200 protein-coding genes, 1 tRNA gene and 28 pseudogenes (2 of these 229 cut by a window edge) are annotated in these 227,387 nt (G+C 65.1%); 120 read left to right on the forward strand and 109 right to left on the reverse strand.

The features are described from left to right. The 3 genes in view from G4G31_RS22135 to G4G31_RS22145 are tightly spaced (at most 10 nt apart) and all read left to right on the forward strand, a layout consistent with a single transcriptional unit that may run on beyond the window. A protein-coding gene (locus tag G4G31_RS22135) for an alpha/beta fold hydrolase (RefSeq protein WP_229425188.1) crosses the window boundary here: on the forward strand, positions 1–279 show its 3' portion. The gene continues 1,149 nt to the left of window position 1, outside the view; only the last 279 of its 1,428 coding nucleotides appear in the window; its start codon lies off the left edge, out of view; its stop codon occupies positions 277–279. Between the two features lie 10 nt (positions 280–289). After that, a complete protein-coding gene (locus G4G31_RS22140; protein ID WP_182989414.1) occupies positions 290–1,024 on the forward strand; it encodes an ATP-binding cassette domain-containing protein in 735 nt (244 codons plus the stop codon). Continuing rightward, a complete protein-coding gene (locus G4G31_RS22145; protein WP_182989415.1) occupies positions 1,021–2,208 on the forward strand; it encodes an ABC transporter permease in 1,188 nt (395 codons plus the stop codon). The genes G4G31_RS22140 and G4G31_RS22145 overlap by 4 nt, the downstream gene beginning before the upstream one ends. A gap of 48 nt (positions 2,209–2,256) precedes the next feature. Here G4G31_RS22145 and G4G31_RS22150 read toward each other — a convergent pair whose 3' ends face one another. After that, positions 2,257–2,457 (reverse strand): hypothetical protein, encoded by a 201-nt coding sequence (locus G4G31_RS22150; RefSeq protein ID WP_182989416.1) that lies wholly within the window; start codon positions 2,455–2,457, stop codon positions 2,257–2,259. Positions 2,458–2,565: 108 nt separating this feature from the next. On the opposite strand from G4G31_RS22150, the pseudogene G4G31_RS22155 reads away from it, so the two are divergent. The 9 genes and pseudogenes from G4G31_RS22155 (at position 2,566) to G4G31_RS22195 (ending at position 10,483) form a co-directional block, all read left to right on the forward strand. After that, positions 2,566–3,803: pseudogene (locus G4G31_RS22155) on the forward strand (putative Na+/H+ antiporter). An 11-nt stretch (positions 3,804–3,814) separates the two neighbouring features. Further along, entirely contained in the window at positions 3,815–4,252 is a 438-nt protein-coding gene (locus tag G4G31_RS22160; RefSeq protein WP_182989417.1) for a DUF86 domain-containing protein, read from the forward strand. A gap of 252 nt (positions 4,253–4,504) precedes the next feature. After that, a complete protein-coding gene (locus G4G31_RS22165) occupies positions 4,505–5,860 on the forward strand; it encodes a TonB-dependent siderophore receptor (protein ID WP_182989418.1) in 1,356 nt (451 codons plus the stop codon). Beyond that, entirely contained in the window at positions 5,767–6,378 is a 612-nt protein-coding gene (locus G4G31_RS22170) for a TonB-dependent siderophore receptor (protein ID WP_182989419.1), read from the forward strand. The genes G4G31_RS22165 and G4G31_RS22170 overlap by 94 nt, the downstream gene beginning before the upstream one ends. Next, positions 6,375–6,530: a hypothetical protein gene (locus tag G4G31_RS22175; RefSeq protein ID WP_182989420.1), complete on the forward strand. Its 156-nt coding sequence runs from the start codon at positions 6,375–6,377 to the stop codon at positions 6,528–6,530. The genes G4G31_RS22170 and G4G31_RS22175 overlap by 4 nt, the downstream gene beginning before the upstream one ends. A 2-nt stretch (positions 6,531–6,532) precedes the next feature. After that, the gene (locus tag G4G31_RS22180) at positions 6,533–7,048 is read left to right on the forward strand and encodes a YfiR family protein (RefSeq protein WP_182989421.1); all 516 of its coding nucleotides are present in this window, start codon (positions 6,533–6,535) and stop codon (positions 7,046–7,048) included. Then, a complete protein-coding gene (locus G4G31_RS22185; protein ID WP_182989422.1) occupies positions 7,045–8,889 on the forward strand; it encodes a bifunctional diguanylate cyclase/phosphodiesterase in 1,845 nt (614 codons plus the stop codon). The genes G4G31_RS22180 and G4G31_RS22185 overlap by 4 nt, the downstream gene beginning before the upstream one ends. Before the next feature lie 18 nt (positions 8,890–8,907). Next, positions 8,908–10,059 (forward strand): diguanylate cyclase, encoded by a 1,152-nt coding sequence (locus tag G4G31_RS22190; RefSeq protein ID WP_182989423.1) that lies wholly within the window; start codon positions 8,908–8,910, stop codon positions 10,057–10,059. A 187-nt stretch (positions 10,060–10,246) separates the two neighbouring features. Next, on the forward strand, positions 10,247–10,483 hold the full coding sequence (locus G4G31_RS22195) for a hypothetical protein (RefSeq protein WP_182989424.1): 237 nt from the start codon (positions 10,247–10,249) through the stop codon (positions 10,481–10,483). Between the two features lie 69 nt (positions 10,484–10,552). Here G4G31_RS22195 and G4G31_RS22200 read toward each other — a convergent pair whose 3' ends face one another. The 7 genes and pseudogenes from G4G31_RS22200 to G4G31_RS22230 form a co-directional block, all read right to left on the reverse strand. Further along, entirely contained in the window at positions 10,553–11,446 is an 894-nt protein-coding gene (locus G4G31_RS22200; RefSeq protein WP_182989425.1) for an RMD1 family protein, read from the reverse strand. Positions 11,447–11,599: 153 nt separating this feature from the next. Continuing rightward, positions 11,600–12,556, reverse strand: coding sequence for a ferritin-like domain-containing protein (locus tag G4G31_RS22205; RefSeq protein ID WP_182989426.1), 957 nt, complete (start codon positions 12,554–12,556; stop codon positions 11,600–11,602). Positions 12,557–12,585: 29 nt separating this feature from the next. Continuing rightward, the gene (locus G4G31_RS22210) at positions 12,586–13,821 is read right to left on the reverse strand and encodes a hypothetical protein (protein ID WP_229425189.1); all 1,236 of its coding nucleotides are present in this window, start codon (positions 13,819–13,821) and stop codon (positions 12,586–12,588) included. 223 nt (positions 13,822–14,044) lie between these two features. Next, on the reverse strand, positions 14,045–15,163 hold the full coding sequence (locus G4G31_RS22215; protein WP_182989427.1) for a response regulator: 1,119 nt from the start codon (positions 15,161–15,163) through the stop codon (positions 14,045–14,047). A 184-nt stretch (positions 15,164–15,347) separates the two neighbouring features. Beyond that, positions 15,348–15,668 (reverse strand): annotated as a pseudogene (locus G4G31_RS29530) (response regulator); the annotation flags it as partial. A 17-nt stretch (positions 15,669–15,685) separates the two neighbouring features. Next, positions 15,686–16,297 (reverse strand): response regulator, encoded by a 612-nt coding sequence (locus G4G31_RS22225; RefSeq protein WP_182989428.1) that lies wholly within the window; start codon positions 16,295–16,297, stop codon positions 15,686–15,688. Between the two features lie 94 nt (positions 16,298–16,391). Continuing rightward, positions 16,392–18,545 (reverse strand): annotated as a pseudogene (locus G4G31_RS22230) (ATP-binding protein); the annotation flags it as partial. A gap of 433 nt (positions 18,546–18,978) precedes the next feature. Here G4G31_RS22230 and G4G31_RS22240 point away from each other — a divergent pair. The 4 genes and pseudogenes from G4G31_RS22240 (at position 18,979) to G4G31_RS22255 (ending at position 25,093) form a co-directional block, all read left to right on the forward strand. Beyond that, positions 18,979–19,550 (forward strand): annotated as a pseudogene (locus G4G31_RS22240) (DUF2760 domain-containing protein). After that, a pseudogene (locus G4G31_RS22245) lies at positions 19,547–21,405 on the forward strand (Hsp70 family protein). Before G4G31_RS22240 ends, G4G31_RS22245 begins: the two co-directional pseudogenes overlap by 4 nt. A gap of 10 nt (positions 21,406–21,415) precedes the next feature. Continuing rightward, positions 21,416–24,256, forward strand: a pseudogene (locus G4G31_RS22250) (Hsp70 family protein). A 273-nt stretch (positions 24,257–24,529) separates the two neighbouring features. Then, a complete protein-coding gene (locus tag G4G31_RS22255; protein ID WP_182989429.1) occupies positions 24,530–25,093 on the forward strand; it encodes a porin family protein in 564 nt (187 codons plus the stop codon). 24 nt (positions 25,094–25,117) lie between these two features. Here G4G31_RS22255 and G4G31_RS22260 read toward each other — a convergent pair whose 3' ends face one another. The 3 genes from G4G31_RS22260 to G4G31_RS22270 are packed head-to-tail and all read right to left on the reverse strand — an operon-like array spanning position 25,118 to position 27,772. Further along, positions 25,118–25,921, reverse strand: a complete 804-nt coding sequence (locus G4G31_RS22260) for a MipA/OmpV family protein (RefSeq protein ID WP_182989430.1) — start codon at positions 25,919–25,921, stop codon at positions 25,118–25,120. Continuing rightward, positions 25,839–26,477 (reverse strand): response regulator transcription factor, encoded by a 639-nt coding sequence (locus G4G31_RS22265; RefSeq protein WP_182989431.1) that lies wholly within the window; start codon positions 26,475–26,477, stop codon positions 25,839–25,841. The genes G4G31_RS22260 and G4G31_RS22265 overlap by 83 nt, the downstream gene beginning before the upstream one ends. Then, the gene (locus tag G4G31_RS22270) at positions 26,474–27,772 is read right to left on the reverse strand and encodes a sensor histidine kinase (RefSeq protein ID WP_182989432.1); all 1,299 of its coding nucleotides are present in this window, start codon (positions 27,770–27,772) and stop codon (positions 26,474–26,476) included. Before G4G31_RS22270 ends, G4G31_RS22265 begins: the two co-directional genes overlap by 4 nt. A 147-nt stretch (positions 27,773–27,919) precedes the next feature. Between G4G31_RS22270 and G4G31_RS22275 the strand changes: the two genes are divergently transcribed. Beyond that, positions 27,920–28,669 (forward strand): hypothetical protein, encoded by a 750-nt coding sequence (locus G4G31_RS22275; RefSeq protein ID WP_182989433.1) that lies wholly within the window; start codon positions 27,920–27,922, stop codon positions 28,667–28,669. On the opposite strand, the gene G4G31_RS22280 is transcribed toward G4G31_RS22275, so the two are convergent. Together G4G31_RS22280 and G4G31_RS27140 are read right to left on the reverse strand one after the other, a co-directional pair. After that, the gene (locus tag G4G31_RS22280; RefSeq protein ID WP_229425191.1) at positions 28,626–30,581 is read right to left on the reverse strand and encodes a gluconolaconase; all 1,956 of its coding nucleotides are present in this window, start codon (positions 30,579–30,581) and stop codon (positions 28,626–28,628) included. The genes G4G31_RS22275 and G4G31_RS22280 overlap by 44 nt on opposite strands. Continuing rightward, positions 30,578–30,898, reverse strand: a complete 321-nt coding sequence (locus G4G31_RS27140; protein WP_229425192.1) for a hypothetical protein — start codon at positions 30,896–30,898, stop codon at positions 30,578–30,580. Before G4G31_RS27140 ends, G4G31_RS22280 begins: the two co-directional genes overlap by 4 nt. A 462-nt stretch (positions 30,899–31,360) precedes the next feature. Between G4G31_RS27140 and G4G31_RS27785 the strand changes: the two genes are divergently transcribed. Next, the gene (locus tag G4G31_RS27785) at positions 31,361–32,092 is read left to right on the forward strand and encodes a PRC-barrel domain-containing protein (RefSeq protein ID WP_182989434.1); all 732 of its coding nucleotides are present in this window, start codon (positions 31,361–31,363) and stop codon (positions 32,090–32,092) included. 45 nt (positions 32,093–32,137) lie between these two features. Here the strand turns inward: G4G31_RS27785 and hrpA are convergent, their stop codons facing one another. Continuing rightward, positions 32,138–36,037 (reverse strand): ATP-dependent RNA helicase HrpA, encoded by a 3,900-nt coding sequence (hrpA, locus tag G4G31_RS22290; RefSeq protein WP_182991880.1) that lies wholly within the window; start codon positions 36,035–36,037, stop codon positions 32,138–32,140. Between the two features lie 126 nt (positions 36,038–36,163). Further along, positions 36,164–36,511, reverse strand: a complete 348-nt coding sequence (locus G4G31_RS22295; protein ID WP_182989435.1) for a hypothetical protein — start codon at positions 36,509–36,511, stop codon at positions 36,164–36,166. 54 nt (positions 36,512–36,565) lie between these two features. Here G4G31_RS22295 and argA point away from each other — a divergent pair, with 54 nt between their 5' ends. Both argA and G4G31_RS22305 read left to right on the forward strand, forming a co-directional pair. Next, on the forward strand, positions 36,566–37,879 hold the full coding sequence (argA, locus tag G4G31_RS22300) for an amino-acid N-acetyltransferase (protein WP_182989436.1): 1,314 nt from the start codon (positions 36,566–36,568) through the stop codon (positions 37,877–37,879). A 32-nt stretch (positions 37,880–37,911) separates the two neighbouring features. Beyond that, a complete protein-coding gene (locus G4G31_RS22305; protein ID WP_182989437.1) occupies positions 37,912–38,184 on the forward strand; it encodes an oxidative damage protection protein in 273 nt (90 codons plus the stop codon). 199 nt (positions 38,185–38,383) lie between these two features. Here the strand turns inward: G4G31_RS22305 and G4G31_RS22310 are convergent, their stop codons facing one another. Next, complete coding sequence (locus tag G4G31_RS22310) at positions 38,384–38,956, reverse strand: DUF488 family protein (protein WP_182989438.1); 573 nt, start codon at positions 38,954–38,956, stop codon at positions 38,384–38,386. Between the two features lie 119 nt (positions 38,957–39,075). Here G4G31_RS22310 and G4G31_RS22315 point away from each other — a divergent pair, with 119 nt between their 5' ends. Then, positions 39,076–39,918, forward strand: coding sequence for a DUF817 domain-containing protein (locus tag G4G31_RS22315; RefSeq protein ID WP_182991881.1), 843 nt, complete (start codon positions 39,076–39,078; stop codon positions 39,916–39,918). 136 nt (positions 39,919–40,054) lie between these two features. On the opposite strand, the gene G4G31_RS22320 is transcribed toward G4G31_RS22315, so the two are convergent. Beyond that, positions 40,055–40,462, reverse strand: a complete 408-nt coding sequence (locus G4G31_RS22320) for a hypothetical protein (protein WP_229425193.1) — start codon at positions 40,460–40,462, stop codon at positions 40,055–40,057. Positions 40,463–40,684: 222 nt separating this feature from the next. On the opposite strand from G4G31_RS22320, the gene arfB reads away from it, so the two are divergent. Beyond that, the gene (gene arfB, locus G4G31_RS22325) at positions 40,685–41,083 is read left to right on the forward strand and encodes an alternative ribosome rescue aminoacyl-tRNA hydrolase ArfB (RefSeq protein WP_182989439.1); all 399 of its coding nucleotides are present in this window, start codon (positions 40,685–40,687) and stop codon (positions 41,081–41,083) included. A gap of 51 nt (positions 41,084–41,134) precedes the next feature. Here arfB and G4G31_RS22330 read toward each other — a convergent pair whose 3' ends face one another. From G4G31_RS22330 to edd, 8 genes and pseudogenes are all read right to left on the reverse strand, one after another. Beyond that, positions 41,135–41,374 (reverse strand): hypothetical protein, encoded by a 240-nt coding sequence (locus tag G4G31_RS22330; protein ID WP_182989440.1) that lies wholly within the window; start codon positions 41,372–41,374, stop codon positions 41,135–41,137. Positions 41,375–41,478: 104 nt separating this feature from the next. Next, a complete protein-coding gene (gene rpiA / locus G4G31_RS22335; protein WP_182989441.1) occupies positions 41,479–42,156 on the reverse strand; it encodes a ribose-5-phosphate isomerase RpiA in 678 nt (225 codons plus the stop codon). A gap of 148 nt (positions 42,157–42,304) precedes the next feature. Next, on the reverse strand, positions 42,305–42,802 hold the full coding sequence (locus G4G31_RS22340) for a hypothetical protein (RefSeq protein ID WP_182989442.1): 498 nt from the start codon (positions 42,800–42,802) through the stop codon (positions 42,305–42,307). Between the two features lie 119 nt (positions 42,803–42,921). Continuing rightward, on the reverse strand, positions 42,922–43,494 hold the full coding sequence (locus G4G31_RS22345; protein ID WP_202033671.1) for a Rhs element Vgr protein: 573 nt from the start codon (positions 43,492–43,494) through the stop codon (positions 42,922–42,924). A gap of 101 nt (positions 43,495–43,595) precedes the next feature. Continuing rightward, positions 43,596–43,994: a hypothetical protein gene (locus G4G31_RS22350; RefSeq protein ID WP_202033673.1), complete on the reverse strand. Its 399-nt coding sequence runs from the start codon at positions 43,992–43,994 to the stop codon at positions 43,596–43,598. Between the two features lie 45 nt (positions 43,995–44,039). Beyond that, positions 44,040–44,600: an SRPBCC family protein gene (locus tag G4G31_RS22355; RefSeq protein ID WP_229425194.1), complete on the reverse strand. Its 561-nt coding sequence runs from the start codon at positions 44,598–44,600 to the stop codon at positions 44,040–44,042. Between the two features lie 160 nt (positions 44,601–44,760). Further along, positions 44,761–45,386, reverse strand: a pseudogene (eda, locus tag G4G31_RS22360) (bifunctional 4-hydroxy-2-oxoglutarate aldolase/2-dehydro-3-deoxy-phosphogluconate aldolase). A 13-nt stretch (positions 45,387–45,399) separates the two neighbouring features. After that, complete coding sequence (gene edd, locus G4G31_RS22365) at positions 45,400–47,319, reverse strand: phosphogluconate dehydratase (RefSeq protein WP_182989444.1); 1,920 nt, start codon at positions 47,317–47,319, stop codon at positions 45,400–45,402. 349 nt (positions 47,320–47,668) lie between these two features. Between edd and pgi the strand changes: the two genes are divergently transcribed. The 7 genes from pgi (at position 47,669) to G4G31_RS22400 (ending at position 57,448) form a co-directional block, all read left to right on the forward strand. Continuing rightward, positions 47,669–49,312 (forward strand): glucose-6-phosphate isomerase, encoded by a 1,644-nt coding sequence (gene pgi, locus G4G31_RS22370; RefSeq protein ID WP_182989445.1) that lies wholly within the window; start codon positions 47,669–47,671, stop codon positions 49,310–49,312. 14 nt (positions 49,313–49,326) lie between these two features. Continuing rightward, entirely contained in the window at positions 49,327–50,223 is an 897-nt protein-coding gene (locus G4G31_RS22375) for an SMP-30/gluconolactonase/LRE family protein (protein ID WP_229425195.1), read from the forward strand. A 473-nt stretch (positions 50,224–50,696) separates the two neighbouring features. Further along, positions 50,697–52,172 (forward strand): glucose-6-phosphate dehydrogenase, encoded by a 1,476-nt coding sequence (zwf, locus tag G4G31_RS22380; RefSeq protein ID WP_182989446.1) that lies wholly within the window; start codon positions 50,697–50,699, stop codon positions 52,170–52,172. Positions 52,173–52,577: 405 nt separating this feature from the next. Next, positions 52,578–53,432, forward strand: coding sequence for an SIS domain-containing protein (locus G4G31_RS22385; protein WP_182989447.1), 855 nt, complete (start codon positions 52,578–52,580; stop codon positions 53,430–53,432). 199 nt (positions 53,433–53,631) lie between these two features. Continuing rightward, positions 53,632–54,825, forward strand: a complete 1,194-nt coding sequence (locus G4G31_RS22390) for a multidrug effflux MFS transporter (protein WP_229425196.1) — start codon at positions 53,632–53,634, stop codon at positions 54,823–54,825. A gap of 89 nt (positions 54,826–54,914) precedes the next feature. Then, the gene (locus G4G31_RS22395; protein ID WP_182989449.1) at positions 54,915–57,122 is read left to right on the forward strand and encodes an ATP-binding protein; all 2,208 of its coding nucleotides are present in this window, start codon (positions 54,915–54,917) and stop codon (positions 57,120–57,122) included. After that, entirely contained in the window at positions 57,119–57,448 is a 330-nt protein-coding gene (locus tag G4G31_RS22400; RefSeq protein ID WP_182989450.1) for a low molecular weight protein tyrosine phosphatase family protein, read from the forward strand. The genes G4G31_RS22395 and G4G31_RS22400 overlap by 4 nt, the downstream gene beginning before the upstream one ends. Positions 57,449–57,473: 25 nt before the next feature. On the opposite strand, the gene G4G31_RS29535 is transcribed toward G4G31_RS22400, so the two are convergent. Next, a complete protein-coding gene (locus G4G31_RS29535) occupies positions 57,474–57,623 on the reverse strand; it encodes a hypothetical protein (RefSeq protein ID WP_374011270.1) in 150 nt (49 codons plus the stop codon). A 5-nt stretch (positions 57,624–57,628) separates the two neighbouring features. Continuing rightward, positions 57,629–58,306, reverse strand: a complete 678-nt coding sequence (locus tag G4G31_RS22405) for a class I SAM-dependent methyltransferase (RefSeq protein ID WP_374011271.1) — start codon at positions 58,304–58,306, stop codon at positions 57,629–57,631. A 74-nt stretch (positions 58,307–58,380) separates the two neighbouring features. Here G4G31_RS22405 and G4G31_RS22410 point away from each other — a divergent pair. Further along, positions 58,381–58,820, forward strand: a pseudogene (locus G4G31_RS22410) (helix-turn-helix domain-containing protein). Here the strand turns inward: G4G31_RS22410 and G4G31_RS27155 are convergent. Further along, a complete protein-coding gene (locus G4G31_RS27155) occupies positions 58,817–59,119 on the reverse strand; it encodes a hypothetical protein (RefSeq protein WP_229425197.1) in 303 nt (100 codons plus the stop codon). The pseudogene G4G31_RS22410 and the gene G4G31_RS27155 overlap by 4 nt on opposite strands. A gap of 406 nt (positions 59,120–59,525) precedes the next feature. On the opposite strand from G4G31_RS27155, the gene G4G31_RS22420 reads away from it, so the two are divergent. Then, positions 59,526–60,023, forward strand: a complete 498-nt coding sequence (locus G4G31_RS22420) for a GAF domain-containing protein (RefSeq protein WP_182989451.1) — start codon at positions 59,526–59,528, stop codon at positions 60,021–60,023. Between the two features lie 216 nt (positions 60,024–60,239). Beyond that, a complete protein-coding gene (gene tal, locus G4G31_RS22425) occupies positions 60,240–61,169 on the forward strand; it encodes a transaldolase (protein ID WP_182989452.1) in 930 nt (309 codons plus the stop codon). A 297-nt stretch (positions 61,170–61,466) separates the two neighbouring features. On the opposite strand, the gene G4G31_RS22430 is transcribed toward tal, so the two are convergent. After that, positions 61,467–61,985: a TetR family transcriptional regulator gene (locus tag G4G31_RS22430; protein ID WP_275944327.1), complete on the reverse strand. Its 519-nt coding sequence runs from the start codon at positions 61,983–61,985 to the stop codon at positions 61,467–61,469. Positions 61,986–62,240: 255 nt separating this feature from the next. On the opposite strand from G4G31_RS22430, the gene G4G31_RS22435 reads away from it, so the two are divergent. From G4G31_RS22435 to G4G31_RS22445, 3 genes are all read left to right on the forward strand, one after another. Beyond that, positions 62,241–63,482 (forward strand): efflux RND transporter periplasmic adaptor subunit, encoded by a 1,242-nt coding sequence (locus tag G4G31_RS22435; RefSeq protein ID WP_182989454.1) that lies wholly within the window; start codon positions 62,241–62,243, stop codon positions 63,480–63,482. 124 nt (positions 63,483–63,606) lie between these two features. Further along, positions 63,607–66,765, forward strand: a complete 3,159-nt coding sequence (locus G4G31_RS22440) for an efflux RND transporter permease subunit (RefSeq protein ID WP_182989455.1) — start codon at positions 63,607–63,609, stop codon at positions 66,763–66,765. Further along, the gene (locus tag G4G31_RS22445) at positions 66,765–68,201 is read left to right on the forward strand and encodes an efflux transporter outer membrane subunit (protein ID WP_182989456.1); all 1,437 of its coding nucleotides are present in this window, start codon (positions 66,765–66,767) and stop codon (positions 68,199–68,201) included. The genes G4G31_RS22440 and G4G31_RS22445 overlap by 1 nt, the downstream gene beginning before the upstream one ends. 206 nt (positions 68,202–68,407) lie before the next feature. Here G4G31_RS22445 and G4G31_RS28720 read toward each other — a convergent pair. From G4G31_RS28720 to G4G31_RS22460, 4 genes and pseudogenes are all read right to left on the reverse strand, one after another. After that, positions 68,408–68,689 (reverse strand): annotated as a pseudogene (locus G4G31_RS28720) (N-acetyltransferase family protein); the annotation flags it as partial. After that, the gene (locus G4G31_RS28725; RefSeq protein WP_308621868.1) at positions 68,689–69,024 is read right to left on the reverse strand and encodes an alpha/beta fold hydrolase; all 336 of its coding nucleotides are present in this window, start codon (positions 69,022–69,024) and stop codon (positions 68,689–68,691) included. The pseudogene G4G31_RS28720 and the gene G4G31_RS28725, both read right to left, overlap by 1 nt. A 48-nt stretch (positions 69,025–69,072) precedes the next feature. After that, a complete protein-coding gene (locus G4G31_RS28730) occupies positions 69,073–69,333 on the reverse strand; it encodes an alpha/beta fold hydrolase (RefSeq protein WP_308621870.1) in 261 nt (86 codons plus the stop codon). 48 nt (positions 69,334–69,381) lie between these two features. Continuing rightward, positions 69,382–70,428 carry a cyanophycinase gene (locus tag G4G31_RS22460; RefSeq protein ID WP_182989457.1) on the reverse strand — a complete coding sequence of 349 codons (1,047 nt, stop codon included), beginning with the start codon at positions 70,426–70,428 and terminating at the stop codon, positions 69,382–69,384. Positions 70,429–70,659: 231 nt separating this feature from the next. Between G4G31_RS22460 and G4G31_RS22465 the strand changes: the two genes are divergently transcribed. Beyond that, complete coding sequence (locus G4G31_RS22465; protein WP_182989458.1) at positions 70,660–71,643, forward strand: M28 family peptidase; 984 nt, start codon at positions 70,660–70,662, stop codon at positions 71,641–71,643. 1,164 nt (positions 71,644–72,807) lie between these two features. Here the strand turns inward: G4G31_RS22465 and hemW are convergent. The 5 genes and pseudogenes from hemW to G4G31_RS22490 all read right to left on the reverse strand — a co-directional run bounded on the left by hemW (position 72,808) and on the right by G4G31_RS22490 (position 77,634). Next, a complete protein-coding gene (gene hemW, locus G4G31_RS22470; protein ID WP_182989459.1) occupies positions 72,808–74,049 on the reverse strand; it encodes a radical SAM family heme chaperone HemW in 1,242 nt (413 codons plus the stop codon). Further along, positions 74,046–74,630 carry an RdgB/HAM1 family non-canonical purine NTP pyrophosphatase gene (gene rdgB / locus G4G31_RS22475; protein ID WP_182989460.1) on the reverse strand — a complete coding sequence of 195 codons (585 nt, stop codon included), beginning with the start codon at positions 74,628–74,630 and terminating at the stop codon, positions 74,046–74,048. Before rdgB ends, hemW begins: the two co-directional genes overlap by 4 nt. A gap of 277 nt (positions 74,631–74,907) precedes the next feature. Next, a pseudogene (rph, locus tag G4G31_RS22480) lies at positions 74,908–75,643 on the reverse strand (ribonuclease PH). A gap of 25 nt (positions 75,644–75,668) precedes the next feature. After that, positions 75,669–76,592, reverse strand: a complete 924-nt coding sequence (locus G4G31_RS22485; protein ID WP_182989461.1) for a PP2C family serine/threonine-protein phosphatase — start codon at positions 76,590–76,592, stop codon at positions 75,669–75,671. 58 nt (positions 76,593–76,650) lie between these two features. Next, on the reverse strand, positions 76,651–77,634 hold the full coding sequence (locus G4G31_RS22490) for a serine/threonine-protein kinase (RefSeq protein WP_182989462.1): 984 nt from the start codon (positions 77,632–77,634) through the stop codon (positions 76,651–76,653). Between the two features lie 200 nt (positions 77,635–77,834). On the opposite strand from G4G31_RS22490, the gene G4G31_RS22495 reads away from it, so the two are divergent. The 4 genes from G4G31_RS22495 to G4G31_RS22510 all read left to right on the forward strand — a co-directional run bounded on the left by G4G31_RS22495 (position 77,835) and on the right by G4G31_RS22510 (position 82,450). Further along, the gene (locus G4G31_RS22495; protein WP_182989463.1) at positions 77,835–78,722 is read left to right on the forward strand and encodes a YicC/YloC family endoribonuclease; all 888 of its coding nucleotides are present in this window, start codon (positions 77,835–77,837) and stop codon (positions 78,720–78,722) included. Between the two features lie 397 nt (positions 78,723–79,119). Continuing rightward, on the forward strand, positions 79,120–79,764 hold the full coding sequence (gmk, locus tag G4G31_RS22500) for a guanylate kinase (protein WP_182989464.1): 645 nt from the start codon (positions 79,120–79,122) through the stop codon (positions 79,762–79,764). 49 nt (positions 79,765–79,813) lie between these two features. Continuing rightward, complete coding sequence (gene rpoZ / locus G4G31_RS22505) at positions 79,814–80,017, forward strand: DNA-directed RNA polymerase subunit omega (RefSeq protein ID WP_056443456.1); 204 nt, start codon at positions 79,814–79,816, stop codon at positions 80,015–80,017. 195 nt (positions 80,018–80,212) lie between these two features. After that, on the forward strand, positions 80,213–82,450 hold the full coding sequence (locus G4G31_RS22510; protein ID WP_182989465.1) for a bifunctional (p)ppGpp synthetase/guanosine-3',5'-bis(diphosphate) 3'-pyrophosphohydrolase: 2,238 nt from the start codon (positions 80,213–80,215) through the stop codon (positions 82,448–82,450). Positions 82,451–82,511: 61 nt separating this feature from the next. Here G4G31_RS22510 and G4G31_RS29540 read toward each other — a convergent pair whose 3' ends face one another. The 3 genes from G4G31_RS29540 to G4G31_RS22520 all read right to left on the reverse strand — a co-directional run bounded on the left by G4G31_RS29540 (position 82,512) and on the right by G4G31_RS22520 (position 83,533). Then, positions 82,512–82,739, reverse strand: a complete 228-nt coding sequence (locus tag G4G31_RS29540) for a dihydrofolate reductase family protein (RefSeq protein WP_202033767.1) — start codon at positions 82,737–82,739, stop codon at positions 82,512–82,514. Continuing rightward, on the reverse strand, positions 82,655–83,041 hold the full coding sequence (locus tag G4G31_RS22515) for a dihydrofolate reductase family protein (RefSeq protein WP_202033675.1): 387 nt from the start codon (positions 83,039–83,041) through the stop codon (positions 82,655–82,657). Before G4G31_RS22515 ends, G4G31_RS29540 begins: the two co-directional genes overlap by 85 nt. Positions 83,042–83,173: 132 nt before the next feature. Beyond that, positions 83,174–83,533 carry an energy transducer TonB gene (locus G4G31_RS22520; protein WP_229425198.1) on the reverse strand — a complete coding sequence of 120 codons (360 nt, stop codon included), beginning with the start codon at positions 83,531–83,533 and terminating at the stop codon, positions 83,174–83,176. Positions 83,534–83,732: 199 nt separating this feature from the next. Between G4G31_RS22520 and G4G31_RS22525 the strand changes: the two genes are divergently transcribed. Further along, positions 83,733–84,083: a hypothetical protein gene (locus tag G4G31_RS22525; RefSeq protein WP_182989466.1), complete on the forward strand. Its 351-nt coding sequence runs from the start codon at positions 83,733–83,735 to the stop codon at positions 84,081–84,083. A 218-nt stretch (positions 84,084–84,301) separates the two neighbouring features. Here G4G31_RS22525 and G4G31_RS22530 read toward each other — a convergent pair whose 3' ends face one another. Next, positions 84,302–84,766 (reverse strand): DUF2846 domain-containing protein, encoded by a 465-nt coding sequence (locus G4G31_RS22530; RefSeq protein ID WP_182989467.1) that lies wholly within the window; start codon positions 84,764–84,766, stop codon positions 84,302–84,304. A 384-nt stretch (positions 84,767–85,150) separates the two neighbouring features. After that, positions 85,151–85,831: a biliverdin-producing heme oxygenase gene (locus G4G31_RS22535; protein ID WP_229425199.1), complete on the reverse strand. Its 681-nt coding sequence runs from the start codon at positions 85,829–85,831 to the stop codon at positions 85,151–85,153. On the opposite strand from G4G31_RS22535, the gene G4G31_RS22540 reads away from it, so the two are divergent. The 3 genes from G4G31_RS22540 to G4G31_RS22550 are packed head-to-tail and all read left to right on the forward strand — an operon-like array spanning position 85,830 to position 88,526. Further along, complete coding sequence (locus G4G31_RS22540) at positions 85,830–87,098, forward strand: DUF1176 domain-containing protein (protein WP_202033677.1); 1,269 nt, start codon at positions 85,830–85,832, stop codon at positions 87,096–87,098. The genes G4G31_RS22535 and G4G31_RS22540 overlap by 2 nt on opposite strands. Before the next feature lie 37 nt (positions 87,099–87,135). Then, the gene (locus tag G4G31_RS22545) at positions 87,136–87,783 is read left to right on the forward strand and encodes a hypothetical protein (protein ID WP_182989468.1); all 648 of its coding nucleotides are present in this window, start codon (positions 87,136–87,138) and stop codon (positions 87,781–87,783) included. Positions 87,784–87,791: 8 nt separating this feature from the next. Continuing rightward, on the forward strand, positions 87,792–88,526 hold the full coding sequence (locus tag G4G31_RS22550) for a hypothetical protein (RefSeq protein WP_182989469.1): 735 nt from the start codon (positions 87,792–87,794) through the stop codon (positions 88,524–88,526). Positions 88,527–89,031: 505 nt separating this feature from the next. Here G4G31_RS22550 and G4G31_RS22555 read toward each other — a convergent pair. Continuing rightward, positions 89,032–90,249 (reverse strand): carbohydrate-binding protein, encoded by a 1,218-nt coding sequence (locus G4G31_RS22555; protein WP_182989470.1) that lies wholly within the window; start codon positions 90,247–90,249, stop codon positions 89,032–89,034. Between the two features lie 336 nt (positions 90,250–90,585). Next, positions 90,586–91,152, reverse strand: coding sequence for a transcription elongation factor GreB (gene greB, locus G4G31_RS22560; protein WP_182989471.1), 567 nt, complete (start codon positions 91,150–91,152; stop codon positions 90,586–90,588). A 127-nt stretch (positions 91,153–91,279) separates the two neighbouring features. On the opposite strand from greB, the gene G4G31_RS22565 reads away from it, so the two are divergent. The 6 genes and pseudogenes from G4G31_RS22565 to G4G31_RS22580 all read left to right on the forward strand — a co-directional run bounded on the left by G4G31_RS22565 (position 91,280) and on the right by G4G31_RS22580 (position 95,818). Then, positions 91,280–91,912, forward strand: a complete 633-nt coding sequence (locus tag G4G31_RS22565) for a hypothetical protein (RefSeq protein ID WP_182989472.1) — start codon at positions 91,280–91,282, stop codon at positions 91,910–91,912. Between the two features lie 29 nt (positions 91,913–91,941). Then, positions 91,942–92,121, forward strand: a complete 180-nt coding sequence (locus G4G31_RS27170; RefSeq protein WP_229425200.1) for a hypothetical protein — start codon at positions 91,942–91,944, stop codon at positions 92,119–92,121. Between the two features lie 521 nt (positions 92,122–92,642). Further along, positions 92,643–92,888: pseudogene (locus G4G31_RS27175) on the forward strand (histidine kinase); the annotation flags it as partial. Positions 92,889–93,060: 172 nt separating this feature from the next. Then, positions 93,061–93,378 (forward strand): ATP-binding protein, encoded by a 318-nt coding sequence (locus G4G31_RS27180; protein WP_229425662.1) that lies wholly within the window; start codon positions 93,061–93,063, stop codon positions 93,376–93,378. Then, on the forward strand, positions 93,375–94,022 hold the full coding sequence (locus G4G31_RS22575; RefSeq protein WP_182989473.1) for a response regulator transcription factor: 648 nt from the start codon (positions 93,375–93,377) through the stop codon (positions 94,020–94,022). Before G4G31_RS27180 ends, G4G31_RS22575 begins: the two co-directional genes overlap by 4 nt. 218 nt (positions 94,023–94,240) lie before the next feature. Further along, positions 94,241–95,818, forward strand: coding sequence for a GGDEF domain-containing protein (locus tag G4G31_RS22580; RefSeq protein WP_182989474.1), 1,578 nt, complete (start codon positions 94,241–94,243; stop codon positions 95,816–95,818). 91 nt (positions 95,819–95,909) lie between these two features. Here the strand turns inward: G4G31_RS22580 and fliD are convergent, their stop codons facing one another. The 3 genes from fliD to G4G31_RS22595 all read right to left on the reverse strand — a co-directional run bounded on the left by fliD (position 95,910) and on the right by G4G31_RS22595 (position 98,571). Then, entirely contained in the window at positions 95,910–97,262 is a 1,353-nt protein-coding gene (gene fliD / locus G4G31_RS22585) for a flagellar filament capping protein FliD (RefSeq protein ID WP_182989475.1), read from the reverse strand. A 38-nt stretch (positions 97,263–97,300) separates the two neighbouring features. Continuing rightward, on the reverse strand, positions 97,301–97,663 hold the full coding sequence (locus G4G31_RS22590; protein ID WP_229425201.1) for a flagellar protein FlaG: 363 nt from the start codon (positions 97,661–97,663) through the stop codon (positions 97,301–97,303). An 86-nt stretch (positions 97,664–97,749) separates the two neighbouring features. Beyond that, entirely contained in the window at positions 97,750–98,571 is an 822-nt protein-coding gene (locus tag G4G31_RS22595; protein WP_182989476.1) for a flagellin, read from the reverse strand. Between the two features lie 373 nt (positions 98,572–98,944). Here G4G31_RS22595 and G4G31_RS22600 point away from each other — a divergent pair, with 373 nt between their 5' ends. The 11 genes and pseudogenes from G4G31_RS22600 (at position 98,945) to G4G31_RS22640 (ending at position 106,775) form a co-directional block, all read left to right on the forward strand. Beyond that, positions 98,945–101,125 carry a tetratricopeptide repeat protein gene (locus G4G31_RS22600; RefSeq protein ID WP_182989477.1) on the forward strand — a complete coding sequence of 727 codons (2,181 nt, stop codon included), beginning with the start codon at positions 98,945–98,947 and terminating at the stop codon, positions 101,123–101,125. A gap of 137 nt (positions 101,126–101,262) precedes the next feature. After that, positions 101,263–101,664, forward strand: a pseudogene (locus tag G4G31_RS29545) (GAF domain-containing protein); the annotation flags it as partial. Between the two features lie 238 nt (positions 101,665–101,902). Next, positions 101,903–102,541, forward strand: a complete 639-nt coding sequence (locus G4G31_RS29550; protein ID WP_374011332.1) for a GGDEF domain-containing protein — start codon at positions 101,903–101,905, stop codon at positions 102,539–102,541. Continuing rightward, positions 102,430–103,320: pseudogene (locus G4G31_RS29555) on the forward strand (EAL domain-containing protein); the annotation flags it as partial. The gene G4G31_RS29550 and the pseudogene G4G31_RS29555, both read left to right, overlap by 112 nt. Then, on the forward strand, positions 103,320–103,514 hold the full coding sequence (locus G4G31_RS22610) for a hypothetical protein (protein ID WP_182989479.1): 195 nt from the start codon (positions 103,320–103,322) through the stop codon (positions 103,512–103,514). The pseudogene G4G31_RS29555 and the gene G4G31_RS22610, both read left to right, overlap by 1 nt. Before the next feature lie 290 nt (positions 103,515–103,804). Further along, a complete protein-coding gene (fliS, locus tag G4G31_RS22615) occupies positions 103,805–104,248 on the forward strand; it encodes a flagellar export chaperone FliS (protein WP_182989480.1) in 444 nt (147 codons plus the stop codon). Beyond that, a complete protein-coding gene (locus G4G31_RS22620; RefSeq protein ID WP_308601039.1) occupies positions 104,245–104,577 on the forward strand; it encodes a flagellar protein FliT in 333 nt (110 codons plus the stop codon). Before fliS ends, G4G31_RS22620 begins: the two co-directional genes overlap by 4 nt. Positions 104,578–104,590: 13 nt before the next feature. Continuing rightward, entirely contained in the window at positions 104,591–105,175 is a 585-nt protein-coding gene (locus G4G31_RS22625; RefSeq protein ID WP_182989481.1) for a hypothetical protein, read from the forward strand. A 187-nt stretch (positions 105,176–105,362) separates the two neighbouring features. After that, positions 105,363–105,584: pseudogene (locus tag G4G31_RS27185) on the forward strand (flagellar hook-length control protein FliK); the annotation flags it as partial. A 98-nt stretch (positions 105,585–105,682) separates the two neighbouring features. Continuing rightward, positions 105,683–106,039, forward strand: a pseudogene (locus G4G31_RS22635) (EscU/YscU/HrcU family type III secretion system export apparatus switch protein); the annotation flags it as partial. Next, positions 106,023–106,775, forward strand: a complete 753-nt coding sequence (locus G4G31_RS22640; protein ID WP_182989484.1) for a flagellar brake protein — start codon at positions 106,023–106,025, stop codon at positions 106,773–106,775. The pseudogene G4G31_RS22635 and the gene G4G31_RS22640, both read left to right, overlap by 17 nt. A 243-nt stretch (positions 106,776–107,018) precedes the next feature. On the opposite strand, the gene fliE is transcribed toward G4G31_RS22640, so the two are convergent. Beyond that, a complete protein-coding gene (gene fliE / locus G4G31_RS22645) occupies positions 107,019–107,405 on the reverse strand; it encodes a flagellar hook-basal body complex protein FliE (RefSeq protein ID WP_182989485.1) in 387 nt (128 codons plus the stop codon). A gap of 206 nt (positions 107,406–107,611) precedes the next feature. On the opposite strand from fliE, the gene fliF reads away from it, so the two are divergent. The 15 genes and pseudogenes from fliF (at position 107,612) to udk (ending at position 120,199) form a co-directional block, all read left to right on the forward strand. Continuing rightward, positions 107,612–109,303 (forward strand): flagellar basal-body MS-ring/collar protein FliF, encoded by a 1,692-nt coding sequence (fliF, locus tag G4G31_RS22650; RefSeq protein WP_182989486.1) that lies wholly within the window; start codon positions 107,612–107,614, stop codon positions 109,301–109,303. Next, positions 109,300–110,304, forward strand: coding sequence for a flagellar motor switch protein FliG (gene fliG, locus G4G31_RS22655; protein ID WP_182991890.1), 1,005 nt, complete (start codon positions 109,300–109,302; stop codon positions 110,302–110,304). The genes fliF and fliG overlap by 4 nt, the downstream gene beginning before the upstream one ends. 32 nt (positions 110,305–110,336) lie before the next feature. Next, positions 110,337–111,071, forward strand: coding sequence for a flagellar assembly protein FliH (locus tag G4G31_RS22660; protein WP_229425202.1), 735 nt, complete (start codon positions 110,337–110,339; stop codon positions 111,069–111,071). Beyond that, a pseudogene (gene fliI, locus G4G31_RS22665) lies at positions 111,071–112,495 on the forward strand (flagellar protein export ATPase FliI). Before G4G31_RS22660 ends, fliI begins: the two are co-directional and overlap by 1 nt. A gap of 37 nt (positions 112,496–112,532) precedes the next feature. Beyond that, positions 112,533–112,976 (forward strand): flagellar export protein FliJ, encoded by a 444-nt coding sequence (gene fliJ / locus G4G31_RS22670; protein WP_182989487.1) that lies wholly within the window; start codon positions 112,533–112,535, stop codon positions 112,974–112,976. A gap of 28 nt (positions 112,977–113,004) precedes the next feature. Then, a complete protein-coding gene (locus tag G4G31_RS22675) occupies positions 113,005–113,250 on the forward strand; it encodes a hypothetical protein (protein ID WP_182989488.1) in 246 nt (81 codons plus the stop codon). A gap of 184 nt (positions 113,251–113,434) precedes the next feature. Further along, positions 113,435–114,325 carry a flagellar hook-length control protein FliK gene (locus G4G31_RS22680; RefSeq protein WP_182989489.1) on the forward strand — a complete coding sequence of 297 codons (891 nt, stop codon included), beginning with the start codon at positions 113,435–113,437 and terminating at the stop codon, positions 114,323–114,325. A 253-nt stretch (positions 114,326–114,578) separates the two neighbouring features. Then, complete coding sequence (fliL, locus tag G4G31_RS22685) at positions 114,579–115,043, forward strand: flagellar basal body-associated protein FliL (protein WP_229425203.1); 465 nt, start codon at positions 114,579–114,581, stop codon at positions 115,041–115,043. Positions 115,044–115,063: 20 nt separating this feature from the next. Further along, positions 115,064–116,062: a flagellar motor switch protein FliM gene (gene fliM, locus G4G31_RS22690; RefSeq protein WP_182989491.1), complete on the forward strand. Its 999-nt coding sequence runs from the start codon at positions 115,064–115,066 to the stop codon at positions 116,060–116,062. Then, positions 116,055–116,483 carry a flagellar motor switch protein FliN gene (fliN, locus tag G4G31_RS22695; RefSeq protein WP_182989492.1) on the forward strand — a complete coding sequence of 143 codons (429 nt, stop codon included), beginning with the start codon at positions 116,055–116,057 and terminating at the stop codon, positions 116,481–116,483. Before fliM ends, fliN begins: the two co-directional genes overlap by 8 nt. Before the next feature lie 429 nt (positions 116,484–116,912). Continuing rightward, the gene (gene fliO / locus G4G31_RS22700; RefSeq protein ID WP_229425204.1) at positions 116,913–117,419 is read left to right on the forward strand and encodes a flagellar biosynthetic protein FliO; all 507 of its coding nucleotides are present in this window, start codon (positions 116,913–116,915) and stop codon (positions 117,417–117,419) included. Positions 117,420–117,498: 79 nt separating this feature from the next. Further along, positions 117,499–118,239, forward strand: coding sequence for a flagellar type III secretion system pore protein FliP (fliP, locus tag G4G31_RS22705; RefSeq protein ID WP_182989493.1), 741 nt, complete (start codon positions 117,499–117,501; stop codon positions 118,237–118,239). 10 nt (positions 118,240–118,249) lie between these two features. Beyond that, the gene (fliQ, locus tag G4G31_RS22710; protein ID WP_182989494.1) at positions 118,250–118,519 is read left to right on the forward strand and encodes a flagellar biosynthesis protein FliQ; all 270 of its coding nucleotides are present in this window, start codon (positions 118,250–118,252) and stop codon (positions 118,517–118,519) included. Positions 118,520–118,529: 10 nt separating this feature from the next. After that, a pseudogene (gene fliR, locus G4G31_RS22715) lies at positions 118,530–119,300 on the forward strand (flagellar biosynthetic protein FliR); the annotation flags it as partial. Between the two features lie 257 nt (positions 119,301–119,557). Then, entirely contained in the window at positions 119,558–120,199 is a 642-nt protein-coding gene (gene udk, locus G4G31_RS22720; protein ID WP_182989496.1) for a uridine kinase, read from the forward strand. A 42-nt stretch (positions 120,200–120,241) separates the two neighbouring features. On the opposite strand, the gene G4G31_RS22725 is transcribed toward udk, so the two are convergent. Continuing rightward, positions 120,242–120,457, reverse strand: coding sequence for a hypothetical protein (locus G4G31_RS22725; RefSeq protein WP_182989497.1), 216 nt, complete (start codon positions 120,455–120,457; stop codon positions 120,242–120,244). Between the two features lie 250 nt (positions 120,458–120,707). On the opposite strand from G4G31_RS22725, the gene G4G31_RS22730 reads away from it, so the two are divergent. Continuing rightward, the gene (locus tag G4G31_RS22730) at positions 120,708–123,092 is read left to right on the forward strand and encodes an EAL domain-containing protein (protein WP_182989498.1); all 2,385 of its coding nucleotides are present in this window, start codon (positions 120,708–120,710) and stop codon (positions 123,090–123,092) included. An 81-nt stretch (positions 123,093–123,173) separates the two neighbouring features. Then, complete coding sequence (locus G4G31_RS22735; RefSeq protein WP_182989499.1) at positions 123,174–123,434, forward strand: DUF504 domain-containing protein; 261 nt, start codon at positions 123,174–123,176, stop codon at positions 123,432–123,434. A gap of 1 nt (position 123,435) precedes the next feature. Here G4G31_RS22735 and G4G31_RS22740 read toward each other — a convergent pair whose 3' ends face one another. Then, entirely contained in the window at positions 123,436–123,876 is a 441-nt protein-coding gene (locus G4G31_RS22740) for a hypothetical protein (RefSeq protein ID WP_182989500.1), read from the reverse strand. A gap of 82 nt (positions 123,877–123,958) precedes the next feature. Here G4G31_RS22740 and G4G31_RS22745 point away from each other — a divergent pair, with 82 nt between their 5' ends. Next, positions 123,959–124,336 (forward strand): MerR family transcriptional regulator, encoded by a 378-nt coding sequence (locus G4G31_RS22745; protein WP_182989501.1) that lies wholly within the window; start codon positions 123,959–123,961, stop codon positions 124,334–124,336. Positions 124,337–124,352: 16 nt separating this feature from the next. Here the strand turns inward: G4G31_RS22745 and G4G31_RS22750 are convergent, their stop codons facing one another. The 12 genes and pseudogenes from G4G31_RS22750 to flgB all read right to left on the reverse strand — a co-directional run bounded on the left by G4G31_RS22750 (position 124,353) and on the right by flgB (position 135,690). After that, the gene (locus G4G31_RS22750) at positions 124,353–124,637 is read right to left on the reverse strand and encodes a hypothetical protein (protein ID WP_182989502.1); all 285 of its coding nucleotides are present in this window, start codon (positions 124,635–124,637) and stop codon (positions 124,353–124,355) included. A 166-nt stretch (positions 124,638–124,803) separates the two neighbouring features. Further along, entirely contained in the window at positions 124,804–126,021 is a 1,218-nt protein-coding gene (gene flgL / locus G4G31_RS22755) for a flagellar hook-associated protein FlgL (protein ID WP_182989503.1), read from the reverse strand. Positions 126,022–126,042: 21 nt separating this feature from the next. Next, positions 126,043–127,992, reverse strand: coding sequence for a flagellar hook-associated protein FlgK (flgK, locus tag G4G31_RS22760; RefSeq protein WP_182989504.1), 1,950 nt, complete (start codon positions 127,990–127,992; stop codon positions 126,043–126,045). Positions 127,993–128,083: 91 nt separating this feature from the next. Beyond that, a pseudogene (gene flgJ, locus G4G31_RS22765) lies at positions 128,084–129,002 on the reverse strand (flagellar assembly peptidoglycan hydrolase FlgJ). A 12-nt stretch (positions 129,003–129,014) separates the two neighbouring features. Continuing rightward, the gene (locus G4G31_RS22770; RefSeq protein ID WP_182989505.1) at positions 129,015–130,124 is read right to left on the reverse strand and encodes a flagellar basal body P-ring protein FlgI; all 1,110 of its coding nucleotides are present in this window, start codon (positions 130,122–130,124) and stop codon (positions 129,015–129,017) included. Positions 130,125–130,139: 15 nt separating this feature from the next. After that, positions 130,140–130,787, reverse strand: coding sequence for a flagellar basal body L-ring protein FlgH (locus tag G4G31_RS22775; protein ID WP_182989506.1), 648 nt, complete (start codon positions 130,785–130,787; stop codon positions 130,140–130,142). Positions 130,788–130,813: 26 nt separating this feature from the next. Continuing rightward, a complete protein-coding gene (gene flgG, locus G4G31_RS22780) occupies positions 130,814–131,596 on the reverse strand; it encodes a flagellar basal-body rod protein FlgG (protein ID WP_182989507.1) in 783 nt (260 codons plus the stop codon). A gap of 73 nt (positions 131,597–131,669) precedes the next feature. After that, positions 131,670–132,410, reverse strand: coding sequence for a flagellar basal-body rod protein FlgF (gene flgF, locus G4G31_RS22785; protein ID WP_182989508.1), 741 nt, complete (start codon positions 132,408–132,410; stop codon positions 131,670–131,672). Positions 132,411–132,569: 159 nt separating this feature from the next. After that, on the reverse strand, positions 132,570–134,093 hold the full coding sequence (locus G4G31_RS22790; protein WP_182989509.1) for a flagellar hook protein FlgE: 1,524 nt from the start codon (positions 134,091–134,093) through the stop codon (positions 132,570–132,572). Positions 134,094–134,128: 35 nt separating this feature from the next. Further along, positions 134,129–134,821 (reverse strand): flagellar hook assembly protein FlgD, encoded by a 693-nt coding sequence (locus tag G4G31_RS22795; protein WP_182989510.1) that lies wholly within the window; start codon positions 134,819–134,821, stop codon positions 134,129–134,131. A gap of 19 nt (positions 134,822–134,840) precedes the next feature. Next, entirely contained in the window at positions 134,841–135,242 is a 402-nt protein-coding gene (flgC, locus tag G4G31_RS22800; RefSeq protein WP_182989511.1) for a flagellar basal body rod protein FlgC, read from the reverse strand. Positions 135,243–135,261: 19 nt separating this feature from the next. Next, positions 135,262–135,690, reverse strand: coding sequence for a flagellar basal body rod protein FlgB (gene flgB, locus G4G31_RS22805; RefSeq protein ID WP_182989512.1), 429 nt, complete (start codon positions 135,688–135,690; stop codon positions 135,262–135,264). A gap of 159 nt (positions 135,691–135,849) precedes the next feature. Between flgB and flgA the strand changes: the two genes are divergently transcribed. The 3 genes and pseudogenes from flgA to G4G31_RS22820 all read left to right on the forward strand — a co-directional run bounded on the left by flgA (position 135,850) and on the right by G4G31_RS22820 (position 137,493). Then, complete coding sequence (gene flgA, locus G4G31_RS22810; protein WP_229425205.1) at positions 135,850–136,590, forward strand: flagellar basal body P-ring formation chaperone FlgA; 741 nt, start codon at positions 135,850–135,852, stop codon at positions 136,588–136,590. A 116-nt stretch (positions 136,591–136,706) separates the two neighbouring features. After that, complete coding sequence (gene flgM, locus G4G31_RS22815) at positions 136,707–137,018, forward strand: flagellar biosynthesis anti-sigma factor FlgM (protein ID WP_182989513.1); 312 nt, start codon at positions 136,707–136,709, stop codon at positions 137,016–137,018. Positions 137,019–137,087: 69 nt separating this feature from the next. Further along, positions 137,088–137,493: pseudogene (locus tag G4G31_RS22820) on the forward strand (flagella synthesis protein FlgN). A gap of 151 nt (positions 137,494–137,644) precedes the next feature. Here the strand turns inward: G4G31_RS22820 and G4G31_RS22825 are convergent. After that, entirely contained in the window at positions 137,645–137,785 is a 141-nt protein-coding gene (locus tag G4G31_RS22825) for a hypothetical protein (protein ID WP_182989514.1), read from the reverse strand. Positions 137,786–138,100: 315 nt separating this feature from the next. On the opposite strand from G4G31_RS22825, the gene G4G31_RS27190 reads away from it, so the two are divergent. Next, a complete protein-coding gene (locus G4G31_RS27190; protein ID WP_229425206.1) occupies positions 138,101–138,646 on the forward strand; it encodes a PEP-CTERM sorting domain-containing protein in 546 nt (181 codons plus the stop codon). A gap of 194 nt (positions 138,647–138,840) precedes the next feature. On the opposite strand, the gene G4G31_RS22835 is transcribed toward G4G31_RS27190, so the two are convergent. Together G4G31_RS22835 and G4G31_RS27195 are read right to left on the reverse strand one after the other, a co-directional pair. Continuing rightward, a complete protein-coding gene (locus G4G31_RS22835; protein ID WP_229425207.1) occupies positions 138,841–140,085 on the reverse strand; it encodes a serine hydrolase in 1,245 nt (414 codons plus the stop codon). Positions 140,086–140,402: 317 nt separating this feature from the next. Continuing rightward, positions 140,403–141,092, reverse strand: coding sequence for a pitrilysin family protein (locus G4G31_RS27195; RefSeq protein WP_229425663.1), 690 nt, complete (start codon positions 141,090–141,092; stop codon positions 140,403–140,405). Between G4G31_RS27195 and G4G31_RS27200 the strand changes: the two are divergent. Continuing rightward, positions 141,055–141,174, forward strand: a pseudogene (locus tag G4G31_RS27200) (inner membrane protein YpjD); the annotation flags it as partial. The gene G4G31_RS27195 and the pseudogene G4G31_RS27200 sit on opposite strands and share 38 nt — an antisense overlap. 173 nt (positions 141,175–141,347) lie before the next feature. Here G4G31_RS27200 and G4G31_RS27205 read toward each other — a convergent pair. Beyond that, positions 141,348–143,255 (reverse strand): annotated as a pseudogene (locus tag G4G31_RS27205) (M16 family metallopeptidase); the annotation flags it as partial. Positions 143,256–143,504: 249 nt separating this feature from the next. On the opposite strand from G4G31_RS27205, the gene G4G31_RS27210 reads away from it, so the two are divergent. The 3 genes from G4G31_RS27210 (at position 143,505) to G4G31_RS22850 (ending at position 145,986) form a co-directional block, all read left to right on the forward strand. Then, positions 143,505–144,047 carry a hypothetical protein gene (locus G4G31_RS27210; protein WP_229425208.1) on the forward strand — a complete coding sequence of 181 codons (543 nt, stop codon included), beginning with the start codon at positions 143,505–143,507 and terminating at the stop codon, positions 144,045–144,047. Further along, positions 143,954–144,550 (forward strand): M35 family metallo-endopeptidase, encoded by a 597-nt coding sequence (locus G4G31_RS27215; RefSeq protein ID WP_229425209.1) that lies wholly within the window; start codon positions 143,954–143,956, stop codon positions 144,548–144,550. Before G4G31_RS27210 ends, G4G31_RS27215 begins: the two co-directional genes overlap by 94 nt. A gap of 329 nt (positions 144,551–144,879) precedes the next feature. Next, on the forward strand, positions 144,880–145,986 hold the full coding sequence (locus tag G4G31_RS22850; RefSeq protein ID WP_182989515.1) for a M35 family metallo-endopeptidase: 1,107 nt from the start codon (positions 144,880–144,882) through the stop codon (positions 145,984–145,986). Between the two features lie 119 nt (positions 145,987–146,105). Here the strand turns inward: G4G31_RS22850 and G4G31_RS22855 are convergent, their stop codons facing one another. The 8 genes and pseudogenes from G4G31_RS22855 to flhB form a co-directional block, all read right to left on the reverse strand. Continuing rightward, entirely contained in the window at positions 146,106–146,597 is a 492-nt protein-coding gene (locus G4G31_RS22855) for a hypothetical protein (RefSeq protein ID WP_182989516.1), read from the reverse strand. Between the two features lie 234 nt (positions 146,598–146,831). Continuing rightward, positions 146,832–147,566: a flagellar motor protein MotD gene (gene motD / locus G4G31_RS22860; protein WP_182989517.1), complete on the reverse strand. Its 735-nt coding sequence runs from the start codon at positions 147,564–147,566 to the stop codon at positions 146,832–146,834. A 1-nt stretch (position 147,567) separates the two neighbouring features. Next, positions 147,568–148,311, reverse strand: coding sequence for a flagellar motor protein (locus G4G31_RS22865; RefSeq protein ID WP_182989518.1), 744 nt, complete (start codon positions 148,309–148,311; stop codon positions 147,568–147,570). Beyond that, a complete protein-coding gene (locus tag G4G31_RS22870; RefSeq protein ID WP_182989519.1) occupies positions 148,293–149,021 on the reverse strand; it encodes an RNA polymerase sigma factor FliA in 729 nt (242 codons plus the stop codon). The genes G4G31_RS22865 and G4G31_RS22870 overlap by 19 nt, the downstream gene beginning before the upstream one ends. 15 nt (positions 149,022–149,036) lie before the next feature. After that, a pseudogene (locus tag G4G31_RS22875) lies at positions 149,037–149,854 on the reverse strand (MinD/ParA family protein). Next, on the reverse strand, positions 149,847–151,268 hold the full coding sequence (gene flhF, locus G4G31_RS22880; protein WP_182989520.1) for a flagellar biosynthesis protein FlhF: 1,422 nt from the start codon (positions 151,266–151,268) through the stop codon (positions 149,847–149,849). Before flhF ends, G4G31_RS22875 begins: the two are co-directional and overlap by 8 nt. Positions 151,269–151,950: 682 nt before the next feature. After that, positions 151,951–154,056, reverse strand: a complete 2,106-nt coding sequence (gene flhA / locus G4G31_RS22885; protein WP_182989521.1) for a flagellar biosynthesis protein FlhA — start codon at positions 154,054–154,056, stop codon at positions 151,951–151,953. 12 nt (positions 154,057–154,068) lie between these two features. Then, positions 154,069–155,244, reverse strand: a complete 1,176-nt coding sequence (flhB, locus tag G4G31_RS22890) for a flagellar biosynthesis protein FlhB (RefSeq protein ID WP_182989522.1) — start codon at positions 155,242–155,244, stop codon at positions 154,069–154,071. A 498-nt stretch (positions 155,245–155,742) separates the two neighbouring features. Here flhB and G4G31_RS22895 point away from each other — a divergent pair, with 498 nt between their 5' ends. Then, positions 155,743–156,927: a hypothetical protein gene (locus G4G31_RS22895; protein WP_182989523.1), complete on the forward strand. Its 1,185-nt coding sequence runs from the start codon at positions 155,743–155,745 to the stop codon at positions 156,925–156,927. Between the two features lie 58 nt (positions 156,928–156,985). On the opposite strand, the gene rfbC is transcribed toward G4G31_RS22895, so the two are convergent. The 4 genes from rfbC to G4G31_RS22915 all read right to left on the reverse strand — a co-directional run bounded on the left by rfbC (position 156,986) and on the right by G4G31_RS22915 (position 160,115). Beyond that, complete coding sequence (gene rfbC / locus G4G31_RS22900) at positions 156,986–157,534, reverse strand: dTDP-4-dehydrorhamnose 3,5-epimerase (RefSeq protein WP_182989524.1); 549 nt, start codon at positions 157,532–157,534, stop codon at positions 156,986–156,988. Positions 157,535–157,704: 170 nt separating this feature from the next. Next, a complete protein-coding gene (locus tag G4G31_RS22905; protein WP_182989525.1) occupies positions 157,705–158,865 on the reverse strand; it encodes a glycosyltransferase in 1,161 nt (386 codons plus the stop codon). 400 nt (positions 158,866–159,265) lie between these two features. After that, the gene (locus G4G31_RS22910; RefSeq protein ID WP_182989526.1) at positions 159,266–159,652 is read right to left on the reverse strand and encodes a hypothetical protein; all 387 of its coding nucleotides are present in this window, start codon (positions 159,650–159,652) and stop codon (positions 159,266–159,268) included. A gap of 202 nt (positions 159,653–159,854) precedes the next feature. Then, positions 159,855–160,115 (reverse strand): hypothetical protein, encoded by a 261-nt coding sequence (locus G4G31_RS22915; RefSeq protein WP_182989527.1) that lies wholly within the window; start codon positions 160,113–160,115, stop codon positions 159,855–159,857. A 63-nt stretch (positions 160,116–160,178) separates the two neighbouring features. Here G4G31_RS22915 and G4G31_RS22920 point away from each other — a divergent pair, with 63 nt between their 5' ends. Continuing rightward, positions 160,179–160,382, forward strand: coding sequence for a hypothetical protein (locus tag G4G31_RS22920; protein ID WP_182989528.1), 204 nt, complete (start codon positions 160,179–160,181; stop codon positions 160,380–160,382). Positions 160,383–160,466: 84 nt separating this feature from the next. Here the strand turns inward: G4G31_RS22920 and G4G31_RS22925 are convergent, their stop codons facing one another. From G4G31_RS22925 to G4G31_RS22940, 4 genes are all read right to left on the reverse strand, one after another. Next, positions 160,467–162,482 carry a carbohydrate binding domain-containing protein gene (locus G4G31_RS22925; RefSeq protein WP_182989529.1) on the reverse strand — a complete coding sequence of 672 codons (2,016 nt, stop codon included), beginning with the start codon at positions 162,480–162,482 and terminating at the stop codon, positions 160,467–160,469. Positions 162,483–162,663: 181 nt separating this feature from the next. After that, the gene (locus G4G31_RS22930) at positions 162,664–163,662 is read right to left on the reverse strand and encodes a fumarylacetoacetate hydrolase family protein (RefSeq protein WP_182989530.1); all 999 of its coding nucleotides are present in this window, start codon (positions 163,660–163,662) and stop codon (positions 162,664–162,666) included. Positions 163,663–163,791: 129 nt separating this feature from the next. Next, the gene (locus G4G31_RS22935; protein WP_182989531.1) at positions 163,792–164,829 is read right to left on the reverse strand and encodes a phospholipase A; all 1,038 of its coding nucleotides are present in this window, start codon (positions 164,827–164,829) and stop codon (positions 163,792–163,794) included. 157 nt (positions 164,830–164,986) lie between these two features. Beyond that, positions 164,987–165,703 carry a pseudouridine synthase gene (locus tag G4G31_RS22940; RefSeq protein WP_182989532.1) on the reverse strand — a complete coding sequence of 239 codons (717 nt, stop codon included), beginning with the start codon at positions 165,701–165,703 and terminating at the stop codon, positions 164,987–164,989. Between the two features lie 277 nt (positions 165,704–165,980). Here G4G31_RS22940 and G4G31_RS22945 point away from each other — a divergent pair, with 277 nt between their 5' ends. Next, positions 165,981–166,307, forward strand: coding sequence for a hypothetical protein (locus G4G31_RS22945; RefSeq protein ID WP_182989533.1), 327 nt, complete (start codon positions 165,981–165,983; stop codon positions 166,305–166,307). 397 nt (positions 166,308–166,704) lie between these two features. Here the strand turns inward: G4G31_RS22945 and G4G31_RS22950 are convergent, their stop codons facing one another. From G4G31_RS22950 to G4G31_RS22965, 4 genes are all read right to left on the reverse strand, one after another. Beyond that, on the reverse strand, positions 166,705–167,697 hold the full coding sequence (locus G4G31_RS22950; protein ID WP_182989534.1) for a S49 family peptidase: 993 nt from the start codon (positions 167,695–167,697) through the stop codon (positions 166,705–166,707). A gap of 51 nt (positions 167,698–167,748) precedes the next feature. Then, positions 167,749–168,114 carry a Rieske 2Fe-2S domain-containing protein gene (locus G4G31_RS22955; protein WP_182989535.1) on the reverse strand — a complete coding sequence of 122 codons (366 nt, stop codon included), beginning with the start codon at positions 168,112–168,114 and terminating at the stop codon, positions 167,749–167,751. Between the two features lie 5 nt (positions 168,115–168,119). Next, the gene (locus tag G4G31_RS22960; protein WP_182989536.1) at positions 168,120–168,779 is read right to left on the reverse strand and encodes an HAD-IIIA family hydrolase; all 660 of its coding nucleotides are present in this window, start codon (positions 168,777–168,779) and stop codon (positions 168,120–168,122) included. A 71-nt stretch (positions 168,780–168,850) separates the two neighbouring features. Continuing rightward, the gene (locus tag G4G31_RS22965) at positions 168,851–169,831 is read right to left on the reverse strand and encodes an RluA family pseudouridine synthase (RefSeq protein WP_182989537.1); all 981 of its coding nucleotides are present in this window, start codon (positions 169,829–169,831) and stop codon (positions 168,851–168,853) included. A 675-nt stretch (positions 169,832–170,506) separates the two neighbouring features. Between G4G31_RS22965 and G4G31_RS22970 the strand changes: the two are divergent. The 4 genes and pseudogenes from G4G31_RS22970 to glp all read left to right on the forward strand — a co-directional run bounded on the left by G4G31_RS22970 (position 170,507) and on the right by glp (position 178,084). After that, positions 170,507–173,671: pseudogene (locus tag G4G31_RS22970) on the forward strand (Rne/Rng family ribonuclease). An 89-nt stretch (positions 173,672–173,760) separates the two neighbouring features. Continuing rightward, a pseudogene (chrA, locus tag G4G31_RS22975) lies at positions 173,761–175,097 on the forward strand (chromate efflux transporter). Further along, positions 175,090–176,199, forward strand: a complete 1,110-nt coding sequence (gene moaA, locus G4G31_RS22980) for a GTP 3',8-cyclase MoaA (RefSeq protein ID WP_182989538.1) — start codon at positions 175,090–175,092, stop codon at positions 176,197–176,199. Before chrA ends, moaA begins: the two are co-directional and overlap by 8 nt. Positions 176,200–176,206: 7 nt before the next feature. Then, the gene (gene glp / locus G4G31_RS22985) at positions 176,207–178,084 is read left to right on the forward strand and encodes a gephyrin-like molybdotransferase Glp (RefSeq protein WP_229425210.1); all 1,878 of its coding nucleotides are present in this window, start codon (positions 176,207–176,209) and stop codon (positions 178,082–178,084) included. A gap of 79 nt (positions 178,085–178,163) precedes the next feature. Here the strand turns inward: glp and G4G31_RS22990 are convergent, their stop codons facing one another. The 5 genes and pseudogenes from G4G31_RS22990 to G4G31_RS23010 all read right to left on the reverse strand — a co-directional run bounded on the left by G4G31_RS22990 (position 178,164) and on the right by G4G31_RS23010 (position 184,301). Continuing rightward, positions 178,164–178,703: a transposase gene (locus tag G4G31_RS22990; protein ID WP_182989539.1), complete on the reverse strand. Its 540-nt coding sequence runs from the start codon at positions 178,701–178,703 to the stop codon at positions 178,164–178,166. A gap of 246 nt (positions 178,704–178,949) precedes the next feature. Continuing rightward, complete coding sequence (locus G4G31_RS22995) at positions 178,950–180,269, reverse strand: DNA recombination protein RmuC (RefSeq protein WP_182989540.1); 1,320 nt, start codon at positions 180,267–180,269, stop codon at positions 178,950–178,952. Between the two features lie 15 nt (positions 180,270–180,284). Next, positions 180,285–180,674: a group II truncated hemoglobin gene (locus G4G31_RS23000; protein ID WP_182989541.1), complete on the reverse strand. Its 390-nt coding sequence runs from the start codon at positions 180,672–180,674 to the stop codon at positions 180,285–180,287. A 65-nt stretch (positions 180,675–180,739) separates the two neighbouring features. Continuing rightward, positions 180,740–183,275, reverse strand: a pseudogene (locus G4G31_RS23005) (ABC transporter permease). An 18-nt stretch (positions 183,276–183,293) separates the two neighbouring features. Beyond that, on the reverse strand, positions 183,294–184,301 hold the full coding sequence (locus G4G31_RS23010) for an adenosine deaminase (protein ID WP_182989542.1): 1,008 nt from the start codon (positions 184,299–184,301) through the stop codon (positions 183,294–183,296). Positions 184,302–184,986: 685 nt separating this feature from the next. Between G4G31_RS23010 and G4G31_RS23015 the strand changes: the two genes are divergently transcribed. From G4G31_RS23015 to G4G31_RS23095, 18 genes and pseudogenes are all read left to right on the forward strand, one after another. Continuing rightward, positions 184,987–186,909 (forward strand): PrkA family serine protein kinase, encoded by a 1,923-nt coding sequence (locus G4G31_RS23015; protein WP_182989543.1) that lies wholly within the window; start codon positions 184,987–184,989, stop codon positions 186,907–186,909. Positions 186,910–187,139: 230 nt separating this feature from the next. After that, positions 187,140–188,411, forward strand: a complete 1,272-nt coding sequence (locus tag G4G31_RS23020; RefSeq protein ID WP_182989544.1) for a YeaH/YhbH family protein — start codon at positions 187,140–187,142, stop codon at positions 188,409–188,411. 115 nt (positions 188,412–188,526) lie between these two features. Next, complete coding sequence (locus tag G4G31_RS23025; protein ID WP_182989545.1) at positions 188,527–190,053, forward strand: SpoVR family protein; 1,527 nt, start codon at positions 188,527–188,529, stop codon at positions 190,051–190,053. 533 nt (positions 190,054–190,586) lie between these two features. Continuing rightward, a complete protein-coding gene (locus tag G4G31_RS23030) occupies positions 190,587–191,249 on the forward strand; it encodes an energy transducer TonB (RefSeq protein ID WP_182989546.1) in 663 nt (220 codons plus the stop codon). A gap of 85 nt (positions 191,250–191,334) precedes the next feature. Then, positions 191,335–192,279 (forward strand): MotA/TolQ/ExbB proton channel family protein, encoded by a 945-nt coding sequence (locus tag G4G31_RS23035; protein ID WP_202033682.1) that lies wholly within the window; start codon positions 191,335–191,337, stop codon positions 192,277–192,279. 3 nt (positions 192,280–192,282) lie between these two features. Continuing rightward, on the forward strand, positions 192,283–192,711 hold the full coding sequence (locus G4G31_RS23040) for a biopolymer transporter ExbD (RefSeq protein ID WP_182989547.1): 429 nt from the start codon (positions 192,283–192,285) through the stop codon (positions 192,709–192,711). Positions 192,712–192,798: 87 nt separating this feature from the next. Next, entirely contained in the window at positions 192,799–193,230 is a 432-nt protein-coding gene (locus tag G4G31_RS23045) for a biopolymer transporter ExbD (protein WP_182989548.1), read from the forward strand. Positions 193,231–193,298: 68 nt separating this feature from the next. Then, positions 193,299–194,528, forward strand: coding sequence for a lipopolysaccharide assembly protein LapB (locus G4G31_RS23050; RefSeq protein WP_182989549.1), 1,230 nt, complete (start codon positions 193,299–193,301; stop codon positions 194,526–194,528). A 601-nt stretch (positions 194,529–195,129) separates the two neighbouring features. After that, positions 195,130–196,164 carry a bifunctional riboflavin kinase/FAD synthetase gene (locus tag G4G31_RS23055; RefSeq protein WP_182989550.1) on the forward strand — a complete coding sequence of 345 codons (1,035 nt, stop codon included), beginning with the start codon at positions 195,130–195,132 and terminating at the stop codon, positions 196,162–196,164. Between the two features lie 31 nt (positions 196,165–196,195). Continuing rightward, positions 196,196–199,105 carry an isoleucine--tRNA ligase gene (gene ileS / locus G4G31_RS23060; protein WP_182989551.1) on the forward strand — a complete coding sequence of 970 codons (2,910 nt, stop codon included), beginning with the start codon at positions 196,196–196,198 and terminating at the stop codon, positions 199,103–199,105. A gap of 87 nt (positions 199,106–199,192) precedes the next feature. Continuing rightward, complete coding sequence (lspA, locus tag G4G31_RS23065) at positions 199,193–199,711, forward strand: signal peptidase II (protein WP_182989552.1); 519 nt, start codon at positions 199,193–199,195, stop codon at positions 199,709–199,711. Between the two features lie 37 nt (positions 199,712–199,748). Next, positions 199,749–200,969: pseudogene (coaBC, locus tag G4G31_RS23070) on the forward strand (bifunctional phosphopantothenoylcysteine decarboxylase/phosphopantothenate--cysteine ligase CoaBC). Positions 200,970–200,988: 19 nt separating this feature from the next. Beyond that, the gene (gene dut, locus G4G31_RS23075; protein ID WP_182989553.1) at positions 200,989–201,438 is read left to right on the forward strand and encodes a dUTP diphosphatase; all 450 of its coding nucleotides are present in this window, start codon (positions 200,989–200,991) and stop codon (positions 201,436–201,438) included. Between the two features lie 157 nt (positions 201,439–201,595). Then, complete coding sequence (locus G4G31_RS23080; RefSeq protein WP_182989554.1) at positions 201,596–202,678, forward strand: M48 family metallopeptidase; 1,083 nt, start codon at positions 201,596–201,598, stop codon at positions 202,676–202,678. 137 nt (positions 202,679–202,815) lie between these two features. Next, positions 202,816–203,825: pseudogene (locus G4G31_RS23085) on the forward strand (XdhC family protein). 91 nt (positions 203,826–203,916) lie between these two features. Continuing rightward, the gene (locus tag G4G31_RS23090; RefSeq protein ID WP_182989555.1) at positions 203,917–204,810 is read left to right on the forward strand and encodes a DMT family transporter; all 894 of its coding nucleotides are present in this window, start codon (positions 203,917–203,919) and stop codon (positions 204,808–204,810) included. A 4-nt stretch (positions 204,811–204,814) separates the two neighbouring features. Continuing rightward, entirely contained in the window at positions 204,815–205,195 is a 381-nt protein-coding gene (locus G4G31_RS28735) for a hypothetical protein (protein WP_308621886.1), read from the forward strand. Further along, positions 205,123–205,701: a hypothetical protein gene (locus G4G31_RS23095; protein WP_308621888.1), complete on the forward strand. Its 579-nt coding sequence runs from the start codon at positions 205,123–205,125 to the stop codon at positions 205,699–205,701. The genes G4G31_RS28735 and G4G31_RS23095 overlap by 73 nt, the downstream gene beginning before the upstream one ends. A gap of 55 nt (positions 205,702–205,756) precedes the next feature. Here the strand turns inward: G4G31_RS23095 and G4G31_RS23100 are convergent, their stop codons facing one another. After that, the gene (locus G4G31_RS23100; RefSeq protein ID WP_182989556.1) at positions 205,757–206,170 is read right to left on the reverse strand and encodes a T6SS immunity protein Tdi1 domain-containing protein; all 414 of its coding nucleotides are present in this window, start codon (positions 206,168–206,170) and stop codon (positions 205,757–205,759) included. A gap of 18 nt (positions 206,171–206,188) precedes the next feature. On the opposite strand from G4G31_RS23100, the gene G4G31_RS23105 reads away from it, so the two are divergent. After that, complete coding sequence (locus G4G31_RS23105) at positions 206,189–206,443, forward strand: hypothetical protein (RefSeq protein WP_182989557.1); 255 nt, start codon at positions 206,189–206,191, stop codon at positions 206,441–206,443. On the opposite strand, the gene G4G31_RS23110 is transcribed toward G4G31_RS23105, so the two are convergent. Further along, positions 206,414–206,490 (reverse strand) — tRNA-Met (locus G4G31_RS23110). The genes G4G31_RS23105 and G4G31_RS23110 overlap by 30 nt on opposite strands. A 174-nt stretch (positions 206,491–206,664) precedes the next feature. Here G4G31_RS23110 and G4G31_RS23115 point away from each other — a divergent pair. The 5 genes from G4G31_RS23115 to G4G31_RS23135 all read left to right on the forward strand — a co-directional run bounded on the left by G4G31_RS23115 (position 206,665) and on the right by G4G31_RS23135 (position 210,951). After that, the gene (locus G4G31_RS23115) at positions 206,665–207,255 is read left to right on the forward strand and encodes an NUDIX hydrolase (protein ID WP_182989558.1); all 591 of its coding nucleotides are present in this window, start codon (positions 206,665–206,667) and stop codon (positions 207,253–207,255) included. A 15-nt stretch (positions 207,256–207,270) separates the two neighbouring features. Continuing rightward, entirely contained in the window at positions 207,271–207,993 is a 723-nt protein-coding gene (gene aat, locus G4G31_RS23120; RefSeq protein WP_182989559.1) for a leucyl/phenylalanyl-tRNA--protein transferase, read from the forward strand. Between the two features lie 70 nt (positions 207,994–208,063). Continuing rightward, positions 208,064–208,792, forward strand: coding sequence for an arginyltransferase (locus tag G4G31_RS23125; protein WP_182989560.1), 729 nt, complete (start codon positions 208,064–208,066; stop codon positions 208,790–208,792). A 60-nt stretch (positions 208,793–208,852) separates the two neighbouring features. Continuing rightward, on the forward strand, positions 208,853–209,893 hold the full coding sequence (locus tag G4G31_RS23130) for a quinone-dependent dihydroorotate dehydrogenase (protein ID WP_182989561.1): 1,041 nt from the start codon (positions 208,853–208,855) through the stop codon (positions 209,891–209,893). A gap of 11 nt (positions 209,894–209,904) precedes the next feature. Beyond that, the gene (locus G4G31_RS23135; protein WP_182989562.1) at positions 209,905–210,951 is read left to right on the forward strand and encodes an aldo/keto reductase; all 1,047 of its coding nucleotides are present in this window, start codon (positions 209,905–209,907) and stop codon (positions 210,949–210,951) included. Between the two features lie 148 nt (positions 210,952–211,099). Here the strand turns inward: G4G31_RS23135 and G4G31_RS23140 are convergent, their stop codons facing one another. The 7 genes and pseudogenes from G4G31_RS23140 to G4G31_RS23170 all read right to left on the reverse strand — a co-directional run bounded on the left by G4G31_RS23140 (position 211,100) and on the right by G4G31_RS23170 (position 217,360). Then, positions 211,100–212,038: a CysB family HTH-type transcriptional regulator gene (locus G4G31_RS23140; protein ID WP_182989563.1), complete on the reverse strand. Its 939-nt coding sequence runs from the start codon at positions 212,036–212,038 to the stop codon at positions 211,100–211,102. Then, a pseudogene (locus tag G4G31_RS23145) lies at positions 212,035–213,106 on the reverse strand (sulfate/molybdate ABC transporter ATP-binding protein). Before G4G31_RS23145 ends, G4G31_RS23140 begins: the two are co-directional and overlap by 4 nt. Then, positions 213,103–214,023 carry a sulfate ABC transporter permease subunit CysW gene (gene cysW, locus G4G31_RS23150; protein WP_182989564.1) on the reverse strand — a complete coding sequence of 307 codons (921 nt, stop codon included), beginning with the start codon at positions 214,021–214,023 and terminating at the stop codon, positions 213,103–213,105. The pseudogene G4G31_RS23145 and the gene cysW overlap by 4 nt, the downstream one beginning before the upstream one ends. Beyond that, entirely contained in the window at positions 214,020–214,862 is an 843-nt protein-coding gene (cysT, locus tag G4G31_RS23155) for a sulfate ABC transporter permease subunit CysT (protein ID WP_182989565.1), read from the reverse strand. The genes cysW and cysT overlap by 4 nt, the downstream gene beginning before the upstream one ends. 123 nt (positions 214,863–214,985) lie before the next feature. Further along, positions 214,986–215,759, reverse strand: coding sequence for a sulfite exporter TauE/SafE family protein (locus tag G4G31_RS23160; protein WP_182989566.1), 774 nt, complete (start codon positions 215,757–215,759; stop codon positions 214,986–214,988). A gap of 467 nt (positions 215,760–216,226) precedes the next feature. Beyond that, positions 216,227–216,865: a peroxiredoxin gene (locus G4G31_RS23165; protein ID WP_182989567.1), complete on the reverse strand. Its 639-nt coding sequence runs from the start codon at positions 216,863–216,865 to the stop codon at positions 216,227–216,229. 108 nt (positions 216,866–216,973) lie between these two features. Then, on the reverse strand, positions 216,974–217,360 hold the full coding sequence (locus G4G31_RS23170) for a diacylglycerol kinase (RefSeq protein ID WP_182989568.1): 387 nt from the start codon (positions 217,358–217,360) through the stop codon (positions 216,974–216,976). 166 nt (positions 217,361–217,526) lie between these two features. Here G4G31_RS23170 and G4G31_RS23175 point away from each other — a divergent pair, with 166 nt between their 5' ends. After that, positions 217,527–218,312 (forward strand): IclR family transcriptional regulator, encoded by a 786-nt coding sequence (locus tag G4G31_RS23175; protein WP_182989569.1) that lies wholly within the window; start codon positions 217,527–217,529, stop codon positions 218,310–218,312. A 61-nt stretch (positions 218,313–218,373) separates the two neighbouring features. Here the strand turns inward: G4G31_RS23175 and G4G31_RS23180 are convergent, their stop codons facing one another. The 3 genes from G4G31_RS23180 to G4G31_RS23190 form a co-directional block, all read right to left on the reverse strand. Then, positions 218,374–219,570, reverse strand: a complete 1,197-nt coding sequence (locus G4G31_RS23180; RefSeq protein ID WP_182989570.1) for a serine hydrolase — start codon at positions 219,568–219,570, stop codon at positions 218,374–218,376. Positions 219,571–219,843: 273 nt separating this feature from the next. Next, entirely contained in the window at positions 219,844–220,548 is a 705-nt protein-coding gene (locus G4G31_RS23185) for a nitroreductase (RefSeq protein WP_182989571.1), read from the reverse strand. After that, positions 220,545–221,456 (reverse strand): DMT family transporter, encoded by a 912-nt coding sequence (locus tag G4G31_RS23190; protein ID WP_182989572.1) that lies wholly within the window; start codon positions 221,454–221,456, stop codon positions 220,545–220,547. Before G4G31_RS23190 ends, G4G31_RS23185 begins: the two co-directional genes overlap by 4 nt. A gap of 333 nt (positions 221,457–221,789) precedes the next feature. On the opposite strand from G4G31_RS23190, the gene phaP reads away from it, so the two are divergent. Further along, the gene (gene phaP, locus G4G31_RS23195; RefSeq protein WP_182989573.1) at positions 221,790–222,374 is read left to right on the forward strand and encodes a TIGR01841 family phasin; all 585 of its coding nucleotides are present in this window, start codon (positions 221,790–221,792) and stop codon (positions 222,372–222,374) included. Between the two features lie 505 nt (positions 222,375–222,879). Here the strand turns inward: phaP and G4G31_RS23200 are convergent. The 5 genes from G4G31_RS23200 to G4G31_RS23220 all read right to left on the reverse strand — a co-directional run. Continuing rightward, complete coding sequence (locus G4G31_RS23200; RefSeq protein ID WP_182989574.1) at positions 222,880–223,971, reverse strand: serine hydrolase; 1,092 nt, start codon at positions 223,969–223,971, stop codon at positions 222,880–222,882. 393 nt (positions 223,972–224,364) lie between these two features. Beyond that, positions 224,365–225,087 carry an ABC transporter ATP-binding protein gene (locus G4G31_RS23205; RefSeq protein WP_182991896.1) on the reverse strand — a complete coding sequence of 241 codons (723 nt, stop codon included), beginning with the start codon at positions 225,085–225,087 and terminating at the stop codon, positions 224,365–224,367. An 11-nt stretch (positions 225,088–225,098) separates the two neighbouring features. Then, positions 225,099–225,869: an ABC transporter ATP-binding protein gene (locus tag G4G31_RS23210; RefSeq protein ID WP_182989575.1), complete on the reverse strand. Its 771-nt coding sequence runs from the start codon at positions 225,867–225,869 to the stop codon at positions 225,099–225,101. Positions 225,870–225,892: 23 nt separating this feature from the next. Beyond that, on the reverse strand, positions 225,893–227,107 hold the full coding sequence (locus G4G31_RS23215) for an ABC transporter ATP-binding protein (RefSeq protein ID WP_182989576.1): 1,215 nt from the start codon (positions 227,105–227,107) through the stop codon (positions 225,893–225,895). A gap of 9 nt (positions 227,108–227,116) precedes the next feature. Continuing rightward, positions 227,117–227,387: the 3' end of a branched-chain amino acid ABC transporter permease gene (locus tag G4G31_RS23220; protein ID WP_182989577.1), read on the reverse strand. 665 nt of this gene lie beyond the right edge of the window; the window shows 271 of its 936 coding nt (coding positions 666–936); the start codon falls outside the window, past its right edge; its stop codon occupies positions 227,117–227,119.

Consider the following 227,387-nt stretch of genomic DNA (forward strand, 5'->3'; position numbering starts at 1 on the left):
ACGCCCCCGAACACGCCCATCCACGCCCCCGTCCTGCTGCTCTCCGGCGCACTCGACCCGGTCACGCCGCCCGACGGCGCCACCAGCGCCGCCAGGACCATGACGCATGCGCAGCACCTGGTTGCGCGCCATGCCGCCCACGGCGTCTCAAACCTGGGCGACACGCCACGGCTGCTGCGCGCCTTCCTCGACGAACCAACCCGGGCGCTGGACAAGCGCGGCCTGGACGACATCCCCCTGCCGCCGTTCCAGCTCGACCACGCCGGCACCCATCCATGAAGGACGCACCATGATCGAAGCACACGACATCCACAAACGTTTCGGCGCGGTGCATGCCCTGTCGGGCGTGAGTTTCCGCGCCGCCGACGGCAAGGCCACTGCGCTGCTGGGCCCGAACGGCGCCGGCAAGACCACGCTGATGCGCACCCTTGTCGGCCTGCTCGGCCGCGACCGCGGCCAGGTAGCGATCGACGGCATCGACCCGGCCGTCGATCCGCTGGGCGCGCGCCGCCACATCGGCCTCCTGACCGACCAGTTCGGCCTCTACGAACGCCTGAGCACCCGCGAGTACCTGCGCTATTTCGGCCAGATCAACGGCATGGACAAGGCAGCCATCGCGCGCCGCACCGACGAGGTGACCGAACTACTGGGCCTGGAAGACATCCCGGACCGCGCTGCCAAGGGCTTCTCGCAGGGCCAGCGCATCAAGGTGGCGCTGGCCAGGACCCTGCTGCACCGGCCGCGCAACCTGCTGCTCGACGAGCCCACGCGCGGCCTGGACGTGATGAGCACGCGGGCCTTGCGGCGCGCACTGGCGGCCCTGCGCGCCGAGGGCTGCTGCATCATCCTCGCCACCCACGTGATGCAGGAAGTGACGCAATTGTGCGACGACGTGATCGTCATCGCCCAAGGGCGGACCGTGGCGCAAGGATCGCCGCAGGAACTGTGCAGGCAAACCGGTATCGCCAGCCTGGAGGATGCCTTTGTCCACCTGGTCGGCACGGAAGAAGGAATCGCAGCATGACCCCGCTCTGGATCGTCGTACTGATGAAGGAATTGCTCGAGGCGCTGCGCGACAGGCGTACGCTGGGCATGTTGCTGATGCTGACCCTGGTCTACCCGGCGGTGATCGGCCTGATCCTGAAGAACATGATCGCGCGTGGATCGCCCGACGCGAAAGCCGGTATCGAGCTGGTCGTCATCGGCGGCGGGCAGGCGCCGAACCTGCTGGCGCAGCTGCGCGAGAAAAAGGTGCTCGTCAGCGAGCGCGGTCCGATGATGGCTGCCGACATCAAGACACTGCTGCGCGAGAAGAAGGCCGCCGGCGTGCTCCGGCTCGGCGCCGAGTTCACCGGCTACTATGCCGAGCTGCGCCCCGCGCCGATCGAGCTGTGGTTCGATTCGTCGATCGAACGGCGCGAGCAGCGCCTCGAGGTCGAAAAAAACATCCTGCGCGACTACGCCAACGGCATCGCGGGCGCGCGCCTGGAAGCCCGCGGCGTCTCGCCGGTCGTCCTGTCCCCCCTGCGGCTGGAACGCTACGATACCGGCAGCGACAGCGGCGCTTCCAGCGGCCGCATCGGCACCATGCTGGGCATGTTCTTCGTGCCGGTATTCCTGTTCGGCCTGTCGCTGGCCATCGACAGCACCGCCGGCGAACGCGAGCGCCGTTCGCTCGAGGTGTTGATGGCCCAGCCGATGCCTGCGCGCGACCTGGTCCTGGGCAAGTGGCTGGCAGTCTCCCTGCTCGCCGCGCTCGGCCTGGTGGTCGAACTGGTCGTCGCCCACGGCATGCTGTCGACCCTGTCGCTGGAAGAGATCGGCATGTCCTGGCACCTGGGCCTGCCGATGCTGGCCGCCGTCGTGCTGACCGCGCTGCCCCTGTGCCTGCTGGTGGGCGCGGTCCAGGTGGCGATGGCGATGAACTCCAAAACCTTCAAGGAAGCGCAGGCCACCGCCAGCGTCGTCACCCTGCTGCCGATCGTGCCGCTGATCGCCGTTCCCATGCTCGGGCTGGGCACGCAACCGTGGATGTACGCGGTGCCGGTGCTGTCGAACCAGGTCATGCTGCAGTCGCTGGCATCGAACCAGGCGCCAGGCCTGCTGCCTTTCCTGCTGACCTGCGTGCCGCCGCTGCTGGCGGCATGTGGGGCAGCTGCGTTTGCGATGCGCAGGATGCGCAGCGAGCAGTATGTGATGGGGATTTGAGACCTTGGCCGGATCTGGTGATCCGGCTCAAACGCCTGGGATAAAAGTTCATCCAGAGCGCTGAACGATAATGTAGAGGTGCTTCTGCGGGTGCTGGTCGAATTCCAGGTGCCTGCACACGCATCCGGCGTCGCCGATCACCGCGAGCAGCCCGGGTATGCCCAGGCTGCCGTAGTAGACCTCGGGACCCATGGTCGAATCGACATGCTCGGCAGGCGCGTCCAGCCCGCCGGTCGAGAAAATGAACACGCCTTCACAAGCCTGCCCGTCCCCTCATCAAAGGTGAAATAATAACGCTTCATCCATTATTTCCCTGACAATGACCAGATCCCCTTCACCTGCCCGGGAGCCGCGCCGATGACGACCATCCAGCTGGTCGGCGCCATCCTGTTCGCCTGCGCGCTCGTGCACACCTTCAGCGCCAAGCTGTTCGAGCGCCTCGCCGACCGCTATCCGCGCCATGAGGGACTGTTCCACCTGCTGGGCGAAGTCGAGGCCGTATTCGGCTTCTGGGCCTTCATCCTGATCGTCGCCATGGCCCTGATCAGCGGCGGCGACGCGGCGGTGGAGTATGCCGAGTCGCGCCACTTCACCGAACCGCTGTTCGTGTTCACGGTGATGGTGATCGCCGCCTCGCGTCCCATCCTCGACGCCGTCGACGTCCTGCTGCGCACGGTCGCGCGCCTGGCGCCAGTGCGCACCGAGGTGGCGCTGGCCTGGCTCGGCCTGGGCCTGGTGCCGCTGGCCGGTTCGCTCATCACCGAGCCAAACCGCGATGACGCTGGCGGCCCTGATGCTCGCGCCCGGTGTTCCGCCCCGGCATACCGGAGTGGCTGAAGTACGGCGCCCCGGGCGTGCTGTTCGTGAACGTGTCGATCGGCGGCACCCTCACCTCGTATGCCGCGCCGCCGGTGCTGATGGTGGCCGGTACCTGGGGCTGGGACAGCGCCTACATGCTGGCTCACTTCGGCTGGCGCGCCGCGCTGGCCGTCTTCATCAACGCCAGCGTCGTCACCTTTTTGCTGCGTCCGCACCTGAAGCCCGCAAGCGGCGAGGCGCGCGAGAGCGTGCCCCTGAAGGTATCGGCGATCCACATGGCCTTCCTGGCCGCGGTGGTGCTGCTGGCGCACCATCCGGTGCTCTTCCTCGGCCTGTTCCTGCTGTTCCTGGGCTTTACCCAGGCCTATGAACGCCACCAGTCGCCGCTGATCCTGAAGGAAGGCCTGCTGGTCGGCTTCTTCCTCGCCGGCCTGGTCGTCCTGGGCGGGATGCAGCAGTGGTGGCTGCAGCCGATCGTGTCGAACCTGGGGCCGACCGCCCTGTTCTTCGGTGCGCTGGCCCTGACGGCAATCACCGACAATGCGGCGCTGACCTATCTCGGCTCCCTGATCGCCGGATTGTCCGAACACGCCAGGTACATGCTGGTGGCGGGCGCCGTGGCCGGCGGCGGCCTGACCGTGATCGCGAACGCCCCGAATCCGGCCGGCGCCGCGCTCTTGCGGCGCGGCTTCAACGACGAGTCGATCGGCACGCTCGGCCTGCTGGCGGGTGCAGCCGGGCCGACGCTGGTGGCGGCACTGTTATTCCTGATCTAAAAGGAGAAGGCATGGACGAGACTATCTTGATCGGCAAAATCGGCACCATCGAACGCTGCTGCCGCCGCGCCCGCGAGGAATACGAGAAGGACCCGACCACCTTTGTCGGCGACATCACGCGCCAGGACGCGGCCACGCTCAACGTGATCCGCACCTGGGAAGCGGCCATCGAGATGGGCGACTACATCCTGGCGCTTGCCAACCTGGGTACCCCGCACGACGAACGCGAGGTGATTACCCTGCTGGCCGAGAACGGCTGGATCGAGCCCACGCTGGCCGAAGACCTGAAGCGCACCGGGGAATTCTGCCGCGCCGAATGGGACCACCAGGCCGCGCCCCTGCCGGCGCTGGTCACCATCATCAAGCGCGGGCTCGACGATTTCGCCGCGTATGGCCAGGCCCTGCTGGCCGGTGTGGCGGCACTGCCGGGCGCCCCCGTAGCAGACTGAGCGAACCACGCGGTTCCGGCCCTGCAAGGAACTGGCGGCGCACGCCGCATTGGCCTTTGCCATCATGGTGTGGACGAACTGAAAACAGCCGGACCGCCGCTGCGCCAGGATAGCCTCCCTACGCCGCCACCCGTGTTGTATTTGTGCCGGTTTGATCCCACAAATCGAACAAAGCGGCAACCCAACTGGTATGATCTGGTTCCATAAAGCAACTTTTCTTGCGTTGGCGTAGCCAGAACGCCTTTCCCTCACATGAATTTTTCTTCCTTGACGCCCGTTCGCGCCCGCGCTGCCATCTTCTCCGCAGTCGCGAGCCTGCTGGCCTGCCCGGCCCACGCCGCGCCGGAGGAAGCGCCACGTCCCGAGAACCTGGCCGGGCTGCCGCTGGAACAGCTGCTGGCCATGCGCACGGTCAGCGCCGCGTCGAAGTTCGAACAGCTGATCAGCGAAGCGCCCTCGGCGGTGGTCGTCCTGACTGCGGCCGACATCAAGGCCTACGGCTGGCGCACCCTGGCCGATGCGCTCGCGACCTTGCCGGGCGTGTACGTCACCAGCGACAAGAACTACAGCTACGTGGGCGCGCGCGGGTTCCTGCGCCCCGGCGACTACAACAGCCGCTTCCTGCTGCTGGTCGACGGTGCGCGCACCAACGACGCCGTGTACGGCCAGGCCTCGATCGGCTACGAAGGCCTGATCGACATGGACATGGTGCAGCGGATCGAATTCGTGCCCGGTCCCGGTTCGGCCGTCTACGGTTCGAATGCCCTGTTTGGCGTGATCAACGTGGTCACCAAGGATGGCAGCGACCTGAAGGGCGCACAAATCGCCGTCGGCACGGGCAGCCTGGGCGAGCGCAAGCTGCGGGCGAGCTGGGGCTGGCATGGCCAGAACGGCGCCGACCTGGTGCTCTCGGCCAGCAGCTATGGCCGCGATGGCGAGAACCTGTACTACCCCGAATACGACACGCCGGACCAGAACAGGGGCGTCGCCGAAGGGCTCGATTACGAGCGTGCCCACAATTTCCTGGTCAAGGCCAGCTATGCCGGCCTCACCCTGTCGGCCAGCCACGTGCGCCGCACCAAGGGCGTGCCGACCGGCTCGTTCGGCGCCGTCTTCAACACGTCCAACTGGACGGTGGACGCCCAGAGCATGATCAGCCTGGCCTATGCCCGCGACATCAGCCCGACCGTGAACCTGTCGGCCCAGGCCACCTGGGGCAAGGCCGACTACCTCGGCATTGGCGACTATCCGGGCGACACGCGCGCGCAGGTCACGAACGTCGATGGCGACCATGCGCGCTGGTACGGCGCCAGCGTGCAGGCCACGGTCACCACGCTGCCGCGCAACAAATTCGTCTTCGGCGCCGAACTCGGGCGCGATGCCCGGCGCGACCAGTTCAACTTCGACGTGGAACCGTTCCGCCAGCTGCTCGACGAACGCCGCAGCGCCAACCGCAGCGGCCTGTTCTTCGCCGACGAGATCCGCGTCTCGAACAACCTGCTGCTGAACCGGGCGTGCGCCACGACCGCCACAGCACCGGCACGCGCAGCACCAGCCCGCGCGCGGCCCTGCTCTACAAGCTCACGCCCGCCGACACCGTCAAGCTGATCTACGGCACCTCGTTCCGCGTGCCCAATGCCTACGAGCTGTACTACGCCTATTCGCTGCCGGTCGAAGCGGGCAGCCAGATCACGAATCCGGACCTCGGCCATGAACGCATCCGCACTGTCGAAACGGTGCTCGAACACGCGCTCGGCAGCGCCGGCCATGCCACCTTCTCGGTCTTCCAGTACGACATGCGCGGCCTGATCACCCAGCAGGCCGACGAGGAGACCGGCGCCCTGGTGTTCCGGAATGTCGCCCAGGCGCGCGCGACCGGCGCCGAAGCCGCCCTCGAACGCCTGATCGGCGGCGGCGCCCGCGTGCGCGCCAGCTATGCCCGGCAGCGCTCGCACGACGGCAATGGCGCCGCCGGTCAGTTCGCCGCGCCACCTGGCCAAGCTCAACGCCGTCGTGCCGCTCGCGGCCAATACCCGGCTCGGCGGCGAAGTGCAGTGCATGTCCTCGCGCCTGACCGAGCATGCCCGCACCGGCGGCTATTGCCTGGCCAACCTGACCCCTGGTGAGCAGCGAGGTGTTCGCCGGCGCCGACCTCTCGCTCGGCATCCGCAACGCGACCGACCAGCGCTACGCCGACCCGGCCGGCCCCGCCTTCGTGCAGGAAGCCGTGGCACGCGAAGGCCGCACCCTGCACGCCCGCCTGTCTTACCAGTTCTGACCATGACGCCGCGCGCCTTCATCCCTGTCGTCTGCACCGCGCTGGCCCTGCTGGCGCAGCTCGCGCTGCTGGCACCCGTGCCGGCATGGGCGCAGGTGCGCGATGTCGACCTGAAGGCGGCGTATATCTACAACTTCGTCCAGTTCACCACCTGGCCGGAACTGGGCCGCGCCGAGGGGAACCCTTCTTTGTCTGCGCCAGTCCCGACAGCGCCCTGTGGGCCAGCCTGCAGGCCTTCAACGGCAAACCCGTCAACAACCGCGCCTGGGTACGGTCGATGCGGGCAGCCGCCTGAAAGCGGGCAGCTGCGACGTGCTGGTGCTGGCGCGCGCCGCCGACCGGCCGGCCCGGCGCAGGGCACGCTGGTCGTGCGCGACGGCGCCGGCCGCGGCATGGCCGCCATCACCCTGGTCGACGGCGACGAGCAGATCCGCTTCGACATCAATACCGACGAAGCCACGCGCAGCGGCCTGCGCTTCAGCTCGAAACTGCTGCGCCTGGCGCGCAACGTGACATGACCCGCCCGCGCACACCCCGCAAGTTCCATCTGTCGAAGATGCTGGGCACGGGCCAGCTCACGACCGCCGTCGCCGCCCTTGGCGTGGCCGGCTTCATCCTGCTGGGCTATCAGTTCATCTCGCTGCGCCAGACCCTGACGGCCGACGTGACGGTGCACGCGGCGATCATGGCCGACAATATCGCCGCCTCGCTGATGTTCCGCGACAGCGAGGCCGCCACCGAAATGCTGCGCTCGTTCCGGCCTGCTCCCTTTCTCCAGGAAGCGGCCGTGTTCGACCGCGGGGGCAAGATCTTCGCCTGGTACCGCCGCGACGGCGCCGCCGCCCCCCGTTCCCAGTTCTGGATCGAACCGGTCGCCGTGACGCGCCCGGTGGTCTACCGCGGCACCGAACTGGGGCAGGTGCGCCTGGTGGCCGATACCAGCGGCATCCGCGACAGCCTGTGGCGCTACGGCACGCTGCTGGGGCTCGCCTTCCTCGGCGCGCTGGTGACGAGCGGCCTGGTGTCGCGCAAGATGCGCTCGCGCATGGCCAGGGCCGAACGCGAACTGGCGTATCTCGCCTATACCGACCCCGTGACCGACCTGCCGAACCGCCGCGCCGGCCACGAGGCGCTCGACACGATGATCGAGCGCGCGCGCATCAAGGGAGAAAAGGTCGGCCTGCTCCTGATCGACCTGGACAACTTCAAGGTCGTCAACGACACCGCCGGCCATGACGCCGGCGACCATCTGCTGCGCCTGGTTGCCGGCCTGCTGCGCGACCAGACCCGCGAGACCGACCTGGTGGCGCGCATCGGCGGCGACGAGTTCGTCGTCATCGCCGGCCCGCTGCACGGATCCGACGAGCTGCATGTGCTTGCCGAGCGCATCATCGCCGCCCTGCAGCAGCCGCTGCAGCTGGACGGCCTCGAGTTCGTCGCCACCGCCAGCATCGGCTCGGCGGTGTTTCCCGACGATGCCGACAGCGCGCCGGAACTGGTCAGCAATGCCGACACCGCGCTGTACGACGCCAAGGATGCAGGCCGCAACCGCCTGGGCCAGTTCCGCCGCGAGATGATCGTCGCGGCCCAGCGCCGCGCCCAGCTCGAGCGCGACCTGCGGCGCGCACTCGAGCACGGCGCACTGGACGTGTTCTACCAGCCGCAGTTCGACTGCCCCTCGCGCACCCTCGTCGGCGTGGAGGCGCTGGTGCGCTGGAAGCATCCGGAGCACGGCTATATCGGCCCGGACGAATTCATCCCGATCGCCGAGCAGAGCGGCCTGATCGGCGAACTGGGCCGCTTCGTGCTCGAGCGCGCCTGCGTCGATATCCACGCCCTCGGCGAATACACGGGCCTGCCCCTGACGGTGGCGGTGAACGTGTCGGCACGCCAGTTCCGCGAGGACGAGTTCCTGCAGGTGGTGCAGGACATCCTGGCGCGCTCCGGCCTGCCGGCCGAACGGCTCGAGCTCGAGCTGACCGAAAGCGTGCTGATGGACGACGTCACCCGCGCGGTCGACTTCATGCATGCCATCCGCCGGCTCGGCGTGCGCATGTCGATCGACGACTTCGGCACCGGCTACTCGTCCCTCTCTTACCTGCAGTCCTTCCCGATCGACCAGCTGAAACTCGACCGCAGCTTCGTGCGCCCGCTGCCGGCCGGCGGCGCGACCCTGGCCAGTGCCGTGATCGCGCTGGCGCACGGCTTCAACCTGGCCGTGGTCGCCGAAGGCGTGGAAACGCCGGAGCAGCTGGCCTGGCTGCAGGCGGCGGGCTGCGATGTGGCGCAGGGCTACCTGCTGGGCCGCCCCATGCCGATCGACGCGCTGCGCGAGCAGGTCGCGGCGGTAGTCGTCTGAGTGCATCGAACGACCTTCATGACAGACCACCAGCCTGCCCGTGCCGACGATGTGCGTGGGCACCAGAAGACCCGTCGGCACAGGATGCTGATCGGATCGCTGTCCTACCTGTTCACCCTGTCGCTGGTGGTCGCGTTCTGGTACCGCGGCGATTATGGGTTCGATATCGTGCGCAACTACGTGCTCGCCGTATCCGCACTCGTCGCCACCTTCTATCTCCTGATCCGCAGCGATATCAACCTGCGCTTCGCCGACCCGAGCATGACCCTGGCGCAGGTCACCACGTCCATCCTGCCGGCGTTCTACGTGATGTATCACTCCCAGGACTCCCGTCCGGTATGCATGATGCTGTGCTTCTCCGCGGCGATGTATGGACTGTTCCAGTTCCGCATGCGCGACTTTCTCGTGCTGAGCTTCGTGGTCAGCGGTGGCTATGCCGCCCTGATTGCCCTCATCTATTTCACCAGGCCGGGTGAAATCCACCTGCAGCTGGAAATCCTGCTGTGGTGCGCACTCACGGCCACCTTCCTGCAGTTCAGCGGCCTGGGCGGCTACATTTCCAGCCTGCGCCACAAGGTCAAGGGGCATTACAAGGAACTGGCGACGCGTAACGCCGAGCTCGAGCAGGCCCTGCTGCGCATCCAGGAACTGGCCATGCACGACGAACTGACCGGCGTCTTCAATCGCCGCTTCCTGATGGAGACGATTCGTGCGGAAAAGCTGCGCGCCGACCGCACCGGCGAGGTATTCACGGTCGCCCTCCTCGACGTCGATCATTTCAAGAGCGTCAACGACCGCTTCGGCCACCTGGCGGGCGACCGCGTCCTGCAGGCGATCGCCCGGACCGCGAGCGGCGCGCTGCGCCAGACCGATTACTTCGGCCGCTACGGCGGCGAGGAGTTCGCGCTGCTGCTCACCAGTACGGATGCCGCAAGCGCCCGCGTCACGGCCGAGCGGGTGCGCGAGGCGATCGCGGCCTTGTCCCTTGCCGACATTGCTCCCGGCTTCCGGGTGACCGTCTCGATCGGCATCGCCGAGGCATGTCCGGACGAGAGCAACGAAATGACCTTCAAGCGTGCCGATGACGCCTTGTACCGGGCCAAGGAAGCGGGGCGCAACCGCTGTGTCCTTGCCGATGAAGCGGCCGAGGATGCAAGCGTGCACGGCTGATCGCGGCAGCGGACTGGCAAACAGGCATCTTGCATGGCTTTCAATGGGACATTTTGTCCGGATGCAGGGGAGCCGCTTTTCAGTAGAATGTCCTGGCAGGTGCGGCAATCCATCCTCCGATGGCGGCCGCCAAGGTCTTCTCCTCTCTCATCCGCATTCGGCACATCGCCTGGAAATACGCACCATCATGGATTGGTTCCCTATCGTTGCCGGTACGTTCAAGGTGCTCGCCCTGGGCACGGGCATGTTCTTCGCCATCAAGTGGCATTACGATCAAGGCAAGAAGGGGAAGGCGCGCGACAAGCGCGACCTGCTGCGCGCGGCCGGCAAGGTGGCAGCGGTGTTCGTGCTGGCGCTGCTGGCAATGGGGCTCCTCACTTTCGGCCTTCTCAGCACGCTCAGCCTGGACCTGGGCTTGCGGTGATGGCCAAGGCCACGCCATCGGCGCGGCCAACCCGGCACGTGGCCTGAACCCCGCCCGGGCCGCGGCGATTCAACCGATCGTCTGCCCGAAGTGGCCGTACAGCCCCAGGCACAGCTCGACGAAGATCAGCAGGAAGATCGCCTGCTCGAGCCGGTGCGAACTGTGGTAACGCATGGTTTCGACCAGGGTTTCCGAGGTATGCGACAGCGTCGTCAGCTTGCGGTCGAGCGCCTGCGCGCGGTCGTGCAGTTCGAAATCCCCTTCCAGCCTGGCGTACAGGCCCGACAGACCCGGGTTATCCCATAGCAGGTCGGGCCGGTCGAGCACACCGGCGCGGCCGTTCAGGCGGTTCTCCGCCAGCAGCATGTTGCCGGCCGCCTTCAGGAGTTCCGCCGGCTTTGCGGAAAAGCGGCCATCCTCGGCCAGGTCGCGCGCCAGCGGTTCGATGCGGTCGAAGTCGCGCGCGGCGCGGCGCTCTGGAACGACAGCATGCTGGCCTTGGCCATCACCTCGGCAATGAGCTGCAGGCGCAGGCGGTCGGCGTTCTTGATCTTGATGCAGCTGCCCGCCGGGCCTTCTTTCCTCGTCCGGGCGCACCTGGACCTGCGCCGTTTCCTCCGCGCCCGCGTCGCCCGGCCCGGAAGCATGCGCGGCAAGCGCCTGCAGCAGGCGTGCCTTCTCCTCTTTCGACGCATTGAACAGGACGATGGCGCCATAGCGGAAGACCGCGGCAATGCCGCCCTGGCCCAGTTTCACCGTGAAGGGCGAGGTGGCGATGACCTCGAAGCCGGACAGCGCCTTGAGGTCGATGCGCTCGGCCACCATGAGGGCAGTGGCGGCAAACTGCGTTCCGGCGATGAGCGGACGCTGGAAGGGCAGCTTCTCCGTTTTGAGGTGCAGGCCGGGACGGGTGCGCGGGCGTGGATTCCAGCGGATCTGTTGTCGTTCGAGGTGGCTATCCATAGTCTGTCATGTGCGCGCCGGGGAACGAGGACATGGTCCGTCGTGCCGCCTTTGCGCCGCAAGGATGCGGCATGCGGGGCGGCGCCGACGCAGCGCCGGCGCTGTCAAAACGTCATCATATCGGAACTTGCGGCGGCGCCGTTTTCGCTACGGCTACGGATGGGAGCCCGGACCCAGGCGGATCCGCGGCGGGCGGCGGATGGAAACGCCGCCCCTTGTCCCGGCTTGCCTTTGCCGGCCGCGGAGGGCCTGCACGGCGCCATGGCTGGCGCCGTGCGGGCAGGACGACGCGCCTTTCAGGAAGTCGATCCGGGCGGCGCTATCGGTGCCGCGCCGGAGACGCCCGACATCGCCGTGCCGCTGTGCAGGGCGCGTGCGCGTCCCAGGTCGCTCAGTCCCACCGCCTCCTCGTACCAGGTCTGGATCATGGCCTGGTGCTTGCGCTCCTGCAGCAGCGCATTGCCGAAACCTTCGACCATGTCGGCCTGCTCGTGCTCCTCCGCCAGCGCGATCAGGGGTTTCCCAGCCGACGCCGTCGCTCAGTTCCGCCGTCAGGATTGCGTGCAGCGACTGCGCCAGGCTCGTACGCGGGTCGTTCAGCACCTGCACCAGGCCCATGGCCTCGACGCCGGCCATGTCCGCGCTGGGCGTCATGGCGGTCGGGTCGCCACCCATCGAGGTGATGGCGTCGCGCAGCAGCAGCGCATGGCGCGCCTCGTCGCCGCGGATGCTGGCGACGTCGTCGAGGTTGATCGAAGCCCGCCCTTCGTTGACCACCGCCAGCTTGGTCAAGAGCGCGTCGTAGAGCCGGGTCGCGGTGCGCTCCATGGCCAGGCGCTCGGCCAGCTTGTCGAGCAGGACTTGCGGCTTGTCGCCCTTGAGCATGTTGACGCCCATGCTGACCATCCCCTTCATCGTACCGGGCATCGGGATCGAACCGACGTTATCCCCTTCCGCGATATACGACTGGCGCAGCTGCGCCATCGCGGTTTCGTCGCCCGGGTGGCCCCGGGCGATGATCCTGTCGTCGTCGAGCATGGCCTTCGTTTGCAGCGGCGACATCTGCACGCCGGTCTTGTTCATGCCTACATGTTCCTTCTCTTGTGCCATATGGCCTCCTGAATGTTGTCGATGCGGACTCAGTGCGCCGTCATGCCGCTGGCCGGGCGCTGGGCCGCGGCCACCGTGCCGGTCGGGATGGTGGCCCCGCTGGCACCGTCGCGCGCCATCAGTTCGGTGCCGGGCGTCCAGATGTAGCCTGCCGAGACCGGGCCGCTCGGCTCCCCTTCGCTGTGCAGCATGGCGCGGTAGTCGATGCTGGCCTGGCTCTCCTGGGCCTTCGGCACGAATTGCGGGCCCATCCGGCGCAAGTCGACCTCGTCGACCAGCACCTGGCGGTAGAAATCGCGCTGGCTCTTCAGCTCGATGGGGCGCTCGAAGGGTGCGGTGATGATCTCGGACGGGTCGCGCCGTTCGTAGGTCCTGAAAGCCTCGCAGGCGGCATGGAAGTGGCCCAGCTCGTAGTCGAGGAAACGCTCCCAGATGGCTTTGATGCGCGGGTTGGTCTCGGACTCGACGCAGCTGTAGTAGTTGTAGCACTCGTTGGCTTCATGCAGCACCCATTGCTCGAGCCAGGTTTCCGAGGGGTCGAGCATCGACTCGTACTGGGTCACGTGCTGCTCCTCGACGGAGGCGATCTCGGCGTACAGCTGGCGCGCGATCGGATCGGAAAACACCGGACCGACGTTCATGTAGTAGTTGTGGGTCTGCTGCTCGGTCGAGGTGATGGTCAGCGCGTGCAGCTTGCTGAGCATGTGCGCATTGGTGCGGTCGTAGTGGTTGACCGGGTCGTCCGTCGGGTAGCGGTGGTGTTCCCAGGTCGGCCGCGCCGGCACGATGTCGGTATAGCTCTGGGTGATGTTGTTCGGGTCCTTGCCCTCGAGCCGGTCGAGCAGCGCCGAATAGCGGTAGAGGTGGTCGAAATCCTCCAGCAGGCCATAGCGGTAGGTCTGGGCCAGGTAAGGATCGGGCTCGCGCTGGGCGACGGCGGCGGTCAGCTCGATGGCCACCTGCTCGTAGGCGATGGTGATTTCGAGCGGCGAATGGTCGGCGGACAGCAGCCAGTTGATCATCGTGGCCTGGTGCTGCTCCGAACGGCGGATCAGCGCCAGCGGCAGGCGCAGGTCCTTGTTGAAGCGCGCCGCCATGTGCGAGAAGCGCAGCGCTTCGACCTCGATGCCGTTCATCATGATGACCCGGACGCGGGTGAAGGCATCGTCGTCGAGCTTGCTGATCGGCGCGCGCACCATGTCGCGCCAGGTATAGCGCTGATTCTCGATCGGCGTACCTTTTGAATCGAATAGGCTGAAAGCCATGTATTCCTCCCGGTTAATTGGATGCCCGGCCAAACCCAGGCCTGTTCACCACATTAACCACACCGGCAGGAAGATCAATCGGAATTCATTTGAAGCCCGATAGGCGAAATCTATTTAGAGCGCCTGACCATTCTCAAATGAATTGGATCTGCTCGACCATGATAACGGCAAGGATCGCCAGCATGGGCGGCATCCACGCGGCCCCGTGCGGGCGCAGCGCCGCCTAGTCGGCGGTGTCCTTCGCCGTCCGCTCAGCGAGCAGCAGGCCTTGCACCAGCCGTGTCATCTCGTCCAGCCGATACGGCTTGCGCAGCAGGGGTACGCGCTGGAAAACGGCGTCGTCGCGGCCGACCTCGCCCGGATAGCCCGAGGCGAACAGCACCTTCGCATCCGGCAGATGCTCGGCGGCGGCCAGCGCCAGGTCCTGGCCGCGCGTGGCCCCCGGCATCACGATGTCGGTGAACAGCAGGTCGATCGGCAGCTTCTGGCGGATCAGGCCGAGGGCGGTTTCGCCATCGGCCGCCTCGAGCACGCACAAGCCGAGTTTGCGCAGCACCTCGACACTGGCGCTGCGCACCGCGTCCTCGTCCTCGACCACCAGCACGGTCCGCACCGGCGCCGCGCCCGTTCCCGCGCCGTTGTCCGCAACCTGCTCCGGCGCTGCCGGAAAATACAGGGTCACGACGCTGCCCTGGCCGGGCGTGCTGGACCAGGTCGATCTGGCCGCCGCTTTGCGTGACGAAGCCGAAGGCCAGGCTGAGGCCAATGCCGGAACGGCGATTGCCGGCCTTGGTCGAAAAAAGAAGGGTTCGAAGGCGCGCCGCTGCACTTCCGGCGTCATGCCGGCGCCGTTGTCGGCCAGGCGGATGCGCAGCCAGCCTGCCGCATCGGTTTCGCCGCCGCTGCCGGGGGCAGCCGCGGGCGCCAGCTCGATCGCCAGCTGCCCTTCCGGTCCCATCGCCTCGGCGGCATTGCGCACCGGGTGCAGCATCGTCTTGCCGAATTCGGCCTGGTCGAGCGCAACCGCCGGACAGGCGCCGTCGACGGCGATGCGCAAGCCGCGTCCACCCGGGGCTTCGCGCAGGCGCTCTTCCATGCCGAAGAGGAGCGCATCGACCCGGAGCAGGGCCGGCTGCAAGCGCTGGCGCCGGGCGAAAGCCAGCATCTGCGAGGCCAGCGTGGCGCCGCGGCGCACGCCATCGGCGGCGGCGTCGAGCCGGCGCAGCGTCGGCTCGTGGGTGCGGTGCGCGATGCGCAGCAACTGCAGGTGTCCGCTGATCAGGTGCAGGACGTCGTTGAAATCGTGCGCGATGCCGCTCGTCAGTTCGCCCAGCGCTTCCATTTTCTGCGCCTCGTGCAGCGAGGCCTGCGCCGCCGCCAGTTCCTCGCTCCCGCTGCAGCAGGGCGGCCTGGCTGTCTTCGAAGGCGCGGCGTGCCTGGTCGCGCTCGACGATCGTGCGGTAGGCCCGGGTGTGTGCGCGAATGCGCGCGGCCAGTTCGATACGGTCCGGCCATTTGACGAGGTAATCCATGGCCCCGGCGGCAAAGCCCTGCGCTTTCGTCCCCGGGTTGTCGTTCGAGGACACCATGATGATGGGCACGTCAGCCAGCTGCGGGTGCGCTTTCAGCTCGCGGATGACTTCCAGCCCGTCGATCATCGGCATGTGCAGGTCGACCAGGATCACCGTCGGCGCGCAGGCTTGCGCATACGCGAGCGCGCGCGCCGGGTCAATCAGGTAGTCGACGGCAATGTCCGGTTCGGACGCGAGCATTCCGCGCACCAGGTCGGCATTGAAAGGCTGGTCGTCGATGAGCAGCAGGCGGGCGTCGCGGGTCTGGTTCGGCATGGCGGGCACCCGTTCGCTCAGCCGCACAGGGCTGGCGGCACCGGCGTCAGCTCGGCGATGCTCACCTGCAGCTGCAGCAGGTCGTAGGGTTTGGGGAGCAGCATGATGGGACTGTCGGCGGGCAGCGCGATAGTGCCGCCCTCGCCCGAGGCCAGGATCACCTTCAGCGTCGGCTGCAGCGCGATCGCACGCGTGGCCAGTTCGATCCCGGACATGCCCGGCAGGTTCAGGTCGGTGAACAGGATGTCGACGGGACGCTCGCGCAGCAGCGCGAGCGCCTGCTCGGCCGAGCCGCTGCCGCTGGCGGCATGGCCGAGCGCGCAGAGCAGCTCGCAGGCCAGCTCGCGCGTGTCCTGGTCGTCCTCGACCACGAGGATGGACCGCCCATCCGGCGTTTCCAGCGCCAGCGTGCCCGGCCCGAAGGACGGCTCCGCGGGCATGCAGGCGGCAGCCGCGGCCGGCAGCGGCGCCGGCGCACCGGGTAGGTGGCCGCCATCGAGCAGGCGTGCGCGCACCGCGCGCGCCAGCTGCGCCCGGCCATAAGGCTTGGGCAGCAGCTCGATATCGACGTCGAACACGCCGTCGGGCAGGTGCCCGGAGGTCAGCAGGATTTCGGTGCCGGGGGGCAAGCACGCGGCAGCGCGCCACCAGCGCCGCGCAGTCGACCGTGCCGGGCATCGACAGGTCGGTGAACAGCAGGTCGACCGCCACGCCGCTCTCGAGTATCGCCAGCGCCGCCTGGCCGTCGCCGGCACACAGCACGTCGTAGCCGAGGCCCTTCAGGATTTCCGTGGTCGATGCCACCACGGCCGCATCGTCGTCGACGACCAGGATGGTTTCGCCGGCGCCGTGCAGGCTGACGTGTTCGATGTCGCGCTCGTGCACCACGGCGCCATGCGCGCGCGGCAGGTAGATCAGGATGGTGGTGCCCTGGCCCGGCCGGCTCTCGATGCGGATTTCGCCGCCGCTCTGCTTGACGAAGCCGTAGACCATGCTCATGCCCAGGCCCGTTCCCTTGCCCGGGGCCTTGGTCGTGTAGAAGGGGTCGAAGATCTTGGCCTGGACTTCGGGCGGCATGCCGCAGCCGGTGTCGGTGATCGACAGGCACACGTGCTCGCCGCCGGCAGCACCGTCCAGGCGCACGTTGGCCAGGCCGATGGCCAGCCGGCCCTCGCCGCCCATCGCGTCGCGCGCATTGATCGCCATGTTCAGGATGGCGTTCTCGAGCTGGTTGCGGTCGACCTCGACGTTCCACAGGCCCCCGGCTTCCTCGCGCGCGATCTCGATGCGGTCGCCCAGCGCCCGCGCCAGCAGCGAAGCCATCTCCGCCAGCAGCTGGCCGAGATGGGTCACCAGGGGCTGCAGGGGCTGGCGGCGCGCGAAGGCGAGCAGCTGCGAGGACAGCTTCGAGCCGCGCTCGACGGCGGCCACCGCGTTCGTCACGCGCGCGCCCAATGTGCTGCTGACGCCATCGAGCTCCATCAATTGCAGGTTGCTCGAGATGATCTGCAGGACGTTGTTGAAATCGTGGGCGACGCCGCTGGCCAGCTGGCCCACCGCTTCCATTTTCTGTGCCTGGCGCAGCGCCTCTTCCACCTTGAAGCGCTCGGTTTCCTCGAGCACGACCTTGCGCTCGAGCGCCCCGTTCAGTTCGCGCAGCGCGATCTCGGCCTGGCGCAGGCTTTCTTCGGTGCGCTTGCGTTCGGTGATGTCGAAGGCCACGCCCAGGTAGCGCTGTTCGCCCGCCACGGTCGACGCGACCGGCTGGCCGCGGCGCGCAATCCAGCGTTGTTCGCCCGTGTCGACGCGGGTGATCTGGAACTCGGCATAGGCGATCGGATTGGCGTCGGTGGCCAGGCGCTTCGGTCCCGACAGGTGCGCATCGGTCGGCACGATATGGCGCATCAGGATGTCGGCACTAATGTCGGCATCGGGCGCAAAGCCCCACAGGCGGCGGTAGGCATCGGACACGATGACCTCGCCGGTGGACGGATACCACTCGAAAGTACCGATCTCGCCCGCCTCCTGGGCTACGCGCAGGCGTTCCTCGGTCAGCGCGTGTTCGGTGATGTCGACGCCCTCGACGAAAATGCCGTAGATATTGCCAGCGGCATCCCTGAGCGGCTGATATACGAAATTCAGGATGCGGCGCACCGCACCTCCGTCGCCGCTGTCGATCTGGACGTCGAGGCCCTTGGCGTGGAAGGGTTCGCCTGTCGCCCGCACCCGGTCGAGCACATCGATCAAGCCCTGCTCGACGATTTCCGGCAGGGCCTGGCGCACGGACTTGCCCAGCACCTGGCGGTGCTGGACCAGCCGCAGGTAGGCATCGTTGGCCAGCTCGAACACGTGATCCGGTCCCGTGACCACCGCCATGAAGCTGGGCGCCTGGCGGAACAGGGCGTTGAGGAAGTCCATGTCGCCGGCGAGCTGGCGGTTGGCGCGCTCGAGCCGCAGGCGCAAGGCGTCGAGGTCGGCGTTGACCCGGGCCAGGTGCTCCTGTTCGCGCGCACGCTGGCGCTCGCTGCAGACACGCGCCGTGGTTTCGATCACCGTCGAGACCACCCCGGCTACCCGTCCATCGTCGCCGACGACCGGCGAGTAATACAGGTCGAACCAGGCTTCCTCCGGCTCGCCGTCGCGCTCGAGCACGAAATGCTGGTCGCGAAAGACACGTTCTTCACCCGCGTAGCAGGCGGAAAAGACGCTGTCGTTGAATTCGCGCGCCTCCGGCCAGGCAGCCAGCACCGGCAGGCCGAACATGGCCGGATGACGGGCACCGGCAACGACGGCGTAGCTGTCGTTATAGATCAGGACATGCTCCGGCCCCCAGGCCAGCACCATCGCGATCGGCGAGCGCAGCACCATGTCCACCATGGTGCGCAGCGCCTGCGGCCAGCCTGCCGGCGCGCCCAGCGAGGTGCCGCTCCAGTCGTGGCCGCGTACCGGGCGGCGGTTGCCCCAGCACAGGCGGGCCAAACGGTGGTGCTCATTTCTGCCTCATGCGATGGTGGGTGGCGAGGGGGCGGAACCGCGGGAAAGCGCGATGATCGTGGGAAATATGACCAACAGTGTACCACCCGCAGCAGTTCGCGACCGTACGCGGCGCTAGCGTGCGCGCCTCTCCGGCCGCGTGGCGGCGCCAGCGAGGCAGGTTTCCCTGCCGCGGCGCGCCACCGGACAGCAGCCACGCGTGGCGCCCGCGAATGGGTGAACTGGTATCATTCGCGTTTGTCCGGACGCCGGCCCGGCGTTTGTCCGACAACGTTGTCGGACAGCGCGCCCGTCCTTCACCTTACAGAACATAAGAATGAGCACACCGACCCAACTGCCCTCTTTCTGGAGCCGGCTCTCCCTGGCTTTCGGCACCTTCTTCAAGACCATCGGCGACGCCGAATTCGCCGCCCGCGTGCGTGACGACGAGGTCGGCCCCGTTGCCGCGCCACCCGTGCAGGCCGCGCCTGCTCCCGCTCCCGCTCCCGCCCCGGCTCCGCTGCGGGTCGCGACCCCGGACGCCGCCCTGCAGCTCCTGACCCTGCTGCAGCGCGAAGCGCGCCTGGTCGACTTCGCCCACGAAAACCTGGCCGCCTACGCCGATGCCGACATCGGCGCGGCGGCCCGCGTCGTCCACGAGGGCTGCGCGCGCGTGCTGAAGGAACACTTCACGATCGCCCCGTGCGTGCCGAAGCCGAGGGCGCGCGCGTCACCCCGGAGGAAGGTTTCGATGCCGCCAGCGTGCGCCTGACCGGCAACGTGGTCGGCAAGGCCCCGTTCAAGGGCACCCTGTCGCACCGCGGCTGGCGCGCCCTTGAGGTCCGCCTGCCGCAGCTGGCCCAGGAGCACGACGCGACCGTTCTCGCTCCCGCCGAGGTGGAACTGTGAGCGCGCGCTACGCCATCGGCATCGACCTGGGCACGACGCACAGCGCGCTGTCCTGGGTCGACCTGGAAGCCTCCGACGGCGAGAAGACCGCGCACGGCGTGCTGCCAGTGCCGCAGCTGACCGCGCCCGGCACCGTCGAGGCGCTGCCATTGCTGCCCCTCCTTCCTCTACCTGCCGCACCCGGACGAACTGGCGCCGGGCGAACTGGCACTGCCCCGGAATACGGAGGGCGAGCTGGCTGTCGCCGGTGAGATGGCGCGCAGCCGCGGCGCGACCACGCCGATCCGCCTGGTGTCGTCGGCCAAGAGCTGGCTGTGCCACCCCGGCGTGGACCGCCGCGCCGCCATCCTGCCCGCGGACGCGCCGGAAGAAGTCACGCGCGTCTCGCCGCTGGACGCCTCCACGCGTTACCTGCAGCACCTGCGCCGCGCATGGGACCAGGCCCACCCGGAAGCACCGTTCGACCAGCAACAGGTCACCGTCACCATCCCCGCCTCCTTCGATCCGGGCGCGCGCGTACTGACCGCGGAAGCGGCGCGCAATGCCGGCTACAGCTCGGCCACCCTGCTGGAAGAGCCGCAGGCGGCTCTCTACAGCTGGATCCAGGGCAGCGGCGGCGCCTGGCGCAAGCAGGTCAAGGCCGGCGACATCGTGCTGGTGGTGGACGTGGGCGGCGGCACCAGCGACTTTTCGCTGATCGCCATCCGGAACGCGAGGGCACGCTGGAGCCGCACCGCGTCGCCGTCGGCGACCACATCCTGCTGGGCGGCGACAACATGGACCTGGCGCTGGCCCACCTGGTGGCGCGCAAACTCGCGGCGAATGGCACCCAACTCGACGCCTGGCAGATGCGCGCCCTGACCTACGGCTGCCGCGGCGCCAAGGAACACCTGCTGGCCGACGCGAACGCCGGCGCCTGGCCGATCGTCGTGCCCAGCCGCGGCTCGAAACTCATCGGCGGTTCGATCCGCACCGAACTCACGCGCGAGGAAGTCACCACTTTCATCACGGACGGCTTCTTCCCCGCGTGGAGGCAAGCGCACGGCCAGCCGTGCGTGCGCGTGCCGGTCTCACGCAACTCGGCCTGCCGTATGCCCGGGACGCCGCCGTCACCCGCCACCTGGCCGCCTTCCTTGCGCGCCAGGCCGGAGCGACTGCCGAACTGCAAGGTTTCGAAGGCCGCGTCAAGCCCGAACACCGCGACGGCGGACCGACCTTCCTGCACCCGAGCGCGGTGCTGTTCAACGGCGGCGTGTTCAAGTCCGCCATCCTGGCCCAGCGCGTGATGGACACCATCAACGACTGGCTGTATATGGAAGGCGCCGAGCCCGCGCGCATGCTCGAAGGGGCGGACCTCGACCTGGCGGTGGCACGCGGTGCGGCCTATTACAGCTATGCCCGCCGTGGCGGCGGCGTCCGCATCCGCGGCGGCACCGCGCGCTCCTATTATGTCGGCGTGGAGTCGTCGATGCCGGCCATTCCCGGCATGGAGCCGCCGATCCAGGCCCTGTGCGTGGCGCCCTTCGGCATGGAAGAAGGATCCGAGCTCGAACTGCCGGGCCAGGAATTCGGCCTGGTAGTGGGCGAGCCCGTGCACTTCCGCTTCTTCGGCTCGACCACGCGGCGCCAGGACCGCATCGGCGAAGTGCTGGACTTCTGGGGGCCGGACGAGCTGCAGGAACTGAACGAGATCCAGGCCACGCTGCCGGCAGATGGCCGCACGCCGGGCGACGTGGTGCAGGTGCGCCTGCATGCGCTGGCCACGGAGGCGGGAACGCTCGAACTGGTGGCGCAGTCGCCGGAAGGCCAGCGCTGGAAGGTCGAATTCGACGTGCGCCACAGCGCGGCTCAGTAAGCGCTGAACGGTGAGCACCTACCTGGTCAGCATCGACCTCGGCACCACCAACACGGTGCTGGCCTATGCCGCGCCTGGCGCGGCCGAGGTGAAACTCTTCGCCATCGACCAGCTGGTCGCTCCGGGCGAAGTGGCTGCCCAGCCCCTGCTGCCCTCGAACCGCTACCATCCTTTCGAGGGTGAACTTGCCGCCGGCGATTTGCAGCTGCCCCGGCAGCAGCCCGACGTGGCGGGCGTGCCGCTGGTCGCCCTTGGCCGCCTGGCGCGCACGCTCGGCGCGGGGACGCCCGGGCGCCTGGTCGCCAGCGCCAAGAGCTGGCTGTCGCATCCGGGCGTGGACCGCATGGCGCCCATCCTGCCCTGGGGTGCCGAGCCTGAAGTACCGAAGGTGTCGCCGGTGGCGGCCAGCGCCAGCTACCTGGCCCACCTGCGCGCCAACTGGAACACGCGCTTTCCCGGCCATCCGCTCGAACGCCAGCAGGTGGTCCTGACGGTGCCGGCATCCTTTGATGAAGGCGCGCGCGCGCTGACCCCGGAAGCGGCGCGGCTGGCCGGCCTGCCGGACGTACGCCTGCTGGAAGAACCGCAGGCGGCACTCTACGACTGGCTGTACCGTCATCGCGCGACGCTGGCCGAGGATCTGGCAGACGCACGCCTGGTGCTGGTGGCCGACGTCGGCGGCGGCACCACCGACTTCAGTCTCGTCAAGGCCGCACTCGAGGACGGCGAACCGAAGCTCACCCGCATCGGCGTGGGCAACCACCTGATCCCTGGGCGGCGACAACATGGACCTGGCGCTGGCCCACCTGGTCGAGGCGCGCATGGCCGAACAGGAAGGCAGCGGGGCGCAGCGCCAGCGCCTGAGCGCCGCCCGCCTGTCCCAGCTCACCGAGCGCTGCCGCGCGGCCAAGGAACAGCTGCTGGCAGCGGACGCGCCGGCACAGGTGACGGTCACGCTGCTCGGAAGCGGTTCGCGCCTGATCGGCGCCAGCCGCAAGGCCGAACTGCGCCGCGACGACATCGAACGCGTGGTGCTGGACGGCTTCTTCCCGCTCAACGACAGCCAGGACGACGCCAAACGCGCGCGCGCCGGCATCGTCGAATTCGGCCTGCCGTATGCGAGCGACCCAGCCGTCACGCGGCATCTGGCCAGCTTCCTGCGCCAGCATGCGGGTGCCGCGCGCGAGGCGCTGGGCCTGCCTGGGGACGACACCGCCCTGCCCGTGCCGGACACCCTGCTGCTCAACGGCGGCGTGTTCCGCGGCCAGGCGCTGGCGCAGCGCCTGCAGGACACGCTGGCAGGGCTGGCGGGCAGCCGCTGCGTGTGCTCCACAACGACAATCCGGATGTGGCCGTGGCCAGAGGCGGCGTCGCCTATTCGCTGGCGCGCCAGGGCGCCGCGCCCGCCATCGAAAGCGGTGCCGCGCGCAGCTACTACCTGCTGCTGGAAGGCGAGCGGGCGTCGAACGGCATGCTGCGCGCCGTGTGCCTGCTCCCGCGCGGCACGCCGGCCGCGTTTGAGGCGCGCCTGGCCGAACGCAGCTTCGCGCTGCGCCTGGGGCGGCCGGTGCGCTTCCACCTGGTGTCGACCGTGGCCGATCACGCCGCGCCACGGCCGGGCGACCTGGTCGACCTGGCGCCTGGCGAGGTCGTGCGCCTGCCGCCGATCGCGACTGTCCTGCGCGCGGCACCAGGCAGCAGCGCACGCACCGACGTCGCCGTACAGCTGGTGACGACCCTGAGCGAAGTGGGCGCGCTGGAAGTGCATTGCGTGGCCGAAGACGGCAGCGGACGCTGGCAGCTTGCGTTCGAACTGCGCGCGGCCGACAGCACGCCTGAAGACGCGCCCAGCGAGGCCGAAACCCTGCCGCCGCAACTGGACGCGGCCATCGACAGGATCGACCGCGTCTTCGGCACCCGCTCGAAAGCGGTCGACCCGAAGGAAGTGCGCCAGCTGAGGGCCAGCCTGGAACATCTGCTGGGCGCGCGCGAGCGCTGGGCCACGCCCCTGCTGCGGCGCCTGTTCGACGCGTTGATGGAACGGGCGAAGGGCCGGCGGCGCTCCGCCGAACACGAGCGCGCCTGGCTGAACCTGGCCGGCTACTGCCTGCGCCCGGGCTTCGGCGACCCGCTCGACGGCTGGCGCATCGAGCAGCTGTGGGCCATGTTCGAGACCGGGGTGCAGTACCACAAGGACACCCAGGTGCGCGCCGAATGGTGGACCCTGTGGCGGCGCGTGGCCGGCGGCCTGGATACGCAGGCGCAGCTGCGCCTGCTGGATGATTTCGCCTTCAATTTGCAGGCCGATGCCTCGGAACGCGGCAAGCGCCCTGTTACCCTGGTCGACGGCAGCGAGGACGACATGCTGCGCCTGGGCGCATCGCTCGAGCGCATTCCTTCTGCGTACAAGGCGGAGATCGGCAACTGGATGATGGAACAGGTCCGTGCGATTCCCGGCTCCGCCGCCAAACTCGATGCGAAGACGGCGGCGGCCTACACCCGCTACCTGTGGGCGCTGGGCCGCGTCGGGGCGCGCCAGTCCTTCCACGCGAGCGCGCACGAAGTGGCCGCGCCCGCGGTCGCCGAGGCGTGGCTGGGCGAGCTGTTGAAGCTGGACTGGAAGAAGGTCGAGCCGGCCGGTTTTGCGGCCAGCCACATTGCCCGCATGACGGGCGACCGCTCGCGCGACATCGGCGAAGCGGTACGCGCCGAGGTGCTGCGCCGATTGCAAACGATCGGCGCGCCTGCCAACTGGATCGCCATGGTGCGCGAGGTCGTGGAGCTCGACCAGGCGAGCGAGACGCGCATGCTGGGCGAGGCGCTGCCGCCGGGGCTGAAGCTGCTGCGCTGACGATGCCCGCCGCTTCGCGGTCGTAGGGTAGGCGGCTATACCCGGCTGCCGGATCATCCGGGCTGCGAGCGCCGCCTGCGCGTTCAAGCGGCGGGTGATCGGTCGCGAGGCTTCTGGAGCCGCCTGAACGCGCAGGCGCCGCCGGGGCCGCGTTCGTGCAGAGAACCGGGCCATGGCCGCCTACCCCAGGTTTCGTATGCATGACCGATGGCACATGTGCCGATCGCTGTGCTTTCCTAGAATCTGGTCTCCACCATCTCAGGAAACAGCACCATGACCAAATCCCTCTTGTCCACCCTGATCGCCGCCAGCCTGTTCGCCTCCACCGCCCAGGCCCAGCAAGCCTATGTCGGCGCGACAGTCGCCGCCGGCGCGACCTGGCGCTACCAGGAAAGACCGGGCAGCCCGAACGCCGACGAAAAAGTCATGTTCGGCAAGCTGTACGGCGGCTACGCCTTCAACGATCACTTTGCACTGGAAGGCGGATGGGGCGCTTACGAGAAAGCGACTTTCGACAAGGCCGAGACCGGGGCGCCCCAGGATGCGGCCCTGCGGGCCAACCTGGTCTACCTCGCGGCGCGCGGCAGCTATCGCCTCAACGACGCCTGGTCGCTCACGGGCAAGCTGGGCGCGGTGCGTCACTTCCAGGAGGAGAGCATCGGCGCCACGTCCACGAAGTACCACGACGGCAGCGCGATGTTCGGCGTCGGCACGGCCTACCAACTGACGCCGCACGCCGCGCTGACGCTGGAGTACAACGACTACGGCAAGATCCGCACGCCCGATTCGAAGCGCACGGTGCGCCACCTCGAAGCCGGCTTGACATTCGGCTTCTAATGCCTGCGTGCACTCCCGGTAGCGTCAGTAACGGTACAGCAGCATCACGAACGACGTCTGGCTGTTGCGCCGGGCGGTCCGGGGGCTGGTCGCGGCGTCGCCCATCAGCCGCTTGAATTCGAGCCCGGTGACGAGCTCGTACTTTGGACCGAGTTCCCAGTGCCAGCGGCCGCCCAGATAGACGTCCTTGACGCCGGCCGACGCATCGGGCCCGGTACCGAAATGGGCCTGCAAGTAGCGCCGGTCCACCAGGCGCAGCCCGGCCGCGAGACCGATCGAATGGTGCGGCACCAAGCCGTTGTACGAGACCAGCTGCGCATCGATCATGGCGGTGCCGCGACTGCCTGTCATGCGACTGCCATGGGCGCCGATCGTCAGGTTGTGCAACAGCTTGTATTGCACGAAGGCGCCGGCCACCGGCATCAGGCGGGTCCCGTGGCCGGGCCGCGGCGTCGGTTCGCGCGCCAGCGACACGAGCGGTCCATAGCGCAGGTCCTGCGTGCCCGACAAGTGCATCCCCAGCCACCCCCCGTCCGGAAAACGCCGTTGCTCCAGCGTGCTTCGAAGTGGGGATGGACGAAGTTTGCGCGCGCGTCGCTGCCTTCGTCTTTCTCGCCACGGCCGTAGGCGGCGCCGATCGCGAACTCGCTGGTCCCCTCCGGCATCATGAACGGCGACTCGGCGGCGTGGGTCGCGGGCGCGGCCAGGAACATACCCAGCGCCAGCGAGACGGCACGCGCCGCCATCAGATGCACCCCAGTTCCAGGCCGCGCAGCACGGCGCGTACGCGGTCGCGCACGCCGAGCTTGGCGAGAATGCTCGACACATGGTTCTTGATCGTGCCCTCGCTCGGCCCCAGCGCCGCCGCGATTTCGCCATTGTTCAGGCCTGCCGCCATCAGCGCCGGGATCTCCGTCTCGCGGCCGGTCAGCGGCGTGTGCGATCCCTGCACGGCCGCGCCGGCAACGCTGCTGCGCTCGAAATTCCCGCGCGTGCGCTCGGTCAGCGCGGGCCGGAACAGGGTTGCGCCGGCGGCCACGCTGCGGATGCCCTCGGCCAGGCGTTCCAGCGAAATGTCCTTCAACAGGAAGCCGCGGGCACCGGCACGCATGCCGTCGAACAGGGCCTCGTCATCGTCGAAGGTGGTCAAGAGGATCGTCGGCGGCAGTGCGGCGCCGCTGCGGCGCAGCAGCTCGATGCCGGACACCTGCGGCATGCGCACGTCGAGCAGCAGCACATCGGGCGCGTTCGCGGCGATCACGGCCGGGGCGGATGCGCCGTCGGCCGCCTCGGCCACCACGCGAATGTCCGGCGTCAGTTCGAGCAGGCCGCGGATACCGCTGCGCACCAGGGTCTGGTCGTCCACCAGCACGACCCGGATCATGCCGGCTCCCCTGCCGGCGCCGCCATCGACGCTAGGGTGGGCGCCATTTGCTCAGGCAGGGCGATCGCCAGCCGGAACCCCTGTCCGCGCGCCGTCTCGACATGCAGCCTGCCACCCAGTTCGGCCACCCGCTCGCGCATGCCCGTCAAGCCGTTGCCTTCGGACGCGATGCTGCCCTTGCCGTCGTCGGCAATGGTGGCCAGCACCTCCCCGCCGCGCAATGCGATATCGATGACAAGCCGGGATGCCTGTGCGTGCCGCACCGTGTTCGTCACCGCCTCCTGCACGCAGCAGAACAGCGCGTGGGCGACGCTTGGGGAGCAAGCCTCCACGCCGGCGTCCACCCGGAGTTCGATGCGCGGTGCCGGGATGCCCGCGCACAGCAGGCGCAGCGCTTCGCCGACATCGATCTGGCGCACTTGCCGCTCCATGCCGACCACGCCGCGCACCTCGGACAGCAGGCTGCGGGCCAGTTCGCGCGACGTACGCAGCGACGCGGAAGCGCCCTCGCCCGCCTGACGCAGGCCCAGGTCCAGGTGCAGGTTCAGCGCCGTGAGGTGATGGCCGACGGAGTCGTGCAGGTCGCGCGCGATACGCATTCTTTCGGACGCGCGCACGGTCTCGGCCAGCAGCGATTGGGTAGCCTGCAGTTGCGCATGCGAGGCCGCCAGCTGCAGGCGTGCAGCGCGATCCTTGCGTACCAGCCAGGTAAACCCAAAGGCCAGCAGCAGCATGCAACGCTCGAAGGTTTTCACCGCCAGCACGGTGCGGGCAGTGCCGTCGCTGAACTCGGCTCCGTTATGCAGCAGCAGGAGCACATCGGCCGCGAAGCCGGCGCTGAACTGTGCGGCCAGCCAGGCCAGGCCAACGCGCAGGGGCAGTAGCGCGGCCAGCTGGACCGTCGCCAGCAGGCCGAAGACGAGCGAATCGAGCAGCACGCCGATCGCCATCTGGGCCACAATCAGGAAAAGCGTGGCGGCACCCGCCTTGCGGAAGCTGGCCCGGTATAGCAGGACGACAAAGAGCCCGATCAGAAGCGCTTCGGCGCCGAGGAATAGCTGCAGCGCCATCTCGGCCCGGTCGGAACCGGCGCGCAGTAGCGAAGGCGCGGGCGTGAACATGGCTGCAGCCTGCGTTGCCGCAATGCCGAGAGGATTGAGCAGGTTGTCGTCCCCCGTCCCGCGCAGCCAGCGCGACACCAGCTCCGAGGTGGCGCAAATTGCGCTCGCGACGAGCGCTGCGGCGGCGTAGCGGGTAACGGCGGGCGGACGGCTGTCAGGGGAGTATGGGTGCATGCTTGCTGCTATGATAAGTCTGGCGGGCAATTCTACGCGAGGCTGCCCGATGCAGGAAGCATCGCGCCGCCCGGGCATGACTTTTGGCACATGGGGTGCCAGGCCAGACGCCGTAGAATGCGCCGCCGCGACATACCACAGGATGCGATGAGAACGACGATGTATGCCAGCACGCCGCTGGTACTGATGCTGGCGCTGACGCCCATGCCGTCCCCGGCGGCGCCGGAACCGGAACCGGTAAGGGTATTCGTGAACGCCGCGCGCGACTCCGAATGGCACAGCTACCGCCACGCCTACAAGGCCGCCCGCTTTTTCGAGGCCTACACCCGCACCCGGCCGCTGATCCAGGCCCACATGCAGATCCGCCCGCTGCGGCCCGACCTGCCCCTGACTGGCCTGCGCATCGAGCTCGCCGGCGAAACGACGAAGATCGATATCCCCGTCGACGACATGGGCCGCGCCGTGCTGCCGATGCTGAAAGCCGCCTACGACGAGGACGCGGTGCTGCGCCTGAACCGCCAGAAGGGCCACTACACCTTCAGCGGACGCTATTCGATCCGCGAGCGCGACGACGGCGTCTACCGTGGAGCCGACCTGCGCGCCGCCTGCGAGCAGCTGCTGAGCGCCCAGCGCGAATCGGGCTACCGCTTCCGCCTGCTCGGCAAGAAATGCGCCGGTGTGAAGTTCGTCTACAAGCTGGCCGACGCCACGCCGCAGGTGCTGCACCGCGACGCCGCCGGCGCCGAACGCCTGCTGCCGGTGGTGGAAGCGCAACCGTTCGAGAACAACACGATGGGCCTGTACAAGGTGGCCGTCTACCGCTTCGCCGACTGGCCCGCCGACGGTAGCGTCGTCACGCAAACCAGGGCGCTGGCGATCGGCACGCTGTACGACTGAGCGTCGCCAGGGTGGGAGCTGCGCGCGCAAGCTGTCTTGATGCGGCGCGAACGCGTCCCTTGCGCAAGCTGCGACGGTTCAGGGGCCGCGCCCTACTCCACCGTGATCGCCAGGTCCCGCCCTTCCAGCGCCACCTGCCCGGCAAAATCCGCCGCAAAGATGCGCAAGATGTAGTCCCCGGCGCCAGCCCACCGACACGCCACGAACCGCGCACGGCCTGGCCGTCCTGCAGCCGGTTGTTGACCGCATAGGCGAAGCGCGTGGCCTTGCTGCCGTAGACGGTGATGCCGCTGCTGTCGGCGTAGACCAGCTTCACGGCTTCGCGCTCGCGCGGCAGGCGGTCGTAGACCTGGGTGATCAGGGGCTGTTCGTAGCCGGCCACCGGGCTGCCGTCGGCGTGCAGCACCTGGTAGCCCAGCTTGTAGAGGCCGAGGCGCCGCCGCGCCAGGTTGCCGTCCATCTGGTCGTAGCCGTCGGCCACGATCGTCACCTCTCCTATCGTGCGGGCCACGCGCAGGCGCTCGCCCTTTCGGCCGCAGGCGGCGCCCGGCGTCGTCGTAGAGCGCGATACCCGGATGCGCGGCGCGACCGTATCGCGCAGGCCGATGAAAGGCAGGGTCAAGGGATTGACCATGGCGCCGCCGGGGTAGTAATCCATGTGCACGTGGGCCATCGGATTGATGGTGCCGAGGGCGTCGCCGACGGCGAAGCGGGTGCCGCGCCGTACCCGCACCCGTTCGGGCTTGCCACGCGCACCGAGCAGCAACTGGAAGCGCGGATCGAGCGCCTTGCCGGCACTGTCGCGGCCCACGCGCATGTGGATATAGGAGAATGGACCGAGGCTCATGCCCTCGCCGAGATTGCCGAAGGCCCAGTTCGGATAAGGGTCGCTCACCTTCGAGGGCAGGATCGCCAGCACGCGTGAACCGACGTCGGCGCGGATATCGAGACCGCCGTGGAAGTGGTCGCGGCTTTCGCCGTCGTAGCTGCCGCGCACCTCGCCCATCACGCCGACGACTTCGTGTGCGCCTCCGTCTGCGGGCCGACCGACCCAGGGCATCGGTTCGCGCCGCACCAGCGCGGCGGCCGGCAAGGCCTGCGCTGGCGGCATCGCGGTGCCCGCCTTCGGCGCGGCCAGCGTGAACACGCGCAGCGCCTGGCCGTCGCTGACCGCCAGCGAGCCGTCGCGGCGCACGGCGATCCCGCGCGGCGCGTACAGGCGCACCGTGCCGTCGCTGGCATAGCTCGATTCCGGCGGGCGGTCGACATCCGGCAGGGCGCGATACTGCCCGCCCGGCGCGACCTGGACGATGCGTCCCCCTGCCCCGCTCGCGACATACAGGTAACCGTCGAAGGTCAGCGCCAGCGCGACGGGACGGCGCAGCATCGGGCGCGGCTCATCCTCCAGCGCCGCGGCGAAGGTCGTCACCGCGCCGAGCTTGTCGATGCGGCGCACGGCATCGTTGCCGGTATCGGCCACGTACAGGATGCCCTCCTTGTCGACGGCGATCGCGCTCGGCGTATCGAAGAGCGCGGCGCCGCCCGTGCCATCGGCCTTGCCTGGCGTACTGCCGCCGGCCAGCGTGGTGACGGTACCGTCGGGCGCGATGCGGCGGATGCGGTCGTTATAGGTATCGGCCACGTAGACGACGCCATCGCGATCCACCGCCACGCCGACCGGGCCGTTGAAGCGCGCGGCGCGGCCGATGCCGTCCGCGAAGCCGGCTTCGCCGCCGCCCGCGAGCGTGGTGACGCTGCCGTCAGGCGCGATCTTGCGGATGGCGTGGTTGCCGGTGTCGGCGACGTAGAGGTTGCCGCGGCGGTCCAGCGCCAGGGCGGAAGGGGTATCGAAAGCGGCGGCGGCGCCGATGCCGTCGGCAAAGCCGGCCTGCGCGCCGGCGAAGGTGCTCACCGTGCCGTCGGGCGCAATGCGGCGGATGCGGTTGCTGTCGCCCCGTCGGCCACGAATACGTTGCCTTGAGGATCGGCGACGGCGCCGAAGGGATCGCTGAAACGGCTGGCAGTGGCGGCGCCGTCGACGACGCCACCGACACCGTCGCAAACCAGTGGGGTGACGCGTGCCGCCCAGTCCGGTTTCGTGGGCAGCTCGGCCTGCACCGGGATGGCCCGGCCAGGCGTGGCATTCTTGCTGGCCGTGAAATAGAAGGCCGCGCCTGCGGCGAGCACGGCGGCGCTCGATACCGCCGCGATGAGGATTTTTCGGTTCACTGCTGCTGCCTGCAAGTTGCTCAGGCCGCAAGTCTAACCGATCGGCCGAGCCCGCGCGGGACGGCAGGGCGTGCCGGCAGCGGGCAGCGGCGGCAGTTCAGCAACCCGGCGGTTCAGCTGCGCAAAGGCGCCAGCGGATCAGCGCTTGCGCAGCAGGCGCGCGAACAGCGACGAGATGGAGCGGGTCGGGATCAATTTCACGAGTGGGCCGGGATGATTGCAGCGGGAGGTAATGGTCATGGTTGTGTGCTCCGAAACAATGTTTGTCAGGATAGCCATACTGATGAGTTCGCTCTGTGCGCCAGTTCGCATAGCGTGACAGGCGCGCATGACGGGCACGTGACAAGCGCGCGCGGCGCACCGGGTTTGATCCATATCATGGATATCACGCTGCTGCGTCCTACTCTTTTGAGTGGGATCAGCCGTTTCGGGGAGTTCCAACACACACCAGGGAGAAACGAGATGAGCTATGCAGATCGTGACAAATACGGGATGTACAAAGGCAGCAGCAGCGCAGGTCCGGGGCCGGCGCTGATGGGCGCCGACACCCTGATCGGCGACCACGTCGTCAATGGCGCCGACGAAAGGCTCGGCGACATCAAGGAAATCATGCTCGACATGAACAGCGGCCAGGTCGCTTATGCCGTGCTCGCTTTCGGCGGCTTCCTCGGCCTGGGCGAAAAGCTCTTTGCCGTGCCATGGCAGGCCCTGCACCTGGACACCGTGCACAAGCGCTTCGTGCTGAACATGGACAAGGAGAGGCTGAAAACCGCACCCGGCTTCAACAAGGACGCCTGGCCCGACATGAGCGACGTCGGCTGGGCCAGCCAGATCCACACCTTCTACGGCACCGATCCCCAGCGCAGCGGGGCGCCGACCATGGGCCCCGGTTCCATGATGGGCGGCATGGGCAGGGCCGGCTCGGGCATGGCGTCCGGCATGGGCGCGGGCATGGGCGGCAGCATGGGAGCCGGGCACGCCGGCTCGAGCTCGGGCAGCAGCTATGGCGCCGGTGGCGGCATGGGTAGCGCCGGGGGCGGCTCGGTTGGCGGGGCCGGCGGCGGCGTGTCGGGCACGGGCGTGAGCGACGACTCGGCACTCGGCACCGGAGGCGGCGGCAGCATCGACCCGCGCCCAGGCAACCTCGGCGACGACAAGGACATCAGCAAGATTCGGGGTAGCAATATCGGCTGACCCCGGGGTGGCGCCACGCAGGCCACTGGCCGGCACGGCGCCACCTTACCTGATCATCGACTCCCACACCTTCTGCAAGCGCTTTGCCGACACCGGCATCGGCGTGCGCAGCTCCTGCGCGAACAGGGACACGCGCAATTCCTCCAGCATCCAGCGGTATTCCGTCATGCGCGGATCATTGCTTTTTCCCGGCTGTCTGGAGATGCGCTGCCACTGGCTGGCGGCGCTCTGCCACTCCGCCATCAGCTGGGCGTCGCGCGAAGGGTTGCCGCGCAGCTTTTCCAGGCGCACGTTCATCGCTTTCAGGTAGCGCGGGAAGTGCGCCAGCTGGCTGTACTCGTTGTCGGCGATAAAACGCTTGTGCACCAGGCCCTGCAGCTGCGCCTGCATGTCGGCAGCGACCGCCGGCGGCAAGCCGTTCAGGCGTTTCGGCATGCCATGGAACTCGGCCAGGATGGAACCGACCAGGCGCGCGATCTCGTTGATCAGGAGGCCAATGCGGCCCTTGCCTTCATCCTTGCGCTTGTTGAAGGACTCCGCGCTTGTGGGCAGCGGGTCCTGCAGGCAGGCGATGTCGATCGCCTTCTGCACGATCTGGTCGCGCAGCTCTTCCTGCGAGCCGACCGTCATGAACTGCATGCCCATCCCCTGCAGGCCGGGGATGTTCTTCTCGGCGAATTTCAACTGGTCCTTCAGCTGCAGCGCGAACAGGCGGCGCAGGCCGACGCGGTGGGTGCGCGCGGCCACGTTCGGGTCGTCGAACACTTCCAGGTCGCAGTGGCTGCCCTTGTCGACCAGGGCCGGGAAGCCGATCAGCGTCAGCTTGCCCTGGGTGATCTCGAGCAGCTCGGGCAGCACGCCGAAGGTCCAGCTGGTGAGTCCCGTATGCTGGCCGGCGGCGGCTGCCGGCGCGTTCGTGGCCGGTGCGTTGCCGCCCTTGGCTTTTGCAGCAGGCGCCCCGCCCTTCGCCGGACCAGGCGCGGCTGCCGGCGTCGGCGCCAGCGGTGACGGCGACTTCGCCACCACGGCCGGTGCCGATGCTGTCAGAGGTGCGGCCATCTTCTGGAAGCTCTGGCGCGCCTGCCCGCCCAGTTCCGCCTGCAGGGTCGCCAGGTTGCGGCCCATGTCGAGCTGGCGTCCGTGCTCGTCGATCACCTTGAAGTTCATGAACAGGTGCGCCGGCAGGGTCTCGATCTTGAAGTCGCCGGTCAGGACGTTCACGCCGGTCTCGGCGCGGATATCCAGGATCAGCACGTCGATCAGGTCGCCACGGCCGAAGGCACGCGCCGCATGGATGCGTTCGACGAAACGGGCCGCGTAGTCCGGCAGCGGCACGCAGTGGCGGCGCAGCTTCTGCGGCAGGGATTTGAGCAGCAGGTGCACTTTCTCCTTCAGCATGCCCGGCACCAGCCAGGCCGCGCGCTCGAGCGGAATCTGGTTCAGTGCGAACAGTGGCACCGACAAGGTCACGCCATCGCGCAGGCTGCCCGGCTCGAAGTGGTACGAGAGTCCCATCTCGATGCCGGTGACGTTCATCGTCTTCGGGAAGAGTTCCGTCGTGACACCAGCCGCTTCGTGGCGCATCAACTCTTCGCGGTTCAGGAACAGCAGCTTCGGGTTGTCGCGCGACGCGTCCTTGTACCACTTCTCGAACCCGGCGCCGTTGACCACGTCCTGCGGAATCTCGGCGTCGTAGAAGGCGGCGATCAGCTCGTCGTCGACCAGCACGTCCTGGCGGCGCGATTTATGCTCGAGGTTCTCGATCTCTTTGACCAGCTTGTGGTTGTGCGCGTAGAACGCCGAGCGGGTTTCGTAGTCGCCCGCTACCAGCGCATCGCGGATGAAGATCTGACGCGCCTCGTACGGATTGTGCAACGCGTGGTTGATGCGGCGGCCGCTGTAGACGACGATGCCGTACAGGGTCGCGCGTTCCAGTGCGCTCACCTGCGCCGGACGCTTCTCCCAGCGCGGTTCGCCCCAGGATTTCTTCAGCAGGTGCGCGCCGATCTTCTCGACCCACTCGGGCTGGATCTGCGCCACGCAGCGCGCGTACAGGCGCGTGGTCTCGACCAGTTCGGCGGCCATGATCCACTTGCCCGGCTTTTTCGTCAGCGAGGAACCCGGCCAGACGTGGAACTTGATGCCGCGCGCGCCAAGATAGCCCGCGCCCGGCTCGTCCTCGCCCTTGAAGCCGATATTACCGAGCAGGCCGGTGAGCAGCGCCATGTGCAGCTGGTCGTAGGTGGCGGCGGCCGCGTTCAGGCGCCAGCCCTGCTCGCGCACGATGGTGAGCAGCTGCGAATGCACGTCGCGCCACTCGCGCAGGCGCACCTGCGACAGGAAATTGGCGCGGCAGTTTTCCTGCAGCAGGCGGTTCGATTTCTTGTGCTCGATCGCGTCTTCGAACCAGGCCCAGATCTTCAGGTAGCTGAGGAACTCGGACTTCTCGTCGGCGAATTTCTTATGCTTCTCGTCGGCCTGCTGCTGGTATTCCATCGGCCGGTCGCGCGGGTCCTGCACCGACAGCGCCGAGGCAATCACCAGCATTTCGCTCAAGCAGTCGTTGTCGACCGCCGCCAGGATCATGCGGCCCACGCGCGGGTCCAGCGGCAGCTTGGCCAGTTTGCGGCCCAGGGGCGTGAGTTCGTTCGTCTCGTCGACCGCGCCCACTTCCTGCAGCAATTGATAGCCGTCGGCGATCGCCCGGCCTTGCGGCGGTTCGATGAAGGGGAAGGTCTCGACGTCCGTCAGGTGCAAGGACTTCATGCGCAGGATGACGGCGGCCAGCGAGGAGCGCAGGATCTCGGGGTCGGTGAATTTCGGCCGCTGGTTGAAATCGTCTTCCTCGTACAGGCGGATGCAGACGCCGTCGGCCACGCGGCCGCAGCGGCCGGCGCGCTGGTTCGCGGCCGACTGCGCGACCGGCTCCACCTGCAGCTGCTCGACCTTGTTGCGGAAGCTGTAGCGCTTCATGCGCGCGAGACCCGTATCGACCACGTAGCGGATGCCGGGCACGGTCAGCGAGGTCTCGGCCACGTTCGTCGCCAGCACGATGCGGCGCGCGTTCGTGGTGCGGAAGACGCGATCCTGCTCTTCCACCGACAGGCGCGCGAACAGCGGCAGGATTTCCACATGGGGCGGATGGTGCTTGCGCAAGGCCTCGGCGCAGTCGCGGATCTCGCGCTCGCCCGGCAGGAACACGAGCACGTCGCCCGAACCGATGCGGCACAGTTCATCCACGCCGTCGACCACGGCATCGATCAGGTCGCGCTTCTCGCGGGCCTGCTGGGCCTTGGGAGCAGGCTTGTTGTCGACGCCGCCGCTTCCACCACCTGCGGCGACCGGATCCCGGTCCACCGGGCGATAACGCACCTCTACCTTGTACAGGCGGCCCGACACCTCGATCACCGGTACCTTCTTCTCGCCCTGCTGGAAGTGGCGCGCGAAGCGCTCGGCGTCGATCGTCGCCGAAGTGATGATCACCTTCAGGTCCGGGCGGCGCGGCAGCAGCTGCTTCAGGTAGCCGAGCAGGAAGTCGATGTTCAGGCTGCGTTCGTGCGCCTCGTCGATGATGATGGTGTCGTAGGCACGCAGCAGCGGATCGGTCTGGGTTTCGGCCAGCAGGATACCGTCGGTCATCAGCTTGACCGAGGCGCCCGGCTGCAGCGTGTCGTTGAAGCGCACCTTGAAGCCGACGTGTTCGCCCAGCGGCGAGCCGAGTTCCTGGGCGATGCGTTTCGCGGTCGAGGACGCGGCGATACGGCGCGGCTGGGTGTGGCCGATCATGGCGTGCTCGCCGCGGCCCAGTTCCAGGCAAATCTTCGGTAGCTGGGTGGTCTTGCCCGAGCCGGTCTCGCCGGAGACGATGACGACCTGGTTCTCCATCAGGGCCTTGGCGATTTCGGCGCGGCGTCCCGAGACGGGCAGGTCTTCGGGATAGGTGATCGGAGGAGCGGCGTACGTACGCGCGGTGCGCGCGGTGCTTTCTCGGCAGCCGGCGCGCGTTCGCGTGGCATGCGTTCGCCCTGAGCACGCGCGCCTTGCGGACGGTTCTCGTCTTGCGGCCGTGCTTCACCGCGCGGGCGCGGTTCGTCTGCGGCCGTGCTTCGCCCGCGCACGCGGTCCGGTTTGCGGACGCGGCGCACGCTGGGTGCGCTCGCCCTGCGGCCGTGGTGCACGCCCCTCGCCTTCCGCGCGCACGGGCCGCGGCTGTCCGCCGCGCGCTTCGCCGGCAGTGCGCCCTGGCGTGCGCTCTTCGCCCGGATGCCTGCGCTCGGGCTTCGTCTGCAGGACTTCGCCCGTCTGCGTCAGCGGTGCGCGCAACTCGGCATTCGCCCGTTCGCGCGCCGGGTTCGATTCAGGCTGGGGAACTGCTGCGCGCGCCGTGTCCGGCGAAGGCTTGTTACTCTGTTCAGACATTGTTTTTACGAGGTATTTGGTGCGCAAGTCGCGCAGCGAATTATAATGCGGCAAATGGAAAACCCTACCCAATTCGTCCAGTGGCTGCGTTCTGTCGCGCCGTATATTCATGCCTTTGGCGGCAAGACGTTTGTTGTTGCATTTCCCGGCGAACTGGTCGCTGCCGGCGCCCTGCCGGTGCTGGCGCAAGACCTGTCCCTGCTGGTCGCACTCGGCATTCGCGTCGTGCTGGTACACGGTTCGCGTCCGCAGGTGGCCGAACAGCTGGCGCTGCGCAGCGTCGAGGGCCGCTTCCACAACGGCGTACGCATCACCGACACCGCCGCAATGGAATGCGCGAAGGAAGCTGCGGGCGAACTGCGTCTCGATATCGAGGCCGCTTTCAGCCAGGGCCTGCCGAACACGCCGATGTCGAACGCCCAGATCAGCATCGTCTCCGGCAACTTCGTCGTCGCCCGTCCGCTGGGCGTGATCGACGGCGTCGACTTCGAACTGACCGGCATGACCCGCAAGATCGCCGCCGACAAGATCGCCCCGATCCTGCAGACCGAGGACAACCTGGTGCTGCTCTCGCCGCTGGGCTTCTCGCCGACCGGCGAAGTGTTCAACCTGACGATGGAAGATGTTGCGGCCTCGGCGGCGATCGCCCTGCATGCCGACAAGCTGATCTTCATCACCGAAACGCCGATGATGTCGGATGCCGCCGGCACCGAGATCCGCGAACTGTCCTCGCACCAGGCCGAGGCCGTGCTGCAGGCGAACTTCCTGCCGCCGGACGCGGCCTTCTACCTGCGCCATGCGATCAAGGCCTGCAACAGCGGCGTCGACCGCGCCCACATCGTTCCTTTCGAGATGGATGGCTCGGCCCTGCTCGAGCTGTTCACCCACGATGGCGTGGGCACCATGATCAGCCACGAAAACCTGGAAAGCCTGCGCCAGGCCACAATTGAGGACGTCGGCGGAATTATCAAGCTGATCGAACCACTGGAAGCGGACGGCACGCTGGTGTATCGCGGCCGCGAACTGATCGAGCGCGAAATCGACCAGTTCTCCGTCATCGAGCACGACGGCGTGATTTTCGGCTGCGCGGCGCTGTATCCGTTCCCCGAAGCGAAGATGGGCGAGATGGCCTGCCTGACGGTCAACCCGGACGTGCAGGCCCAGGGCGATGGCGAGCGCATCCTGAAGCACATCGAGAACCGCGCGCGCGCTTCGGGCCTGACCAAACTGTTCGTGCTGACGACCCGCACCGCGCACTGGTTCAAGAAGCGCGGCTTCCAGCCGGCCAGCGTGGACGACCTGCCGAAGGACCGCCAGCACATGTATAACTGGCAGCGCAAGTCACAGATTTTCATCAAGACTTTATAATCGCTGTTTTCTCACCGAATCTGGAGCGCATCATGGCCCGTATGGTCAACTGCATCAAGTTACAAAAGGAAGCCGAAGGCCTGGACTTCCCGCCCGTCCCCGGCGAAATGGGCAAGAAGCTGTATCTGTCGGTGTCGAAGGAAGCCTGGCAGGCCTGGCTGAAACACCAGACCATGCTGATCAACGAGAATCGCCTGAACCTGGCCGACGACCGCGCGCGCAAGTACCTGGCGACGCAGATGGAAAAGCATTTCTTCGGCGAAGGCGCGGATCAGGCTGTGGGTTACGTGCCGCCGACGGCGTAAGTACTACGTCCTCATCGGGACCTCGAGGCGGGCTTCAGGCCCGCCTTTGTTTTTGTGGTTCGTAGGGTGGGCTCTCGAGCCCACGCTGTCGTACTGTCGCGTACCGCACAGTCAGTAAATGTCCGCTGTTCATGCACTGCAACCTGATGGATGCGTTTCGACATGGATGGGCTCGACGGCGTGGGCTCGAGAGCCCACCCTACTCACAGCAGCCTTCAGCTTTCGTCGCTTCCGGAGCCTCTCCTGATTCCTCCGGTGGATACAGGATCCGCGTCCCCTCCACGCTTGCAAACGGCGTCAACTTCGCCGGCCGCCGCTTGCCCGGGTTGATGATGTGCTCGACCGGAATGCCGCGCACCAGCAGCGCATCCGCCACCAGCGAGCGGTGGCAGCGCCAGGGAACCGACTCGGCGCACATCAGCGCGCAGCGCGTGGTGGCGGCCAGCGCGATCACCATCTCGACGTTTTCCACGAATTCCGCCGTCTGCATGTAGTCGGCGTAGCCGCGAAACGAGGTATTGCGCCAGCCGCTGTTGGGCGAATCCTTGCGCGCACGGCGCAGGCCGCCAAGGCCCGGCACCTGGCGGTATTCGATGCCGGCCGCCGCCAGCGAGACGGGCAGCTGGTCCTGGCCGAACTGCGGGTTGTGGCGCGACTTGGGCACCGTGCGGATGTCGAGCAGGCAGGCGACGCCGTTCTCCTTGAGCAAGGCAATGAATTCTTCGATCGGCCGGTTCGAGTGGCCGATCGTGCAGACGAGGTCCGTGTTCACTGGGGCACTCCAGAATGACTGAATGTGTATTGTCGCGCCGACAGGACTATACCGGCGCCGCCCAGCCCATCGTAGAATGACGAGTCCGCCCCTTCCCGCTTCGGCGCACCGACATGAACATGATTGCCGCGATCGACAACCTGCTGCTCGACAACCGTCCGCGCCAGCTGGCCGGGCTGCGCCGCGGCCTGCTCGAGTTCTGGTATTTCGGCATCAAGAACGCGCGTTCCTGCCTGTTCGTCTTCCTGTTCATGGCAGCCGTCCTCCTGATGCCGCGCGCCGGCATCCTCGGCATCCCCCGCTACGACGTGCTCCTGCTCGTGGCTGTGGCAATCCAGTTCTGGATGGTGTTCTCGAAGCTGGAAACCTGGGACGAACTGAAGGCCGTGTGCCTGTTCCACGTGGTCGGCTTCGCGCTGGAGGCCTTCAAGGTCTCGGGCAACATCCAGTCGTGGAGTTATCCGGATTTTGCCTACACGAAATTGCTGGGCGTGCCGCTGTTTTCCGGCTTCATGTATGCGTCGGTCGGCAGCTATATCGTCCAGGCCTGGCGCCTGTTCGACCTGCGCATCCGCCATCATCCGCCCTACTGGATGGCAGCGACCATCGCCATGCTCATCTACGCGAATTTCTTCACCCATCACTATATCGGCGATTACCGCTGGTACCTGGCCGCCTGCGCACTGGGCCTGTATTCGCGCACCGTCGTGATCTACCGCCCGCTCGACCGCGACCGGCAAATGCCGCTGATGCTGGGCTTCGTGCTGATCGGGTTCTTCATCTGGCTGGCCGAAAACATCGGCACCTTCTGGGGCGTGTGGCGGTATCCGAACCAGCTGGGCGCGTGGTCGCTGGTACACCTGAGCAAATGGAGTTCGTGGTCGCTGCTGGTGATCATGACCTTCACGATCGTCGCGAGCCTGAAGCACATCAAGAGCAAGATTCACATCGCCGAGCAATAGCCGGAGCGGCTAGCTGACCTGGAGGAGAGAAAGGCGAAAGGCTCCGCACAGCCGCGTGTCTGCCCCACAGAAAGGCGGCTGCCGGAGACACGGCACCGACAGAATCGGTGCCGCAACGGAGGGACCTCCGAAAACTTTACTTGGAAGCGTCCTGCATCTTTTCGCCAGCCTTCTCGAGGCCCTTGCCGGCCTTTTCGGTGACGTTGGCGGCGCCTTCCTTGACGTCCTGGCCGGCTTCGCGGGTTTCCTGCTTCACTTCGGCGCCGGCTTGCTTCAGGTTCTCGCCCGTGCGCTCGGCGGCGTTCTCGATTTTATCGCCGGCATGGTCAGCGGCCTGGCCAACGTTCTCGGCAGCGCGCTCGGTGGTTGCACCGACGACGGCAGCGCCTTCCTTCACGTCGCTGGCGACAGCGGCGCCAGCCTGGTCGACGGCCTTGCCGGCTTCCTGGGCAGGACCGGTCGATGGATCGTTATCGGCTTTTTTGCAGCCGGTAGCCAGGACCGCGACAGCCAGCATCAGTGCGGAGAGGGTGGTCTTGTTCATGGTGGAACTCCTTATCAATTTGTTATGAATAAGATTACCGCTTTCGAAAAAAAGATGCCACACGTTACATTTGTTACGAGTGCGACGATAGGAATCCGCTTCCAGCTTCCAGGTGCGCGCGATCCGGTTACACTCGCGGCCAGCACGCAATCGACACGCATGTCGCACACATCAGGGAACGATTTTGAGGACTGAACAATCACAGCAAACCGGGAACCCGACGTGACGGTCCCTATTAACCCGGCTGAAGTCGAATTCATTGCCATTCGCGCGCAGGGACCGGGCGGGCAGAACGTCAACAAGGTGTCCTGCGCCGTGCACGCGCGCTTCGACGTGCATGCCTCGTCGCTGCCGCCGCATATCAAGGAGCGCTTGCTGGAGTTACGCGATGCCCGCGTCACCCGCGAGGGCGTCGTGGTGCTCAAGGCGCAGAGTTCGCGCAGCCTGGAACAGAACAAGGAAGACGCGCTGGGCCGCTTGCAGGCGCTGGTCGACCAGGCGGCCGTGGTGCCGGTCGTACGCCGTCCGACGAAACCGACGCGCGGCTCGCAGCGGCGCCGGCTGGACGAAAAAACGCGCAGCGGCCAGATCAAGGCGCTGCGCGGCAGGGTGACCGACTAGGAACTGGCGCGGCAGATATGCCGGCGCCGTCTCTTCAAGCCGCCGGCAGCATTACATCTTCTTGCACTGGCGCAGTTCGCAGCGAGCCATGAACACCCTGCCGTCGGCGCACTGCAAGCGGTAGATCTCGACGGGGCCCGGCACCGTCACCAGGCCGGCGCCCTGCCCCGTGCAGGCATTCTGGCGCGCCATCTGTTCCACGGTCGTCGAGGACACGCCGATGCGGTAAGGGATGCGCTCGATCGGCGTGCCGTTGGCATCGACGAGCCCGGGCGCCGGCTTGGCCGCCACAGCGGGCGGCGCGGGCGGCGCCTTCGGCTTTTTTTGAACATCGAACAGCCGCCCGGGGCAGCAATCATCACCAGTACCAGCACACGTTTCATGGTCGCTCCGAATCAGAAGGTCAGGGTCTTGACGCCGTCGGCGGTACCGAGCAGGCAGACGTTGGCGCCCTGCTGGGCGAAAAGGCCGACGGCGATCACGCCGACGATGCCGTTGATCTGCGTTTCCACACCCACCGGGTCGGCAATCTCCATGCCGGCCACGTCGATGATCTCGCCGCCGTTGTCGGTAATGAAGGGATCATTGCCGCCCGCCTTCGTGCGCAGGCGCGGCTGGCCGCCGAGTTGCGCGAGCTTGCGCATGACGGCCGCGCGTGCCATCGGGATGACTTCGACCGGCAGCGGGAACTTGCCCAGCGTGTTCACCAGCTTCGAGCCGTCGGCAATGCAGACAAACCGCTTCGACACCGAGGCGACGATCTTCTCGCGCGTGAGCGCCGCGCCGCCGCCCTTGATCATCGCGCCCGCTGCGGTGATCTCGTCGGCGCCATCGATATAGACGGCGATCGACTCGACATCGTTCAGGTCGAACACGGGAATGCCGTGGCCGCGCAGGCGCGCCGCGGTGGCTTCGGACGAAGCGACGGTGCCCTTGATGCGGTCCTTGATCTTCGCCAGTTCGTCGATGAAGAAGTTCGCCGTCGAGCCGGTGCCGACGCCGATGATTTCGCCGTCGACCACGTAATCGATGGCCGCGCGCGCCACGGCTTGCTTGAGTTCGTCCTGAGTCATGATGTCCGCAATGGGAAATGTGGAAATGCAGACATTTTAACGGATCGGCCCTGCCCTTCCCCGTCTTTTGCGGACCTTCGACAAGGAGGCATCCGGCACCCTTTCGATTGCAGCGCGGCGCCGATCCGGGCGGGACGGAAAAGACGGCTCAGGCGCCCGGCGCAGGGCAAGTGGGAACGGCGCGTTCGGACTGCCCGCTCGCGCCGATGCGGTGCACGCGAGCGACGCCCCGCCCTTCGCGCACCAGGCAGAAACGGGCGAGGTAATGCGTGGGGCGATTGCCTGTCTGGCGCGTGTCGATCTGTACCTGGTAGACGACGCCTTCTGCCAGGGGAGCCGCCGCCGTCTGCGGCAAGGCCGGCACCCGCCCTCCGTAGGGGATGCACATGCTTGCATTGAGCGGGAAAGTCCGCTCGCGCGGCATCGCCATCTTCCACATCACCGTTCCGCCGGGCGCACTGACCTTCACCGACTGGAACTCCGGGCCGCCGCCGCGGCGCTCCTCGTCCATCGCAATCGTGAAGCATGCGTTGCCATTCGCTCCCGCGCGTACCTCCGCCTCGCCGACACGGCCTGCGGCCTGCACCGGGAGCACAAGCTGGAAGACGGGGCATATGACGAGGAGTCGTGTCAGTAGACGCTTCATGACCGTGTCGGAAAACAGGAAGGAGCGCCTAGCCTAAGGCCTGGTTGCACAGCAGTATTGAGCCGACTCAATGCAATCAGGGTAGACAGGCGCTGCTGTCCTGTGGCGTGGCAGACGCCCTACCCCAGACGGGCAATGCGCCCGGCCAGGCCGCGGTGGAGATGGTCGCGGCTGCCCGGATCGGCCAGGAAGCCAGCCAGCACCCGTTCGTACAGCGCCAGCGCGCCGCCGTAACGGCGCTGGCGCATCGCATCGGGTCGCTTCAAGAATTTCAGCACGAAGTAATCGGCCAGCAGGTCGCCCTGCGCTTCCATGTTGTAGTCCGCCAGGCTCGCATCCTCGTGCAGGTCGTAGTGGTACGGCAGCTTGATGCGGATGGCGCCGCGCAGGCGCACCGGGTAGCCCAGCTGGTGCTGCCAGACATGCACCATTTCGTGCATGAACCAGTGCTGGCCGGTGATGTTCGCTTGAGAGTAGTCGTCGAGGAAGCAGGACTGATGGAAGTACATGCTGCCGTTCGGAGTCATGCAGCAGTTCTTCGGCTGGAAAGGCATGTAGCGCCGGCCGTGGATGCGCACGCGGCCGTAATCGACGGCATCGCGGAACAGCAGCGAGGCCATGGCGATTTCGCCTGCGCTGAGGGGGCGCCAGCGATGCACATGCGGACTGCGGGCACGGAGGACATTCTTCATTGCTTGCTTGTACACGATTGAGAGGCTAGCCAATCTTAATTGATGCAGGTCGGGAATACAGGTCGAAGTAGCCTCTCAGGCGCACGTCGCCACCGGGAACGTTATGGCACGTACACCATATGAACGGTCACGGCATATCCATTGTCTGCTTCCGATACCTGAACCTGCAATACGAGGTCGCTACGGCCCTCCTCTTCCGTCCAGAGATCGACAAGCGCATCCCAGTGACCGTTCATCCAGATGCAAACGGAGGTGTCCCATGATGCTTCTGGAAGCGGAAGCAGCGTCGCGCCGTAGTCCTCAATGTACTCGCGGATCTGGATAGCGGTGTCCTCGGATATCGGAGCCACGCCGCTCACCCGATCCGCAAGAGCGTAGTCTTGAAGAGCGAACGCATCGACGACGTTCTTCAGGACCGGCCGCCACGCCGACGGGATGAGCCCTTCGCTTGCGGAGTCTTTGCTTACCGGAACTTCCGTCTGCTCGGTATGTAGTCGCATTTCCAATGCCTCTATCTGCCTCTGCTGAAGTTGCGCCCGGAGCTGTTACTCCTGCCGCTCCGCCCGCTGCAACACGGCCCCCATCATCCTGCCGATATCCTTCCTGACCACGCCCGTGCCCACGATCCCCGGCACATCGAACTTCGGCGCGATGGTCGCGTTGTAAACGACGCGAGTGCCGCCCGCGCCGGGCACCGGTTTGAGCTCCCAGCTGGCGCGGAAGACCTTCATGTCGCCGTCAATCAGGCTGATATCGATGCGGTCGGGCGACGATTCCTGTACCTGCACGCGCAGGCGGATGGTCTGGCTGAAAAAGAGAAAACGGGCAGTGCCCAGCTGTTCGACGACGACCTTGTCGCCGCTACGCGAGACGACACGCGCGCTTTTCAGGTTGGGCAGGAATTCGGCCAGATGGTCGTAGTCGGTGAGGACGCGCCAGACCGCGGCCCGGCTGGCCACCACCGTGCCGCTCGAGGCGATCTGGTAGACCTTGGCGCCCTCGCTGCCGTCGACGTGCTCCACCTTCAGGTCGAACGCGGGCGCGCCAGGCTGCGCTGCCGCGGAGGGAGAGCTCGAGGCGAGCAAGGCGCACCCGAGCAACAGCATGTTTAACAGGCGAAATAGCATGCGCCGAGGGTACCATGCTGATGGGCTCGCGTCATGCCATCGCAGCGCAGTGTTCATTGGCGGCGCCTGCGGGCAGGCGCCGCTTCAGTACCCGGGCAATACCTTGCGCAGCAAAGCATGCCCGGTGAAACGGATGACCTCAGGCCTGCTTGCGCAGCGCCGCCGCGGCCCGCGCCAGCTCGGTGATGCGGCCCCAGTCGCCCGCCAGCATCGCATCTTTCGGCGTCAGCCAGGAACCACCCACGCAGGCCACGTTTTTACAGGCGAGGAAGCTCGGCGCGGTATCGATCGAGATGCCGCCAGTCGGGCAGAAGGTCACGTCCGGCAGCGGACCGCCGATCGCGTTGAGCATGCCGACGCCGCCCGCCGGCACCGCCGGGAACAGCTTCAGCTGTTTAAAGCCCGCTTCGCGCGCCGCCATCACTTCCGACGGCGTCATCACGCCCGGCAGCAGCGGCAGGCCGCTCTTTTCGCCGCCTCGATCAGCGCCGGGGTCAGGCCGGGCGAGACGCCGAAGACCGCGCCGGCATCGCGTGCGGCGGCGAATTCGTCGCCTTGCGTCAGGGTGCCGACGCCGACAATCGCGCCTTCCACCTGCGCCATGTCGCGGATCGCCTGCAGCCCGTGCGCGGTGCGCAGCGTCACTTCCAGCACGCGGATGCCGCCGGCCACCAGGGCTTTTGCGAGCGGCACGGCGTGGTCGGGATCGTCGATCGCGATCACGGGGATCACGCTCGCCGAGCGCATGATGTCAAGTACGGTCATGGTCGTAGTCATCTTATTTCTGTGCCTTGAAAAGAAAGTCTTCGTCGGAACCGGGCTGGCCTTCTTCGGCATGCATGCCTTCATGCAGCGGCACGGTAGTGGGAATCGGCGATGGCAGCGGGAAGGTCGCGGCGCCCTCCTCCGCCGGGCTGGAGTGGTTGCGGAACATGGCGAACAGCTCGCGGCCCATGCCGATGTGGCTCTTCGAGATGTCGGCGGTGGCCATGCTGCGCCCTGCCCATTCCTGGGCCGGAACCAGGGCGTCGAGCGTGCCCTCGACCGCGTCGACGCGGATCATGTCGCCATCGCGCACCAGGCCGAGCGGGCCGCCGGCCAGGATTTCCGGCGAGACGTGGATCGCCGCCGGCACCTTGCCGGACGCGCCCGACATGCGGCCGTCGGTGACCATCGCCACCTTGAAGCCGGCATCCTGCAGGTTCGACAGCGCGGGCGTCAATGCATGCAGTTCCGGCATGCCGTTGGCACGCGGGCCCTGGAAGCGGATCACGGCCACGAAGTCGCGGTTCAGTTCGCCCGCCTTGTAGCGCAGCATGAAATCTTCCTGCGAATCGAAGGTGATGGCCGGTGCCTCGATCACGTGGTAGTCCGGCTTGACGGCCGAGATCTTCATCACCGCGCGGCCCAGGTTGCCCTGCACCAGCACCATGCCGCCGTTGCTGGCGAAGGGGTTCGAGGCCTTGCGCAGCACCGACTCATCGCCGGATTGGGCCGGCACGTCGCGCCAGACGACATTGCCGGCATCATTCAGGAACGGTTCCTTGCAGTGGGCGCGCAGGCCGTGTCCCAGGATGGTGTTGACGTCTTCGTGCGCCAGGCCCGCATCGAGCAGCTCTCGGATGACGAAGCCCGGACCGCCGGCGGCCTGGAAATAGTTCACATCGGCTTCGCCGTTCGGGTAGATGCGGGTGAGCGAAGGGACGACCTTCGACAGCTCGTCGAAGTCGTTCCAGTCGATCACGATGCCGGCCGCGCGGGCGATCGCCACCAGGTGCAGCGTGTGGTTGGTCGAGCCGCCGGTCGCGTGCAGGGCGACGATGGCATTGACGATGCTTTTCTCGTCGACGATGTGGCCGATCGGCATGTAGTTACCGCCCTGCTGGGAGATCGCCACCGCCTGCTCGCTGGCCGCGCGTGTCAGTGCGTCGCGCAGCGGCGTGCCCGGCGTGATGAAGGCGGCGCCCGGCATGTGCAGGCCCATCATCTCCATCAGCATCTGGTTGCTATTGGCGGTGCCGTAGAAGGTGCAGGTGCCGGCGCCGTGGTAGGAGGCCGACTCGCCTTCGAGCAATTCCTCGCGGGTGGCTTCACCCTTGGCATAGCGCTGGCGGATGGCCGCCTTTTCCTTGTTCGACAGACCCGAGGTCATCGGGCCGCCCGGAACGAAAATGCCCGGTATATGGCCGAAGTGCAGCGCGCCGATCAATAGGCCCGGGACGATCTTGTCGCAGATGCCGAGGTAGAGCGCTGCATCGAACATGTTGTGCGACATCGCCACGGCGGTAGCCATGGCAATGGTGTCGCGCGAGAACAGCGACAGTTCCATGCCCGGCTGGCCTTGCGTCACGCCGTCGCACATGGCCGGCACGCCGCCCGCGAACTGGGCCACGGCGCCGACGTCGCGCACGGCGTCCTTGATCACTTTCGGGAAATATTCGAAGGGCTGGTGGGCCGAGAGCATGTCGTTGTAGGACGAAACGATCGCGACCGACGGTTTTTTTTGCTCGCGCAGTTTCAGCTTGTCGTTCTGGGGGAAAGCAGCGAAACCGTGGGCGAGGTTGGTGCACGACAGCGACCCGCGCTGCACGCCCTGGACCCGCGCCGCCTCGAGGTGCGCAAGATAGGCAGCGCGCGAGGGCCGGCTGCGCTGGATGATCCGCTTCGTTACCTGTTCAACTACGGGATGGAGCGCCATAATCGTTCCTTCGAAATTGTATTCTGAAATTTTACTACAAAATGGGAATGGGGTTGTGGCGAGGTCTCGCTTTTCGACTTGCAGCCGTGCTATACGGCGTGGACACGAGTGTCCACCCTACGGTGTGCCGCCTGCCGAGGTACAAAATAGTGTCGTTGGCGCCCGCGTAACGTAGGGTGGGCACTCGTGCCCACGCGGGCTGACGACGTGATCAATCGAACACTTTTACGATAGAACGTTTGCATTCGGATTACACGCCACGAATTCTCGCTCAGGCATTACGTAGTGAATTTACGGACGATTCCTGTATCATTCGATAATCTGTCTAAAACAACATCGCATGCTCAACATGACCGCCATCCCACTGACCAGTACGACCAGTTTCCAGGCCCTCGAAACCCATGCCGTAGAGGCGGAAGACTGGCAGATGCGCAGCCTGTTCGCGGCTGATCCGCAGCGCTTCGAGCGCATGTCGATCGAGGCCGCCGGCCTGTTCCTAGACTATTCAAAAAACCGCCTTGACGGGCGCACGCTTGAACTGCTGGCAGCGCTGGCGCGCGAGCGCGGCGTGGAGGCCCGGCGCGACGCGATGTTCGCGGGCGAAAAGATCAACAACACCGAAAACCGCGCCGTCCTGCACACCGCCCTGCGCGCCCCGCGCGACCAGCAATTGACCGTGGACGGCCAGGATGTGAGTGGCGACGTGCATGCCGTACTGGCCCGCATCAAGACGTTTACGGACGCGGTGCGCAGCGGCGAATGGCTGGGCCATACCGGCAAACCGATCACCGACATCGTCAACATCGGCATCGGCGGCTCCGACCTTGGTCCGAAAATGGTTTGCCTGGCGCTGCGCCAGTACAGCCACCCGCGCCTGAAGATGCATTTTGTGTCGAACGTCGACGGCCACGACATGGACGCCGCGCTGGAACAGGTGAACCCGGAAACCACGCTCTTCATCATTGCCTCGAAAACCTTCACCACGGCCGAGACCATGATGAACGCCCAAACCGCGCGCGTGTGGTTCCTGCACGATGCGCCGGAAGAGGCCTTGGCGAAACACTTCGTCGCGGTCTCGACCAATGTGGAAGCAATTAAAACCTTCGGCATCGACCCGGCCAACATGTTCCCGTTCTGGGACTGGGTGGGCGGGCGTTATTCGGTGTGGTCAGCGATCGGCCTGCCGGTCGCGCTGGCGGTCGGCTTCGGCTACTTCAGCGATTTCCTGGCCGGCGCCCACGCCATGGACCAGCACTTCCGCACGGCACCTGTCGAGCAGAACATGCCGATGCTGCTGGCCCTGGTCGGCTTCTGGAACCGCCAGTTCCTCGGCGCCAGCTCGGTCACGATCGCCCCCTACCACCAGGACCTGAACCGTTTCCCGGCCTACCTGCAGCAGCTCGACATGGAGAGCAACGGCAAGCGCGTCACGCGCGATGGCGAACCGGTGGACACGCCGACCTGCCCCGCCATCTGGGGCGAGCCCGGCACCAACGGCCAGCATGCTTACTTCCAGCTGCTGCACCAGGGCACCGACGTGACGCCGATCGACTTCATCGCCGCGCTGCGCCCCGCGCACGAACTGCAGAACCACCATACGGCGCTGCTGGCGAACTGCTTCGCCCAGTCGGAAGCCTTCATGAAGGGCAAGACGATCGACGAGGTGCGCGAAGACCTGCAACAGCAAGGCCTGTCCCTTGCCGAGATCGAGCGCCTGGCGCCCCATAAGACCTTCCCCGGGAACCGTCCGAGCAACACCATCCTGATGGAATACCTGACGCCCGCCACGCTGGGTGCCCTGATCGCGCTGTACGAACACAAGACCTTTGTGCAGGGTGTCATCTGGGACCTGAACAGTTTCGACCAGTGGGGCGTGGAACTGGGCAAGGTGCTGGCCAAGCAGGTCGAGGCGGAACTGAAGGGAGAGGCGCGGCTTGACGCGCACGACAGCTCCACCAATGGCCTGATCGCCCGTGCCAAGGCGGCGGTGTAATGATGGGCGCCGACATGAAATCCCTGAAATTCGAGGTCGTCCATCACGAGCCGATGCAGGTCGGCGAATGCCCTCTCTGGCACGATGTGGAATCGGCCCTGTACTGGGTCGACATCAACGGCCTGACGGTCAACCGCGTGCACCCGGCCAGCGGCAAATTCTCGAGCTGGACGATGGCCTCGGAACCATCGGCCATCGCGGCGGACGACGACAACAACCTGGTCGTGGCGACGCGCCTGGGTTTCGTGCGCCTCAATACAACCAGCGGAGCGATGACCGACATCTGCCCGGCGCCGTACGACACGAAGATTGTCCGCTTCAACGACGGCCGCGTCGATCCGCAGGGCCGTTTCTGGGTCGGCACCATGTACGAGCCGCGCGACAAGCCGATGGCGGAAATGTACGTGCTCGAACGCGACGCGTTGCACCTGGCCTGGTCGGGCAACATGACCAATTCGAACGGCCTGGCCTGGAGCCTTGACGGACGCGCCATGTTCCATGCCGACACCACCAGCCACCGCATCGACCGCTACGATTTCGATGCCGCCAGCGGCACGCCGGCGAACGGCCGCACCCTGCTGAGCTTTTCGACCGACAAGACTGCCGCCGACTATGGTGGTCGCCCGGACGGCGCCACGGTCGACAGCGAAGGAAACTATTGGGTGGCGATGTTCGAGGGCGGCCGGCTGCTGAAGCTCTCGCCCGAAGGCGAACTGCTGCGCGAGATCCCGCTGCCGGTGCGCTGCCCGACCGCCGTTGCCTTCGGCGGCGCCGACCTGCGCACGCTGTACATCACCAGCGCCAGCCATGGTCGCTCGGCCGCCGAGGTCGCGCAGTATCCGTTGACGGGCAAGGTGCTGTCGCTGCGGGTGGATGTGCCGGGAGTGGTCAGCGCCGACTACCGGCGCTGACGCGTAGGGTGGTCGGCTCCACCCCGCTTCGTGCATTGACGTGGCGTGTGCGCCGCCCACGCGTTCAACCGGCGCATGCAGGGCCGCTCCCCTCACAAGGTCCGCCTTTCCTTCGTGCGAGGCCGCGACATATCGGGCGAACGTTGAACGCGTAGTTCAACAATCCTTGAGACGACGCGGTCCTGCATAAGGAGGAATCGGCCCTGTGAAGCAGCGCGATCGTCATGCGGCTGTTAAACGCGTGGGCGGCGCATATGTAGTCGTCGATCATATCGTCGGGTGGAGCCGACCACCCTACGCCGTGACTCATCCCACTCCCACCCACCAGAAGAGGCGCGCCCTACCTCCCTCTCTTGTGGCACCATCAACCCGCGCCACGCCGCAATTACGTAGTAGAGTTTCTTGCCAAGAGCATATTCATGTAGTAAATTTACATCAATAGCTCCTTCTCCTCTTTGCGAACCGAATACACCATGGCTCTTCTTGACTTCGACCTCGTCTTCTTTGGCGGCAGCGGCGACCTTTCCATGCGCAAGCTGTTGCCGGCAATGTATGCGCGCGATGTCGCCAACGACCTGCCGCCGACCGCGCGCATCATCTGCGTCGGGCGCGACGCGAGTTCGCAGGAAGCCTTCCTCGACTTCGTCGACACGCACTCGAAGCAGCACATCAAGGACCAGGACAGCATCGATGTGCAGAAGTGGCAGAGCTTCCTGCAACGCATCACCTATGTCGCCCTCGATGCGACGAACGTGAAGACCTATGCCCCACTGGTCGACGCCTTGCGCCAGGACGATGCGATCACGCGCGTGTACTACCTCGCCACCCCGCCCCACCTGTTCGCGCAGATCTGCGACAACCTCGCCGAAACCGGCCTGGCGACGCCAAATTCGCGCGTGGTGCTGGAAAAGCCCCTGGGCCGCGACCTGGAATCGGCCAAGCAGATCAACCTCGACGTCGGCAAGGTGTTCGCCGAATCGCAGATCTACCGGATCGACCATTACCTGGGCAAGGAAACCGTGCAGAACCTGCTGGCGCTGCGCTTCGGGAACGTGCTGTTCGAGCCGCTGTGGCGGCGCGAATGGATTTCCGACGTGCAGATCACCATCGCCGAGAAGATCGGCGTCGGCAACCGCCTCGGCTACTACGACACCTCGGGCGCCCTGCGCGACATGCTGCAGAACCACCTGCTGCAACTGCTGTGTATCGTGGCGATGGAGCCGCCCACCTCGATTTCGCCGGACGCCGTGCGCGACGCCAAGCTGCAGGTACTGCGTTCGCTGAAGCGCTTCACCCCGACCACGCTGGCCCAGAACATCGTGCGCGGCCAGTACCGCGCCGGCTATGTCGACGGCCAGCCGGTGCCGGGCTACCGCGACGAGCCGGACGCGCCGAAACAGTCGAAGACCGAAACTTTCGTGGCCATGAAGGCCGAGATCGACACCTGGCGCTGGGCCGGGGTGCCCTTCTACCTGCGCACCGGCAAACGCATGGCCGACCGCCTGGCCGAGATCGTGGTGCGCTTCAAGCCGATCCCGCATTCGATCTTCAACCAGCCGACGTCGAGCTTCCAGCCGAACAGCTTGGTCATCCGCCTGCAGCCCGACGAGGGCCTGTCGCTGAACCTGATGGCAAAGACGCCAGGCGACTCCATGCGCCTCAAACAGGCCGAACTCGAACTCGATTTCCGCGAGCAGTTCAAGGCGCCGCGCATGGAAGCCTACGAGCGCCTGCTGCTCGATGTGCTGCGCGGCCAGCTGACCCTGTTCATGCGCGGCGACGAGCTGGAGGCGGCCTGGGAATGGGTCGAGCCGATCCTGGACCACTGGGAGCAGGACGACAGCACGCCGGTGCCGTATGCATCCGGCACCTGGGGTCCGGCGGCATCGTCGGCGCTCATTGGGCGCGACGGCTTGCAGTGGCGCGAAGAAGCGTTGCCCGAAGACTAAAAATGGCAACGCAAGGAGTCCGGCCAAGCTTGGCCAGACCGTTCCGCAGGCGCATTGCGATGCAATGCGAAACCCTGCTTCACCGCTCCCGGAAGATTAATAATGAGAGCGCAAGGAGTCCGGCCAAGCATGGCCGAACTGTTCCGCAGGCGCGTCGCGATGCAACGCGAAACCCCTGCTCCACCGCTCCCGGAAGATTAATAATGAGAGCGCAAGGAGTCCGGCCAAGCATGGCCGAACTGTTCCGCAGGCGCGTCGCGATGCAACGCGAAACCCCTGCTCCACCGCTCCTGGAAGATTAATAATGAGAGCGCAAGGAGTCTGGCCAAGCATGGCCAGACCGTTCCGCAGGCGCATTGCGATGCAATGCGAAACCCCTGCTTCACCGTTCCCCGAAGATTAAGCATGCTGCTCGACTCGATCCGCACCCAGCTCGACTCGCTCTCCAAATCGGAGCGCAAGGTGGCGCTGGCCGTGCTGGAGTCCCCCAACACCACGGTCAGCCAGAACATCACGGCGCTCGCGAAAAGCGCGCAGGTATCCGAACCGACCGTGGTGCGTTTCTGCCGCACGCTCGGCTACGACGGCTGGCACGAATTCAAGCTGAAACTGGCGCAAGGCCTGGCGCTGGCCCTGCCGGCCGCCAACGAGCAGCCGGCCCAGGACGACCTGGCGGCGGACCTCGTCAATAAAATCTGCAGCCGCTCGATCAACACCCTGCTCGACCTGCGAAACAACCTGAAACCTGAACTGATCCAGAGTGCGCTCGACATCCTGAAACGCGCCAACAAGATCGAGTTCTACGGCCAGGGCACGTCTGGTTTCGTGGCCGCCGACGCCCAGCACAAGTTCTTCCGCTCGGGCGTGCCCACCGTGTCCTATACCGACCCGGCCATCCACTCGATCGCCGCCGCCCTGCTGCGCGAAGGCGACTGCGTGGTGGCGATCTCGCAGCGCGGCAACAACCCGGCGCTGGTGCGCTCGGCCAAGCTGGCGCGCCGGGGCGGTGCCGACGTGATCGTGCTGGCGCCCTCTGGCACGCCGCTGGCCGACATGGCCAGCGTCCTGATTCCGATCGACCTGGTCTTCAACATCGACCCCTACACGCCGATTTCCGCGCGCCTGGCTTACCTGGTCGTGATCGACGTGCTGGCCGTGGGCCTGGCCTTGCAGCGCGGGCCGGAGTTCAGGAAGAAAATGCAGAACGCGCAGAAGGCGCTCGAAGAGTTCGACATGCAGTTCGATTCGTTTATTGGGTAACATGCGCGGCTGACACGCGCGGCGGACAGGCACGAAGCCCGGCCCGCGGGTATTCGCTGGAACGGCCGACGCAGCACCCGCCAGGACGTATTGACGCGCGCAGCCGGGCGCGCCAGCCTGCGCCGATCGGCTACGCTGGCAGGAACACGCGACCATGCTCCGTGTATCAGGCCACCCAACTGCTGACCAGGACCTCCGCTTGCATTCCCGTACCCTCACCGTCATCCTCGCAGGCCTGTCGATGGTCGGCGCCTTCGCCATCGACACTTTTCTGCCCTCGTTTCCCGCCATCGCGGCGGACTTCGCGGTCGACGCGGCACTCGTGCAGCAGACCCTGAGCGCCTACCTGCTGGCGTTTTCCGTCATGAGCCTGTTCTATGGCACCTTGTCCGATGCTTTCGGGCGGCGTCCGGTCATTCTTGTGTCGCTGCTCATCTTCATCGTCGCCTCCATCGGCGCCGCCTTTGCCACCAGCTTTGGCGCCCTGCTGCTGTGCCGGGTGCTGCAGGGACTGTCGGCCGGCGGCGGCCGGGTGATTGGCCAGGCGGTGGTGCGCGACCGCTTTTCCGGCGCTGAGGCCCAGCGCTTGATGGCCAGCATCACGATGGTGTTTGGCCTCGCACCCGCGATTGCGCCGGTGATCGGCGGCTACCTGCACACCACCTTCGGCTGGCGCTCGGTTTTTGTGTTCCTCACCGCCGTCGGCCTGGTGCTACTGGCCGCGACCTGGCGCTATGTTCCCGAAACGCTGCCGCCCGAGAAGCGCGCGCCTTTCCACATCCGCAGCCTGGCCGCGCACTATGTGAACGCACTGCGCAATCCCCGTTTCGTGGCCGGCGCCTTGGCGATCGCCTTTGCCTTCGGGGGCCAGGCCATCTACATTTCCGCCGCGCCGCACTTCGTGATGGAGATCCTGAAGCTGCCTGAAACGGCGTTCGGCTGGCTGTTCATTCCCATGATCGGCGGCCTGGTGGTCGGCGCCGCGGTCAGCGGCCGCCAGGCCACCCACTCGGCGCCCGCCGCCCTGCTGCGTATCGCATTCGCCTGCATGGGCGTGGCGGCCATCGCCAACCTGACCGGCAATCTGCTCTTCCACGCCCACTTGCCCTGGGCTGTCCTGCCGATCATGGGCTATGCGTTCGGCGTCGGCCTGGCGATGCCGATGATGAGCATCGCAACGCTCGACCTGTATCCGCAGATGCGCGGCCTGGCGGCATCTCTCATCAGCTTCGTGCAGATGCTGGTGTTTTCGCTGATGTCGGGCGTGGTCGCGCCCCTGGTCTTCGAGAGCGCAGCCCGGCTGGCCGGGGTGGTCGTGGCCTGCTTCCTGCTCGCCTTCGGGTGCTGGCGCTTTGCCAGCCGTTCCATGCCCGGGCTAGCACAGGGAGCGTAAGCAGGAGCCATGCCTGCGGCCTTCCCGGGCAGCCGCCCCGGACGGCGCGACAATTCGCCGTATAATGATTTTTTGCCCTGAGGCTAGTGATGCGGCCACCCGGTTTTACTCTCTCCCTGCGCCGCCTGCTCATCCTCCTCAGCGCGATCGGCCTGCTGCCGCTTGCCTTGCTGGGCTTCTGGTCGGTGCATACCACGAGCCAGTACCAGCAGCGCGAGCAGGACCGCGCACTGCTCGACCTGGCGCGTGCGCTGTCGAGCGCCGTCGACGCGGAACTCGACGGTTCGATCGCCACGCTCGCCAGCCTGGCACGGGCACCGGCCATCGGCGCCGGCGACATCCAATCTTTCTACGACATCGCGCGCGACCAGGTCAAGGCGCAGCCGGAATGGCTGGCGATCATCCTGACCGATGCCGCCGGCAAGATCCTGTTTCGCACCACCGACCCGTTCGGCACACCTGCCGGCCATATCACCGATCCGGACAGCCTGCGCCAGCTGCTGGAGGTGCAAAGGCCGCTGGTGGGCCATGTGGCCCGTGGCGGGCGCGGAAAAGTCGCATTTCCGGTACGCGTGCCGCTGCGCGACGAGGCCGGGCACCTGTATGCGCTCACCGCCGTCATCAAGCCCGACCGCATCCTCGGCGTCGTCAGGCGCCAGGCGGCGCCCTCCGGGTCGGTCATTGCCGTCATCGACGCCGACGGTTCGATCGTGGCGCGTTCGAAAGACCACGACAAGCGCGTCGCCGGTCCGGCCGGCCCGGTGCTGACGCAACTGATGGCCGGCGGCCTGCCGGAGGGTGTCGGCCGCAATGTCAACTATGAGGGCGATACGCTCACGAGCGCCTTTACGCGCCTGTCGCGCCATGGCTGGACGGTGGCGGTCGGCGTACCTCGGCCCAGCATCGGCCCCGCATCGCTTGCCGGCATCACCATGTATGGCTGGGGCCTGGCCGCCTCGCTGCTGGCCTGCGTGGGCCTGGCCTGGCTGCTATCGATCCGCATCACCCGCAGTTTCGCCAATTTGCAGCGCGGCGCCGCGGCGCTTGGTGCCGGCGAACAGGTCGAGGTCGCGCCCACCCGTATCCGCGAACTCGATTCGATGGGCCAGGCGCTGGAAAAGGCGGCAAGCCAGCACGCGGCCCATGAACAGGAACGTTCGCGCCTGCTCGCCTCGCTGGAAGAAGCGCTGGCCGCCAGCCGCGACGCCAGCCGCGTCAAGGACGAATTCCTGGCCGTCCTCGGCCACGAGCTGCGCAACCCGCTCAGCCCCATCGTCGCCTCGCTCGACCTGCTGGACCTGCGTGCCGATGCCGGCAACGCGCGCGAACGCACGATCATGCGGCGCCCGGTGAACCACCTCAAGCGCCTGGTCGACGACCTGCTCGACGTCTCGCGCATCACCTCCGGCAAGATGCAGCTGGACCTGCGTCCGCTGAACCTGGCCGAGCTGGTGCGGCATACGACGGGCGAGCGCCCCGGCGTGCCGGTGGCGCTGTCGGCCCCTGCCGAAGTCTGGGTGAATGGCGACGAGAGCCGGCTGGTGCAGGTATTGAACAACCTGCTGTCGAACGCCGAGCGCTTCGGCGCCGGCAAGCCGATACGGGTGCTGCTGGAGGTCGACGGCGACCAGGCGCGCCCGGAAGTGAGCGACGGCGGCATCGGCATGCCGCACGAACTGCTCGCCAGCGTCTTCGAGCCCTTCTACCAGGCGCCGCAACAGGTGGCGCGCAGCACCGGCGGCCTGGGTCTCGGCCTGGCCATCGTGCGCCGCATCGCCCTGCTGCATGGCGGGCAGGTAAGCGCCCACAGCGAGGGGCCCGGCAAGGGCAGCCGCTTCGTGGTCTGCCTGCCGCTGGCGCCTGCCCAGCTACCTGCTCCGGCGGCACCGGCAGGTCAGCCTGGTGTCCGCACCTCCGTACTGGTGGTGGACGACAATATCGACGCCGCCGCGACGACCGCGCTGATCCTGCAAGGGCTCGGCCACGAGGTCCACGTGGCGCATTCGGGCGCCGAGGCGCTCGCCGTCTTCGAACGCAGCAGGCCGGCAGTGGCAATCCTCGACATCGGCCTGCCCGACATGGACGGCCATGCCCTCGCGGCCGCGATGCGCGCCCACGCCGACGTGCCGGCACCGCGCCTGGTCGCCCTCACCGGCTATGGCCAGCAGGCCGACATCGACCGCGCGCGGCAAGCCGGTTTCGACCTGCACCTGACCAAGCCGACCACGCTGGACGACCTGGCGGGGGCGGTGTCGGATGCGGGTGTCGAGACCGGGCAATCGGACTACACGCGATGACCAACGCACTGTTTATCTGTACGCAGAACCGCCTGCGCAGCCCGACCGCCGAGCATGTATTCGCCTCCTGGCGCGGCGTGGAGACCGACTCGGCGGGACTCGGTGCCGACGCCGACATTGCGCTCTCGCCCGAGCAGCTGGCCTGGGCCGACATCGTCTTCGTGATGGAAAAGACGCACAAGGCGCGGCTCTCCACCAGATTCAGGCAGCACCTGAACGGCAAACGCGTCATCTGCCTGGACATCCCCGACGAGTACGAGTACATGCAGCCGGAGCTGGTACGGCTGCTCGAATCGAAGGCCGGGCGCTTCCTGCGCCGGGGCTGACCGCCCGCCGCGCCCGCGGCATTACTCACGCGCTGGCACGCACCCGCCAGCAGGCGGCATCGAAGCGCACCTCGTCGCCGCGCAGGTAAGGGTCGAAAGCCCGCTCCAGTTGGGGCAGGATCCTCTTGCGTGCCTCTTCGTCCATCCCTTCCAGCAGGCGCCCCACCGGCCCCATGCGGCTCAGGTAGCGCGCCAGTTCGTGGGCGGGAAAACCGCAGGCGACGTCGAGCGCGTCGATGGCGATTCCCTGCCAGCCGCTGTGTTCAGGATGCGGGCGACGCGTTCGCGCCGGGCAAAGGCGAACTGTCCCGGCCCGCTTGGATCGCGCGCGGGCAGCGACAGCAGATCCTGCGCGGCGCGTTCGGCCGCCGTCATGAAGGGATTCTCGTCGGGACTGCGCCAGACGATGGCATCGAGGCGTCCGCCCGGCCGCGCGGCGCGGCGCAGGTTCGTGAAGGCCGCGACCGGGTCGTCGAAGAACATGAGGCCGAAGCGCGATACGATCAGGTCCATGCTGCCCGGCTCGAAGGGATAGCTGCCGGCGTCGGCACAGGCGAAATCGACCCGTAGTTCTTCGTTTGCGGCCCGCGCCCACGCCAGGTCGATGAGCGGCTGCGCGATGTCGACACCCATGCACGACGCGCCCGCACCGGCGCGCCGTGCCAGCGCCAGCGTCGTCGCCCCGGCACCGCAGCCAACGTCGAGTATCCGGCGGTCGCTGCCCTGCACGGCCGCGGCCAGGAGCGGCTCGAACGGCCTGTACATCCCGTCGAGCAGCACCTGCAAATCCGCCCAGGCCTGCCCCGCGCTGCCGTTCCACAGCTGCGCCTGTCCACCGTTGGATTCGTGTGCTTCCATGCCGTTCTCCCGTTGTTTGCCGTCGCTGGCCGATGCTGCTATCGTGCCACTTCGAGTCGACTTGAGGTCAAGGGATGAAACTCGATATTGGCGAGGTGGCGCGCCGGGCGGGCCTGCCCGCTTCGACCTTGCGCTTTTATGAGGAACGGGGACTGATCGCCTCGAGCGGCAGGCAGGGCTTGCGGCGCCTGTTCGACGCCGGCGTACTGGAACGCCTGGCGCTGATCGCCCGGGCCGCGCCGCCGGCTTTTCGCTGGGCGAGATTGGCGCCATGTTCGACGCCAATGGCCGGCTGGCGGTCGACCGCGCCCTGCTGCTGTCAAAAGCCGATGAACTCGACAGGACCATCGCCCGCCTGTGTGCGATGCGCGACGGCCTGCGCCATGCGGCGCGCTGCACGGCGCCCAGCCACCTGGAGTGTCCGCGCTTCCTGCGCATCCCGGAAGCTGCCGGGGTCGGGGCGCTCGGCCGCGACCGTCACCGCAGCCGCCAGGCGAAAGCCCCGCTTCGCTAGCGTGCTCGGGTCGCCAGTGCCACGATGGTGGCGCCCGCGGCCACGATCAGCGCGTCCTCGATCAGGCCACTGCGGGTCTGGCCGATGCGCGCCATGGCCTGCTTGCGGGCTGCGAGGGTCAGGTAGGCCAGCGGTACGGCGGCCGCCACCGCCAGGGCGGCGCCGCTGCGTTCGCGTCCCGCGGGCGCCAGCGCCGAGCCGGCGATCCCGGCGCTCATCACGCGCGCCAGCAGGCCCAGGAAGACGGTACGGTCGGGCGCGGTTTTCATCTTGTCGCCCGCCAGTTCGCCGACGCCCATCGCCAGCGCGCCGTAGGTGAACAGGGGCCGGTCGAGCAGGACGAGGTGCCCCGGCGTGCGGCGCCCCTGCCAGGCGTGCCGCCGCGATGGTGGCCATCGGTGTCATCGAGCGCGCGCTGGCGACGGCGCCGATCAGGATGGAAGAAAGCAGGCTGCGAATCGTCATCGGGAATTCACCATGAAAAGAAGTGTTCGGAAGCGGGACAGCAGGCCACGAACCGGCAGGTTCCGGTTGGGGCGCCAGCGGGCCATGGTCTGTCTTGTCAGAATGCCATTCGATTGTAGAGAAGCGGGCTGAACATGGCGCCACGCAGGCGAGCGCCCGGGCGCGCGTCCCGCCACAGCCACACGGCGGGCGTGCTGGCTGTAGAATAGGCTCTTTCGCCATACACCTTTCCCGCTTCTCATGCACATCAACCCAGAACGCAGCACCCGTCCCGACTATGACCTGCTGGTGCGCCAGGTCGCCAGTGTCCTGGAGGGCGAACGCGACCTGACCGCGAATGCGGCGCAGTTTTCCGCGCTCGTCTACGACACCCTCGCCGACCTCAACTGGGCCGGCTTCTACCTGACCGTGCCATCCAAAAAAGGCGAAGGCCAGGATCTGCTGGTCGGCCCTTTCCAGGGCAAACCTGCCTGTGCGCGCATCCCGTTTGGACGCGGCGTCTGCGGCACCACCGCGGTCGAGCGCAAGACGATCGTGGTGCCGGACGTGCATGCCTTCCCGGGCCATATCGCCTGCGATTCGGCCTCGAATTCGGAGATCGTGCTGCCGGTCATTAAGGACGGCAAACTGGTGGGCGTGTTCGATATCGATAGCCCGAGGCTGGAGCGGTTTTCGGACGAGGACCGCATCGGGCTGGAGGCGATGGTGGCGGCGTTTATTGCGGCGACGGATTGCTGATTGCCGCTCCGGGATGCGCTGGCAGGCAGACGATATGCGTTTGCGACGTTAACGATATGCATCTACGGGGCTAACAATCTGCAGTTGAACCATTGACAATATGCATCGTTCCAGCGTGGGTCATGAAGGCCAGCGGCTCGATGACGGCTTGACTTCGCAACGCCCACCCTACGCAATGCAAATATTATTTGATCGTTTCACCATTCAGGCAAATATATGAATCAACTCGAACAATTGAAGCAATACACCACCGTCGTTGCCGACACCGGCGACTTCCAGTCGATCAAGGCCTATGCGCCGCAGGATGCGACCACCAACCCGTCGCTGATCCTGAAGGCCGTGCAGAAGCCCGAATACCTGCCGCTGCTGCAGAAGGCAGTGGCCGATTCGCAAGGCGGCTCGCTTGAGTCGATCGTCGACCGCCTCCTGATCGCCTTCGGCGTCGAGATCCTGAAGTATGTGCCGGGCCGCGTCTCGACCGAGATCGATGCCGCCCTGTCCTTCGACACCGAAGCGACGGTGGCCAAGGGCCGCGAACTGATCGCCCTGTACGAAGCGGCCGGCGTGTCGCGCGAGCGCGTCCTGATCAAGATCGCCTCGACCTGGGAAGGCATCCGCGCCGCCGAAATCCTGGAAAAGGACGGCATCCACTGCAACCTGACCCTGCTGTTCTCGCTGTGCCAGGCCGTCGCCTGCGCCGAAGCGGGCGTGCAGCTGATTTCGCCCTTCGTCGGCCGCATCTACGACTGGTACAAGAAGTCGACCGGTACCGATTATCAAGGTGCCGACGATCCGGGCGTGCAGTCGGTCAAGCGCATCTACCAGTACTACCGCAAGTTCGGCTACAAGACCGAAGTGATGGGCGCGAGCTTCCGCAATACCTCGCAGATCCAGGAACTGGCCGGTTGCGACCTGCTGACGATTTCGCCGGACCTGCTGCAAAAACTGGCCGACAGCGACGCGCCGCTCGAGCGCAAGCTGACTGCCGATGCGAATGCCGAAATCGAGAAGATCGAAGTCGACGAGAAGAACTTCCGCTTCATGCTCAACGAGGATGCGATGGGCACCGAGAAGCTGGCCGAGGGTATCCGCGCGTTTGTGGCCGATTCGGCGAAGCTGAAGAAGATGATCGAAGAGATGCGCTGATCGCGCGTTTTCGTCCGCAGTGCAATGCAAACGCCGGCGTGATGCCGGCGTTTGTTTTTCATGTGTGTAATTCCGGTATAGCGTCTGCAGATGATCGTGGTGGTGTGCAGGGGTACGACCGCGTGGGCACGAGTGCCCACCCTACCCTCCTTGCGAATGGCATCGATTGCGCGGCCCAGGAAGAGGCGTAGGGTAGGCGGATCTCCCGCCTACGCGTTCAACAGGCGTATGCAATCCGGACGCGTTCATGCGGCTGCTCCTTGAACGCGCAGGCGGGGAACCCGGCTACCCTACGGTTCAGCGCACGCGGATGCCTTCGAGCATGGTCCCGATCATCCGTTCGCCGAGGTCGACCAGGCTGAACGAGGTCGGTTCGAACATCCAGTTACGGATGAGGCCATCCATCAGCGCCCACAGGCCTGTCGCCATCAGCTGGGGATCGGCGTCGGGCTTGATCTGGCCGGCGCTCCGGGCCAGCTGCAGGCGCTCGACGACCTGGTCCATCATGTCGCATTTGCTCTGGCGCCGGCGCACGCGCACCGCATCCATTTCGCTGACGAACTCTACTTTCAACGAGGCGATCTCGAGCACGCGGCGGGCTTGCGGGTTGGTCTCCGTCACACGGAAGATTTCCGCGAAAAAGCGGCGCAGGTCGTCCAGCACGGTTCTTGCATCCGACTTCCCCAGGCTGCTCAGCGCACACTCGAAGGGCAAGGTGACCCGCTCCATCATCGCGTTGAACAGCGCGCCTTTGTCGTCAAAATGCCAATAAATCGCACCGCGCGTCACACCGGCAGCCGTTGCGATATGCTGCAAAGTTGTCCGTGAAACCCCTTGTTCTACAAACAATTGTTCTGCCGCATCCAAGATGCTGTCGCGGGTGGCCGCTGCTTCTTCCTTTGTCCTGCGGGCCATGCTTTCTCCGTTTTTGGGTGGTCCTGCACGTTAAACATACACTCGTGATAGTATATAAAAAAGCCCGTAAAAGCCAGTGATACAACCGTGCGCAGGACCGAGAGGATTCTGGGAGCGGTTGCATCTTTTCTAAAAAACTCGAAGGAAGCACACGTAATGCGCTCTGCCCACTCCTCACACCTGTCCCTCACGCGGATTGCCGCCACCACGCTGATGGCCGTCGCCCTGCTGTCGGCATGCGGCAAGAAGGACGCTGCCCAGGCCGGTCCTGGCGCCGGCGGCCAGATGCCCGCGCCGGAAGTCGGCGTCATCACCACCAAATTCGAATCGGTCGCGCTGCAGACCGAACTGCCGGCACGTGCCGAGCCGGTGCGCGTCGCCCAGGTGCGCGCCCGCGTCAATGGCGTGGTCCTGAAGCGCCTGTTCACCGAAGGCAGCGAGGTCAAGGAAGGCCAGTCGCTGTTCCAGATCGACCCGGCACCTTACCAGGCCCAGCTGGCCGCTGCCCAGGCCGATGTCGGCCGTGCCCAGGCGACGCTGACCCAGGCTGCAGCCCAGGCCGAGCGCTACAAGCCGCTGGTCGAAGCCAATGCCATCAGCAAGCAGGAATATACCAACGCCGTCGCTGCCCAGAAACAGGCCGAAGCGGCCGTGGCCGCAGCGCGCGCCCAGGTGCGCATCGCCCAGATCAATTCGGGCTATGCCAGCGTCAGGGCGCCGATCTCCGGCCGCATCGGCCGCGCCCTGGTCACCGAAGGCGCCCTGGTCTCGGCAGCCGAAGGCACCGAACTGGCCGTGATCCAGCAGACCAACAATATGTACCTGAACATCACCCAGTCGGCCTCCGAAGTGCAGCGTCTGCGCAAGCAGGCCGGCGCCAACGGTGGCGTGGCCAAGGACGTGCCGGTCACCGTGATGCTCGACGACGGCACCGAACTGCCGACCCGCGGCAAGCTGCTGTTCTCGGACGTCACCGTCGACCCAGGCACCGCCCAGGTCACGCTGCGCGCCACCGTGGCGAATCCGGACAACGCCTTGCTGCCGGGCCAGTACGTGCGCGTGCGTATCGCCCAGTCCCAGCTGCCGAACGGCATCGTCGTGCCGCAGCAGGCCGTCACCCGCGGTGGTGCCCAGGGCGATACCCTGATGGTCGTCGGTCCGGACAACAAGCCGGCCCCGCGCACCGTCAAGATCGCATCGGGCCAGGGCTCGAACTGGATCGTCACCGAAGGCCTGAAGGAAGGCGAACGCGTGATGGTCGACGGCTTCCAGAAGCTGCAGATGCTGCCGCCGGGTACCCCGGTCAAGGCAGTGCCATGGCAAGCCAGCCACGAAACCACCGCGCAGGCACCAGCTGCCGCGCCGGCCCCTGGTTGCAGGTGCGGCCAACGCCGGTGAATCGGCCGCCGCCACGGCGCGCCAGTTGCCGGCTTCGGCGCCGTCGGGCTCCACTGCCGGCGCCGCACCGGCAGCCGCGTCGACCCGCCGCTAAGCATCGCGGTAACAGAACAGGACTATTGCAATGGCACGTTTTTTTATTGACCGCCCTATTTTCGCCTGGGTGATCGCGCTGTTCATCATGGTGATCGGCGCGGTCTCGATCACCCAGCTGCCGATCGCCCAGTACCCGAACGTGGCCCCGCCATCGATCGTGGTCAATGCCGCCTATCCGGGCGCATCGGCGCAGACCCTGGAAGACTCGGTCATCTCCGTCATCGAACGCGAGATGAACGGTTCGCCGGGCCTGGTCTACATGGAGTCGAGCAGCACTGCCAACGGCAGCGGCTCGATCACCCTGACCTTCGAGACCGGCACCAACCCGGAACTCGCCCAGGTGGACGTACAGAACCGCCTGTCGCGCGCGGCCCCGCGCCTGCCGGCGGCGGTGAACCAGCAGGGCGTGCGCGTCGACAAGGTGCGCGCGAACTTCCTGCTGTTTACCATCCTGTCGTCGGATGACCCGAAATGGGACCCGATCGCGCTGGGCGACTATGCCTCGCGCACGGTGCTGCCTGAAATCCAGCGTATCAAGGGTGTCGGTACCGCCCAGCTGTTCGGTACCGAGCGCGCCATGCGTGTCTGGATCGACCCGGCCAAGCTGGTGGGCTTCCGCCTGTCGCCCGCCGATGTGAACAACGCCATCCGCAGCCAGAACGCCCAGGTGGCCTCGGGCACCATTGGCGAACTGCCGCTGGCGCAAGGCCAGGAAATCACTGCCACGGTGGTGGTCACCGGCCAGCTCTCGACCGTCGAACAGTTCGGCAACATCGTGCTGCGCGCGAACCCGGACGGCTCGACCGTGCGCCTGAAGGACGTGGCCCGCATCGAGATCGGCGCCCAGGCCTATGGCACCTCGGCGCGCCTGAACGGCAAGCCCTCCACCGGTATCGGCGTGCAGCTGGCGCCAAGCGGCAATGCGCTGGAAACGGCACGCCTGGTGCGCGAACGCATGGACGAACTGTCGAAGTTCTTCCCAAAGGGAATGAAGGCCACGGTGCCGTTCGACAGTTCCAAATTCATCGACATCTCGATCGAGCAGGTGCTGCATACCCTGGTCGAAGCGCTGGTGCTGGTGTTCCTGGTGATGTATCTCTTCCTGCAGAACTTCCGCTACACCATCATCCCGACCATCGTCGTGCCGGTGGCGCTTCTGGGTTCGCTCGGTACCCTGCTGGCGCTGGGCTACTCGATCAACGTGCTGACCATGTTCGGCATGGTGCTGGTCATCGGTATCGTCGTCGACGATGCCATCGTGGTCGTCGAGAACGTCGAGCGCATCATGTCCGAAGAAGGCCTGCCGCCGCTGGAAGCAACCCGCAAGGCCATGGGCCAGATCTCGGGCGCCATCATCGGCGTGACCGTGGTCCTGATGTCGGTGTTCGTGCCGCTGGCCTTCTTTGCCGGCGCGGTCGGTAACATCTACCGCCAGTTCTCGGTCGTCATGGTGTCCTCGATCGCCTTCTCGGCCTTCCTGGCGCTGTCGCTGACCCCGGCGCTGTGCGCGCACTTGCTCAAACCCGTCGAAGCCGGCCACCACCACGAGAAGAAGGGTTTCTTCGGCTGGTTCAACCGCCGCTTCGCGAAGACCGCCAAGGGCTATGAAGGCTGGGTCGGGAAGCTGATCCGCGGTTCCGGCCGCGCGCTGGTGGCCTTCGTGGTCGTCATCGGCCTGGTCACGCTGCTGTTCACGCGCCTGCCGAACTCCTTCCTGCCGAACGAAGACCAGGGCTATGTGATCGCCAACATCCAGCTGCCGCCAGGCGCGACGCTCGAGCGCACCAACGAAGTGATGAAGACTGCCGAAGCCTTCATCATGAAGCAGCCGGAAGTGGCGAACATGGTCAGCGTGCTGGGCTTCTCGTTCTCGGGCGCGGGCCAGAACATGGCGCTGGCCTTCATTCCGCTGAAGGACTGGAGCGAGCGCAAAGGCGCGGACTCGAACGCGGGCGCTGTCGCCAACCGCATCATCGGCGGCCTGTCGGGCGTGCGCGACGCTTTCATCTTCGCCCTGTCCCCGCCACCGATTCCGGAACTGGGCCGCGGTACCGGCTTCTCGTTCCGCCTGCAGGACCGCGGCGGCAACGGCCACAATGCCCTGCTCGCAGCGCGTAACCAGCTGCTGGGCATGGCCTCGCAAAGCAAGATCCTGGCGGGCGTGCGTCCGGAAGGCCTGGAAGATGCGCCCCAGCTGATGCTCGATATCGACCGCGACAAGGCGCAAGCCCTGGGCGTGAGCTTTGACGCCATCAACTCCGCGATCTCGACCTCGCTCGGCTCGAGCTATGTGAACGACTTCCCGAACGCCGGCCGCCTGCAGCGTGTCGTGGTGCAGGCCGACGCGAAGGACCGCATGCAGCCGGACGACCTGCTGCGCCTGAACGCGCTCAACGTGCAAGGCAATCCGGTGCCGCTGTCCTCGTTCGCGACGACCAAGTGGGTGACCGGTCCGATGCAGACCCTGCGCTACAACGGCTATCCGGCAATGAGCATTTCCGGCGACGCCAAGCCAGGCTATTCGACCGGCGACGCGCTGGCCGAGATGGAAGCCCTCGCTGCAAAACTGCCACCAGGCTTTGCCTTCGAATGGACCGGCCAGTCGCGCGAGGAACAGCTCTCCGGCGGCACCATGGGCATCCTGATGGCCTTCTCGCTGCTGGCGATCTTCCTGGCCCTGGCGGCGCTGTATGAAAGCTGGTCGATCCCGGTGGCGGTGCTGCTGGTCGTCCCGTTTGGTATCCTGGGCGCGGTGCTGGCGGCGATGCTGCGCAGCTACCCGAACGACGTGTACTTCAAGATCGGCCTGGTGACCATCATCGGCCTGGCGGCGAAGAACGCGGTCCTGATCATCGAGTTCGCGAAGGACCTGCAGGCGCAGGGACGCTCGCCGATGGAAGCGGCGATCGAGGCGGCGCACCTGCGCTTCCGTCCGATCATCATGACCTCGCTCGCCTTCATCCTCGGCGTGCTGCCGCTGGTGATCGCAGGCGGCGCCGGTTCGGCATCGCAGCGCGCCATCGGTACCGGCGTGATGGGCGGCATGATGACGGCGTCGACGCTGGGCGTGCTGTTCGTCCCGATGTTCTTCGTTGTCGTGCGCAAGATCTTCAAGGGCAGCGAACGCCAGCGCAAGAAGTATGCGCATGAAGAAGACACCAGCAAGGTTATCGAGGAAAAAATCTGATGCAAAAACTCAAACTCATCCTGACCCCACTGGCGCTGGCCATGATGCTGTCCGGCTGCCTGTCGCTGGCGCCGAAGTACGAGCGTCCGCAGGCGCCCGTGGCCCCCGCCTTCCCCCCCGAGCTGCCAAAGAGCGGCGGCACGACGCTGCCGACGGCGACGTCGGAAGCGCCGGCGAACCTCGCCTGGCAGCGCTTCTTTGCCGACGCGCGCCTGCGCCAGCTGATCGACATGGCGCTGGCGAACAACCGCGACCTGCGCGTGTCCATCCTGAACATCGAGCAGGCGCGCGCGCAGTACCGCATCACCCGCGCCGACCGCCTGCCGACCGTCGCGGCGGTCGTCTCCGGCAACCGCCAGACCACGGGCGAAGACGCGCCGATCCAGAGCCTCTACCAGGCTGGCCTGGGCGTGTCGGACTTCGAACTGGACCTGTTCGGCCGTGTGCGCAACCTGTCGGAATCGGCGCTGGCGCAATACCTCGCCACCGAGGAAGCGCGCCGCACCGCCCAGATCAGCCTGATCGCATCGGTGGCCAACAGCTACCTGACCCTGCTGGCCGACGACGAACTGCTGGCGATCACCCAGCAGACCTTGAAGACCCGCGAAGAGTCCGACCGCCTGACGCGCCTGCGCTTCGAGAACGGCGTCGTCTCCAAGCTGGAACTGCAGCAATCGACCTCGCTGGTGGAAAACGCCCGCGGTACGCTGGCCCAGCTGCAGCGCCTGCGCGCGCAGGACGCCAACCTGCTGACTCTGCTGGTGGGCCAGCAGATTCCTGAAAACCTGCCTGCCGGCGCGACGCTGGCCACGACCGAACTGCCCGACCTGCCGGCCGGCCTGCCGTCGGACCTGTTGACGACACGCCCGGACATCCGCGCGGCCGAGCAGCAGCTGATCGCGGCCAACGCCAACATCGGCGCGGCGCGCGCGAACTACTTCCCGCGCATCTCGCTGACCGGCAGCGTCGGCAGCGCCAGCACCGAACTCTCGGGCCTGTTCAAGTCGGGCTCCTTCGGCTGGACCTTCGCCCCGCAGGCCGTCCTGCCAATCTTCGACCTGGACCGCATCAGTGCCGGCGTCGACGCGGCCAAGGCCGGGCGCGACATCGCGGTGGCCCAGTACGAGCGGTCGATCCAGACCGCGTTCCGCGAAGTGGCGGACGCGCTGGCCGGCCAGGCCACCTACAGCGAGCAGCTGCGTGCCCAGCGCGCCGTCGCCGTGGCCGAGCAGGACCGCTTCAACCTGTCCGAGCTGCGCTACAAGAGCGGCGCGGCCAGCTACCTCGACCTGCTCGACGCCCAGCGTTCGCTGTTCCAGGCCCAGCAGGCCGCGGTGCAGGCAAACCTGGCGCGCCTGCAGAACCAGGTCACGCTGTACCGCGTGCTGGGCGGCGGCTGGTCGGAACCGGCGTCGAACGCGCAGGCGGCGCGCTGATCCGCACTGGCTGCGGAACGAAAAACCGGGACATGTGTCCCGGTTTTTTTATGCCCGCTTCCTGAGCGAATACACAACTTCCCCGGTGCCCGGAGGACCGCGCAGCCAGCCCTGCTGCGCGTAGAAGCGGTCTGCCCGGGTACCGGGGTCGTGCTCAGCTCCACGTGCTCGTGGCCGAGCGCGAACAGCCAGTCCACGGCCAGCGCGAGCAGCGTCCTGGCAAGGCCCCTGCCCTCGTGGCCCGGGGCGACGAAGAGCGCCCAGATGGAGGCGTTTTCCCTGTCCGCATAGCAGAAGGCCACGACTTCGCCATTGCCTTCGGCGACCCAGCCGCGGCCCGATTTCTCCAGGAAGTCTTCATACATCTGCGGCGTGACACGCGCAGGGTCGGACAGGACGTTTTCGGTGACGGACAGGCGGATGCGCGACATCGCGGGGATGTCGCTACTGTCGGCTTGCCTGAACGACGGCAGGTAATCCGGCGCCATCAGCTGTGCTCCGACAGCAGGTGCGCGTCGATCAGCGGCGCCACACGGCTGGCCAGGCTGGAGCCAAGGCTGTGGTCCGCAGCGGGGAAGACGTGCAGCTGCGCCCGTGGCAGCAAGCCGGCCAGGCGCTCGCCTACCGCTACGGGACTGATCGGGTCCGCATCGCCCCACAGCAGCAGCGTGGGAATACGCAGCGTGGCCAGGTTGGACGTCAGGTCGTCCCGGCAGCGGATGAACCAGTCGGGCAAATCGGGCTGGGCGGCGCGCATGGCCGGGCGCCAGTCGTGCGCGTCATACGCCGACAGGTCGATCCCGCCCGAGGTCGCGGACAGCACCAGATGCGTGACCAGCGCGGGCTCCCCTGAGCGCCGCACGCAGGGCGATCACGCCCCCATCGATTGGGCGACCAGCGCGGTCGGCCGGTCTATCTGGCCGGCGACCATGTCGGCCAGGTCGTCCAGGTCGCGGACAGCGGGATCGCGCGGCACGTCGCCGAATCCGGGCCAGCCGACATGGACTTTGGTGGCCAGGCACGACAGCAGGTCGGCCACCGGGTGCCAGAATTGCGTTTGCCCGGACGCGCCGGGGAGGAACAGGAGTTGAGTTGGTTTTTGCACGGCAACACTATACAACAGCGGCGTCATGCGTAAAAAAGCCGGGGCCGCGTGCCCCGGCTTTTCCTGGCAGGCCGGTCAATACGCCGAGCCGCCTGGCTGGTTCGACACCAGCACACCCTTCACGGCCGAGATCGAATAATTGACGGTCGCGCCATAGCTGGCCCAGTTGTTCAGGTCGAAGCTGCCCGTGCCGGACAGGCGCTGGACGCCGACGTTCTGGTAGGTGAGCGGCGTCTTCGGCGCGCATACCTGCGGCAGGCCGACCGTCTGCAGGAAGTATACGTCGCCCAGGCCAACCCGCTGCGCCTGGGCCCCTTCCACCAGCAGCGCCGTCTCGACATCGACGCCGATGCCGCGCGCGCTGCTTGTCCAGCCATCGTTGACGATGCGGCCGAGGAAGGCGACCAGGCGTCCCATGCGGTCGCGCGTGTCCAGGTGCGAATCCGTGATCACCCGGTTCAGGACGGGCAGCGCCAGGAAGTCGCGGTCGAGTGTGACATTCTTGTCGTAGGGATTGGCCAATGCCTGGGGCGAGGTCACCGACTGGTTCATGCCGGAATAAATGTACTGCCCGAGCACGGCCAGGCCGGCGCTGGTACCGCCCAGCGGCACATTGCGGTTGGCAAGCTCCTGCAGCGCGGCCTCCAGCGGCGTGTCCTTCCAGTAGCGGATGTAGTCGCTCTGGTCGCCGCCGGCGATGAAGACAGCCTCGGCACCGCGGATGCGCTGCAGCACGAAGGGATCGCTGGCCGCCGCCCGGCTCGGCAGCACGAAGGTCTCGACCGAGCGCACCCCGCCCATGGCGTAGATGTAGGGATTGTAGGCATCGGTCCCGGTGGCGCGGATGACGACGAAGTTGCCGCCCCCGCCTTTCTGGATCATCCATTTGAAGGCCTGGTCGACGTCGGGTCCGCCGCCCATCAGGACCAGCGCAGGCGCGGCCGGGCGCGGCAGCGCGACGTCGGTGGTGTCGCCGACGGCAAAGTGCTGGTACGGCTTGGCCGCATGGGCAGCCTGGGCGCCGCCCAGGGCCAGGGCAAGGAGGCCGAACCGGCAGCCGGTGGATATCGAACGGAACAGGGAGCGGGACAGGAAGCGCGGAGCGGGTGTCGATGCGTTCATGGGAGTCCTTCGGCGGGTGATGTGCGGCGCCAGGCCGGCACGGTTGGGATGTTAAACAGGATATAACAGGTTTCACCCGGCTTCGAGACCATCTCGACAACATTCCGATGCGCGCCGCCCTGCCCGGCCGTACCGGCTGGGCCCGATACGTGCATCCTCGTCGCCTGAACTTGGCTAGACTGGTGCTGTCTATCGGTTGAGGGCGTCCATCCACGGCGCCAAGAGACTGCCATGCGGAATTTCTTTCAATCACATTGGAAGGCGATCGTTGCGCTCGTCCTGCTCATCGTGGTCGCCGTCATGACGATCCGTCCGAACCCGGCCAGCGCCGCGCTCGACCTGGCCGGACGCATGCGCGAGCACGTGCGCGCCATCGCCTCCGAAGAACACAACACGGCCACGCCGAAGGCGCTCGAGCGCGCGGCCGTCTACATCGAAACGACGCTGCGGCAAGCGGGCTATGTGCCGACACGGCAGGAGTACGAGGTGGCGGGCCAGCGGGTGCGCAACATCGAAGTCGCGGTGGCCAATGTCGCGCAGGGCAAGCGGCCCGAGCGCATCTTCATCGTCGGCGCGCACTACGATTCGGCGCCGGGCGCGCCGGGCGCGAACGACAACGGCAGCGGCACCGCCGCCGTATTGGAACTGGCCCGGCTCTTGAAAACCGTGCAGCCGCGCGCCGGCACCGAGGTGCGCTTCGTGTTTTTCGTGAACGAGGAGCCGCCCTGGTTCATGGGCGCCGACATGGGCAGCATGCGCCACGCGGCGGAAATGAAACGCCGGGGCCAGAACGTCGAAGCCGCGCTGGTGCTCGAAACCATGGGTTACTACACCGACGCGCCACATACCCAGCAATTGCCGCCGGGGCTGGAGGGACGCTACCCGAGCACGGGCAACTTCATCGCCTTTGTCGGCACCCTCGAATCGTCGAAGCTCGTGCGCGATGCGCTGGCCGCGTTTCGCGGCGCATCCGATTTCCCGGCCGAGGGCCTGGCCGCGCCGGCGCACACGACCGGCGTGACGCTGTCGGATCACTCCTCCTACAGCCGGCACGGCTATCCGGCGCTGATGATCACGGATACGGCCTTCATGCGCTATCCCTACTACCACACGGCGCAGGATACGCCGGACAAGCTCGATTACGACAGCATGGCGCGCGTGGTGACGGGGCTGGCGAAGACGATCGTGTCGCTGGCGGGGGCGGCGCAGGGGTAGCGGTCCAGGTTCGGCCCTGCCTGGGTGGAGACGCGGACAGTGCGGACTCGCGGCCATTGCGCTGCCGTTCAGGCGGTGATACCACGTGGGCGGAGCCCACCCTATGGGCTGCAGGCTGTACGGACTCGCGGGCATTGCGCTGCCGTTCAGGCGGTGATACCGCGTGGGCGGAGCCCACCCTACGGGCTGCAGGCTATACGGACTCGCGGGCATCGCGCCGCCGTTCAGGTGGTGATACCGCGTGGGCGGAGCCCACCCTACGGGCTGCAGGCTGTACGGACTCGCGGACATTGCGCCGCCGTTCAGGCGGTGATACCGCGTGGGCGGAGCCCACCCTACGGGCTCTGGCTCATCCCTGGCGCTGGAGCTCCTTACTTTGATTTACTCAGGAGCATCGCTCGCAGGGCGTCGAGGAAGCGCTGGTCGGGGCGGATCAGCTTGAAACCGTAGGGTGGGCTCCGCCCACGCGGGATCACCGCTTGAACGCCAGAACGAGGGCCGCGAGCCGGACTAGCATGTGCGCCCGCGTGGGCGGAGCCCACCCTACGGGCTGCAGGCTGCACGGACTCGCGGGCATCGCACTGCCGTTCAGGCGGTGATACCGCGTGGGCGGAGCCCACCCTACGGGCTGCAGGCTATACGGACTCGCGGGCATCGCGCCGCCGTTCAGGTGGTGATACCGCGTGGGCGGAGCCCACCCTACGGGCTGCAGGCTGGCGGACTCGCGGCCATTGCGCTGCCGTTCAGGCGGTGATACCGCGTGGGCGGAGCCCACCCTACGGGCTGCAGGTTGTACGGACTCGCGGGCATCGCGCCGCCGTTCAGGTGGTGATACCGCGTGGGCGGAGCCCACCCTGCGGGCTGCAGGCTGCACGGACTCGCGGGCATTGCGCTGCCGTTCAGGCGGTGATACCGCGTGGGCGGAGCCCACCCTACGGGCTCTGGCTCATCCCTGGCGCTGGAGCTCATTACTTTGATTTACTCAGGAGCATCGCTTGCAGGGCGTCGAGGAAGCGCTGGTTGGGGCGGATCAGCTTGGAACCGTAGGGTGGGCTCCGCCCACGCGGGATCACCGCTTGAACGCCAGAACGAGGGCCGCGAGCCGGACCAGCATGTGCGGCCGCGCGGGCGAGCCCACCCTACGAATGCAGGCGCCGGTGGGCCCTACTTCGCCTCGCCCAGGAACATCTCCTGCAGGTCGTTGAGGAAGCGCTGGCCGAGTTCCGTCGGGCGGATCAGCTTGAAGTCGCGCGTCAGCAGACCCTTGGCCTCGGCGGCGTCGAGCGCGCGGCTGATCGCCGTGATGCTCATGCCGGTGCGCTCGCCGAACAGGTTCGGGTCGAAACCATCGGTCAGGCGCAGGGCGTTGAGCATGAACTCGAAGCCCATGTCGGCGCGGCCGATCTCATGCTCTTCCTGCACGGGATTGCCGCGCTGGGCCGCCTCCATGAAGGACGCCGGCTGCTTGAAGCGCGCCTGGCGCAGGATGCGGTGCGGGAACGAGATCTTCGAATGCGCGCCGGCGCCGATGCCGAGGTAGTCGCCGAAGTTCCAGTAGTTCAGGTTGTGGCGGGCGCGGTGGCCGGGACGGGCGTAGGCCGACACTTCGTAGTGCTCGAAGCCGGCGCCGGCCATCGTCTCGGCGATCATGTCCTGCATGTCGGCGCTGAGGTCGTCGTCCGGCAGGCTGGGCGGATACTTGGCGAAGACCGTGTTCGGCTCCATCGTCAGGTGGTACAGCGACAGGTGCGGCGGCGCGAACGAGAGCGCCGTCTGCAGGTCCTGGCGCGCCCCTTCCAGGGTCTGCCCCGGCAGCGCGTACATCAGGTCGAGGTTGAAATTGTCGAAGGTCGATGCCGCGATCTCCACCGCACGCATGGCCTCGCGCTCGTCGTGAATGCGGCCGAGCGCCTTGAGGTGTTCGCCGTTGAAGCTCTGGATGCCGATCGACAGGCGATTCACGCCGCTGTCGCGGTACTGGCGGAAGCGTTCGGCCTCGAAGGTGCCGGGATTGGCCTCCATCGTGATTTCCGCATTCAGCTCGAGGGGCAGCAGCGTGCGCACGTCCGTCAATAAACGGTCGAGGCCCGCGGCCGACATCAGACTGGGCGTACCGCCGCCGATGAAGACGGTGTGGATCTTGCGGCCCCAGATCAGCGGCAGCGATTGCTCCAGGTCGAGCCGTACAGCGTCGAGGTAAGCCTGCTCCGGCAGCTCGCCCTTGGCCTCGTGCGAATTGAAATCGCAGTAGGGGCATTTGCGCACGCACCATGGAAAATGGATGTACAGCGACAGCGGCGGCAAGGCCGTCAGGTTCAGCGCGCCCGGCTGCAGGTATTGCAGTGCGGCCTGCGCCGGCGAACGGGCTTCACCGACCTGGGCGCCGGCGACTTTGATCGGGATCATTTGAGTTTCTCTACCAGTGCGCGCAGGGCCTGGCCGCGGTGCGACTGCGCATTCTTCTCGCTTGGTGCCAGTTCGGCCGTGGTCTTGCCCAGCGCCGGAATCAGGAAGTATGGGTCGTAGCCAAAGCCGTTCTCGCCGCGCGGCGTGTCGATGATGACGCCGTCCCAGCGGCCGTCGGCGATGACCGGCTGCGGATCGTCGGCGTGGCGCACGTAGACGAGCACGCAATAGTAATAGGCCGATTTGTCGGCGTGTTTGGCCAGCTCGGCCACCAGTTTCTCGCTGTTGCGCGCATCCGACTTCGGCTCGCCGGCAAAGCGCGCCGAGTAGACGCCCGGCGCGCCGCCGAGGGCATTCACGCACACGCCCGAGTCGTCGGCCAGCGCCGGCAGGCCGGTCAGGCGGCTCGCGTGGCGGGCCTTTTCCAGGGCGTTTTCAACAAATGTGGCGTGCGGCTCTTCCGCTTCCGGCACGTCGAATTCGCCTTGCGGATGCAGGGTGAAGCCGATGGGGCCGAGGATTTGCTGGAATTCCTTCAGTTTGCCGGCGTTGTTGGAGGCGAGGATGAGGCGTTGGGTCATGGTGGGAGCGAAGCGGAGGAACGGAAGCGGGTATTTTACCTGCATGCGCGGGCAGCCGCCGGCTGGGGAGAAACGTAGGGTGGGCACTCGTAGTGAAACCGTCATTGAGGCCACTGGCCTCAATGACCCCACGCGGTATCACAGGTGATTCGTCGCAAGCAGCGTCAAGCCCTGATGCACTGGCAGACCAAGGCTGTTGTCGGCAATGTGGTGGTACGCGTCGGTACGACAGCGTGGGCACGAGTGCCCACCCTACGTTACGCAACGGTCCCGGGCATCAGGAAACGATGCCCAGCGCGCCCTTCTGCAAGCGCACCAGCTCCGCAATCCCGCCTTCGGCCAAGTCGAGCAAACGGTTCATCCCCGCGCGGTCGAAGGCCACGCCCTCGGCCGTCCCCTGCACTTCGATGAAGTGGCCCGCTTCCGTCATCACCACGTTCATGTCGGTGTCGCAACCCGAATCCTCGATGTAGTCGAGGTCGAGCACCGGCGTGCCCTGGTAGACGCCGACCGAGATCGCGGCGACGAAGTGGCGGACCGGTACCGCCGGCAGCACGCCGCGGGCGACCAGTGCGCCAAAGGCATCGTAGGCGGCGACCATGGCGCCGGTGATCGAGGCGGTACGGGTGCCGCCGTCGGCCTGGATGACGTCGCAGTCCAGGTGCAGGGTACGCTCGCCGAAGGCCTCCAGGTCGAAGGCGGCGCGCGCAGCGAGCGGCCGATCAGGCGCTGGATTTCCGGGTGCGGCCGGACTGCTTGCCGCGCGCCGCTTCGCGGTCCATGCGCGTGTGCGTCGACCGCGGCAGCATGCCGTATTCGGCCGTCAGCCAGCCCTGCCCTTTGCCCTTCAGGAAGCCGGGTACCTTCTCTTCGATGCTGGCGGTGCAGATCACCTTGGTGTCGCCGCATTCGATCAATACCGAGCCTTCGGCGTGTTTCGTATACTGGCGCGTGATGCGGATCGGGCGCAGCTGGTCGAGCGCGCGGCCACTCGGGCGGGTAATAATGGTCACGGAAGCACCTTTTTCTGTTGAGTCGTTATTTGAGCACCTGGGAAGACTTCTCGATCGCCTCGTTGATCTCGGCGATCGCCTTTTCGATTTCGTCTTCGTCGAAGGGGTCGGCGTCGCCACTGCCGGGCGGCGCGCTGCCGATGATGCTGCTGACCTGGTTTTCCGGCAGCTGGCCGGTCGAGATCACATCGGGGCCGGCGTCCTCGTCCTGCGCGCCCTGCCAGCTGATCGCCAGCGCCGTCGTGTTGTCGGCACGCGGCCCGCCGACCGAGGTCGCCAGGGCGATCAGTTCGGGGATGGCCTGCACCACCGGCTTGGCCGCCAGCGCACGCACCATCTCGGCGTCCGGCACCATGGCCCAGAGGCCGTCGGAGCACAGCATCAGGATGTCTCCCGCCGACAGGATGACCTGGGACGAAACATCGATGCGCGGCGCCTTGCTCGCGCCCAGGCAGTTATACAGCTTGTTGCGGTCCGGATGGGTGGCGCGTTCCTCGGGGGTGGCCAGGCCTCTCGAGATCAGGTGTTCGACGTGCGAATGGTCGCGCGTCTGCGCCAGCACCTTGTCGCCGCGCACCCAGTACAGGCGCGAGTCGCCGCAATGGGCCCAGATGGCGCAGTTGTGCTGGACCAGGCAGGCCACCACGGTGGTGCGCGGCGTCTCGGGCAGCTTGTGGCGCGTGGTGTAGTCGAGGATGTCGCGGTGCGCCTGCAACAGCGCGTCTTCCAGGAAGCGCTCCGGCTTCCTGACGTAAGGCCTGGCCTGCATCTGGAACATCATCGACAGCGTCTGCATGGCGATCGTCGAGGCGATCTCGCCATGCTGGTGGCCGCCCATGCCGTCGGCCAGCACCAGCAGCAGCGAATCGCGCGTGAAGCAGTAGCCCATGCGGTCCTGGTTGACCCGGCGCCCGCCGATATGGCTTTGCTGGTAGACGGAAAACTGCATGGTGGCTCCTGGTGATGATCGATGGTGCGGATGTGGGAAGGCGAAAGCGTCGTCCGGTTCAGCTGCCGTCGCGGGCGCGGGTGCGCCCCCCCAGCCGGCTGAGCAGGCCGCGCAGGCCGGTGGGGGCGACCGCAGGCGGCGCCGGCTTGTTCGGCACGGCCGGCAGCGCCTGCAGCGACTTCTGCACCGCGAACACGCTTTGCGGACGCGCCATCGGATCGAGCGCCAGGCAGGCGCGCACGATCGCCACCAATGCGGGCGAATAGGCGGTGGCCAGCGCGTCGAACAGGATCGGCAGCTTGTCGTCGCCCTTGCGCGTGTCGGCCGACTGCGGCGGCGCGCCGGTCATGCAGGAGAACATCGAGGCGCCCAGGCTGTAGATGTCGGACCACGGACCGAAGGGCGTGCTCTTCGAATACAGCTCGGGCGGTGCGAAGCCTGGCGTGTACATGGGCGCGAGCATCGGCGCATCGTTCTTGATCGCCTGGCGCGCGGCGCCAAAGTCGAGCAGGATCGGCGAGCCATCGCTGCGCAGGTAGATATTCGCCGGTTTCAGGTCCAGGTGCAGCAGCTTGTTCGCATGGACTTCGCGCAGGCCGCGGCAGACGCCGTCGAACACCAGGCGCACGAAGTTTTCGTTCAGGCGCTTTCCCTTGCCGGCAGCACGCCCGATGTGCTCCTGCAGCGAGTGGCCCGATTCATAGGCCATCACCATGTAGACCGTGTCGTGGGCGCGGAAGAAGTTCAGGATGCGTACGACGTTCGGATGAACGATGCGTGCCAGTGCCCGCCCTTCCTCGAAAAAGCATTTGAGGCCGATGCGAAACAGCGGCTGGTTCGGCTTCGAGATATTCGGGACGAGTTCGCCCGCCTGGCGCAGCGCCAGGGCGCTCGGCAGGTACTCCTTGATGGCGACGGCGCTGCCTTCGGAATCATATGCAAGATAGACAATACTGAACCCGCCGGAAGCGATTTTCTTTACAATGCGATATCCGGCAATCTCCAGGCCTTCCGGCAGTGGTGCGTTATTTTGTGCGGTCATACTGAAGAGTTCCTTGCATAACACGGCGATTGTGTGGATAAATGTCGGCTTTGTAAAGAATAATGAGCGTCCAGGAAAACCTTCAGGGCCAGGCGTATCGTTGACGACAGTACTTTGGTACCGCAAGACGAAGCCACGCCCCGCAGCGAGTATCGGTTGGCGCTCAAAAAAAACCGGGGACACAATTGAGCATTTCTAGCATGACAGGCTATGCGGTTGCCACCAGCGAAGGCGCTGCGGGCACCCTTACCATCGAGATCAAGAGCGTCAATTCGCGCTTTCTCGATCTTCAGTTTCGCATCAACGATGAATTGCGCGCGCTGGAACCGGACCTGCGCGCCGCCATCATGGCCGCCATCACCCGCGGCAAGGTCGAAGCCCGCCTGTCGTTCGGCCGCAAGGCTGCCGGCGGCACCCGTGTACTGAACCACGAACTGCTGGCCGACCTGGCGCGCCTGCAGGGTGAAGTGACGCGCCATTTCGTCTCGGCCCCTTTGATGACGGTTGCGGAACTGCTGCGCTGGCCCGGCGTCATCGAGGAATCGCATGTCGGCCAGGAGTCGCTGCAGGCGGACGTGGCGGCGCTGACGGCGCAGACCGTCGCCGCCTTTGTCGAGAGCCGCCGGCGCGAAGGCGCGGCACTGGAAGCCATGCTGCTGTCGCGCATCGATGCGATGGAAGTGATCGTCAAGCGTATTTCCCCGCTCATTCCGCAAGTGATCGCACAGTTCCAGCAAAAGGCAATCGAGCGCATGCAGGACGCGCTCGGTCTTGCCGGCCACGGCAATCCGTCGGTCCTGAGCCGCCAGGAAGTATTCGAGCGCATTCGCCAGGAAGTAACGCTCTACGGCATCCGCATCGACGTGTCCGAAGAGCTGTCGCGCCTGTCGGCGCACCTGAACGAAACCCGCCACATCCTGAAAAAGGGTGGCCAGGTCGGCAAGCGCCTCGACTTCATGATGCAGGAACTGAACCGCGAAGCCAATACGCTCGGCGCCAAGGCCTCGGTGAAGGAATTGGCGGACGCGTCGATGGAATTGAAGCTGCTCATCGAGCAGATGCGCGAGCAGGTGCAGAACCTGGAGTAAAACCAATTTGAAGCGATACGGCGCTAGTTGGCCGTACGAGACGCAAACGTTGTACCGCGTGGGCACAAGTGCCCACCCTACAAAAATGGTAGGGTGGGCATTTTGCATTGCTTGGCATTTAGCTAAGTACTCGACCGGAAATAAATGGGAATTTTGGCAAACAGAACCGGACGTGCCGGTTCGGATGCGGTGCAAGACGGCGAGAGCGCCGCAGTGCGAGCACTGCCCCGCAAGCGGACGCGAGCCGACGCAGCAACGCGCCGGTTCTGGAAGCCAAAAACACATTTATTTTTGGGTGAGTACTTAGCAATGCTGCCCACGCGGATTTGTACATTTGAACTAGCGCGCGGCCATTCACCGCCGCGCCTGCGAATCACACGAAATAAGGAACCACACCATGCTTACCACCGCCTTTTCCGGCAGCCTGTTCGTCGTCGCCGCCCCATCCGGCGCCGGCAAATCGACCCTGGTCAACGCGCTGCTCAAGCAGGAGCCGGGCATCAAGCTGTCGATCTCGACGACCACCCGCCCTCCCCGTCCGGGCGAGCAGGACGGCCGCGAATACCACTTCACCACGCCCGAAGACTTCGTGGCCCGCGCCGAGCGCGGCGAGTTCCTCGAGTGGGCTGAAGTGCACGGCAATTACTACGGCACCAGCCGCCTGAGCGTCGAAGAAAAAATGAAGGCCGGCACCGACATCCTGCTGGAGATCGACTGGCAGGGCGCGCGCCAGGTGAAAAAACAGTTCCCGGACGCGGCCGGCATCTTCATCCTGCCGCCGTCGATCGCGGCCCTGGAAGAACGCCTGCACAAGCGCGGCACCGACGAGCCCCACATCATCACGCGCCGCCTGCTGGCTGCCGGAGGCGAGATCGCTCACGCTCCGGAGTTCGAGTATGCTATCATCAACGAAGAGTTCAACGTCGCCCTGGCCGAGCTGGTGGCGATTGTCAAAGCGACACGTTGCCGCTTCGCCCAACAGGCAGCCCGCAACGCCTCGCTGTTTGCCCAGCTGGGTATCCACGCGAATCAACCTACGTGATGGGAGCCTCGAGCTCCCTTTACTGCATCGTCTATTTAGGAGTAGTTACATGGCCCGTATCACGATCGAAGATTGCCTCAAGAACATCCCGAACCGTTTCCAGCTGACCCTGGCCGCGACCTACCGCGCACGCCAGCTGCTGCAGGGCCATACCCCGAAGGTCGAAGCCAAGGACAAGCCGACCGTCGTCGCCCTGCGTGAGATCGCCGCCGGTAAAGTTGGCCTGGAAATGCTGAAAAAAGTGCCGATGTAAGCGCGCTTGAGCGCCTAACAAAAGTTTCAGGGCAAGGCGCAGCGCCGCATCGGCGGACCGCGAAGACAGTACGCCTGTACGGCGAGACGCTGCAACGCAGCCATGGAGGTTTTGTTAGGCGCTCTTAGTTGCCTGACTGTGCCAGCCCTGTCTTCTGTTATTCTGTCACCACACTGCGGCTGATCGACATAACGTATGAACCTGTTCCCCCCGGACTCGACACACTCAGGCAATACCCCCGCCCGGACCCGGCGTCCGGGCAAGCCGCAAGACCCCGTCGAGGCGCCCGCTCCCGGCGTTGCCTCCGTCACACAGCTCATCAACAAGCTGTCCGACTACCTCACTCCCGTCGAACTCAAAAAAGTCAAGGAAGCCTACCGCTTCTCCGACGAGATGCATCTTGGCCAGGTCCGTAAATCGGGCGAGCCATATATCTCGCATCCGATCGCCGTCGCCGAAATCTGCGCCGACTGGAAGCTCGATGCCCAGGCCATCATGGCCGCCCTGCTGCACGACGTCATCGAAGACCAGGACGTCAAGAAGGAAGAACTGCTCGAGCGCTTCGGCCCGCAGGTGGCGAACCTGGTCGACGGCCTCTCCAAACTCGAGAAGATCGAGTTCCAGAGCCTGGTCGAGGCGCAGGCCGAGAACTTCCGCAAGATGCTCCTCGCCATGGCGTCCGACGTGCGCGTCATTCTCATCAAGCTCGCGGACCGCCTGCACAACATGCGCACGCTCGGCGTGATGATTCCGGCGAAAAAGCGCCGCATCGCCGGCGAGACGATGGAAGTGTATGTGCCGATCGCGCACCGCCTTGGCCTGAACAACATCTACCGCGAGCTGCAGGACCTGGCCTTCTCGCACCTGTACCCGCTGCGCTACCGCACGCTGTCGAAAGCGGTCAAGGCCGCGCGCGGCAACCGCCGCGAGGTGGTGAAGAAGATCCTGGAATCGGTCAAGCACACGCTGTCGATGGCCGGCATCCATGCGGAGGTCTACGGCCGCGAAAAGACCCTGTACGGCATCTACAAGAAGATGCGCAACAAGCACCTGTCGTTCTCGCAGGTGCTCGACGTGTATGGCTTCCGCGTCGTCGTCGATACCGTCCCGAACTGTTATGTCACGCTCGGTTCCCTGCACGGGCTGTACAAGCCGATGCCGGGCAAGTTCAAGGACTACATCGCGATCCGCAAGATCAACGGGTATCAGTCACTACACACCACCCTGATCGGCCCCTACGGCACCCCTGTCGAATTCCAGATCCGTACCCAGGACATGCACCGCACCGCGGAATCCGGCGTGGCGGCGCACTGGCTCTACAAGACCGGCGACCAGAACATGTCGGACCTGCAGCAGCGTACCCACGCCTGGCTGCAGTCGCTGCTCGACATCCAGCAGCAGACCGGCGACTCGGCCGAATTCCTCGAACACGTCAAGGTCGACCTGTTCCCGGATTCGGTCTACGTGTTCACGCCGAAGTCGAAGATCATCGCCCTGCCGCGCGGCGCCACGGCGCTCGACTTCGCCTACTCGATCCACACCGGCATCGGCGACCACACGGTGGCGGTAAAAATCAACAACGACACCCAGCCGCTGCGCACCGAGCTGCACAACGGCGACATCGTCGAAATCGTCACCGACCCGGATTCGCGCCCGAGCCCGACCTGGCTCAGCTACGTGCGCACCGGCAAGGCGCGCTCGGCAATCCGCCACTACCTGCGCACGATCAACGTCAACGAATCGGTCGAACTCGGCCAGGAACTGCTGGCCGGCGCCCTGGCGGCACGCAACATCGATCCGAACCTGTCGCAACTGACGATCGAGAAGCTGCTGGCGGAATCCTCGGCCAAGTCGATGGACGAGCTGTATGCCGACATCGGCATCGGCAAGCGCATGCCGGCCCTCGTCGCGCGCCACATTTTCGGCCTGATCGAAGGCGAATCCGACCTGCCGCCATCGACCCAGCCGATGGCCGCCGATATCGACCCCGTCACGATCTACGGCAGCGAAGGCGTGTCGGTGCAGCTGGCACCCTGCTGTTTGCCGATTCCCGGGGACGCGATCACGGGCCAATTGCGGCGCGACCAGGGCCTGGTGGTGCACACCGGTGACTGCCTGCCGGCCAAGCGCCTGCGCGCCAAGGAACCGGACCGCTGGATCGCGGTGCAATGGGGCGAGGAACTGAACCGCCGCTTCGACTGCCGCATCCGCCTGTTGATCAACAACGAAAAAGGCATTCTCGCGCGCGTGGCGGCCGAAATCGGCGAGTCCGACGGCAACATCACCTATGTCGGGATGGACGAGGACGACGAGAACATGATGACGCAGCTGCGCTTCACCATCCAGGTGAAGGACCGCGTGCACCTGGCGCATCTGATCCGCAACCTGCGGCGGGTGGCGGGCGTCAACCGGGTCGAGCGCGAACGGGCCTAAGGCCCACTACTTTATCGACAGCCCACGCGACGTGGGCTGTTTTGTTTTGGGAGCGCCGGCTTCAGGCGGGCACGTAGCGCAGGCGGAGTACGTTCTCGTCGATCCGGTCGTGGGCCACAAGGCGCAGCGGCGGCCGCGGTCCGGCAAAATACGGCTTCCCGCCACCGAGCACGACGGGATGCAGGTAGATGCGGTACTCGTCGATCAGGCCGAGTTCGGCGACGCTGTGTGCCAGGACCGTCCCTGCGACCTCGATTTCGCCCTCGTGCTCGGCGCGCAGGGCGCGCAGCGCGCCCCGAGGTCATCCGGCACCAGCTCGGCATTCGGCCCTACCGAGGTCAAGGTGCGCGACACAACCCACTTGCGCTGGCGGCGCCATGCCTGCGCAAAGGCCCGCCTGTCCTCGTCCCACTCGGGATGGTCCTCGTCCCAGTAGCGCATGATCTCGTACATGTGACGACCATAGACGCTGCCCGCCTGGGCCCGGGCCTCTTCGATGAAATGGCGGAACAGTACAGGACCGGGAGCAAAGCCCGTATGGTCGACGTAGCCGTCCAGGGACACGTTCATCCCGAATACGAGTTTGGCCATGTCACATTCCTTTCGCTCTACGAAGTTCGAATTTCCCGGTCAGGCAAAGGCCGGTTCAACGACGCCTGCGCCGCGGCCCACCCTGTGCGGAGAACGCCGTGGGTCGGTTATCGCGGTATTGCCGGGACTGTCCTATTCCAGGCTCCAGGTATAGTTAAAGCTCACCCACGCCGGCTCCGTCGCTCCTTCGGGGATCTTGTAAGCGCATTTTGCCAGTTCGACCAGGGCGGTTCTGTCGAGCGTGGAAAATCCCGACGATTTCACGATCTTCCCGTCGAGGATAGCCCCATCCTTGTCCACCAGGTAGGCCAGCGTCACCACACCTTCCTCGTTGTTACGCGCCGCCGACATCGGATACTCCGGTTTCTTGCAGGGACCACCAGGGCCGGGTCGGGCCACGGAAGGCAATTTTTTCGTAGACACGAACTGCGCCTGCGCGCACAGCGGCATGACGAGCGAGCACAGACATGCGACAAGAGGGATGAGTTTCATGGCGGGATGGAGAAGCGGGAGAAGTGGTCAATGATCGCTATCGTCACGGACGGCAGCGGGGAAAATATTCCAGTGTATCGAACGGCCGCGCCTTGACATCGGGAAGCGGAACATTGTTGCGATTGTACCGATGTGTAAATATTCAAGCCAACAACTTATTGCCGAAATAGAATAACTTTCCTCACTCAAAGGACGATCCATGAAGCGCACCCCGATTGCAAGGGGGCTTGGATTGGTCCTGGCCGCTGCCCTGACAATGTCGCTGGTACTGCCCACCCATGCCGGTCCGGTACGCAACTGGTTCAAGGTGCGGCGTGCGCAGCGGCAGGCGGCGCAGGGCGAGGACGACGGCGGCTTCGCAGGCCTCGGGCGTGGCACCGTCGCCGCGGTGCCGGCGGACGTGCGCGTGACACGCGACCTGGCCTATGGCGGCGACCCGGCCGAACGCTTCGATGTCTACGCGCCGCGAGCCGGTTCAAGCGGCGCGTCCGTCATTTTCATGGTCCACAGCGGCGGCTGGAAGCACGGCGACAAGGGCGTGGCGGCGTAGTGGACAACAAGGTCGCGCGCTGAGTGCCCAAGGGCGTGGTCTTCGTGTCGGTGAATTATCCGATTCTGCCGGAGGCGAACGCGCTGCAGCAAACGAACCCAAGCGCTTGAAAATAGACGACAGCAAGTGCGTGTCGGCAAAATAAGAAAGGCTGGACCAAATTAGCCCAGCCCTCGCAGTACATATCCCGGCAAGCGGCGTCTTGCCAGGTACGGCTGTTATTTGCCGGCGCTGCAGCTACCCACCTGGGCCATTTCCAGCTGAGCAACCTCACGCTTGCCCTGCTCTTCCGGGACTTGCTCTAAGCGGGCGCCACCCACGAATACACCCATCTTGATGTATTGGCGGACGAAGTAATTTTTCCCGGCTTCAAACATCAGCTCCAGCGTATTCGGCGAGAATTCCGATTCGGTGTCAATCTTGTGGGTTTTGCCGCCTTCGACTTCGGTATAGAAGAACACGTCTGGCGCACTTTCGCCGACGCACTTACCATCAATCCAAATGTCTTTCTTGAGCGCCTTGCCGACGAAACTATTGCGATAAACGTAGACTCCGGCTTTGTTGGCTGCAGGTGGATTGAATTGTTTTGCTTTAGCAGACTCTTCTTTAGGTGCCATGTTAACGGAGGCGCAGCCGGTGAGCAAAGCGGCGGACAGGACAATCAGAAAGGAAGCAGTTTTCATTGTTTTAATAGAATATGATCCGGAAAGGGCGTCTCTTGTTCAGAGCGCCACAAATGGGAAAAATCGGGATCGCCAGGCCATTTGTTTATGACCGGATTCGATTATTTCCACAGATCCATTATGAATTAGAATCTTGTTTTCTCGCAAGAAATTAGCTGTAGATTTGCGAACAAACCGCGCGTTACGTTTCATACACGTCGGATCGGGCCTCATGCACGCTTAGGGGTCGACATGCCTTCTGCGCGACCTCGGGTGCCAGGATCGTTAGCAGGACCAGCTAAATGTAAGACAAATCCGCAGGGGATTGACGTAAGGATTCCCCATGTGCTGTCAGTACACATGATGGTATATCTGATAATTGCATTATTACAAGAAGGAAATGTTCTAACGGGAAAGATATGTGGGCGCCGCGCCACGTGGCCCGTTCACCCGGCGGGGGACCGAGGCGCCAGAGCGGCTCGGCGGCTCAGTGGCCGTCGAATGCCAGCGCCGGGATGCGGTCGAAGGCATCGCAGGCGCCGCGGCAGGCGTCGGCGACCTCGTGCGGCGTCTGCACGCCCCTCGCAAGCCGGCCATGAAGGCGCGCCAGCGCGGACCGGGCCCGCTCTCGCCCGCGCCGTGCAGGTAGCGCAGCGGATGCGGGGCCAGCTGGGCCGCCAGCCGCTTGTAGAGCACAGCGCCGCCGAGCTGCGAGCCTTCGACGACGTAGGCCGCGCCCCAGCGGTAGGCGGGGCTGGCCTCCTCCGGCCAGGCCAGGCTTGGGGCGAACGCGGCGGCGGGACAGGAGGCGAGCGCCGGATCGGCAAGGTCGGCCTCGATCAGGGCCAGGTGCGGTGCCGGTGAGATGCTTTCGCCCCGGGGACCGTCGTCACGACCTGGCCAGGCGGCAGCCAGCGGCAGCAGCCAGGCGCGCAGCAGCTGCAGGTGATGGGCGTAGTCGGCAAGCGTGGCGTCTAGCGCGGAAAGCGGCAAGCCGCTGTCGAGGCGCTCGTGGCGCGAGGACGTGGCCCGCCGCAGCGCGGCCAGGACGTCGGACTCGCGTGCGGTGTCATTGGAACGGTTCATGATGGGCCAGGGCGGCGCGAAGGCACGCGGCAAAACGCCATCTTACCAGTCCGGGCCGATTTCGCCCCGGCTGTGCCGCTGTGTGACAATCGATGGACTTTGGGGCACCGCTTTGCGGCACAATGGCGCCTGGTTTCGTGCGTTTTGCCCTTCCCTTGCCGTTTCGGCGCCTCCGCCACCCTTGGAACAGATGCATCTGAAAACATCGACCCTGTCTTTTGCCCTGCTCGTGCTCGCCGGCCTTTCCTGCGCACACGCCGCGCGGCCCGCCAGCATGCAGTTCACCCACCTGGCCTGGGACCTCGCCTGCGACAACACGCGCACATGCCGCGCGGCCGGGTATTACGACGAGGTCGGCAGCGACGAGGACAATGCATCGGGTCGCGCGCCCTTGCCGGTCTCGGTGCTGCTGACACGGGAAGCCGGTCCGCACACGCCGATCCAGGGAGAGGTCCAGCTCGACGAAGAGACGATGGTGAACTGGGCGCGCGAGCTGTCCCTGACATTGAGGATCGATGGCAAGCCATCCGGCACCGTCGTCCTCGATCATCGAACAGGCACCTTTCCGCTGCCGCAGCAGCAGACCATCCTCCTGGTCCTTGCCTTGACCAGGAACAGCCAGATCGCCTGGTCGGACGGACGGCGCAGCTGGAAGCTGTCCGATGCGGGCGCTGCCGCCGTCCTGCTGAAGATGGATGAGTTCCAGGGCCGGCTAGGCACACCAGGCTCCGTCATGCGCAAGGGAACGCGGGACGAGAACACAGTCCTGCCGCCTTTGCCGGTGCCTGTCATCCAGGCCGCCGCGGTGCCGCCTGGCGGGCCGATTTCGCTGCCGGCATCGGAGCGCGCGTCGCTGCGTAGCGCGCTGGCGGCATCGACGAAGGAGTGTTCGACGCTCGAGCAGGGACAGCCCCCGGGCGAGATGACCGTGCACCGGCTGTCGGCCACGAAACTGCTGGTTTCCACAGTGTGCTGGGTCACGGCGTATAACGAAGGCGAAGGGTACTGGGTCGTCAACGCCAAAGCACCGTACGCGCCCCGGATGGTGACGCCGCACGCCAGCGGCTATGCAGACGGTGCGATCAGCGCATCCCACAAACTGGATAGCCTTGGCGACTGCGCGGAGATTGAGAAATGGGTGTGGAACGGCCGCCGCTTCGTCCATGCCAGTCAAGGCACGACGGGCCAGTGCATGCCGCTGGTGGTCGGTGGCGCCTGGTCGCTGCCGGTGCTGGTGACGACCGTACGCCCGGCGGCCCGGCCTTGAACCGGTACGAAGAAACACTATCAGAAGAAAGAACAACATGATGCGCAAGCCCGCCTCGGTCGCCGCGATCTTTGCCCTGTCCCTGTCCTGTTTCCACGGCTGGGATCCCGCCCATGCCGCCGCAGCCAACCCGCTGGAGCGGATCGACCCCAAGCTCATCGCCGAGCACTTCAAGCACGAGCGCGTCGAAGGTGTCGGGAGCGAGATCGACGACAGCAGGACCCTCCCCGGATGCCCCTGGGTCAGGTCCTTCGTCGTCATGGACGAGGGCGCTTCCGGCGACATCGTCGTGGCGCTGTGCAGCAGCGGCACGCTGGGCCCGGCCAGCGTCGAGGCCACCGTCGGCAAGCAGGTGGCCGAGGCCAGGCGGGCGGTGGCCGCCATGCCTGCCCCGCTGGTGGCGGCCGTTCAGTCCGGAACCGAAGGGGTGGAGGTGCCCCTGGCCGGCGGCAGGCGCGGCAAGGCCTTGACGATTCCGGCAATCGGCCACGGCCTCGTGATGGCGCCGTTCGCCTATGCCGTGACGGCGAAGAAAGACATGACGCTAGTCGTGCAGCCCATGCTCAATCCGAACCGGTTCGACAACCTGAACGCCCCGCTGGCCGCGCTGCTGCAGGCGATCGACGCGCGCCTGCAGGACCGGGCCCGGCCGGAAGCCAACACCGAGCACGCTACGATGAAATGAAGACAACAATGAAGATGCGCTATAGCGTGTTTGCCGGACATGTCGACGTCAAGGCCCCGCTGATCTACATGTGGGAGATACACGACTTGCTGGGCCAGCTGATCGGCCGCTATATCGGCAAGGCCAACGGCGGCGATCGACGCCCTACCCAGCATTACCCGCGCAATGTGGACAAACTGCGCCAGGGGCTGCCCTACAGGAAGGGAAAGAATTACCGCCGCGTCCACTACGCGCTTGCCGACGCGGTAAAGGCAGAGCATGCGATTTCCCTTATTTACCTCTGCAATGTTCTTGATACCGTCGACATCTTCAAGGTGGAATCGCATTACATCGAGCAATACGGCTGCAATGCGGACGACGGTATTGGCCTGAACGGCAGGTGGAAAGGCGCGCCGCGCGAGGTCGTTGCCGCCGTCCCCGCTGTACCGGTCGAGGCGCCTGCAAGCGCAGACCCAGCGTCGCCCGATCTCGACGACTTCCTGGAATATTTTGACGACAAGCCACGCGAGACCTTTGAAGTCAGGGTCAATACCCGGAGCTGCTCGGTCTGGAGCGCCGGCCGCAGGATTCTGCGCGCAAAACAGGCCAGACCAGGCGCCAGGGTACTGATCAAGCTCGTGCAGAGCTCGACGCCGGAAAAGCCATTCCAGTTCGTTTGGGATGGAGACGAGGAGCACATCGACGCAGCCCTCGACCAGGAGCGCAAGCTGTTGCTCGCCCGTGGCGAGGCCGTCTCATTCTAAGTACTCACCCAAAAATAAATGTGTTTTTGGCTTCCAGAACCGGCGCGTTGCTGCGTCGGCTCGCGTCCGCTTGCGGGGCAGTGCTCGCACTGCGGCGCGCTCGCCGCCTTGCACCGCATCCAGTTCTGTTTGCCAAAATTCCCATTTATTTTCGGTCGAGTACTTAGAGCCTATCCCGGTAGTCCGGAGTCGCTGCTGGCGCGCCTGACAAACGCGTGCTGCGTTGCTCGTCGTTGCATGGCCAGCCATGCGGCCTCCTCGCGCCTTGCCCGCGCTTGCCATGCATCGCCACCAGCTTTCCCCGGACTACCGGGATAGGCTCTTAGCCAGCGTTGCGCGCGTGCCTGGCGAACCGTGTGACATTGTCGGACAGCTTGCCGCCTCTTGTTGATGCCGCTGCTCCGGAGCTTGCCCGTGCAGCGGGATTGCGTGTCTGCCCGAACACAGCAGCGCCCCTCTCGGGGCGCTTTGAAGCGTGCAGGTTCGAGGAAATGCGCGATCCGCCTTACCTGCGGTAGACCCGCACGTAATCGACCTGCATCCTGTTCGGGAAGACGGTCGATGCATCCGGGCTGCCAGGCCAGTTGCCGCCGACGGCCAGGTTAAACAGGAGGAAGTATGGCGCGTGGAACTCCGAGGTGCCGTTGATGCCGCCAGCGATATTCACTTCGTGGAACTTGTTGCCATCCACATACCAGCGGATGGTCGACGCATCCCATTCCACCGCATACACGTGGTACTGCGAGAAGTCCAGGCCGCCTGATGGGCCGCCATAATTGGCGTAGGCATTGTTCTGATCCGACCAGTGGATCGTGCCGTGAACAAACGCTTCGGAATTGACGTGCTCCATGATGTCGATTTCACCGCTGGCGGGCCAGCCGATGCTGCTGATGGAATTACCCAGCATCCAGAAGGCCGGCCAGGTCCCTTTCCCGGTCGGGATTTTCATGCGCGCTTCCATCCGGCCGTATTGCCAGCTGGCCTTGTTCTGGGTGGTGATGCGGCCCGAGGTGTACCCCTTGCCCCCATAGGCTTCCTTGCGCGCTTCGATCACGAGTTCGCCACCGGTGACGCGGATGTTTTCCGGACGGGCGGTGTAGTACTGCAATTCGTTGTTGCCGCCGCCATTGCCATTGACCTCGATGTTCCACTTCGAGGTGTCCAGCGCGGTGCCGTTGAACTCGTCCGACCAGACCAGCGTCCAGTTGCTTGGCGGCGGCGTGCCGCAGCTTGCGCCAGTGATCCGGATCCAGTTCAGGTTAAAGCCCGCGCTGCTGATGAAAGTGCCGAGGTTATAGGTACCGGCATTGACGTTGATGGTGCGCTGCACGGTCGTCCAGTTCTGCCAGCCGCCGGTCGCAGGCACCAGGGTGGACCCCAGCGGGATCGAACCGCCATTCAGGTCGGCGGAAATCTGGCCTCCTGCCGCGGGAGCGGCAACCCGGTAGGCGATGGTGTAGGCGCCGGAGGTCGGGAAAGTGACATTGTTGTGCGCCAGCCATTCGCCGTTGGCTGTCCAGCCCACATCGAATCCGCCGCCGGCATCGCTCGTCGCTTCGATATCGACGTTGTCGGCGCGGTAGACGTTGCCGGTGTTGCCGGCGGTGGTGTCGAACGCGGTCGTGTAATTTTCGGCCTGCAAGGTGCAGTCCGCAGCGCCGGCCGACAGCAGCGGCGCGAGCAGGAGTGAGGCCAGACAGACGTGGATCGTCCTTATCTTCATGTGTAAAGTCTCCGAATTTATAGTTAGGATTTACTTACAGGCGGCACTCGATCCCGGCCGATGTCATTTCCCATCGCGATTAAATGGAAACGATTCCACCACGTTCAGTATCATGCACATTTTGTGTATTGTCAAAAGCCGCACAAGCGGGACGCGGTCTGGACACGGCCAGCTGCCGTGTCCAGACCGGCACATGCTCGTGTGGATGGGAAGTGGAACGGACGCGGTCACTTGCGAGACGACCTCTGTGCGCATGGCACCGATGTCGTGGTGCCGACAGGGGACGGCGGCAATGCGGGAGGTTTCGTCAGGCGCGCCAGGCGCCGCCAGACCGTCCTAGTCGGCGACCGGCTCCGGATATTCCACGGACACGATCTCGAGTTCCTCGTTTCCCTGCGGGGTCTGCAGCGTGATGACATCGCCTTCGCGCGCCTTGGTCAACGCCCGCGCCACCGGCGAGACCCAGCTGATCTTGCCCTTGAGCGGGTCGAACTCGTCGACGCCGACGATGGTGACGGTGTGCTCGTCGCCTGCCTTGTTGACATAGGTGACGGTGGCGCCGAAGAAGACCTGGTCGTTACCGTAATGGACGCTCGGGTCGACGACGAAGGCCGAATCCAGGCGCTTGGTGAGGAAGCGGATGCGGCGGTCGATCTCGCGCAGGCGGCGCTTGCCGTAGATATAGTCGCCGTTTTCCGAGCGGTCGCCGTTCGAGGCGGCCCAGTGCACCACGCGCACGACTTCCGGGCGGTCGACGTCGATCAGCTGCAGCAATTCGTCCTTGATGGCCTTGTAGCCGGCCGGGGTGATGTAGTTCTTGGCACCGGCGGGGATCGCCTGCGCCAGCGCGACGGCTTCGTCATCGTCGTCGTTATCGGATTCTTTTACAAAGGCCTTGTTCATTCGTCCACCTTGTTCATCCGTCCATTGTAGCCCCAGTTGGCGCACCCCGGGAAACGGTAGCGGAGCGTCGCCGCCGGACTCAGCCTCTCCTAAGAATGGCCGCCGTGGATGCCGTATCATGCGCAGAATGACAAGTCCCAGACTGACAAGCCCGCCCTCGCCGCGCAGCCGGCTGCTGGCGCCCCTGCTCTACCTGGTGGCGCTGCTGCTGCTGGCCGAGCAATGGCTGTGGGAAGCGGGCAGCCGCTTCGGCGGGGCGCTTTCCGCCTGGCCGCCGCTGCGCGCGCTCGAGAACGCGGTGCGCGCCCTGCCGCCCTACTGGGCCCTGCTGATATTCGTGCTGCCCGGGCTGCTGCTGTTTCCGGTGAAGCTGCTGGCGCTGCTGGCCATCGCGCACGGGCACCCGGCCTGGGGCGTGATGGTGTTCGTCGCCGCCAAGCTGGGCGGCGCGGTGGTCGTCGCGCGCATCTACGTGCTGACGCTGCCGTCCTTGCTGGCGCTGGCCTGGTTCGCGCGGTGGCACAATCGCTTCATCATGTTCAAGGACCAGCTCATCGCCCGCCTGCGTGCCAGCGGCGCGTACCGCCAGGTACGCCGCTCGGTATCGAACCTGCGCCATGCGCTGCGCCAGTTGCGCCGCAAGCTGCGCCCGTCCGTCCCCTTCGGCAGCCGCCATGCCACGCGCAGCGCGCGCGCCCTGCGCCGTTTCGTCGCGCTCTGGCGGCGCCGGCGCAAACCGGCCGGGAGCGAACGACCATGAGCACGACCGAGCCACTGATACCGGGCCCGATGCGAATCGCCCCTGCCGAAATCTACCTGATCGATGCCGCCACGCTGTCCCCGGTCGACGTCAACGCCAGCGCGCGCCAGAACCTCGGCTACGACGGCGCTGCCTTGCGCGGCCTGCCAGCGACCGATCTCATCCGGAGGTCGGCGACGGCGGCCTGGCGACGCTGGCTGCAGGATTGAAAGACGATATCGGCGAGGGGCGCTGCCTGCCGGTGCGCCTGCGCCGCGCCGACGGCAGCAGCTATCCGGCCCGGCTGACCTTCCTGCGCACCCAGCGCGAGGGCCGCTCGCTGCTGCTGGCGATCGGCGACGACCTGTCGCAGGACGAAGCCGTGTCGGCGGTCCTGGCCGCCTACCAGAAGCGCTTCGATGCGATCGTCAACCACACGCCCGGCCTGGTCTACCAGTTCGTGCTGGGCGCCGATGGCACCCATGCCTTCCCCTACCTGAGCGAGGGCTGCGCGCCGCTGCTGGGCGTGCAGCCCGCGCAACTGCAGGCCGACCCGGACCTGTTCCTGCGCCTGCTGCTGCCGGAGGACCGCAAGGGCTACCTGGAAGCGATGGCGGTCTCGAAGATCAGCTTGTCTAGCTGGAACTGGGAAGGCCGGATCTGGATCGACGCCCGGAAAGACGTCAAGTGGATCAACCTGCGCGCCACGCCCCACGCCGCGCCCGGGGGCGCCGTCCAGTGGGACGGCATCATGACCAACATCACCGACAGCAAGACCGAGCAGCAGGACGTGCTGCGCTCGCGCGCGCGCCTGGCCGAGCTGACCGACCACATCGAACAGGTCAAGGAACAGGAGCGCACGCGCATCGCACGCGAAATCCATGACGACCTTGGCGGCAACCTCACCGCCATCAAGATGGCGCTGTCGATGCTGAGCAGCCGCCTGCCGCCCGAGCAGCCGCAATTGCTGGAAAAGGCCGCCTACCTCGACGACCTGGTCGACCGCACGATCGAGGCCGTGCACCGCATCTCGCTCGACCTGCGCCCGTCCACGCTCGACCTGGGCATCGTCGCCGCGCTCGAATGGCAGGCACGCGAGTTCGAGAAGGGCAGCGGCATCGCCTGCATCTTCCGCAGTGCCGAGCGCGAGATCGACCTCGACCCGGACCATGCCGCCGCCCTCTTCCGCATCTTCCGGGGAAGCGCTGACGAATGTCGCCAAGCACGCGGGCGCCACCCGCGTCACCGTCACCCTGAGACGCCAGCGCCAGCACCTGACGCTTTCGATCTGCGACAACGGCCGCGGCATTCTCCCGGCCGACCGCCTGAAACCGGCCTCCTTCGGCCTGCGCGGCATGAGCGAGCGCGCCCGTGCGCTGGGCGGCACGTTGGCCTTGTCGGCGGCGCCCGGAGGTGGCACGATGGTGACCATCAAGATCAGGCTGGCCCCGGCGCCGGCCAAGCGAAGCGAGCCCACCGTAGAATGACCGACAAAGCCACCATCCGCGTATTCATTGCCGACGACCACGCGATCGTACGCGAAGGCCTGAAACAGATCCTCGCCGAACAGCGCGACATCGTCGTCGCCGGCGAAGCCGAGAATGGCGTCGATGCCATCAAGCTGTTCCGCAAGTCGCGCTGCCATGTGATGTTGCTCGACATCTCGATGCCGGACCGGAACGGCATCGACGTGCTCAAGCAGATCAAGCAGGAACGCCCGGAACTGGCCGTGCTGATGCTGTCCATGCACCGCGAGGACCAGTACGCGATCCGCGCATTGAAGGCGGGGGCCGCCGGTTATCTCACCAAGCAGAGCGCGCCGCGCGAACTCGTCACCGCGATCCGGCAGGTGGCCGGCGGCCAGAAATACGTCAGCGCCACCCTGGCCCAGGCGCTGGCCGAGCAGGTCGGCAGCGACCACGAGGCACCGGTGCACGACAGCCTGTCGGACCGCGAATTCCAGACGCTGACGATGATCGCCTCGGGCAAGACCGTCAGCGAGATCGCACGCGAACTCTCGCTCTCGGTGAAAACCGTCAGCGAGTACCGCACGCGCCTGCTGGCGAAGATGGGCCTGAAGACCAGCGCGGAACTGACGCATTATGCAATCCGCAATCAACTGGTCGAATGAACGAGCCTGACAAGCCCTTCATGCCTGCGTTGCAGCGTCCTGCCGTACACTCGTACTGTCTGCGACGCTGCGCCCTGGCCTGAAGGCCTTGTCAGGCTCTCTACACCGCAGAGCAGCCATGGCCGTAAGTACGCCGCTTTCCTCCCTCTGTTCGTGCGATTCGGCCAGGAAAATCTGCTTATCATTGCGATAAACAGAAAACAACTTTACGCTGCATCATGTCCAATCCTAGCAATCCGTCCACTTCCAACCCGGTCGATATCGCCCGGGAAGCCTTCCGCCGCCTGGCGACGCGCCGCATCGCGCCCACGCCGGACGCCTATCGCGACATCTATAACGAGATCGCGGGGATTCCGAAACCTGCGCCGGTGCCCGCTGTCCCGGCAGCGGTCGGTCCTGCCGCCGAGGAAGTACTGGGCGAATTCGCCACGCAGTTGACCGAAACCCCGGGCGAGCTGGCCGACTACGGCCGCCGCCTGAACCGCGCGGTGAAAGCGCGCGACTGGGATGCCTACGCCAAGGCGCTGTCGCAGCTGGTGGAAAAGCACCTGCGGCGCGGCATTCCGCCCGGCGTCACCTATGGCATGGAAAGCAACGACACGCGCCTGTTGCGCGAGCTGCTCAGCCGTACCCTCGCGTTCGCCCTGGCCTCGCTGCTGGGCACCAACCCGAAACTGGCCGGCGAAGCGGAGTCGCTGGGCCAGGCGGTCAAGGTCGCGCACAGCGAAGCGGCGCTGCAGGAAATCGCCAGCCGCCTGAAGGAACTGTGCTTCCAGGTGGAACTGCACAGCGGCGACAGCGCCGAGCAGCAGGAGTTGCTGCTGCGCCTGTTCAAGCTGCTGCTGGAGAACGTCAGCGAACTGCTCGATGACGACAGCTGGATGCGCGGCCAGATCGACGCCGTGCAGGAACTGATTTCCGGCCCGATCGACAGCCGCACGCTGGAAGACGCGACGCGCAGCCTGAAGGACGTGATCTACAAGCAGGGCCAGCTCAAGCACAACCTGTCGGACATGAAGGCCACCGTCAAGAACATGATGATGACCTTCATCGACCGGCTCGGTTCGGTGGCGGCCTCGACCGGCGAATTCCACGACAAGCTGGGCGGCTTCTCCGACCGCATCCGCCATGCCGGCGACATCAATGAATTGAACACGGTGCTCGACGAGGTGCTGCGCGACACCAAGCAGGCCCAAGCCGAGGCGCTGGCCTCGCGCGACCGCATGCTGGCCGCCCACCGCGAAGTGCAGGAAGCCGAAAGCCGCATCAAGGAGCTGGAGGCGAAGCTGCAGCAGATGAGCGAACTGGTGCGCGAGGACCAGCTGACCGGCACCCTGAACCGGCGCGGCCTGGACGACGTGTTCGAGCGCGAAAGCGCGCGCGCCGACCGCCGCGGCACGCCCCTGTGCGCCGCCCTGCTCGACCTCGACAACTTCAAGCGCCTGAACGATACCTATGGCCACCTGGCCGGCGACAACGCGCTGCGTCACCTGGCCAAGGTGGCCAAGGCGACCTTGCGCTCGATCGACGTGGTGGCCCGTTTCGGCGGCGAGGAATTCCTGATCATGCTGCCCGAGACCGCGGTCGAGGCGGCCGTGCAGACGATGGTGCGGCTGCAGCGCGAGCTGACCCGGCATTTCTTCATGCACGACAACGAGAAGCTCCTGATCACCTTCTCGGCCGGCGTCGCGCTGCGCCTGCCGAACGAGGACCTGTCCAGCCTGATGGCGCGCGTCGACCGTGCCATGTACAAGGCCAAGCAGACCGGCAAGAACCGGGTCGAGGTAGCGAGCTGATACGGCCCAGGTAGCCGGCCAAACGAAAATGCCCGCAAGCGCGGGCATTTTTTTGTCCTGCCGTTTCTGCGCAGCCGCAGCCGCGCACCGGTCAATAACCGGAATTGGCCGCCAGCGCCGCCAGCTGCTGGGTCAGGTAGCTGTTCATGTTCTGCATGTTCGTCATCATCGTGTCGAGCGAGGTGAACTGGGCGCGGTAGCGCTTTTCGGTCTGTGCCAGTTGCAGTTCCATCCGGTCGGCGCTCTTGTTGATGCTCTCGATGCTGGCGTTCAGGCCGTCGGTGCGGTTCTTGAACAGGCCTTTCGAGCCCAGCATGTCCTCGGTGACCTTGCTCAGGCGCGTGGCCACGCCGTCGGTGCCCGAGAACAGGGTCGAGACGCCGGTGAAATTGGTCTCCAGGGCAGCTTTCAGCTTGTCCGGCTTTTCCATTTTCAGGGTGCCGTCGCGCTGGAAGGCGATGCCGATGTCGGACAGGGTCGCCAGGCCGCCGGCGCCGCTCGCGCCCTTGCCGAGCTCGGCACGGATATTGGTGAGGATGGAACGCGCGCCGGCGTCGCCATTGAGCACGGCCCCGGTCTTGGTGGTGGCGTTGTAGGCCGTCTGCTTGTTCACCGCCGTGGCCAGGGTGTTGTAGGCATCGACGAAAGCGTTGATGTCCTTGGTGACATTGGTGGTGTCTTTTGCCAGGCTGATCTTTACCGGGCTGCCGACATTGGTCTGCGCCAGGTTCAGGGTCACGCCCTTGATCGCGTCGGTGACGGTGTTCGAAGCCTTCGAGACGGAGACGCTGTCGATCGTCATTTCCGCGTTCTGCGCCTTCTGCGACAGCGTCATGCTGCCGGCGGTGGTATCGAAGGCGGCCAGGCTGCCGCTGGCCTTGATGGTGACGCCGTTGTCCTTGCCGGTGTTGTTGCCGGTAATGACGAGGCGGTCGCTGGTGCCGTCGTTGAGGATGGTCGCGGTGACGCCGGCATTGGCCTTGTTGATGGCGGAAGACAGGCTGGCCAGGTTACCGTCGGCCAGGTCCAGCTTGGTGGTCTTGCCGCCAATGCTGATTTCCATCGCGCTGCCGGCGGCGGTGAAGGTGGTGTTGGCGGCCACGCCGCTCGACACCAGCTTGTCGCTTTGCGCCAGCTTGCTTACTTCGATGGCATAGCTGCCGGCGCTGGCGCCGCTGCCCTTGGCCACGCTCACGCCCACGGTCTCGCTCTTGCTCGAGGTGGCGGTCAGGGCCGCCAGGGCGTCGCCCGAGACGTTCTTGACGGCGGTCTGGAAGGCCGACACGGCACTTTTCAGCGTACCGAAAGCGGACAGCTTGGAACTGAAGCTGGCCTGTTTCGACTGCATGTTCGCCAGCGGCTGGCGCTCGACACCCATCAGGGACGAGACGAGACTGTCCACCGGCAGTCCGGACAACATACCTGCACCACTAATCGTCGCCATGTGTTTCTCCCATCGGATTGGTCAGGGCGCGCCGCGCCTTACGCCTTGTCGCGCAACATTACGCCTTGCATTTGCTCGATCGAGCGCCACAGCTTCAAGGCCTCGATCGTCGGGATCTGGCGCAGCACCTTGTCGGTCTGGGTGTCGACCACCTTGACCACGGTGCGGCCCGTGTCTTCGTCGATCGAGAAGCGCACGCCTTGCGACGCGGCCTGGGCTACCTTGTTGAGGTCGGCAACAGCATTGCCCAGCTCGATATGTTCGGCTTTCTTGCCGGCCTGGACCGGCATGCCGGGTGCGACCGCCGCCGGCGCGCCCGCTTTCGCCGCGCCATCGACAAGCGGCCGTGCGCTGTTGCCAGCGACGGCCGAAGGGTTTCCAGCATTTACAGGTTGCAGCATCGGAACACCTCGTTATGAATGACTATGCGGGGCCGTGCCCCGCATAGTCATCGTTCGAACCGGAACCGGTCGATTATACCGATCGATTAGCCGCGCAGCAGGGACATCACGCTGTTCGGTGCCGAGTTGGCCTGGGCCAGCATCGCGGTACCGGCCTGCTGCAGGATCTGCGCACGGCTCAGCTTGCTGGTTTCCGAAGCGTAGTCGGTGTCGGTGATGCGGCTCTTTGCTGCCGACTGGTTCTCGACCGAGGTAGCCAGGTTGCTGATGGCGTAGCCCATGCGGTTCTGCGCGGTACCCAGCGAAGCGCGCTCGGTGTTCAGGGCCTTCAGGGCGCCGTCGATGGCGCTGATGGCGGCCGATGCGCTGGTCACGTCGCTGACGGCGACAGCCGTCGATTGCAGGCCGGCGTAGGCGGTGTTGGCGCCGAAGCTGACGGTGATCTTCTGGCCCGAGTCGGCGCCGACCTGGATGTCCTTCGACACGGCGGTCGCGGTCAGCAGGGCATTACCGTTGAACTTGGTGTCCGAAGCGATACGGCCGATTTCGGTGTTCAGTGCCTTGATTTCGGTGTCGATGTTCGACCATTCTTCGGTGCCGTTCGTGGCGTTCGCGCCCTGGACAGCCAGTTCACGCATACGCTGCAGTGCGTCCGAGATGTTCGACAGTGCGCCGTCGGCGGTCTGCATCATCGAGATGCCGTCGTTGGCGTTACGGGAAGCTTGCGACATGCCGCGGATCTGGGAATCCATCTTCGTGGCGATCGACATGCCGGCAGCGTCGTCCTTGGCGCTGTTGACGCGCAGGCCCGACGACAGGCGTTGCATCGAGGTGGACAGTTCGTTGGACGACTTGTTGATGTTGCGTTGTGCGTTCAGCGAGGACAGGTTGGTATTGATCGTCGACATGGTCATTCTCCAGTGGGCAGTTCGGTGTTAGTGCTGCTATCAGGGTTTGGTTGATTTCTTGCGTCGCGTTTTTCGTTTCCCGCTCGCTTGTATTCTTTAACGGAACCCCTTGCAAAACCTTGAGGAATTTCTTCAAAAAATTTTTTGTGAGCAATTTTGCATCGGAACCGCGACTGCTGACTTCTCTGATGCAACAGGCCTGTTCACGGCAGCGCCAGAGAAATATTTAGCGGCAATTTCCCCTTTTGTTCTTCCCTTGCCCCTTGGCACTGTCGAACTACACTGTGGCCTACCCTGCGGATACTGCCGCATCGAACCCGTACGCACGCCGAGCTCCTGTCGGAGGGGCGTACCCAGCGAAAGCCCGTCTTATATGAAGAAGAAGCAAACTCCGGCAGACCGCCTGTTCGCCGCCGGCCTCGCCGCGCACCAGAAGGGGCAGCTTGACGCCGCCTTTGCCCAGTACGAAGCCGCGCTGGCGCGCGATGGGCGCCATTTCGACACGCTGCACCACATCGGCATCCTCGGTTACCAGAGCGGCAACCACGAACTGGCCCTGCAATTCATGGGCGAGGCGATCAGCGTGAATCCGAACGTCTCTTCCGTGTATAGCAACCTCGGCAATATCTTCAAGGCGATCGGCGAGCACGCCTCCGCCCTGCAGAGCTATACCCAGGCGCTGGCGCTATCGCCGGGCAATGTCGATGCACTATATAACCGCGGTAATGTATTGCAGCAGTTGAAGCGCTACGAGGAGGCGCTGGCGAGTTACCGCCGTGCGCTCGAACTGGCACCGCGCGATGTCGCTGTCTGGAACAACTGCGCCTCGGTACTGCTGGAACTGAAGCGGCACGAGGAAGCCCTGGCCGCCTGCGAGCGCGCGCTGGCGCTCGACCCAAGCCATGCCGAAGCCCTCAACAACCGCGGCAACATCCTGCTGGACGAAGGCCGCCATGAGGAGGCGCTGGACGCCTATGCACTGGCACGCACGCGGCACCCGGACTATCCCGACGCCGGCATCAATTACGCCAAGGCCTTGCGCACGCTGGGCCGCTTCGACGAGGCACTGGACACCTACGACACCCTGCTGGAACGCTTCCCGCAGGCGGCCGAAGGCTGGCACGGCCGCGCCAACGTGCTGCGCCACCTGCGCCGCCGCGGGGAAGCACTGGAGAACTACCAGCGCGCGGTGGAGCTCGATGCCGGCTCGGCCGTGTTCCGCGTCAGCCTCGGCTACCTGCTGATCGAACTGGGCAAGATGGACAGCGCCCTGAAAAGCCTCGACATCGCCATCGCACTCGACAGCACGCTCACGTCGGCCTACAACGGCCGCGGCATCGCGCTGCAGCGCCTGCGCCGCCTCGAGGAAGCCATGGCCTCCTTCGACGCATCCCTCGCCATCGACCCGGAATACACCGATGGCCTGCTCAACCGCGCGAACATCCTGCAGGACATGGGCCGCAGCGAAGAGGCCCTGGCCGCCTACGACCTCGTGCTGGCACTGAAGGGCGACAGCGCCGCCGCCTGGAACAACCGCGGCAACGCCTACGAGGCACTGCGCCGCTACGAGGATGCCCTCGGCTGCTTCGACAAGGCCATCGCCATCCATCCCGGCTACGCGCCGCCGCACTGGAACCGCGCGCTGTTGAACCTGCAATACGGGAACCTGCTCGACGGCTGGCGCGGCTACGAGTGGCGCTGGAATAACGAAGTGCTGAGCTGCTATGCCGAAAAGCGCGACTTCACCGCGCCTGACTGGAGCGGCCAGGAATCGCTGGCCGGCAAGACCATCCTGCTGTGGGCCGAACAGGGCCTGGGCGACACGCTGCAGTTCTGCCGCTACGCCGCCATGGTCAAGGCGCGCGGCGCGCATGTCGTGCTGGAAGTGCAGAAGCCGCTGCGCGGCCTGCTGGCGGGCCTCCCCGGCGTCGACCAGGTCATCGCCAAGGGCGACGCGCTGCCCGCTTTCGACTATCACAGCTCGCTGATGTCGCTGCCGCTCGCCTTTGGCACCGAGCTCGCTTCGATCCCGGCGATGCGCCGCTACCTGCAGGCCGAGCCTGCGCGCCTGGCCGAGTGGGAAGCACGCCCGGGCCCGCGCACGCGGCCGCGCGTCGGCCTGGTCTGGAGCGGCAACGCCCAGCACGCCAACGACCACAACCGCAGTATCCCGTTTGCACTGCTGGCGCGTCTGCTGGAGCTCGACTGCCAGTTCGTCTCGCTGCAGAAGGAATACCGCGACGCCGACCGCGACGCCCTCGACGCCTCGCCGGTAGTGCGCATGGACGCGCACCTGAACGACTTTTCCGACACCGCCGCCCTGTGCGAACTGATGGACGTGGTCATCGCGGTCGACACCAGCGTGGCCCACCTGGCCGGCGCCGGCGGCAAGCCCTTGTGGGTGATGCTGCCGCAGGTGGCCGACTGGCGCTGGCTGACCGTGCGCACGGACTCGCCGTGGTACCCGGACGCGCGCCTGTTCCGCCAGGACAAGCCGGGCGATTGGGCCGGCGTGATCGACGCCGTGAAGGACGCGCTGGCAACCCAGGCCTAGTCCCGGCACCGCCCGGGCGCACGGGCACGCGATTTTACAATTGTGCGCCATTTGCAAAATCCGCCCGCTTCTGGCGTAATGCAAAGTAATTCACGATCACAGCCGTATCGGCGATGCGGCTGGCCCTTGCGCCCATGATGACACCTCAGATCCCGGTAGACGAAGCGTCGCGGCTGGCCGCGCTGCATGCGACCAGCCTGTTCGGTACCGGGCCGGAGGAAGCCTTCGACCGCATCACCCGCCTGACCGCCAAGCTGCTCGATGTGCCGACCGCGCTGATTTCGCTGGTCGGCAGCGACACCCAGTGGTTCAAGTCGCGCTGCGGCTTTGCCGCCCAGTACACCTCGCGCGACGTCTCGTTCTGCGGCCACGCCATCCTCACCGACCAGCCTTTGGTGGTGCCGGACGCCAGCCGCGACCCGCGTTTTGCCGACAACCCGATCGTGCTCGGCGAGCCCCACGTGCGCTTTTATGCGGGCGTGCAGCTGTATTCGGTGGAGCGGGCCAAGCTGGGCACCCTGTGCATCCTCGACACGAAGCCGCGCGAGATCGGCGAGGCCGAGCTGGAGGAAATGCACGAGCTGGCGCGCATGGTCGAGGAACTGATCTACCACCGCCAGTTGGCGCGGGCCGCGCAGCAGCTGCACGAACAGTTGCAATCCCGCGGCTCGGGCACCCAGCTGGCAGCGGCGGCTGGCCAGGTCGAATTCCTGCTGACCCACGATACCCTCACGGGCCTGGCCAACCGCCAGGCACTGCTGCACGCTGCGCGACCGCATGCCCGAGTGGCGCGGCACCAGCGGCACGGCCGCCCTCGCCTGCCTGAACATCGACCGCTTCAAGCGCATCAACGAGGCGCTCGGCCACCTGGCCGGCGACGCCGCGCTGGTGGCGGTGACGCGCGCGCTGGAAGCCGAACTCGCCCCCGGCGACATGCTGGCGCGCACCGGCAACGACGAATTCGCGCTCCTGATCGGGACGCCCGGCACGCCGGCAGAACTCGAAACGCGCCTGAACCGCTTGATGCACGAGGTCAACCACAGCGTGAGCTGGTCCGGCAAGGAAGTCGCCATCACCTGCAGCATCGGCTTTGCCCGCTTCCCCAGGATGGCGACGATGCCGACAGCCTGCTCGGCAATGCGGCCACCGCGATGCGCCATGCAAAAGCCTGGGCGGCGCGCGCATCGAGCATTTCTCGCCTGGCCAGCGCCACGGAACTGGGCCGGCGCATGGCGCTCGAGAGCCAGCTGCGGCGCGCGCTCGAGCGTGGCGAACTGTTCCTGCAATACCAGCCGAAGATCGACCTGCAGCGCGGCTGGCTGGCCGGCTTCGAGGCGCTGCTGCGCTGGCGCCATCCGGAATACGGCGTGGTGTCGCCAGAGGAATTCGTGCCGATCGCCGAGGAAACCGGCCTGATCGTGCCGATCGGCGAATGGATCGTCGGCACCGCCATTGCCCAGATGGTCGCCTGGCGCAATGCCGGCCTGCCCGAGGTGCCGGTGGCCGTCAACCTGTCGGCGCGCCAGTTCCTGCAGGGCGACGTGGTGGCCCCGGTGGAGGCGCTGCTGGGCACGGCCGGCCTGCGCGCGGGCCTGCTGGAGCTGGAACTGACCGAAAGCGTGTCCATGGCCGAACCCGAGCGCAGCCTGGCCATCATGCACCGCCTGCGCGCCCTCGGGGTCACGCTCAGCATCGACGACTTCGGCACCGGCTACTCGAGCTTCGGCTACCTCAAGCGCCTGCCGATCGACAAGCTCAAGATCGACAAATCGTTTGTCCACGACATGGTGCACAGCAGCGATGCGCGCGCCATCGTCGCCGCCATCGTCGCCATGGACCACAGCCTGAACCTGCGCGTGGTGGCCGAAGGGGTCGAAGTGGCGGCGCAGGCCGCAGCCCTGCGCGCCACCGGCTGCGACCCAGGCCCGGGGCTACCTGTATGCGCGCCCCTTGGGCGGGGCCGATGCCGGCCGCTATCTCGTCGACGCGCCGGCGCGTGGCGTCCTTTCCAAGCGTGCGGCGGGGGCATAAATGCGTTTTTCGGGTCTGTCCTACTAGGACAGTCCTACGACGGAAACAATTCCTCACAAATCAGCGGAACGCACGCATGGGCGCTCTGGATATCATTATGCCAACGCAGCTTGTTGCGGCCCAGGGGGCTGGAGCGCTGCGTGTGGATATCCGAGGCGTTATGATGCAACGAAGAACCGACGAGCAAACGGCCCTGACGGCTGAATATGCTCTGTACCTGGTCGATATACGCGGGGTGGATTTCGCCCTGAAGTATCTCGACACCTGCAATGTCCCCCGCTCGATCCTGGCGCGCGCGCTTGCCTCGCCCGCACTGCGGCGTCATCACGAACGCCGCCAGCAGCCGAGAAACGACTGACTGCGCAGCCGCCTCGTCCTGCGCGGCTGCGCGCCGCACCCCTCCGGCATCCTCCACACGGTCTACCCTTGCCGCCGCATTTCCTTGTCCGGATGACAAAACCGGAAAAAGCCGGGTATTCCCCACTCTCAAGTCCGGTTAGAAGCTGCCGTTAAGCCAGTAAACTACCCACGCTGAAGAATGGCACCGCGGCAGCAACGCCGCCCCGACCAGCTGCAGCACACAATTTATTGGGGGAGCGATGGCGCCAGGCGCCTGCTTCCCGGCCATGAAGTATTTGGAGGTTCACGATGTTTGGATCGATGCAGCGCGGCGTCAACGCCTATGCCAAAGTAGGACTGGAAACCTCGGTGATTTCCGCCTCGCCCCATAAACTGATCGTCATGCTGTACGACGGCGCCCTGGTCGCCGTCAAGAGCGCCGCCAACCACATGGCGGCCGGCCATATCGCCGAACGCGGCGCCGCCATCTCGAAGGCCCTGGACATCATCAACAACGGCCTGCGCGCCAGCCTCGACAAGAAGGCCGGCGGCGACATCGCCCGCAACCTCGACGCGCTCTACGTCTACATGACCGAACGCCTGCTGATGGCCAACCTGCAGAACAAGGCTGCGCTGCTCGACGAAGTGCAGACCCTGCTGACCGACCTGCGCGACGCCTGGACCCAGATCGGTGAAAAGCCGGCCGCGCCCGCGGATGCCATGTCGCAGTATCCCGTGATGGCGAGCGCATGATGATGACCGGCCAGGAAGTACTGTCCGAATACGCCGCCGTGGCCGACCTGACCGGGCAGATGCTTGCCGCCGCCGAAGCCGGCGACTGGGACCACCTGGTGGTCCTCGAGCAGGAGTGCACGCTGCACGTGAACGTGCTCAAGCGCGAGGAAGCGGCCGTCCAGCTGAACCCGTCGAACCTGTGCATCAAGATCGACTGCATCAAGCGCATCCTCGCCGACGACCGCCGCATCCGCGACCTGACCATGCCGTGGATGGCCCACCTGTCCGCCCTGATCAACAACTCCGGTACCCAGCGCCGCCTGAACAACGCCTACGGCAGCGTCTGAGCGACCAAGCTTCATGGTCGAGCGCCTTTCCAGCCCCGCCGTCGGCGCTCCGCTGCCGGCCCAGCCGGTGGCGCCGGCCGAACGCCTGGGCGATCCTCGCCTCGAACAATTCCAGCGCAGCCTCGCGACCATGCTCGGCAGCCGGCTGCCGGTCACGGTGCTGGGGCGCATGAACGACGGCAGTTTCATGACCCGCGTGCTCGACGCGCCGGTGCGCATGATGCTGCCGCCCGGCACCCAGTCCGGCGCCCAACTCACGATGACCGTCCTGGCGGCCTCGCCCCAGCCGACCTTCGGCCTGGGCGAAGCCAGCCTGCAGGGCACGCTGCTGCCTTTGAACGCGAATGCGGCCTCGCTGGCGGCCAGTGTCGCCGCGGCCAGTGTGCCCTTCGCCCGGATGGGCGGCCAGCCGCAGACAGCCGAGCTCAGTCCCGCCGCGCGCCTGCTGGCGCAGGTACTGCAAGGCACCGGCAAGGAGGGTACTCCTGCCCTGCAAAGGTGCGGCGCCGCTGCTGCCGGCAACATCGAACGCGCCAGACCCGGCGCAGCTGGCAAAGCAGCTGCAGCACACCGTCGCCGCCAGCGGCCTGTTCTATGAATCGCACCTGGCCGAATGGGCCGAAGGCAAGCGTCCCCTGTCTGAACTGATAAGCGAACCCCAGGCGCAGCGCGCGCCGGGCACGTCGGCGCTTGACCCGGCCAGCGCCCGCCTGATCAACCAGCAACTCCATACCCATGAACATGGCCAGCTCGCCTGGCAGGGCCAGCTCGGCCCGGGCCAGGCCATGCGCTGGGAGATCCGGCGCGAGGATGGCGAGGCCGAGCCCGGCGAGCGCGGCCAGGAGAACGACGGCCCGGGCTGGCACAGCGGCCTGCGCCTGCGCTTTGCCGCGCTGGGCGAAGTGGAAGCGGCCGTCACGCTGCGTGCGGGCCGGTTGCGCATCGAACTGCAGGCGGCGCCCGCAGCCGGGGCGCTTCTGCGCCAGGCCGCGCCGCGCCTGCAGGACGCGCTGGCAGCCGCCGGCAGCGAGCTGGCGGCGCTGCGTATCGAGGACCGTCGGCAGGAACCGGGACGACGCATGAACGAGTCCCTCCCCAGCGCCAGCAGCGCGCCGTCGCCCTCGCCTACGCCGCCGGATCGAACGCGCCGACCGTGGTTGCCAAGGGCCGCGGCCTGGTGGCCGAGCAGATCATCGAACGGGCCCAGGAAGCCGGCGTCTTCGTCCACGAATCTAAGGAGCTCGTATCGTTGCTGATGGACGTCGATCTCGACGGCCAGATCCCACCGGGCCTGTACCGCGCGATTGCGGAACTGTTAGCCTGGCTATATCATATTGAGTCAGCGCAACAATCTGGCCAACCCCTCCTGGCGCCTCCCGACAGCGCGCTCCACATCGACCACCCTGGCTCACCAGCAGCCTTACCTGCACTATCGGCGGAACAAGATGCAAGCACTACATGACGCGGAACTGGAAAACTGGCACGACTTCGAAGTGGGGTCGCGCCGCGAGATCGTCGTACTGCTGCGCCAGATCGGCGAACACAAGCAGTTGATTCGCATGAAGATCAAGGGCGAGGGCGACGTCTGCGTCACTTCGGTCCTCGACGTCGATGACGACGAGGGCAGGTTTGTTCTCGACCGCTCGATCGATCCGGACCAGAACCGCCGCATCCTGGCCGCAAGCGGCCTGACCTGCGAAACCTATCTCGACAAGATCCGCATCCTGTTTTCCATTGACAAGGTACAGGAAGTCGAATACGAGGGCGGCCCGGCTCTGGTGGCCGACATTCCTGCGACGCTGTTTCGCCTGCAGCGGCGCGAGTTCTACCGCATGGCCACGCCATTGACGACCCCGGTCCCGGCCCTGCTGCCGATGCCGCTCGAACTCGGTGGCGGCAACGCCACCTTTCCGCTGGCCGACATCAGCTGCGGCGGCGTCGCCCTGCTCGACAACCGCATGGTCCTGAATTCGACGATGGGCCAGACCTTCACAGGCTGCCGCATCGAGCTGCCGGAGATCGGCACCGTTACTACTTCGCTGCAGGTGCGCAACGCGCTGGACGTCACCATGCTCAACAACAAGACCAGCCGCCGGATCGGCTGCATGTTCGTCGATATTTCGCGGGCGAACGCGGCGGCTGTGCAGCGCTATATCACCAAGCTCGAGCGCGAACGGAATGCTCGGCTGCGGGGGTAGGTTTTGTAGTTCGTAGGGGCCGTTGAGGCCAGTGGCCTTGACGGCGGTTTCACCGGGCACTCGTGCCCACGCGGTCGTACGGTTGTGCACCACCGGTATCGCTCGGAGCGACTGAGCCAATGACCAGGCGACGTACCGCGTGGGCACGAGTGCCCACCCTACAATGCATCGCCGCCAACAATGAAAACGGGCCGCGTTCCTAATGGAATCGCGGCCCGTTTTCATTACGACAGTGCTGCAGGATCACACCTGCATATTCATGATCTCGTGATACGCCGACACCAGCTTGTTGCGCACCTGCACAGTGGCCTGGAAGGCAATGCTCGACTTCTGCATGGCGATCATCGTGTCCGACAGGCTGACGCTGTCGTCGCCCATGGCGAAGCGCTGGCCAAGCTCTTCGGCCTTGTTCTGCGATTCGCTCACCTTCTCGAGCGAAGTCTTGAGCGCATCGGAAAAGCTGACCTTCGAAGCGCCTTCGTTGACGCCCACGCCAGGCGCGGCGCCAGGCCCGCCGAGGCCGCCTAAAGCGCCTGCGCCCAGCGAAGGCGCGGCCGGCCTGGTTGCCGCCGCTTTCAGCTGCGCCATCATCGATTCGATCCGGCTGCTGTCGATTCCGCCTACGTTCATGGGTTCTCCTGTTATGCCTTGCTGGTCCGTACCGCTGTACGGGACCGGTTTCAGGCTGTCAGATTACCAGTGTCGCGGCAACATTTTGCGTCGAGCAGGAGGGGAAACCACCCCCTGTTCCCCCATTTGAATGTTGCCCTGGAGCTCCATAATTCTGCCTTGACTCGCCCCATTCCGAACTGAATTCACTCCTCCTGGACAACAACATGGCCGCAACCGCCGACGAACTGCTCGACATTCCTGCTGCTCCGCAACCGTTCTTCAAGACCACCATGGGCCGTAACGTGCTCATCGGCGGTGGCGTGGCGGCCGTGCTGGCGATCGTCGCTGCTATCTGGCTGTGGAGCAGCACCCCCGACTACCGCGTCCTCTACGCCAACTACAGCGACAAGGACGGCGGCGCGATTACCGCGGCACTCGACCAGATGGGAGTCAAGTACAAGTTTTCCGAAGGCGGCACCGCGATCCTGGTCCCAAGCGAGCAGGTGCCGGACCTGCGCCTGAAGCTGGCCTCGCAGGGCTTGCCGAAAGGCGGCAATGTCGGCTTCGAGCTGATGGAAAACCAGAAGCTGGGCGTGTCGCAATTCCTGGAACAGGTCAATTACCAGCGTTCGCTCGAAGGCGAACTGGCCCGTTCGATCCAGTCGCTCGGTTCCGTCGCCGGCGCGCGCGTGCACCTGGCGCTGCCGAAACCGTCCGTGTTCGTGCGCGACCAGCAAAAGCCGACCGCTTCCGTGCTGCTGAACCTGCAGTCGGGCCGCGCCCTCGATCCGGGCCAGGTCAGCGCCATCGTCCACCTGGTGGCCTCGAGCATCCCTGAACTCACCATCGGCAACGTCACCGTCGTCGACCAGAACGGCAACCTGCTGTCGGAACAGCCGAAGCAGAATGGCCTCAACAAGCAGCTCGATGCCACCCAGCTCAAATATGTCGAGCAGGTCCAGCAGAACATCATCAAGCAGGTCGAGTCCCTGATCACGCCGATCGTCGGCAAGGGCAACGTGCGCGCCGAAGCCACCGCCGAGATCGACTTCGCGCAAGTGGACACCGCCGCCGAGATGTACAAGCCGAATTCGGCACCGGAGCCGCAGGCCATCCGCAGCCAGCAGAGCTCGGAGCAAACGGGCGCCACCACCGGTGCGCCGAGCGGCGTGCCGGGCGCCTTGTCGAACCAGCCGCCGGGCGTGGCAGTCGCTCCCTTGGATGGCGGCGCGCCGGGTGCCGCACCGCAGACGACGACGGGTCCCAGCCGCAAGGACGCCACCACGAATTATGAAGTCGACAAGACGATCCGCTACGAGCAGCGTCCGATGGGCGGCGTCAAGCGCCTGACGGTGGGCGTGGTGGTGAACTACCGCCGCTCGGTCGATCCGAACACCGGCAAGATCACGGTCAAGCCGCTGGCAGCCGCCGAAGTGGCCCAGATCAACGAACTGGTCAAGCAGGCGATGGGTTACTCGCAGGCACGCGGCGACACCATGAACGTGGCGAACGCACCCTTCGACGGCATCGACCGCCCGGACGAGAACGGTCCGGACTGGTACAAGGATCCATCGAACCTGCCGCTGGCCATGCAAGTAGGCAAGTACCTGCTGATCGCCCTGGCGATCGCCTTCCTGTACTACCGCATCCTGCGGCCGCTGCTGCGCCCTGTCATGCACAAGTTCGACGAGGCGACCGCGATGCCGGAAGAGGAAGAGGAAGACGAGGACGAGGACGCCGTCGTCGAGCTGGACTCGGCCGGCAGGGTGCTGGGGCCGGACGGCATGCCGGTCGAGGAAGAAGAAGCACCGCGGGAGCGCAGTTACCGCGCCAACCTGGCGATGGCAAAAGAGATGGCGAAGAATGATCCGCGCATCGTGGCAAACGTAATCAAGGCATGGGTGGGTTCGGAATGAGCGACAAGGACAAGGACGGCGTGACCAAGGCGGCAATCCTGATGCTGGCCATGGGCGAGGAAGAAGCGGCCGAGGTGATGAAATTCCTCGGCCCGCGCGAAGTGCTGAAACTGGGCGCGGCGATGGCGGCGATGAAATCGGTGCAGCACGAGCAGGTGGTCAGCGTGTTGGAAGCCTTCCGCGACGAAGCCGATGCCCATTCCACCGTCGGCCTCGATTCGGACGAATACATCCGCGAAGTGCTGACGAAAGCGCTGGGCGACGACAAGGCCGCCGTGCTGCTCAACCGCATCCTCGGCGGCAAGGACGCCTCGGGCATCGAAAGCCTGAAGTGGATGGATTCGCAATCGGTGTCGGAGCTGATCCGCAACGAACACCCGCAGATCATCGCCACCATCCTGGTCCACCTCGAACGCGACCAGGCCTGCGAGATCCTGTCGCACTTCACCGACCGCCTGCGCAACGATGTCGTGCTGCGTATCGCCACGCTCGACGGCGTGCAGCCGGCGGCCCTGCGCGAACTGAACGACGTGCTGACCAAGCTGTTGTCGGGTAACGAGCACATCAAGAAGTCCTCGCTGGGCGGCGTGCGCACCGCGGCCGAGATCCTGAACTTCATGGCTGGCGAGCAGGAAAGCTCGGTGATGGAAAACATCAAGAACTACGACAACGACATGGCGCAGAAGATCATGGACGAGATGTTCGTGTTCGACAACATCATCGACATCGACGACCGCGGCATCCAGCTGCTGCTGCGCGAAGTGCAGTCGGAAATGCTGATCATCGCCCTGAAGGGTGCCTCGCAGGACCTGCGCGAAAAGATCTTCAAGAACATGAGCCAGCGCGCCAGCGAGATGATGCGCGAAGACCTGGAGTCGAAAGGCCCGGTCCGTTTGTCGGAAGTGGAAGCGCAGCAGAAGCAGATTCTGCAAATCGTGCGCCGCTTGTCGGACGAAGGACAGATCGTATTGGGTGGCAAGGGCGAGGATTCCTTCGTCTGATCGGCTGAGTTCTGACTGACTTTCGGATAAAGATGAGCAAAGACACGCAGGGCGCGTTCAAGCGCTGGGAAATGACCTCGTTCGGCGACGAGCGGCCGAGCACCCTTTCGGCCCGCATCCAGGCCGAGGAGCGCGAACGCGCGGACCGCGCCGCCGCGGCGGCCGCTGCTGCCAGGGCGGCCGCGCAAGCCTATGCGCCCTCCTCGCCCGCCATCGGCTTGCCCACCGCCGCCGAAATGGAAGCGCTGCGCGAGTCGGCGCGCGCCGAGGGCTATGCCGAGGGCCTGGAGGAAGGCCGCGCGGCGGGCCACGCCGAAGCCTACGAGGCCGGCCGCGTCGCCGCCGCCGAAGAGCTCGGCGCACTGCGCGCAATCGCCGCCACCTTCAGCGCCGCCGTGGCGCAGGCCGACGAGACCATCGCCTCCGATGTGCTCGACCTGGCCCTGCACCTGGCGCGTTCGATGGTGCGCAGCGCCTTTACCGTCCGTCCGGAACTGGTCATCCCGATCGTGCGCGAAGCGATCGACTACCTGCCGGTGCTGCAGCAGCCGGCCATCCCGGCGCTGAACCCTGACGACATCGACATCGTGCGCGCCGCGCTTGCCGATGAACTCGACAAGGGCGGCTGGCGCGTTGTCGCCGACCCGCAGATCGGCCGCGGCGGCTGCAAGGTCGACACGGCCAGCAACCAGATCGATGCCCAGGCCGCGTCGCGCTGGGCGCGCCTGACCCAGGCACTGGGCAAGAACGTGGAGTGGCTGGGCTGATGGCGGCACATCTCGACGGCACGCCCGAGCGCGCATCCGATCGCCACACTGCGCGCTGGAAAGCCTACCTGGCCGACTGCGATGCGCTGGTCGGTTTCGTCGAGCCGATGCAGGTATCGGGCCGCGTCACGCGCGTGGCCGGCCTGGTGATGGAATGCGTCGGCCTGCGCCTGGCCGTCGGCAGCGCCTGCACCATTCCGCTGCCGAACGGCTCCCGGATCGAAGCCGAAGTCGTCGGTTTCGAAGGCGAGCGCCTGTTCCTGATGCCGCAGAGCGATGTCGAAGGCGTGGTGCCCGGCTCGCGCGTGTTCCCGGTCGAAACGCCGGTGCCGCGCCCCGGTACCGTGAACCACCCGCGCCGCCGTCCCAGCGACCGCGCGCGCCACCTGCCGGTGGGCTGGGGCCTGCTCGGCCGCGTGGTCGACGGCGCCGGCCGTCCGCTCGACGGCAAGGGACCGCTGGAGACGACCGACGTCGCGCCCATCAACGCGCGCCCCGTGAATCCGCTCGACCGCGCCCCGATCAAGGACACCCGGACGTCGGCGTGCGCGCCATCAATTCGATGCTGACGGTCGGCCGGGGCCAGCGCCTGGGCCTGTTCGCCGGTACCGGCGTCGGCAAGTCCCGTGCTGCTGGGGATGATTGCGCGCTACACCACGGCGGACGTGATCGTCGTCGGCCTGATCGGCGAGCGCGGCCGTGAGGTGAAAGAATTCATCGAGCAGATCCTCGGACCGGAAGGCATGGCGCGCTCCGCCGTGGTCGCCGCCCCGGCCGACAGCCCGCCGCTGATGCGCCTGCAGGGCGCGGCCTATGCCACGGCGATCGCCGAACATTTCCGCGACCAGGGCAAGAACGTCATGCTGATCATGGATTCGCTGACGCGCTATGCAATGGCACAACGTGAAATTGCATTGGCAATTGGTGAACCTCCCGCCACCAAGGGCTATCCGCCTTCCGTGTTCGCCAAGCTGCCGGTGCTGGTGGAACGCGCCGGCAACGGCCTGGAAGGCGGTGGCTCGATCACGGCCTTTTATACCGTGCTGTCCGAGGGCGACGACCAGCAGGATCCGATCGCCGACGCCGCGCGCGGTATTCTCGACGGCCACATTGTCCTGAACCGCCACCTGGCCGAAGCAGGCCACTATCCGGCCATCGACATCGAACAATCGATCAGCCGCGCGATGCACGGCATCACCACCCACGAGCACCAGCTGCGCGCGCGCAAACTGAAGCAGCTGTATTCGCGCTACCAGCGCTCGCGCGACCTGATCAGCGTCGGGGCGTACGCCGCCGGCAGCGATCCGGTGCTCGACCAGGCCATCGCGCTGAATGGGCAGATCGAGGAATTCCTGTGCCAGGAAATCCATGAAAACACGAACATGGGCCAGAGTTTGGGGCAATTAACCTCTCTGTTCAGCTGATCGGTATGGCATCGGGCTCGCTATACTTTGATTCACTATGGCAAATACGTCCGCCCTTGAAACCCTGATCGAACTGGCCCAGCGCGATTCCGACGACGCCGCCAAGCGCCTCGGCGCGGCTTTGAGGTCGGTCGAGGAAGCCGAACAGAAGCTGCAGATGCTGCTCGGCTACCGGGACGATTACGCGAACAGGCTCGACCAGGCGCAGATGAACGGCATCACGCCCTTCGCCTACGCGAATTTCGTCGCCTTTGTCGGCAAGCTCGACAACGCGATCAATGGCCAGCAGGAAGTGTTAAAGCACGCGAAATACAAGAGTGAGCTGGAAAAGACCACCTGGCAGGAAAGCGAACGCAAGCGCCTGTCCTACCGCACGCTGACCGAGCGCGCGGCGGCCGAGGCCCTCAAGACTGAAAACAAGCGCGACCAGAAAATGATGGACGACCACGCCGCTCGCACCGCCCGCCGCGCCAACCACTGAACCATCGCAGAACGAATCGATTCCCGACATGACGATGCAAACGACCTCTTCCCTGCCCATCCAGCTGACGCCCGGCGTCCAGCCGCAGAGCCCGCGCATGAACGTGACGCCCCCGAGCGACGGCGTGAACTTCAGCGCCACGCTGGCGCGCCAGATCGAACAGCGCCAGCTCGAGGGGCGCCAGGCACTGGCCCAGCCGCAAGCGCAGCCTGTCATGCCATCCCGGCGGCGTCAGCGCGCCCAGGCCGCAGGCACCGGCCAAGGCCGCCAATGAAGCGAAACCGGCGCCGCGCGAAGCGGCCAAACAGCCGGCAAAGGAAACGGCGCACGCGGAGTCCGCCGGCAAGGCCGAGGGCACGCAGGCGGCAAACGCGCAGGACAAGACGGCGGGCGCCGATGAAGGCAGCAGCGAGGACGGCAACGCCGCTGGCGCCCGCGCCGCCGATGCGGTGGTCGACATGCTGGCCCTGATGGCCAGCCTGAACGTTGCGGCACAGGTGCCGGCAGCCGCCGCCCCAGCGCCCCTGGAGACGGCCGCCAAACCGGACGCCCTGCTGGCCGGCCTGCAGAGCGGAGCTGACGACGATGCGGAACCGCTCCTCAAGCTGGCTGGCGACGCACTGGCGGACGAGGCGGACGAAGGGCAGCGCCAGAAGCCCGATGGGGGCATCGACCTGCGCGCACTCGGCCTGGGCAGGACGGCCGACGCGGCAAAGCTGCCGATGGAAGGCGCCGACTTCGCCGCCAAGCTGAAGGACAGCACGTTTCAAACCGCCATGAAGGAGGCGCCGCCGGCACTGGAAGCGTTTTCCAGCCTGAACGCCCAGGCCACGGCCCTGCAGAGCGCGCAGGCGGCCGGCAGCGTCCCGACCGACCGCCTGAGCGCGCGCGTCGGCACCCCGGCCTGGGACAACCAGGTCGGCCAGAAAGTCATCTGGATGGTCGGCGGCGAGGAGCAGAGCGCCACGCTGGAACTGAACCCGCCGGATCTCGGACCGGTGCAGGTGGTGCTGAACGTGTCGAACGACATGGCCAGCGTGACCTTCTCGTCCCAGCAGATGGAAGTACGCCAGGCGCTGGAAAATTCACTGCCGCGCCTGCGCGAAATGATGAGCGAAAGCGGCATCGCGCTCGGTAACGCGACCGTGAACGCCGGCAGCGAAGGCCGCCAGGCCAGGAGGGCCAGGGCTCAGGCCGGCCGGGCAGCCGTAGTGGCGGCCAGGGCGGGGGCGACAGTGCCGTGGCGGAAGTCGCGCCGCGCCAGCGCAGCCGCATCCTGGGCGGCGCCGGAGCGGTCGATACCTTCGCGTGATGATGATTCATTATCGTCTCGCCCTACGCGAGACTGACGCATGATGTTCCGTTTGCGGCCGCCCTGTGCGGCCGTTTTCGTGGCAAGGGACCGGGGCGAGAACGCAAACCCCGAGATAGCCCAGCTTCCCCCCTCTTTTCAAAGCTTGCCGCTGCGCATTTTTTCTCGATAATGGCATCATTCCGCATCCCGGCAACCCATTTTGCAGCAGAGGCATCTTGAAAGCGAATCCGAAAACGAAGGCAGATCCGAAAGCAGAGGCGGCAGCAGCGCCGGCAGGCGGCTCGAAGATGAAGCTCATGATCATGCTGGTCGCGGGCGTGCTGCTGCTCGGCGGCGGCGCCGGCGCCAGCTGGTTCTTCATGCATGGCAGCGGCGACGCCGATGCCCATGAGGAAGCGTCGCCGAAGAAGAAGAAAAAGAAGGACAAGGAGGCCGTCAAGGCCGACTACCTGCCGCTCGAATCCTTCACCGTCAACCTGCAGCCCGAGAATGGCGACCAATATCTGCAAGTCCAGTTTACACTGCAGATCGAGGGTCCCGAACAGGTCGAGTTGATCAAGGAAAACATGGCAAAGGTGCGCAGCCGCGTGCTGCTGCTGTTGTCGAACAAGAAGGCATCGGAAATCAATACGGTCGAAGGCAAGCAGCAGCTGGCGGCCGAGATCAAGGCCGAGGTGCAGAAGCCTTTCGACGAGCACGGCGACGAGCAGGAAGTGGCCGACGTGTTGTTCACCTCTTTCATCATTCAGTAAGCAGCGAATAATCAGACATCATGGCCGATAATTTCCTCTCACAGGAAGAAGTCGATGCCCTCCTCAAGGGGGTCAACGGCGATCAGGACGACATTGCCGCGCCTGAAGATACCTCGGGAGTCCGCACGTACAACCTGGCGACCCAGGAGCGGATCGTGCGCGGCCGTATGCCGACGCTCGAGATCATCAACGAGCGTTTCGCGCGCCTGCTGCGCATCGGCCTGTTCAACTTCCTGCGCCGCAGCGCCGAGGTGTCCGTCGGCTCGGTGCGCGTCTCCAAGTACAGCGAATTCATCCGCAACCTGGTAGTCCCGACCAACCTGAACCTGATCCACATGAAACCGCTGCGCGGCACCGCGCTGATGGTGTTCGATCCGGGTCTCGTGTTCCTGCTGGTGGACAACCTGTTCGGTGGCGACGGCCGCTTCCACACCCGCGTCGAGGGCCGCGACTTCACGCAAACCGAGCAGCGCATCATCATGCGCATCCTCGACGTCGTGTTCGAGGCCTATACCAAGTCGTGGGAACCGGTCTATCCGATCGAATTCGAGTACGTGCGCTCGGAGATGAACACCCAGTTCGCGAACATCGCGACGCCGAACGAAGTCGTGGTATCGTCAACGTTCACGATCGAGCTCGGTCCCGTGTCGGGCCAGATCCACTTCTGCATGCCCTACTCGATGATCGAGCCGATCCGCGATGCGCTGACCTCGAGCATCCAGGGCGAGGCGCTCGAAGTGGACAAGCGCTGGATCCGCCTGATGACGCAGCAGATCCAGGTGGCGGAAGTCGAGCTGGTGGCCGAACTCGGCCACGGCAAGGCGAACTTCGACGAGATCCTCAACATGAAAGTCGGCGACGTGATTTCCATCACGGTCCCGGAATCGATCCAGGCCACGGTCGACGGCGTGCCGGTGATGGAATGCACTTACGGCGTCTCGAATGGCCAGTACGCGCTGAAGGTCGAGAAACTGCTGGCCAACAGCGACAGCTTCAATCAGGAGAAACACAATGTCTGACAATATGGACGACCAGAACCTCGACGACGACTGGGGCGCCGCGATTGCCGAACAGGCGGCGGCGGAAGCGGCGGCGCTGCAGAAGCAGCAGACCGCCAGCGCGGCCAGCGCCGCCGTCTTCCAGGATTTCGGCGCCAGGACGCCGCGTCCGGACACCCCGAACGACATCGACTTCATCCTCGACATCCCGGTCCAGCTGACCGTGGAACTGGGCCGCACCAAGATCGCGATCAAGAACCTGCTGCAGCTCGCGCAGGGCTCGGTCGTCGAACTGGACGGCCTGGCCGGCGAGCCGATGGACGTGCTCGTGAACGGCTGCCTGATCGCCCAGGGCGAGGTCGTGGTCGTGAACGACAAGTTCGGTATCCGGCTCACTGATATCATCACGCCATCGGAACGGATCAGAAAATTGAATAAATGATGCTAAAGCTCGCCCCTGCCTGCCTTTCTGCCATAACAGAAGCCAACACACGCACCGCGCCGGACTCCGACCGGCGTCGACTGGGTGCGGCAAGGTACGGGGCGAACCTGCTGCTGGCGGCAGCCTGCCTGCTGCCGCTGGCGGCCTGCGCTTCCGGGCAGGCCGTCCAGGCGGAACGCATCACCCCGGCGCAAGCCACCCCGGCACCGGCGCAGCAGGCGGCAGCGCAGCCCGCGCCGTCCCGGGACCAGGCGCGGCCGATAGCCGCCAGCAAGCGCCGGCGGGGAGCGCCCCAGCCACGGCCGCCAGCGAGCGCAGCGGCAAGGCGCCGGCTGGCGGCCGCGCCGGCGCAGCGGCTGGCCCATCGGGCAGCGTCGCTGCAAGCCCCCCCCTCCCTCCTCTTCCCGTCCCGCCACGGCCGCCACGCCCGTGGCCGAACGCGCCACCACCGTCGGCGAAGTGCCGACCACGGCCGGCCCGGTGACGGGCCCCGCACCCGATACGGCCAGCATGCCGGCCGCTCCGGCGGCGATCCCGGGCACGCCGGCCAACCCGGCACCCATGCCGCAGGCGGCGCCCGGCCCCTCGGCCGGCACCCTGCTGCAGACCATCCTCGCCCCGGTGCTGGTGCTGGCCCTGCTGGCCGCGCTGGCCTGGGCCATGAAACGCTACGGTCCGCGCGTGGCCGGCAGTTCGGCCAACCTGCGCATGGTCGGGGCCCTGAACATCGGCGGGCGCGAACGCATCATGGTGGTGGAAGTAGGCGACCAGTGGATCGTGGTCGGCGCCTCGCCGGGACGCGTGAACGCACTGGCGACCATGCCCCGGCAGGACGGCGGCGCCCGGGGCGGCGCCACCCTGGCCGGCCATGCAGCGCCGGCGGCCAGTTTTTCCGACTGGCTCAAGCAGACGCTCGACAAGCGCAATGCGAAGTAAGCCGGCACCGGGCAACTGAACAAAGCGCAACGAAACAAGCCTCGGGATCGAGGCAAACGGATGAAGGCAAGACCAGTCAATGCAACGTAAACACCTCATTTTGCTGACCGCGGGCCTGGCCCTGCTGCCGCTGGCCGCGCTGGCCCAGCCTGGCATCCCGGCCTTCACCACCAGCCCGGTCGCGGGCGGCACCCAGTATTCGCTGCCGGTACAGACGCTGCTCCTGATGACGGCGTTTACTTTCCTGCCGGCGGCGCTCTTGATGATGACCAGTTTTACCCGCATCATCATCGTGCTGTCGCTGCTGCGCCAGGCCATCGGCACGCAAACCGCGCCGCCGAACCAGGTGATGGTGGGCCTGGCCCTGTTCCTGACCCTGTTCGTGATGGGGCCGACCTTCGACAAGATCTATACGGACGCCTACCTGCCGCTGCAGGAAAACCGCATCCAGATGACCGAAGCGATGAGCCGCGGCGCCCAGCCGCTGAAGGACTTCATGGTCAAGCAGACGCGCCAGTCCGACCTCGCCATGTTCGTCAAGATTTCGCGCACCCCGGCCCTGCAGGGTCCGGAAGACATCCCGCTGCGCGTCCTGATCCCGGCCTTTGTCACCAGCGAACTGAAAACCGCCTTCCAGATCGGCTTCGCCATCTTCATCCCCTTCCTCATCATCGACATGGTGGTCGCCTCGGTCCTGATGTCGATGGGTATGATGATGATGTCGCCGGCGGTGATTTCGCTGCCGTTCAAGATGATGCTGTTCGTGCTGGTCGACGGCTGGCAATTGCTGCTGGGCTCGCTGTCCCAGAGCTTCAATTAGGAACGCTCCCATGACTCCGGAAACCGTCATGACCATGGGCCGCACGGCGATGGAAATCACGCTGCTGGTGTCCGCGCCGCTGCTGCTCGTCGCCCTCGTCATCGGCCTGGTGGTCAGCATCTTCCAGGCCGCCACCCAGATCAACGAGGCCACCCTCTCGTTCATCCCGAAGCTGATCGGCGTGTTCGTCGCCCTGGTCGTGGCCGGCCCGTGGATGCTGTCGGTCATGCTCGACTACATGCGCCAGGTGTTCACCGGCATCCCCAACATGGTCAGTTGAGCCGGCGTCGATGCTGACGCTGACCTCCCTCGAGATCAACGCCTGGATCGCGGGCCTCATCTGGCCGCTCACGCGTATTCTCGGCCTGATCGCGGCCGCCCCGCTGTTCGGCCATGCCAGCGTGCCGAACCAGGTAAAACTCATCCTGGGCGTGCTGCTGGCGCTGATCATCGCGCCGAACGTCCCGGCCGTGCCGGCGCTCGATCCGATGTCCTACGCGGGCCTCTTGATCCTGGTGCAGGAAATGATGGTGGGCCTGTCCATGGGCTTCGCCATGCGCCTGGTCTTTGCCGCCATCGAATACGCGGGCGAGCTTGCCAGCTCGGCCATGGGCTTTTCCTTTGCCTCCTTTTTCGACCCAAGTACGCAAGGCCGCTCGGCCGCGGTCAGCCAGTTCCTGTCGATGGTCGCGACCATGTCCTTCCTGGCGGTGAACGCCCATCTGGTGCTGCTGGCTGCGCTGTCGGAAAGTTTTGTCAGCCTGCCGATTTCCGGCACGCCGCTGTCGCTGGCGGCACCGCTGGAACTGGCGCGCTGGGGGGCGCGCGTGTTCTCCGCCGGCCTGCAGCTGGCGCTGCCGATCATCGCCGCCCTGCTGATCACCAACGTCGCGCTCGGCATCCTGACGCGCGCCGCGCCCCAGCTGAACCTGTTCGGCATCGGTTTTCCGATCACGCTGGGCGTCGGCATGCTGACCATCAGCGTCGCCCTGCCCTACCTGAACATTCCGATCCAGAATTTGTTCAATGAAGGCATCGAGGCCGGGCGGCGGATTCCACGGGGGCGGCCGACAGGGCGCCCGCCGACAGGGGGCGGCCGACAGGACGCCCGCCGACAGGACACCGGCGCCGCGGGTGCCGGCTGTGCTCGCGCCCCGGGGTGCCGCGCCAGCGGTAGCGCCGGGCCGCTGAGCCGGGCAGCTTCGCTCTTATTTCGGGAGCAACGAAACATCCGCACCACCGCCTTGCGTGCTTCCCGGACACCGCATTTGGACGCACGGCCCTGTCAGTTCGGCCGCCGCTCCGGTATCATGCGGGGATGAATGAGATTTCTTTCCAGCCCTTTGTCATTGGTGTCGCCGGCGGCAGCGGCAGCGGCAAGTCGACAGTGACCCAGCAAGTGCTGGCGTCCTTCGGCACCGAGATGGTCTCGGTCGTGATGCAGGACGATTACTACCGCGACCAGTCCGACCTCACCCCGGAAGTGCGCCGCAAGCAGAACTACGACCACCCGCAAGCCTTCGACTGGCCCCTGCTGGTGCAGCACGTGCGCGCCCTGCGCAATGGCGAAGCGATCGAGATGCCGGAATACGACTTCACGATCGACAACCGCTCGAACAAGACCATTCCCGTCAAGCCGGCCCCGGTCATCGTCATCGAGGGCCTGTTCGCCCTGTACGACGCGGACTTGCGCAAGATGATGTCGCTGAAGATCTTCGTCGACACCGCGCCCGACGTGCGCTTCATCCGCCGCATGCAGCGCGATATTGCCGAACGCGGCCGCACGACGGAGAGCATCGTCAGCCAGTACCTGGAAACGGTGCGCCCGATGCACAAGCAGTTCATCGAGCCAACCAAGCGCCACGCCGACGTGATCCTGCCGCACGGGGCCAACGGACCGGCGGTCGACGTCATCACCACCAAGGTCGCGAGCGTCATCGGCCAACTGAAGCGGCCCTGAGGCTGGTTGTCCAGGACGGCCGGCCAGGCCGGTCGCGCCCGGCTACTGCGGTCCCTGGCGGCGCTCCACCGGCCAGCTGCTGAAGGCAAACACCCACAGGCAGACGAGGTTGACCAGTGGCACCCAGGTCAGGAAGGACCAGGCGCCGGAATACCCTGCCTTGTTCAGGATGCGCCAGATCGGCACCATGAAAATCGCGGCATAAGCCGCGAGAAATACCAGCACGATCATCCAGTGCCAACCGCTGAATTCACCCATCATTCATCCATTGAAGCGGCATCCATGCGTGCCGTTGCGCCGCTCCATTCTAGAGCACGGGATTCCTCCCAAAGCTCACCAATTATTGCAAAATTGCAATAACAAACGGCGGCGTGGCGCGCGCATGCGGCCTGCATGAGCGTAATTCGCTAGTGCGAATATCGCTCGCTCCCCAGGATGCGCTGGTCTATCATGCATCCTTGGACTGGCACGCTTTCATGCCAGCCCGGCATGGCGACAGGAGGATGGATTGAATCTCACGCCCTTACCACTTGCGGTATTCGTCGTCGACGCGGCCGGCGTCCTGACGAGCTGGAACCGCGCATGCGAGCGGCTCGCAGGGTACAAGGTGGGCGACATCCAGGGCCGCAGGCTTGACGAACTGATCGCCTTCGACGACCTGCCTGGCGTGACGCCGTCGATCGCGGCGCGCGCCAATTTCGATTCCAGCGGCTACCTGGTGTGCGCCGACGGGCGGCGCCTGCCGGTACGGATGACGATCGCGCCGCAATCGCTCGACCCCGAGCAGCCGGGCAACTACAGCGTGATCGTGGTGCCGCGCGCCGGCCTGCCCGCGCCCCGCTATGCGCTGATCCAGGACCTGCCGGTCGCCGACATCATCGAGGGCCTGCCCTGCGTCTTCTATGTGATCGACCAGAGCGGGCACTTGCTGCTGTGGAACCGCCAGCTCGAGGAAGCGCTGGAGATGTCGAGCGAAGAGCTGCCCACGACCGATGTCCAGTTCTTCTTCGACGAAAAGGACCGCGCAAGGATCGTCCAGAAGATCATGGACGCCTTCGAACGCGGCAGCTCCTCGCACGAGGCGGAACTGGTCGGCAAGCACGGCAAGCGCACCACCTTCCTGTTCCAGTGCGCCCGCACCAACCTGGGCGACCTGCCCTGCATCTTCGGCACGGGCGTGGACATCAGCGCGCGCAAGCGCACCGAACAGGGCTTGCGGGTACGCGAACGCGCCATGTACGCGAGCGTGAACGCGATCGTGATCACCTGCGGCGAAGACGGCGAGCACAAGATCGAGTACGTCAACCCCGCTTTTGAACAGATGACCGGCTACACGCTGGCGGAAATCAAGGGACGCGATCCGCGCTTCATGCGCATCGAAGGCTGCGACGTGCACGAGCACCAGCGCATTCGCGAGGCCCTGCAGAACAAGCGGAGCGTGCAATCCATCCTGCGCAATGCCCGCAAGAACGGCGAAGTGTTCTGGAACGACCTGCGCATCGATCCGGTCGCCAACGTCGAGGGCGAAGTCACCCACTTCGTTGCCGTCATCAACGACATCACCGAGGCGCGCCACTACGAGCGGCGCCTGCACCACCTCGCCCACCACGATCCGCTCACCGGGCTGGCCAACCGCACGCTCTTGCAGGAGCGCCTGAAAACGGCAATCGAGAGTTCGCGCAACCGCGGCCTGCCGGGCGCCCTCGCCTTTCTCGACCTCGACAATTTCAAGCACATCAACGACAACTTCGGCCACGAGGCGGGCGACATCGTGCTGCGCGAAATCGCCAACCGCCTGCGCGTCAAGGTGCGCGAAGACGACACGGTCGCGCGCGTCGGCGGCGACGAGTTCGTGCTCGTCATCGCCAACCAGCCGAGCCTCGACCATATTGCCGACCTGGTGGAACGCATCCGCCAGAGCGTCGCCCTGCCCATCCTGGCGGCCGGCCAGGAAATCATCGCCGGCACCAGCATCGGGGTGAGCCTGTTCCCGCACGACGGCGACAACGTCGACCGCGTGATGCGCGCCGCCGACGCCGCCATGTACCACGCCAAGACGCTGGGCAAGAACAACTGCCAGTTCTATTCGAACGAACTGAACCAGGCCGTGCACCAGCACCTGATGCTCGAAGCGAGCCTCAGCCGTGCGATCGGCAACGAGGAACTGGTGCTCGGCTACCAGCCCAAGGTGGACCTGCGCACCGGCAAGGTGGTCGGCGCGGAAGCCCTGGTGCGCTGGCATCATCCCGAACAGGGCGTGGTGCCGCCGGACGAATTCATTCCCGTGGCCGAGGAGACCGGCCTGATCGTCCCGCTCGGGCAGTGGGTGATCGACGAAGCCTGCCGCGCCCTGAAAACCCTGGGGGCGCTCGGCATCGACGACTTCGTCATCTCGGTGAACCTGTCGGCGCGCCAGCTGCGCCATCGCCAGTTCGCCAGCGGCCTGGCACGCACCCTGGCGCGCCACGGCGTCGATCCGCGCACCCTCGAACTGGAAGTCACGGAAAGCCAGCTGATGGACCATCCGGACGAAGCTACCGACGCCCTCGCCCAGCTCAAGGCACTCGGCGTGCGCCTGTCGATCGACGACTTCGGCACGGGCTATTCGAGCCTGAGCCACTTGCAGAAATTCCCCGTGGACTTCATCAAGATCGACCGCTCCTTCCTCAGCGGCGACATCCACAATGGCCACTTCGTGATCACGCGCGCCATCATCGCGCTGGGCCATAACCTGAAGATGAAGGTGATCGCCGAAGGCGTGGAAACGCTCGAACAGCTCGTCTTCCTGCGCGACCACGGCTGCGACCAGATGCAGGGCTTTTACTTCAGCCCGGCGCTGTCGCAGAGCGCGCTGCAGGACATGCTGGCACGCGACGCACGGCTGCCCTGCTAGCCGCATTCGCGCGGACGGCAGGCAGGCGCCACCGCGCCCTGCGCCCCGCTACAATCGACAGCCCGCCATCCGCCCGCCACCATGACGCCCATCCAGGACATCCTGCACCGCATCCTCTGGGATAACGACTTCGGCAACGCCCATTTCACCATCGGCTACTACGACCGGGTCTGGAACCGCATCGTGCACATTTCCTTCGAGCGCATCGTCATGGACAAAGGCCAGCATTTCTCGTTCGACCTCATCGGCCGCGACGGTGTTGCGCGCATGATTCCGTATCACCGCGTGCGCGAAGTGCTGCGCAACGAGGTCGTGGTGTGGCGCAGGCGCGCACCCGCCTGATTCAGGCGGCCATCGGCACCAATGCCCGGTCGCGCCGTCCTTCCCCGGGCGATACCGGCCACCACTGGATCACGCCCCAGGCGAACTCCGGCACCAGCAACAGCCAGAGCAGCGGTGCGCCGGTCGCATGCAGGGTCCAGGCCATCCAGGCCGAAAACAGCAGGCGCGCGGCGCCGTCATGGCGGCCGAGGCGCTGCGCCGGTTCACGGATGCGCAGCAGCGACCATACCACTACGATGCTGCCCAGCAGCCCGGCAATGAGCATGTGAAAAGGGCCGAAAGCCGGCAGCGGCGCGGCGCCCATCCCCTCGTTCAGACCTGACATCAAACGATGAATAAAGGGGAAGGTCCAGGGCGTGGCGAATCCTGCCGTGACGACGAGGTCATACAGGGCGCTGGCGCGGACGATGTGCAGGTAGGTGGGCAGTGAAAAGGCGCGCATGGCGGCTCCCGGAAAGTAGGTGAGCTGCCATCGTCGACCATGGAGTACACTCCAGGGTCAAGCGTTTTTGAAGGGGAAGTCGATGCGGATCGGAGAACTGGCGGCGGCGACGGGATTGTCGCGCGATACCCTGCGTTTCTACGAGGAGCGCGGCCTGATCGCGGCGCGGCGGCGCGCCAACGGCTACCGCGACTATCCCGTGGAAGCCGTCGAGTGGCTGTGCTACCTGCGCAGCGCCCAGGCGCTGGGCTTCACGCTGGCGGAAATCGAGGCGGACCTGCCGCTCCTGGCCGATCCGGCGAGCAGTGCCGTTCAGATCCGCGCCGCGCTGGCGCACAAGCTCGAGGACATCGATGCCCGTATCGCCGGCCTGGCGCAGCTGCGTGCGGCGCTGGCGGGCAAGCTGGAAGACGTAGGGGCCGATTGCCCGCTGCGTCCCGCCGGCACCCTGCCAGCCTGACTGGCGAGCTGCCTGCTTACTGCGGCGCCACGCACTTGAACGAGATTTCCGCCGACGAGGTGCGCGCGAATGGAATCGCGTTCTTCGCGCTGGCGTTCAGGAGTTCCATGGTCTTGCCGCTCTTTGCGCAGAACTCGTTGGCTTCGACAAGGATCTGCGCCTTGACCTTCGAGCCGGGCACCGCCAGGCCGCCTGCGCTCTGCTTGGTGATCATGTAGGTGTCCTTGCCGGTCGGGATCGGGCCGCTCGAGGCACAGCCGGCCAGTACGATGCCGAGGCCGGCCCAGATTGCTTTTTTCATTATCGAATTCCTGGTGTCAAATTGAGTGCATGCATGTGCAAATGCGCGCGCATCATACCCGCAATACCCAAAAAAATGCTCTCAAATAATCACTGTTACCGAAAGATAATCCCGGAAATGAAAAAGGCCGCTCGCAAGCGGCCCGGCATGGAGGGAGCGCAGCGGATCAACCGATGTAATTGAACAGCGACAGCCCCGACATCGTCTTGAACGATTTCTGCGCCGCTTCCAGCGTCTGCTGCTGGGTGGCGTACTGCGAAATCGCCTTCACCATGTCGAGGTCCTGCAGTTTCGACAGCGTCGCCGAATACTGGATATTCAGGTCCGAGCCGGAGTCTTCCAGGTAGTCGAGTTCCTTCATGCGCGAGCCGACCGAGGCGCGCACCGTCAGGATGTTGTCGAGCGAGGACTTCAGGCCTTCGCTGGCGGTGGTCAGCTTGTTGCTCAGCGTGGCCAGGCCATTGGTGGTCTCGCCGGAGTCGCGCAGCGCCTTGACCAGGTTGGTCATGGTGGTGAAGATCGATTCCTTTTCGCTCGGCTTGACGGCGAACTTGTCGCCATCGGCCGGCTGGCCGGTGATGGCGAACGAGGTACCGTCGAAGGCGATCTGCTTGCCGGTCTCGTAAGGCTGGTTCGCCAGCACGGCCGTGTTGGTATTGGTGTCGGTGACGCTGTAGGTGGTCACGGCCGGGGTGCCGCTGACCTTGAATTCGAGCGTGTAGTTGTGGCCGGTCAGCTTGGACGGGTCCGACACCGAGCCGCTGGTGGCGACCGCCCCGCCCTGGTTGCCGTCGACCATGCTGGTCTGGTAGCTGCCGTTGCCGGTGCGGTTGTTTTCGAAAATGCTGCTGCCCGAGTCGCTGATCGCAATCGAGCGCGAGGAACCCACCTGCAGCTTGCGCTGGCCCTGGTCGCCCTGGTAACTCGCGCCGCTGTCGGTCTGGATGAAGGGAACGGTGGTGCCGCGGTAGCCCGAGAACAGGTAGCCGCCCGAGCCGTCGGAGGTATTCGCCACGCCCAGCAGGTCGTGCATGCGCGCCTCGATTTCGGTGGCGATCATGCCGCGGTCCGATTTCGACAGCGTGCCGTTACCGGCCTGCACCACCAGCGTCTGCACATCCATGAGCAAGTCGCCGGCGTCGCTGAGCGCGCCTTCCACCAGCGACAGCGAGCTGTTCGCGTTCGAGCGGTTGGCGGCGTACTGGGTGTTCAGCGACTGCGACTGCGTCACTTCCAACGCGCGCGCCGACGCGATCGGATCGTCCGCCGCCGTCAGCATGCGCTTGTTGGTGGCCAGCTGGGTCTGGGTGCGCGCCATGTTCGACTGCAGCGTGTTGAGCTGGGTCGTCGCGTTTTCGTAGATGCTTTTCGTGCTGATGCGCATGGTGTACTTCCTCGTTCGCTATTAGCGTGCGATCGACAGCAGCGTGTCGAAAATGGTGTTGGCAATCTGCATGACCTTGCCGGCCGCCTGGTAAGCCTGCTGGTACTTCAGCAGGTTGGTCGCTTCCTCGTCCAGGTTCACGCCCGACACGTCCGAGGCCGCTCCCTGCACCTGCTTGAGCAGGGCTTCGCCGGCGCTGGCGTTCACCTGCACTTCGCGCGTCTTGTTGCCGACCGCGCTCACGGTCTGGGCAAAGGCCGACTGGTAAGTGGCGCTGGCGCCGTTGAAAATGTTCTTCGTCTGCAGCGCGCCGAGGGCCTGGATGTTGCGGGTGTCGGCGGTGCCGGCGGTGTTGGCGCTGATGCTGAAGCTGTCGCCGTTGGCGGGCGCGCCCGACATCGTCACGTTCACGCCGGCGAAGCTGTAGCTGGCGCCGGCCTTGAACGGTGCCGAACCGGTATAGGTCGAGGTGCTGCCGTTCTGCGTCATGGTGATGGTCGCGCCGGCCGGGAAGCCGGTCAGCTGGCCGCCGCCGGCGGCGTCAAAACTCAGCGTCACCGGCAGCGTCGGCGGCGCGGTGAAAAAGCCGGCGCTGACGCTGCCCGCGCTGATCTGGCCGCTGCCCTTGTTGGCGAGCGGCGCGCTGGTGGCCACCGGCATGCCGGCGGCGATCTCGCTCACGTCGGAAATGGCCAGCTGGAAGTTGGCGGCGCCCCCGGCGGTCGGGCGCACCAGGTAGTTGTCGCCCGAGGCGGCGGCGCCGGCAATGGAAAACGCCACGCCGTCGATGGTCTGGGTGGTGCCGGCCGCGTTGTAGGGGTCGATCTTGGTCCGGTTGTTGTCGGACAGGCGCGTCACGAAGAAACTGGTGCCATCGGACTCGACCTTGTAGTCGCTGTCGGTCAGCTTCGTCACGTCCTTGACGACGGCGCCGACTGTTGCCGCGCCGTTGTTGTCGATGGCGGCCGAGACGAAGGCCGGCGCGGCGACGAAGTAATCCTTGCCCTGCTTGCCGGCGCCATCGATGCCCAGCTTGTGCTGGTCGTTGAAGCTCATGGCCATGCCCAGCGCCAGGCGGCCGATCGAATTCTGCACGCGGTCGAGGGTCTGGGTACGGAATTCCATGATGCCGCCCAGCTCGCCACCGGCCAGTGCGCTTTCCGGCAACTGGGTGACGCGGTCGCCGGTGACATAGCCCACGGTCAGGCGCGTCTGGTCGGTCGGCGTCTTCATCGTCGCCAGCTGGAAGGCCTGCTGGCCGACGACCAGCGGCTGGCCGTTGCCGATCGAGACGTTCATGGCATTGTTGCTGCCGGCGGTGACGGTCGCCTTGACGTGCTTGTTCAGCTCCATCACCAGCTGGTCGCGCTGGTCGAGCAGGTCGTTCGGCTTGCGCCCTTCGATCGAGCCATAGGAACCGATCTTCGAGTTGATCTCGGCGATCTGCTTGGCGTAAGTGTTGATCAGGTTGACGTTGGTCTGGACCTGGCTGTTCACGCCCTCGCCGATTTCCTCCAGGCGCGCGTCGATCTGCTGGAAGCTGCCGGCCAGCGTTTCGCTGGAGGACAGCAGCGCCTGGCGCGACGGGATCGAGGCGCCGTTGCCGGTCACGTCCTGCACGGCCGAGAAGAAGTTCTGGATCGCCGGCGACAGGCCGGAGGTGGTATCGGCCAGCAGGTTGTCGATCTGGCTGACCTGGGCGTAATAGGCGTCGAGCGAGGAGGTCGAGGCCGTGGCGGTGCGCACCTGCGTGTTCAGGAATTCGTCGCTGTAGCGCTTGATCTCGGCGATCTTGGTGCCGGTGCCGACGAAGCCATAGCCGTGCTCCATCGTCGTCGACGTGGCCTGCACCACGCCCTGGCGGCTGTAGCCTTCGACGTTGGCGTTGGTGATGTTATGGCCGGTCGTCGTCAGCGCGGTTTGCGCTGCGTACAAACCGCTTTTGCCGATGCTGAGGAGGTTTCCGGACATGTCTTTTCTCGCGAGTTATCTTCTTCTACGGCAGGCGTTGGCAAAACTTGAATAGTGATGCCGGCCCGCCAATGTTGTTACTCATGCCCTCTTACGCCAGGGAGTGCTTGATGATCTTCGACAGCTTGGTGCCGTAATGTGGATCGGTCGCATAACCGGCGCGCTGCAGGCCGTGGGCAAAGGCCGAGGCGTCACCGGCGTGGTTCAGCACTTTCTCGTAGCGCGGATTATTGGTGATCATGCGCGCGTAGTCCTTGAACGAATCGGCCGGGCTGTCGTAGGCACGGAAGCGCTGCACGCGCTGGTGCGCCTGGCCGTTCACGTATTCGGTGGTGACGGCGGTGGCAACCTTGCCTTTCCAGCCCGGACCGGCCTTGATGCCGAACAGGTTGTTGGCATTGCTGCCGTCGCTATTCCTGATCATGCGCTTGCCCCAGCCCGTTTCCAGCGCGGCCTGGCCAAGCATGAACTTGGCCGGCACGCCGGTGGCCGCTTCCGCTGCCGCCGCGTGCGAGCCCAGCTTTTTCCCGGAAATCGCGCACGTGCGGCGCACGGGTGCGGCCGCTGGCGCTCGTGCCGTTCGTCTGCACGCCGGCGTCCACACCCTGCACGCCGCGCGCCTTGTTCGGCAGCATCGGGATGTCGAGCGCACCGGCGCCAGCGGCGGCACCGCCTTCGCCACCGATGGCCAGCGCCTTGGCATCGGTCTGGGCCGACAGCTGGCGCACCAGCACGTCGGCCAGGCCCATGCCGCGCTTGGCCATGTTCTGGCTCATCTGCTGGTCCAGCATCGACGTGAACATCCTGGTCTGCTGGTTGTCCATCATCCCCTCCTGCGGCGTGGCGTCGCGCATGGTCTTCATCATCTGGTTGATGAACATGGCTTCGAACTGGGTCGCGGCGCCGCGCATGGCGTCGGCCGAGCCGGTCTTGGCCGACTGCTTGAGGCCGCCCAGGCTCTGGGTATCGAGCGCGAACGTGCTGCTCAGGTCCGTCCTGGAGGGGGTCATGGCTGGTCCTTCTTAGATGATTTCGAGTTCGGCGCGCAGCGAACCGGCGGCCTTGAGCGCCTGCAGGATCGCCAGCAGGTCTTGCGGGGTCGCGCCGATGGAATTCATCGCCTTCACGACTTCCGCCAGCGAAGCGCCGCCCTTGACCAGCAGCACCTTGCCCGGATCCTTCTTCACTTCCACGGTCGGGGTCGACGCCACCACGGTCTGGCCACGCGAACCCGGCGCCGGCTGGCTGATCTGCGTATCGGCGCCGATCGTCACCGACAAATTGCCGTGCGAAATCGCGCAGGTATCGAGGGTGACGGACTGGTTCATCACCACCGAACCGGTACGCGCGTTCAGGATCACTTTCGCCGCCGCCGCGGCCGGTTTCACGTCGATGTTTTCCAGCAGGCCGATGAAGCTCACGCGCGCATCCGACGAGGACGGGGTGCGCACGCGGATCACGCGGCCGTCGAGCGCGGTGGCGGTGCCGACGCCGAACTGGTCGTTCAGCGCCGAGACCACGCGGCTGGCGGTGGCGAAATCGGTCTGGTTCAGTTCCAGGCGAATCTGGTTGTTCTCGCCGAGGTTCGAGGCGACGGCCTTTTCCACGGTCGCGCCGCTCGAGATCTTGCCAACCGAAAGATGATTGACTTGCACCTGGGCGCCGCCACCGCCGGCGGAGGCACCGACGCCGCCGACCAGCACATTGCCCTGCGCCATGGCGTACACCTGGCCATCGGCGCCCTGCAGCGGCGTCATGAGGAGCGTACCGCCGCGCAAGCTTTTCGCGTTACCGATCGAGGAAACCGTGATGTCGATGGTCTGGCCTGGCTGGGCAAAGGCCGGCAGCGCCGTCGTGACCATCACGGCGGCGACGTTCTTCAATTGCAGCTGCGAGGTCGGCGGCAGGTTCACGCCCTTCTGCTGCAGCATGGCGACGATCGATTGCACCGTGAACGGGGTCTGGCTGGTCTGGTCGCCAGTGCCGTCGAGGCCAACCACGAGGCCATAGCCCGACAACTGGTTCTGGCGCACGCCAGCGATGCTGGCCATGTCCTTCAGGCGCTCGGCGCGGGCCGGAACGCTTGCGGTGAGAACGGCGCAGAGTGCGAGCAGCGGAAAAGCGAAACGCATGGTCATCCTCGGCTATTAAAACGGCAACATCGACTGGAAGAAACGCGACATCATCGAATCGACTTCGGCACGGTCGATACGGCTATTGGTGCGGTATTCGACGCGGGCGTCGGCGACAACGCTCGAGGACACGACATTGCCGGCCTGGATGTTGTCCGGGCTGACGAGCCCGGAGAAGCGGATGAATTCGACACCCTTGTTCATGGCGATCTGTTTTTCGCCGGCGACGATCAGGTTGCCGTTCGAGAGCACCTCGGTCACGGTCACGCCGATGGTGCCGGTGAAGGCATTGCTGGCGCTCTGGTTGTCGCCATCGTTGAACTTCGTCGCGCCCTCGAGGGCCACGTTCGCGCCCAGTTTCGACTGGATCACGCCCGGCAGGCCGAAACTGGCGCTGCCCGCCTTGTTGCCCGAGCTGGCGCCGGCCTTGTTGGCCGAGGTCTTCTCGACTATGTTGATGGTCAACAGGTCGCCGATATGGCGGGCGCGGCGATCCTCGAACATCGGACGGTAGCTGGCGGCGTTGTAGATGGCGCCATCGGCCGGCGGCGCGACTTCGGCCAGTGCCGGGCGCGCGCTGCGCGTTTCCGGGACGATCGAGCTCGGCGTGGTGCCGCAGGCGGCCAGCATGGCGGGGAGGACGAGGAAAGCGAGTTTTTTCATGGTGTCGAAGGCGTTCTCGGTGACGATTACAGCTGGGACAGTTTCTGCAGCATCTGGTCGGACGTGGTGATCGCCTTGCTGTTGATCTCGTAGGCGCGCTGGGTCTGGATCATGTTCACCATTTCCTCGACCACGTTGACGTTCGAGGTTTCCACATAACCCTGCATGAGGACGCCGGCGCCGTTCGTGCCCGGGGTGTTCGCGTTCGGGTTGCCCGAGGCCGTCGTTTCCAGGTACAGGTTCTCGCCCTTCGATTCCAGCCCGGCCGGATTCACGAAGGTCATCAATTGCAGGTTGCCCACCTGCGTGGTGGCGGTGGAACCGGCGACCTTGATCGAGACGGTACCGTCGCGGCCGACCGTGATCGACTCGGCGTTGGCGGGAATGGTGATCGGCGGCTGCACGGCATAGCCGCTGGAAGTGACCAGGGTGCCGTTGGCATCGGTCTGGAAGGAGCCGTCGCGGGTATAGGCCTGGGTACCGTCAGGCAGCAGCACGGGGAAGAAACCCGAGCCGTTGACCATGACGTCCTTCGAGTTGCCGGTCTGCTGGGGATTACCTTGCGTGAAGATGCGCTCGGTGGAGACGGCGCGCACACCGGTACCGAGCTGCAGGCCCGATGGCAGATTGGTTTGCTGGGAGGATTGGGCGCCTGGCTGGCGCACGGTCTGGTACAACAAGTCCTCGAACACCGCACGCGAACGCTTGAAGCCGTTGGTGCTGACGTTGGCGAGGTTGTTGGTGATGACGTCGAGGTTGGTTTGCTGCGCTTCGAGGCCGGTCTTGGCGATAAACAGCGAACGAATCATGAAATTCTCCTATTGGCGGCGGCAGTCCCGACCGGGACCCACCGCGTATGGAAGAATTATGCTGGAGAAACACTTAGTTCAAAGCAAGGATCTGACTGGCTTTCGCGGCGTTATTCTCGGCGTTCTTCATCAGGCTCATTTGCGTCTCGAAGGATCGGGCCAGGCCGATCATCGACACCATGGCGTCCACGGCGTTGACGTTGCTGCCCTCGAGCGCCCCGCCGGCGACGCGCACGGACGGGTCGGCCTGGGCCGGGGCGCCGTCCTTCAGGCGGAACAGGCCGTCATCGCCACGCACCAGGTCTTTCTCGGCGGGATTGACCAGCTTGATGCGGCCGAGGATGACGGGCGCGGCAGGACGCTCGGCGTTCGATACCGTGGAAATGGTGCCGTCGCCGCCCACCGTCACCGTGACGTCCGGCGGAATCGTGATCGGACCGCCCTCGCCCTGGATCGTCGCGCCGGACGTCGTGGTCAGCACGCCGTTCGGGCTCATCTGCAGGGCGCCGTTGCGGGTATAGGCTTCGCTGCCGTCGGCATTCTGCACCGCGATCCAGCCCGGGCCCTTGATGGCGACGTCGAGGTCGCGGCCGGTCAGTTGCAGCGGACCGGACTCGAAATTCGCGCCGACCGTGTTGTTGACGACAAAGGTACGCGTCGGCATCCCTTCGCTCAGCACCGGCACGGCGCGGAAGGTATCGAGCTGGGCGCGGAAGCCCGTCGTGTTCAGGTTCGCCAGGTTGTTCGAAACCGTGGCTTGCTGTTCGAGGATGTGCTTGGTGCCGGAGGCGGCGGTGTAGATCAAGCGGTCCATGTTGTTCCTTTGTCGTTCGTGCCGTTGTCGAGCGTTTCGATATGCTGCTTTGTACAGCGTGGAGTCAGGACTCCACCCTACGAATAACCACTGATCGTAGGGTGGGCTCCGCCCACGCGGTCTCACCCTACGAAAACCAGCGGCTAGTCAACTTGCCAATTAACGCAGGTTCACCAGCGTCTGCAACACCGAATCCTGCGTCTTGATCGTCTGCGCATTCGCCTGGTACACGCGCTGCGCCGTGATCATGTTCACCAGTTCGGCCGTCAGGTCGACGTTCGAGGTTTCCACCGCCGACGACTGCAGCACGCCGAAGCTGCCCGAATCCGGCACGCCCACCAGCGGCGTGCCCGACTTCGACGACTCGGCCCAGGCATTGTTGCCGAGGGGTTCGAGGCCATTGACGTTGGCGAAGTTCGCCAGCACCACCTGGCCCAGCGGCTTGGATTGGCCGTTGCTGTACTGGCCCAGCACGATGCCCTCTTCGCCGATCGAGAAGCGCTGCAGGTGGCCGGCGGTGTAGCCGTCCTGGGTCAGTTTCTTGTCGCTGGTACCGGTGCCGTACTGGGTGGTGCCGGTAAAGGCGATTTCCATCTTCTGAACCGGATCGGAACCGGTCGACGGGAAGATCGGCAGGTCGATGTTGAACTTGCCGCCGTTCGCCGTGTCAACCGCGTTCAGGGCGCCGTTCTCGTCGAATTTCAGGGTGCCGATCGGCTTCGGCGTGACCTTCACGGCCGCGGTGATCGCCTTGTCGACCTGGTCCGGGGTGTAGCCGGCGATTTTCGCGGCGTCGGTACCCGCCTCGACGATGGCTGCCTGGCCAATGGCGTCGGCGCCGGCCGGACCGGCAGCGGCGGCCACGACGGCCGAGGCCGCATCGGCATACTTGGCCAGCGCGGTCGCGATGGTGGCGGCGACTGGCGGAATCGCCTTGGTGGCCGCATCCCATTCGGCACGCGCGGCAACCACGGCGGCGTCGCCTTGCGACGACTGCGCCACTTTCAGCTGGTTGACTTCGATGCCGTCATTGGCCGCGTACACGTCCCAGGTGCCCGAGCCGTTCTTCACGTAAAAGCTCGACAGCACATGCGGATTGCCCAGCGTGTCATACACATCGATAGGCGACTGCTTGTTATAGGAGTTCGGGTCGCCTGCGTCGAAGGGCGTAACGGCCGGGGCCGCCGCACGGGAGTCGAGGTTCATCTCGATGCCGACCTTGGTGGTCGAGACCGGCTTGATGTCGGCGGTGCTGATCTGGATCGGAATCGGGGCGCCCGCCAGCACGCTGCCGGTCGGACCGACGCCGTAGCCGGTCAGCTTGGCACCTTGCGCATTGGTCATGAAGCCGTCCTTGTCCAGCGAGAACTGGCCGTTACGGGTGTACTGCACCATGCCCGAGGAAACCGTGCGGAAGAAGCCCTGGCCGTTGATCGCCACGTCGAGCGAGTTGTTCGACGATTCCACGTTGCCCTGGGTGAACTGCTGGGCGATCTGGGACACCTTGGTACCGATACCGGCCGTCACGCCGCCGGCGCCGTTGAGCGAGCTGGCATAGACGTCGGCAAACTGCGCCTGCGAACTCTTGAAGCCGACGGTGCTGGCGTTGGCGATGTTGTTACCGATGACGTCCAGCGATTTCGCTGCGCCGTTCAAGCCGCTCAGGCCTTGTTGGAAAGACATGTGATTCTCCTGGGAAGGTTAGTAAGCGGCTTGGCTTACAGGACTTGTTTGATGTCGGCGAGGGAAATGCTCCCTTTGCCGGCGAGGTTCAGCTTGACGCCGTCCTTCGAATTGGTACTTACACTGGCCACCGTATCGACGCTCAGCGCCTTGACGTCGGTCAGCGGCAGGCCGCCGCGCGAGGCGACGACGCGGAAGCTGTACTTGCCATCGGCCAGCATGGCGGCGTCGACGGCATCGCTGCTGCCATCCCAGGCCAGCGGCATCGCGCCCGCGTCAAGCGCGCCGAGGTCGATCGTGGCCACGTCCTTGCCGGTGCGCGGGTCGGTGACGATCACCTGCACGTTGTCGGCGGCGGTGGCGAGGTCGACACCGAACACCGATTTGCCGCCGGTCAGGTTGATGGTATTGCCTTCGACCAGCACGCCATGGCCGATCAGGTTCGTCGCCTGCATCGCTTCGCTCGACTGGTAGCTGGCCTTGAGCGTGTCCAGCGTTTCGTTCAGCTTGTTGACGCCGGTAACGGTCTGCAGCTGGGCCAGCTGGCTCGTCACCTGGGCGTTGTCGAGCGGGTTCAGCGGATCCTGGTTCTTCAGCTGCGTCACGAGCAGGGTCATGAACTTGTCGGTGTCGGCCTGGACGCTGTCTTTCTCGGCCTTCTTGTTGTTCATCGTCGACATCAAGTCGTTGATCGAGGTGCCGGCGCCGGCGGAATTTACGGTGGACATGGGGTGTCTCGCTTAGGGATTACTGACCGAGGGTCAGGGTTTTGAGCAGCATGCTTTTCGCCGCGTTCATCGTTTCGACGTTGTTCTGGTAGGAACGCGATGCCGACAGCATGTTGACCATCTCGTCCACCGCGTTCACGTTCGGCATCGAAACATAGCCCTTCTCGTCGGCCATCGGATGCTTCGGGTCGTAGACCTGTTTCAGGGGCGAGCTGTCTTCGACCACTTCGCGCACCTTGACGCCGGTGGCGCCGGTGTTCAAGGGAACCGCTTCGAACACGACCTGTTTTGCACGGTAGGCTTCGCCCGTGGACGAGGTGGCGCTGTCGGCGTTGGCGAGGTTGCTGGCAACGGTATTCAGGCGCTGGGCCTGGGCACTCATGGCCGAACCGGAGACATTGAATATATTAAAGAGCGACATGATTTACCCGCCTGATTGATTACTGACCGTTCTGGATCGCCGCCATCAGGCCGCGGATCTGATGGTTGATCATGGTGATGCCGGCTTCGTAGCGCAGCGCGTTGTCGGCGAACTGGTTGCGTTCGACGTCCATGTCGACCGTGTTGCCGTCCACGGCGCCCTGGACCACGCCGCGGTAGAGCACCGGCGTGCCGTCGGCAAGCGCCTTGCCGTCGGCGGCCGGGGCCGGCTGCTGGTGGCGGCCATTGGTGGCGGCCAGCTGCGGGTTGGCGGCATTCGCGCCTTTTGCCAGAGCACCCTGCAGCGCGCTGGAGAAATCGATGTCGCGCGCCTTGAAGTTCGGCGTGTCGGCGTTGGCGATATTGGACGCAATGATTTCCTGGCGCTGGGCGCGCAGCGAAAGCGCTGCCTCATTGAATCGTAAGTAGTTGTCGAGTTTGCCGATCATGCCGCCTCCGGGCTGATTTCTTGTTGGGACAGCGTGAATCATACGTTTGGGCAACACAAGCCAATCAAACGATGAGGGACGGGAATCCCCGGCTATTCAAAGTTTCACCGTGGAACCAAGACACCTAAGATGGCAGCCATCCTGATTGCATCCACTGCCATGTCCAAGAAACGCATACTGTCGACGCTTCCGCTGTTTGCCGCCCTGCTGGCCGCCATGCTGGCCGCCTTCCTGTCGCCCGCCCAGGCCGCCACAACAGCCGCCAGTCCTGCCGCCGCGCGCCAGGACGGCGCTGCGCTGCGCAAGGCCGCACAAGCCTATCTGGAAGGACAAAGCGCCGGCCTGCCGGGCAAGGTGACGATCAAGGTCGGCGCGGTCGACCCGCGCCTGTCGCTGGCAAGCTGCCCGTCCCCGGAGGCCTTCCAGCAGCCAGGCGCACGGCCCGGGGCAAGACGACGGTGGGCGTGCGCTGCACCGCCCCCCGTCTGGACCGTGTTCGTCCAGGCGCAAGTGAGCGTATTGGCCGACTACCTGACGGCCGCGGTGCCGCTGGCCCAGGGCCAGCCGATCGACGCCAGCCAGCTGGCGACAATGCAGGGCGATATCGCGGCCATGCCGAACGGCATCATCACTGACATGGCGCAAGCGATCGGGCGTACGCCCATCGTCTCGCTGCCGGCCGGCGCCCCGCTGCGCCTCGATGCGCTGAAGTCGAAACCGGTGGTGCAGCAGAACCAGGCCGTGCGCATTATTTCTCGCGGCGAAAACTTCTCGGTCTCGGGTGAAGGCAAGGCGATTGCGAATGCCGGCGAAGGCCAGGTAGTGCAGGTGCGCACGCCGCGCGGCGCGATCATCAGCGGTACGGCAAGGATGGGCGGGATCGTCGAAGTTGCGCTATAGAAATGCATAGTAAATAAACTTCTCGAAAGAGCGATCCGCGCTAAAGTTTGCGGCCAGGCAGCCGTTACACAGTGCAGATCCCGGAGCTCCTGCTTCGAACCGAGAAGGAACATGCTGTGAAAATCAACGACACCCTCAAGGGCCCACAAGCCCAACAGCTGCAGAACACGACGGCGGCGAACGCCAAGCAGGCTGAAAAGGCAGCGGCCACGGCCGCGCCAACGCAGACGCAAACTGACAGCGTGCGCCTGTCCTCGCAGGCGCAAGGCGCCAGCGGGGCATCGAGCACCGGTCAGGTGTTCGATGCCAAGAAAGTTGAACGTATCAAGATGGCAATTGCCGATGGGCAGTTCCAGGTAAATTCCGAAAGGATCGCGGACGGCCTGCTCGATACCGTGCGCGACCTGCTCCACTCACGCAACCGATAAAGCCCCATGACCAGTCCGAACACGACCCTCACCGCCGAACACGAGCGCATCAGCGCGCTGGTGGAACTGATGAAACAGGAGCAGCAGCTCCTGGTGGCGGCGGACGCGGACGGACTGGCAGGCATGACCCCGCGCAAGGTGGCGCTGGTGCAGGAGCTGGCGCAATTGTCGCGCGAACGCCATCTGGCGCTCGGCCGTGCCGGCTTCGCCGCAGCCGAAGCGGGCATGGAACCCCTGGCTGGCAGCACACGGCGACGACAACGCGCGCGCCGCCTGGTCGCAGCTGCTGGCCGCGACAAGCGAAGCGAAAGAACTGAACCGCGTGAATGGACTGCTGATCAACCGGCAGATGGCGCATACCCAGACCGTTTTGACCGCCCTGCGCACACCCACCGCGGGTGCCGAGTCGACGCTGTACGGCGCCAAGGGCCAGACTTTCGGCAGTGGACCGTCGCGACGGTTTGTCGTCGGCTGACCCTTCTACGCTTCCCCATCACGACGGCCGCTTCTGCGGCCGTTGTCGTTGATGGGTGCCAGGGCGACCGGACCTGTCACCGATTCAGGTAACGCTGCGCGATCAGCGACAGGGCCTGACGCTCGATTGACGCGCTTGCCGCGCAGCCGCGCTACGACTTCATCGTTTTGTGTTGTTGACGGCCGAAGTAAAAGTCATTGATCGTCGTCGTGAAGTAGATATCGGCCGCCACGACAAGCACGACGATGACGCAAACGGCAAGGGCAAGACGAACGATGGATTTTCGGGTCATGTATGGTCCAGTACTGAAGGCGTCAATTCTTGTGGTGGATCCGTTCAGGCATTTCCTGGCGCTGGAAAAAAAACCGCCAGCGACGCCAGGGCGACGGATCGACGACGATACAGGCCGCAACTCGGATGGTGCGGAAGGCAGCACTCGGATCAGGGCGCCGTATAGTGTCGGAAGATCTTACACTTGCATCGCAGCAAATATTATCAGTAAATACAATCCCAATGGAATCAATCGACTGAACACATTATTTCCTATTGGCAAGAATTATGCTTATTAGAAATATTTACGAAGTCTAATAACTATAGGGATTGATCCATGTTTAAAAAATCGATGTTGGCAATGGGATGTGCGCTGGCTGTCATGTCCGGCAGCGCTTCTGCAGCACTGATCTACAACGAGGCAGTGTCGGGCGATGCAGGCCCGTGGTTCCTCAACGGCGGTCTCGCCTTGGGCGACGTCTATAGCGGTGACTATGTCCTCGGCCGCATGGACAACACCGCCTACGACTCGTACTGGGAGGGCTACAATTTCTACCTCGACGGCAGTATTCGCAGCGTCAACATCACCGTTTTGACGGGCCCAGCGTCGAATAACTGGCAGCTGTACTCCGGCGCCGGCTGGGGAGCGACGCTCCAGCAGGGGCCCTTGAATAGCTTCAATAGCTCGCTGAGCTTCAACGTGGCGGGCCTGAGCGGTTTTTACACGCTGGGAAACAACGGCGTTGTCAGCTCCATGCCTTACAACTACCAGATCGCCTTCGACACGGCGACCGACGGCGCGGATATTCCTGAACCAGGCACGCTCGCTCTGCTGGGCCTTGGCCTCGCCGGCTTCTGCGCGCGCCGCCGTCGCAAGGCTTAGAGCGCCTAACAAAACCGCCATAGCCGCGTTGCGGCTCCTAGCCGTACAAATGTACTGTCGTCGTCGCCGCGCCTTGCTCTGACGGTTTTGTTAGACGCTCTTAATCAAGGGCTTGCGCAAAAAACGGGAGCAACGCGCTCCCGTTTTTCTTTCTGCCGTCTCGTTTCAGCTTCCATTGCATTCACATCAGCCAATCACGGCTGCGCCCAGCTTTTCGCCCCATATTCCCAACGCCATGGCATGCCCGTGTCGCCCAGGACGAGCTTGACGATCCCGGGAAACAAGGCCTCGGCCCGAACATCGTTGGACAGGATGACAACACAACTTTGTTGTCGCTCCAGGCAAACCCAGGTATTTCCCGTCGAATCGTTGTGCCCGCCTTTCTGGAAACCATGGCCCAGCGGACCCCTGAAGGTGACGACACCCAGACCCGCGGCCAGATTATCGTGCCGCTGTCCAGGCGCGGCCTCGGGCTGCAAGGTGGGAAATTGCGACAAGGTCCTGATCGGCAGCTGCGGGCGCGTCAGTTCCGCCCGTGCAGCCGGACTGAGTCCGTCGCCGCGCACATAGGCCTCGGCGAACCTGGCGAAATCCGCAATGGTCGTGTCCATCGAGCCGGCCGCGCGTGTCTTACTGCGCTCGTCATGCGCTTCGACACTGCCGTCCTCTTTCCACCCGTCGGCCAGCTTGGCCGCAAAATCCGGACGCCAGGTCATGCTGGTGCGTTGCATGCCAAAACGATCGAATACGCGCCGCTGCATCTCCTTGCCGAGGTCCAGGCCCAGTCCGCGTTCGATGACGAATTGCAGCAGGATGATTCCGTCGCCGGAATAGGCATACCGCGAGCCCGGTTCGAAATGGAACCTGAGCTTTCCGTCCGGCTCGAGAAACCCGAAGTTCGCAAAGCCGGCGCTGTGCGTGAGCAGGATGCGCGGCGTCAGTTTCCGCCAGCGCTCATCGCCGGCAAGATGCTGCCAGGCAGCGTATTTGTCCGCCTCGCCAGTGTATTCAGGAAGCGGTTTTGGCAGGTAAGCTGCGATCGAGGTATCGAGGTCGAGTTTGCCCTCTTCCACCAGCTGCATCACCGTATAGGCGAACACGGCTTTGGTAAGCGAGGCGCCGTACATCACGGTGTCGGGCGTCAGCGGCTCGCCGCGGGCGTTGCGCTTTCCCCAGGTGCGAACCTGCGTCACGGCGCCATTCTTAACGATGGCAATCGCCAGACCTTGGGCGCCCGTGCGCTGCATACCCTGCTCGACGTAGTCATCCAGCCTTGCTCTCGGCTGTCCGGTTGCACAGCCGGCCAGCACCAGGCAAGAAAAAACAAGACACCGTTTGAGATAAGCGCGCATGACGTAGATGTTCCCTATTAGGTGAAAGGTGATCGAAACGGACGCCGCAGCGGCGTTCTCCGCCACTGCAAGGAATTGATTCCACATATCCGGCCTCCAACGCCCCCATGGCGCTGGGGTCAGGTCTGACAAATAGACACGAACTCTGCATTTGCGGTGCTGGGGTCAGGTCTGACAAATAGACACGAACTCTGCATTTGCGGTGCTGGGGTCAGGTCTGACAAATAGACACGAACTCTGCATTTGCGGTTTTCACGACAGCGGTGCTGGGGTCCGGTGCTGGGGTCAGGTCTGACAAATAGACACGAACTCTGCATTTGCGGTTTTCACGACAGCGTACGGCTGAGATCGTGTCCAAATGTCAGACCTGACCCCAGCCTTTCTGTGACGCGGCCCCGCGCTCGCTACTTCCCGATCAGCACCGGCTCATCAAATCCCAGCTCCTTCATCCGCGGTAGCTGCGTCTTGCCGTCACCCACCACCAGCCACACCATCTTCGACGGATCGAGATACTTCTGCGACAAGGCCTGCACTTGCGGCAGCGTCATCGCCTTGACGATCTGCTCGCGCTCCTTCACGTAGTCCGGGCGCCAGCCGTATTTGCTGATGTTGTCCAGCATGGCCAGCTTGGCGCCGGCGGTCTCGAAAGCGCGTGCATTGCTCTTGACGAGGAAGTTCCTGGTCGTTTCCAGGTCCGCGGCCGTGTAGGTGGACGGATAATCCTGCAGGATCTGCTTGACCAGCTGGGTCGATTCGAGCGTGACGTTGCTGCGCACGCCGCTGGCGATCAGGAAGGGGCCGGCGCTCTTGCTGCCGCTGAAACTGGAATTGATGCCGTAGGTGTAGCCCTTGCCTTCGCGCAGTTGCTGGGTCAGGCGCGAGGCGAAGCCGCCGCCGCCGAGGATGTAGTTGGTGACAAGCGCCGGGTAGTAGTCCGGATCGGTCACGGCCAGCGCGCGGTAGCCAACCTGCAGCACCGACTGCTTGGCGTCGGGCACGTCGACAAAATACACCTTGGCGGGCGCCTGGCCGGCGGCCGCCGTCGGGGCCGGCAGCGTGACGATGGAAAAACTGCTGTTCCGGCTGATCGGCATCGGTTTCGTGCTGCTCAGCCTGACGGTACTGTCGGGCGTGGTGTTCTCCGAGCAGCTGTTCGGACGCGCGCTCGAGGGCGACAGGTTCGCCCGGTAGTACGCTTTCAGGTCGTCGATGGTGATCGCATTCACACTCTCGAAGCTGCCGAGGATGTTGTGCGAACGGGGATCGTCCTTTGCATAAATCAACCTGGCGAAGTTGTTGGCGGCCAGCGCATTCGGCTCGGCTTCCTGCTGGCGGATCTGGGTCAGCACGCTTTGCTTGATGCGCGCAAATTCCTTCTCGTCCCAGCGCGGCGCAAGCAGGATTTCCTGGACCAGGGCCAGGGTCGCATCGTAGTTGCGTGCCAGCGTCGTGACGCCGATGCGGATGTCTTCGGTACGCGCCGAGACATTGATCGTGGCGCCCAGTTGCTGGATCGCTTCCTCGAGTTCCTGCGGGGTCTTGCTGGCGGTGCCCTGGGTCATCATTCGGGCCACCAGGTTGGCGACGCCCACCTTGTCCAGCTTGTCGAGCAACAGGCCGCCGTCGAGGGCGATCTCGAACTGCACCAGCGGTACTTCCTTGTTCTCGATGCCGACCACGCGCATGCCGTTGCCCAGCGACGCGTTCCATACCTGCGGCACCTTCAAAGCGGGCGTCGGTCCGTAGGGCGGCTCCTTGCTGCGGTCAAAGGCTGATGGGGTCTTCGCGTAGTCGGCGTTGACGCTCGGGTCGACCGCGTTCTCGGCGCCCTGCACCACTTTCTCTTCCACCACTTCGGCCTTGCTCGAACCACTCAGGGCGAGGGCCAGCTTGCCCTTCGGGACAAAACTGGTCGCGACAAATGGCTTGCCCTTGATATAGGTTTCGTACACGCGCCGCACATCGGCCGGCGTGACGGCCAGGGTCTTCCTGACGCCTTCGGTCGCATAGCCCGGGTTGCCGCTCAGGTAATTGTATTCGGCCAGCAGCGCCGATTTGCCCAGCACGCTCGACACCGAGTTATAGAAACGCGTCTCGATGCCGGCCTTGATCCGGTTCAGGTCTTTCTCGGGAATGCCTTCCTTCTCGAACTTCGCAAAGGCCGCGTCGACCGCACCGGCCACTTCGTCGAGCGGCTTGCCCTCGTAGGCGCGCACGCGCAGCATGAACTGGCCCGCCAGTTCCGAAGTCTGGTTGCCGATCTGGACGGCCGGCGCCAGCTTGCTGTCTTCCACGACCACTTTGTAGAACGGCGCGCGCTTCGTTTGCGACAGGTATTCGGCCAGCACTTCCAGCGCATACGAATCCGGATGCAGGTCCTCGACGGTCGGCCAGGCCATCGTCAGCTCGGGCAGCCTGGCGAAATTGTCTTCATGCGCCAGCTTGACGGTCTGTTTCACCACGCCCGGGCGCTTGGCCATCGCGCGGATCGGTTCGCCGCGCTTGATCTCGGAAAAATACTTTTCGACCCATTTGCGCGCCTGCACCGGATCGAAGTCGCCTGCCAGCACGAGGGTGACATTGTTCGGCACGTACCACAGGCGGAAGAATTCCTTGACGTCGTCGACGGTGGCATTCTGCAGGTCCTCGAGCGAGCCGATGACTTGCCAGTTGTACGGGTGGTCGGCCGGGTACAGCGCCTTGTTGATGACGTAGGAAGTGTGGCCATACGGGGCGTTGTCCACGCCCTGGCGCTTCTCGTTCTTGACGACCTGCTTTTCCTTGGCCAGCACCGGATCGGTCACGGTGTTGATGAACCAGCCGAGCTTGTCGGCCTCGGCCCAGATCATTTTTTCCAGGGCATCCTTGGGCACCGTCTGCAGGTAGTTGGTACGGTCCTGCGAGGTCGAACCATTCGCACCCGAGCCGCCGATGCGGGCGGTCATCTTGTCGAGGCCGCCTTTGCCGAGGTTTTCCGATTCCAGGAACAGCAGGTGTTCGAACAGGTGGGCAAAGCCGGTGCGACCAGCCTTTTCCCGGCTCGATCCCACGTGGGCCGTCAGGTTGACGGCGACGACCGGATCGGAACGGTCGATGTGGAAAATCACCTCCATGCCGTTGGCCAGCGTGAACTTCTGGTACTCCACCTTGAGGGCGGCCCGGGTGGCGGCCTTGTTGGGCGTCGCGGCCTGGATGGGGGCAGCGATGGTCGATGCCAGGCATGCAGCCAGCACTACGGTTGGGGGAAACATCTTCATGCGAACAAGATCCTCAGGATGGAAGGGACGGTAGGGCACCGGAGCGTTCTGGATGGTATTGCAATTTCATGATTGCTACAACGACAAAGGGCGCTCCGGCGCCGTACGCGGCAGTGTTGCCAGCCGCTTGCATACGGCAGGCTCGACAGGGTGCAATGCATATCTTGCCCTACGAACCTTGCTGTAGCACAAATTCCTCTCTACACAAGCAGCGGAAAGTAGTCCTGGTATTCACCCACGGAGGAACCCATGCGCCCTATCCCACCCCTGTTAGCCGCCCTGCTGGCCACGTCCCTGTCCGCCCAGGCCTCGGGCGACATCGCCGTGACCATCACGCCCGAGCGTGCCACCCTTGGCAAGCGCGACGACGTGATGGTGACGGTCACCATGCACAACACCGGCAGCGCGCCCGAGCGCCTGCCCGCCTGGCGCACGCCGTTTGCGCGCATCGACAGTCCGCTGTTCGAGATGACGCGCGATGGCCTGCCGGTGCGCTACCTCGGCCGCCAGGTCAAGCGCGCCGCACCGGCCGAGGCCGATTTCCTGACCCTGATGCCGGCGAGCGCCGCAGCGCGCGCGTCGAGCTGTCGGCCCTGTACGACATGGCGGCGACGGGCGCATATGCGGTGCGCTACCGCGGCGCCGCCAGCAGCGGGAGCGAATCCGCCACCTCGACGGCCACGACCAGGACCGGCGCCATGCGTTCGAATACCGCGGCGATCTGGATCGAAGGCCGCCTGCCGCGCGGCGTCGCTTCCATGGCGGTCGATGCGCCCACGGGCAAGGGTTTGAGTTATGCGCAGTGCTCGAACGCCCAGCAGGAAACCATTGCCCAGGCCATGAGCGCCGGCACCGCGATGACAAACGACGCCCTGGCGTATTTCGGCAAGGCCGAGGTGCCGGGCAAGCGCTATGTCAACTGGTTCGGCGCGCTCGACGGCACGCGCCAGGCGCTGGTCGCCAAACACTTCACGGCCATCAAGGATGCGTTCGACACCAAGCCGGTGAAGGTCGACTGCGGTTGTGACGAGGATTATTTCGCCTACGTCTACCCGGCACGGCCCTACACGATCTATGTCTGCAAGGCCTTCTGGAGCGCGGCGCTGACCGGCACCGATTCGAAAGGCGGCACGCTGCTGCACGAGATGAGCCATTTCGATGCCGTCGCCGGCACCGATGACCATGTCTATGGCCAGTCGGGCGCGGCCGAGATGGCACGGACGGCACCGGAACGCGCCGTCAACAATGCCGACTCGCACGAGTACTTTGGCGAGAACAATCCGCCCTTGAATTAGTGCAAGAAATCTTCCAGCCTGAGCTGCCGGCACTATTGGCAGGTTCAGGCTACGGAAGCCAATAAGAGGATACTGTTCATGCTTTTTGGGTCGTCTAGACAAGGCGCTAGCACAAGTTTTGACATAAATACAGAGCGATTCGACAATAGTTCATTCTTGTTACTTTTCCGCCAATCGACCAAACAAAATATCTAAATTACATTGCTTCGTTTGAAAGAATTGCGCAGTATAGGCGTGAGTTTTCGTTACATTCCGATGAAATGCGACGGGAGCTTACACAATAATGCGGGTGGCGAGCAGCCACGACAATTTTTATACGGAGAAGACACATGAGCTGGAACAGCATCTTGAAGTCGGCAATCGGTATCGCAGCACTCGGCATGGCATGCGGCGCCCAGGCAGGTTCGAACGGCGTGAAAGTGACCGTCACCCCTGAGAAAAACGCGCTTGGCGCCAGCGACGACGTGGTCGTCAACGTCACCCTGACCAACACTTCCTCGACCCCGCAATACGTGCTGAAGGCGCGCACGCCTTTCGAAGGCCTGAGCGCGCCGCTGTTCGACGTCACGCGCGATGGCGCCGCCGTCCCGTACACCGGCGCCCTCGTCAAGCGCGCCAAGCCGACCGCGGCCGACTACTACCTGCTGAAACCAGGCGCGTCGCATACCGTGAAAGTGGAACTGTCTGCCCTGTACGACATGAGCGTCAGCGGCGACTACTCGATCCGCTATCGCACCGCTTCGCCGGATCTGTTCCTGACGAATAACGGCCGCCTCGGCGGTACCGTGCAAGCCGCCGGCTCGAACGCCGGCATCGGCGAGCTGCAGTCGGAAGCGGCTACCCTGTACGTCCAGGGCCGCCTGCCGCGCGGTTCGGAATCGCCCATCATGGAAGCGCTGAAACGCGATGGCGGCACGGTTTCCCCGGCTGGCGTGAGCTACGCTTCGTGCTCGTCGTCGCAGCAGAGCACGATCGCTTCGGCGATCACGGCTGCGAAGAACTACGCCAACGGCTCGGTCAGCTACATGACCCGCACCACGATGGGTCCGCGCTACACCAAGTGGTTCGGCACTGCCACGTCCTCGCGCGTGTCGACCGTGCGCTCGCATTACAACAACATCAAGAGCGCCTTCGATACCAAGAACGTGGTGGTCGATTGCAGCTGCCGCGACAGCTCGTACGCCTACGTGTACCCGACCCAGCCGTACCGCATCTACGTCTGCAACGCGTTCTGGTCGGCACCGATGACGGGCACCGACTCGAAGGGCGGCACCCTGGTGCATGAGATGAGCCACTTCAACGTTGTCGCCGGTACCGACGACCACGCCTATGGCCAGAGCGCGGCCGCCAGCCTGGCGATCAGCAATCCGACCCAGGCTGTCGACAACGCCGACTCGCACGAGTACTTCTCGGAAAACAACCCGGCGCTGAACTAAGCACTGGTTTCGGCATCATCGGGCTTGACCCGGCTGAAACGACAAGGTCCCGGCGAACCGGCAAGTCTGACTTGCGGTTCGGCGGGACCTTTTTTTCGGCCGTGGGACCGAGGCTTCGCTTATTGCCCGGTATGGACGAAGGAGACCGGCTTGGCCGGGAACTCCGTCAGCGCATCCAGGCGCTTCGGATCGACCAGCACGGGGCCGGCATAGCCGATGTTGTAGCTGTGACGCCCGCTCTGGAAGGCGTAGGTGCGGGTGATGTCGATGGTGTTCTTCAGGACCTTGCCCGGTGCCAGAGGCTCGTAGTCGGCGGCCGTGAGTGCCGCGCGCTTGACCATCTTGCCGGTATAGTCGATTGGCCGGTTGCCGAAGTCACGCACGTCGAAGCGGCGGCCCGTCAGTTCCTTTTCCAGCGCAATCTCGCGCGGAATCCAGACCGTGGCCTTGCCCTGGTTGGTGATCGTCAGGTTGACCAGCACCTTGCCGGGCGGGGTAGCGATATCGATACTGTGTTTCACGTCCACGGTCGGTTCTCCAGCCGTACTGGCACAGGCGGTAATAAAGCTGGCTGCCGCAACGGCGGCCAGCAGGAAGGGTCTGCGTTGCATGTTCGACTCCGTATGGTTGTGCTTAGCATTGTGCGGGCACGGGGCGCAAAAGCCAAGGGTGGCGGTGCTGCGGAATCCACGGATGATCGGTGGGTGGACCGCGTGGAGTCAGGACTCCACCCTACGAAAACCACCAACGTAGGGTGGAGGCGGCCGGCAAGGCTCCTGACTCCACGCGGTACAAAGCATGATATACAGAATATTTCACGAATGCGGCTTTCGTGAAATATTCGTTCACCCGCCCTCTTGCGGCGTGGCCGCCAGGATCGTCACCGCCACGCGCCGGTTGCGTGCCCTGCCCGCTTCATCCGTGTTCGGCGCCACCGGTAGGTTGGCGCCATGGCCGACGGCGGTCAGCCGCGACGGATCGATGCCGCCTTCGATGAACAGGCGCACCACGCTGCTGGCGCGCACGCTCGATAACTCCCAGTTCGACGGAAACGCGGAATTGGCGATCGGCCGGTCGTCGGTATGGCCTTCGACCTGGATCGCATGGGTGTCAAGCTGCAGCAGGCCCGCCACCGTGCCGAGGGTGGCACGCGCATCCTTGCCCAGCACCGCCTGCCCTTCGGCGAAGAGCACGCTGGCATTGATGTCGACCTTGACGCCGCGCGCGGTCTGCGTCACGCGCACCTTGCCGTCTTTCACCAGCGGCGCAAGCGAGGCATTCAACTGGCGCGCGAGCGTGTTCAGGCGCTCCTGCTCGCGGCGCATGGCCTCCAGCCGCTTGCGTGCGATCAGCTGCGTCAGGGGCAGCTGTTCGATGGTGCTGCTGGCCTGCGGCGTCGTCGGCTTGCCGCCGAAGGCATCGCCAAGCGCGTCCGACAGCACCCGGTATTTTCCGACGTTGACCACGGAAATCGCGTACATCACGACAAAGAAGGCGAACAGCAGCGTGATGAAGTCGGCGTACGAAATCAGCCAGCGGTCGTGGTTTTCCGCCTCTTCCTCGACGCGTTTGCGCGCCATGTCAGTGCGTCACCAGGAGGCTGGCCATGCGTTCCTCGACCACGCGCGCATGGTTGCCGCTGGCCAGGTCGTGGAAGACTTCCAGCAGGATGTCGTACTGGGCGACGCGGTCCGCCACCAGGGCTTTCAATTTGTTGGCCACCGGCAGGAAGAACAGGTTCGCAAGGCCCACGCCATACACCGTCGAGACGAAAGCGACCGCGATGCCGGAACCCAGGCGCGAGGGGTCGGACAGGTTTTCCATCACGTGGATGAGGCCCAGCACGGCGCCCAGGATGCCGATGGTCGGCGCGTAGCCGGCAGCGGATTCCCAGATGCGCGCGGCGCGGCGTTCGGCCGCCTCGAAGGCGCTGACCTCGGTCTCGAGCAGGCCGCGCAGCTTGTCCGGGTGGACGCCGTCGACGACCAGGCGCAGGCCCTTCTGGATGAAGGGCTCCTTGCCGCCCATGTACTGCTCGAGCGCGAGCAGGCCGTCGCGCCGTGCCGTGTGGCTCCACAGCGCGATCTCGCGCGAGAGCGGCTGGCGCTTGTCCTTCGGCGGGAAGAAGACCCAGCGCAGCATCTGCATGCCGCGGCGGAAAGTACGCGCCTCGGACTGCAGGAGCACCGCCCCGAACGTACCGACGACGACGATGGCGAAGGCTGCCGGTTGAATGAGCGAGGCGAAGCGGCCGCCGTCGAGCGTGTGCCCGACAACAAGGCCGATAATCGCCAGCGCCAGGCCGATCAGGCTGGCGAAGTCCACAGCTTTTCCTTGAGCGAGGCACGCAGGCGCGCCACGGCTTGCGTGTGGAGCTGCGACACGCGCGATTCCGACACGCCAAGGACGGCGCCGATTTCCTTCAGGTTCAGCTCTTCCTCGTAGTACAGGCCCATGAGGATTTTCTCGCGCGGCGGCAAGCCGTCGATGGCGCCGATCACGGCCTGGCGGAAGTCGGTGTCGAGCAGCGCGCGCAGCGGGTCGTCGTCGTCGACCGCATACCGGTCGAGGAAGGAATCGTTGCCATCCTCGTCGTGGAAGTCCTCGTAATAGACCAGCTGGTGGCCGCCGCCTTCGAACAGCATTTCCTGGTAATCGGCCAGGGACACGTCGAGCGATTTGGCGACTTCGGTCTCGGAGGGCGCGCGGCCCAGCTTCTGCTGCAGTGCGGTCATGGCGGATTCCACTTTCTTCATGGTCTGACGGGTACTGCGCGGCATCCAGTCGTTGCTGCGCAACTCGTCGACCATGGCGCCGCGGATGCGCAGCACTGCATAGGTTTCGAATTGGGCGCCGTGGTTGTCTTCGTAGCGGTTGATGGCGTCGAGCAGGCCCATCATGCCGGCCTGGATCAGGTCGTCCACCTCCACCGATGGCGGCAATTTCGCCTTCATCTGGTGCGCGAGGCGCTTGACCAGCGGGGCGTGCTCGGTGAGCAGGTGGTTCTTGTCCGCTTTCCCTTTGACGGTATACATGCTTGTGCTTTTTTCTTAAGAACCGAAGTGCGCGCCGCGGGTCTGACGCACACCGCTGAAACGCCCGGCGAGTTGGCGGAAAGCCACCGAGGCACCGGCCAGCGGAAACGCATCGACCACGGCACGGCCGAGACGCGCGGCGCGGTGCAGGTATTCGTCTGCCGGGACCGAGCCCATGGAACTCAACGTTACTGCAAGGTAACGACTTGCCGCTGACGCCATATTATCGTAAACAACACGGGCCTCCGCCTCCGTTGCCCCGGTGACAAGGATGCCGAAACGGCGGCGTCCCAGCTCCTGCGCCAGGCGCTTGATCAGGCCATAGGCGTTGGTGATCGAGGTGGCGTTGGTGGAGACCTGGATCACGATTTCCGAGTCCGCCAGCGCCGGCAAGGCCAGGCTGCCATCGCGGTTCAGTTCGCCATCGACGATGACGATGCCGCCCTGGCGCTTGACCAGCACATCGAAGGCCTTGGCCAGGCGGCGCGCCTCGACCGCATCCTGCGGCAGGCGGCCGTCGCGGGCCAGCAGCGCCAGCGCGAAGCCTTGCGGCGCATGCTGCACCACCTGGTCGAGCGCGCATTCCCGGCGTGCCACCTGCATCAACCGGCATGGCGTTCCATCTCCGGGCGATAGGCGACGCTGTGGTTGCGCAGGCAGGCGTCGACGATCAGCACGTCGTTGCCGGATTGAAACAGCGAGGCGCCCAGGTTCACCAGCATGGCGCTCTTGTCGTCGCCCGGGGTGGCGGACAGGAAGGTCACGACGCGCGGCTGGGCGCCGGCCAGCATCCGGCGCAGGCCCTCGGCCTGGTCAAAGTCGAAACTAGACAAAACGCACCTCGCGCAGGCTGTCGTCGGCTTTGCCGGCACGGGCCATCATCAGCGGCAGGTCGGCGTCCTCGAACTGGGATGCGGCATCGCGGCGGCCGCGGAAGGCGCGGTCGACCAGCATGGCGCGGTCGGCCAGGTGCAGGTCTTCCGGCACGCGCTGGCCGTTCGAGATGTAGTGCAGGTTCAGCTTCTGGCGGATCATCACGTCGAGCACGTTGCCGATCGAGGCGGCTTCGTCGAGCTTGGTCATGATGCAGCCGTGCAGGCCGCTGCCCTGGTAGGCGCGCACGACTTCGGCCAGGGTTTCGTTGGTGGCCGTCGCGTTCAGGCACAGCAGGCGTTTCACGTCCGCGCCGGCGCCGTTCAGCATGGCCACCTGTTCCGTCACCATCTGGTCGCGCTGCGACATGCCGATGGTGTCGATGAGCACGGTGTGCTTGTTCTTCAGTTCTTTCAGGGCGATGCGCAGGTCGGCTTCGTCCTTCACCGAGTGCACCATCACGCCCAGGATCTTGCCATAGATGCGCAGCTGCTCGTGGCCGCCGATACGGTAGGCATCGGTGGTGATCAGGGCCAGCTTTTCCGCACCGTGGCGCATGACGCAGCGCGCGGCCAGTTTCGCGGTGGTGGTGGTCTTGCCGACGCCGGTCGGGCCGACCAGGGCGAACACGCCGCCCTTTTCCAGCAGGCTGTCTTCGTCGGCCATGGTGGTCAGGTTACGCGCCAGCACAGTCTTGATCCAGCGCATGGCTTCGGCCGCGTCCTTGTTGGCAGGCATCTTGTCGATCAGGTAGCGCGACAGCGAGGCCGAGAAACCGGCGCCCAGCATTTCGCGGAGCACGGCCGCCTTGTGCGGTTCGCGCTGCTGGGTACCGCCCCAGGACAGTTCGGCCAGCTGGGTTTCCATCATGCCGCGCATGGCGCGCAGTTCGCTCATCATGCCGCTCATCTCTTGCGCAGCCGATTCCTGGGCCTGGGCAATCGCGGCCTGCATCATCTGCGTCATCGCGCTCATATCAAAAGCGGGTGCAGCGGCCGGGGCTGGCGCAGGAGCGGCGGCGCGGCGCGGCGCGGCGAAGGCGGCTTCGAATTCCGGCTCCATCGCCGGTGCGCGGCGGGTGGCGTAGACGTGTTCGGGGGCCGGCGCTGCGGGCGCGGCGCTGCGGCGGTTCACAAAAGCCGGCTCGGCGTCGTCGAAGGGATTCAGGTGGTCCAGGCGCGGTGCCGGCTGGGCCATCGGCGAACCGGCGGCTGGCGCGGCCAGCGAGGCGACGTCGTCGTTGTCGAGTGCGAGGATTTCGACGACGCCATCGACCGGACGGTTCGAGAGGATGACGGCATCGGGCCCGAGCGCATCGCGCACCTTGCGCAAGGCTTCACGGGAGGTTGCCGCTGTAAATTTCTTCACATTCATCTTATTCTCCGAACTGCTTGATCTATTCATGCCGGGACGGAAGTCTCCGGTCTATGGCTAGATTATTGACGATGCTGTGAAGCAACCATCAGCGGAAAAGGATGGGGAAAGTGGGTTAATTCGAATTTGATGGTGGAGTGGTATGGCTTGCGGTCGCGTTACCGCGTGGGCTCGGGGCGCCCACCCTACGGATGCGCTACGGGGTGGAGCTTGCGAACCCGGGTATCTCCTGCTGTAACCGCGTGGGAACAGGGTGCCTCGGCCGCCCCGCCCACCCTACGGATGCGCTACGGAATGGAGCTTGCGAACCCAGGTATCTCCTGCTGTAACCGCGTGGGCACAGGGTGCCTCGGCGGCCCCGTCCACCCTACGGATGCGCTACGGGGTGGAGCTTGCGAACTCGGGTATCTCCTGCTGTAACCGCGTGGGCACAGGGTGCCTCGGCGGCCCCGCCCCTACGGATGCGCTACGGGGTGGAGCTTGCGAACTCGGGTACTTCCCGTAGGGTGGGCACCTGTGCCCACGCGGACGGTGCGGTCCGATAACGGCGCGCCGACGGGCTCGGCAAACCTTGCAAACCACCGGCGGTCAACGCTCCTGCGCACACCGGGTTTCTCGACCGTTCGTTGAACGCGTAGGGTCATCCAAGCCTGGGGCTTGGTGACGACCCGCCTACCCTACCTTATTGCACGCCCACCAGGCTGGTCACCCGAATCGTCTTGCTCTCCGGGATCTCCGAATGCGACAAGACCTTCAGCTGCGGCAGCGCGCGGCGCAGGAAACGCGACAGCAGCACGCGCAGCGGAGCCGGGACCAGCAGCACCGGGGTGTGGCCCATGGCTTCCTGCTGCTGCGCGGCGTTGTGCGCCTGCTGGGCGATGGTGTCGGCAAGGCCGGGCTCGATGCCGGTACCGTCGCCGCCGGCGCCAAGCGCCTGCATCAGCAAACGCTCGAGGCGGTTGTCCAGGGTCATCACGCTCAGTTCGTTGGTGCCCGGGAACAGCTGCTGCACGATCGCCCGGCCCAGCGCCACGCGCACCAGCGCCGTCAAATCGGTCGGATCCTGCACGCCGGCGTGTTCCGACAGCGTCTCGATGATGGTGCGCATGTCGCGGATGTGCACGCCTTCCAGCAGCAGGTTCTGCAGCACTTTCTGCAAGGTCGCCAGCGACACGACTTTCGGCACCAGGTCTTCGACCAGCTTCGGCGTTTCCTTTCCGAGGTGATCCAGCAGTGCCTGGACTTCCAGGCGGCCCAGCAGTTCGGACGCATGGGTCGTGATCAGGTGGTTCAGGTGGGTTGCCACCACGGTGCCGGCGTCGACCACGGTATAGCCCAGGTTCTGCGCTTCGTCGCGCAGGCCGGCGTCGATCCACACGGCCGGCAGGCCAAAGGCCGGGTCGGTCGTTGCCTGGCCCGGCAGCGTGCCGCTGGCCATGCCGGGGTTGATTGCCAGGAACTGCCCGTTCAGCGCTTCGCCGGTGCCCACTTCCACGCCCTTGAGGGTGATGCGGTAGCTCGACGGCTTCAATTCCAGGTTGTCGCGGATGTGCACTGGCGGCGCCAGGAAGCCGACTTCCTGGGCGAACTTCTTGCGGATGCCCTTGATACGCTTGAGCAGCTCGCCGCCCTGCCCCTTGTCGACCAGCGGGATCAGGCGGTAGCCCACTTCCAGGCCAAGCGTATCGACCGGCATGATGTCCTGCCAGGTCGCCTCTTCCGTCTCGGCGGACGCGGCTTGCTGGGCGCCGGCCGCGGCGTCGCTGGCGGCCGCTTCGGCTTCGCGCTGCGGCGCATTCCTGGCACGCTTGGCCAGCAGGTAGCCGGAGCCGCCCAGGGTGCCGCCCAGCAGCAGGAAGACGAGGTTCGGCATGCCGGGGATCAGGCCCATGCCGGCGATGATCGCGCCCGTGATGTACAGCACTTCGGGCTTGGCGAACAGTTGGCCGACCATCTGGCCGCCGATGTCCTGGTCGTTGGCCACGCGCGACACCACCATACCGGCAGCGATCGAGATGATCAGCGAAGGGATCTGCGCCACCAGGCCATCACCGATGGCCAGCAGCGTATAGGTCTTGGCGGCTTCGCCGACGGCCATGTCGTGCTGGACCACGCCGACGATCAGGCCGCCGATGACATTGATCAGGGTAACCATGATGCCGGCAACGGCGTCACCCTTGACGTATTTCGAGGCACCGTCCATGGCGCCATAGAATTCGGCTTCCTGGCCGACTTCCGAACGGCGCTTGCGCGCTTCCGGTTCGGTGATCATGCCGGCGTTCAGGTCGGCATCGATCGCCATCTGTTTACCAGGCATCGCGTCCAGGGCGAAACGTGCGCCGACCTCGGCGATACGGCCCGCACCCTTGGTGACGACGGTGAAGTTGATGATGGTCAAAATGACGAACACGACGATACCGACCGTGTAGTTGCCGCCGATCAGGAAGTGGCCGAAGGCTTCGATGACTTTACCGGCCGCGGCGCCGCCAGTGTGGCCTTCGGTCAGGACGATACGGGTCGACGCGACGTTGAGCGACAGGCGCAGCATGGTCGACACCAGCAGGATCGCCGGGAAGGCCATGAAGTCGAGCGGCTTGACCGTGTACAGCGCGGTCAGCAGCACGATCACCGACAGCGCGATGTTGAAGCTGAAAAACAGGTCGAGGACGAAGGCCGGCAGCGGCAGGATCATCATCGCCAGCAGCAGGATGATCAGGATCGGCGCCGCCATGGCATTGCCCCTGGCACCGATCGCTCCCACCCAGCCTGGCAGTCTCAAACTATTCATGCAACAGCTCCGTTATTCGTTATCAGGTCGTGCAGCAGGCTTGACCTGGGATGCAGGGTTCAGCGGGTCCATCTCCGGCGGCACAGGCAGCTTGGTCGGACGATCAGGATACTGTCCGGCGCCCTTGCTGTAGTTACGCAGCTGGAACACATACGCCAGCACTTCCGCCACGGCCGAGTACAACTTCTCGGGGATTTCGTCGTCGATCTCGGTGTGCTTGTAGAGCGCACGGGCCAGTGCCGGGGCTTCGAGCATGGCGACCTTGTTCTCCTTGGCCAGTTCGCGGATCTTGGCCGCCACTTCGTCGACACCCTTGGCCACGACGCGCGGCGCACCGCCCTGTCCGTCCGTGTACTTCAGCGCCACCGCATAGTGGGTCGGGTTGGTCACCACGACGTCAGCAGTAGGCACATTCTGCATCATGCGGTTGCGTGCCATTTGCCGCTGCATCTGGCGAATCTTGCCCTTAATCTGAGGATTGCCGTCCGATTCCTTCGATTCCTGGATCATTTCCTGGCGCGTCATCTTCAGCTTGTTGTTGTAGTGCCAAACCTGGTAAGGCGCGTCGATCAGGGCGATCACGCCCAGCGAACCGACGATGATGAGGAAGGCACGCGCGATCAGGCTGGCCAGGTGGCCGGTGCCGGAACCAACGGGCTCGACGGCCAGGCCCAGCACGGCTTCCTTCTGGCCCATGATCACGACCCAGGCCACCGCGCCGACCAGCAGGGTCTTGGCGACGGCTTTCAGGAGTTCGATCAGGGAATTGGTGGAGACCAGGTTGCCAAGGCCGCTGATGGGGTTCAGCTTCATGAAGTTCGGCATGAAGGCCTTGGTGCTGAAATTGAAGCCGCCGATCATCAGGGGCGCGGCCAGCGCGACGAGCATGATGGCGAACGCCAGCGGCAGGCAGGCCAGTAGCACGCTGCCGATATCGGCGGTGATGCGCTCGATGAGGACGTTAGGGTTGTAGATCTGTTCGCGGTCGAGGGTGAGGCCCGACTGGAGGACGGTCGACAGGCGGCCGACCAGGCTGCCGCCGGTCATCCACAGCCCGGCGCCGGCGGTCATCAGGACGGCGAAGGTGGCAAGCTCGCGCGAACGCGGAATGTCGCCTTCCTCGCGCGCCTTTTGTATTCTCTTGGGGGACGCGTCTTCTGTCTTTTCCGCGTCGCTGTCTCCCGCCATCGTTCGCTCCCCTTGTTCGCCTATGCCCGCGCCAGTGCTTGCAGGATGGAATTATCGCTGCTGTTGCCCTGGAGCTATAGGGGAAACAGGGAGGAAAAGGGGTGTCAATTCAAAACGAAGGGGACATTGCATTGCACTTGTTGCACCGCGACGTCCCGGAGACGGAGGGCTTCACCAACCCTTCAGCAAGGCGCGGCGACGAAGGCCGTACCCTGCAAGGCCAACAGTTGCAATGCAATCAGGTTTGTTTTATTAAGCACGCTAGCACGTAGCCATGGTGAGAAGATCCAACACGGCCACGGGGCGCGGCAGGTGCTTCTTCGCTTGACGCCTCTGTTCTTGTTGTTGGAGTGTTACCAGGACCGGCCAATGACGAGGTCACCAAAGCATGCCCGTTCGCATGCACACCTCAGGTTGGCTATTTTCATAAGGCAAACAGCACTATTTGCACTTTAGCAAGTAAGATGGGTCCCTTCCTGATCATTGACGGAGCTCCCGATGCATCGATTCACTGGCTTGTGCACCGCCTTCCTGCTGGTATCCGCTGTTCCACAAGTGCATGCGCAGGAGCAGCCCAGTCTGGCCGTAGCAGTGGACGTGCGCCACGTGTCGCAAGACCTGTGGCGCGTGGATTACCGTTTCGCGCACCCTGTGACGGCGGTCAGGCTGCATTCCATCGGCGCGTTCCGCAAGCAGGAGTGGAAAGTGCTCACGTCGGGCATGGCCATGACATCCGGACAGGACTTCGATGTCATTGCGTCGAAGGGCAAGCCCTTCAAGGCGGCGAGCGTGGAAATCAGGACTTTCGACGGCTGGTCGCCGAAGGAATATGTCTCGTTCAACCGTTTCAGTGATGGCGGGACCTCGGTCTATCTCGGCCACCTGCAGGGCGACGTCGAACAAGGCAACAAGACGGTCTCCATGCGCACAGACTTCCATTTGTCTGGCCTGGCCCGGGAAAACGTGATCGCACCGCCAGCCAACCGGCTTCAATCGGGTGGTACGCGCGGCTATGCCTACTTTGGACCGGCGCAGGCTGTCCCTGCCGGTGGGGCGAAAGTGCTCATGGATCCCCGAACTCCACTGTGGCTGCGCGAAACCATCCTGGATGTCGGCGCCAAAACGTCCGGGTACTACGAGAAGGCCTATGGGCGCGCGCTGAAGGATGAGTTGCTGATCATGGTGTCGGTTGGCAATCTGGAATCGCCGGGTTTTTCGATGAAAGGGGGCGCCATCATGGGCGCGGGCCAGATTTCTTATCTGCTCGAAGGCAAGCAAGTGCAGCTCGACCATCCGAAATTGCGTGAGGCCGCAATCAAAACCGTCGCGCACGAGATGGCGCACATCTGGCAAATGGCGGTGTCCCGCGGCGGCGTGGGCGACGACCAGGGGCCGTGGATCCACGAGGGTGGCGCGGAGGCCATGGCACTCGACGCCCTGGCGCGGACGGGCCTGTTCAGCGAGGAAGGGGTGAAAGCCTACCGCGCGAAGCAGGCCGCAACCTGCGAACAACTCGGTGGCGCGGTCGATACCTATGACGGCATCTATGCCTGCGGCCTGATGCGCTTCGACAAGCTGGGCGTCGGCATCGTCCCGCTATGGCGCGCCATGATGGAGGCTGCCGAAGCAACGGGCGCCGCCTATTCCCAGCAAATGATCGACACGATCGTGTCGGCGAAATAGGCGCTTCGGCCTGCGCGATGGATAGGGAACATCGGACCGGGTTCCCGCTAATCGGTTCTCAGTCGGCCAGTTCGGCGTCCGCGAACGACCTGCCCTGCCGATCCTTTTCCGAGAGCAGCGGCGTGCCTGCCAGCGGCCAGGCCACCGCCAGTTGCGGATCGTCCCAGGCGATGCAGCGCTCGTCGGCGGGCGACCAGTAATCGGTGGTCTTGTAGAGCAGCTCGGCGCTTTCCGACAGCACGAGAAAACCGTGGGCGAAACCCTCCGGAATCCACATCTGGCGCGCGTTGTCGGCACTGAGCACCTCGGCCACCCATTGTCCGCAAGTGGGCGAGCCGCGGCGCAAGTCGACCGCGACGTCGTACACGCTGCCGGCGACAACCCGTATCAGCTTGCCTTGGGGACGGTGCAATTGGTAGTGCAGTCCCCGCAGCACGCCGGCGCCGGATTTCGAATGGTTTTCCTGGACAAAGGTGACGCTGCGCCCGAGCGCCGCTTCGAAGCGGGCCTGGTGAAAGCTTTCGTACAGGAAGCCGCGCGCGTCGCCATGGATCTGCGGCGTCAGCAACAGGACCTCGGGAATCGCCAGGGGCGCGACCGTGCTCATGGCATGCCGCGCCGCGCCGGGCGGACCAGGAGAACGGACGGACAGGCCGGGCGAAAGCCAGGCGCAGCGCAAACGGAAAAGCTCATGCAGGGTGATGGAAGAAAAGGCAGCCGGACCGGCCCGGCATGCTGCGCCGATTGTAGACGATTGCCGGGCAGTCCGGCTCGGGCTCACGCCTGCAGCGAGGCGGCTTCCGGTTCGACCGCGGCGGCCACGGCGGCAATGGCCGTGGTGCGCGCCTGCGGACGCTGGGCGCGGCGGCGCCGTGCACGGGCCGCGTAGGCCACGTACCAGTAGAACGCCAGATAGATGCCGAGGCTGGCCAGGGCGGCCAGCACCAGGGCTTGCGAGTCCTGGTGGAAACGCACCGCCAGCATGGCCGGCACGGCGGCCAGTAGCCAGCAGAACGGCGACACACAGGCATTCCTCAGCGGTGCGCGCAGCTTGCGGAACAGACGGCCGGCAATGGCGATCTTGACCAGGCTGTGCAGGTGGCAACGGTCCGGCTGCCCCGGATGGCGTCCGCACCACACACGGCGCACGATGGTGAACAGGGTCTCGAAGGTCGGATAAGCACAGGCCAGCAGCGCCGCCCAGGCCGATACCTCGCGGTTGCGGTAGACCAGCATCACCGACAGCCAGGCAAGCAGGAAACCGAGCAGGTAGGCACCGCCGTCACCAAGGAACAGCTTGCCGAAAGGGAAATTCACGAGGAAGAAGCCGGCCGTCACGATGCACACCGTGAAGCACACCCAGGCCAGTTCGGTGTCGCCGCAATCGAGGGCGATCACGCCCAGCGCCGCCAGGCCGATGACGACCGTGCCGCTGGCCAGGCCGTTGAAACCGTCGATGATGTTGACCGCATTGGCCACGCCGCCCACCGCGAAGGCCGTAAACAGGATCGACAGGGGCAGCCAGGTCAGCGCCAGGTCGAGCAGGTCGAGGCCGGTATGGACGATGCTCACGCCGGTAAAGGCCCAGCAGGCCAGGCCGCTGGCCATGGTCGCAAGCAGGCGCGCACCGATCGAAACGCGGCGCGTCATGTCTTCGGCGATACCGAACAGGAAGGCCGGCGCCGCTGCGGCAAGCAGAGGCGCGAGCAGGTCCTGCTGCCTGGTGCCGGCAACCGCATAGGCGCAAATGAGCCCAAGCATGATCGCCAGGCCGCCAATGCGCGGCGTGGGCACGCTATGGAATTTCTGCACTCCAGCGGTCGCATCGAGCGTGAACCTGCCATGCCAGCGCGTTGTCGCGACCAGCAGCAGCGAGCACAGCAGCGATACTGCAAAGCCGAGCTCAAAAACGAAGATGTGGGTTTCCTGGAGATCCATAATGACAGTTCATTAACCGCCGAATTCTAGCGCATTTCTTTCTAGAAAGCGGAAGGCAGCCGCCAACTGTGCGCGACCATTCGATACTGACCCGACATGCATGTTTCATAGCTAAGTGCCTGATTTCATGTTGTATTTACGCTATTCAATCGTCAAATTGATCAACTGCAATAGAAACACGCGGCATTTTTCCTAATATTTACCGACATTTCGTTACAAGTTCCGAGGCATTTGCGCCACGAGCCCGCGGTATTTACTTACACACCGTTACACATTTATTTTGGAGCAACGAATGATTCTCTTTCCAGGCAGTCAAACTCGTTGCATTTCATTATTACTAATGTCGTTTTTACTGATTCCGCCTGGTGCCCACGCAGATAATGGTCACGACATCCAGGCGCTACGCGCCTTGCTGGAAGAACGCCTGGACAAAGCCGCGGCCGATACCGATGCCGGACAGCGTGCCGCGGAAGCGCGCCTGGCCACGCTCGAAGCCCAGCGCGCCGCCCTGTTCGCCCAGCTGCCGCCCGGCCAGGCCAAACCGCAGGCCGGCGCCGTCGAGACACGCCAGTTCGGCGCGGCCGGCCTGGTGCGCGCCTTCGACCTGGCGCGCGAACTCGCCAGCGAGGTGTGCACGAGCCTGCCCGATGGCGCCCGGGTGGTGGTGGTCGACCCGGCGGTGAGCGAAGGCGTGGTGGCCGCCCGTACCGTTAACGATGCGATGCTGCGCCTGGCTGACGAGCTGGCACGCCGCAACAAGGAACTCCAGCTGTATCTCGACGCGCATACCCCTCCCGGGGCCGTGCTCGGTACGCTGTCGACAGCCCTGACCGTGGTGCCGGCGCTGCTGCGCGCCTCGGCCGACAGCGCCGCGCTGTTCAGGGCGACGTCTCCGCCGCCGGCCTGGCCTATGGCGAAGGGTCGCGCGCGCTGTTCGTCAGCGCCCTGGCCGAGGCCTGTCCTGCCCGCATCGCCGGCCTTGGCGGCGGCTACCGGGCGAACTCGATCCGGCCCAGCACGAGCGTCTGCTCGGCAAGCTGCGTTCGCTCACCAGCCATCGCGCCGACTACGCGCAACGCATCGCCCAGCTGCAACGGCTGGCCGACGGCGCCAAGGGCGACGACAAGAAGGAATTCACGGTTCTGGCCAACAGTGCCAGCGCCACCCTGAAGACGGTCGATGCCTTCATCGACTCGCTCCAGGCAGGCGAGACCGGCGCGCGCAGCCCGCTCTACAACGCGGCGCGCCACCTCGGCTACGCCGCGCGCACCGAGGGCGCGCTGGCGCTCGACTTCGACCTGCGCACGGAAGGCATGAGCATCGTGCGCGACAATCTGTTTACCGGGCAGAAGCTGCGCCTGGCCGGTGTCGCCCTGCTCTGGTACCGGGTCCATGCGCCGGACGGCAGCCTGCGGCTGGCGCGCACCCTGCGGCGCGTGTCGGCGCCACTCGAACTCGACCTGCGCGGCACGCCGGCGCCCGGCTGGTTCTGGAACGGCGACGCCGCCGCGCGCTGAGTAGCCCCGGCTGTCCGGGCGGCTGGGCAATAAAAAAGGGCAAGCCATGCAGGCTTGCCCTTCCTGTTCACGCACCGTCCCGAATCAGGGATTCGCCACCAGGCTGAAGTCGTCGAAGCTCAGGCTGTAGTCGTCGCCTGCCGCGCCGAAAGCGCCCAGGATCTGCAACTGCGCGGCCGCATTCGTGACCGGAGAAGTGAAGGTGTACGAATACGTGCCCGCCGCCGGTGTCAATGCCGCTCCTGCATCCAGGTAGCGGGCGTAACTGCCGCCGTTCTCGCCGATCACGACCCCGACTGTCCCGGCCAGGCTGGCGGCGCCCTTGAAGGTCAAGGTATAACTCCTGCCTTTTACCAGGGGTACGCTCGGCTGGTTGAGCTGCACATGCCAGTTGTTCGACGGATCGACGTCAAGGACGACCAGCCTTGCGCTGCCATCCACGATCGCGGCGGCCAGCGAGCCGGTGCCCGGACTGGCCCAGGTCGTCCAGTCCGGGGCCAGGCCCGACGCGAAGTCGCCGTTCCTGAGCAGGTTCACGCCCACCGGCGGTCCGTCCGGCACATCGGCGGCGCCGATGTCTTCGACGACGACATTATCGATCCACACCGTATTGATCCCCGCGGTCGCCAGGTTGAATACCACGCGTGCGGCGTTATTCGTCCCGGTCTGCATGTCGAAGCTGCGGGTAAAACGCTGCACGCCCGTCGTCAGCTCGGCGATGTGGTCGCCGCCGGAATACGATTCGAAACCCCGGTCCTGGCCGGCACCGACGGTATAGCTCATGCTGCGGTTGCTGGAGGCGCGCGCATCAAAGCTCAGCCGGTACTTGCGTCCTTCGGTCAGGGCAATGTTGTTGTGCTGGAGCTGCACGTTCCATGCTTCGCTGCCGGGATCGGTAATGCCGATCCGGATCGCGCCGCCGTCGTTGCTGGCGACAGCGTCGCCATTGAGTTTGAACAGGTTCCAGAAATAGCTGTTGTTGACGCCCGCGATCGTTTCCACGTCCGGGCTTTGCGTGACGGCAGTGTGGCTCGCGGTCCAGTCGAACGAGGGGTTGTAGACCAGGTTGCCATTGACCGGCGGACGCCCCACCGTATTGGCCGGTGTCCACGGGTATTTCATCGCCGGACGCGGACCAGGGTCGCGCTTTTCGTCAGGCAGCATCGACCAGCGGATGTAGTCGACCAGCATCTCGCCCTTGTCGGGCGTGGCCGCATCCGGGTTGCCGTCGAAATTGCCGCCCACCGCCAGGTTGATCAGGACGTAGAACGGCTTGTCGAAGGGTGCGGGCCAGGCGTTCAGGTCGTCATCGCTGTCGGGCGGGTTGACGTTCGAACTCCACCATTTGGTTTGCGTGGAGGTAACGACGCCATCGATCGACCAGGTGATTTCGTTCGAACGCCATTCCAGCGTATAGGTATGCCATTCGCTGACCTTGCCGTTGTTCCCAATGGTGGCCTCGTTGCTGGTGTAGATGTTCCGCGGCCACATCCCGCCGTAGTGCAGGGTCTGGGCGATCTTGGTCGGCTTGCTGCCCATGCCTTCCATGATGTCGATTTCGCCATTGGCGGCCCAGGTCGCGTAGGGATTGCCGACATTGTCTTCAGGCAGCATCCAGACGGCTGGCCAGAAGCCTTTGCCGACGGGCAGTTTGGCGCGGAATTCGATCTTGCCGTAGGTGCGGCTGAATTTTCCGGCGGAGCGGATGCGGCCGGAAGTCCAGCCGAAGGTCTGCCCTTCGTTGCCACCGGCAGCGGTGCCGCGGAACGCTTCCTTGCGCGCGGTGATGACGAGGTTGCCGCCCTCGACACGCACGTTTTCAGGCCGGTCGGTGTAGTACTCGAGCTCGTTGTTGCCCCATCCCGGGTTGCCGACCGTGGCGCCATTGCCCAGCTGATAGCCCCACTTCGCCGGGTCGAGGCTGTTCCCGTTGAATTCGTCGCTCCAGAGCACCGTGGAGGTCGGCGGATTCGGCCCCGGGATCGGTGTTATTTTGCCCGCCGTTGCCAGGGTCGGCTGCGGATCGCTCCCGCTGCCCCCGCAGGCGCCGAGGACGAGGGCAATGCCCGCGCTGGCGAGCAGATTTTTATATCGAAACATGCATGTCTCCTGTTGATCTTCGGACTACGCCGTGAGCTGGCGCCGCGTGTGACGTCTTGTAGCAAGAAGAATAATAAACAGGTTTCGCACGAATTGGAATCGTTTCCATACCCAGCCACGAACAAGCCGGCGGTGGCGATGGCAAGCCCTGCCATGTCGCCGCCGCGTTGACGGGTGCATGCTATGCGCCGGCCTTGCGGACGGTCTGTTCGATGGCCCCGAAGATGGACTTGCCGCGCTCGTCCAGCATCTCGATGCGCACCGTGTCGCCGAAACGCAGGTAAGGCGTGCTCGGCGCGCCGTCGGCGATGGTTTCGCGGCAGCGCTGCTCGGCAATGCAGGAGTAGCCGGCGGCGGCGTCCTTGTTCGACACCGTGCCCGAGCCGACGATGCTGCCGGCGCGCACGTTACGGCTTTTGCACAGGTGGGCGACCAGTTGCGGGAAGTTGAACACCATGTCGACGCCGGCATCGGGCTGGCCCACCAGGTGGCCGTTCCAGCTCGAGCGCAGGGGCAGGTGCAGCTTGCCGCCGCGCCAGGCAGCCCCCAGCTCGTCCGGGGTGACGGCCACTGGCGAAAAACTCGTCGCCGGTTTCGACTGCAGGAAGCCGAAGCCTTTCGCCAGCTCTTCCGGGATCAAGTTGCGCAGGGAAACGTCGTTGGCCAGCATCAGGAGGCGGATGCGGCCGTGCGCCTCGTCGGGGGTCGCGCCCATCGGTACATCGTCCACGATGACCGCCACTTCCGATTCGAAGTCGATGCCCCACTCCTCATGCGCCAGCACGATGTCCTCAAGGGGCCCGAGCAGGTCGTCGCTGCCGCCCTGGTACATCAATGGTTCTTCCCAGAACGAGGCCGGCATCTCGGCGCCGCGCGCGCGGCGCACCAGCTCGACATGGTTGACGTAGGCCGAACCGTCGACCCATTGATAGGCGCGCGGCAGGGGCGCCATGCAGCGGCCTGGATCGAAATCGAAAGCGCGCCGGGTTGCGCTCGAAACGGTGCCGGCGTTGAGCTGGGCGTACAGGGCGTCGAGCTGGGGCGCGATGAACGCCCAGTCGTCGAGCGCCGCCTGCAGGGTCGGCGCAATCGCGTCGGCCATGTGCGCTGTCTTGAGGTCGCGCGAGACGACGGCCAGCTGGCCGTCGCGGCTGCCGTCCTTGATGGTCGCAAGTTTCATGTGCGGTCAGGAAATGATGAGACCGCCATTGTAGGGTGGGCACCCCGTGCCCACGCGGAAATATGGTCAGTGTTAGCGGAATCGACGCTCAATGTTACCGGCTCTCATGGCGCAAAACTGAAAAAACACTTAGAACAAACCCAGCACGCCCAGTCCGATCGACCGCTGGAAATAGTTATAGTCGATCAGACTCTGCCCATACCCCGCAAACCCCTGTGCATACCCCTTCAGGTTCCCCGCCAGCGGAAATGCCCAGCCCGCCTGGATGGCACCGCGGTTGGTCGCGAAGTTGTAGCGCAGCGTCGACGAATAGATATGGCCTTCGCGCCGGTAGGCCAGCGCCAGGTCGCCACGGCCCATGTAGTCGACCATGTCCGGATTGTCGTCGTCGCTCTCGCTCAGGCGCTTCCAGACGCGCGCCGTGGCCGAGAAACCATCGCGCTCGACGCCGAGCTGGGCATACACCCGGTTCCAGCTGCGCGAGAGCGTGCCGGACTGGCCATTCGACTGGTGCACCAGGCCCAGGCCGACGTGGCGCAGCTGCATTCCGCCGAGCTCGACGGCAAGCGGCGCCACGGCGATGATTTCCGGCTGGTAGTTCGTTTCGCGGAACGGGCTGGAGGCCGCGCTATTGGCCGCCTGCCAAAAGGAATTCTGGGTATAGCCGAACCACAGGTCGACGGGCTTGCCGAAGGCCTGCTCGACCATCTTCATCTTGAAGCTCAGCTGGAAAGCCAGTTCGCTTTTCGACAGCGCGGTGTCGTTGGTCAGGTCGCGATAGGGGCGATAGGGCGCGTCGTTCGGACGATAGCTGCGGTTGGCGATCAGGTAGCTGGCGTGGTGCGGGCGGAACTTGAAAACGCCGCGGCGGTAAGGGTCGTCCAGCTCCCAATGGTCGAGCTGGCTGAACCTGGCGCTGCTCTCGGCCGAGGGCTGGGCCGTCACTACAGGAACGGCCTCGACCTTGCCGTCGGCCGGGTTGACGACGACGGCCGCTTCGGTGCGCGGCGCCGGGGTGGCGGCGAGCCGGTCGAAGCAGGCCAGGCGCGCCGTGTTGTCGCCGATGTTGGCGCAATCGGATAGCAGCTTGGGCGCTTCCTGGGCAGAAGCGCCGCTGGCCGCGAAAACGAAGAAAGCGAGGGGGAGCAGGCGATGGGAAGGCGGCATGGTGCACTTGGTGTCGGTTGCAGGAATGCGTCGCCGCGGCCGACCGTGCGCACACGCGTCGTCCGCGATCTGACGCGAGTCAAACCAAGTTTGCGAGAAGATCAGCTTTTTTGTCGCACGCTTAAGCGCAGTAGCCCCCTGATGGGCGAAATACCACTCAGCCCGGCACCAGCAGCGCGAGCTGTTCGGGCTCGAGGAAACACCACTCGCCTTCCTTGAGGCCGAGCGACGAAAGCTGAAGCGCGCCGATCGCCGAGCGGTGCAGCGCGCTGCAATGGTTGCCGGCCGCGGCCAGCATGCGCTTGACCTGGTGGTACTTGCCCTGCTCCAGCACGATCTCGAGCAGGTGCTCGCCGCGCTGGACGCAGGACACCGCGCGCAGCGGCGCCGGCTCGTCGTGCAATTGCACACCCGCCAGCAATTGTTCGACCAGCTTTGGGGTCACCGGATCGGCGGTGGTGGCCTGGTAGACCTTGGGCACGTGGCGCTTGGGCGAGGACTGGGCGTGGATGAAGGGGCCGTCGTCCGACATCAGCAGCAGGCCCGTGGTGTCGTGGTCGAGGCGACCGACCGGCTGGACGTCGCGCCAGCCGAACTGCTCGGGCAGCAGTGTGAGCACGCCCGGGTGGTGACTGGGCTTGCGCGAACACTCGAAGTTCGCCGGCTTGTACAGTGCTATATAGACGTGCTCGCGATACACCCATTCTTCATCGAATACGGTGAGTACCAGGCCCTCGGTGTCGACGCTGCCTTTATAGGTGTCGACAATGGTGCCATTGACGGCGACGTCGCCGTCCTCGATCAGGGCACGGCAGTACTTGCGGGTGCCGAAGCCTTGCGATTGCAGGATGCGGTCCAGGGATAATTTACTCATGGGCGAGACTGTAACAGAAGGCCCAGGGGTGGGCATAGACTGCGGAGCTATTACTCAGAGGATAGTTACCTCTTACTCGTTTGAGATAAATCAATCCCCCCGAGCAATCCATTGATAGACTTCAACTCCATTAGGAATCGGACTACAGCGTGTCCGATTGCTAACCAGGCAATCTCGGATTAATTACTCAACAACCTGGGAGCAGTCGACGACAAGCGCGGTGCAAGACGCATCTACGCAGGTTTCGTTGGACGCTCCAGCACAACAAGAGGATGACATGCAACCAGTGAAGCTCATGCCCCACGACGTCGCTACGCTCCCGCCCGCTGCCGCCTCGGTACGGGCAGCGCGCCTTTCCCTAGCCCGTTCGCATACGGCAATCTTCCCCACCAACCTGGCGCTCGCACGCTGGACCGCCGGCTGCTGCCTGCCGCACCTGGCCGGCAGCGCCCACCCACCGCTGCGCGCGGCCTGGTTTGCCCGCGCCCAGCGCGAATTCCAGGCCTGGCTCGAGAGCGGCGGCTTCGTCCAGCACGACGAACCGGCTTCAAGCGACGATGCGGTCACGCTGTGCGACGCCGCGCCGGACGGCACGACCAACTGAGGCAAACGCCGCCGGCACCCGCTGCCGGCGCCTCGTCCTCCCATTCCCGCCACCCTGCCCGAAGCTGCCGCTTCGCCCGCGCGAACGCAGCGGCATGCGTGTACGCAGCAAGAAGAGCGAAGATAGCGTCAGCTGGGCCCAAAATGAAAACGACGGCTTGCGCCGTCGTTTTCGCTCCCGGGTAGGGCTACAACTGTGAGGAATTGAATTCTCTCGAAAACCGCACGCATGCGGTGGGTAGCATCTCAGGTTAAGGATGGCAAACAGCTTCATTTCATCGCCCCGCCTGGGAGGAACTACGAGTTCCACTATAGACCATTTTCCGCGGGTTTCAAGGAACATATTGCAGAATATAAGGTCAACGCGGGTCCGCACTGGCGTCGACCCGCGTCTCGGCTCAATTGAGCTTCGGCAGCGTCGTGCGCGACATCGCCTTCATGGCACCGGCGCCCACCGAGGCGCCGAATTTCTTCAGCACCCGCTCCGGCAAGCCCTCGTGCGCCGTGTAGTCGACGATGTCCTCGGCCTTGACGATGTCGCGCGCGACCGTGTCGACCGTGCCGAAGCCATCGGCCAGGCCCATGTCCACGGCCTTGGCGCCGGTCCAGTACAGGCCGGAGAAGGTTTCCGGCGTTTCTTTCAGGCGCGTGCCGCGCCCTGCCCGCACTACCGAGATGAATTGCTGGTGAATCTCGTTGAGCATTTCCTGGGCGTGGGCGCGGTGTTTTTCCGACTGCGGGCTGAAGGGGTCGAGAAAGCCCTTGTTGGCGCCGGCCGTGAGCAGGCGGCGCTCGACGCCCAGCTTTTCCATGGTGCCGGTAAAGCCGAAGCTGTCCATCAGCACCCCGACCGAGCCGACGATGCTGGCCTTGTTCACATAGATCTTGTCGGCCGCGGCGGCAATGTAATAGCCGCCCGAGGCGCAGATCTCGTCGACCACGACATACAGCGGTTTATCCGGATAGCCGCGGCGCAGGCGCCGGATCTCGTCGACGATGATGCCGGCCTGCACCGGGCTGCCGCCGGGACTGTCGATGCGCAGCACCACCGCGGCCGAGCCGGCATCGGCGAAGGCCTTGTTCAGCGAGGGGATGACGTTGTCGGCCGCCCCGCTGCCCTCGGCTTCGATTTCGCCGTTGATTTCGATGAGCGCCGTGTGGCGGCCCAGGTTTTCGTCGTCGCCGCCGAAGCTCAGGTCGAAATACATCCACAGGCCGACCACCAGGGCGGTGAGGAAGGCCAGCCGGAAGAAGATGCTCCAGCGCCGCGCGGCCCGACGCTCCTTGATGGTGGCGAAGACGAGCTTTTCGAGCGTCTCGCGCTCCCAGTTGCCGGCCGTCGGATTGGCGACAAACCGGCTGTCGCCGTCGTTGTGAAGATGATCGCTCATAGTGTTCGCTGAAGTTGGATCGGTCCGAAGTGCATCAATGTGTTTCCCCGTTCAGGCAAGCGGCAAGCCAACCCGTTCGTCGGGCTCCCAGTACACCTTGCCGTCGGCCTCGTGCACGGCAATCGGGCGCAGCTTGCCGCCGCGACACGGACCGCCCGTGCAGACACCGGTTTCCGGGCGGTAGACGGCGCCATGGGTCGCGCACATCAGCAATTCGCCGCTCGATTCGAAAAAGCGCCCCTGCTCCCAGTCGAGTTCCATCGGCACGTGGGCGCAGCGGTTCAGGTAGGCATAGGCCTTGCCGCCGAAACGCACCACGAAGCCGGTCGCCGCTTCGCCGAACAGGCTCACCGGAAAGCGCACACCCAGGCCGCCGTCGACCAGTGCTTCGGACGCGCATATGTAAACGCCGGCCATCGATTCTACGCGTACTCGGCCAGCCAGGCGTGCAGCTCGACCGCGGTCCGGGCCGAGTACATCGGCCGGCAAGCCTGCAACTGGTCGACCGGATGGGCGCCATACTCGACGGCGATACCGGTGGCGCCGGCATTGTTCGCCATCATGAGATCGTGGGTGGTGTCGCCGATCATGGCGGTGCGCCGCATGTCCTGGCCCAGTTCGCGCGTCAGTTCCTGCAGCATTGCCGGGTGCGGCTTGGAAAAGGTCTCGTCGGCGCAGCGGGTGGCGTCGAAAGTCGACAGCAGGCCGGTCGCGTTCAGCGCCCGGTTCAGGCCGACGCGGCTCTTGCCGGTGGCGACCGCCAGGAAATAGCCCTGTTGCGAAAGTTCGCTCAACATTTCGCGTACCCCCTTGAACAGGACCAGATCGTGGTCTTTCGTCAGGAAATGGTAACGATAGCGTTCGACCAGGCGCGGGTACAGCGCCGGCGCCATGTCGGGAATTGCCGCCTGCATCGCTTCGGGCAGGGCCAGGCCGATGACGTGCGACGCCGCCTCGTCGCTTGGCACCGGCAGGCCGACATCGCGCGCGGCGGCCTGGATGCAGCGCACGATGGCGGCCGTGCTGTCCATCAGCGTGCCGTCCCAGTCGAAAACGATCAGATCAAATAGCTTTCTTGGCATTTCTTCCGGCAACGTGCCGGCTCCTGTCATGGTTGTCGTCGGGTGCGCCACCGCAGTCAACGTTCTTCGATTCAGTTGAGCGCCTGCCCCAAGCTTAACAAGAAACGGTCGCACTCTGCAGGCAAGGGTGCCTGCAGCGTCATTGGCTTGCCGGTATCGGGGTGCGTGAACGTGATTTTATGGGCGTGCAGGAACATGCGGCGCAGGGCTCCGCGCTTGTCGGTCGCCTTCTGCAGCTGCTTGTTGAGGGCGAAATCGCCGTATTTCTCGTCGCCCAGAATGGGAAAGCCCGACGATGACAGATGAACGCGGATCTGGTGGGTACGCCCCGTCTTCAGTTCGGCTTCCAGCAGGGCGAAATCCTCCCACTTGCGCAGCAGGCTGAAGACCGTATGCGATTCCATGCCGCCGGCCTGCACGACCACCCGGCGCTCGCCGTCCGGCGTCGTGTATTTATGCAGCGGCAGTTTCACGTGCTGGCGCTTGTTGACCCAGTTGCCGGCCACTGCGGTCAGGTAGCGCTTGTCGGTATGGCCGTCGCGCATTTGTTCGTGCAGGTTGGTCAGCGCCGAGCGCTTCTTCGCCAGCAGCAGCAAGCCCGAGGTCTCGCGGTCGAGCCGGTGCACCAGTTCCAGAAACTTCGCATCCGGGCGCGATGCCCGCAATTGTTCGATCACGCCATACGACACGCCCGAGCCGCCATGCACGGCCACGCCGGCCGGCTTGTCGATGACGAGCAGGTGACTGTCTTCGTGGACGATGGCAAATTCCGCGCCCGGTACCGGCGCCGTATGCGTTTTTTCGGCGATGCGGATCGGTGGAATACGCACCAGGTCGCCTGCTTCCAGGCGGTACAGCTGGTCGATCCGGCCCTTGTTGACCCGGACTTCGCCGGATCGCAGGATCCGGTAAATGTGGCTTTTCGGAACGCCTTTACACACCCGCAGCAGGTAATTGTCGATGCGCTGGCCGGCTTCTTCCTCGGTGATCGTAACGAACTGTGCTGCCAACGCCGCTGATGAAGGGGGAACAACATCGTTTTGCATCTTCATTTGGACTGTCTTCCCAGAAATTCTCTCTAAGTCCTTCATTTTGAATATATAATCGACATGCGGCGGTCAAACCTCTGCAGGTGTAAGAATTAAAACGATATTTTACACAGGGGCGCGCTCCATCGGCCCCGCTGGCATGCAAATTCGATGGAAAAAACGTGTACGCACATTCCTGCGTGGATCAGGGTTGCACCGCAGTTGTAATCGGTTCACGCGCAGGAGTGCCGGATTGGATTGTTTGGAACTGTAAGGATAAGTACCAGCAAGCTTGCCCCAATAGAATTCTGTTAGGTGGTGGGCTTGCCGGTTGATGGTGTCGATAACGCTTGTCGTTTCGCCCGACCCGTTGCAGGCGTCATCCTGCAGGCTTCACAGACAAGGCTGACTCCATCGCCTGTCGTCGAAGTCCAGGAGATGTTCGTCATAAACGGTCTGGCTGGTTTTGCGCGCATTGCCTCACCCTGTCGTGCCGCTCGGGATGAGCGGCCCGGGGTTGGCGTGCCCTCGGCATGACGATCGATTCCATGCGCCCTGTTGCGGCGGCGGGCTTCGTTGCTCGCTCTGCCGCACGCCCGGGCATACCCCCCTCCAGCTCTCCCCTCCCGCGTATGTCCCTGTAGTTCGCCGCCCTGGCAAGGCGGCTTTGGAACGACCCACGGGTCGCGGAGCAATAAAATGAAACGTATGTTGTTTAACGCTACGCAGCAAGAAGAACTGCGCGTAGCGATTGTCGACGGCCAGAAACTGATCGACATCGATATCGAAACGGCCGGGCGCGAACAGCGCAAGTCGAATATCTACAAGGGTGTCATCACCCGCATCGAACCCTCCCTCGAAGCTTGCTTCGTCAGCTACGGCGAAGACCGCCACGGCTTCCTCCCCTTCAAAGAAGTTGCCCGCACGTATTTCCGTGAAGGCGTCGACGTCCGCAATGCTTCCATCAAGGAAGCCCTGCGCGAAGGCCAGGAAATCATGGTCCAGGTCGAAAAGGAAGAGCGCGGCAACAAGGGCGCGGCCCTGACCTCGTTCATTTCGCTGGCCGGCCGCTACCTGGTCCTGATGCCGAACAACCCGCGCGGCGGCGGCGTGTCGCGCCGTGTCGAAGGCGAAGAGCGCCAGGAACTGCGGGAGACGATGGACAAGCTGGATTTGCCGCAAGGCATGTCGGTGATTGCCCGTACCGCCGGCATCGGCCGCAATGTCGAAGAACTCCAGTGGGACCTGAATTACCTGATGCAACTCTGGCGCGCGATCGAAGGCGCCGGCAAGTCGGCATCGGGCGCCTTCCTGATCTACCAGGAATCGTCGCTGGTCATCCGCGCCATCCGCGATTACTTCCAGCCTGACATCGGCGAAGTCCTGATCGACACCGACGAAATCTACGACCAGGCCCAGCAGTTCATGAGCCACGTGATGCCCGACATGGCGCACCGCGTGAAGCGCTACAGCGACGACGTGCCGCTGTTCTCGCGCTTCCAGATCGAACACCAGATCGAAACCGCCTACGCGCGCACCGTGCCGCTGCCATCGGGCGGCGCCATCGTCATCGACCACACCGAAGCCCTGGTCTCCATCGACGTCAACTCGGCACGCGCCACGCGCGGCTCGGACATCGAGACCACCGCCTTCAACACCAACTGCGAAGCGGCCGACGAAGTGGCGCGCCAGCTGCGCCTGCGCGACCTGGGCGGCCTGATCGTCATCGACTTCATCGACATGGAAGTCGCAAAGAACCAGCGCGAAGTCGAACAGCGCCTGAAGGACGCCCTGCACCACGACCGTGCGCGCGTCCAGATGGGCAAGATTTCCCGCTTCGGCCTGATGGAACTGTCGCGCCAGCGCCTGCGTCCGTCGCTGTCGGAAGGCTCGCACGTGACCTGCCCGCGCTGCTCGGGCACCGGCCACATCCGCGATACCGAATCGTCCGCCCTGCAAGTCCTGCGCATCATCCAGGAAGAGGCGATGAAGGAAAACTCGGCGACCATCCACGTCCAGGTGCCGGTCGACGTCGCCGCCTTCCTGCTCAACGAAAAGCGCGGCGAAGTCCTCAAGATCGAGAACCGCCACCGCATCACCGTGATCCTGGTGCCGAACAAGCACCTCGACACCCCGCACTACAAGCTCGAGCGCATCAAGCACGACGATCCGCGCCTCGAAGAAGCGCCGTCCAGCTACACGCTGGCCGAATCGGCCGAAACCGACATGGCCTACAGCAAGCGCCAGAAGGAAGAAGCCAAGCCGCGCCAGGAAGCCATGGTCAAGACCATCACCCCGGCCCAGCCGGCGCCCGTGGTCGACCGCAGCGAGGCCGCGAAACCGGTCAAGGCCGCCGAAGCGCCAAGCGCACCAGCCGCACCGGTTGCCGCCCCTGCCCCGGCCGGCTTCTTCGCCCGCCTGCGCGCGCCTTCTTCGGCGGCGCTCCTGCCCCGGCAGAGGCGCCGGTCGTTGCCGAACCGGCCAAGCCGGCCGCGGCGACGCCAGGCCAGGCCGAACGCGGCGAGCGCAACGGCCGTGGCCAGCGCAGCCGGAATGGTCGCAATGAGGGACGCAACGAGGGCCGTAACGAAGGCCGCAAGGGCCGCGACCGCGACGAGACCGCGAAAGCCGGCGTCGAAGACAGCGTCAAAGCTGCCGAGACCGAAGGCAAGCCGGCACGCCAGCCGCGTCCGCCACGCGAGCCGCGTGCTCCGCGTGAAGCGCGCGAGCCTGCCGACACCGCACAGGCCGCACCGCGCGCCGAACGCGGCGAACGTCCGGAACGCGCCGAGCGTCCCGAGCGTGCACCACGCCAGCCGCGTGAACGCAGCGAGCGCCAGCAGCCGGTCGAAGCCAAGCTCGACGAGGTGAGCGCCATCCACGCGATCCCGGCGCCGCCGGAAGCCGAACTGTCGACGACCACCCCGCACGGTGACCTGCTCGAGCACGCCGTCAAGGCCGTGACCACGCTGGGCCCGAACGGCGAGGGAAACCGATCTCGAGGGCGGCGACGAGCCGCGCCGCCGCCGCCGCCGCGGTGGCCGCAACCGCAACCGCCGCGACCGCGATGGCGTCGATGGCATCGAAACGCCGGAAAACGGCGAAGCGGGCGCCACCCCGGCCTTTACGCCGGTCGCCGACGAGGAAGCAGCCAAGGTGCAAGCCGCCGCCAAGTCCGGCCGCAAGCCGCGTGGCGAAGGCAGGCAGCAGTCGGCCGAGCCGGGCCCATGGCCGTTCCCGACCGCTGCGTCGGTGGCTGCGTCGGCTACCGCGTCGGCTACCGCGTCGGCTGCCGCGTCGGCCAAAGCTGCCGAACGGGCCGCTCAGGCCGCTGCCGCGCCAGCGCCAGCCCCGGCTCCGGCCCCTGCTTCGGCTGTATCGGCAAGCGCAGCGGCGGGCAACTTCACCGTCGCGGCGCCAACCGCGCAGGCCTGGTTCTTCCCGACCTCGGTCAAGGCTGCACCGGCTGCCGCTCCGGCCGCCGCTGCTCCTGCGCCGGCACCGGTCGCGCAGCCGGCTCCGGTCGCTGCCGCACCTGCGCCAGCCGTGCAAGCTGCCGCCGCACCGCAAGCGCCAGTCGCCGCTCCGGCAGCACCTGCTCCAGCCCCGGCTGCCCCAGCACCTGCTCCAGCCCCGGCTGCCCCAGCACCTGCTCCAGCCCCGGCTGCGGCAAGCGCGCCGGCCGACCTCGGCGAACTGCTCGGTGCCGCCGGCCTGACGCTGGCCTCGACCGATCCGGAAAAGCTGCGCGCAGCCCGGGAAGCGGCGGCGCAAGCTGCCGCCCCGGTGCGCGTCGGCCGCGCCCGCAAGCCGGCGCCAAAGCTGGCCGACGAGCCGCTGATCCAGGTCGATACCCGCCAGTAACCGGGTAGCGATCCGAACGAAAAAGGGAAGCCGCGTGCTTCCCTTTTTTACATCGATTTTTTCGCTCGATTTCACGGGAAACCGCCGCCATGAACGATGCCGCCCTCCCCGCCCAGGTCAGCTTGCGCGAAGCCTTCCTCTACTGGCTCAAGCTTGGCTTCATCAGCTTCGGCGGCCCCGCCGGCCAGATCGCGCTCATGCACACCGAACTGGTCGAGCGCCGCCGCTGGATTTCCGAAGGCCGCTTCCTGCATGCGCTGAACTATTGCATGCTGCTGCCCGGCCCCGAGGCGACCCAGCTCGCTGTCTACATCGGCTGGCTGCTGCATCGCACCCGCGGCGGCATCGTCGCCGGCGTGCTGTTCATCCTGCCTTCGCTGCTGATGTTGATCGGGCTGGCCTGGATCTACCTCACCTTCGGCCACCTGACGCTTGTCACCGGCATCATGAACGGCATCAAGCCGGCCGTGGTCGCGATCGTGCTGGCGGCGGCCTGGCGCATCGGCAGCCGCACGCTGCGCAATCCCATCCCGGTGGCGATCGCCGCCGCCGCCTTTGTCGCCATCGCCCTGCTGAGCGTACCGTTTCCCTTGATCGTGCTGGCGGCGGCCCTGGCCGGCATGCTGGGGGCGCGCCTGCGGCCGCAAGCCTTCCGGGCACCCGGCCATGCCGCGCACGCGCAGGCGGGAACGGCGCGTCCGCGCGCCCTCATCGACGACGACACCCCGACGCCCGCGCATGCCCGCTTTTTTCGCGCTTGCGGCTGGCAGCGGTCGTGGGAATCGGCGTCGGCATCATGCTGGCCTGCTGGCTGCTGCTGGCCGCCTGGGGCGGCGCCCACGGCACCCTGGCGCAGATGGGCTGGTTCTTCACCAAGACCGCCCTGCTCACCTTCGGCGGCGCCTATGCCGTGCTGCCCTACGTGGTGCAGGGCGCGGTCGAGCACTTCGGCTGGCTGAGCGGGTCGCAGATGATCGATGGCCTGGCGCTGGGCGAAACCACGCCCGGCCCCCTGATTATGATCGTCGCTTTCGTCGGCTTCGTCGGCGGCTGGACCCATGCCGTGTTCGGACCGGCCGCGCCGGTACTCGGCGCCATCGCCGGCGCCTGCGTCGCCGCCCTGTTCACCTTCGTGCCTTCGTTCGTGTTCATCCTGGCCGGCGGGCCGCTGGTCGAGTCCACGCGCGGCAACCTGCGCCTGACCGCGCCGCTGACCGCCATCTCGGCCGCGGTGGTCGGGGTGATCGCCAGCCTGGCCCTGTATTTCGGCCGAGAAGTCTTCTTTGCCGGCGGCAGCCTGCAGCCGCAGGCGCTGGTGCTGGGCGTGCTGGCGGCGGTGGCGTTGCTGCGCTACCGGGTCGGCACCATCGGCCTGCTCGGCGCCTGTGCGCTGGCGGGGCTCGTGCTATCGTACTGGCATGGCTGAAAAAATCTTCATGCTGAACGACTTGCGCCACCCTGCGCTGGCCGTTCCGGCAACACCCGTGGCACCGGGCGGCACGCTCGTCGATGCGCTGGCGCGTCCGCTGCACGACCTGCGCATTTCCGTGACCGACCGCTGCAACTTCCGCTGCGTGTATTGCATGCCGAAGGAAGTGTTCGGCAAGGACTACCCCTACCTGCCGCATGCCGAGCTGCTCTCGTTCGAGGAAATCGCGCGTGTGGCCGGCCTGTTCGTCGCCCATGGCGTGGAAAAGATCCGCCTGACCGGCGGCGAGCCGCTGCTGCGCAAGCACCTCGAGCGCCTGGTGGCGATGCTGCGCGCCATCCCGACACCGTCCGGCCGCCCGCTCGACCTGACCCTGACCACCAATGGCTCGCTGCTGGCGCGCAAGGCGCGCAGCCTGCGCGATGCCGGGCTGGACCGCGTCACGGTCTCGCTCGACGCCCTCGACGACAGCGTGTTCCGGCGCATGAACGACGTCGATTTCTCGGTGGCCGACGTGCTTGCCGGGATCGAGGCCGCGCATGCCGCCGGCCTCGGCCCGATCAAGGTCAACATGGTCGTCAAGCGCGGCAGCAACGACGACCAGATCCTGCCGATGGCGCGCCACTTCAAGGGCTCGCCCGTCATCCTGCGCTTCATCGAATACATGGACGTGGGCGCCTCGAACGGCTGGAACATGGAGGAAGTCATGCCATCGAGCGAGGTGGTGCGCCGCATCGGCGCCGAACTGCCCCTGCTGCCGCTTGCTGCCAACTATGCCGGCGAAACGGCATCGCGCTGGCGCTATGCCGATGGCAGCGGGGAAATCGGCGTCATCTCCAGCGTCACCGGGGCCTTCTGCGGCGACTGCAGCCGCATGCGCCTGTCGACCGAAGGCAAACTGTACACCTGCCTGTTCGCCACCCGCGGCCATGACTTGCGCGCCCTGCTGCGCAGTGGTGCAGATGACCTGGCGATCGGCGGCGCCATCGCCCAGCTCTGGCGCGGCCGCACGGACCGTTATTCCGAAACCCGCGGCATCGAGCCTGCCGGCACGAAAGCCGGCGCGAAAAAAGTCGAAATGTCCTATATCGGCGGTTGACAACAATATGAACAAGCATGAATCGATCAGCGGGCTGATCCTCGCGGGCGGACGCGGCACGCGCATGGGCCAGGTGGACAAGGGCCTGCAGCCGTTTCGCGGCAAGACCATGGTGGACCACGTGCTCGAGCGGCTCGGCGCCCAGGTTGGCAGCGTCGCGATCAACGCCAACCAGAACCTGGACACCTATGCGGCGCTGGGCGTGCCGGTATGGCCGGACGAGCTGCCAGGCTTTGCCGGGCCGCTGGCGGGCATGGCGGTCGGCATGCGCCACTGCGGCACGCCATATTTGCTCACCGCGCCCTGCGACTCGCCCTTCCTGCCACCCGACCTGGCCGCTCGCCTGCTGGCCGCGCTGGAGGCGCAGGACGCCGACCTGGCATTCGCCGTCGTCCCGGGAACCCGGCCGGCGTCCGCAGCCGCATCCCGTGTTCTGCCCGGTGAAGGTGAAACACCTGCCGGTGCTGTCGCGCTACCTGATGGAGGGCGGCCGGCGCATGGATGGCTGGTACAGGGACCTGAAGGCGGTCGAGGTGCTGTTCGAGGATGGGGATGCCTTTCGCAACATCAATACGCTGGACGAACTGCAGGCGCTCGATGCGCCGCGCGCGCCGCGCCTGGCCGACGTGACGAGCTGCCTGTCCGGCTACGATCCGGACGCGCTGCCGGTGAAGGACGCCCAGCACATCATCCGCAGCTTCGTGCAGCCGGTAGGCGCCGTCGAGCAGGTGGCGCTACGTGCGGCCCGGGGCGCGTGCTCGCGCGCGACATCGTCTCGACCATCGACGTGCCCGCGCACGACAATTCGGCCATGGACGGTTACGCGCTGCGCGGCGAGGATGTGCCGCTCGAAGGCGAAGCGCGCTTTGCCGTGATCGGCACCGCCTATGCCGGCATCCCGGCCGGCCTGGTGCCGGGCCCGGGCGAATGCGTGCGCATCATGACGGGCGGCGTCATGCCGGCCGGTTGCGACAGCGTGGTGCCGCAGGAATTCGTGATGGAAGACGGCGCCCACGCAATCGTGCTCAGGGCCGGCACCATCAAGCCGGGCGACAACCGCCGCTTCGCCGGCGAAGACCTGAAGGCCGGCAGCCCCGCCCTGCGCGCCGGCCGCGTGATCCGTCCGGCCGACCTGGGCCTGATCGCTTCGCTCGGCGTGGCCGAGGTACCGGTGCGGCGGCGCCTGCGCGTGGCCTTCTTTTCCACTGGCGACGAGCTGCGCTCGATCGGCCAGCCGCTCGCGCCGGGTTCCGTCTACGACAGCAACCGCTACACCATCTACGGCATGCTGCAGCGCCTCGGCTGCGACATCGTCGACATGGGCGTGGTGCGCGACGATCCGGCGGCGTTGGAAGAAGCATTGCGCAGCGCCTGCGAGAACGCCGACGCCATCATCACCTCCGGCGGCGTCTCGGTGGGCGCGGCCGATTACACCAAACAGATCATGGCGCGCCTGGGCGACGTCACCTTCTGGAAGATCGGCATGCGCCCGGGCCGGCCGCTGGCCTTTGGACGCATCGCCTCGAACGGCCATAGCGCCTTTTTGTTCGGCCTGCCGGGCAATCCGGTAGCGGTAATGGTCTCGTTCTACTTCTTCGCGCGCGACGCCCTGCTGCGCATGATGGGCGCCGACGCCCCGCTGCCGCTGCTGCGCGCCCGCTGCGTGGCGTCAATTCGCAAGAAACCCGGCCGCACCGAATACCAGCGCGGCATCCTCGCCCACGGCGCCGACGGCGCTCCTGAAGTCCGCATCACCGGCTCGCAAGGCTCGGGCATCCTGCGTTCGATGTCGGAGGCGAACTGCATGGTGGTGCTGCACGATGGGCAGGGCAATGTGGAGGCGGGGGAGATGGTGGATGTGCTGATGTTCGAGGGGCTGATCTAAGTCGGTAGGGTGGGCGCCCCGTGCCCACGCGGTACGACGTCTCCATGATCCACAGAGCGCGGCGACACCCCGTACCGCCCTACTCTAGCTGCATCATCTCAGCCTGAGCCGTTCCACCCCAATCGGCCGGATAAATGCCTGTCCGCACGAACCGATGAAATGTCGAAAACGGCCACGCTATCGCGCTGTCGGCATGACCATGCCGGACAGGGTTGAAATGAACGTAATCCGCATGCCGTTCGAAATCAAGATCATCCCGTATCCGATGTTCGAAGAACCGGCGCTGCCAGATTGCCGCATCACGGTGCTTGATTCGCGACGGGCTAGGGTGCCCGGTATAAGGCGTCGTTATCCCGGCAAAGCGCGACACCGAGTTCTTGATGAGCGCCCAGCGCGTCGAATAGTCCAGGTCCCCGTCGGGCAAGGTCCAGATGCAATGTAAATGGTCGGGCATCAAGACCCAGGCATCGATGTCGAACGGGCGAACGATACGAACATCTTGCACCGCGCGGCGTAGCGCGGCGCGGATCGGTGGGAGACACAGGATGGGTTGGCGCCGAAACGACACCAGGGTGAAGAAGTAGGTGGAGCCGGTACGTGCGCGACGGTATCGGGACATGGTGGCGCATTGTATGTTGCACGCACCGAAGTACGTTATGCGTCACGGATGATTGATGAGATGCGTCAACTGTTCCGTGACGCACCGTTCACGCGTGGGCGCGGGGCGTCAACCGTTCCGTGGTCGCACCGTTCACGCGTGGGCACGGGGCGTCAACCGTTCCGTGGTCGCACCGTTCACGCGTGGGCACGGGGCGTCAACCGTTCCGTGGTCGCACCGTTCACGCGTGGGCACGGGGCGCCCACCCTACGGGTCCAGCTCTTCTTGCGAGCCCAGCATCAACTGCGCCGCTTCGCTCGGCAGCGCTTCCACCGACTTCAGCTTGCGCGCCATCTGGCGGCTGCGCACCTCCGCGCTTTCGATGTTGCGGGCGGCTTTTTCCAGGGTGAGCTTGGTGGCGGCGAGCACGTCGCCGAACTTGCCGAACTCGGTCTTCACGGCGCCGAGCACCTGCCACACTTCCGACGAGCGTTTTTCCAGTGCCAGCGTGCGGAAACCCATTTGCAGGCTGTTGAGCAGGGCCGACAGCGTCGACGGGCCGGCGATCGTCACGCGCATCGAGCGCTGCAGGTCGTCCGCCACGCCGGGACGGCGCATCACTTCCGCATACAGGCCCTCGGTTGGCAGGAACAGGATGGCGAAGTCGGTGGTCTGCGGCGGCGACACGTATTTTTCGCAGATGGTCCTGGCTTCCGCGCGCACCGCCCGTTCCAGTTCGGCGCCGTGGCGGGCGACCCCTTCGGCGTCGGAACGCTCCTGCGCTTCCAGCAGGCGCTCGTACTGCTCCTTCGGGAACTTGGCGTCGATAGGCAGCCACAGCGGCGGGCCGCCGTCGACCACGCCCGGCAGCTTGATGGCAAATTCGACCCGCGCATTGGAACCCGCGATGGTTTCGACATTCTTCGCGTACTGGTCCACGGTCAGCACCTGCTCGAGCAGCATCTCGAGCTGGACTTCGCCCCAGGTGCCGCGCGTCTTGACGTTGGTGAGCACGCGTTTCAGGTCGCCCACGCCGATGGCTAGCTGCTGCATTTCGCCCAGGCCCTGGTGCACCTTCTCGAGGCGATCGGACACCTGGCGGAAGGATTCCGTGAGGCGCGTTTCCAGCGTCGCGTGCAGCTTCTCGTCGACGGTCTGGCGCATCTCCTCAAGGCGCTTGGCGTTATCGACCTGCAGGTCGCGGATCTTGGTTTCCAGCGTGGCGCGCACTTCCAGCATGCGCTGGGCGTTCGATTCGGTGAGATTCGCCAGGGTCTGCTGCAGGGTATCGGCAAAGCGCTTGAGCGCACGCGCCTGCTCCTCGCGTCCGCCGGCCGCGTGCAGCTGCATCTGCTGGCGCATGTTCTCCAACTGCTGGTTGGTGCCGCCTTGGTGCTGGGCCATGTGCCCGGCCAGTTCCTGGCGCGTGCCCTGGGCGCTGTGCTGCAGCTCCTGGCGCAGCTCGCGTTCGAGGCGTTCGAAGGCGAGCGCGCTGCCATCTGTACGTCCGCGCAGGAGCAGCAAAACCTGCAGCCCGATCACGGCCAGCAGCGCCAGCGCCAGTACGGCAAATTGAAGAGTACTCATCTCGTTCGGCTCATTTCAATCCGCTTTATTGCGCATCCAGTCGGCGGTCTGGTAGAAGGACTGCATCAGGCGCAGGCGGATATCGTCGTCCATGCCGATGTCTTCCATCGCCCAGGCCATCGCGCGCAGCCACTGGTCGCGCTCCTGCGTGCCGATGGCGAATGGCAGGTGACGGGCGCGCAGGCGTGGGTGGCCATGACGCTCCACGAACAGGTCGGGGCCGCCCATCCAGCCGGACAGGAACATGAACAGTTTTTCGCGCGAGCCGTCGTTGGGTTTCGGGTGCATGGCGTGGATGCCGGCGAACTCCGGCTCCAGTTCCATCAGGTCGTAGAAGCGGTCGACCAGTTCGCGCAAGCGGGCTTCGCCGCCGATGATTTCGTACAGGGTTTGGTTCTCGGACATCCCGTGATCATAACTGAGCGTGGGCCGCCGCGTGTACCGACGCGGCATTCCCGCAACGATCTCGATCAGGTCGCCTCGCGCAGCGTTTGCAGCGGTGGCTGGCGCAGCACGCTGCGCAGCCCCAGCCAGCCGCCGGCCAGCGCGCAGACGGCACCGGCCAGGATGCCCGCCCCCCACACGGTCGGATTGAACGACCACTCGAACTTGAACTGCCAGGTCGCCAGCGCCCAGCCCGGGGCCGCCGCGCCGCTGGCCGCGAGCAGGCCAGCCAGGCCGCCGACCAGCACGAACTCGATGCGCTGCGCCTGCGCCAGCTGCCTGCGCGTCGCGCCCGGGGCCCGCAACAGGCCCGCCTCGCGCGTGCGATCGGTGGTCGAACCCATCAGCGCCGCATACAGCACCAGCACGCCCGAGGCCAGCGTGAACAGGAACAGGAATTCGACCGCGACCACGACCTGGTCCACCACTTCCTGGATCTGGCGGATGATGCCGCTGACGTCGATTACGGTCAGGTTCGGATAGGCGCGTGCCAGCGAACTGGCCAGGTTCGCGCCCTGTTCGGGCAAGTGGAAGGCCGTCATGTAGGTGGCCGGCGCCTTCGCCATCGCGGCCGGGTTGATGATGACGAAGAAGTTGGCGCGCATCGAGCCCCATTCGAGCTTGCGCAAGCTGGTGATCTTCGCGTCCACCGGCAGACCGCCCATGTCGAAGCGGATGGTATCGCCGAGCTTCAATCCCAGGGTCTTGGCGATGCCCTGCTCGACCGAGGCCTCGGAGACGCCGGGCGCGTCCCTGTACCAGGCGCCGCGCACGATCACGTTGTCCTCGGGCGGCGTGGCCATCGTCGACAGGTTGAATTCGCGGTTGGCCAGGCGCTGGGCATCCTCGCTCTTGTAGGTGCTTGCCGTGACCGGCTTGCCGTTCACGGCCGTCAGGCGGCCGCGGATCATCGGGTACAAACGCGGCGCCTCGACGCCGACCGCGGCGATGCGGCGCGTGACGTCGTCCTTCTGGTCGGGCAGCACGTTGATGATGAAGCGGTTGGGCGCGTTCTCTGGCGTGGCGCGCTGCCAGGCCGCGACCAGGTCGCCGCGCACCACCGTCAGCAGCAGCAGCGCCATCAAACCGAGGGCCAGCGATACCACCTGCACGATGGTGGCGCCCGGGCGGCGCTGCAGCGAAGTGACGGCAAAACGCAAGCCCCGGTGCTTGAAGGCGCCGCGCAACTGGCGCAGCAGGCGCAGGCCCAGCCAGGCAACGAGCGCAAAGAAGGCGAAGCCGCCGAGGAAACCGCCGGCCGTGATCAGGGGCCAGCTTCGGGTCGCCCGCCTGCCACAGCAGCAGCGCGACAAAGACGACGGTACCGAGGCCGTAGGTTGCCAGCGCCATCGGCTGCGGCGCGGTTTGCTCGCGCCGGATCACGCGGTTGTGCGGCACGTTCCGCAGCTGCAGGACGGGCGGCAGTGCAAAGCCGACCAGCAGCAGCATGCCGGTGGCGATGCCCTGCAGCGCCGGCAGCGGCGACACCGGCGGCAGGTCGGCGGGCAGCAGCTTGCCGATCAGTTCGAGCAGCACGAAGTGGGCACCAAAACCCACGAGCACGCCAAGCAGGCTGCCGGCCAGGCCGACCAGCGCGAACTCGATCAGGTACAGGGCGCCGACCTGGTTCTGCGTCAGCCCCAGGCAGCGCAGCATGGCGCAGGCGTCCAGGTGGCGCTGCATGAAGCGGCGCGCCGCCATCGCCACGGCCACCGCCGCAAGCAGCGCCGACAGCAGGCCGACCGGGGACAGGAAGCGGTCGGCGCGGTCGAGCGTGGCCTGCATTTCGGGGCGGCCGTTTTCCAGCGTCTCGATGCGCACGCCCTTGACGTTGTCGCCGGCGATGCGCGCGCGCAGCCAGGCCTCGAAATCGCGCACGCGCGCAAAATCGTTCTTCGCCGGGGACGCCACCTGCACGCGATAGGTCACGCGCGCGAAATTGTCGACCAGGCCGGTCGACTGCAGATCGCCGATCGACAGCAGCACGCGCGGTGCGAAATTGGCGAACGAGGCGCCACGGTCCGGCTCGGCCGCGATCAGCTGGGCAATGGTGAAGCGCCGGTCGCCCAGCTGCAGGGATTCGCCGACCTTGACGCCGATTCCGGTCAGCAGGTTGGCGTCGACCCAGACGGTGCCGGGCGCGGGGATGCCGCGCGTGCGGGTGCCAAGGGCATTGCTGGCCTGGGCGGGATCGGTGGTAATGCGCAGTTCGCCGCGCAGTGGATAACCGTTCGAGACGGCCTTGATCGAGGCCAGCTGCGCCGTTGACGCTTCGCCCTCGCCGCCTTGCGCCATGCTGGGGAAGGTGATGGTGTCGGCCAGCAGCAGGCCACGCCGCGTCGCCTCGGTGCGCCAGGCGGCGGGGACCGGCTGGTCGGCGTTCAGGATCAGGTCGGCGCCGAGCAGCTGGTGGGCGTCCCGCGCCAGGCCGGCGCGCATGCGGTCGATGAAGAAGCCGACCGAGGACAGGGCAGCGACGGCAACGATCAGTGCCACCAGCAGGAAACGCAACTCGCCGGCGCGCCAGTCGCGCGCGGTCATGCGAAGGGATTGGGTCAGCATCGTCGCGGTTCCTTGTTGTTATGCGTTGGCGAAGAACTGGTCGACTTCAGCCAGGAAGGCGCGCTTCTGCTCGGGCCCCAGGAAGGCGGCGGCAAAGCTGTTGTGGGCCAGCTGGCGCGCATGCGTGATATCCAGCGGCAAGGCGTCGAAGGCCGCGATGAAATTGTCGTTCATGTAGCCGCCGAAATAGGCGGGGTCGTCGGAATTGACGGTGGCCGCCAGGCCCTTGTCGAGCAGGGTGCGCAGGTTGTGCGAGCCCATCACGTCGAACACGCGCAGCTTGATGTTCGACAGCGGGCAGACAGTCAAGGCCATGTGCTCGCGCGCCAGGCGCTCGACCAGCTCGGGGCTCTCCAGGCAGCGCACGCCGTGGTCGATGCGCTCGACATTCAACACGTCCAGTGCGCTTTCGATATAGGCCGGCGGCCCCTCCTCGCCCGCATGCGCGACCAGGCGCAGGCCGAGCTGGCGGGCGCGCTCGAAGACACGCGCGAACTTCTCCGGCGGGTGGCCGACCTCGGACGAATCGAGGCCGACGCCGATGAACTTGTCCCGGTGCGGCAGCGCCTCGTCGAGCGTGGCCAGGGCCTCTTCTTCCGACAGGTGGCGCAGGAAACACATGATCAGGCCCGCGCTGATGGGCCCATCCTGGCAGGCTCGCCAGATGCCGTTGATCACGGTCTCGAAGGGCACACCACGCGCCGTGTGGGTTTGGGGATCGAAAAAGAGTTCTGTGTGTCGAACGTTGTCAGACGCCGCCCTTTGCAAGTAGGCCGCGGTCATGTCGTAGAAATCCTGCTCGGTCAGGAGCACACTGGCGCCAGCGTAATAGATGTCGAGAAAGGACTGCAAATCGCTGAATGCGTAGGCCTGGCGCAACGCTTCGACCGATGGATAAGGCAGCGATACACCGTTCCTTTGTGCCAGCGCAAAGATCAGTTCCGGCTCCAGCGAGCCCTCGATGTGGATGTGCAATTCGGCTTTCGGCATCCGTTGGATGATCTGGCGCAGCTGCTCGGTCAGCATGGTTTTACTCCGTCTTGGGGCGCTTGGGCAGGGGTGTGAAAGTGGTAAAACTGACCACTGCCGGCCAGTGTACCGCATGGGACGACGCCCCGTTTTTCCGGTAAAAACGGAGCAAAAAAAGCCCTGCGTTTGGCGTGCGCCGCTACCCCTCGAGATCGTGCACTATCGATTCAGGGTACCGACAACCCAGCAGTAAATACAGCTGGAAATGGCCTGTTGGAATGCCTCGAAATGGGGTCCCGAAGGACTGCGCACGAACGCGCCGCGGCCCTCGTCAAATTCGCTCTTTTTTCTTTCCAATCAATTACTTATCGATAACGCGACAGTGCACACGATAGGGCTTTGACTTCGGAAACGGATAGGCACATAATAAATTTCAGTAACACAAGAAGACCTCCACTCCATGGGAACTGCCGGCCACAAGCCGGCCAGAACAAGAAGATCCGCCAGAGCCGCCGCCCCACCTCGCGGCGCTACCACGGCGACCCGTCAATAAGAGCGCCTGGCAAAGCCTTCAGACCCAGGCGCGTTGCCGAAGACAGTACGCCCGTACGGCGAGACAACGCAACGCTGGGCTGGAGGCTTTGTTAGGTGCTCCAAAGTACGCCAAGAAAAACGGGACTTAGCAGTCGGCATCGATCGGCTGCCGTGACAGATCGTTGTTAGCAAACTAAAGGACATGCACATGACCATTTTTGACAACTACGCCGCCCGTTATGAGCGTACCCGCGAAGAAGAATATTCCCTGACCGAATACCTTGCCCTGTGCAAGAAAGACCCGCTGACCTACGCGAGCGCACCCGAGCGCATGCTGGCCGCCATCGGCGAACCGACCCTTGTCGATACCCGGCTCGACCCGCGGCTGTCGCGCATCTTCGCCAACAAGGTCATCAAGATCTATCCCGCCTTCCGCGAGTTCTATGGCATGGAGGAAGTGATCGAGCAGGTCGTTTCCTACTTCCGCCACGCGGCGCAAGGCCTGGAAGAACGCAAGCAGATCCTCTACCTGCTCGGTCCCGTCGGCGGCGGCAAGTCGTCGATCGCCGAGAAGCTCAAGCACCTGATGGAACAGGTTCCCTTCTATGCGATCAAGGGTTCGCCCGTGAACGAATCGCCGCTGGGCCTGTTCAACGAAGACGAGGACGGCGTCATCCTCGAGGAAGACTATGGCATCCCGCGCCGCTACCTGCGCTCGATCCCGAGCCCGTGGGCAGTGAAACGCCTGCACGAGTTCGGCGGCGACATCAACAAGTTCCGCGTCGTGAAGCGCTACCCGTCGATCCTGAAACAAATCGCCATTTCAAAGACCGAGCCGGGCGACGAGAACAACCAGGATATTTCTTCGCTGGTCGGCAAGGTCGACATCCGCAAGCTCGAGGATTATTCGCAGGACGATCCGGACGCCTACAGCTATTCCGGCGGCCTCTGCCTGGCCAACCAGGGCCTGATGGAATTCGTCGAGATGTTCAAGGCACCGATCAAGGTGCTGCACCCTTTGCTGACGGCCACGCAGGAAGGCAATTACAAGGGCACCGAGGGTTTCGGCGCGATTCCCTTCGAAGGCATCATCCTGGCGCACTCGAACGAGTCGGAATGGAAAAGCTTCCGCAACAACCGCAACAACGAGGCTTTCCTCGATCGCATCTACATCGTGAAGGTGCCGTATTGCCTGCGCATCTCCGATGAAATCAAGATCTACGACAAGTTGATCCGCAATTCCTCGCTCGAGAAAGCACCCTGTGCGCCGGGCACGCTGCGCATGATGGCGCAGTTCGCGATCCTGTCGCGCCTGAAGGATCCGGAGAATTCCAGCATCTATTCAAAGATGCTGGTCTACGATGGCGAAAATTTGAAGGACACCGACCCCAAGGCCAAATCCTTGCATGAATATGTGGATTACGCCGGCGTGGACGAAGGCATGAACGGGCTGTCGACGCGCTTCGCCTTCAAGATCCTGTCGAAGGTCTTCAACTTCGACAATACCGAAGTGGCCGCCAATCCGGTGCACCTGCTGTATGTACTGGAACAGCAGATCGAACGCGAGCAGTTCCCGCCGGAACAGGAGCAGCGCTACCACTCTTATATTAAAGAGCACCTGGCGCAGCGCTACGTCGACTTCATCGGCAAGGAAATCCAGACGGCCTACCTGGAGAGCTATTCGGAATACGGCCAGAACATCTTCGACCGCTACGTGACGTTTGCCGACTTCTGGATCCAGGACCAGGAATTCCGCGATCCCGACACCGGCGAAAGTTTCGACCGCGAGTCGCTCAATGCCGAACTCGAGAAAATCGAGAAGCCGGCCGGCATCTCGAATCCGAAGGACTTCCGCAACGAGATCGTCAACTTCGGCCTGCGTGCCCGGGCGACCAATGGCGGCAAGAACCCGGCCTGGACCAGCTACGAAAAATTCCGCACCGTGATCGAGAAGAAGATGTTCTCGAACACCGAAGAACTGCTGCCGGTGATTTCGTTCAACGCCAAGGCCAGCGCCGAGGACGCGACGAAACATGCCGACTTCGTCAACCGCATGGTGGAGAAAGGGTATACGGCCAAGCAGGTGCGGCTCCTGTGCGAATGGTACCTGCGTGTGAGGAAATCGTCCTGAGGTAGGGACCACGCTGCCAGGGCACGCGGCGCCATCCGCCTGTGTCCGCTTACGGCCTGCTCGGTGTGCCGCAAGCATCGAAAGCGTCGCCTCCGGGCACGCTTTCGCGGCGTTCCACGCATTTTTGACGACCCTGCCAGCCGTGCGCACCCCGCGTCAGCACGCAGCGTATTAAGATAGGAGGACCAGCGCAGCACCTGGTCCGCCGCGATTTTTGCAGGAGGCATGTTTTGACTTACCTCATCGACCGTCGCTTGCAGAGCAAGAACAAGTCAGCGGTCAACCGCGAACGCTTCCTGCGCCGCTACAAAGCGCAGATCAAGGATGCGGTCGGCCGCGCGATCAAGGGCCGTTCGATCACCGATGTCGAGAACGGCGAAAAGGTCTCGATTCCCGTCAAGGACGTCAACGAGCCTCATTTCGGCCACGCCCACGGCGGCGTATGGGAAACCGTCAATCCCGGCAATACCGAATACCAGAAAGGCGACCAGTTCAACCGCCCCCGCAGCGGCGGCGGCGGGTCCGGACGCGGGCGCGCCGGCAATAGCGACCAGACCGTCGAGGACGACTTCATCTTCGAGCTCTCGCGCGAAGAGTTCATGAACTACTTCTTCGAAGACCTCGAGCTGCCGAACATGATCAAGACGCAGCTGTCGCAGACGATCGAATTCAAGACCCAGCGCGCCGGCTACAACGTCTCGGGCACGCCGTCGAACATCCACGTACTGCGCTCGCTGCGCGGCGCACTCGGCCGGCGCATTGCGGTAGGCGGCCCCAGCCGGCGCCACCTGGCCGAAGCCCAGCAGGAATTGCAGGACCTGTTCGATGCCGGGGTGCTCGAAGAAGACCCGCGCGTCGTCGAACTGCGCCGCAAGATTCACCACTACCACACGCGCATCAACGCGATTCCCTTCATCGATCCGTTCGACCTGCGCTACAGCAACCGCATCAAGGTACCGAAACCGAGCACCCAGGCCGTGATGTTCTGCATCATGGACGTGTCCGGCTCGATGGACGAAACGCGCAAGGACACGGCCAAGCGCTTCTTCATCCTGCTCTATTTATTCCTCAAGCGCGTATACGAACACATCGAGGTCGTCTTCATCCGCCACCACACGGCCGCGGCCGAAGTCGACGAGGACGAGTTCTTCCACTCGCGCGAGTCAGGCGGCACCGTTGTCTCTTCGGCCCTGCACCTGCTGCAGAAGGTGATCGGCGAGCGCTATGCCAGCGCCGACTGGAACGCCTACGTCGCCCAGGCTTCGGACGGCGACAACTGGGACAACGACTCCGTGCTGTGCAAGCAGTTGCTGACCCACGGCATCATGCCCAAGGTGCAGTACTACACCTATGTCGAAATCACCGACGGGCCGCCGCAGAACCTGTGGGAGCAATATACCGAGGTGGCGGCGCAGCACAGCAACTTTGCGATGCAGAAGATCGTGACTCCGGCCGACATCTACCCGGTCTTCCGCGAGCTGTTCAAGAAGCAACCAAAATAAGGCCAGCACATGGACACCCGATATCCGATGCAAACGCAAGCAGGGCCGGCAGACCGCCGGCACCACACTTGCGCCGCGCCCGATGTCCGCGGGTCCTCCAACCGATAGGCACGCCATGCCAGACGACCATACCAATCCGCGCGCCCTCCCCGAACAGTCCGAATGGACCTTCGACCTGATCGAACAGGCGCACGAAGAAATTCGCCGCGTGGCCAGGAAATTCGGCCTCGACACCTACCCGAACCAGCTCGAGGTCATTACCGCCGAGCAGATGATGGATGCCTACACCTCGGTCGGCATGCCGGTGTCGTATAACCACTGGTCCTTCGGCAAACATTTCCTCACCACTGAGAAGAGCTACAAGCGCGGCCAGATGGGCCTGGCCTACGAGATCGTCATCAACTCGAATCCCTGCATCGCCTATTTAATGGAGGAGAACAGCCTGACCATGCAGGCGCTGGTGATTGCCCACGCGGCTTACGGCCACAATTCTTTCTTCAAAGGCAACTACCTGTTCCGCACCTGGACCGACGCCGAAGCCATCGTCGACTACATGGTGTTCGCCAAGAACTATATTGCCGAATGCGAGCAGCGCTATGGCATCGACGCGGTCGAGGACCTGCTCGACTCCTGCCACGCGATCCAGAACTATGGGGTCGACCGTTATAAACGTCCGGCCAAGCTGTCGGTGGCACAGGAAGCGGCGCGCCAGAAGGAGCGCGAGGAGTATGCCCAGTCGCAGGTGAACGCCCTGTGGCGCACGGTGCCCCGGCGCGAGGAGGAAGAGCGCGACACCCCGCCACCGCGCTTTCCAATCGAGCCCGAGGAAAACCTGCTGTACTTTATAGAGAAGTACGCACCGCTGCTGGAACCCTGGCAGCGCGAACTGGTGCGTATTACCCGCAAGATCTCGCAATACTTCTATCCGCAGCGCCAGACCCAGGTGATGAACGAAGGCTGGGCCACCTTCTGGCACTACACGATTCTGCAGGAACTATATAAAGAGGGGATCGTTGGCGACGGCTTCATGCTCGAGTTCCTGCAAAGCCATACGAACGTCGTCTATCAGCCACCTGCGACCAGTCCTTATTATTCGGGCATCAATCCGTATGCCCTCGGTTTCGCGATGATGAGCGACATACGCCGGATCTGCGAGAACCCGACCGATGAAGACCGCGCCTGGTTCCCGGACATTGCCGGCAGCGACTGGATCAAAACGCTCGACTTTGCCATGCGTAACTTCAAGGACGAAAGCTTCATTGCCCAGTACCTGTCGCCCAAGCTGATCCGCGACTTCCACTTCTTTGCCGTGCTCGACGACGACCGCAGCGACAAATTGACGATTTCGGCCATTCACGACGAAGCCGGCTACCGCTACGTGCGCCAGCAGCTGGCCGAGCAGTACAACATCGGCAACCGCGAGCCGAACATCCAGGTCTGGCAGGTCAACACCCGCGACGACCGCGCCCTCACCTTGCGCCATACCCAGTTCCAGCGCCGTCCGCTCAACGCCCAGGCCCAGGAAGTGCTCAAGCATGTCGCTCGCCTGTGGGGCTTCGATGTCCGGCTCGAAACCGTGGACACCAGCGGCCACGTGGTCAGCTTCCTCGACTGCCGACGCGAAAAGCGCCACCACCGCTAATCCCTTCGATGCGGCGCTTGTACGGACAAGTTTTTGAATACTTGTCCGTACGTATTATCCACATTGACGCATATCAAGTATTCAGTTTGCCACCACCTTCAGTCGTCCACCCCGCCCCGTCCAGCCCCCTGTTCTGTTAGCTAGCGAACGCTCAGCTCAGCCAAAACTGGCTATAGTTTGCAAAAAGCTCAGCATTGCACTATATGATATTTGCCACTTGGCAAAATCAGCGTGCATAATTTGGCAAAAGGGCAGCCCTCACCTCATGTTCTACAGAAGTGCAAGTAACACCGTGCAATCTTGTAATTTTGTTTAGAATTAGACCGCGCTTTTTTGCACAGCAGGAGTGCATCCGGATGAGCTGTATTGCCTGTTTTTACAGGCATTTACGGGGGTTTCGGAGGCTCAAAAATACCTGTGCAAAAATTAATTCGTAGGTATAATTCGCCGATGTCCCGGATGCGGCCTTGTCTTTTCGTCGTGTTTTGTGGGTTTAGTAGCAACAAAAAGAGTTGGTATTGGAGAAAGCAGGCATGAATTTTTCACATGAGAAGGAACCGGGGAAGAATCTCACTGGTATCACCATTGTGGTCCTGTTGCACGTCCTGGTCGCCTGGGGGATCATCAATGGTCTCGGTACGAAGGTGATCTCGAAAGTACAGGAAGCAGTGGAAACGAAGTTGATCGAGGAGGTGAAGCCGCCTCCACCGCCCGAAACTCCACCACCGCCACCACCGCCGGAAATGAAGGCCCCGCCGCCTCCATTCATCCCGCCGGTCGAGGTACAGGTAACGCCACCGCCGCCGTCGCCGACTGCCATCGCCGCAACGACGAGCACGCCGCCACCGACGACCAGCCTGACTCCACCAGCCCCACCGGCACCGGCAGCTCAGCCTAGCCCGGCGGCAGGTCCGAGCCGTACCCCGGCAGTGGCCGACTTCAGCACCTGCGCGAAGCCGGAATACCCGAAAGCCTCGGCACGTAACGAAGAAGAAGGCACAACCACGATCTCGTTCCTGATTGGCGTCGATGGTCGCATGGTCGATTCCAAGATCACGAAATCGAGTGGTTCGCGTGATCTGGACCGCGCAGCGCAGCAGGCTATCGGCAAGTGCCGCTTCAAACCGGCAATGGTCAATGGTCAGCCTGAACAGGCATGGGTCCCAGTACAGTACGTCTGGTCGCTGGAACAATAACCGAGACAGAAGATCGTCTCACAACTGTGATTTTCGTTGTCAATTAGATCAGCGAACTGTCTATTTTTATATTTCTGGAGGAAGCATGTTTAAGAATACCCGTTTGTCCGCTGTCCTGGCGGCAGTCCTGTTCTCGGTTACGGCAGCAGCGGCCCTGGTCTCGGCACCAGCCTTCGCTGACGCACCGGCAGCAGGCGCAGCAGCTCCGGCAGACGCAGCAGCAGCCCCGGTCGCTGACGCAGCAGCAGCTCCGGCCGCTGACGCAGCAGCCGCTCCTGCAGCCGAAGGCGCTGCCGCTCCGGCCGCAGCCGGCGCCAAGGAAGAAGTCAAGAACCCGTACGGCTTCTCGGCCATGTGGGAAGAAGGCGACTTCGTCAACAAGGGCACCATCATCATCCTGTCGATCATGTCGATGGGTTCGTGGTACATCATCATCACCAAGCTGATCGACCAGTCGAAGATCATGCGCCAGTCGAAGGAAGTTTCCCAGAAATTCTGGAAAGCCAACTCGATCGCTGCTGGTTCGGCTACCCTGAAAGAAGGCTCGCCATTCCGCTTCATCGCTGAAACCGGCACCAAGGCAACCCAGCACCACGACGGCGCCCTGCTCGAGCAGATCGACCTGTCGACCTGGGTGACCATGCAGATCCAGCGCGCCGTGGACCGCGTCCAGTCGCGCCTGCAAGATGGCCTGTCGTTCCTGGCAACCGTTGGTTCGACCTCGCCGTTCATCGGTCTGTTCGGTACCGTCTGGGGCATCTACAACGCGCTGACCAACATCGGTATGTCGGGTAACGCGTCGATCGACAAAGTGGCAGGCCCAGTGGGTGAAGCACTGATCATGACCGCCTTCGGTCTGTTCGTTGCAGTTCCTGCGGTCCTGGGTTACAACTGGCTGGTTCGCCGCAACAAGTCGGCAATGGAAGATGTCCGTTCGTTCAGCGCCGACGTGCACTCGGTCCTGATCTCGGGCGCGATGACCACCTCCGAAGCTGCCCGTGCTGCCGCCGGCGCTAAAAAGATTGGATAAATCATGGGTATGAGTGTCGGCTCCGATAGCGGAGATGAAGATGCCGTGATGTCAGAGATCAACACGACGCCGCTTGTCGACATCATGTTGGTTCTCCTGATCATCTTCCTGATTACCAGCCCAGTGGTCCTGCAGCTGAAAAAGGTGACTCTGCCGGCGGAAGTCAACCAGGTCACCAAGACCGCGCCGGAAGACATCAATATCACCGTCAATAAAGACGGCGAAATGTACTGGAACCAGCGCCGCATCGCGAATACGGACGAATTGTTCAAGTTCTTCGCGGAGCAGTCGGTGAAACAGCCGCAGCCTGCAGTGAAAGTTCGTGGCGACCAGGAAACCCGCTACGAAGCCATTGGCCGGGTGATCTATACGGCACAGCGTGCCGGGGTGCAGAAGGTCGGTTTCATCATCGAACCGCCTGACAAGATGTAACAGCCTGACATGGGCTGATCAAGCCGCAGCGTCGGACGCAAATCCGGCGCTGCCACTTGCACCCCAGTTATTTGAAAAGGAAACACCATGGGTATGAACGTAGGTTCAGGCTCCGCCAAGGCAGCCGATCCGGAACCGATGATGGAAATGAACATGACGCCGTTGATCGACGTCCTGCTCGTTCTGATCATTATGCTGATTATCACGATTCCGAAGCAAAACCACTCGGTCAATCTGAACATGCCAGTCGGTCCTTCGCCACCACAGGTCACTGAACCAGTTGTCGTCACCATCGACGTCGACTTCGACGGTACCGTGTCGTGGAACGGCCAGGTTGTTCCAGACCGGGCGACGCTGGAAGCCAAGATGAACGAAGTGGCAGCCCAAGCCGAACAGCCGGAAGTGCACCTGCGTCCGAACAAGCTGGTCGAGTACAAGGTTGTCGCCGGTGTCATGGCGACCGCACAGCGCCTCGGCGTGACGAAGATCGGCATGGTCGGTAACGAGCAGTTCCAGTAATCGCACCACGCTAGACCAACACGGCAGGGTTTCCCTGCCGTGTCCATTTTCAAAGAGGATTTTCCACGATGAGCAAATTCCGTCTCGCACACCTCGGCCTCGCATTGGCCGCCCTCGGCTTCACCGCAGCAGCTCCGATCGTCGGCATGGCTCCCGCCCACGCGGCAGAAACCCTGCGCCCCGAAGTCGGCCGCCCACTGCAGGCAGCCCAGGCATTGATGAAACAGGGCAAGCACAAGGACGCCCTGGCAAAACTGCGCGAAGCGGACAAGGTTTCCGGTAAAACAGCCAACGAAAGCTACCTGATCGAGCGCGTGCGCGCTGCTGCCGCCTCCTCGGCCGGCGACTACGGCACCGCTGCCAACGCTTTCGAAGCCCTGCTCGCCTCGGGCAAGCTGTCGGCAGCCGAACGCGGCCAGTTCTCGGAAGGCCTGATCGGCATCTACATGCGCGGCGGCGAACTGAACAAGGCGAACGAAGCGATCCTGCGCCAACTGAAGAATGGCGACGATCCGAAGCTGCGCGCCTATCTGCTGCAGAACTATTACAAGCAGGGCAATACCGCCGCCCTGGAAAACGAGCTGCGTAACGCCGAGAAATCGGGCCGCATGACCGAAGACCAGCTCGGCATGCTGGCGAACATCCAGCTCAAGAAGAACGACAAGACCGGTTACGTCAACACCATCGAAAAGCTGGCCGCCAACTATCCGAAGGCCCAGTACTGGAACGACCTGCTGAACCGCGTCCAGGGCAAGCCCGGGTTCTCGGGCCGCCTGTCGGTCGACCTGTACCGCCTGAAGCTGGCCAACAACCTGCTCAAGAAGCCGAGCGAGTTCATGGAAATGGCCCAGCTGGTGCTGCAGGCGAAAGCACCGGCGGAAGCCCTCAAAGTCATCGACAAGGGCTACAAGGCTGGCGCCCTGGGCACCGGTCCCGACGCCGCGCGCCACCAGCGCCTGAAAGACCTGGCCGAGAAGAACCTGGCCGAGCAGAACAAGACCATCGCCGCCCTGGAAGCCGAGTACACGGCCGCCAAGGACAACGACGGTCTCGTCGCCCTCGGTTACAGCCTGGTGCAGTCGGGCCAGGCCGACAAGGGTCTGAAGATGATGGAAAACGCCATCAAGGCCGACAACCTGCGCTACGCTGACGAAGCCAAGCTGCGCCTGGGCGAAGCCTACGCCGCGGCTGGCAAGAAGCAGCAGGCGATCAGCACCCTGCGCGGCGTCAGCGGCAAGGAAGGCACCGCCGAGCTGGCCCGCTACTGGATCATGGCGATCAACAAGCCACTGGCCTGATCTCCGGCAAGCACTTGCCCATGAAACGCCGCCTGTTCGCAGGCGGCGTTTTTTTTCCAGCCGCGATTTCTCCACCAACCGTAGGGTAGGCGGCTCCACCCGAACGCACGATGACCTGCTCCTTATGCGCTGCCTACGCGTTCAACGCATACATGCAAGTCGGGCCGCCGGCCGGATGCCGGGCTTGAACGCGTGGGCGGCATTTTCGCAACCGACCATCAAGCTCCGCGCTAGTGCAGCTCACCCCTACCTCCACGACGCAGGGTAGGCGGCTCCACCCGAACGCACGGTGACCTGCTCCTTATGCGCCGCCTACGCGTTCAACACACACATGCAAGTCGGGCCGCCGGCCTGCATGCCGGGCTTGAACGCGTGGGCGGCGTTTGCGCAGCCGGGTATCACGCTCCCGGGTGGAGCCGCTCACCTTGCGAATGCCCTGGCATGCCAAGCTTTGCATGCTGCAATCACCCAGCAGCCCTGGCAAACTGGCAACGAATGCCCCCTCCTCTCTCCGCATTGCAACAAGCCTTTACCGTATAATCAAGGTTTCGCCCCACGGCGTGGTCGCTTGCTTCACCCGCCCGGCATTCTGGAACAACCAATGAAGGTATTTCGCGGACTTCCCAACGACGCGGCGCGTGCTCCCTGTGCTCTGACGATCGGCAACTTCGATGGTGTCCACCGCGGGCACCAGGCGTTGCTGGCGCGCGTGCGCAATGCGGCCGACGCGCTTGGGCTGGAAGCGGCCGTGATGACCTTCGAGCCGCATCCGCGCGAATACTTCGCCCAGCGTAGCGGCGACCTGTCGCGGGCGCCGGCACGCATTGCCAACCTGCGCGACAAGCTGGAAGACCTGGCCGAGGCCGGCATCGACCGCGTCATCGTCGAGCATTTCAACGAACAGTTCGCTTCGATTTCCCCCGAGGACTTCGTCAGCCGCGTGCTGGTCGGCGGCCTGCACGTGAAATGGCTGATGGTCGGCGACGATTTCTGCTACGGCGCCAGGCGCGCCGGCAATGTCGCGATGCTGATGGAAGCCGGCCGCCGCCATGGTTTCCATGTCGAGACCCTGCCGACGGTGCGCGAAGGCGACCAGCGCATCTCGTCCTCGGCCGTGCGTGCGGCCCTGGCCGCGGGCGAACTGGAAGCCACCGGCGCCCTGCTCGGCCACCCGTATGCGATGTCCGGCCACGTGATCCACGGTGCCAAGCTCGGCCGTACGCTCGGCTTCCCGACCCTGAACCTGCGCGTCGCACACCGCCCGGCCGTGCATGGCATCTTCGTGGTGCAGGTGCATGGCTTGGCCGACACGCCGCTGCCGGCCGTGGCCAGCCTGGGCGTGCGTCCTACCGTCGAGGACGCCGGCCGCATGCTGCTCGAAGTCCATGTATTCGACTACGACCGTCCCTGCTACGGCAAGCTGGTGCGCGTCGAGTTCACGGAAAAACTGCGCGACGAGGAAAAGTACGTCGACCTCGACACGCTCACCAATGCCATTCACCGCGACGCCGAGCAGGGCGCGCCTGGTTCGCCCGCCCGACCTGCGCGGCACTCCGCGTGCCGGCGCCCTGACCGCCACCGACCGAATTTGACGCCGGCCCCGACCCTCCCGCGTCGCGCTGCCGGAAACCGGTAGCCACTCCCGAATTTCCTTACCGAAGAAACATATGTCCGAAAACAGCAAACCCGTCCAGAACGCGCCTGCCCAGAAGGCAGCCAAGAAACCTGAGAATAAGCCACTGAGCAAATACCCGGTCAACATGACCGACACCCCCTTCCCGATGCGCGGCGACCTCGCCAAGCGCGAACCGGGCTGGGTGAAGCAATGGCAGGACAAGCAGATCTACCACCGCATCCGCAAGGCGGCCGCCGGCCGGCCGAAGTTCATCCTGCACGATGGCCCACCGTATGCGAACGGCGACATCCACCTTGGCCACGCCGTCAACAAGATCCTGAAAGACATGGTCGTCAAGTCCCGCACCATGGCCGGCTTCGATGCGCCCTATGTGCCCGGCTGGGATTGCCACGGCATGCCGATCGAGATCCAGATCGAAAAGCTGTACGGCAAAAACCTGCCGACCGCCGAGGTGCTGCAGAAAGCCCGCGCCTATGCGCTCGAGCAGATCGACCGCCAGCGCGCCGGCTTCATCCGCCTGGGCGTGCTCGGCGAATGGGAAAACCCCTACATGACCATGGCCTATGGTAACGAGGCCGACGAACTGCGCGCGCTCGGCAAGCTGCTGGACAAGGGTTATGTCTACCGCGGCCTCAAGCCCGTGAACTGGTGCTTCGATTGCGGCTCGGCACTGGCTGAAGCGGAAGTGGAATACCAGGACAAGCGCGACCCGGCCATCGACGCCGGCTTCAAGTTCGCCGAAGAAGAGAAACTGGCCGCGGCTTTTGGCCTGCCGTCGCTGCCGACCATGAACGGTTTCATCGTGATCTGGACCACGACCCCGTGGACCATCCCGTCGAACCAGGCACTGAACGTGAATGCGGAAGTGACCTATGCCCTCGTCCAGGCGGAACGCGACGGTGCGCCGCTGCTGCTGATCCTGGCCCAGGACCTGGTCGAGTCCTGCCTGCAGCGCTACAAACTCGAGGGCAAGGTCATCGCCACCACCATGGGTAGCCAGCTCGAAGGCATGCGCTTCAAGCATCCACTGCACGCGGCCGATCCCTTCTACGACCGTACTTCGCCGGTCTACCTGGCCGACTACGTCACCACCGACAGCGGTACTGGCGTGGTCCACTCGGCGCCGGCCTACGGCCTGGAAGACTTTATCTCGTGCAAAGCGCACGGCATGAAGGACGACGACATCCTGAAACCGGTGATGGGCGACGGCCGCTTCGCTTCCACCCTGCCCCTGTTCGGCGGCCTGACCATCTGGGAAGCCAGCAAGCCGATCTGCGCCGCGCTGACCGAGGCGGGTGCCCTGTTTGAACTGAAAATGTTCGACCACAGCTACATGCACTGCTGGCGCCACAAGACCCCGATCGTCTACCGGGCCACTTCGCAATGGTTCGCCGGCATGGACATCACGCCGAAAGACGGCGGCCCGACCCTGCGCGAAACCGCGCTGGCCGGCATCGACAAGACCCAGTTCTTCCCGGACTGGGGCCAGGCGCGCCTGCACGGCATGATCGAGAACCGTCCGGACTGGACCCTGTCGCGCCAGCGCCAGTGGGGCGTGCCGATGGCCTTCTTCATCCACAAGGAAACGGGCGAGCTGCATCCGCGCACCCCGGAACTGCTGGAGCAAGTCGCCAAGTTGATCGAACAGAACGGCATCGACGCCTGGCAGGCGCTCGACCCGCGCGAACTGCTGGGCGACGACGCTGAAGTCTACGAGAAGAACAAGGACACGCTCGACGTCTGGTTCGACTCGGGCGCGACCCACCAGACCGTGCTGCGCGGCTCGCACAAGGAGCAGTCGACCTTCCCGGCCGACCTCTACCTGGAAGGCTCGGACCAGCACCGCGGCTGGTTCCACTCGTCCCTGCTGACCTCGTCGATGCTGAACGGCACCCCGCCCTACAAGGCGCTGCTGACTCACGGTTTTACCGTCGACGAGAACGGCAAGAAGATGTCCAAGTCGCTGGGCAACACGATGGCGCCGCAGAAGATCTCGGACACGCTCGGCGCCGACATCCTGCGCCTGTGGGTGGCCTCGACCGACTACACGGGCGAACTGTCGATCGGCGAAGAGATCCTCAAGCGCGTGACGGAATCCTACCGCCGCATCCGCAACACCCTGCGCTTCCTGCTGGCGAACACTTCGGACTTCGACCCGGCCAAGCACGCCGTCCCAGTCGCCGAGCTGTTCGAGATCGACCGCTACGCGATCGCGGCGATGGCGCAGCTGCAGAAGGACGTCGGAGCCCACTTCGAGCGCTACGAATTCCATCCGGTGGTCTCGCGCCTGCAGAACTACTGCTCGGAAGACCTGGGCGGCTTCTACCTCGACATCCTGAAGGACCGCCTGTACACGACCGGCGTGGATTCGCCCGCGCGCCGTTCGGCGCAAACGGCGCTGTGGCATATCGCCCATTCCCTGCTGCGCGTGATGGCACCGATCCTGTCGTTCACCGCCGAGGAAGCCTGGGCCGTGTTCGCGGGCCAGCAATCCTATGCGGAGAGCGACGAGACCATCTTCACCCAGACGCTGTGGAGCTTCCCGGAACTGCCGGATGCCGAAGCGCTGCTGGCCAAGTATGCGGCGCTGCGCGAAGTGCGGGCAGATGTGACCAAGCAGCTGGAAGAAGTGCGTGCCTCGGGTGCGATCGGTTCTTCGCTGCAGGCCGAACTGACGATCAAGGCCGCCGGCGAGAAGCACGCGCTGCTGGCCAGCCTGGAGGATGACCTGAAATTCGTCTTCATCACCTCGCAGGCGACCGTGGAGCAGGCGGCCAACGAAAGCGACGAAACGGTGCAGGTCACCCCATCGGAAGCGCCGAAATGCGAGCGCTGCTGGCACTACCGCCGCGACGTCGGCCACGACCACGCCCATGCCGGCCTGTGCGGACGGTGCGTCAGCAACCTGTTCGGCAGCGGCGAAGCACGCCGCTTCGCGTAATATCTCGGCTGGCAAAGCCGAACGGCAAACACAGCCGCCATGCCGCAGCCCGGCATGGCGGTTTTTCACATCCGATCCTGACATCTTATGGCAACCAAGAAAAAACCGCTCGTTTCCAAAGTTCACAGCTCCGGCGCCGGCATGGGCCCCTGGCTGGGCATCGCCTTCCTCGTCGTCCTGTTCGACCAGCTGACCAAGATCACCGTCTCGAAACTTTTTCACTACGGCGAAACCCTGCCCGTCACGGGCTTCTTCAACCTGGTACTGGTGTACAACCCGGGCGCGGCCTTTTCCTTCCTCGGCAACCAGGGCGGCTGGCAGCGCTGGTTCTTCACCGCGATCGCCCTCGGCGCGATCGGCTTCATCCTGTACCTGCTCAAGCGCCACGCCGGCCAGCGCATGTTCTGCTGGGCCCTGGCCCTGATCCTGGGCGGCGCCGCCGGCAACGTCATCGACCGCGTCGCCTATGGCCACGTGATCGACTTCCTCGATTTCTACTGGCGTGGCTGGGGCCACTTCCCCGCCTTTAACGTCGCCGACATCGGCATTTCGGTCGGGGCCTTCCTGTTCATCCTCGACGAACTGCGGCGCGTCAATAAACACTGAGCAAGCACCGAGCAAACACCCATAAAGGAAGATGCACATGGACCTGCAGGGAAAGAAAATCGTCCTCGGCCTGTCCGGGGGCGTGGCCTGCTACAAGGCGGCCGAACTGTGCCGCGCGCTGATCAAGCAGGGCGCGCACGTGCAGGTCGTCATGACCGAGGCGGCCACCCATTTCATCGGCACCGTCACCATGCAGGCGCTGTCGGGCAACACGGTCTGGACCGACCAGTGGGACCCGCGCATGCCGAACAACATGGCGCACATCGACCTCACCCGCGGCGCCGATGCCGTGCTGGTCGCCCCCTGCTCGGCCGACTTCATCCGTAAACTCGCGCACGGCGCCTGCGACGATTTACTGTCGACCCTGTGCCTGGCGCGCCCGCACGGCGTGCCGTTGCTGGTTGCGCCGGCAATGAATGTCGAGATGTGGCAGAACCCGGCGACCCAGCGCAATGTCGCCACCTTGCGGGAAGACGGCGTCACGCTGTTCGGCCCGGCAGCGGGCGAACAGGCCTGCGGCGAAACGGGTCTCGGGCGCATGCTCGAGCCCGAGCAGCTTCTGTAAGAAGTCGTCGCCGCCTTCCAGCACAAGATCCTGGCGGGCAAGCGCGTGCTGGTCACGGCCGGGCCGACCTTCGAGGCGATCGATCCCGTGCGCGGCATCACCAATCTGTCCTCGGGCAAGATGGGCTATGCGGTCGCCCGCGCCGCGCGCGAAGCCGGCGCCGAGGTCACGCTGGTCTCCGGCCCTACCGCACTGGCCACCCCCTACGGCGTGCGCCGCATCGACGTGCTCTCGGCCGCGCAGATGCACGACGCCGTCATGGCCCAGGTCGAAGGCCAGCACGTCTTCATCGGCGTGGCCGCCGTGGCCGACTGGCGCGTGGCCAATGCCAGCGAACAGAAACTGAAAAAGCAGGAAGGTGGCGGCGCGCCCCAGCTCGAGTTCGCGCAGAACCCGGACATCCTCGCGGCCGTCGCCGCCACCACCTCGCTGTCGGGCTGGCCCTACTGCGTCGGATTTGCCGCCGAATCGGAAAACCTGGTCGCCTACGGTGCGGCCAAGCGCGAGCGCAAGGGCATTCCTCTGCTGGTGGGCAACATCGGCCACCACACTTTCGGCCAGGACGACAATTCCATCGTCCTGTTCGACGAGAACGGCCACACCGTGCTGCCGCGCGCCGACAAGCAGACGCTGGCGCGCCAGCTGGTCTCCGAAATCGGCAAGCGCCTCGAGCAGCGCTCCCTCCTTACCTGAAACAGACAACGTATTACGCATGAACACCATCGACGTCAAAATCCTCGACCCGCGCATGAAAGACCTGCTGCCGGCCTACGCTACCCCCGGCAGCGCCGGCCTCGACCTGCGCGCCTGCATCGACGCCCCGCTCGTGCTCGAACCGGGCCAGACCGTGCTGGTACCCACCGGGCTGGCCATCCACGTGGCCGATCCGGGTTATGCCGCCATGATCCTGCCGCGTTCTGGACTCGGCCATAAGAACGGCATCGTTCTGGGCAATCTGGTAGGCTTGATCGACTCCGACTACCAGGGCCAGCTCATGGTATCGACCTGGAACCGCGGCCACGCCGCCTTCACGCTGCAGCCGCTCGACCGGCTGGCGCAGCTCGTGATCGTGCCGGTACTGCAGGTTGGCTTCAATGTCGTCGAAGAGTTTGCATCGAGCGAACGGGGTGCCGGAGGATTCGGCAGTACCGGAAAACAATAACAAACCAGAGCGCCCCGTATCGGCTTGTCGGTCCTGGCGCATCGTCGAAAACAGTACCCTGGTACGGCGTCCGGTACGGCGCCCGGTACGGCGTCCGGTACGGCGCGACGATGCCATGCCGGATCAGGCAGGTGCGGCGCGCTAGAAGAGGAGGATCATGATCCGCATTCATCGCCTGCGCCCGGTTGCGCTGGCCATTTCGATTGCCCTGCTGCTGACCGCCTGCGGCACCCAGCCCACGGTTTCCCGGGGCGGCCTGCCGAGTGCCGGACCGCAAACGCCGCCGAGCACGCAACTGTCGCCGCAAATGGCGGCCGCCGCCGACACGCTCACCAAGATGGCGGCCATGCAGGACCGCCTGTACCGCGTGGCGGCGCCCCTGCTGATCGACAACGCCGAACTCTGCCCGAAGCACGCGCGCAACCTGCTCGGCTTTACGGCAAAGAACCGCCACTACTACCCCGGCATGTACAACGAGGCCGCGCACGTGGCCTTCGGCATGGATGAACGGCTGCAGGTGACCGGCGTGCTGGCCGGCAGCGGCGCAGCCAAGGCCGGCCTGCGCACGGGCGACGACCTCGTCGCCGCCGGCGGCAAGCCATTGCCGACGGGCGCGAGCGCGCCGAACACGGTCGGCGCCATCTTCGGCTCCCCGGTCGCCTCGCAGCCGTCCCTGCCGCTTACCATCGAGCGCGACGGCCGCCCGCGCGACCTGACCATTCCCGTTACGCGCGCCTGCGGTTTCGGCATCGAACTGGGCAATGGCGACAACGTGAACGCCTATGCCGACGGCAGCCGCATCATGGTCACGCGCGGCATGCTCGGCTTCACCAAAAGCGACGACGAACTGGCCTATGTGCTGGCACGCACGATGGCGCACAACATCCTCGGCCACCCGGCCGCGCTGCGCAACAAGGCCACGCTCGACAGCGTGATCGACAACCTGACGCGCATGAGCCCGGATATGGCGATGCTCAACGGCAGCGCGGGCATCAAGGCGGCCCCGGCGAATATCGACGCCGCCGCCGACCGCCTCGCCGTCTTCCTGCTGGCACGCGCCGACTACAACTACGAAGGCGCGCCGGCGTTCTGGAAGCGCTTCGCCGCAGCTTACCCGGCCAGCGTCGCCAACGGCTTTACCGCCAACCACCCGGCCACCGCGGCACGCCTGACGGCGATCGAGCTGGCGGTGGAGGACGTGAAGACGAAGAAGGCGGGCAAGAAGCCGTTGACGCCGTAACGTGGCGCCCGGGTGCAGGGTGGGCACGGCATTGAAGCCCCCGGCTTCAATGCCGTGCCCACCCTACGCCCAACGCCCGCCCCGCTTTTTTTGTATCATTGTCACCCCTCACCCAGCAGCGCCCCGCCGCCCGCCTCATGGACAGCCTCGACCTCGACGTACTCAAGACCGCAGCAAGCTGGATCGACGCTGGGCACCGCTGCGAACTCGTCACCGTCGTCAAGACACGGGGCTCGAGCCCGCGGCCGATCGGGGCCATGCTGGCGCTGCGCGACGACGGCCGCGTGGTCGGCTCGGTGTCCGGCGGCTGTATCGAGGACGATCTGATCGAGAACGTGCGAGAGGGAGGCATCGCACTGGATGCGCGCCCGCGCATCCTCAGCTACGGCATCAGCGCCGACGACGCCCACCGCTTCGGCCTGCCCTGCGGCGGCACCATCGAGCTGGCGCTCGAGCCGCTCAGCCCGGCCAGCGGACTGCGCGCGCTCCTGCAGCGCCCGGAAGCCGGCGAGTTGCTGGAACGCCGCCTCGACCTCGATAGCGGCGCCGTCACCCTGGCTCCCGCGCCGCCCGGCGCCGTGCTGCGCGTCGACGGCGATAGCCTGGTCACCGTGCACGGCCCGCGCTGGCGCCTGTTCATCATCGGCGCCGGTCCGCTGTCGCGCTTCCTGGCCCGGTGGCGCAGGCCATGGACTACCGCGTCGTCGTCTGCGATCCGCGCGAGGACTACACCGCCGGCTGGGACCTGCCTGGCGTCGAACTGAGCCACACGATGCCCGACGACCTGGTGCTGGAGGCGAAGCTCGATGCGCGCAGCGCCGTCGTCGCCCTCACCCACGACCCGAAACTGGACGACCTGGCGCTGATGGAAGCGCTGAAGTCGAATGCCTTCTATGTCGGGGCGATCGGCTCGCGCCTGAACAACGCGCGGCGGCGCGAGCGCCTGAAACTCTTCGACCTCTCCGACGCCGAGCTCGACCGCCTGCACGGGCCGATCGGCCTGTACATCGGCAGCAAGACACCGGCTGAAATCGGCATCGCGATCCTGGCCGAGATGACCGCCGTGCGCAATGGCGTGCCGCCCGCCATGCTGGTGCCGCACGCGGCGGCGCCGCAAGCGGCGGGCAGCGAGGTCTGCGCGCGGTGACCTCAGGTGCAATAGCAATAGCAATAGCAAAAAACGGGAAGCGCGATCGCGCGCCCTCTGCCACCATGCGCCTTCGCCCTCCTCTCTACCCATGAATACAGCCAATTTCCTGCGTCTCTTGCTGCTGGCCGCCATCTGGGGCGGCTCCTTCCTCTTCATGCGCATCGGCGCCCCCGTGCTCGGCCCGGCGGTGCTGATCGAATACCGCGTGCTGTTCGCGGCGCTGTTCCCGGCAGCCGTCGGCCTGGTGCTGCGGCGCCGCCTCGACCTGCGCGCCAACTGGAAGCATTACCTGATCCCGGGCTTCTTCAACTCGGCCCTGCCCTTCCTGCTGTTTGCCTATGGCGCACGCACCTTGACGGCATCCGTGCTGTCGGTACTGAACGCGACGGCGCCGATGTGGGGCGCGCTGATCGGGGCGCTGTGGGCGCGCCAGCCGATCACGCTGCGCACCGGCCTTGGCCTGCTGCTGGGCACGGCGGGGGTGGCGCTGCTGGTCGGCTTCGACGATGTGTCCAGCCGCCCCGGCGCGGCCATCGCCCCGGTGGCGGCGCTGGCCGCGGCGCTGTGCTACAGCATCGCCAGCCTGTATGCGAAATCGGCGAAAAGCGTCGAACCCTTCGCCAATGCCCACGGCACCATGTGGGCGGCAACCCTGTTCGTGTTGCCCGCCCTGCCCTTCTTTCCCGCGCCCGCCAGTCCCACGCCCGGCGTCTGGGCGGCGGTGCTGACCCTGGGCGTGCTGTGCAGCGGCATCGCCTACCTGATCTACTTCCGCCTGATCGCCGAGGTAGGGCCGACCTCGGCACTGACGGTAACTTTCCTGAACCCGTTGTTCGGCATCCTCTGGGGCGCGCTCTTCCTGCACGAGACGGTGGGCTGGCATACGCTGGCCGGCTCGGCCATCGTGCTGGTCGGCACTGCGCTGGTGACGGGTTTTGTTCCGCGCTTCGGTGGCGCGCCGGCGAGCGCCGCCGGCAAATGACACGATGACCGAGGGGCTGACCCTGGCCTTGCCGCCGGGCTACCGCAGCGCCGACGTGCTGGCCTTCCACGCGCGCGACGCCGAAGGCCTGGCCGAACGGGTCGAAGGCAGCCGCCTGCGCAAGGCGGTGCTGCTGGGCGGCGTGCCGCTGCTCTTCGACCTCACGCTGGAGCCGACCCGGGCACTGTGCCGCATCGACGCCGACGCGCCATTGGACACGCACACGCGGGCGCGGGCGCACGCGGCCCGGACAGCATCCTGGCGCTGCGCATCGACCCGGCACCGTTTGCAGAGGCGACGCGCGACGACCCCGTGTTCGGCCCACTGGTCGCGCGCTCCCCCAGCCTGCGCATCGTGCAGTCGGCCAGCGTCTTCGAGGCCCTGACACGGGCGATCATCGGCCAGCAGATCAACCTGCCCTTCGCGATCAGCCTGCGCCGCAGCTTCATCGCGCAGGCCGGACGCCCGCACAGCAGCGGCCTGGTCTGCTATCCGGAGGCGGCCGATGTGGCGCGTCTCGACCTCGAGACGCTGACTACCCGCAAATTTTCGCGTGCAAAGGCCGAGACGCTGCTGCGCGTGGCGCGCATGGTCGACGCCGGCGAACTGCGCCTCGACCTGAACGACGATGCGGAACACGCGGGCGCGGCCCTGCTCGCCATCAAGGGCATCGGCCCCTGGACCGTCAACTACACGCTGCTGCGCGGCTATGGCTATGCCGACTGCTCGCTCGAAGGCGACGTGGCCGTGCGCGGAGCGCTGGGGCGCCTGCTGGGCGAGGCCGGCAAGCCGGACCAGGCACGCACCCAGGCCTGGCTGGCCGCCTATCGTCCGCATCGGACGATGGCGGCAGCCTACCTGTGGGCCAGCCTCAGCGCACCGCCTGGCTGAACGAACCGGGCAAGGCGAAGAAAGCCCAAGCTGGCATCGTCACAAAACAGTCGCGTCAACGCCAGCGCGGCACTCCCTCGAGCTGCTGCGCCCCCTCCCCGGCAAACCGTATCAGCTCGGACAGGGGAACCGTGGCAAGGTTTTCGCTGCCGTAATGCCCGCCAAGCGGGCTGGGAATCTTGAGGCAGTAGCGGCGGTCGTCGGTGAGCGGGCCGAGCGTGGACTCGGCGAGGTCGACCAGCTCGGGCATGTACCACTCGTTCAGGAAATCCTGGTTATAGGACAGTGCATCGAGCGCGGCGCGGTCCTGCGCGACGGGCTCGCAGCAGAGGTCTTGCGGACGCAGCCGCCAGTAGCTGCCGTCGGCGTCGCGGATGATCAGGTTACCGAAGGCATTGGCACCCAATACTTCGACGGCGCTGAGCCCTACCCAACCCCAGGCTTCGTTGATGTCGTCAACAGTAATCATGGTCTAACCCAAGGATCGATGTTCATCGAAGGGCGCGGAAACGCCGGTCCAGCCCATGAGGGGGACGACAGCCGCGCCGTGTTCCTGTTCGACCGGAGAGGAAGGGATGAGTGCGGCAAACAGCGTCTTCCCTTGATATTGGTCGAGTCCGCCAGGGAACGCCGCACACGGCCAGGCGCGCAAGGGATGGCGAAAACAAAAAAGCCGCTGAATCGGCAAGGATTCAACGGCTTTCGGAAATTCTGGTTGCGGGGACAGGATTTGAACCTGTGACCTTCGGGTTATGAGCCCGACGAGCTGCCAGACTGCTCCACCCCGCGTCTGATGAAATGAATTATACGCGCCTTCGGCCGTTTAAGCAAATCAATGCTCCCCCGATGTGCGATTGCAGCACAATGCTGCGACGGCAAGCATCCCGCCCGCGGCTGCGCGGCTGCGGCACAGCCGGGCCAATCGGGTGTAAAGTAGTCATACATTCATTCCTGTCATCCCCTATGAAATTCTGTTCCGAGTGCGGCCATCCGGTCGCGCTGGCCATCCCCGAAGGCGACAACCGGCCGCGCCATGTGTGCACGCAGTGCGGCACGATCCACTACCAGAACCCGAAAATGGTGCTCGGTTCCATCCCCGTGTGGGAGAAGGATGGCGAGCTGCAGGTGCTGCTGTGCCGGCGCGCCATCGAACCGCGCCATGGCTACTGGACGCTGCCTGCCGGCTTCATGGAAAACGGCGAAACCACGTCGGAGGCGGCAGTCCGCGAAACCGAGGAGGAAGCCGGCGCCAACATCGCAATCGGCAAGCTGTTCAGCGTGCTGAACGTCGCGCACGTGCACCAGGTACACATGTTCTACCTGGCGCGCCTGCTCGACCTGGATTTCGCACCCGGCATCGAAAGCCTGGAAGTGCAGTTGTTCACGGAAGCCGAGATCCCCTGGGATGACCTGGCCTTCCCCACCATCCGCACGACGCTGGAACTGTTCTTTGCCGACCGCGTCAAAATCCGGGAGGGTGGCCGCGACGCGGATTATGGCGTGCACAGCCATGACATCGTCCGCCCGATGATTGCTCCACGTGAACCCGACTGAAGGGGCGAGGCTGCCATGATTCCCTGGCTCGACGCGCATACGCCCTTCCCCGACGTGTCCGAGGCCCTCACCATGGACGCGCCGGGCCTGCTCGCAGCCGGCGCCGACCTTTCTCCCCAGCGGCTGCTGCTGGCCTACCAGAACGGCATCTTCCCCTGGTTCTCCGAAGGCCAGCCCATCCTCTGGTGGAGCACCGATCCGCGCATGGTGCTCTATACGGGCGAGTTCAAGGTCAGCGACAGCCTGAAGAAAACCCTGCGCCGCGTCGAGCGCAGCCGCACCGAGGGTGGCCGCTGGCAAGTCCGCTTCGACAGCGATTTCGAGGCCGTCATGCGTGCCTGCGCCGCGCCGCGCAAGGACGGTCCCGGCACCTGGATTTCCGACGACATCATTGTCGGCTATACCGGCCTGCATGCGATGGGCTACGCGCACTCGTCCGAAGTCTGGCTCGATGGCGAGCTGGTCGGCGGGGCCTATGGCGTGTGCATCGGCCGCATGTTCTACGGCGAGTCGATGTTTGCGCGCGTGTCCGACGCTTCGAAGGTCGCGCTGGCCTACCTGGTCGCCTTCCTGCGCCGCAACGGCGTGCGCATGGTCGACTGCCAGCAGGAGACCGGCCACCTCGCCTCGCTCGGCGCCGCGCCGATTCCGCGCAGCGTGTTCCTGCAGCACTTGCGTGCAGCCATACGCGAACCGGCGATCGGGCGCTGGGAAGTGCAGCCTCCGTTGGATGCTTAGTTGGGTACATAACCGTGCGCGCCCTCCGCTTTCGCTAGAATAGGTTCATCACGTCGCCCGAGAGACCTGCATGACGCACCTTAATGACCTGCCCTTCTCGACGCTGCAGTTCTATACGACCGCTCCGTATCCGTGCAGCTACCTCGACGCGCGGCAGGCACGCTCGCAGGTGGCAACGCCTTCGCACCTGATCAACGCGGACGTGTACTCCGAGCTCGTCAAGAACGGCTTCCGCCGCAGCGGCATTTTTACCTATCGCCCCTACTGCGACGGCTGCCAGGCCTGCATCCCGGTGCGCGTGCGCTGCAGCGAGTTCGCGCCCAGCCGCACCCAGCGCCGCGCCTGGAAGCGCCACGGCGACCTGACGGCGATGGTCGCGAACCTGTCGTTCTCGGACGAACACTACGCGCTCTACCTGCGCTACCAGACCACGCGCCACGTCGGCGGCGGCATGGACCAGGACAGCCGCGACCAGTACGCGCAATTCCTGCTGCAAAGCCGGGTCAACACGCGCCTGGTCGAATTCCGCGAGCCCGACGGCACGCTGCGCATGGTGTCGATCATCGACGTGCTCTCCGACGGGCTGTCCTCGGTCTACACCTTCTTCGATCCGGACGTCGCCGGTGCTTCCTTCGGCACCTACAACGTCATGTGGCAGGTCGAGCAGGCGCGCGAACTGGGGCTGCCGTATGTCTACCTCGGCTACTGGATCGAGCAGAGCCCGAAGATGGCCTACAAGATCAATTTCCGGCCGCTGGAAGCGCGGATCAATGGGGTGTGGGATATTCTCGACCGCTGAAGCCCTGACCTTGGGGTGGGCGCACGGTACAATTGCCGCGATCCCATTTTCGAGTGCTCCATGTCCGACAAGCTCCTGTACTCCCTCGCCCGCCCGCTGCTGTTCACGCTGCCCGCCGAAACCGCGCACAACCTGACACTCCCTGCCCTGCGCCGCGCTGCCGAACGCGGCCTGACCGGCAAGCTGTTCGCCCAACCGGCACCCGACCCGCGCACCGTGATGGGCATCGTGTTCCCGAACCCGGTCGGCCTGGCTGCCGGCCTCGACAAGGACGGCGCCTACATCGACGGCCTGGCCGCGCTCGGCTTCGGCTCGATCGAGATCGGTACCGTCACCCCGCGTGCCCAGGCCGGCAACCCGAAGCCGCGCATGTTCCGCGTGCCCGCCGCGCAAGGCATCATCAACCGCATGGGCTTCAACAACGGCGGCGTCGACGCCTTTGTCGCCAACGTCCAGGCCTCGCGCTTCTACCAGGAAAAGCAGGGCGTGCTCGGCCTGAACATCGGCAAGAACGCCGACACGCCGATCGAGCGCGCAGCCGACGACTATCTGCACTGCCTGCGCAAGGTCTACCCGTACGCGAGCTATGTCACGGTGAACATCTCATCGCCGAACACGAAGAACCTGCGCCAGCTGCAGGGCGCATCCGAACTCGATGCCCTGCTGTCGCAACTGAAGGCTGAACAAACCCGCCTGGCCGACGAGACTGGCCGCTACGTGCCGCTCACCCTGAAGATCGCCCCCGACATCGACATCGAGCAGATCCAGGATATCGCCGGCGCCCTGCTGCGCCACAAGATCGACGGCGTCATCGCCACCAATACCACCCTCAGCCGCAACCACGTCGCCCACCTGCGCCACGGCAGGCAGGCCGGCGGCCTGTCCGGCGCACCGGTATTCGACCTGTCGAACATCGTCGTGCGCGCCATGAAGAAGGAACTGGGCGAAGCGATCCCGATCATCGGCGTCGGCGGCATCCTGTCGGGCGCGAACGCGAAGGAAAAGATGGCGGCCGGTGCGCAGCTGGTGCAGCTGTATAGCGGCCTGATCTATCGCGGCCCGGCGCTCGTGCGCGAGTGCGCCGACGCGCTGCGCGCCTGAAGGAGACGAGCATGGAGTGCAAGCGGCTCGGCAGGTCGAACCTGGAAGTCTCCCCCATCTGCCTCGGCACGATGACCTTCGGCGAGCAGAACACGGAGGTTGACGCGCACAGCCAGCTCGACTACGCCGTCGAGCGCGGCATCAACTTCATCGATACCGCCGAGATGTACCCGGTGATGGCCAGCGCACGCACGCAGGGATCGACCGAGCGCTACATCGGCAGCTGGTTGAAGCGCCGCGGCCGGCGCGACGAGCTCGTCATCGCCTCGAAAATCGCCGGCCCGAACGCCAGCATGGGATGGATCCGCGGCGCGTCGCACGACCTGGACGCGGCCAATGTGCGCGCGGCGGTGGAGACCAGCCTGCAGCGCCTGCAGACCGACTACATCGACCTGTACCAGATTCATTGGCCGAGCCGCAACCTGCCTATCTTCGGCGCCAACAGTTTCAATCCAAAACGCGAACGTTCAAGCGTGCCGATCGAGGAGACGCTGGGCGCGCTGGGCGACCTGGTCCAGGCAGGCAAGATCCGCGCGATTGGGGTCTCGAACGAGAGCAACTGGGGCGTGTGCGAGTACGTGAAGCTGGCCGAAACAAAGGGCCTGCCGCGCATCGCCACCATCCAGAACCTGTACAACCTGACAGCGCGCGCATTCGAGACGACGCTGCTGGACGAGACCTGTTTCCGCGAAGAGGTCAGCCTGCTGGCCTACAGCCCGCTCGCCTTTGGCCAGCTGACAGCGAAATACCTGGACAACCCGACAGCGCATGGCCGCCTGACCATCTTCCCCGCCAACTGGAGCCCGCGCTACGTACGGGCCACGGTGCTGGCGGCAACCGCCGAGTATGCGGCGCTGGCACGTGCCCATGGCTTGACGCCGGCGCAGATGGCGCTGGCCTGGTGTTATTCGCGCTGGTTCGTGGGCTCGACCATCATCGGGGCGACGACGCTTGAGCAATTAAAGGAAAACATCGACGCGGCATCGATCAGTTTGCCGGGCGAGGTGGTCGCGGCGATCGATGCGATTCACGCGCGCATCACGAATCCGGGGCAGTAGGGTGGGCGCCCCGTGCCCACGCGGAATGAGGAGTCACATCGCCCTCAATCCGATGTGTGCCAGTACATTGTCACGAAGGGGCACACGCCAACACGGCTCAAGCTTCCGCGTGGGCACAGGGCGCCCACCCTACTACGCCTGGCAATGATTACGCCGTCGCCTCTTCGGCCTGCAAGGTCCGCTCGATATCCGAGCGCGTAAACCCCGGCGCGAATCGTTCGATGAAGTGGTAGGCATAGGCCCGCAGATACGCGCCACGTCGCACCGCCAGGCGCGTCACGTTCGGCGCGAACAGGTGCGAGGCCTCGACCGCGCGTAACCCCTTGTCGCGTCCATGGTCGAAGGCCATCGACGCGACGATGCCGACGCCCATCCCCAGCGACACGTACTGCTTGATCACGTCGGAATCCATGGCGGTCAAGACCATGTCCGGCGCCAGGCCCGCCTTCGCAAAAGCCTCGTCGATATGGCTGCGGCCGGTGTAGCCGACGTCGTAGGTGATCAGGGGATGCGCCGCCAGGTCGTCCAGGGTCAGGGGCCGGTTCTTCATCAGCAGCGGATGGCCGTCGGGCGCCACCACCACGTGGCTCCAGCGGTAGCACGGGAAGGACACCAGATCCGGGAAGGTCGACAGGCCCTCGGTGGCGATGCCGATGTCGGCGCGGCCCGACAGCACCCATTCGGCGATGTGTTCGGGCGCGCTTTGCTGCAGGGCGATGCGCACGTTCGGAAAGGCCGCGCGGAAGGATTGCACCACCTGCGGCAGCGCGTAGCGCGCCTGGGTGTGGGTGACAGCCACCGTCAGCGTGCCGCTGTCCTGGGCCGCGTATTCCTGGCTGGCCTGCGACAGGTTTTCCGCTTCCACCAGTAGCCGCTCGACGATTTTGAGGATGCCCTTGCCCGGCCCGGTCAAACCGGTCAGGCGCTTGCCGTTGCGCTCGAAAATGACCACGCCCAGTTCGTCCTCGAGCTCGCGGATCTGGCGCGACACGCCCGGCTGCGAGGTGAACAGTGCGTTGGCCACATCGGTCAGATTGAAGTTGCGGCGCGCCGCTTCGCGCACGGAGCGCAGCTGCTGGAAGTTCATATGCCGCCTCCCGCGTCGACGAACACCTCGATGCGGCGCGGACGCACCAGCAGGGTCTCGCCCTCCTTCAGCCCCAGGCGGCCGAAGCGCTCGTTCGGAATGACCGCCTCGATCAGCTGCTGCGTGTCGAGCCGCTCCAGGTCGAGCTGGGCCAGCGGGCCGATCGCATGCGCGCGGCGCAGTGACGGCGATGCCCTCGCCGCCGGCCACGTAGCGTTCGACGTCGAGGTCGTGCGGCCGCACGTAGCCGATACCCTCGGCATTGTTCACGCCATTCAGGGCCGGTGCGTCGAAGAGCGCGTCGCCGCTGGCCAGCACGCCTTCGTGCACGCGGCCATGGAACAGGTTGACGTTGCCGAGGAAGCCGTAGACGAACGGCGAGGCCGGCGAGTTGTAGACGGTTTCCGGCGTGCCGAGCTGCTCGACCCGGCCCTTGTTCATCAGGACGACCTGGTCGGCCACTTCGAGCGCCTCTTCCTGGTCGTGGGTGACAAAGATGGACGTCACGTGCAGGTCGTCGTGCAGGCGGCGCAGCCAGCGGCGCAGTTCCTTGCGCACCTTGGCATCCAGGGCGCCGAAAGGTTCGTCCAGCAGCAGCACGCGCGGCTCCACGGCCAGGGCGCGGGCCAGGGCGATACGCTGGCGCTGGCCGCCGGACAGTTGCGGCGGGTAGCGGTCGGCGATCCAGTCGAGCTGCACCAGCTCCAGCAGCTGTTTCACTTTGTCGCGGATCTGGGCTTCGCTCGGGCGCTCGCGGCGCGGGCGCACGCGCAGGCCGAAGGCGACGTTCTCGAACACGGTCATGTGCTTGAACAGCGCGTAATGCTGGAATACGAAGCCGACCTGGCGCTCGCGCACGTGGCGGGTCGAGGCGTTTTCGCCGTCGAGCAGCACGGCGCCCGAGTCCGGATGCTCCAGGCCGGCGATGATGCGCAGCAGGGTCGTCTTGCCGCAGCCCGAGGGGCCGAGCAAGGCTGTCAGCTGGCCGTCGGGGAATTGCAGCGAGACGTTGTCGAGGGCCGTGAACTGGCCGAACTGCTTGCGGATGTGTTGGACTTCGATCGTCATTGCAGGCGCTCCGTGGTACCGGCGTCGGCACGCATCGACAGGTGCAGACGCCATTCGATAAAGGACTTGATGGCCAGCGTCACCAGCGCGAGCAGCGCCAGCAAGGATGCGATCGCGAACGCGGCCGTGAAGTTGTATTCGTTGTAGAGGATTTCCACCTGCAGCGGCATGGTGTTGGTTTCGCCGCGGATGTGGCCCGAGACCACCGACACCGCGCCGAACTCGCCCATGGCGCGGGCGTTACACAGGATCACGCCGTAGAGCAGGCCCCACTTGATGTTCGGCAGCGTCACGCGCCAGAAGGTCTGCCAGCCGGAGGCGCCCAGCACCAGCGCCGCCTCTTCTTCCTCGGTGCCCTGCTGTTGCATCAGGGGAATCAGTTCGCGCGCGACGAACGGGAAGGTGATGAAGACGGTCGCCAGCACGATGCCGGGCACGGCGAACAGGATCTTGATGTCGTGGTCCATCAGCCACTGGCCGAACCAGCCCTGGGCGCCGAACAGCAGCACGTAGATCAGGCCGGCAATCACGGGCGAGACCGAGAACGGCAGGTCGATCAGGGTCAGCAGCACGCTTTTTCCCCGGAAGTCGAACTTGGCGATGGCCCAGGCCGCGGCCACCCCGAACACCAGGTTCAGGGGCACGGCGATGCCGGCCGCGATCAAGGTCAGCTTGATCGCGGACAGGGCATCCGGGTCGAGGATGGATTCGACATAGGTGCCCCAGCCGCGCTTGAGGGCTTCGGTGAACACGGCGACCAGGGGCACGAACAGGAACAGGGTCAGGAACACGAGCGCGATGGCGATGAGCGCATAGCGCACCCAGTTCGGCTCGAACACATTGTTTTTCACGGGACGCGGCGCAGCCTGCGTGACCGCGTTTGGCTTGTCCAGGGGTTTGTTCAGTACGGCGCTCATTTCTTGCCCGCCCGTTTGCGGGTCCATGCCTGCAGCAGATTGATGGTGAGGAGCAGGATGAACGAGACGACCAGCATCACCACGGCAATTGCAGTGGCGCCGGCATAGTCGTACTGCTCCAGCTTGGTGATGATGAAGAGCGGCGTGATCTCGGACACCATCGGCAGGTTGCCGGCGATGAAAATCACGGAACCGTATTCGCCGGTGGCGCGGGCAAAGGCCAGCGCGAAGCCGGTCAGCAGGGCCGGCAGGATCGAAGGCAGGATCACGCGGATGAAGGTTTGCAGCGGGCTCGCGCCCAGGCTGGCGGCCGCTTCCTCGAGTTCGCGCTCGGCCTCTTCCAGCACCGGCTGCACGGTACGCACGACGAAGGGCAGGCCGATGAAGGTCAGCGCGACCACCACGCCGAGCGGGGTGAAGGCGACCTTGATGCCAAACTGCTCGAGGTATTTGCCGATCCAGCCATTGTTCGAATACAGGGCGGTCAGGGTGATGCCGGCCACCGCGGTGGGCAGCGCGAACGGCAGGTCGACCAGCGCGTCGACGAAGCGCTTGCCAGGAAAGCGGTAGCGCACCAGTACCCAGGCGACGATGCCGCCGAAGACGACGTTCAGGCTGGCGGCGATCAGCGAGGCGCCGAAGCTGAGCTTGTACGAGGCGATGACGCGCTCGGACGTGACGGCGCTCCAGAACGCTTCCCAACTCATGGTGAAGGTTTTCAGGAACACGGCCGACAGCGGGATCAGGACGATCAGCGCCAGGTAAAAAATCGTGAACCCGAGCGATAGCCCGAAGCCGGGGAGGACCCGGCCCGGGGCACGCGGCTGCAGGAAGTTCATGGAGGCCTTATTACAAATTCTTCTATTGGGCTGTAATAATCTCACTTCAACTTCATAACGCAAACGAACCAATCTTCATTTGCATAGACAGATAGGCTATTAGTGGCCGAGCCCGTCCCAGCTTCAGTAGACGAGCTTGAAAGCCACGCCGGTCAGCGTCAGCGCCAGCAGCGCGCGCAGGAAGCGTTCCGGCACCTTGCGCGCCAGCATCGAGCCCAGCGTGATGCCGGGCAGCGAGCCGATCAAGAGGGTCAGTAGCAGCATCCAGTCGATCGAGCCCAGCCACCAGTGGCCGAAGGCGGCAATCGCAGTCAATGGCACGGCGTAGGCGATGTCGGTGCCGGCCACTTCGGCGGGCGTCAGTTTCGGGTACAACAGCACGAGCAGGGTCGCGCCAACGGCGCCGGCGCCGATCGAGGAGATCGTCACCAGGGTACCGAGCAAAGCGCCTGCCCCAATGGTGGCCAGGTGCAGCGCCCTGCCCTGCAGCTGGCGCCCGGGCTGGGCGTTCACCCAGGCCACCATGCGGCGCCGGAACAGCAGCGCCACCACGGTCAGCATGACGGACACGGCAATGGAATAGCGGATCAGCTGGCCGATCTCGGCCTGCACGGTGCCGTAGCGGCTGAGCAGCAAAGTAGCGACCAGCGCGGCCGGCAGCGCGCCCAGGCAGAGGCGGCGCACGATGGCCCAGTTGACGGTGCGATTGAAACGGTGGGTAACGGTGCCCGCGCTCTTGGTAATGGAGGCAAAGGCGAGGTCGGTGCCGACGGCAACCGTGGGCGACACGCCGAACAGCAGGGTCAGGAGCGGCGTCATCAGCGAACCGCCACCCACGCCGGTCATGCCGACCAGCAAGCCGACCGCGAAGCCAGCGGCAATATAGGTCATCAACATGCCCCAAGGGTAAGCCGGGGCAAGCGTGGGACAAAGGATGGCTTTCTTATTTGCTTATGCGTGCGGTGAGCTTGGGGTGACGCTTGGCGTTGATCGATATGCGCAGAACGGACGAGAATCGTAGGGTGGAGTCCTGACTCCACGCTGCCTGAGCGCCCGCTATCACGTAACTTGGCTGTTGCGCTGGCGGGCCGACTTGCGACAAGCTTATCGAAGTGCCGCCGTTCGACCGCGTGGAGTCAGGACTCCACCCTACGCCCTATGCGGGTTTCGCAGGGTGGGCACTCCGTGCCCACGCGGGATCATCGGTTGATCAGTTGCGGCTCAGGCCTGGCTGATGCACGTGATGCGAAGCGCGACGGTACGACCAAGTCGCATATGAGCAAGTGATGATACAGCGTGGGCACGGAGTGCCCACCCTACGTCCTTCGGCATGCATCGGGAGACGCATGCCGGCGCGGTTCCTGTTATTTGTTCGGCTGCGGCGTCAAACGCAGGTAAGGCCGCGGTGCCGTGAAGCCCTTCGGATACTTTTCAGCCAGCACAGCCGGATCCTGCACGGTCAGCGGGATGATGACGTCGTCGCCATCCTTCCAGTTACCGGGCGTGGCTACCGTGTAGCCGTCGGTCAGTTGCAAGGCGTCGATCACGCGCAGGACTTCGTCGAAGTTGCGGCCGGTGCTCATCGGGTAGGTGATGGTCAGGCGGATCTTCTTTTTCGGGTCGATCACGAACAGCGAGCGCACCGTCGCGGTGGCCGACTGTTCCGGGTGGATCATGTCGTACAGCGTAGACACGGTCTTGTCGGCGTCGGCGATGATCGGGAAGCCGACCACGGTCTGCTGGGTTTCCTCGATGTCGCGGATCCAGTTGCGGTGCTGTTCGGCCGGGTCGACCGACAGCGCGATCGCCTTGACGTTGCGCTTGCCGAATTCCGGCTTCAGCTTCGCAGTCAGGCCCAGTTCGGTCGTGCAGACCGGCGTGAAGTCGGCCGGGTGCGAGAACAGCACCACCCAGGAATCGCCCGCCCACTCATGGAAGCGGATGGGGCCGATGCTGGAATCCTGTTCGAAATCGGGTGCGGTGTCGCCGAGGCGTAGCGTCATGTTTTTCTCCATTAGGTTTGGACAAGACCGCAGCGCCCTCCCGGCGCCGCGTGGTCGTCGCCTATTGTGGAGCATTTTCGGCAAGCTTGCCGGCGTGTCTATGGGAGCTCAAGCAAACCTGTTGTAGAGCACCGTGCCCCAGGTGGCTGCGGCCAGCAGGACCGTCAGGCCAACGGCGGCGCTACCGAAGTCCTTGGCATTCTTCGAGAGCGGGTGGCGCTCGAGCGAAATACGGTCGACCACGGCCTCGAAGGCGGAGTTGATCAGTTCGACGATCAGTACCAGCAGCAGCACGCCGATGAGCACCAGGCGCTGGAAGCCCGATACCGGCAGCACGAAGGCGAAAATCACGCCGAGCACGAACACGAGCAGCTCCTGGCGGAAGGCATGTTCGATCTTCCAGGCCGTGACCAGCCCCTGGACGGTGTAACTGGAGGCTTTCAGGATGCGCTTGAAACCGCTTGTACTCTTGAATTCGCTGGTTTGATGTTCCATTTATATTTCCGACAAGACATGCAGAGCTGTCATTATGCCCGTTCCAGGCAGTCGCGGGCAGCTGTCGATAAAGGAAAATGTTAGACGAACGACACTAGCAAATTCTCTGCCGTTTTTCGCATTATGGTATAAAGTACAGACGATACCGCACTGCACCAACCACATCATGAAAATCGAAACACTTGAACCGCCCAAGACATCGATCCAGGTGATTGAACGCATGGTCGCCCTGCTCGATGCACTCGCCACCTATCCCGACCCGGTCAGCCTGAAGGAATTGTCGAAGGTCTCGGGCCTGCACCCTTCCACCGCCCACCGCATCCTCAACGACATGGTCGTCACCCGTTTCGTCGACCGCGTCGAGCCCGGCACCTACCGCCTGGGCATGCGTTTGCTGGAACTGGGCAATGTCGTGAAAAGCCGGTTGTCGGTGCGCGAAGCGGCGCTCGACTTCATGCGTGCCCTGCACAAGAAGACGCAGCAGACCGTGAACCTGTCAGTGCGCCAGGGCGACGAGATCGTCTACATCGACCGCGCCTTCTCCGAGCGCTCGGGCATGCAGGTGGTGCGCGCGATCGGCGGACGCGGACCGCTGCACCTGACGTCCACCGGCAAACTCTTCCTTTCGGTGGACGAGCCGAAGGCGATCCGCGCCTACGCCACCCGTACCGGCCTGGCCGGCCACAACAAGAATTCGATCACCGATCTTGCCAAGCTCGAGCGCGAACTGAGCCTGGTGCGCGCACGCGGCTATGCGCGCGACAACGAGGAACTCGAACTGGGCGTGCGCTGCATGGCCGCCGGCATCTACGACGACAGCGGCAAGCTGGTGGCCGGTTTGTCGATCTCGGCGCCGGCCGACCGCCTGCAGGAAGACTGGCTCGACGACCTGGTGCAGACAGCCGGGCAGATTTCGTCGACGCTGGGTTTCCGGCCCGTCTCGGTAGCGTGATCGCTGCCTGAACAAAAAAACGGCGCCCGCGGGCGCCGTTGTCGTTTTCATGCCTTGCGGCCTAGCGCTTCTGCAACACCGTTGCCGCAGACACGGCGGAGAAGGTGGTGGGCGTTGGGCTGGCCGCGCTGGCCGGGCTTGCCGTCGGGACGGTGATACTGTCGGGCGTGAGTGCTTCCAGCCAGCGCCGCATGCGGCCGGCGTCGGCGGTACGCGACATCTTCCCTTTCGAATCGAGGAAGACCATGATCACGTTGCGGCCCTGGATCATCGCCTGCATCACCAGGCAACGCCCCGCTTCGTTGATGAAACCGGTTTTCTGCAAGCCGATGTTCCAGTCAGGCAGCGCCACCAGGTAGTTCGTATTGTTGTAGCGCATCGGCCGGCCGCTGGCCTCGACCACCCAGTTCGGGTCGGTCGAATACTGGCGCAGCAGCGGCTTCTGGTGCGCGTAGGCCACCAGCTTGGCCAGGTCGCGCGCGCTCGACACGTTCTGGCTCGACAGGCCGCTGGAGTCGACGTAACGGGTGTCGTTCATGCCCAACTCCTTTGCCTTGGCATTCATCGCCGCGACAAAGGCGTTGATGCCGCCTGGATAGTTGCGCCCGAGCGCCGCGGCCGCGCGGTTCTCCGAGCTCATCAGGGCGATATGCAGCAGGTTGTTGCGGGTCATGCGCGCGCCGACGGGCAGGCGCGAGCTGCTGTACTTGTGGCGGTCGACGTCGTCGTTGGTGATGGTCAGCGTCTCGTTCAGGTTCTGGCCCGCTTCGACGACGACGAGACCCGTCATCAGCTTGGTGATCGAGGCGATCGGCAGCGGCACGTTGGCATTCTTTTCGAACAGCACCTGCGAACTGTTCTGGTCTAGCACGAAGGCGACATTCGAGCGCAGCGACAAGGGATCGCGCGTCTGGTTCAGGCCGGCCATGTCGCCCGCCGTGCGCATCGCCGGGATCGCGGCCACGGCCGGTGCCGCGCGCCGCACGACCTGGTAAGTGACGCGGCGCTTGCCACGCACGGTCTCGACCCGGCGCACCATGCGCTGGCGGTTGTCGCTGGCAATGGCCTGGGCTGTCTCGGCCTGGCGCTTGCCCTTGCGCGCGCGCGGCTGGGCGACGCGCTTCTTCACAAGCTTTTTCTTCGCAGCGGGACGTTTTGTCGCCGAGCTGGCCTGGGCACCCGCCCCGGCTGCCGTGGCCGTGACGGGTTCGGCCAGCAGGCACAGCGATACGAGGGCGGTCAACAGGAACTTCAACATGGTCTTTCCTTCTGACGCGATTCGGGTAATACGGATGAGGTAATACGGGTGAGCCGAGACGATGCGCTCATGCACATCGAATGCAATTGCAACTCAGCTGCAATCGACTGTAACACTCTCCTCATCATTTTGCCGCACTACAACGGAACGCGGCGCACTGCCCGGGGCAACAAGAATTCTGTTCCAATTCAATTGTCTACGTCGCGCAACGTTTTGTTTTGCGCCACCTCGGCATGCTGTCGAAACCCGTCGCAGCGAGGCGGGGTGGCGAAATCAGTCGTCCTGGTCGACAAAGTGCACGAAGTTCGCTACCGGTTCGCGCTCGGTCACGAGCGTGTTCTCGACCCTGGTCGGATCGGCCCAGCCCAGCGCCATGCCGCACACGACCGTCTCGTTGGCCGGGAGGTCCAGTTGCTCGGCGATGATGCGGTGGAACTGGGTAAAGGCGGCTTGCGGGCAGGTATCGAGCCCGCGTCCGCGCGCGGCCACCATGATGTTCTGCAAAAACATCCCGTAATCCAGCCAGGAGCCCTGCTCCATGACGCGGTCGATGGTAAAAATCAGGCCGACCGGTGCGTCGAAGAAGCGGTAGTTGCGCGCATGCTGGGCCGCCATGCCGGCCTTGTTGTCGCGGCTCAGCCCAAGCAGGCTGTACAGGTCCCAACCCACCTTGCGCCGGCGGTCGACAAAAGGAGAGACCCATTCGCGCGGATAGTAGGGATACTCCTCGGTATGCTGGCGCGACAGTTCCGGGTCGCTGTACACGGCAAGAATGGCGTCCGACAGCGCGACGCGGCGCTCGCCGGTCAGCACATAGACCTTCCACGGCTGGGTATTGGTACCCGAGGGCGCGCGTGCCGCCACCTCGAGGATGCGTTCGATGTCGGCGCGCTCCACCGGCTTGTCGAGGAAAGCGCGGATCGAGCGGCGCGAGGTGATGGCGGCATCGACCGCTTCTTGCTGTGGGCTTGCAATCATGAATGCTCCTGTTTCTTGACGACGAAGGCGACCCCGGTCACGGCCACCGCCATGCCGACCAGTCCAAGCGGGCTCAGGGCCTCGCCGAACAGGATCCAGGCCATGATGGCGGTCGTGGGCGGAGTCAGGTAAAGCAGGCTTGTCACCTCGGTGGCGGTCCCCTCGCGAATCAACCTGAACAGCAGGAATATGGCACCGATCGACAGCGCCAGGATCGCCCACAGCAGGGACGCAATAAAACCGGCGTTCCACCTTACTTTAGACAAGGACAAATCGAACTGTTCAAACAACAGCGCGAACGGCAGCAATGCCGCAATAGTCGCGCCGAACTGGATCACGGTGCCGGTACGCAGGTCGAAGCGCGGGCAATAATGCTTCTGGTAGAGCGTGCCCGCCGTAATCGACAGCAGCGCCAGCACGCAGTACAGGATCGCCCGTCCCGACAGACTCGCCAGGCTGATTTTCGCATACACGACGAGCGCCACCCCGCCCAGGCCCAGCGCGAGTCCCAGCCACTGGCGCGGACGCACGCGTTCGCCGATCAGGGGCGCGGCCACGGCCGTCAGGACCGGTTGCATGCCGACGATCAGCGCCGACAGGCCTGCCGGCATGCCCAGCTTGATGGCACTCCAGACGCCGCCGAGGTAGCCCGCCTGCAGCAGCAGGCCGGCGACCGCGACATGCCCGATGCGCCCGCGCGGCCATGGCGCGCGCCAGATCAGCACGGCCGGCAACAGGATCAGCAGCACGCCGCTGCAGCGCAGAATCAGGAAAGTCAATGGCGGCGCATATGGCAGCCCGTACTTGGCCACGATGAAGCCGGTACTCCAGAGGACGACGAAGAAGGCGGGGAGTAGCCAGCTGGGGAGCGGGCGTCTTGCGCCTGGAGTGTCGAGCGGTTCGGCCATGATCCTGGATGTCGGGCGCTGGCACACCGGGTGGCGATTAGCGCAATGACAAGTCTAACATGGGCGAGATACCCGGGCTGGGTGGAACATTGCACGCGCCGATGGCAGAAGCGCATACAAAGTTGATGAGAAGTATTTCTTCCGATGCAAGGAAACAACAAGGATTTCCTCCATGGTGCGACGCACCAAATTCGCTTGACGTGTACGTCAAAATGCGCAAAACTGCGTTCTGTTGCGGTGCACCATCCAGTTTGCACTAGCCGTTTCGCGGTACCGATTCAGCAGTATTCCCTAGAAGTATCCCTTCTTATAAACGTTTGTTTGGAGAACCCCATGTTTGCAATTCCAGAGCAGTTCTCGAATGCCACCAAAGCCAATTTCGAATCGCAATTCGCCCTGCTGTCCTCGCTGACCGCGAAGACTTTCGAGAGCATGGAAAAGCTGGTGGAACTGAACCTTGCTACCGCCCGTGAAGTCATGGCTGGTAACTCGACCACCGCGCGCCAACTGCTGTCGGCCAAGGATCCACAGGAATTCCTGCAACTGTCCGCAGCCCAGGCCCAGCCGACCGCCGAGAAGGCCCTGTCGTACAACCGCCAGCTGGCAGCGATTGCCACCGGTACCGGTGCCGAGTTCTCGAAGGCCGCTGAAAGCCAGATCGTCGAAGCCAACCGCAAGGTCATCGCCCTGGTCGACGAAGTGAGCAAGAACGCCCCTGCTGGTTCGGAGACCTTCGTCGCCGCCGTCAAGACCGCGATCAGCAACGCCAACGCCGGCTACGAGCAGTTCAGCAAGACCACCAAGCAGGCTGTCGAAGCCATCGAAAGCAACGTGAACGCTGCTGTCTCGCAGTTCTCGCAAGCTGCCGCCAAGGCACCAGGCGCCGCTGCCAACGCTGCCGCTGCTGCCGCTGCTTAAGTAAGATTGCGGCGCCCGCCTTTCGGGCTGGCGCTACGTAGATAAAGGGCTGCCTGAGAAATCGGGCGGCCCTTTTGTTTGGATGCTCGAAGCGCAAGAGCTGGGGTCAGGTCTGACATTCGGACACGGACTCAGCCATACTGCGGTATGTATGGATGGCTTGTTCTGCTTCCGCATGTGCTGTCGCTTTGAACGTTCGCTCTAGAGTTGAGGTCGTGTCCGAATGTCAGACCTGACCCCAGCCTTGCCATTTATTTTCGGCTTAAACGCAAGCTGGCGCCCAGAGACAGCCGGGAACAAACGCAACGACAACGTAGGCCAAGCAAGACCACGCGCTAACCGCCGCCATCCTTAGCGCCTTCTTCACCCACGAGCGTGGAGAGTAGCTCGCGGCGAGCAATCCCGTGCCTACTGCGAGCAACAGGGCAATTGGCGCAACGCCCTCCGGTAACTGCCGAGGATTCTCGCGACGCTTTTGCCACCCACATGACATCGCGGACCGCTGTTATTGCCGCGCCTGCGTAGCGCTACCCTGCACCGCCGAAATCAGCTCCCGGCTCAACTCCTCGTTATCGCCACCGAACATGTCGCCGTTATGCAGGGTCACCGCGACGATGCCGGAATCGACGTCCATTTCCAGTTCGCTGTAGAAATTGATGATATAGCCGCCATGCCCGACCAGATGCTTGCCGTTGATTTCGCGCAGCCAGGTGCCGAAACCATAGCCGGTAGCCTGACCGTTCGGCAGCACGTATGGCGTATTCATGCGGCGCACGTTCGCCGGCGAGACCAGCTTGCCACCCTGCAGCGCGATCATGAAGGCAGCCATGTCGTCCACCGTGCTCACCACGCCGCCACCGGCGTAGAAGTTGCTGTTCGAAAGCAGCCAGGCGGGCGCGGGGCCCTTTCCATAGCCGGTGACTAGGCCGGGGATGAACGCCTTGTCGCTGCCCTCGCGCGTGTGGCGCAGGCCCAGCGGTTTGCTGATCCGCTCGTCGAGGAAGGTGTAGTAGGGCTTGCCGGAGACTTTTTCGATGATCAGGCCCAGCAGATGGTAACCCGTATTGTTGTAAGCGAATCTGGTCCCCGACGCCGATTCGAGCGGGCGCGCACGCACGGGGTCGACGAGTTCCTTGGGCGTATGGTCCAGGCGCACGCTCGTGCGCCAGTAGCCGGAATCGAGCGACAGATTCGGAATGCCGCTCGTGTGCGTCAGCAAATGCTCGATGGTGACCTTCTCCCAGTGCGCGGGCGCATCGGACAGGTAGCGGCTCACTGGGGCATCGAGCGCGAGCTTGCCTTCGTCGACCAGCAGCATGACGGCGGTGGCGGTGAAGAGCTTGGTCGTCGAGCCGATGCGGAAAACGTGTTCGGGCTGTGCCTTCACGCCGAGCTCGACGTTGGCCATGCCGTAGGCCTTGCGCAGGATGGGCTGGCCATCTTTCATCACCAGTGCGGCGACGCCGGGCTGATCGGGCTTGAAACGGGCGGCCATGAGGCTGTCGAGTGAGTCGGCGAGTTTTGGCTCAACCGGGGCCGCCATGACGGCCAGCGGAAAACAGAGGAGCAGTGCAAGGTGCTTCAAGTTCCGCTTCATGGTCGGTCCATTGCCTTTGTGAATGAGCGGCAATTCTATCGACCATGTAGCAAAAAAGGAAACTATTTACCGTGATCTGAAGCTGGGGTCGTGAAGCTGGGGTCAGGTCTGACATTCGGACACGTCATGAAGCTGGGCTCAGGTCTGACATTCAGACACGAACTCTGCTGTGAAGCTGGGGTCATGAAGCTGGGGTCAGGTCTGACATTCAGACACGAACTCTGCCATTCTCGATCTCATCTCTTGTAGACGGGCCAGCACTGTCAGCACGCCTGCCACATGCCAGCACAGTCTACACTCGAGCTCGTGTCCGAATGTCAGACCTGACCCCAGTACTTTGCCCCCTGTACTTGACTCCAGTACTTGCTCCAATAGCGCAGCTGGCCGCTTCCTTCATTCTCCCAGGTAAGCCGCCCGCACTCTCGGATCGTCCAGCATGGCACGTGCTTCGCCCGTCATCGTGATCGCGCCCGACTCCATCACATAACCGCGGTGCGCCGCCTGCAGCGCCAAGCGTGCGTTCTGCTCGACCAGCAGGATGGTGATGCCCTGCCCCGACACCTCGCGGATCACCTCGAAGATCTTCTCGACCATGATCGGCGCCAGGCCCATCGACGGTTCGTCCAGCAGCAGCAGGGTCGGCTGGCACATCAGTGCGCGCGCCATGGCCAGCATCTGCTGCTCGCCGCCGGACAGCGTTCCGGCCAGCTGCGCCGAGCGTTCCTTCAAGCGGGGGAAGACGCCGAACCACTTCTCGATGTCGGCTTCGACGCCGGCCTTGTCGTTGCGCGTGTAGGCGCCCATCAAGAGGTTCTCGACGATGGTCATGCGCGTGAAGACGCCGCGGCCTTCCGGCACCATCGCCAGCTTCTGCTCCACCAGGCGGTGCGAGGGCGTGCCCAGCAAGGGCTTGCCCAGGTAGCTGACCGTGCCTTCCACCTTGCACGCGGGCAGGGTACCGGTGATGGCTTTCAGGGTGGTGGTCTTGCCCGCACCGTTGGCGCCGATCAGGGTCACCAGTTCGCCGCGCCTGACGTCCAGGTCGATGCCCTTGACCGCCTTGATGCCGCCATAGGCGACCTTCAGGCCCTGGATCTTCAGGATGCTTTCTTCCATCGCAGTGCTCATCAATGCGCCCCTCCCAGGTAGGCCGCGATGACGGCGGGATCTTTCTGGATGTCGGCAGGTATACCTTCGGCGATGCGCTTTCCGTACTCGAGCACGGTAATGCGGTCGCACAGGCCCATCATCAGCTTCACGTCGTGTTCGATGAGGAGGATGGTCGTGCCCTGCCCCTGGATCTTGACGAGCAGTTCGCGCAGCGCCAGTTTTTCGGTGGCGTTCATGCCGGCGGCAGGTTCGTCCAGCGCCAGCAGTTGCGGATCGGTGGCGAGTGCGCGCGCGATTTCCAGGCGGCGCTGGTCGCCGTAGGAGAGGAATTTCGCGGTGCGGTTGGCAAAAGCGCCGATGCCGACGAAATCGAGCAGCTCTTGCGCGCGGCGGCGGATCGCCTCTTCTTCGGCACGCGCCGCGCCGTGGCGGAAGATGGCGCCGAATACGCCCTGCTTCGAGCGCACGTGGCGCCCGACCATGACGTTTTCCAGCGCCGTCATTTCGCTGAACAGGCGGATGTTCTGGAAAGTGCGGGCAATGCCGGCCTTGGCTACCGCATGCGGGGCCGTCGGCGAATAGGGTTTACCGGCCAGCTCGAAGCGGCCGGTGTCGGGCTGGTACAGGCCGGTGATCACATTGAAGAAGGTGGTCTTGCCGGCGCCGTTCGGGCCGATCAGGCCATACACCTGGCCGCGCTGGATCTGGATGCCGACATCGGTCAGCGCCTGCAGGCCACCGAAGCGCTTGTTGACGCCGGAAATATTCAGGAGAAGTGGTTCGCTCATGCTCATGTCATTGCTGCGGCGCCTCAGGCGGCCGCCGCCTCCTCTTCGTCTTCGCGTGCATTGGCCACGTTGGGCCGGTCTTCCTTATTGGGCGACGGCCACAGGCCCGCCGGGCGCACCAGCATGATGCCCACCAGTACCAGGCCATACATCATTTGCCGCAGCACTTCGGCTTCGATGATGACGTGACCGAACAGCGCCATCTGCGCCGGCTCCACCACATGGCGCAGCACTTCCGGCAGCGAGGCCAGCAGCACGCCACCGAGCACCACGCCGGGAATGTGGCCGATCCCGCCCAGCACCACCATCGCCAGCACCGCGATCGATTCCGGCAGCGAGAACGATTCCGGCGACACAAATCCCTGGAAGGCGCCGAACATGGCCCCGGCCACGCCGCCGAAGGAGGCGCCGATCGAGAAGGCCAGCAGTTTCACGTTGCGGGTATTGATGCCCATGGCTTTCGCGGCGATTTCGTCTTCGCGGATCGCCACCCAGGCGCGGCCCAGGCGCGAATGCTGCAGGCGGCTCGTGATGAAAATGGTGACGATGCACAGCAGCAGGAACAGGAAATAGTAGGCGTTCACCGAGGGCATGCCGTAGCCACCGAGGTAGACGGTCGACTGGGACCCGGCCTCTCCCGCCAGCGACACCCCGAACACGCGGATCGGGTCGATCATGTTGATACCCTGCGGCCCGTTGGTGAAATTGATCGGGTCATTCAGGTTGTTCATGAAGATGCGGATGATCTCGCCGAAGCCGAGCGTGACGATGGCGAGGTAGTCGCCGCGCAGCTTCAGCGTCGGCGCGCCCAGCAAGGCGCCGAACAGGGCCGCCACGGCGGCGGCCAGCGGCACGATCGCCCACAGCGACAGGTGGATCCCGTTCTGGGCAATGTCCGGGCCGCACAGCGCGACCAGCGCCGCCCCGATTTCGGGACTGTAGTTGACCAGCGACTCGAGCAGCGCCGCGAACTGGGGCGAAGAGAACAGGCCGGTGAGATAGGCGCCAACAGCAAAAAACGCGATGTAGCCGAGGTCGAGCAGGCCGGCGAAGCCGACCACGATGTTCAGTCCCAGCGCAAGCATGATGTAGAGCAGCGCGATGTCGGCAATGCGTACCCAGGAGTTGCCGAACTGGGCGGCAACGAAGGGGAAAGCGATCATCACGACCAGCAGCAGCGCCATGCTGACGCGCGCCTGGCGCGGGTGGTGGCGGAGGTCGAAGGAAAGCGGTGCCATGGTCTCTCCTTAGGCGCGGTCGGCGACGCGCTCGCCCATGATGCCGGACGGACGCACGATCAGCACCACGATCAGGACGATGAAGGCGAAGATGTCCTGGTAGTGGCTGCCGAGGAAATTGCCGGTGGCCGCGCCGATATAGCCGGCGCCGAGCGCCTCGATGATCCCCAGCAGCAGGCCGCCGAGCATGGCGCCGTAGATGTTGCCGATGCCGCCCAGCACCGCCGCACAGAAGGCCTTCAGGCCCGGCAGCACGCCCATCGTGAAGGTGATGGTGGCA

This window comes from Massilia sp. Se16.2.3, from assembly GCF_014171595.1.
GTDB lineage: Bacteria > Pseudomonadota > Gammaproteobacteria > Burkholderiales > Burkholderiaceae_D > Telluria.

Excerpts from the sequence above, each read along its gene's own strand:
- fliG (WP_182991890.1), top strand. The coding sequence starts at position 109,300 with ATGAGCGACAAGGACAAGGACGGCGTGACCAAGGCGGCAATCCTGATG.
- fliF (WP_182989486.1), top strand. The coding sequence starts at position 107,612 with ATGGCCGCAACCGCCGACGAACTGCTCGACATTCCTGCTGCTCCGCAA.
- G4G31_RS22965 (WP_182989537.1), bottom strand. The coding sequence starts at position 169,831 with ATGAAGATGCAAAACGATGTTGTTCCCCCTTCATCAGCGGCGTTGGCA.
- G4G31_RS22520 (WP_229425198.1), bottom strand. The coding sequence starts at position 83,533 with ATGAAACTCATCCCTCTTGTCGCATGTCTGTGCTCGCTCGTCATGCCG.
- G4G31_RS28730 (WP_308621870.1), bottom strand. The coding sequence starts at position 69,333 with ATGACGCCGCTGTTGTATAGTGTTGCCGTGCAAAAACCAACTCAACTC.
- G4G31_RS23210 (WP_182989575.1), bottom strand. The coding sequence starts at position 225,869 with ATGAGCGAACCACTTCTCCTGAATATTTCCGGCGTCAACAAGCGCTTC.
- greB (WP_182989471.1), bottom strand. The coding sequence starts at position 91,152 with ATGAACAAGGCCTTTGTAAAAGAATCCGATAACGACGACGATGACGAA.
- G4G31_RS22940 (WP_182989532.1), bottom strand. The coding sequence starts at position 165,703 with ATGAGTAAATTATCCCTGGACCGCATCCTGCAATCGCAAGGCTTCGGC.
- G4G31_RS22675 (WP_182989488.1), top strand. The coding sequence starts at position 113,005 with ATGACGATGCAAACGACCTCTTCCCTGCCCATCCAGCTGACGCCCGGC.
- lspA (WP_182989552.1), top strand. The coding sequence starts at position 199,193 with ATGGCAACCAAGAAAAAACCGCTCGTTTCCAAAGTTCACAGCTCCGGC.
- G4G31_RS22575 (WP_182989473.1), top strand. The coding sequence starts at position 93,375 with ATGACCGACAAAGCCACCATCCGCGTATTCATTGCCGACGACCACGCG.
- G4G31_RS22600 (WP_182989477.1), top strand. The coding sequence starts at position 98,945 with ATGAAGAAGAAGCAAACTCCGGCAGACCGCCTGTTCGCCGCCGGCCTC.
- G4G31_RS23000 (WP_182989541.1), bottom strand. The coding sequence starts at position 180,674 with ATGTCCGAGAACCAAACCCTGTACGAAATCATCGGCGGCGAAGCCCGC.
- G4G31_RS23080 (WP_182989554.1), top strand. The coding sequence starts at position 201,596 with ATGATCCGCATTCATCGCCTGCGCCCGGTTGCGCTGGCCATTTCGATT.
- G4G31_RS23165 (WP_182989567.1), bottom strand. The coding sequence starts at position 216,865 with ATGACGCTACGCCTCGGCGACACCGCACCCGATTTCGAACAGGATTCC.
- G4G31_RS22580 (WP_182989474.1), top strand. The coding sequence starts at position 94,241 with ATGTCCAATCCTAGCAATCCGTCCACTTCCAACCCGGTCGATATCGCC.
- G4G31_RS22185 (WP_182989422.1), top strand. The coding sequence starts at position 7,045 with ATGACCCGCCCGCGCACACCCCGCAAGTTCCATCTGTCGAAGATGCTG.
- G4G31_RS23090 (WP_182989555.1), top strand. The coding sequence starts at position 203,917 with ATGAATACAGCCAATTTCCTGCGTCTCTTGCTGCTGGCCGCCATCTGG.
- G4G31_RS27190 (WP_229425206.1), top strand. The coding sequence starts at position 138,101 with ATGTTTAAAAAATCGATGTTGGCAATGGGATGTGCGCTGGCTGTCATG.
- G4G31_RS22445 (WP_182989456.1), top strand. The coding sequence starts at position 66,765 with ATGCAAAAACTCAAACTCATCCTGACCCCACTGGCGCTGGCCATGATG.
- flhA (WP_182989521.1), bottom strand. The coding sequence starts at position 154,056 with ATGAATAGTTTGAGACTGCCAGGCTGGGTGGGAGCGATCGGTGCCAGG.
- G4G31_RS27180 (WP_229425662.1), top strand. The coding sequence starts at position 93,061 with ATGCCGCCGCCCTCTTCCGCATCTTCCGGGGAAGCGCTGACGAATGTC.
- G4G31_RS23105 (WP_182989557.1), top strand. The coding sequence starts at position 206,189 with ATGTTCATCGAAGGGCGCGGAAACGCCGGTCCAGCCCATGAGGGGGAC.
- dut (WP_182989553.1), top strand. The coding sequence starts at position 200,989 with ATGAACACCATCGACGTCAAAATCCTCGACCCGCGCATGAAAGACCTG.
- G4G31_RS22825 (WP_182989514.1), bottom strand. The coding sequence starts at position 137,785 with ATGACCCGAAAATCCATCGTTCGTCTTGCCCTTGCCGTTTGCGTCATC.
- G4G31_RS22555 (WP_182989470.1), bottom strand. The coding sequence starts at position 90,249 with ATGAAGATAAGGACGATCCACGTCTGTCTGGCCTCACTCCTGCTCGCG.
- fliL (WP_229425203.1), top strand. The coding sequence starts at position 114,579 with ATGAAGCTCATGATCATGCTGGTCGCGGGCGTGCTGCTGCTCGGCGGC.
- G4G31_RS22180 (WP_182989421.1), top strand. The coding sequence starts at position 6,533 with ATGACGCCGCGCGCCTTCATCCCTGTCGTCTGCACCGCGCTGGCCCTG.
- tal (WP_182989452.1), top strand. The coding sequence starts at position 60,240 with ATGAATCAACTCGAACAATTGAAGCAATACACCACCGTCGTTGCCGAC.
- G4G31_RS22725 (WP_182989497.1), bottom strand. The coding sequence starts at position 120,457 with ATGGGTGAATTCAGCGGTTGGCACTGGATGATCGTGCTGGTATTTCTC.
- G4G31_RS28735 (WP_308621886.1), top strand. The coding sequence starts at position 204,815 with ATGACCGAGGGGCTGACCCTGGCCTTGCCGCCGGGCTACCGCAGCGCC.
- G4G31_RS22540 (WP_202033677.1), top strand. The coding sequence starts at position 85,830 with ATGATGGGCCAGGGCGGCGCGAAGGCACGCGGCAAAACGCCATCTTAC.
- G4G31_RS23190 (WP_182989572.1), bottom strand. The coding sequence starts at position 221,456 with ATGGCCGAACCGCTCGACACTCCAGGCGCAAGACGCCCGCTCCCCAGC.
- G4G31_RS22400 (WP_182989450.1), top strand. The coding sequence starts at position 57,119 with ATGACCAACGCACTGTTTATCTGTACGCAGAACCGCCTGCGCAGCCCG.
- G4G31_RS27155 (WP_229425197.1), bottom strand. The coding sequence starts at position 59,119 with ATGGGCGTCGGCGAACTGGCGGGCGACAAGATGAAAACCGCGCCCGAC.
- gmk (WP_182989464.1), top strand. The coding sequence starts at position 79,120 with ATGCTTACCACCGCCTTTTCCGGCAGCCTGTTCGTCGTCGCCGCCCCA.
- G4G31_RS27195 (WP_229425663.1), bottom strand. The coding sequence starts at position 141,092 with ATGCCGATCAGCCGGAACAGCAGTTTTTCCATCGTCACGCTGCCGGCC.
- G4G31_RS22385 (WP_182989447.1), top strand. The coding sequence starts at position 52,578 with ATGCTGCTCGACTCGATCCGCACCCAGCTCGACTCGCTCTCCAAATCG.
- G4G31_RS23010 (WP_182989542.1), bottom strand. The coding sequence starts at position 184,301 with ATGCTGACCGAGCAGCTGCGCCAGATCATCCAACGGATGCCGAAAGCC.
- G4G31_RS23055 (WP_182989550.1), top strand. The coding sequence starts at position 195,130 with ATGAAGGTATTTCGCGGACTTCCCAACGACGCGGCGCGTGCTCCCTGT.
- flgK (WP_182989504.1), bottom strand. The coding sequence starts at position 127,992 with ATGTCCGGAAACCTCCTCAGCATCGGCAAAAGCGGTTTGTACGCAGCG.
- G4G31_RS22190 (WP_182989423.1), top strand. The coding sequence starts at position 8,908 with ATGACAGACCACCAGCCTGCCCGTGCCGACGATGTGCGTGGGCACCAG.
- G4G31_RS23160 (WP_182989566.1), bottom strand. The coding sequence starts at position 215,759 with ATGTTGATGACCTATATTGCCGCTGGCTTCGCGGTCGGCTTGCTGGTC.
- G4G31_RS23040 (WP_182989547.1), top strand. The coding sequence starts at position 192,283 with ATGGGTATGAGTGTCGGCTCCGATAGCGGAGATGAAGATGCCGTGATG.
- G4G31_RS29550 (WP_374011332.1), top strand. The coding sequence starts at position 101,903 with ATGCCCGAGTGGCGCGGCACCAGCGGCACGGCCGCCCTCGCCTGCCTG.
- G4G31_RS22835 (WP_229425207.1), bottom strand. The coding sequence starts at position 140,085 with ATGTGGAATCAATTCCTTGCAGTGGCGGAGAACGCCGCTGCGGCGTCC.
- G4G31_RS22305 (WP_182989437.1), top strand. The coding sequence starts at position 37,912 with ATGGCCCGTATGGTCAACTGCATCAAGTTACAAAAGGAAGCCGAAGGC.
- G4G31_RS22895 (WP_182989523.1), top strand. The coding sequence starts at position 155,743 with ATGCATCGATTCACTGGCTTGTGCACCGCCTTCCTGCTGGTATCCGCT.
- G4G31_RS23130 (WP_182989561.1), top strand. The coding sequence starts at position 208,853 with ATGTCCGACAAGCTCCTGTACTCCCTCGCCCGCCCGCTGCTGTTCACG.
- G4G31_RS22205 (WP_182989426.1), bottom strand. The coding sequence starts at position 12,556 with ATGGCACAAGAGAAGGAACATGTAGGCATGAACAAGACCGGCGTGCAG.
- G4G31_RS23135 (WP_182989562.1), top strand. The coding sequence starts at position 209,905 with ATGGAGTGCAAGCGGCTCGGCAGGTCGAACCTGGAAGTCTCCCCCATC.
- flgF (WP_182989508.1), bottom strand. The coding sequence starts at position 132,410 with ATGGACCGCTTGATCTACACCGCCGCCTCCGGCACCAAGCACATCCTC.
- G4G31_RS22930 (WP_182989530.1), bottom strand. The coding sequence starts at position 163,662 with ATGAAACTTGCGACCATCAAGGACGGCAGCCGCGACGGCCAGCTGGCC.
- G4G31_RS22395 (WP_182989449.1), top strand. The coding sequence starts at position 54,915 with ATGCGGCCACCCGGTTTTACTCTCTCCCTGCGCCGCCTGCTCATCCTC.
- G4G31_RS22495 (WP_182989463.1), top strand. The coding sequence starts at position 77,835 with ATGACAGGCTATGCGGTTGCCACCAGCGAAGGCGCTGCGGGCACCCTT.
- G4G31_RS22145 (WP_182989415.1), top strand. The coding sequence starts at position 1,021 with ATGACCCCGCTCTGGATCGTCGTACTGATGAAGGAATTGCTCGAGGCG.
- G4G31_RS23180 (WP_182989570.1), bottom strand. The coding sequence starts at position 219,570 with ATGTTGAAGTTCCTGTTGACCGCCCTCGTATCGCTGTGCCTGCTGGCC.
- fliN (WP_182989492.1), top strand. The coding sequence starts at position 116,055 with ATGTCTGACAATATGGACGACCAGAACCTCGACGACGACTGGGGCGCC.
- ileS (WP_182989551.1), top strand. The coding sequence starts at position 196,196 with ATGTCCGAAAACAGCAAACCCGTCCAGAACGCGCCTGCCCAGAAGGCA.
- G4G31_RS22270 (WP_182989432.1), bottom strand. The coding sequence starts at position 27,772 with ATGCACCCATACTCCCCTGACAGCCGTCCGCCCGCCGTTACCCGCTAC.
- zwf (WP_182989446.1), top strand. The coding sequence starts at position 50,697 with ATGGCTCTTCTTGACTTCGACCTCGTCTTCTTTGGCGGCAGCGGCGAC.
- G4G31_RS22255 (WP_182989429.1), top strand. The coding sequence starts at position 24,530 with ATGACCAAATCCCTCTTGTCCACCCTGATCGCCGCCAGCCTGTTCGCC.
- fliQ (WP_182989494.1), top strand. The coding sequence starts at position 118,250 with ATGACTCCGGAAACCGTCATGACCATGGGCCGCACGGCGATGGAAATC.
- G4G31_RS22995 (WP_182989540.1), bottom strand. The coding sequence starts at position 180,269 with ATGAGTACTCTTCAATTTGCCGTACTGGCGCTGGCGCTGCTGGCCGTG.
- G4G31_RS22565 (WP_182989472.1), top strand. The coding sequence starts at position 91,280 with ATGACAAGTCCCAGACTGACAAGCCCGCCCTCGCCGCGCAGCCGGCTG.
- G4G31_RS22440 (WP_182989455.1), top strand. The coding sequence starts at position 63,607 with ATGGCACGTTTTTTTATTGACCGCCCTATTTTCGCCTGGGTGATCGCG.
- G4G31_RS22660 (WP_229425202.1), top strand. The coding sequence starts at position 110,337 with ATGAGCAAAGACACGCAGGGCGCGTTCAAGCGCTGGGAAATGACCTCG.
- G4G31_RS22420 (WP_182989451.1), top strand. The coding sequence starts at position 59,526 with ATGCACATCAACCCAGAACGCAGCACCCGTCCCGACTATGACCTGCTG.
- G4G31_RS22355 (WP_229425194.1), bottom strand. The coding sequence starts at position 44,600 with ATGCTGTTGCTCGGGTGCGCCTTGCTCGCCTCGAGCTCTCCCTCCGCG.
- G4G31_RS22595 (WP_182989476.1), bottom strand. The coding sequence starts at position 98,571 with ATGTCGACGATCAATACCAACCTGTCCTCGCTGAACGCACAACGCAAC.
- G4G31_RS22160 (WP_182989417.1), top strand. The coding sequence starts at position 3,815 with ATGGACGAGACTATCTTGATCGGCAAAATCGGCACCATCGAACGCTGC.
- flhB (WP_182989522.1), bottom strand. The coding sequence starts at position 155,244 with ATGGCGGGAGACAGCGACGCGGAAAAGACAGAAGACGCGTCCCCCAAG.
- G4G31_RS22955 (WP_182989535.1), bottom strand. The coding sequence starts at position 168,114 with ATGGCCGGCGTTTACATATGCGCGTCCGAAGCACTGGTCGACGGCGGC.
- udk (WP_182989496.1), top strand. The coding sequence starts at position 119,558 with ATGAATGAGATTTCTTTCCAGCCCTTTGTCATTGGTGTCGCCGGCGGC.
- G4G31_RS22775 (WP_182989506.1), bottom strand. The coding sequence starts at position 130,787 with ATGAAAAAACTCGCTTTCCTCGTCCTCCCCGCCATGCTGGCCGCCTGC.
- G4G31_RS23185 (WP_182989571.1), bottom strand. The coding sequence starts at position 220,548 with ATGATTGCAAGCCCACAGCAAGAAGCGGTCGATGCCGCCATCACCTCG.
- G4G31_RS22935 (WP_182989531.1), bottom strand. The coding sequence starts at position 164,829 with ATGCCGCCTTCCCATCGCCTGCTCCCCCTCGCTTTCTTCGTTTTCGCG.
- G4G31_RS22550 (WP_182989469.1), top strand. The coding sequence starts at position 87,792 with ATGAAGATGCGCTATAGCGTGTTTGCCGGACATGTCGACGTCAAGGCC.
- G4G31_RS23015 (WP_182989543.1), top strand. The coding sequence starts at position 184,987 with ATGACCATTTTTGACAACTACGCCGCCCGTTATGAGCGTACCCGCGAA.
- G4G31_RS22260 (WP_182989430.1), bottom strand. The coding sequence starts at position 25,921 with ATGTGTCGAGCATTCTCGCCAAGCTCGGCGTGCGCGACCGCGTACGCG.
- cysT (WP_182989565.1), bottom strand. The coding sequence starts at position 214,862 with ATGAACTTCCTGCAGCCGCGTGCCCCGGGCCGGGTCCTCCCCGGCTTC.
- rpoZ (WP_056443456.1), top strand. The coding sequence starts at position 79,814 with ATGGCCCGTATCACGATCGAAGATTGCCTCAAGAACATCCCGAACCGT.
- G4G31_RS22345 (WP_202033671.1), bottom strand. The coding sequence starts at position 43,494 with ATGAAGAATGTCCTCCGTGCCCGCAGTCCGCATGTGCATCGCTGGCGC.
- rpiA (WP_182989441.1), bottom strand. The coding sequence starts at position 42,156 with ATGACTCAGGACGAACTCAAGCAAGCCGTGGCGCGCGCGGCCATCGAT.
- G4G31_RS23175 (WP_182989569.1), top strand. The coding sequence starts at position 217,527 with ATGAAAATCGAAACACTTGAACCGCCCAAGACATCGATCCAGGTGATT.
- G4G31_RS22795 (WP_182989510.1), bottom strand. The coding sequence starts at position 134,821 with ATGTCCACCGTAAATTCCGCCGGCGCCGGCACCTCGATCAACGACTTG.
- rfbC (WP_182989524.1), bottom strand. The coding sequence starts at position 157,534 with ATGAGCACGGTCGCGCCCCTGGCGATTCCCGAGGTCCTGTTGCTGACG.
- G4G31_RS22945 (WP_182989533.1), top strand. The coding sequence starts at position 165,981 with ATGCAACCAGTGAAGCTCATGCCCCACGACGTCGCTACGCTCCCGCCC.
- rdgB (WP_182989460.1), bottom strand. The coding sequence starts at position 74,630 with ATGACCCAACGCCTCATCCTCGCCTCCAACAACGCCGGCAAACTGAAG.
- G4G31_RS27785 (WP_182989434.1), top strand. The coding sequence starts at position 31,361 with ATGAGCTATGCAGATCGTGACAAATACGGGATGTACAAAGGCAGCAGC.
- G4G31_RS22350 (WP_202033673.1), bottom strand. The coding sequence starts at position 43,994 with ATGCGACTACATACCGAGCAGACGGAAGTTCCGGTAAGCAAAGACTCC.
- pgi (WP_182989445.1), top strand. The coding sequence starts at position 47,669 with ATGACCGCCATCCCACTGACCAGTACGACCAGTTTCCAGGCCCTCGAA.
- G4G31_RS22870 (WP_182989519.1), bottom strand. The coding sequence starts at position 149,021 with ATGTATACCGTCAAAGGGAAAGCGGACAAGAACCACCTGCTCACCGAG.
- G4G31_RS23200 (WP_182989574.1), bottom strand. The coding sequence starts at position 223,971 with ATGAAGCGGAACTTGAAGCACCTTGCACTGCTCCTCTGTTTTCCGCTG.
- G4G31_RS22295 (WP_182989435.1), bottom strand. The coding sequence starts at position 36,511 with ATGTCTGAACAGAGTAACAAGCCTTCGCCGGACACGGCGCGCGCAGCA.
- G4G31_RS22625 (WP_182989481.1), top strand. The coding sequence starts at position 104,591 with ATGGTCGAGCGCCTTTCCAGCCCCGCCGTCGGCGCTCCGCTGCCGGCC.
- G4G31_RS22340 (WP_182989442.1), bottom strand. The coding sequence starts at position 42,802 with ATGAAGCGTCTACTGACACGACTCCTCGTCATATGCCCCGTCTTCCAG.
- G4G31_RS27170 (WP_229425200.1), top strand. The coding sequence starts at position 91,942 with ATGCGAATCGCCCCTGCCGAAATCTACCTGATCGATGCCGCCACGCTG.
- G4G31_RS22510 (WP_182989465.1), top strand. The coding sequence starts at position 80,213 with ATGAACCTGTTCCCCCCGGACTCGACACACTCAGGCAATACCCCCGCC.
- moaA (WP_182989538.1), top strand. The coding sequence starts at position 175,090 with ATGGCTGAAAAAATCTTCATGCTGAACGACTTGCGCCACCCTGCGCTG.
- G4G31_RS23045 (WP_182989548.1), top strand. The coding sequence starts at position 192,799 with ATGGGTATGAACGTAGGTTCAGGCTCCGCCAAGGCAGCCGATCCGGAA.
- flgA (WP_229425205.1), top strand. The coding sequence starts at position 135,850 with ATGTCCAAGAAACGCATACTGTCGACGCTTCCGCTGTTTGCCGCCCTG.
- G4G31_RS22640 (WP_182989484.1), top strand. The coding sequence starts at position 106,023 with ATGCAAGCACTACATGACGCGGAACTGGAAAACTGGCACGACTTCGAA.
- G4G31_RS23030 (WP_182989546.1), top strand. The coding sequence starts at position 190,587 with ATGAATTTTTCACATGAGAAGGAACCGGGGAAGAATCTCACTGGTATC.
- fliP (WP_182989493.1), top strand. The coding sequence starts at position 117,499 with ATGCAACGTAAACACCTCATTTTGCTGACCGCGGGCCTGGCCCTGCTG.
- G4G31_RS22910 (WP_182989526.1), bottom strand. The coding sequence starts at position 159,652 with ATGCGCGTCGAGATACAGCTGGAGTTCCTTGTTGCGGCGTGCCAGCTC.
- fliE (WP_182989485.1), bottom strand. The coding sequence starts at position 107,405 with ATGAACGTAGGCGGAATCGACAGCAGCCGGATCGAATCGATGATGGCG.
- G4G31_RS22745 (WP_182989501.1), top strand. The coding sequence starts at position 123,959 with ATGCGGATCGGAGAACTGGCGGCGGCGACGGGATTGTCGCGCGATACC.
- G4G31_RS22750 (WP_182989502.1), bottom strand. The coding sequence starts at position 124,637 with ATGAAAAAAGCAATCTGGGCCGGCCTCGGCATCGTACTGGCCGGCTGT.
- edd (WP_182989444.1), bottom strand. The coding sequence starts at position 47,319 with ATGGCGCTCCATCCCGTAGTTGAACAGGTAACGAAGCGGATCATCCAG.
- G4G31_RS22465 (WP_182989458.1), top strand. The coding sequence starts at position 70,660 with ATGCGGAATTTCTTTCAATCACATTGGAAGGCGATCGTTGCGCTCGTC.
- G4G31_RS23170 (WP_182989568.1), bottom strand. The coding sequence starts at position 217,360 with ATGGAACATCAAACCAGCGAATTCAAGAGTACAAGCGGTTTCAAGCGC.
- G4G31_RS22200 (WP_182989425.1), bottom strand. The coding sequence starts at position 11,446 with ATGGATAGCCACCTCGAACGACAACAGATCCGCTGGAATCCACGCCCG.
- G4G31_RS22850 (WP_182989515.1), top strand. The coding sequence starts at position 144,880 with ATGAGCTGGAACAGCATCTTGAAGTCGGCAATCGGTATCGCAGCACTC.
- G4G31_RS22610 (WP_182989479.1), top strand. The coding sequence starts at position 103,320 with ATGCAACGAAGAACCGACGAGCAAACGGCCCTGACGGCTGAATATGCT.
- G4G31_RS22320 (WP_229425193.1), bottom strand. The coding sequence starts at position 40,462 with ATGAACAAGACCACCCTCTCCGCACTGATGCTGGCTGTCGCGGTCCTG.
- G4G31_RS22485 (WP_182989461.1), bottom strand. The coding sequence starts at position 76,592 with ATGCAGTTTTCCGTCTACCAGCAAAGCCATATCGGCGGGCGCCGGGTC.
- cysW (WP_182989564.1), bottom strand. The coding sequence starts at position 214,023 with ATGAGCGCCGTACTGAACAAACCCCTGGACAAGCCAAACGCGGTCACG.
- phaP (WP_182989573.1), top strand. The coding sequence starts at position 221,790 with ATGTTTGCAATTCCAGAGCAGTTCTCGAATGCCACCAAAGCCAATTTC.
- G4G31_RS22950 (WP_182989534.1), bottom strand. The coding sequence starts at position 167,697 with ATGAGCGATCATCTTCACAACGACGGCGACAGCCGGTTTGTCGCCAAT.
- G4G31_RS22530 (WP_182989467.1), bottom strand. The coding sequence starts at position 84,766 with ATGAAAACTGCTTCCTTTCTGATTGTCCTGTCCGCCGCTTTGCTCACC.
- G4G31_RS22515 (WP_202033675.1), bottom strand. The coding sequence starts at position 83,041 with ATGGCCAAACTCGTATTCGGGATGAACGTGTCCCTGGACGGCTACGTC.
- G4G31_RS22990 (WP_182989539.1), bottom strand. The coding sequence starts at position 178,703 with ATGTCCCGATACCGTCGCGCACGTACCGGCTCCACCTACTTCTTCACC.
- G4G31_RS22905 (WP_182989525.1), bottom strand. The coding sequence starts at position 158,865 with ATGGATCTCCAGGAAACCCACATCTTCGTTTTTGAGCTCGGCTTTGCA.
- G4G31_RS22435 (WP_182989454.1), top strand. The coding sequence starts at position 62,241 with ATGCGCTCTGCCCACTCCTCACACCTGTCCCTCACGCGGATTGCCGCC.
- G4G31_RS22195 (WP_182989424.1), top strand. The coding sequence starts at position 10,247 with ATGGATTGGTTCCCTATCGTTGCCGGTACGTTCAAGGTGCTCGCCCTG.
- G4G31_RS22375 (WP_229425195.1), top strand. The coding sequence starts at position 49,327 with ATGAAATCCCTGAAATTCGAGGTCGTCCATCACGAGCCGATGCAGGTC.
- G4G31_RS23100 (WP_182989556.1), bottom strand. The coding sequence starts at position 206,170 with ATGATTACTGTTGACGACATCAACGAAGCCTGGGGTTGGGTAGGGCTC.
- glp (WP_229425210.1), top strand. The coding sequence starts at position 176,207 with ATGAACAAGCATGAATCGATCAGCGGGCTGATCCTCGCGGGCGGACGC.
- G4G31_RS22535 (WP_229425199.1), bottom strand. The coding sequence starts at position 85,831 with ATGAACCGTTCCAATGACACCGCACGCGAGTCCGACGTCCTGGCCGCG.
- G4G31_RS22740 (WP_182989500.1), bottom strand. The coding sequence starts at position 123,876 with ATGCGCGCCTTTTCACTGCCCACCTACCTGCACATCGTCCGCGCCAGC.
- aat (WP_182989559.1), top strand. The coding sequence starts at position 207,271 with ATGATTCCCTGGCTCGACGCGCATACGCCCTTCCCCGACGTGTCCGAG.
- G4G31_RS22490 (WP_182989462.1), bottom strand. The coding sequence starts at position 77,634 with ATGACCGCACAAAATAACGCACCACTGCCGGAAGGCCTGGAGATTGCC.
- G4G31_RS23215 (WP_182989576.1), bottom strand. The coding sequence starts at position 227,107 with ATGGCACCGCTTTCCTTCGACCTCCGCCACCACCCGCGCCAGGCGCGC.
- G4G31_RS22545 (WP_182989468.1), top strand. The coding sequence starts at position 87,136 with ATGATGCGCAAGCCCGCCTCGGTCGCCGCGATCTTTGCCCTGTCCCTG.
- G4G31_RS23025 (WP_182989545.1), top strand. The coding sequence starts at position 188,527 with ATGCCAGACGACCATACCAATCCGCGCGCCCTCCCCGAACAGTCCGAA.
- G4G31_RS22920 (WP_182989528.1), top strand. The coding sequence starts at position 160,179 with ATGAGCATCGTGCGCGACAATCTGTTTACCGGGCAGAAGCTGCGCCTG.
- G4G31_RS22925 (WP_182989529.1), bottom strand. The coding sequence starts at position 162,482 with ATGTTTCGATATAAAAATCTGCTCGCCAGCGCGGGCATTGCCCTCGTC.
- flhF (WP_182989520.1), bottom strand. The coding sequence starts at position 151,268 with ATGAATGTGAAGAAATTTACAGCGGCAACCTCCCGTGAAGCCTTGCGC.
- G4G31_RS22215 (WP_182989427.1), bottom strand. The coding sequence starts at position 15,163 with ATGGAAGCGCTGGGCGAACTGACGAGCGGCATCGCGCACGATTTCAAC.
- G4G31_RS22770 (WP_182989505.1), bottom strand. The coding sequence starts at position 130,124 with ATGCGTTTCGCTTTTCCGCTGCTCGCACTCTGCGCCGTTCTCACCGCA.
- G4G31_RS22590 (WP_229425201.1), bottom strand. The coding sequence starts at position 97,663 with ATGCTGCAACCTGTAAATGCTGGAAACCCTTCGGCCGTCGCTGGCAAC.
- G4G31_RS22680 (WP_182989489.1), top strand. The coding sequence starts at position 113,435 with ATGCTGGCCCTGATGGCCAGCCTGAACGTTGCGGCACAGGTGCCGGCA.
- fliJ (WP_182989487.1), top strand. The coding sequence starts at position 112,533 with ATGGCAAATACGTCCGCCCTTGAAACCCTGATCGAACTGGCCCAGCGC.
- fliD (WP_182989475.1), bottom strand. The coding sequence starts at position 97,262 with ATGGCGACGATTAGTGGTGCAGGTATGTTGTCCGGACTGCCGGTGGAC.
- flgC (WP_182989511.1), bottom strand. The coding sequence starts at position 135,242 with ATGTCGCTCTTTAATATATTCAATGTCTCCGGTTCGGCCATGAGTGCC.
- G4G31_RS27210 (WP_229425208.1), top strand. The coding sequence starts at position 143,505 with ATGCGCCCTATCCCACCCCTGTTAGCCGCCCTGCTGGCCACGTCCCTG.
- G4G31_RS22525 (WP_182989466.1), top strand. The coding sequence starts at position 83,733 with ATGAAGCGCACCCCGATTGCAAGGGGGCTTGGATTGGTCCTGGCCGCT.
- G4G31_RS22265 (WP_182989431.1), bottom strand. The coding sequence starts at position 26,477 with ATGATCCGGGTCGTGCTGGTGGACGACCAGACCCTGGTGCGCAGCGGT.
- G4G31_RS22855 (WP_182989516.1), bottom strand. The coding sequence starts at position 146,597 with ATGCAACGCAGACCCTTCCTGCTGGCCGCCGTTGCGGCAGCCAGCTTT.
- flgB (WP_182989512.1), bottom strand. The coding sequence starts at position 135,690 with ATGATCGGCAAACTCGACAACTACTTACGATTCAATGAGGCAGCGCTT.
- flgG (WP_182989507.1), bottom strand. The coding sequence starts at position 131,596 with ATGATTCGTTCGCTGTTTATCGCCAAGACCGGCCTCGAAGCGCAGCAA.
- G4G31_RS22735 (WP_182989499.1), top strand. The coding sequence starts at position 123,174 with ATGACGCCCATCCAGGACATCCTGCACCGCATCCTCTGGGATAACGAC.
- G4G31_RS23035 (WP_202033682.1), top strand. The coding sequence starts at position 191,335 with ATGTTTAAGAATACCCGTTTGTCCGCTGTCCTGGCGGCAGTCCTGTTC.
- G4G31_RS22460 (WP_182989457.1), bottom strand. The coding sequence starts at position 70,428 with ATGAACGCATCGACACCCGCTCCGCGCTTCCTGTCCCGCTCCCTGTTC.
- G4G31_RS22210 (WP_229425189.1), bottom strand. The coding sequence starts at position 13,821 with ATGGCTTTCAGCCTATTCGATTCAAAAGGTACGCCGATCGAGAATCAG.
- G4G31_RS22790 (WP_182989509.1), bottom strand. The coding sequence starts at position 134,093 with ATGTCTTTCCAACAAGGCCTGAGCGGCTTGAACGGCGCAGCGAAATCG.
- G4G31_RS23115 (WP_182989558.1), top strand. The coding sequence starts at position 206,665 with ATGAAATTCTGTTCCGAGTGCGGCCATCCGGTCGCGCTGGCCATCCCC.
- argA (WP_182989436.1), top strand. The coding sequence starts at position 36,566 with ATGGAAAACCCTACCCAATTCGTCCAGTGGCTGCGTTCTGTCGCGCCG.
- G4G31_RS29535 (WP_374011270.1), bottom strand. The coding sequence starts at position 57,623 with ATGGGGCCGGTGGGGCGCCTGCTGGAAGGGATGGACGAAGAGGCACGC.
- G4G31_RS22960 (WP_182989536.1), bottom strand. The coding sequence starts at position 168,779 with ATGCCAAGAAAGCTATTTGATCTGATCGTTTTCGACTGGGACGGCACG.
- G4G31_RS22275 (WP_182989433.1), top strand. The coding sequence starts at position 27,920 with ATGAGAACGACGATGTATGCCAGCACGCCGCTGGTACTGATGCTGGCG.
- G4G31_RS23050 (WP_182989549.1), top strand. The coding sequence starts at position 193,299 with ATGAGCAAATTCCGTCTCGCACACCTCGGCCTCGCATTGGCCGCCCTC.
- motD (WP_182989517.1), bottom strand. The coding sequence starts at position 147,566 with ATGGCGCGCAAACGCGTCGAGGAAGAGGCGGAAAACCACGACCGCTGG.
- fliM (WP_182989491.1), top strand. The coding sequence starts at position 115,064 with ATGGCCGATAATTTCCTCTCACAGGAAGAAGTCGATGCCCTCCTCAAG.
- G4G31_RS23205 (WP_182991896.1), bottom strand. The coding sequence starts at position 225,087 with ATGGAAGAAAGCATCCTGAAGATCCAGGGCCTGAAGGTCGCCTATGGC.
- flgL (WP_182989503.1), bottom strand. The coding sequence starts at position 126,021 with ATGCGCATCAGCACGAAAAGCATCTACGAAAACGCGACGACCCAGCTC.
- fliS (WP_182989480.1), top strand. The coding sequence starts at position 103,805 with ATGTTTGGATCGATGCAGCGCGGCGTCAACGCCTATGCCAAAGTAGGA.
- hemW (WP_182989459.1), bottom strand. The coding sequence starts at position 74,049 with ATGATCCCGATCAAAGTCGCCGGCGCCCAGGTCGGTGAAGCCCGTTCG.
- G4G31_RS22620 (WP_308601039.1), top strand. The coding sequence starts at position 104,245 with ATGATGATGACCGGCCAGGAAGTACTGTCCGAATACGCCGCCGTGGCC.
- G4G31_RS22405 (WP_374011271.1), bottom strand. The coding sequence starts at position 58,306 with ATGGAAGCACACGAATCCAACGGTGGACAGGCGCAGCTGTGGAACGGC.
- G4G31_RS27215 (WP_229425209.1), top strand. The coding sequence starts at position 143,954 with ATGCGTTCGAATACCGCGGCGATCTGGATCGAAGGCCGCCTGCCGCGC.
- G4G31_RS22315 (WP_182991881.1), top strand. The coding sequence starts at position 39,076 with ATGATTGCCGCGATCGACAACCTGCTGCTCGACAACCGTCCGCGCCAG.
- G4G31_RS23140 (WP_182989563.1), bottom strand. The coding sequence starts at position 212,038 with ATGAACTTCCAGCAGCTGCGCTCCGTGCGCGAAGCGGCGCGCCGCAAC.
- G4G31_RS22165 (WP_182989418.1), top strand. The coding sequence starts at position 4,505 with ATGAATTTTTCTTCCTTGACGCCCGTTCGCGCCCGCGCTGCCATCTTC.
- G4G31_RS22140 (WP_182989414.1), top strand. The coding sequence starts at position 290 with ATGATCGAAGCACACGACATCCACAAACGTTTCGGCGCGGTGCATGCC.
- G4G31_RS23125 (WP_182989560.1), top strand. The coding sequence starts at position 208,064 with ATGACGCACCTTAATGACCTGCCCTTCTCGACGCTGCAGTTCTATACG.